This window comes from Nocardioides sp. B-3, from assembly GCF_024703895.1.
Lineage (GTDB): Bacteria > Actinomycetota > Actinomycetes > Propionibacteriales > Nocardioidaceae > Nocardioides.
Genome location: NZ_CP087968.1, coordinates 1705975 through 1926892 on the forward strand (window position 1 = coordinate 1705975; position 220918 = coordinate 1926892).

General features: G+C 70.6%; 223 protein-coding genes, 2 tRNA genes and 67 pseudogenes (1 of these 292 cut by a window edge). 164 read left to right on the forward strand and 128 right to left on the reverse strand.

Going from position 1 to position 220918, the window contains the following annotated elements:
• The first annotated feature begins 184 nt into the window (after positions 1-184).
• The 3 genes and pseudogenes from LP418_RS11265 (at position 185) to pknB (ending at position 4341) form a co-directional block, all read left to right on the forward strand.
• Positions 185-1000, forward strand: coding sequence for a penicillin-binding transpeptidase domain-containing protein (locus tag LP418_RS11265; RefSeq protein WP_257956999.1), 816 nt, complete (start codon positions 185-187; stop codon positions 998-1000).
• Between the two features lie 120 nt (positions 1001-1120).
• Positions 1121-2506, forward strand: coding sequence for a protein kinase domain-containing protein (locus LP418_RS11270; protein ID WP_257956335.1), 1386 nt, complete (start codon positions 1121-1123; stop codon positions 2504-2506).
• Between the two features lie 10 nt (positions 2507-2516).
• Positions 2517-4341 (forward strand): annotated as a pseudogene (gene pknB, locus LP418_RS33160) (Stk1 family PASTA domain-containing Ser/Thr kinase).
• Positions 4342-4375: 34 nt separating this feature from the next.
• Here the strand turns inward: pknB and LP418_RS11285 are convergent.
• Positions 4376-4717 (reverse strand): annotated as a pseudogene (locus tag LP418_RS11285) (DUF881 domain-containing protein); the annotation flags it as partial.
• Positions 4718-4791: 74 nt separating this feature from the next.
• On the opposite strand from LP418_RS11285, the gene LP418_RS11290 reads away from it, so the two are divergent.
• The 3 genes and pseudogenes from LP418_RS11290 to LP418_RS11300 form a co-directional block, all read left to right on the forward strand.
• The gene (locus LP418_RS11290; protein ID WP_257956337.1) at positions 4792-4995 is read left to right on the forward strand and encodes a hypothetical protein; all 204 of its coding nucleotides are present in this window, start codon (positions 4792-4794) and stop codon (positions 4993-4995) included.
• Between the two features lie 249 nt (positions 4996-5244).
• Positions 5245-5478, forward strand: a complete 234-nt coding sequence (locus LP418_RS11295) for a cell division protein CrgA (protein WP_257956338.1) — start codon at positions 5245-5247, stop codon at positions 5476-5478.
• A gap of 87 nt (positions 5479-5565) precedes the next feature.
• Positions 5566-5700, forward strand: a pseudogene (locus LP418_RS11300) (cell division protein CrgA); the annotation flags it as partial.
• Between the two features lie 313 nt (positions 5701-6013).
• Here the strand turns inward: LP418_RS11300 and LP418_RS11305 are convergent.
• On the reverse strand, positions 6014-6949 hold the full coding sequence (locus tag LP418_RS11305) for a rhomboid family protein (RefSeq protein ID WP_257956339.1): 936 nt from the start codon (positions 6947-6949) through the stop codon (positions 6014-6016).
• A 10-nt stretch (positions 6950-6959) separates the two neighbouring features.
• Positions 6960-7467 (reverse strand): annotated as a pseudogene (locus LP418_RS11310) (peptidylprolyl isomerase).
• 128 nt (positions 7468-7595) lie between these two features.
• Between LP418_RS11310 and LP418_RS11315 the strand changes: the two are divergent.
• Entirely contained in the window at positions 7596-8261 is a 666-nt protein-coding gene (locus tag LP418_RS11315; protein ID WP_257956340.1) for a hypothetical protein, read from the forward strand.
• A 122-nt stretch (positions 8262-8383) separates the two neighbouring features.
• Here LP418_RS11315 and LP418_RS33165 read toward each other — a convergent pair whose 3' ends face one another.
• The 7 genes and pseudogenes from LP418_RS33165 to LP418_RS11345 form a co-directional block, all read right to left on the reverse strand.
• Entirely contained in the window at positions 8384-8647 is a 264-nt protein-coding gene (locus LP418_RS33165) for a hypothetical protein (protein ID WP_442940166.1), read from the reverse strand.
• A 24-nt stretch (positions 8648-8671) separates the two neighbouring features.
• Positions 8672-8974 (reverse strand): hypothetical protein, encoded by a 303-nt coding sequence (locus LP418_RS33170; RefSeq protein ID WP_442940257.1) that lies wholly within the window; start codon positions 8972-8974, stop codon positions 8672-8674.
• Positions 8975-9394: 420 nt separating this feature from the next.
• Positions 9395-10192 (reverse strand): annotated as a pseudogene (locus tag LP418_RS11325) (patatin-like phospholipase family protein).
• A 61-nt stretch (positions 10193-10253) separates the two neighbouring features.
• Positions 10254-10511, reverse strand: a complete 258-nt coding sequence (locus LP418_RS11335) for a DUF3817 domain-containing protein (protein ID WP_257956344.1) — start codon at positions 10509-10511, stop codon at positions 10254-10256.
• Between the two features lie 79 nt (positions 10512-10590).
• Positions 10591-10920: a hypothetical protein gene (locus LP418_RS11340; protein ID WP_257956345.1), complete on the reverse strand. Its 330-nt coding sequence runs from the start codon at positions 10918-10920 to the stop codon at positions 10591-10593.
• 25 nt (positions 10921-10945) lie between these two features.
• A pseudogene (locus tag LP418_RS33175) lies at positions 10946-11254 on the reverse strand (SURF1 family cytochrome oxidase biogenesis protein); the annotation flags it as partial.
• A 116-nt stretch (positions 11255-11370) separates the two neighbouring features.
• A complete protein-coding gene (locus tag LP418_RS11345) occupies positions 11371-12324 on the reverse strand; it encodes a hypothetical protein (protein ID WP_257956346.1) in 954 nt (317 codons plus the stop codon).
• A 102-nt stretch (positions 12325-12426) separates the two neighbouring features.
• Here LP418_RS11345 and LP418_RS11350 point away from each other — a divergent pair, with 102 nt between their 5' ends.
• Positions 12427-13395, forward strand: coding sequence for an AAA family ATPase (locus LP418_RS11350; protein WP_257956347.1), 969 nt, complete (start codon positions 12427-12429; stop codon positions 13393-13395).
• Positions 13292-14764 (forward strand): DUF58 domain-containing protein, encoded by a 1473-nt coding sequence (locus tag LP418_RS11355; protein ID WP_257956348.1) that lies wholly within the window; start codon positions 13292-13294, stop codon positions 14762-14764. The genes LP418_RS11350 and LP418_RS11355 overlap by 104 nt, the downstream gene beginning before the upstream one ends.
• 508 nt (positions 14765-15272) lie before the next feature.
• Here LP418_RS11355 and LP418_RS11360 read toward each other — a convergent pair.
• On the reverse strand, positions 15273-15398 hold the full coding sequence (locus LP418_RS11360; RefSeq protein ID WP_257956349.1) for a hypothetical protein: 126 nt from the start codon (positions 15396-15398) through the stop codon (positions 15273-15275).
• 188 nt (positions 15399-15586) lie between these two features.
• Between LP418_RS11360 and LP418_RS11365 the strand changes: the two genes are divergently transcribed.
• From LP418_RS11365 to LP418_RS11380, 4 genes and pseudogenes are all read left to right on the forward strand, one after another.
• Entirely contained in the window at positions 15587-16906 is a 1320-nt protein-coding gene (locus LP418_RS11365; RefSeq protein WP_257956350.1) for a transglutaminase-like domain-containing protein, read from the forward strand.
• Positions 16907-17246: 340 nt separating this feature from the next.
• Positions 17247-17411: pseudogene (locus LP418_RS11370) on the forward strand (PfkB family carbohydrate kinase); the annotation flags it as partial.
• 121 nt (positions 17412-17532) lie between these two features.
• Positions 17533-18126, forward strand: coding sequence for a PfkB family carbohydrate kinase (locus LP418_RS11375; RefSeq protein WP_257957001.1), 594 nt, complete (start codon positions 17533-17535; stop codon positions 18124-18126).
• A pseudogene (locus LP418_RS11380) lies at positions 18123-19042 on the forward strand (pseudouridine-5'-phosphate glycosidase). Before LP418_RS11375 ends, LP418_RS11380 begins: the two are co-directional and overlap by 4 nt.
• 116 nt (positions 19043-19158) lie before the next feature.
• Here the strand turns inward: LP418_RS11380 and LP418_RS11385 are convergent.
• The 11 genes and pseudogenes from LP418_RS11385 to dnaA form a co-directional block, all read right to left on the reverse strand.
• A tRNA-Ala gene (locus LP418_RS11385) sits at positions 19159-19231 on the reverse strand.
• Positions 19232-19255: 24 nt separating this feature from the next.
• Complete coding sequence (locus LP418_RS11390; RefSeq protein WP_257956351.1) at positions 19256-19381, reverse strand: DLW-39 family protein; 126 nt, start codon at positions 19379-19381, stop codon at positions 19256-19258.
• Between the two features lie 35 nt (positions 19382-19416).
• Positions 19417-19493, reverse strand: a tRNA-Ile gene (locus LP418_RS11395).
• A gap of 79 nt (positions 19494-19572) precedes the next feature.
• Positions 19573-19899: a DUF3566 domain-containing protein gene (locus LP418_RS11400; RefSeq protein WP_257956352.1), complete on the reverse strand. Its 327-nt coding sequence runs from the start codon at positions 19897-19899 to the stop codon at positions 19573-19575.
• Positions 19900-20091: 192 nt separating this feature from the next.
• Positions 20092-22795: pseudogene (gyrA, locus tag LP418_RS33180) on the reverse strand (DNA gyrase subunit A).
• A 56-nt stretch (positions 22796-22851) separates the two neighbouring features.
• A pseudogene (gyrB, locus tag LP418_RS11410) lies at positions 22852-24965 on the reverse strand (DNA topoisomerase (ATP-hydrolyzing) subunit B).
• 206 nt (positions 24966-25171) lie between these two features.
• Positions 25172-25711, reverse strand: a complete 540-nt coding sequence (locus tag LP418_RS11415; protein WP_257956353.1) for a DUF721 domain-containing protein — start codon at positions 25709-25711, stop codon at positions 25172-25174.
• Positions 25704-26842 (reverse strand): annotated as a pseudogene (gene recF, locus LP418_RS11420) (DNA replication/repair protein RecF). The gene LP418_RS11415 and the pseudogene recF overlap by 8 nt, the downstream one beginning before the upstream one ends.
• A gap of 7 nt (positions 26843-26849) precedes the next feature.
• Positions 26850-27828: pseudogene (gnd, locus tag LP418_RS11425) on the reverse strand (phosphogluconate dehydrogenase (NAD(+)-dependent, decarboxylating)).
• A 122-nt stretch (positions 27829-27950) separates the two neighbouring features.
• A pseudogene (dnaN, locus tag LP418_RS33185) lies at positions 27951-29087 on the reverse strand (DNA polymerase III subunit beta).
• Between the two features lie 378 nt (positions 29088-29465).
• A pseudogene (dnaA, locus tag LP418_RS11445) lies at positions 29466-30988 on the reverse strand (chromosomal replication initiator protein DnaA).
• A gap of 526 nt (positions 30989-31514) precedes the next feature.
• On the opposite strand from dnaA, the gene rpmH reads away from it, so the two are divergent.
• The 13 genes and pseudogenes from rpmH to LP418_RS11495 all read left to right on the forward strand — a co-directional run bounded on the left by rpmH (position 31515) and on the right by LP418_RS11495 (position 38530).
• Entirely contained in the window at positions 31515-31652 is a 138-nt protein-coding gene (gene rpmH / locus LP418_RS11450; RefSeq protein WP_257956356.1) for a 50S ribosomal protein L34, read from the forward strand.
• Between the two features lie 26 nt (positions 31653-31678).
• A pseudogene (rnpA, locus tag LP418_RS11455) lies at positions 31679-31954 on the forward strand (ribonuclease P protein component); the annotation flags it as partial.
• Between the two features lie 130 nt (positions 31955-32084).
• Entirely contained in the window at positions 32085-32288 is a 204-nt protein-coding gene (gene yidD, locus LP418_RS11460; RefSeq protein WP_257956357.1) for a membrane protein insertion efficiency factor YidD, read from the forward strand.
• A gap of 36 nt (positions 32289-32324) precedes the next feature.
• Positions 32325-33170 (forward strand): annotated as a pseudogene (yidC, locus tag LP418_RS11465) (membrane protein insertase YidC); the annotation flags it as partial.
• Positions 33171-33416: 246 nt separating this feature from the next.
• Complete coding sequence (locus LP418_RS11470) at positions 33417-33905, forward strand: Jag family protein (protein ID WP_257957003.1); 489 nt, start codon at positions 33417-33419, stop codon at positions 33903-33905.
• A gap of 90 nt (positions 33906-33995) precedes the next feature.
• Positions 33996-34601 carry a 16S rRNA (guanine(527)-N(7))-methyltransferase RsmG gene (gene rsmG, locus LP418_RS11475; RefSeq protein WP_257956358.1) on the forward strand — a complete coding sequence of 202 codons (606 nt, stop codon included), beginning with the start codon at positions 33996-33998 and terminating at the stop codon, positions 34599-34601.
• A 303-nt stretch (positions 34602-34904) separates the two neighbouring features.
• Positions 34905-35636, forward strand: a complete 732-nt coding sequence (locus tag LP418_RS11480) for a ParA family protein (RefSeq protein WP_336275971.1) — start codon at positions 34905-34907, stop codon at positions 35634-35636.
• Positions 35575-35847, forward strand: coding sequence for a ParA family protein (locus LP418_RS30805; protein WP_336275972.1), 273 nt, complete (start codon positions 35575-35577; stop codon positions 35845-35847). Before LP418_RS11480 ends, LP418_RS30805 begins: the two co-directional genes overlap by 62 nt.
• The gene (locus LP418_RS30810; RefSeq protein ID WP_336275973.1) at positions 35844-36347 is read left to right on the forward strand and encodes a ParB N-terminal domain-containing protein; all 504 of its coding nucleotides are present in this window, start codon (positions 35844-35846) and stop codon (positions 36345-36347) included. The genes LP418_RS30805 and LP418_RS30810 overlap by 4 nt, the downstream gene beginning before the upstream one ends.
• Positions 36302-36670: a ParB/RepB/Spo0J family partition protein gene (locus tag LP418_RS30815; RefSeq protein WP_336275974.1), complete on the forward strand. Its 369-nt coding sequence runs from the start codon at positions 36302-36304 to the stop codon at positions 36668-36670. Before LP418_RS30810 ends, LP418_RS30815 begins: the two co-directional genes overlap by 46 nt.
• Positions 36609-36854: a hypothetical protein gene (locus LP418_RS33190; RefSeq protein ID WP_442940168.1), complete on the forward strand. Its 246-nt coding sequence runs from the start codon at positions 36609-36611 to the stop codon at positions 36852-36854. Before LP418_RS30815 ends, LP418_RS33190 begins: the two co-directional genes overlap by 62 nt.
• 193 nt (positions 36855-37047) lie before the next feature.
• Entirely contained in the window at positions 37048-38142 is a 1095-nt protein-coding gene (locus LP418_RS11490; RefSeq protein WP_257956359.1) for a transposase, read from the forward strand.
• Positions 38081-38530, forward strand: coding sequence for a transposase (locus tag LP418_RS11495; protein WP_336276063.1), 450 nt, complete (start codon positions 38081-38083; stop codon positions 38528-38530). The genes LP418_RS11490 and LP418_RS11495 overlap by 62 nt, the downstream gene beginning before the upstream one ends.
• Before the next feature lie 256 nt (positions 38531-38786).
• On the opposite strand, the gene LP418_RS11500 is transcribed toward LP418_RS11495, so the two are convergent.
• From LP418_RS11500 to LP418_RS30820, 3 genes and pseudogenes are all read right to left on the reverse strand, one after another.
• On the reverse strand, positions 38787-39539 hold the full coding sequence (locus LP418_RS11500) for a lysophospholipid acyltransferase family protein (protein WP_257956361.1): 753 nt from the start codon (positions 39537-39539) through the stop codon (positions 38787-38789).
• Between the two features lie 180 nt (positions 39540-39719).
• Complete coding sequence (locus LP418_RS11505; RefSeq protein WP_257956362.1) at positions 39720-40262, reverse strand: aminotransferase class I/II-fold pyridoxal phosphate-dependent enzyme; 543 nt, start codon at positions 40260-40262, stop codon at positions 39720-39722.
• 106 nt (positions 40263-40368) lie between these two features.
• Positions 40369-41043, reverse strand: a pseudogene (locus tag LP418_RS30820) (aminotransferase class I/II-fold pyridoxal phosphate-dependent enzyme); the annotation flags it as partial.
• Here LP418_RS30820 and LP418_RS11515 point away from each other — a divergent pair.
• The gene (locus LP418_RS11515; protein ID WP_257956363.1) at positions 40976-41458 is read left to right on the forward strand and encodes a GNAT family N-acetyltransferase; all 483 of its coding nucleotides are present in this window, start codon (positions 40976-40978) and stop codon (positions 41456-41458) included. The pseudogene LP418_RS30820 and the gene LP418_RS11515 overlap by 68 nt on opposite strands.
• Before the next feature lie 54 nt (positions 41459-41512).
• Here LP418_RS11515 and trxA read toward each other — a convergent pair.
• The 10 genes and pseudogenes from trxA to LP418_RS11565 all read right to left on the reverse strand — a co-directional run bounded on the left by trxA (position 41513) and on the right by LP418_RS11565 (position 50445).
• A pseudogene (trxA, locus tag LP418_RS11520) lies at positions 41513-41835 on the reverse strand (thioredoxin).
• 230 nt (positions 41836-42065) lie between these two features.
• A pseudogene (gene trxB / locus LP418_RS11525) lies at positions 42066-43079 on the reverse strand (thioredoxin-disulfide reductase).
• A 93-nt stretch (positions 43080-43172) separates the two neighbouring features.
• Positions 43173-43904: a hypothetical protein gene (locus LP418_RS11530; protein ID WP_257956364.1), complete on the reverse strand. Its 732-nt coding sequence runs from the start codon at positions 43902-43904 to the stop codon at positions 43173-43175.
• Positions 43870-44373: a sigma-70 family RNA polymerase sigma factor gene (locus LP418_RS11535; RefSeq protein ID WP_257956365.1), complete on the reverse strand. Its 504-nt coding sequence runs from the start codon at positions 44371-44373 to the stop codon at positions 43870-43872. The genes LP418_RS11530 and LP418_RS11535 overlap by 35 nt, the downstream gene beginning before the upstream one ends.
• Positions 44374-44458: 85 nt before the next feature.
• Positions 44459-44602 (reverse strand): annotated as a pseudogene (locus tag LP418_RS30825) (RNA polymerase sigma factor SigM); the annotation flags it as partial.
• Positions 44603-44715: 113 nt separating this feature from the next.
• A complete protein-coding gene (locus LP418_RS11540) occupies positions 44716-45573 on the reverse strand; it encodes a hypothetical protein (RefSeq protein WP_257956366.1) in 858 nt (285 codons plus the stop codon).
• Entirely contained in the window at positions 45509-46291 is a 783-nt protein-coding gene (locus tag LP418_RS11545; protein WP_257956367.1) for a hypothetical protein, read from the reverse strand. Before LP418_RS11545 ends, LP418_RS11540 begins: the two co-directional genes overlap by 65 nt.
• Positions 46249-46509 carry a hypothetical protein gene (locus LP418_RS11550; protein ID WP_257956368.1) on the reverse strand — a complete coding sequence of 87 codons (261 nt, stop codon included), beginning with the start codon at positions 46507-46509 and terminating at the stop codon, positions 46249-46251. Before LP418_RS11550 ends, LP418_RS11545 begins: the two co-directional genes overlap by 43 nt.
• A gap of 84 nt (positions 46510-46593) precedes the next feature.
• A pseudogene (gene murJ / locus LP418_RS33195) lies at positions 46594-49297 on the reverse strand (murein biosynthesis integral membrane protein MurJ).
• A gap of 335 nt (positions 49298-49632) precedes the next feature.
• On the reverse strand, positions 49633-50445 hold the full coding sequence (locus LP418_RS11565) for a DUF6049 family protein (protein ID WP_257956369.1): 813 nt from the start codon (positions 50443-50445) through the stop codon (positions 49633-49635).
• A 118-nt stretch (positions 50446-50563) separates the two neighbouring features.
• Here LP418_RS11565 and LP418_RS11570 point away from each other — a divergent pair, with 118 nt between their 5' ends.
• Positions 50564-51988 (forward strand): CCA tRNA nucleotidyltransferase, encoded by a 1425-nt coding sequence (locus tag LP418_RS11570; RefSeq protein ID WP_442940258.1) that lies wholly within the window; start codon positions 50564-50566, stop codon positions 51986-51988.
• Positions 51989-51994: 6 nt separating this feature from the next.
• On the opposite strand, the gene LP418_RS11575 is transcribed toward LP418_RS11570, so the two are convergent.
• The 6 genes from LP418_RS11575 to LP418_RS11600 all read right to left on the reverse strand — a co-directional run bounded on the left by LP418_RS11575 (position 51995) and on the right by LP418_RS11600 (position 56036).
• Positions 51995-52345: a hypothetical protein gene (locus LP418_RS11575; protein WP_257956371.1), complete on the reverse strand. Its 351-nt coding sequence runs from the start codon at positions 52343-52345 to the stop codon at positions 51995-51997.
• Positions 52345-53073 carry a hypothetical protein gene (locus LP418_RS11580; RefSeq protein WP_257956372.1) on the reverse strand — a complete coding sequence of 243 codons (729 nt, stop codon included), beginning with the start codon at positions 53071-53073 and terminating at the stop codon, positions 52345-52347. The genes LP418_RS11575 and LP418_RS11580 overlap by 1 nt, the downstream gene beginning before the upstream one ends.
• A gap of 10 nt (positions 53074-53083) precedes the next feature.
• Entirely contained in the window at positions 53084-53395 is a 312-nt protein-coding gene (locus LP418_RS11585; protein ID WP_257956373.1) for a hypothetical protein, read from the reverse strand.
• Positions 53396-53449: 54 nt separating this feature from the next.
• A complete protein-coding gene (locus LP418_RS11590; RefSeq protein WP_257956374.1) occupies positions 53450-54151 on the reverse strand; it encodes a hypothetical protein in 702 nt (233 codons plus the stop codon).
• A gap of 170 nt (positions 54152-54321) precedes the next feature.
• A complete protein-coding gene (locus LP418_RS11595; RefSeq protein WP_257956375.1) occupies positions 54322-55413 on the reverse strand; it encodes an inositol-3-phosphate synthase in 1092 nt (363 codons plus the stop codon).
• Between the two features lie 35 nt (positions 55414-55448).
• The gene (locus tag LP418_RS11600; RefSeq protein WP_257956376.1) at positions 55449-56036 is read right to left on the reverse strand and encodes a PadR family transcriptional regulator; all 588 of its coding nucleotides are present in this window, start codon (positions 56034-56036) and stop codon (positions 55449-55451) included.
• A 72-nt stretch (positions 56037-56108) separates the two neighbouring features.
• On the opposite strand from LP418_RS11600, the gene LP418_RS11605 reads away from it, so the two are divergent.
• The 6 genes and pseudogenes from LP418_RS11605 (at position 56109) to LP418_RS11630 (ending at position 59855) form a co-directional block, all read left to right on the forward strand.
• Complete coding sequence (locus LP418_RS11605; protein ID WP_257956377.1) at positions 56109-57455, forward strand: transglycosylase domain-containing protein; 1347 nt, start codon at positions 56109-56111, stop codon at positions 57453-57455.
• Positions 57407-57661, forward strand: coding sequence for a hypothetical protein (locus LP418_RS30830; protein ID WP_336275976.1), 255 nt, complete (start codon positions 57407-57409; stop codon positions 57659-57661). The genes LP418_RS11605 and LP418_RS30830 overlap by 49 nt, the downstream gene beginning before the upstream one ends.
• Positions 57549-58368: pseudogene (locus tag LP418_RS11615) on the forward strand (penicillin-binding transpeptidase domain-containing protein). The gene LP418_RS30830 and the pseudogene LP418_RS11615 overlap by 113 nt, the downstream one beginning before the upstream one ends.
• On the forward strand, positions 58365-58751 hold the full coding sequence (locus LP418_RS11620; RefSeq protein WP_257956378.1) for a hypothetical protein: 387 nt from the start codon (positions 58365-58367) through the stop codon (positions 58749-58751). Before LP418_RS11615 ends, LP418_RS11620 begins: the two are co-directional and overlap by 4 nt.
• The gene (locus LP418_RS11625) at positions 58706-59161 is read left to right on the forward strand and encodes a hypothetical protein (RefSeq protein ID WP_257956379.1); all 456 of its coding nucleotides are present in this window, start codon (positions 58706-58708) and stop codon (positions 59159-59161) included. Before LP418_RS11620 ends, LP418_RS11625 begins: the two co-directional genes overlap by 46 nt.
• Positions 59118-59855: a hypothetical protein gene (locus tag LP418_RS11630; protein ID WP_257956380.1), complete on the forward strand. Its 738-nt coding sequence runs from the start codon at positions 59118-59120 to the stop codon at positions 59853-59855. The genes LP418_RS11625 and LP418_RS11630 overlap by 44 nt, the downstream gene beginning before the upstream one ends.
• On the opposite strand, the gene LP418_RS11635 is transcribed toward LP418_RS11630, so the two are convergent.
• The 4 genes and pseudogenes from LP418_RS11635 to LP418_RS11650 form a co-directional block, all read right to left on the reverse strand.
• A complete protein-coding gene (locus LP418_RS11635) occupies positions 59766-60848 on the reverse strand; it encodes an alanine racemase (RefSeq protein WP_257956381.1) in 1083 nt (360 codons plus the stop codon). The two genes, LP418_RS11630 and LP418_RS11635, sit on opposite strands and share 90 nt — an antisense overlap.
• Positions 60848-61981 (reverse strand): annotated as a pseudogene (locus LP418_RS11640) (lipid II:glycine glycyltransferase FemX). The gene LP418_RS11635 and the pseudogene LP418_RS11640 overlap by 1 nt, the downstream one beginning before the upstream one ends.
• Positions 61982-62085: 104 nt before the next feature.
• On the reverse strand, positions 62086-62922 hold the full coding sequence (locus LP418_RS11645; protein ID WP_257956382.1) for a deoxyribonuclease IV: 837 nt from the start codon (positions 62920-62922) through the stop codon (positions 62086-62088).
• A gap of 221 nt (positions 62923-63143) precedes the next feature.
• Complete coding sequence (locus tag LP418_RS11650; protein ID WP_336275977.1) at positions 63144-64118, reverse strand: serine/threonine-protein kinase; 975 nt, start codon at positions 64116-64118, stop codon at positions 63144-63146.
• Between the two features lie 105 nt (positions 64119-64223).
• Here LP418_RS11650 and rpsF point away from each other — a divergent pair, with 105 nt between their 5' ends.
• The 4 genes and pseudogenes from rpsF to rplI all read left to right on the forward strand — a co-directional run bounded on the left by rpsF (position 64224) and on the right by rplI (position 66012).
• A complete protein-coding gene (gene rpsF / locus LP418_RS11655) occupies positions 64224-64517 on the forward strand; it encodes a 30S ribosomal protein S6 (protein WP_257956383.1) in 294 nt (97 codons plus the stop codon).
• A gap of 98 nt (positions 64518-64615) precedes the next feature.
• Positions 64616-65228 (forward strand): annotated as a pseudogene (locus tag LP418_RS11660) (single-stranded DNA-binding protein).
• Positions 65229-65315: 87 nt separating this feature from the next.
• Positions 65316-65551 (forward strand): annotated as a pseudogene (gene rpsR / locus LP418_RS11665) (30S ribosomal protein S18).
• A 14-nt stretch (positions 65552-65565) separates the two neighbouring features.
• Positions 65566-66012: a 50S ribosomal protein L9 gene (gene rplI, locus LP418_RS11670; RefSeq protein ID WP_257956384.1), complete on the forward strand. Its 447-nt coding sequence runs from the start codon at positions 65566-65568 to the stop codon at positions 66010-66012.
• Here the strand turns inward: rplI and LP418_RS11675 are convergent.
• The 6 genes and pseudogenes from LP418_RS11675 to LP418_RS11700 all read right to left on the reverse strand — a co-directional run.
• Positions 65993-66757: a hypothetical protein gene (locus LP418_RS11675; protein WP_257956385.1), complete on the reverse strand. Its 765-nt coding sequence runs from the start codon at positions 66755-66757 to the stop codon at positions 65993-65995. The two genes, rplI and LP418_RS11675, sit on opposite strands and share 20 nt — an antisense overlap.
• On the reverse strand, positions 66681-67322 hold the full coding sequence (locus tag LP418_RS11680; RefSeq protein ID WP_257956386.1) for a hypothetical protein: 642 nt from the start codon (positions 67320-67322) through the stop codon (positions 66681-66683). Before LP418_RS11680 ends, LP418_RS11675 begins: the two co-directional genes overlap by 77 nt.
• 53 nt (positions 67323-67375) lie before the next feature.
• Complete coding sequence (locus tag LP418_RS11685) at positions 67376-67885, reverse strand: hypothetical protein (protein WP_257956387.1); 510 nt, start codon at positions 67883-67885, stop codon at positions 67376-67378.
• 55 nt (positions 67886-67940) lie between these two features.
• Positions 67941-68126, reverse strand: a complete 186-nt coding sequence (locus tag LP418_RS11690) for a hypothetical protein (RefSeq protein ID WP_257957326.1) — start codon at positions 68124-68126, stop codon at positions 67941-67943.
• A 3-nt stretch (positions 68127-68129) separates the two neighbouring features.
• Positions 68130-68735 (reverse strand): annotated as a pseudogene (locus LP418_RS11695) (MATE family efflux transporter); the annotation flags it as partial.
• 11 nt (positions 68736-68746) lie between these two features.
• Positions 68747-69172: pseudogene (locus LP418_RS11700) on the reverse strand (MATE family efflux transporter); the annotation flags it as partial.
• A gap of 564 nt (positions 69173-69736) precedes the next feature.
• On the opposite strand from LP418_RS11700, the pseudogene LP418_RS11705 reads away from it, so the two are divergent.
• The 5 genes and pseudogenes from LP418_RS11705 to LP418_RS11720 form a co-directional block, all read left to right on the forward strand.
• Positions 69737-70478 (forward strand): annotated as a pseudogene (locus LP418_RS11705) (DnaB-like helicase N-terminal domain-containing protein); the annotation flags it as partial.
• Between the two features lie 404 nt (positions 70479-70882).
• Positions 70883-71482, forward strand: a pseudogene (locus tag LP418_RS11710) (DnaB-like helicase C-terminal domain-containing protein); the annotation flags it as partial.
• Positions 71483-71491: 9 nt separating this feature from the next.
• Positions 71492-72475: an LAGLIDADG family homing endonuclease gene (locus tag LP418_RS11715; RefSeq protein ID WP_257957007.1), complete on the forward strand. Its 984-nt coding sequence runs from the start codon at positions 71492-71494 to the stop codon at positions 72473-72475.
• A gap of 46 nt (positions 72476-72521) precedes the next feature.
• Positions 72522-72722 (forward strand): annotated as a pseudogene (locus LP418_RS30835) (hypothetical protein); the annotation flags it as partial.
• A gap of 27 nt (positions 72723-72749) precedes the next feature.
• Positions 72750-72930, forward strand: a pseudogene (locus tag LP418_RS11720) (DnaB-like helicase C-terminal domain-containing protein); the annotation flags it as partial.
• Between the two features lie 325 nt (positions 72931-73255).
• On the opposite strand, the gene LP418_RS11725 reads toward LP418_RS11720, so the two are convergent.
• The 7 genes from LP418_RS11725 to LP418_RS11750 form a co-directional block, all read right to left on the reverse strand.
• Complete coding sequence (locus LP418_RS11725; protein WP_257956388.1) at positions 73256-73663, reverse strand: peptidoglycan-binding domain-containing protein; 408 nt, start codon at positions 73661-73663, stop codon at positions 73256-73258.
• 308 nt (positions 73664-73971) lie between these two features.
• Positions 73972-74127, reverse strand: coding sequence for an aldehyde dehydrogenase family protein (locus LP418_RS33200; RefSeq protein WP_442940169.1), 156 nt, complete (start codon positions 74125-74127; stop codon positions 73972-73974).
• Positions 74084-74635, reverse strand: a complete 552-nt coding sequence (locus LP418_RS11730) for an aldehyde dehydrogenase family protein (protein WP_257956389.1) — start codon at positions 74633-74635, stop codon at positions 74084-74086. Before LP418_RS11730 ends, LP418_RS33200 begins: the two co-directional genes overlap by 44 nt.
• Entirely contained in the window at positions 74538-75197 is a 660-nt protein-coding gene (locus tag LP418_RS11735) for an aldehyde dehydrogenase family protein (RefSeq protein ID WP_442940170.1), read from the reverse strand. Before LP418_RS11735 ends, LP418_RS11730 begins: the two co-directional genes overlap by 98 nt.
• A 160-nt stretch (positions 75198-75357) precedes the next feature.
• Positions 75358-75483 (reverse strand): hypothetical protein, encoded by a 126-nt coding sequence (locus LP418_RS11740; RefSeq protein ID WP_257956391.1) that lies wholly within the window; start codon positions 75481-75483, stop codon positions 75358-75360.
• Entirely contained in the window at positions 75476-75862 is a 387-nt protein-coding gene (locus LP418_RS11745) for a GMC oxidoreductase (RefSeq protein WP_257957008.1), read from the reverse strand. The genes LP418_RS11740 and LP418_RS11745 overlap by 8 nt, the downstream gene beginning before the upstream one ends.
• Positions 75750-76973, reverse strand: a complete 1224-nt coding sequence (locus tag LP418_RS11750; protein ID WP_257956392.1) for a GMC family oxidoreductase — start codon at positions 76971-76973, stop codon at positions 75750-75752. Before LP418_RS11750 ends, LP418_RS11745 begins: the two co-directional genes overlap by 113 nt.
• 325 nt (positions 76974-77298) lie before the next feature.
• Here LP418_RS11750 and LP418_RS11755 point away from each other — a divergent pair, with 325 nt between their 5' ends.
• The 4 genes and pseudogenes from LP418_RS11755 to LP418_RS33205 all read left to right on the forward strand — a co-directional run.
• Positions 77299-78153, forward strand: a complete 855-nt coding sequence (locus tag LP418_RS11755; RefSeq protein ID WP_257956393.1) for a hypothetical protein — start codon at positions 77299-77301, stop codon at positions 78151-78153.
• Between the two features lie 281 nt (positions 78154-78434).
• A pseudogene (locus tag LP418_RS11760) lies at positions 78435-78989 on the forward strand (hypothetical protein); the annotation flags it as partial.
• 47 nt (positions 78990-79036) lie between these two features.
• A complete protein-coding gene (locus tag LP418_RS11765) occupies positions 79037-79432 on the forward strand; it encodes an alpha/beta fold hydrolase (protein ID WP_257956395.1) in 396 nt (131 codons plus the stop codon).
• Between the two features lie 107 nt (positions 79433-79539).
• Positions 79540-79761 (forward strand): annotated as a pseudogene (locus tag LP418_RS33205) (alpha/beta fold hydrolase); the annotation flags it as partial.
• Between the two features lie 68 nt (positions 79762-79829).
• On the opposite strand, the gene LP418_RS11770 reads toward LP418_RS33205, so the two are convergent.
• Genes LP418_RS11770 through LP418_RS11795 form a run of 5 tightly spaced genes read right to left on the reverse strand, consistent with a single transcriptional unit; the run spans position 79830 to position 84583 of the window.
• Positions 79830-81329 carry a CoA-transferase gene (locus tag LP418_RS11770; RefSeq protein ID WP_257956396.1) on the reverse strand — a complete coding sequence of 500 codons (1500 nt, stop codon included), beginning with the start codon at positions 81327-81329 and terminating at the stop codon, positions 79830-79832.
• Positions 81319-81831: a CoA-transferase gene (locus LP418_RS11775; RefSeq protein ID WP_257956397.1), complete on the reverse strand. Its 513-nt coding sequence runs from the start codon at positions 81829-81831 to the stop codon at positions 81319-81321. The genes LP418_RS11770 and LP418_RS11775 overlap by 11 nt, the downstream gene beginning before the upstream one ends.
• On the reverse strand, positions 81800-83347 hold the full coding sequence (locus LP418_RS33210; protein ID WP_442940171.1) for an AMP-binding protein: 1548 nt from the start codon (positions 83345-83347) through the stop codon (positions 81800-81802). The genes LP418_RS11775 and LP418_RS33210 overlap by 32 nt, the downstream gene beginning before the upstream one ends.
• A gap of 19 nt (positions 83348-83366) precedes the next feature.
• Positions 83367-83918, reverse strand: a complete 552-nt coding sequence (locus tag LP418_RS11790) for an MFS transporter (protein ID WP_257956398.1) — start codon at positions 83916-83918, stop codon at positions 83367-83369.
• On the reverse strand, positions 83885-84583 hold the full coding sequence (locus tag LP418_RS11795) for an MFS transporter (protein ID WP_257956399.1): 699 nt from the start codon (positions 84581-84583) through the stop codon (positions 83885-83887). The genes LP418_RS11790 and LP418_RS11795 overlap by 34 nt, the downstream gene beginning before the upstream one ends.
• A gap of 323 nt (positions 84584-84906) precedes the next feature.
• Here LP418_RS11795 and LP418_RS11800 point away from each other — a divergent pair, with 323 nt between their 5' ends.
• From LP418_RS11800 to LP418_RS33215, 6 genes and pseudogenes are all read left to right on the forward strand, one after another.
• Positions 84907-86211 (forward strand): PucR family transcriptional regulator, encoded by a 1305-nt coding sequence (locus LP418_RS11800; protein ID WP_257956400.1) that lies wholly within the window; start codon positions 84907-84909, stop codon positions 86209-86211.
• A gap of 98 nt (positions 86212-86309) precedes the next feature.
• Positions 86310-87005: a molybdopterin cofactor-binding domain-containing protein gene (locus LP418_RS11805; protein WP_257956401.1), complete on the forward strand. Its 696-nt coding sequence runs from the start codon at positions 86310-86312 to the stop codon at positions 87003-87005.
• A 343-nt stretch (positions 87006-87348) separates the two neighbouring features.
• Positions 87349-87570: pseudogene (locus tag LP418_RS11810) on the forward strand (molybdopterin cofactor-binding domain-containing protein); the annotation flags it as partial.
• Positions 87571-88655: 1085 nt separating this feature from the next.
• Positions 88656-89135, forward strand: a complete 480-nt coding sequence (locus LP418_RS11815) for a (2Fe-2S)-binding protein (RefSeq protein ID WP_257956402.1) — start codon at positions 88656-88658, stop codon at positions 89133-89135.
• A 167-nt stretch (positions 89136-89302) separates the two neighbouring features.
• Complete coding sequence (locus LP418_RS11820; protein ID WP_257956403.1) at positions 89303-89857, forward strand: hypothetical protein; 555 nt, start codon at positions 89303-89305, stop codon at positions 89855-89857.
• Between the two features lie 402 nt (positions 89858-90259).
• Positions 90260-90394, forward strand: coding sequence for a TraR/DksA family transcriptional regulator (locus LP418_RS33215; RefSeq protein WP_442940259.1), 135 nt, complete (start codon positions 90260-90262; stop codon positions 90392-90394).
• Here LP418_RS33215 and LP418_RS33220 read toward each other — a convergent pair.
• A complete protein-coding gene (locus LP418_RS33220) occupies positions 90352-91590 on the reverse strand; it encodes a sulfite exporter TauE/SafE family protein (RefSeq protein WP_442940172.1) in 1239 nt (412 codons plus the stop codon). The two genes, LP418_RS33215 and LP418_RS33220, sit on opposite strands and share 43 nt — an antisense overlap.
• Before the next feature lie 73 nt (positions 91591-91663).
• Here LP418_RS33220 and LP418_RS11840 point away from each other — a divergent pair, with 73 nt between their 5' ends.
• The 6 genes from LP418_RS11840 (at position 91664) to LP418_RS11865 (ending at position 94969) form a co-directional block, all read left to right on the forward strand.
• Positions 91664-92128, forward strand: a complete 465-nt coding sequence (locus LP418_RS11840; protein WP_257956404.1) for a hypothetical protein — start codon at positions 91664-91666, stop codon at positions 92126-92128.
• A gap of 115 nt (positions 92129-92243) precedes the next feature.
• On the forward strand, positions 92244-92441 hold the full coding sequence (locus LP418_RS11845; protein WP_257956405.1) for a hypothetical protein: 198 nt from the start codon (positions 92244-92246) through the stop codon (positions 92439-92441).
• Positions 92359-92811: an iron transporter gene (locus LP418_RS11850; RefSeq protein WP_257956406.1), complete on the forward strand. Its 453-nt coding sequence runs from the start codon at positions 92359-92361 to the stop codon at positions 92809-92811. The genes LP418_RS11845 and LP418_RS11850 overlap by 83 nt, the downstream gene beginning before the upstream one ends.
• A 174-nt stretch (positions 92812-92985) precedes the next feature.
• The gene (locus tag LP418_RS11855; RefSeq protein ID WP_257956407.1) at positions 92986-93360 is read left to right on the forward strand and encodes a hypothetical protein; all 375 of its coding nucleotides are present in this window, start codon (positions 92986-92988) and stop codon (positions 93358-93360) included.
• A gap of 47 nt (positions 93361-93407) precedes the next feature.
• On the forward strand, positions 93408-94580 hold the full coding sequence (locus LP418_RS11860; RefSeq protein WP_257956408.1) for a GTP-binding protein: 1173 nt from the start codon (positions 93408-93410) through the stop codon (positions 94578-94580).
• On the forward strand, positions 94550-94969 hold the full coding sequence (locus LP418_RS11865; RefSeq protein ID WP_257956409.1) for a hypothetical protein: 420 nt from the start codon (positions 94550-94552) through the stop codon (positions 94967-94969). Before LP418_RS11860 ends, LP418_RS11865 begins: the two co-directional genes overlap by 31 nt.
• A 5-nt stretch (positions 94970-94974) precedes the next feature.
• On the opposite strand, the gene LP418_RS11870 is transcribed toward LP418_RS11865, so the two are convergent.
• Positions 94975-95448 carry a GNAT family N-acetyltransferase gene (locus LP418_RS11870; protein WP_257956410.1) on the reverse strand — a complete coding sequence of 158 codons (474 nt, stop codon included), beginning with the start codon at positions 95446-95448 and terminating at the stop codon, positions 94975-94977.
• Between the two features lie 52 nt (positions 95449-95500).
• On the opposite strand from LP418_RS11870, the gene LP418_RS11875 reads away from it, so the two are divergent.
• Positions 95501-96241: a lipoate--protein ligase family protein gene (locus LP418_RS11875; protein ID WP_257956411.1), complete on the forward strand. Its 741-nt coding sequence runs from the start codon at positions 95501-95503 to the stop codon at positions 96239-96241.
• 698 nt (positions 96242-96939) lie between these two features.
• Here the strand turns inward: LP418_RS11875 and LP418_RS11880 are convergent.
• From LP418_RS11880 to LP418_RS11900, 5 genes are read right to left on the reverse strand one after another with little or no spacing between them, the layout of a single operon-like run.
• Positions 96940-97572 (reverse strand): hypothetical protein, encoded by a 633-nt coding sequence (locus tag LP418_RS11880; protein WP_257956412.1) that lies wholly within the window; start codon positions 97570-97572, stop codon positions 96940-96942.
• A gap of 25 nt (positions 97573-97597) precedes the next feature.
• Complete coding sequence (locus tag LP418_RS11885) at positions 97598-98191, reverse strand: dihydrofolate reductase family protein (RefSeq protein ID WP_257956413.1); 594 nt, start codon at positions 98189-98191, stop codon at positions 97598-97600.
• A gap of 5 nt (positions 98192-98196) precedes the next feature.
• Positions 98197-98973, reverse strand: coding sequence for a hypothetical protein (locus LP418_RS11890; RefSeq protein ID WP_257956414.1), 777 nt, complete (start codon positions 98971-98973; stop codon positions 98197-98199).
• Positions 98963-99139 (reverse strand): hypothetical protein, encoded by a 177-nt coding sequence (locus LP418_RS11895; RefSeq protein WP_257956415.1) that lies wholly within the window; start codon positions 99137-99139, stop codon positions 98963-98965. The genes LP418_RS11890 and LP418_RS11895 overlap by 11 nt, the downstream gene beginning before the upstream one ends.
• A gap of 42 nt (positions 99140-99181) precedes the next feature.
• On the reverse strand, positions 99182-99523 hold the full coding sequence (locus tag LP418_RS11900; RefSeq protein ID WP_257956416.1) for a hypothetical protein: 342 nt from the start codon (positions 99521-99523) through the stop codon (positions 99182-99184).
• Positions 99524-100016: 493 nt separating this feature from the next.
• On the opposite strand from LP418_RS11900, the gene LP418_RS11905 reads away from it, so the two are divergent.
• The 6 genes from LP418_RS11905 (at position 100017) to LP418_RS11940 (ending at position 104410) form a co-directional block, all read left to right on the forward strand.
• Positions 100017-100439, forward strand: a complete 423-nt coding sequence (locus LP418_RS11905; RefSeq protein ID WP_257956417.1) for a Fur family transcriptional regulator — start codon at positions 100017-100019, stop codon at positions 100437-100439.
• A gap of 595 nt (positions 100440-101034) precedes the next feature.
• On the forward strand, positions 101035-102027 hold the full coding sequence (locus LP418_RS30840; protein ID WP_336276066.1) for a peroxidase family protein: 993 nt from the start codon (positions 101035-101037) through the stop codon (positions 102025-102027).
• Complete coding sequence (locus tag LP418_RS11925; RefSeq protein WP_257956419.1) at positions 102024-102665, forward strand: peroxidase family protein; 642 nt, start codon at positions 102024-102026, stop codon at positions 102663-102665. The genes LP418_RS30840 and LP418_RS11925 overlap by 4 nt, the downstream gene beginning before the upstream one ends.
• A gap of 109 nt (positions 102666-102774) precedes the next feature.
• Positions 102775-103266, forward strand: coding sequence for a carboxymuconolactone decarboxylase family protein (locus LP418_RS11930; RefSeq protein ID WP_257956420.1), 492 nt, complete (start codon positions 102775-102777; stop codon positions 103264-103266).
• Positions 103212-103883, forward strand: a complete 672-nt coding sequence (locus tag LP418_RS11935; protein WP_257956421.1) for a sigma factor-like helix-turn-helix DNA-binding protein — start codon at positions 103212-103214, stop codon at positions 103881-103883. The genes LP418_RS11930 and LP418_RS11935 overlap by 55 nt, the downstream gene beginning before the upstream one ends.
• A 29-nt stretch (positions 103884-103912) precedes the next feature.
• Positions 103913-104410, forward strand: a complete 498-nt coding sequence (locus LP418_RS11940; RefSeq protein WP_257956422.1) for an FBP domain-containing protein — start codon at positions 103913-103915, stop codon at positions 104408-104410.
• 8 nt (positions 104411-104418) lie between these two features.
• On the opposite strand, the gene LP418_RS11945 is transcribed toward LP418_RS11940, so the two are convergent.
• The gene (locus LP418_RS11945) at positions 104419-104754 is read right to left on the reverse strand and encodes a hypothetical protein (protein ID WP_257956423.1); all 336 of its coding nucleotides are present in this window, start codon (positions 104752-104754) and stop codon (positions 104419-104421) included.
• A gap of 257 nt (positions 104755-105011) precedes the next feature.
• On the opposite strand from LP418_RS11945, the gene LP418_RS11950 reads away from it, so the two are divergent.
• Complete coding sequence (locus LP418_RS11950) at positions 105012-105497, forward strand: cupin domain-containing protein (RefSeq protein ID WP_257956424.1); 486 nt, start codon at positions 105012-105014, stop codon at positions 105495-105497.
• Here LP418_RS11950 and LP418_RS11955 read toward each other — a convergent pair.
• Genes LP418_RS11955 through LP418_RS11965 form a run of 3 tightly spaced genes read right to left on the reverse strand, consistent with a single transcriptional unit; the run spans position 105494 to position 106912 of the window.
• Positions 105494-105709, reverse strand: coding sequence for a hypothetical protein (locus LP418_RS11955; RefSeq protein ID WP_257956425.1), 216 nt, complete (start codon positions 105707-105709; stop codon positions 105494-105496). The genes LP418_RS11950 and LP418_RS11955 overlap by 4 nt on opposite strands.
• Entirely contained in the window at positions 105706-106188 is a 483-nt protein-coding gene (locus LP418_RS11960; RefSeq protein WP_257956426.1) for an alpha/beta fold hydrolase, read from the reverse strand. Before LP418_RS11960 ends, LP418_RS11955 begins: the two co-directional genes overlap by 4 nt.
• Position 106189: 1 nt before the next feature.
• On the reverse strand, positions 106190-106912 hold the full coding sequence (locus LP418_RS11965) for a DinB family protein (RefSeq protein ID WP_257956427.1): 723 nt from the start codon (positions 106910-106912) through the stop codon (positions 106190-106192).
• Between the two features lie 70 nt (positions 106913-106982).
• Between LP418_RS11965 and LP418_RS11970 the strand changes: the two genes are divergently transcribed.
• On the forward strand, positions 106983-108329 hold the full coding sequence (locus tag LP418_RS11970; RefSeq protein ID WP_257956428.1) for a helix-turn-helix transcriptional regulator: 1347 nt from the start codon (positions 106983-106985) through the stop codon (positions 108327-108329).
• 1 nt (position 108330) lies between these two features.
• Here the strand turns inward: LP418_RS11970 and LP418_RS11975 are convergent, their stop codons facing one another.
• From LP418_RS11975 to LP418_RS11985, 3 genes are read right to left on the reverse strand one after another with little or no spacing between them, the layout of a single operon-like run.
• Positions 108331-108468 (reverse strand): hypothetical protein, encoded by a 138-nt coding sequence (locus tag LP418_RS11975; protein ID WP_257956429.1) that lies wholly within the window; start codon positions 108466-108468, stop codon positions 108331-108333.
• Positions 108437-108892, reverse strand: a complete 456-nt coding sequence (locus tag LP418_RS11980; RefSeq protein WP_257956430.1) for an NAD(P)-binding domain-containing protein — start codon at positions 108890-108892, stop codon at positions 108437-108439. The genes LP418_RS11975 and LP418_RS11980 overlap by 32 nt, the downstream gene beginning before the upstream one ends.
• On the reverse strand, positions 108889-109059 hold the full coding sequence (locus LP418_RS11985; RefSeq protein WP_257956431.1) for a hypothetical protein: 171 nt from the start codon (positions 109057-109059) through the stop codon (positions 108889-108891). Before LP418_RS11985 ends, LP418_RS11980 begins: the two co-directional genes overlap by 4 nt.
• A 52-nt stretch (positions 109060-109111) precedes the next feature.
• Here LP418_RS11985 and LP418_RS11990 point away from each other — a divergent pair, with 52 nt between their 5' ends.
• The 4 genes from LP418_RS11990 to LP418_RS12005 all read left to right on the forward strand — a co-directional run bounded on the left by LP418_RS11990 (position 109112) and on the right by LP418_RS12005 (position 111024).
• Positions 109112-109552: a hypothetical protein gene (locus LP418_RS11990; protein ID WP_257956432.1), complete on the forward strand. Its 441-nt coding sequence runs from the start codon at positions 109112-109114 to the stop codon at positions 109550-109552.
• 39 nt (positions 109553-109591) lie between these two features.
• Positions 109592-109789 carry a hypothetical protein gene (locus LP418_RS11995; RefSeq protein WP_257956433.1) on the forward strand — a complete coding sequence of 66 codons (198 nt, stop codon included), beginning with the start codon at positions 109592-109594 and terminating at the stop codon, positions 109787-109789.
• 96 nt (positions 109790-109885) lie between these two features.
• Positions 109886-110260, forward strand: coding sequence for a hypothetical protein (locus LP418_RS12000; protein WP_257956434.1), 375 nt, complete (start codon positions 109886-109888; stop codon positions 110258-110260).
• Positions 110257-111024: a WXG100 family type VII secretion target gene (locus LP418_RS12005; protein ID WP_257956435.1), complete on the forward strand. Its 768-nt coding sequence runs from the start codon at positions 110257-110259 to the stop codon at positions 111022-111024. Before LP418_RS12000 ends, LP418_RS12005 begins: the two co-directional genes overlap by 4 nt.
• A 4-nt stretch (positions 111025-111028) precedes the next feature.
• On the opposite strand, the gene LP418_RS12010 is transcribed toward LP418_RS12005, so the two are convergent.
• The gene (locus tag LP418_RS12010) at positions 111029-111778 is read right to left on the reverse strand and encodes a succinylglutamate desuccinylase/aspartoacylase family protein (RefSeq protein WP_257956436.1); all 750 of its coding nucleotides are present in this window, start codon (positions 111776-111778) and stop codon (positions 111029-111031) included.
• Positions 111700-111984, reverse strand: coding sequence for a succinylglutamate desuccinylase/aspartoacylase family protein (locus tag LP418_RS12015; protein ID WP_257956437.1), 285 nt, complete (start codon positions 111982-111984; stop codon positions 111700-111702). Before LP418_RS12015 ends, LP418_RS12010 begins: the two co-directional genes overlap by 79 nt.
• 248 nt (positions 111985-112232) lie before the next feature.
• Here LP418_RS12015 and LP418_RS12020 point away from each other — a divergent pair, with 248 nt between their 5' ends.
• Positions 112233-112862, forward strand: a complete 630-nt coding sequence (locus LP418_RS12020; protein ID WP_257956438.1) for a helix-turn-helix domain-containing protein — start codon at positions 112233-112235, stop codon at positions 112860-112862.
• Between the two features lie 124 nt (positions 112863-112986).
• Here LP418_RS12020 and LP418_RS12025 read toward each other — a convergent pair whose 3' ends face one another.
• From LP418_RS12025 to LP418_RS33225, 3 genes and pseudogenes are all read right to left on the reverse strand, one after another.
• On the reverse strand, positions 112987-113775 hold the full coding sequence (locus LP418_RS12025; RefSeq protein ID WP_257956439.1) for an NAD(P)-dependent alcohol dehydrogenase: 789 nt from the start codon (positions 113773-113775) through the stop codon (positions 112987-112989).
• 67 nt (positions 113776-113842) lie between these two features.
• Entirely contained in the window at positions 113843-114229 is a 387-nt protein-coding gene (locus LP418_RS12030; protein ID WP_257956440.1) for a putative ATP-dependent zinc protease, read from the reverse strand.
• A gap of 35 nt (positions 114230-114264) precedes the next feature.
• Positions 114265-114399 (reverse strand): annotated as a pseudogene (locus LP418_RS33225) (hypothetical protein); the annotation flags it as partial.
• Between the two features lie 26 nt (positions 114400-114425).
• Here LP418_RS33225 and LP418_RS12035 point away from each other — a divergent pair.
• The 3 genes and pseudogenes from LP418_RS12035 to LP418_RS12045 all read left to right on the forward strand — a co-directional run.
• Positions 114426-114647: pseudogene (locus tag LP418_RS12035) on the forward strand (30S ribosomal protein S6--L-glutamate ligase); the annotation flags it as partial.
• Between the two features lie 193 nt (positions 114648-114840).
• Positions 114841-115222 (forward strand): annotated as a pseudogene (locus LP418_RS12040) (ATP-grasp domain-containing protein); the annotation flags it as partial.
• Positions 115199-115618: a cation:proton antiporter regulatory subunit gene (locus LP418_RS12045; RefSeq protein ID WP_257957012.1), complete on the forward strand. Its 420-nt coding sequence runs from the start codon at positions 115199-115201 to the stop codon at positions 115616-115618. The pseudogene LP418_RS12040 and the gene LP418_RS12045, both read left to right, overlap by 24 nt.
• On the opposite strand, the gene LP418_RS12050 is transcribed toward LP418_RS12045, so the two are convergent.
• From LP418_RS12050 to LP418_RS12065, 4 genes are all read right to left on the reverse strand, one after another.
• Positions 115615-115995 carry a YbaB/EbfC family nucleoid-associated protein gene (locus LP418_RS12050; RefSeq protein ID WP_257956441.1) on the reverse strand — a complete coding sequence of 127 codons (381 nt, stop codon included), beginning with the start codon at positions 115993-115995 and terminating at the stop codon, positions 115615-115617. The genes LP418_RS12045 and LP418_RS12050 overlap by 4 nt on opposite strands.
• On the reverse strand, positions 115992-116471 hold the full coding sequence (locus tag LP418_RS12055; RefSeq protein WP_336276067.1) for a DinB/UmuC family translesion DNA polymerase: 480 nt from the start codon (positions 116469-116471) through the stop codon (positions 115992-115994). The genes LP418_RS12050 and LP418_RS12055 overlap by 4 nt, the downstream gene beginning before the upstream one ends.
• Before the next feature lie 200 nt (positions 116472-116671).
• Positions 116672-116971, reverse strand: a complete 300-nt coding sequence (locus LP418_RS12060; RefSeq protein WP_257956442.1) for a Y-family DNA polymerase — start codon at positions 116969-116971, stop codon at positions 116672-116674.
• A gap of 10 nt (positions 116972-116981) precedes the next feature.
• Positions 116982-117104, reverse strand: coding sequence for a Y-family DNA polymerase (locus LP418_RS12065; protein ID WP_257956443.1), 123 nt, complete (start codon positions 117102-117104; stop codon positions 116982-116984).
• A 372-nt stretch (positions 117105-117476) separates the two neighbouring features.
• Here LP418_RS12065 and LP418_RS12070 point away from each other — a divergent pair, with 372 nt between their 5' ends.
• Positions 117477-117938 (forward strand): hypothetical protein, encoded by a 462-nt coding sequence (locus tag LP418_RS12070; RefSeq protein ID WP_257956444.1) that lies wholly within the window; start codon positions 117477-117479, stop codon positions 117936-117938.
• Here LP418_RS12070 and LP418_RS12075 read toward each other — a convergent pair.
• The 7 genes and pseudogenes from LP418_RS12075 to LP418_RS12110 all read right to left on the reverse strand — a co-directional run bounded on the left by LP418_RS12075 (position 117872) and on the right by LP418_RS12110 (position 122988).
• Positions 117872-118468: an EcsC family protein gene (locus tag LP418_RS12075; RefSeq protein WP_257956445.1), complete on the reverse strand. Its 597-nt coding sequence runs from the start codon at positions 118466-118468 to the stop codon at positions 117872-117874. The genes LP418_RS12070 and LP418_RS12075 overlap by 67 nt on opposite strands.
• A 182-nt stretch (positions 118469-118650) precedes the next feature.
• Positions 118651-120797: pseudogene (locus tag LP418_RS12080) on the reverse strand (heavy metal translocating P-type ATPase).
• Between the two features lie 5 nt (positions 120798-120802).
• The gene (locus tag LP418_RS12090) at positions 120803-121243 is read right to left on the reverse strand and encodes a hypothetical protein (RefSeq protein ID WP_257956447.1); all 441 of its coding nucleotides are present in this window, start codon (positions 121241-121243) and stop codon (positions 120803-120805) included.
• 406 nt (positions 121244-121649) lie between these two features.
• Positions 121650-121868, reverse strand: a complete 219-nt coding sequence (locus tag LP418_RS12095) for a heavy-metal-associated domain-containing protein (protein ID WP_336276069.1) — start codon at positions 121866-121868, stop codon at positions 121650-121652.
• 13 nt (positions 121869-121881) lie between these two features.
• Positions 121882-122160 (reverse strand): annotated as a pseudogene (locus LP418_RS12100) (metal-sensitive transcriptional regulator); the annotation flags it as partial.
• A 42-nt stretch (positions 122161-122202) separates the two neighbouring features.
• Positions 122203-122559, reverse strand: a complete 357-nt coding sequence (locus LP418_RS12105; protein ID WP_257956448.1) for a glycerophosphodiester phosphodiesterase family protein — start codon at positions 122557-122559, stop codon at positions 122203-122205.
• Between the two features lie 195 nt (positions 122560-122754).
• A complete protein-coding gene (locus LP418_RS12110; RefSeq protein ID WP_257956449.1) occupies positions 122755-122988 on the reverse strand; it encodes a glycerophosphodiester phosphodiesterase in 234 nt (77 codons plus the stop codon).
• A gap of 257 nt (positions 122989-123245) precedes the next feature.
• Here LP418_RS12110 and LP418_RS12115 point away from each other — a divergent pair, with 257 nt between their 5' ends.
• The 13 genes and pseudogenes from LP418_RS12115 to LP418_RS12180 all read left to right on the forward strand — a co-directional run bounded on the left by LP418_RS12115 (position 123246) and on the right by LP418_RS12180 (position 132172).
• On the forward strand, positions 123246-123554 hold the full coding sequence (locus LP418_RS12115) for an AMP-binding protein (RefSeq protein WP_257956450.1): 309 nt from the start codon (positions 123246-123248) through the stop codon (positions 123552-123554).
• Positions 123475-124123, forward strand: a pseudogene (locus LP418_RS12120) (AMP-binding protein); the annotation flags it as partial. The gene LP418_RS12115 and the pseudogene LP418_RS12120, both read left to right, overlap by 80 nt.
• Positions 124124-124406: 283 nt before the next feature.
• A complete protein-coding gene (locus tag LP418_RS12125; RefSeq protein ID WP_257957016.1) occupies positions 124407-125303 on the forward strand; it encodes a phosphopantetheine-binding protein in 897 nt (298 codons plus the stop codon).
• A complete protein-coding gene (locus LP418_RS12130) occupies positions 125300-126124 on the forward strand; it encodes a hypothetical protein (RefSeq protein ID WP_257956451.1) in 825 nt (274 codons plus the stop codon). Before LP418_RS12125 ends, LP418_RS12130 begins: the two co-directional genes overlap by 4 nt.
• A complete protein-coding gene (locus LP418_RS12135) occupies positions 126012-126557 on the forward strand; it encodes a hypothetical protein (protein ID WP_257956452.1) in 546 nt (181 codons plus the stop codon). Before LP418_RS12130 ends, LP418_RS12135 begins: the two co-directional genes overlap by 113 nt.
• Before the next feature lie 722 nt (positions 126558-127279).
• Positions 127280-128299 carry a M1 family metallopeptidase gene (locus LP418_RS12145; protein ID WP_257956453.1) on the forward strand — a complete coding sequence of 340 codons (1020 nt, stop codon included), beginning with the start codon at positions 127280-127282 and terminating at the stop codon, positions 128297-128299.
• Positions 128300-128527: 228 nt separating this feature from the next.
• Positions 128528-128914, forward strand: coding sequence for a hypothetical protein (locus LP418_RS12150; protein ID WP_257956454.1), 387 nt, complete (start codon positions 128528-128530; stop codon positions 128912-128914).
• A gap of 300 nt (positions 128915-129214) precedes the next feature.
• A complete protein-coding gene (locus LP418_RS12155) occupies positions 129215-129394 on the forward strand; it encodes a hypothetical protein (protein WP_257956455.1) in 180 nt (59 codons plus the stop codon).
• A 41-nt stretch (positions 129395-129435) separates the two neighbouring features.
• Positions 129436-130584, forward strand: a complete 1149-nt coding sequence (locus LP418_RS12160; RefSeq protein WP_257956456.1) for an LLM class flavin-dependent oxidoreductase — start codon at positions 129436-129438, stop codon at positions 130582-130584.
• Positions 130581-130892, forward strand: a complete 312-nt coding sequence (locus LP418_RS33230; protein ID WP_257956457.1) for an NAD(P)H-dependent oxidoreductase — start codon at positions 130581-130583, stop codon at positions 130890-130892. Before LP418_RS12160 ends, LP418_RS33230 begins: the two co-directional genes overlap by 4 nt.
• Before the next feature lie 19 nt (positions 130893-130911).
• Positions 130912-131232: an NAD(P)H-dependent oxidoreductase gene (locus LP418_RS33235; RefSeq protein WP_257956458.1), complete on the forward strand. Its 321-nt coding sequence runs from the start codon at positions 130912-130914 to the stop codon at positions 131230-131232.
• A 96-nt stretch (positions 131233-131328) separates the two neighbouring features.
• Positions 131329-131664: an antitoxin gene (locus tag LP418_RS12175; protein ID WP_257956459.1), complete on the forward strand. Its 336-nt coding sequence runs from the start codon at positions 131329-131331 to the stop codon at positions 131662-131664.
• A gap of 199 nt (positions 131665-131863) precedes the next feature.
• On the forward strand, positions 131864-132172 hold the full coding sequence (locus LP418_RS12180) for a hypothetical protein (RefSeq protein ID WP_257956460.1): 309 nt from the start codon (positions 131864-131866) through the stop codon (positions 132170-132172).
• Positions 132173-132396: 224 nt separating this feature from the next.
• On the opposite strand, the gene LP418_RS12185 is transcribed toward LP418_RS12180, so the two are convergent.
• The 5 genes from LP418_RS12185 to LP418_RS12205 all read right to left on the reverse strand — a co-directional run bounded on the left by LP418_RS12185 (position 132397) and on the right by LP418_RS12205 (position 134651).
• Entirely contained in the window at positions 132397-132666 is a 270-nt protein-coding gene (locus tag LP418_RS12185) for a hypothetical protein (protein WP_257956461.1), read from the reverse strand.
• Positions 132639-133346, reverse strand: coding sequence for a hypothetical protein (locus LP418_RS12190; protein WP_257956462.1), 708 nt, complete (start codon positions 133344-133346; stop codon positions 132639-132641). The genes LP418_RS12185 and LP418_RS12190 overlap by 28 nt, the downstream gene beginning before the upstream one ends.
• Before the next feature lie 315 nt (positions 133347-133661).
• Positions 133662-133898 (reverse strand): hypothetical protein, encoded by a 237-nt coding sequence (locus LP418_RS12195; protein WP_257956463.1) that lies wholly within the window; start codon positions 133896-133898, stop codon positions 133662-133664.
• A gap of 78 nt (positions 133899-133976) precedes the next feature.
• Positions 133977-134267, reverse strand: coding sequence for a hypothetical protein (locus LP418_RS12200; protein ID WP_257956464.1), 291 nt, complete (start codon positions 134265-134267; stop codon positions 133977-133979).
• A 9-nt stretch (positions 134268-134276) separates the two neighbouring features.
• Positions 134277-134651 (reverse strand): hypothetical protein, encoded by a 375-nt coding sequence (locus tag LP418_RS12205; RefSeq protein ID WP_257956465.1) that lies wholly within the window; start codon positions 134649-134651, stop codon positions 134277-134279.
• Positions 134652-134681: 30 nt separating this feature from the next.
• Between LP418_RS12205 and LP418_RS30855 the strand changes: the two are divergent.
• From LP418_RS30855 to LP418_RS33240, 4 genes and pseudogenes are all read left to right on the forward strand, one after another.
• Positions 134682-135104: pseudogene (locus LP418_RS30855) on the forward strand (response regulator); the annotation flags it as partial.
• Positions 135105-135327: 223 nt separating this feature from the next.
• Positions 135328-135468 carry a LuxR C-terminal-related transcriptional regulator gene (locus tag LP418_RS30860; protein ID WP_336275980.1) on the forward strand — a complete coding sequence of 47 codons (141 nt, stop codon included), beginning with the start codon at positions 135328-135330 and terminating at the stop codon, positions 135466-135468.
• A complete protein-coding gene (locus tag LP418_RS12215; protein WP_257956466.1) occupies positions 135465-135980 on the forward strand; it encodes a hypothetical protein in 516 nt (171 codons plus the stop codon). Before LP418_RS30860 ends, LP418_RS12215 begins: the two co-directional genes overlap by 4 nt.
• 604 nt (positions 135981-136584) lie before the next feature.
• Positions 136585-137253, forward strand: coding sequence for a sensor histidine kinase (locus tag LP418_RS33240; protein WP_442940260.1), 669 nt, complete (start codon positions 136585-136587; stop codon positions 137251-137253).
• A 152-nt stretch (positions 137254-137405) separates the two neighbouring features.
• Here LP418_RS33240 and LP418_RS33245 read toward each other — a convergent pair.
• The 3 pseudogenes from LP418_RS33245 to LP418_RS33250 all read right to left on the reverse strand — a co-directional run.
• A pseudogene (locus tag LP418_RS33245) lies at positions 137406-137486 on the reverse strand (hypothetical protein); the annotation flags it as partial.
• Positions 137487-137604: 118 nt separating this feature from the next.
• Positions 137605-138771: pseudogene (locus LP418_RS12225) on the reverse strand (DUF6351 family protein); the annotation flags it as partial.
• 82 nt (positions 138772-138853) lie between these two features.
• Positions 138854-139526: pseudogene (locus tag LP418_RS33250) on the reverse strand (DUF6351 family protein); the annotation flags it as partial.
• Positions 139527-139609: 83 nt separating this feature from the next.
• Between LP418_RS33250 and LP418_RS12240 the strand changes: the two are divergent.
• The 8 genes and pseudogenes from LP418_RS12240 to LP418_RS12275 all read left to right on the forward strand — a co-directional run bounded on the left by LP418_RS12240 (position 139610) and on the right by LP418_RS12275 (position 148479).
• A complete protein-coding gene (locus LP418_RS12240) occupies positions 139610-140497 on the forward strand; it encodes an ABC transporter ATP-binding protein (protein ID WP_257956467.1) in 888 nt (295 codons plus the stop codon).
• Positions 140407-141610 (forward strand): annotated as a pseudogene (locus LP418_RS12245) (ATP-binding cassette domain-containing protein). The gene LP418_RS12240 and the pseudogene LP418_RS12245 overlap by 91 nt, the downstream one beginning before the upstream one ends.
• A 58-nt stretch (positions 141611-141668) precedes the next feature.
• A complete protein-coding gene (locus LP418_RS12250; protein WP_257956469.1) occupies positions 141669-142241 on the forward strand; it encodes a hypothetical protein in 573 nt (190 codons plus the stop codon).
• A gap of 28 nt (positions 142242-142269) precedes the next feature.
• Positions 142270-143481, forward strand: a complete 1212-nt coding sequence (locus tag LP418_RS12255) for a hypothetical protein (protein WP_257956470.1) — start codon at positions 142270-142272, stop codon at positions 143479-143481.
• A 440-nt stretch (positions 143482-143921) separates the two neighbouring features.
• Complete coding sequence (locus LP418_RS12260; RefSeq protein WP_257956471.1) at positions 143922-145940, forward strand: FtsX-like permease family protein; 2019 nt, start codon at positions 143922-143924, stop codon at positions 145938-145940.
• 133 nt (positions 145941-146073) lie between these two features.
• Positions 146074-146706 (forward strand): FtsX-like permease family protein, encoded by a 633-nt coding sequence (locus LP418_RS12265; protein WP_257956472.1) that lies wholly within the window; start codon positions 146074-146076, stop codon positions 146704-146706.
• 205 nt (positions 146707-146911) lie between these two features.
• Positions 146912-147259: a YciI family protein gene (locus LP418_RS12270; RefSeq protein WP_257956473.1), complete on the forward strand. Its 348-nt coding sequence runs from the start codon at positions 146912-146914 to the stop codon at positions 147257-147259.
• On the forward strand, positions 147259-148479 hold the full coding sequence (locus tag LP418_RS12275; RefSeq protein WP_257956474.1) for an RNA polymerase sigma factor: 1221 nt from the start codon (positions 147259-147261) through the stop codon (positions 148477-148479). The genes LP418_RS12270 and LP418_RS12275 overlap by 1 nt, the downstream gene beginning before the upstream one ends.
• 64 nt (positions 148480-148543) lie before the next feature.
• Here LP418_RS12275 and LP418_RS12280 read toward each other — a convergent pair whose 3' ends face one another.
• The gene (locus LP418_RS12280; protein ID WP_257956475.1) at positions 148544-149458 is read right to left on the reverse strand and encodes a GNAT family N-acetyltransferase; all 915 of its coding nucleotides are present in this window, start codon (positions 149456-149458) and stop codon (positions 148544-148546) included.
• A gap of 265 nt (positions 149459-149723) precedes the next feature.
• Here LP418_RS12280 and LP418_RS12285 point away from each other — a divergent pair.
• From LP418_RS12285 to LP418_RS12290, 3 genes and pseudogenes are all read left to right on the forward strand, one after another.
• A pseudogene (locus LP418_RS12285) lies at positions 149724-150437 on the forward strand (DEAD/DEAH box helicase); the annotation flags it as partial.
• A 121-nt stretch (positions 150438-150558) separates the two neighbouring features.
• Positions 150559-150864: pseudogene (locus tag LP418_RS33255) on the forward strand (helicase-related protein); the annotation flags it as partial.
• A gap of 27 nt (positions 150865-150891) precedes the next feature.
• Complete coding sequence (locus LP418_RS12290; RefSeq protein ID WP_257956476.1) at positions 150892-151323, forward strand: hypothetical protein; 432 nt, start codon at positions 150892-150894, stop codon at positions 151321-151323.
• 368 nt (positions 151324-151691) lie between these two features.
• Here the strand turns inward: LP418_RS12290 and LP418_RS12295 are convergent, their stop codons facing one another.
• Positions 151692-152258, reverse strand: a complete 567-nt coding sequence (locus LP418_RS12295; RefSeq protein ID WP_257956477.1) for a YceI family protein — start codon at positions 152256-152258, stop codon at positions 151692-151694.
• Between the two features lie 694 nt (positions 152259-152952).
• On the opposite strand from LP418_RS12295, the gene LP418_RS12300 reads away from it, so the two are divergent.
• The gene (locus LP418_RS12300; protein ID WP_442940174.1) at positions 152953-154392 is read left to right on the forward strand and encodes an NAD-dependent succinate-semialdehyde dehydrogenase; all 1440 of its coding nucleotides are present in this window, start codon (positions 152953-152955) and stop codon (positions 154390-154392) included.
• Between the two features lie 10 nt (positions 154393-154402).
• On the opposite strand, the gene LP418_RS12305 is transcribed toward LP418_RS12300, so the two are convergent.
• Positions 154403-156514 carry an amino acid permease gene (locus tag LP418_RS12305; protein ID WP_257956478.1) on the reverse strand — a complete coding sequence of 704 codons (2112 nt, stop codon included), beginning with the start codon at positions 156512-156514 and terminating at the stop codon, positions 154403-154405.
• 152 nt (positions 156515-156666) lie between these two features.
• Positions 156667-158247 carry a PucR family transcriptional regulator ligand-binding domain-containing protein gene (locus tag LP418_RS29860; RefSeq protein ID WP_272496332.1) on the reverse strand — a complete coding sequence of 527 codons (1581 nt, stop codon included), beginning with the start codon at positions 158245-158247 and terminating at the stop codon, positions 156667-156669.
• A gap of 225 nt (positions 158248-158472) precedes the next feature.
• Between LP418_RS29860 and gabT the strand changes: the two are divergent.
• From gabT to LP418_RS12325, 5 genes and pseudogenes are all read left to right on the forward strand, one after another.
• Positions 158473-160068: pseudogene (gabT, locus tag LP418_RS12315) on the forward strand (4-aminobutyrate--2-oxoglutarate transaminase); the annotation flags it as partial.
• A pseudogene (locus tag LP418_RS33260) lies at positions 160067-160504 on the forward strand (Glu/Leu/Phe/Val family dehydrogenase); the annotation flags it as partial. The pseudogenes gabT and LP418_RS33260, both read left to right, overlap by 2 nt.
• Positions 160419-160973: a hypothetical protein gene (locus LP418_RS12320; RefSeq protein WP_257956480.1), complete on the forward strand. Its 555-nt coding sequence runs from the start codon at positions 160419-160421 to the stop codon at positions 160971-160973. The pseudogene LP418_RS33260 and the gene LP418_RS12320, both read left to right, overlap by 86 nt.
• A 79-nt stretch (positions 160974-161052) precedes the next feature.
• Positions 161053-161310 (forward strand): annotated as a pseudogene (locus LP418_RS30870) (aldehyde dehydrogenase family protein); the annotation flags it as partial.
• Between the two features lie 64 nt (positions 161311-161374).
• A complete protein-coding gene (locus tag LP418_RS12325) occupies positions 161375-162352 on the forward strand; it encodes an aldehyde dehydrogenase family protein (protein ID WP_336275981.1) in 978 nt (325 codons plus the stop codon).
• Positions 162353-162356: 4 nt separating this feature from the next.
• Here the strand turns inward: LP418_RS12325 and LP418_RS12330 are convergent, their stop codons facing one another.
• Complete coding sequence (locus tag LP418_RS12330) at positions 162357-162683, reverse strand: DMT family transporter (protein WP_257956481.1); 327 nt, start codon at positions 162681-162683, stop codon at positions 162357-162359.
• A gap of 71 nt (positions 162684-162754) precedes the next feature.
• Here LP418_RS12330 and LP418_RS12335 point away from each other — a divergent pair, with 71 nt between their 5' ends.
• On the forward strand, positions 162755-163318 hold the full coding sequence (locus tag LP418_RS12335; protein ID WP_257956482.1) for a TetR/AcrR family transcriptional regulator: 564 nt from the start codon (positions 162755-162757) through the stop codon (positions 163316-163318).
• Positions 163319-163325: 7 nt separating this feature from the next.
• On the opposite strand, the gene LP418_RS12340 is transcribed toward LP418_RS12335, so the two are convergent.
• Together LP418_RS12340 and LP418_RS12345 are read right to left on the reverse strand one after the other, a co-directional pair.
• Complete coding sequence (locus tag LP418_RS12340) at positions 163326-164861, reverse strand: glycerol-3-phosphate dehydrogenase/oxidase (protein WP_257956483.1); 1536 nt, start codon at positions 164859-164861, stop codon at positions 163326-163328.
• Positions 164858-165409: a TetR/AcrR family transcriptional regulator gene (locus LP418_RS12345; protein WP_257956484.1), complete on the reverse strand. Its 552-nt coding sequence runs from the start codon at positions 165407-165409 to the stop codon at positions 164858-164860. The genes LP418_RS12340 and LP418_RS12345 overlap by 4 nt, the downstream gene beginning before the upstream one ends.
• Positions 165410-165450: 41 nt before the next feature.
• On the opposite strand from LP418_RS12345, the gene LP418_RS12350 reads away from it, so the two are divergent.
• Complete coding sequence (locus tag LP418_RS12350) at positions 165451-167019, forward strand: FAD-binding oxidoreductase (RefSeq protein ID WP_257956485.1); 1569 nt, start codon at positions 165451-165453, stop codon at positions 167017-167019.
• Complete coding sequence (locus LP418_RS12355) at positions 167020-167910, forward strand: diacylglycerol/lipid kinase family protein (RefSeq protein WP_257956486.1); 891 nt, start codon at positions 167020-167022, stop codon at positions 167908-167910.
• Here the strand turns inward: LP418_RS12355 and LP418_RS12360 are convergent.
• Positions 167900-168412 (reverse strand): annotated as a pseudogene (locus LP418_RS12360) (pirin family protein); the annotation flags it as partial. The gene LP418_RS12355 and the pseudogene LP418_RS12360 sit on opposite strands and share 11 nt — an antisense overlap.
• On the opposite strand from LP418_RS12360, the pseudogene LP418_RS12365 reads away from it, so the two are divergent.
• From LP418_RS12365 to LP418_RS12400, 8 genes and pseudogenes are all read left to right on the forward strand, one after another.
• Positions 168309-169544 (forward strand): annotated as a pseudogene (locus LP418_RS12365) (glycoside hydrolase family 1 protein); the annotation flags it as partial. The pseudogenes LP418_RS12360 and LP418_RS12365 overlap by 104 nt on opposite strands.
• Before the next feature lie 47 nt (positions 169545-169591).
• The gene (locus LP418_RS12370; RefSeq protein ID WP_257956487.1) at positions 169592-169942 is read left to right on the forward strand and encodes a family 1 glycosylhydrolase; all 351 of its coding nucleotides are present in this window, start codon (positions 169592-169594) and stop codon (positions 169940-169942) included.
• A 423-nt stretch (positions 169943-170365) separates the two neighbouring features.
• The gene (locus LP418_RS12375) at positions 170366-171418 is read left to right on the forward strand and encodes a sulfotransferase family protein (RefSeq protein ID WP_257956488.1); all 1053 of its coding nucleotides are present in this window, start codon (positions 170366-170368) and stop codon (positions 171416-171418) included.
• Between the two features lie 188 nt (positions 171419-171606).
• Positions 171607-172179, forward strand: coding sequence for a hypothetical protein (locus tag LP418_RS12380; RefSeq protein WP_257956489.1), 573 nt, complete (start codon positions 171607-171609; stop codon positions 172177-172179).
• 151 nt (positions 172180-172330) lie between these two features.
• Positions 172331-172552, forward strand: coding sequence for a hypothetical protein (locus LP418_RS12385; protein ID WP_257956490.1), 222 nt, complete (start codon positions 172331-172333; stop codon positions 172550-172552).
• Positions 172553-172700: 148 nt separating this feature from the next.
• Complete coding sequence (locus LP418_RS12390; RefSeq protein ID WP_257956491.1) at positions 172701-173882, forward strand: glycosyltransferase; 1182 nt, start codon at positions 172701-172703, stop codon at positions 173880-173882.
• A gap of 117 nt (positions 173883-173999) precedes the next feature.
• Positions 174000-175187: a glycosyltransferase family 2 protein gene (locus LP418_RS12395; protein WP_257956492.1), complete on the forward strand. Its 1188-nt coding sequence runs from the start codon at positions 174000-174002 to the stop codon at positions 175185-175187.
• Complete coding sequence (locus LP418_RS12400; protein WP_257956493.1) at positions 175184-175315, forward strand: hypothetical protein; 132 nt, start codon at positions 175184-175186, stop codon at positions 175313-175315. The genes LP418_RS12395 and LP418_RS12400 overlap by 4 nt, the downstream gene beginning before the upstream one ends.
• Here LP418_RS12400 and LP418_RS12405 read toward each other — a convergent pair.
• Together LP418_RS12405 and LP418_RS12410 are read right to left on the reverse strand one after the other, a co-directional pair.
• Positions 175312-176502: a nucleotide sugar dehydrogenase gene (locus tag LP418_RS12405; RefSeq protein WP_257956494.1), complete on the reverse strand. Its 1191-nt coding sequence runs from the start codon at positions 176500-176502 to the stop codon at positions 175312-175314. The two genes, LP418_RS12400 and LP418_RS12405, sit on opposite strands and share 4 nt — an antisense overlap.
• 18 nt (positions 176503-176520) lie before the next feature.
• Positions 176521-177606 carry a MalY/PatB family protein gene (locus LP418_RS12410; protein WP_257956495.1) on the reverse strand — a complete coding sequence of 362 codons (1086 nt, stop codon included), beginning with the start codon at positions 177604-177606 and terminating at the stop codon, positions 176521-176523.
• An 83-nt stretch (positions 177607-177689) separates the two neighbouring features.
• Here LP418_RS12410 and LP418_RS12415 point away from each other — a divergent pair, with 83 nt between their 5' ends.
• Positions 177690-178682, forward strand: a complete 993-nt coding sequence (locus tag LP418_RS12415) for a beta-ketoacyl-ACP synthase III (protein ID WP_257956496.1) — start codon at positions 177690-177692, stop codon at positions 178680-178682.
• Here the strand turns inward: LP418_RS12415 and LP418_RS12420 are convergent.
• The gene (locus tag LP418_RS12420) at positions 178643-179206 is read right to left on the reverse strand and encodes a DUF998 domain-containing protein (RefSeq protein WP_336276070.1); all 564 of its coding nucleotides are present in this window, start codon (positions 179204-179206) and stop codon (positions 178643-178645) included. The genes LP418_RS12415 and LP418_RS12420 overlap by 40 nt on opposite strands.
• A 282-nt stretch (positions 179207-179488) precedes the next feature.
• Between LP418_RS12420 and LP418_RS12425 the strand changes: the two genes are divergently transcribed.
• A complete protein-coding gene (locus LP418_RS12425) occupies positions 179489-179692 on the forward strand; it encodes a cold-shock protein (RefSeq protein WP_257956497.1) in 204 nt (67 codons plus the stop codon).
• Between the two features lie 71 nt (positions 179693-179763).
• Here the strand turns inward: LP418_RS12425 and LP418_RS12430 are convergent, their stop codons facing one another.
• The 7 genes and pseudogenes from LP418_RS12430 to LP418_RS12455 all read right to left on the reverse strand — a co-directional run bounded on the left by LP418_RS12430 (position 179764) and on the right by LP418_RS12455 (position 183346).
• Positions 179764-180033 carry a Fe-S cluster assembly protein HesB gene (locus tag LP418_RS12430; RefSeq protein ID WP_257956498.1) on the reverse strand — a complete coding sequence of 90 codons (270 nt, stop codon included), beginning with the start codon at positions 180031-180033 and terminating at the stop codon, positions 179764-179766.
• Positions 180034-180305: 272 nt separating this feature from the next.
• Positions 180306-181949: an oxidoreductase gene (locus LP418_RS12435; protein WP_336276071.1), complete on the reverse strand. Its 1644-nt coding sequence runs from the start codon at positions 181947-181949 to the stop codon at positions 180306-180308.
• 76 nt (positions 181950-182025) lie between these two features.
• Positions 182026-182127: pseudogene (locus LP418_RS29865) on the reverse strand (hypothetical protein); the annotation flags it as partial.
• Positions 182128-182134: 7 nt separating this feature from the next.
• Positions 182135-182287, reverse strand: coding sequence for an oxidoreductase (locus LP418_RS29870; protein WP_272496333.1), 153 nt, complete (start codon positions 182285-182287; stop codon positions 182135-182137).
• Positions 182284-182549, reverse strand: a pseudogene (locus LP418_RS33265) (hypothetical protein). The gene LP418_RS29870 and the pseudogene LP418_RS33265 overlap by 4 nt, the downstream one beginning before the upstream one ends.
• Positions 182519-182812 carry a PadR family transcriptional regulator gene (locus tag LP418_RS12450; protein WP_257956499.1) on the reverse strand — a complete coding sequence of 98 codons (294 nt, stop codon included), beginning with the start codon at positions 182810-182812 and terminating at the stop codon, positions 182519-182521. The pseudogene LP418_RS33265 and the gene LP418_RS12450 overlap by 31 nt, the downstream one beginning before the upstream one ends.
• 48 nt (positions 182813-182860) lie before the next feature.
• Complete coding sequence (locus tag LP418_RS12455) at positions 182861-183346, reverse strand: Lrp/AsnC family transcriptional regulator (RefSeq protein ID WP_257956500.1); 486 nt, start codon at positions 183344-183346, stop codon at positions 182861-182863.
• Positions 183347-183440: 94 nt separating this feature from the next.
• On the opposite strand from LP418_RS12455, the gene LP418_RS12460 reads away from it, so the two are divergent.
• From LP418_RS12460 to LP418_RS12520, 13 genes and pseudogenes are all read left to right on the forward strand, one after another.
• On the forward strand, positions 183441-184619 hold the full coding sequence (locus LP418_RS12460; RefSeq protein ID WP_257956501.1) for a trans-sulfuration enzyme family protein: 1179 nt from the start codon (positions 183441-183443) through the stop codon (positions 184617-184619).
• Between the two features lie 208 nt (positions 184620-184827).
• Positions 184828-185232: pseudogene (locus tag LP418_RS12465) on the forward strand (CoA transferase); the annotation flags it as partial.
• Between the two features lie 82 nt (positions 185233-185314).
• The gene (locus LP418_RS12470; protein WP_257956502.1) at positions 185315-185608 is read left to right on the forward strand and encodes a CoA transferase; all 294 of its coding nucleotides are present in this window, start codon (positions 185315-185317) and stop codon (positions 185606-185608) included.
• Between the two features lie 39 nt (positions 185609-185647).
• Complete coding sequence (locus LP418_RS12475; RefSeq protein WP_257956503.1) at positions 185648-185887, forward strand: hypothetical protein; 240 nt, start codon at positions 185648-185650, stop codon at positions 185885-185887.
• Between the two features lie 241 nt (positions 185888-186128).
• Positions 186129-186272, forward strand: a pseudogene (locus LP418_RS12480) (DEAD/DEAH box helicase); the annotation flags it as partial.
• Positions 186273-186387: 115 nt separating this feature from the next.
• Positions 186388-186618 (forward strand): annotated as a pseudogene (locus LP418_RS12485) (DEAD/DEAH box helicase); the annotation flags it as partial.
• A gap of 331 nt (positions 186619-186949) precedes the next feature.
• A pseudogene (locus tag LP418_RS12490) lies at positions 186950-187048 on the forward strand (helicase-related protein); the annotation flags it as partial.
• 84 nt (positions 187049-187132) lie between these two features.
• Entirely contained in the window at positions 187133-187696 is a 564-nt protein-coding gene (locus tag LP418_RS12495; RefSeq protein ID WP_257957327.1) for a hypothetical protein, read from the forward strand.
• A 41-nt stretch (positions 187697-187737) separates the two neighbouring features.
• Positions 187738-188232, forward strand: a complete 495-nt coding sequence (locus LP418_RS12500) for a VOC family protein (protein WP_257956504.1) — start codon at positions 187738-187740, stop codon at positions 188230-188232.
• A gap of 57 nt (positions 188233-188289) precedes the next feature.
• Entirely contained in the window at positions 188290-188802 is a 513-nt protein-coding gene (locus tag LP418_RS12505) for a hypothetical protein (RefSeq protein ID WP_257956505.1), read from the forward strand.
• Positions 188803-189072: 270 nt separating this feature from the next.
• Positions 189073-189387, forward strand: coding sequence for a luciferase domain-containing protein (locus LP418_RS12510; protein WP_442940175.1), 315 nt, complete (start codon positions 189073-189075; stop codon positions 189385-189387).
• 275 nt (positions 189388-189662) lie between these two features.
• A complete protein-coding gene (locus LP418_RS12515) occupies positions 189663-190037 on the forward strand; it encodes a fumarylacetoacetate hydrolase family protein (RefSeq protein WP_257957022.1) in 375 nt (124 codons plus the stop codon).
• A 223-nt stretch (positions 190038-190260) separates the two neighbouring features.
• A complete protein-coding gene (locus LP418_RS12520; RefSeq protein WP_257956506.1) occupies positions 190261-190851 on the forward strand; it encodes a CPBP family intramembrane glutamic endopeptidase in 591 nt (196 codons plus the stop codon).
• Here LP418_RS12520 and LP418_RS12525 read toward each other — a convergent pair.
• Together LP418_RS12525 and LP418_RS12530 are read right to left on the reverse strand one after the other, a co-directional pair.
• Positions 190831-191736 (reverse strand): NAD(P)H-binding protein, encoded by a 906-nt coding sequence (locus tag LP418_RS12525; RefSeq protein ID WP_257956507.1) that lies wholly within the window; start codon positions 191734-191736, stop codon positions 190831-190833. The genes LP418_RS12520 and LP418_RS12525 overlap by 21 nt on opposite strands.
• 12 nt (positions 191737-191748) lie before the next feature.
• Complete coding sequence (locus tag LP418_RS12530; RefSeq protein WP_257956508.1) at positions 191749-192324, reverse strand: helix-turn-helix domain-containing protein; 576 nt, start codon at positions 192322-192324, stop codon at positions 191749-191751.
• Positions 192325-192397: 73 nt separating this feature from the next.
• On the opposite strand from LP418_RS12530, the pseudogene LP418_RS12535 reads away from it, so the two are divergent.
• From LP418_RS12535 to LP418_RS12540, 3 genes and pseudogenes are all read left to right on the forward strand, one after another.
• Positions 192398-193607, forward strand: a pseudogene (locus LP418_RS12535) (acetyl-CoA C-acetyltransferase).
• 170 nt (positions 193608-193777) lie between these two features.
• Complete coding sequence (locus tag LP418_RS29875) at positions 193778-194059, forward strand: hypothetical protein (RefSeq protein ID WP_272496334.1); 282 nt, start codon at positions 193778-193780, stop codon at positions 194057-194059.
• Between the two features lie 8 nt (positions 194060-194067).
• Positions 194068-195537 (forward strand): annotated as a pseudogene (locus tag LP418_RS12540) (3-hydroxyacyl-CoA dehydrogenase NAD-binding domain-containing protein); the annotation flags it as partial.
• A gap of 640 nt (positions 195538-196177) precedes the next feature.
• Here LP418_RS12540 and LP418_RS12545 read toward each other — a convergent pair.
• Both LP418_RS12545 and LP418_RS12550 read right to left on the reverse strand, forming a co-directional pair.
• A complete protein-coding gene (locus LP418_RS12545) occupies positions 196178-197038 on the reverse strand; it encodes an RNA polymerase sigma factor (RefSeq protein ID WP_257956509.1) in 861 nt (286 codons plus the stop codon).
• Entirely contained in the window at positions 196983-197384 is a 402-nt protein-coding gene (locus LP418_RS12550; protein ID WP_257956510.1) for a hypothetical protein, read from the reverse strand. The genes LP418_RS12545 and LP418_RS12550 overlap by 56 nt, the downstream gene beginning before the upstream one ends.
• Positions 197385-197519: 135 nt before the next feature.
• Here LP418_RS12550 and LP418_RS12555 point away from each other — a divergent pair, with 135 nt between their 5' ends.
• From LP418_RS12555 to LP418_RS12565, 3 genes are read left to right on the forward strand one after another with little or no spacing between them, the layout of a single operon-like run.
• On the forward strand, positions 197520-198212 hold the full coding sequence (locus LP418_RS12555) for an ABC transporter ATP-binding protein (RefSeq protein ID WP_257956511.1): 693 nt from the start codon (positions 197520-197522) through the stop codon (positions 198210-198212).
• Positions 198196-199116, forward strand: a complete 921-nt coding sequence (locus tag LP418_RS12560) for a hypothetical protein (protein ID WP_257956512.1) — start codon at positions 198196-198198, stop codon at positions 199114-199116. Before LP418_RS12555 ends, LP418_RS12560 begins: the two co-directional genes overlap by 17 nt.
• On the forward strand, positions 199101-199742 hold the full coding sequence (locus tag LP418_RS12565) for a hypothetical protein (protein ID WP_257956513.1): 642 nt from the start codon (positions 199101-199103) through the stop codon (positions 199740-199742). The genes LP418_RS12560 and LP418_RS12565 overlap by 16 nt, the downstream gene beginning before the upstream one ends.
• An 82-nt stretch (positions 199743-199824) precedes the next feature.
• On the opposite strand, the gene LP418_RS12570 is transcribed toward LP418_RS12565, so the two are convergent.
• Positions 199825-200460, reverse strand: a complete 636-nt coding sequence (locus tag LP418_RS12570; protein WP_257956514.1) for an RDD family protein — start codon at positions 200458-200460, stop codon at positions 199825-199827.
• Positions 200461-200687: 227 nt separating this feature from the next.
• On the opposite strand from LP418_RS12570, the pseudogene LP418_RS33270 reads away from it, so the two are divergent.
• The 4 genes and pseudogenes from LP418_RS33270 to LP418_RS12585 form a co-directional block, all read left to right on the forward strand.
• Positions 200688-200753 (forward strand): annotated as a pseudogene (locus LP418_RS33270) (PadR family transcriptional regulator); the annotation flags it as partial.
• 256 nt (positions 200754-201009) lie between these two features.
• Positions 201010-201132, forward strand: a pseudogene (locus tag LP418_RS33275) (hypothetical protein); the annotation flags it as partial.
• An 84-nt stretch (positions 201133-201216) separates the two neighbouring features.
• Positions 201217-201990: pseudogene (locus tag LP418_RS12580) on the forward strand (ABC transporter ATP-binding protein).
• Positions 201987-204617, forward strand: a complete 2631-nt coding sequence (locus LP418_RS12585; RefSeq protein ID WP_257956516.1) for an ABC transporter permease — start codon at positions 201987-201989, stop codon at positions 204615-204617. Before LP418_RS12580 ends, LP418_RS12585 begins: the two are co-directional and overlap by 4 nt.
• A 24-nt stretch (positions 204618-204641) precedes the next feature.
• Here the strand turns inward: LP418_RS12585 and LP418_RS12590 are convergent, their stop codons facing one another.
• The 4 genes from LP418_RS12590 to LP418_RS12605 all read right to left on the reverse strand — a co-directional run bounded on the left by LP418_RS12590 (position 204642) and on the right by LP418_RS12605 (position 208209).
• Positions 204642-205832 (reverse strand): hypothetical protein, encoded by a 1191-nt coding sequence (locus tag LP418_RS12590; protein WP_257956517.1) that lies wholly within the window; start codon positions 205830-205832, stop codon positions 204642-204644.
• On the reverse strand, positions 205766-207472 hold the full coding sequence (locus tag LP418_RS12595; RefSeq protein WP_257956518.1) for a nucleotide-binding protein: 1707 nt from the start codon (positions 207470-207472) through the stop codon (positions 205766-205768). Before LP418_RS12595 ends, LP418_RS12590 begins: the two co-directional genes overlap by 67 nt.
• 240 nt (positions 207473-207712) lie before the next feature.
• Positions 207713-207925: a hypothetical protein gene (locus tag LP418_RS12600; RefSeq protein ID WP_257956519.1), complete on the reverse strand. Its 213-nt coding sequence runs from the start codon at positions 207923-207925 to the stop codon at positions 207713-207715.
• A gap of 86 nt (positions 207926-208011) precedes the next feature.
• Positions 208012-208209: a hypothetical protein gene (locus tag LP418_RS12605; protein ID WP_257956520.1), complete on the reverse strand. Its 198-nt coding sequence runs from the start codon at positions 208207-208209 to the stop codon at positions 208012-208014.
• Between the two features lie 512 nt (positions 208210-208721).
• On the opposite strand from LP418_RS12605, the gene LP418_RS12610 reads away from it, so the two are divergent.
• The 17 genes and pseudogenes from LP418_RS12610 to LP418_RS33295 all read left to right on the forward strand — a co-directional run.
• Positions 208722-209513, forward strand: coding sequence for an AfsR/SARP family transcriptional regulator (locus tag LP418_RS12610; protein ID WP_257956521.1), 792 nt, complete (start codon positions 208722-208724; stop codon positions 209511-209513).
• A gap of 65 nt (positions 209514-209578) precedes the next feature.
• A complete protein-coding gene (locus LP418_RS12615) occupies positions 209579-209827 on the forward strand; it encodes a hypothetical protein (protein ID WP_257956522.1) in 249 nt (82 codons plus the stop codon).
• A 420-nt stretch (positions 209828-210247) separates the two neighbouring features.
• Positions 210248-211006 carry a hypothetical protein gene (locus LP418_RS12620; protein WP_257956523.1) on the forward strand — a complete coding sequence of 253 codons (759 nt, stop codon included), beginning with the start codon at positions 210248-210250 and terminating at the stop codon, positions 211004-211006.
• 634 nt (positions 211007-211640) lie between these two features.
• Complete coding sequence (locus LP418_RS12625; RefSeq protein ID WP_257956524.1) at positions 211641-212240, forward strand: TetR/AcrR family transcriptional regulator; 600 nt, start codon at positions 211641-211643, stop codon at positions 212238-212240.
• Positions 212237-212428, forward strand: a pseudogene (locus LP418_RS12630) (maleylpyruvate isomerase N-terminal domain-containing protein); the annotation flags it as partial. The gene LP418_RS12625 and the pseudogene LP418_RS12630, both read left to right, overlap by 4 nt.
• A gap of 112 nt (positions 212429-212540) precedes the next feature.
• Positions 212541-213020 (forward strand): maleylpyruvate isomerase family mycothiol-dependent enzyme, encoded by a 480-nt coding sequence (locus LP418_RS12635; protein WP_257956525.1) that lies wholly within the window; start codon positions 212541-212543, stop codon positions 213018-213020.
• Positions 213017-213979, forward strand: coding sequence for an acyclic terpene utilization AtuA family protein (locus LP418_RS12640; RefSeq protein ID WP_257956526.1), 963 nt, complete (start codon positions 213017-213019; stop codon positions 213977-213979). The genes LP418_RS12635 and LP418_RS12640 overlap by 4 nt, the downstream gene beginning before the upstream one ends.
• A 51-nt stretch (positions 213980-214030) precedes the next feature.
• Positions 214031-214774, forward strand: a complete 744-nt coding sequence (locus tag LP418_RS12645; protein WP_442940261.1) for an AtuA-related protein — start codon at positions 214031-214033, stop codon at positions 214772-214774.
• Positions 214771-215142: an acyl-CoA dehydrogenase family protein gene (locus LP418_RS12650; RefSeq protein WP_257956528.1), complete on the forward strand. Its 372-nt coding sequence runs from the start codon at positions 214771-214773 to the stop codon at positions 215140-215142. The genes LP418_RS12645 and LP418_RS12650 overlap by 4 nt, the downstream gene beginning before the upstream one ends.
• Positions 215143-215192: 50 nt before the next feature.
• Positions 215193-215926 (forward strand): annotated as a pseudogene (locus tag LP418_RS12655) (acyl-CoA dehydrogenase family protein).
• Positions 215923-216396 carry an SRPBCC family protein gene (locus tag LP418_RS12660; protein WP_257956529.1) on the forward strand — a complete coding sequence of 158 codons (474 nt, stop codon included), beginning with the start codon at positions 215923-215925 and terminating at the stop codon, positions 216394-216396. Before LP418_RS12655 ends, LP418_RS12660 begins: the two are co-directional and overlap by 4 nt.
• The gene (locus tag LP418_RS33280; RefSeq protein WP_442940176.1) at positions 216393-217010 is read left to right on the forward strand and encodes a carboxyl transferase domain-containing protein; all 618 of its coding nucleotides are present in this window, start codon (positions 216393-216395) and stop codon (positions 217008-217010) included. Before LP418_RS12660 ends, LP418_RS33280 begins: the two co-directional genes overlap by 4 nt.
• A pseudogene (locus tag LP418_RS33285) lies at positions 216997-217969 on the forward strand (carboxyl transferase domain-containing protein). Before LP418_RS33280 ends, LP418_RS33285 begins: the two are co-directional and overlap by 14 nt.
• Positions 217966-218268, forward strand: coding sequence for a biotin carboxylase N-terminal domain-containing protein (locus LP418_RS12670; RefSeq protein WP_257956530.1), 303 nt, complete (start codon positions 217966-217968; stop codon positions 218266-218268). Before LP418_RS33285 ends, LP418_RS12670 begins: the two are co-directional and overlap by 4 nt.
• Entirely contained in the window at positions 218265-219947 is a 1683-nt protein-coding gene (locus LP418_RS12675; protein WP_257956531.1) for an ATP-binding protein, read from the forward strand. Before LP418_RS12670 ends, LP418_RS12675 begins: the two co-directional genes overlap by 4 nt.
• A 5-nt stretch (positions 219948-219952) precedes the next feature.
• Positions 219953-220492, forward strand: a pseudogene (locus LP418_RS33290) (acyl-CoA dehydrogenase family protein); the annotation flags it as partial.
• Between the two features lie 190 nt (positions 220493-220682).
• Positions 220683-220918 carry the start of an acyl-CoA dehydrogenase family protein gene (locus LP418_RS33295; protein WP_257956532.1) on the forward strand. The gene runs 286 nt beyond the window's last position, so the window shows 236 of its 522 coding nt (coding positions 1-236); its start codon is at positions 220683-220685; its stop codon lies off the right edge, out of view.

Genomic DNA, 220918 nt, shown 5'->3' on the forward strand with positions numbered 1-220918 from the left:
GACGCGAAGGGCGCGGTCGTCGCGCTCGAGCCGAGCACCGGCAAGATCCCGGCGATGGTCTCCAGCCCGACCTTCGACCCCAACCTGATGGCCTCCCACAACCTCAGCGAGGTCAGGGACGAGTCCGAGCGGCTCGAGGGACGACCCGGCCACGCCGCTGATCAACCGGGCCATCGGCACCACGCTGCCGCCCGGCTCCACCTTCAAGCTGGTCACCGCGGCGGCCGCGATCGAGTCGGGCAACTACGACAAGGACTCGCTCGTCCCCGGCGTCAAGGAGTTCCAGCTGCCGCAGTCGACCGAGAAGGTCGGCAACTGGCAGGGCGGCAGCTGCGGCGGCAACAAGATCACCCTCACCCGGGCCCCGGCAGTCTCCTGCAACGTCAGCTTCCTGACGCTGGCCAACGAGCTCGGCAACGAGGCGATGGCCGAGCAGGCCGAGGCGTTCGGCTTCAACTCGACCTCGCTCGAGGACCTGCCCGGCCGGGGCACGTCGAACTACCCGCGCGACATGGACGAGCCCCAGACCGCGATGTCGGGCATCGGCCAGTCCAGCGTGACCGCCTCGCCGCTGCAGATGGCGATGGTCGCCGCCGGCATCGCCAACGGCGGCGAGGTCAAGCGCCCCTACCTCGTCGACGAGGTCCGCGCCCCCAACGCATCGTTGCTCGACAAGACCGAGGAGTCGACCTACTCCCGGGCCATCTCGAGCGCCACCGCCGACCAGCTCACCGACATGATGGTGGCCACGGTCGAGAGCGGGACCGCCGGCGTTGCCGCAATCCCGGGCGTCTCGGTCGCCGGCAAGACGGGCACGGCGCAGTCGACGGACTCGCGTCCGCCGTACGCCCGGTTCGTGTCGTTCGCCCCGGCCGACGACCCGCAGGTCGCGGTCGCGGTGATGGTCGAGGCCAGCGACACCGCGCGCGACGAGATCGCGGGCGGCACCCTCGGCGGCCCGATCGCGAAGGCGATCATGGAGGCGGTGATGGGGTCGTGAGCATTCCGGAGCACGGACGCTTCGCCGACGACGCGCACCGCTACGCCCTCGTGTCGCGGATCGCGACCGGTGGCATGGGCGAGGTCTGGCGCGGCGAGGACACCACCCCCGGGCCGGGCAGTGGCGGTCAAGCTGCTGAAGGCGGAGTACGCCGACGACGCGACCTTCCGACGACGCTTCGAGAGCGAGGCGCAGCACGCAGCCTCGCTGCACCACCCGGGCATCGCCGGCGTCTTCGACTTCGGCGAGGCCGCAGCGCTCGACGGCTCGGGCACCCCGCGGCCCTACCTCGTGATGGAGCTCGTCGAGGGCCAGCCACTCTCCGCGCTGCTGCGACCGGACGCGCCGCTGGACGCCGAGGTCACCCGCGACCTGATGGCGCAGGCGGCGTCGGCGCTGGGCGCGGCCCATGCGGCCGGGATCGTGCACCGCGACGTCAAGCCGGGCAACCTCATCGTCACGCCCGACCGCCGGATCAAGGTCACCGACTTCGGCATCGCCCGCGCCGCCGACGGCCTCGCGATCACCGAGACCGGGCAGGTGATGGGCACCCCCGCCTACCTCTCGCCCGAGCAGGCCGAGGGCGGTCGGGCCACGGCGGCCTCCGACGTCTACAGCCCGGCCTGCGTCGCCTTCGAGTGCCCGGCCGGTCGGCGCGCCTTCACCGGCGACACCGCCGTCGCGACCGCGGTCGCGCACCTGCGCCAGCCCGTGCCCACGCTTCCCTCCTCGGTGCCCGCCGACCTCGCCGCCGTCGTCACCCGGGCGCTGGCCAAGGACCCTTCGGCGCGGTACGCCGACGGGTCGGCCTTCGGCGCCGCGCTGCGTGATCCGTCGTCCGCCGCGGCGGCTGCCCCGCTGCCCGTGCCCTCCCCGGTCGCCGAGCCCGCTCCCGAGACCCGGGTGCTCCCCGCGACCACCGCGACGCCGGTGCAGCCTGCTGCGGCGCCGGCGCAACGCCGTACGAACCCGGCGATGTGGTTCGTGCTCGGCGCGGTGCTGGTGGCGGCTGCGCTGATCATCTGGCAGATCATGAGCAGCTCCGGCGAGGCCGACGACCCCACCGTGCAGCCGTCTCCCAGCCAGAACCGCAGCCAGACCGAGTCGCCGAGCCCGACGACCGAGCCGACCGAGACCGGCATCGAGGTGGACGAGGACGACTACGTCGGCCGCGAGATCGGGGAGGTCCAGTCGGCGCTGAAGGATCTCGGGCTGAAGGTCAGCCGCGAGAAGCTCGACAACCCGGGCGACGAGGTCGAGGGAACCGTGGCCGGGGTGAACCCGTCCGGCACGCTGGTCAACGGTGACCGGGTGACGGTGAGCTACTGGGGCAAGGCGCCGAAGGAGGTCCCCACGGAGACCCCGACGGAAACGCCGACCGAGACCCCGACCGAGACCCCCACCGAGACCCCCACGGAGACCGCGACGCCGACGGAGACCCCGACCGAGACCCCGACTGAAGCTCCCATCGAGACGACCTCCCCGACGGAAGTTGCAACGCAGTGAGAGGCGAACCATGAGCACTGAGCCGACCCTGATCGGCGGCCGCTACGAGCTCGGCGAGCTGCTGGGACGCGGTGGCATGGCCGAGGTGCGACAGGCCCGCGACACCCGCCTCGGCCGGACCGTGGCGGTCAAGCGCCTGCGCACCGACCTCGCCAGTGACGCGACCTTCCGGGCTCGCTTCCGACGTGAGGCGCAGTCGTCGGCCTCGCTCAACCACCCCTCGATCGTGTCGGTCTACGACACCGGCGAGGAGATGTCGACCGACGGCTCCGACGTCGCCCAGCCCTACATCGTGATGGAGCGCGTGCAGGGCCGCACCCTGCGCGACATCATCCGAGAGGGTCGCAAGATCCTGCCCGAGCGCGCCCTCGAGATCACCAGCGACGTGCTGGCCGCGCTCGACTACAGCCACCGGTCCGGGATCATCCACCGCGACATCAAGCCCGGCAACGTGATGCTCACGCCCGCCGGTGACGTGAAGGTGATGGACTTCGGCATCGCCCGGGCCGTGTCCGACGCCAGCTCGACGATGACCCAGACGGCCGCGGTGGTCGGTACGGCGCAGTACCTCTCCCCCGAGCAGGCGCGCGGCGAGACCGTCGACTCCCGGTCCGACGTCTACTCCACCGGTTGCCTGCTCTACGAGCTGCTCACCGGTCGCCCGCCGTTCGTCGGCGACAGCCCGGTCGCGGTCGCCTACCAGCACGTGCGCGAGAACCCCGCTCCGCCCTCGGACCACGACGACCAGCTCGACGCCGAGATCGACGCGATCGTGCTCAAGTCGCTGGCCAAGCGCGTGGAGGACCGCTACCAGAGCTCGGCCGCGATGCGTGCCGACATCGAGCGCTACCTCGCCGGGCACCCGATCCAGGCGGCCCCGCCGCCGATGGCGCCCACCGAGGCCGTCGCGCCCGCCGCGGCCACGCAGTTCATCCCCACCACCGCCACGGCGACAGGCATGACCGCGGTCGGCGCGGGGCAACCGCCCGAGCACGGCGGACGCAGCCGGACCGGGCTGATGTTCCTGATCGGCTTCCCCGGTGATCCCGGTGATCGCCGGTGCGGCCTACATCCTGCCCAGCCTCTTCGAGTCGCCCCCCGAGGAGAAGCAGGTGCCCGCGCTCGTGGGGATGACGCAGAACGAGGCCCGCGCGGCCATCCGCGACGCCGGCCTCTCGGTCGGCACCGTGTCGCGTGAGCCCTCGGACACCGTGCCCGTGGACGTGGTGATCGAGCAGACGCCCAACCGCGACCTCTACGTCGAACCGGGCAGCGCCGTCGACTTCATCCTGTCGCTCGGCATGCCCGAGGTCGGCGTGCCCTATGTCCCGGGGCAGCCCAAGGAGGCCGCTCGGACGGTGCTGGAGAGCAACAACCTCCGGGTGAAGTTCGAGACCGGGGAGTCCGACGAGCCCAAGGACACCGTCGTCGACTCCGACCCGGCGAGCGGCCAGCAGGTCCCCGAGGGCACCACGGTCACGCTCTTCGTCTCGGCCGGCCCGAAGTCCGTGCCCAACGTCATCGGGATGCCGAAGTTCCGGGCCGAGAAGACGCTGACGGCCGCCGGCTTCGAGGTCGAGGTGCGCGAGGACCCCAGCTCCACCGAGCCCAAGCGCACGGTCGTCGACCAGATCCCCGCCGACGGCACCGCCGACCGGGGGCGACACGATCACCATCTTCGTGTCGATCTACGAGGAGCCGGTCGAGACTCCGCTTCCCACCGAGACGCCACTGCCGACGGAGACGCCTCCGACGACGCCGCCGGCCGAGACACCGTTGCCGACGGAGACGCCGACGACGACGCCGCGTCGCCGCTGACGTCAGCCGCTGGTTGAGCAGGCGCGCCAGCGCCGTGTCGAAACCGAGGCGTCAGGCGTCGGGCATCGGCGTTGCGTAGGTGAGGTCGAGCAGCCCCTCGTAGCCGGGAGCGACCGCGTGCGGCAGCACCTCGGCGGCGTACGTCACTCCACCGCGCGGATCGGCGACGGCCTCGCGGTAGATGTCGAGATAGCTGTCGCCGTCGAGCGAGTCGAGCATCAGCGCGGGCAGGCCGATGCCGACGATCTCGTAGGGCGGGTAGTAGGGCACGCCCCGGAGGCTGACCCAGGTGCCGTCGCACTTGATCCCGGTCGTCGAGATCAGGCGCTGGCCCCGGATGGTGACCGCCTCGGCGCCCGCGCGCCACATCGCGTTGACCACGGCCCTGGATGTCCTGCTGGTGCACGACGACGTCGAGCGGGTCGCGTGTCTCGTCGGCGAGCACCTCGTCGGAGGCGTCGTCGAGGGTGACCTTCACGGCCGGCCCGGCACGCGGGGTCAGCCCGGCGGGGTCGGACAGGATCTCGACGTCCTCCCGGGCCCGGTCGACGCTGCGATCGCCGACCTTGGCACTGAGCTCCTCGATCTCGGAGTTGAGCGCCGCCACCTCGGCGGTCAGCTCGTTGGTGTCCTCGCGCTGCACCTTCACCACGGAGGCGAAGTCGGTGTAGCGGCCGCCGCGCAGGTCGGTGCCGTCGCTGTGGTCGTAGCTGATCGCGAACAGCACACCCGACAGCAGCACCACCACGGGTGTGCCGATCCGCCACGCCGACGCCGATCGCTTCCGCCCGGACGCGCCGTCGTCGCCGGTGGCGGGGCGCGAGTCGGAGTCCGAGACCATGCCGACTACGCTAACCCCCCGGTGGGTGACCCGCCGAGTCCGAATGATCACTGTGCAATTTCTGAGCAGGAGTGTTGTTGTGGCCAAGTCCAACGCGACGTACGTCCAGCCCGAGGCGAAGATCGTGTCGGTGAGGTTCGTGCTCTCACTGCTGCTGATGGCCGCCGGTATCGCGTGGATCGCGTTCTACTACCTCAGCGTGCGCCCGGACCCCGACGTGTTCCCGGTGCCCAAGGCCACCCCGAAGGCGATCGCCGACCTCGGGCTGTGGAACTACGCCATCGGCTTCGGCGCGTTCCCCGGGTCGGCCTGATGATCTCGGCCAACCCGGTGACGCCGCTCAGGCGCGGACGCGGCGTCGTGATCGGCATGCTCGGCTGCTTCCCCGGTCGGCCCGGTCTGGATCTGCACCTTCTACGTCTTCTCCGACGACCTCAGCAAGCTCCCCGTCTTCAACGACCCGGGCCAGTGGAACCTCGCGGTCGGCATCGCCTTCATGGCGGCCGGCTTCACCTTCGCCACGCGCTGGGAATAGCGCTTCGATCTCCTGACAGCCGTCGGTCCTTCGGGGACCGGCGGCTGTCTGCATTTGTCCACCGTTGTGGACGCCGCTGTGGATGAATTACAAGCCTGTAGTTATCCACAGGTGAGTCCACACCTGTGCATGACCGACGCACTCCCCAGCGGTGGGTGAACCACATTTTCCGGCGCGCGAAGGTGGCTGGCTCACCGCTGCCGAGCCTGTCGGCGAGGACATGCCGACAGGCGGTGGCACAGCCACCTTTTCGGCGTACGAAATGTGGGTCACGCACCGCTGTGTGGCGGACCGGGACAGGACGATGGAACCCTCAGGCGAGGGCGGCGGTGCGGAGCACGATCAGCACCGCGAGTACGGCGGTGAGGCCGGCCAGACCGAGGACTCGGACCTGCGTCCGGTTCGTTCGCGGGGGAGTAGGCGAGCACGGCCGCGATCGCCATCCCGCCGAGCAGGCCGCCCAGTGCGCCTGCCGGGAGATGAACGACGAGCCCACGATGGTGATCACGGCGTTGATGCCGATCCACGTCAGGATGTTGCGGATGTCGCCGCCGACCTTGAAGGCGATGACGAGCAGCGCGCCCATCAGTCCGAAGACGGCACCGGAGGCGCCGAGGGTGGCGCCGGTCTCGGAGGCCAGCCAGTAGACCATCGTCGAGCCGGCGAGCGCCGAGAGGAAGTAGAGAGCCGGGAACCGGGCCCGGCCGATGGCCAGCTCGAGCTGGGGCCCCGGGACCCACAGGGCCAGCATGTTGAAGCCGATGTGCCAGATGTCGACGTGGGTGAAGGCGCTGGTGATGAGCTGCCAGACCGCGCCGTCGGCGACGCCGGGCACCCAGTGCCCGTCGGTCTGCGCGTAGAACTGGCAGTCCGTCACGGACGTCAGGTTGGGGTAGTAGCCGCCCCGGTCCGACTCGCAGGTCCCGAGCGGAGTCAGTGCCGGGGTGCGGATCAGGTCGCTGCTGCGCCAGCCGGTCGCCGGGATCGCCAGCCAGACGGCGACGTTGCTGACGATCAGCACGATGGAGGTGAGCGCGGGATTGGCCGAGCGTTGTCCGCCGTACGGCGTGCGGCCGGTGCGCGTCTGCTTGGCACCCTCGCTCACGCAGCTCGGGCACTGGAACCCGACCGCGGCGTCGCGCATGCAGTCGGGGCAGATCGGGCGCTCACACCGCTGACAGCGGATCCACGTCTCACGGTCGGTGTGCCGATAACAGGTCGGCACACCGGCCGCGGACGTGTCACTCATGGGTGGTGGTTCAGCGCTCGATCGTCACGGACTCGATGACGACCGCATCGACCGGACGGTCGCCCGCACCGGTGCGCGTGGCACCGATCTTGTCCACGACGTCGCGCGAGGACTGGTCCGCGACCTCACCGAAGATCGTGTGCTTGCGGTTCAGCCACGAGGTGGCGCCGAGGGTGATGAAGAACTGCGAGCCGTTGGTGCCCGGGCCGGCGTTGGCCATGGCCGGGAGGTAGGGCTTGTCGAAGACGAGCTCGGGGTGGACCTCGTCCTTGAACGTGTAGCCCGGACCGCCGGTGCCGGTGCCCCGGGGGCAGCCGCCCTGGATCATGAAGCCCTCGATGACCCGGTGGAAACCGAGGCCGTCGTAGAACGGGCCGGAACGGTCGCCGGCCGAGTAGTCCTTGGTGCCCTCGGCGAGACCGACGAAGTTGTCGACCGTCTCGGGAGCGTGGTTGGGGAACAGGTTGATGACGATGTCACCCCCGGTTGGTCTTCAGGGTGGCCTTCGGGTCCGCCATGGTGATGCCTCTCGCGTGGGGTGAAGTCAACGCACCGATCCTGCCATGGCACCCCTCACCCCGGCGGGGGCTGGTCGCCCCTTGGGGTGCATGGTGAGATGGAGACACCAATCTCTAGGAGGACACGCATGCGGATCCGCAAGCAGAAGTCGCTCATCGACCGGGCTCAGGACTACGTCGAGTCGGTCGCCGAAACCGTCATCCCCCAGCTCGAGGCAGCGCTGGAGTCCGCCCGTGACAAGGCCGGACCCGCGATCTCCGACGCCCGCGAGAAGGCCGCACCGCTGCTGGCCGAGGGCCGGGCGATCGCGTCCGAGAAGGCCTCGGCCGGGGCCGCGGCCGCCGCCGAGCGGGCCGCGACGTCGCGTGAGTTCGCCGCCGCGAAGATGGCCGAGCTCCGCCACGAGCCGGAGCCCAAGGGCTCGAAGCTGAAGAAGGTGCTTCTCCTCGGCGGCCTGCTCGCCATCGGCGGCGCCGTGTTCAGCAAGCTGCGCCAGCAGTCGGCGGGCAGCAGCAACTGGCAGTCGTCCTACGTCCCGACGCCCCCGCCGGCGCCGGCCCCGCCCCCGGCAGCAGCCCCGGCCGCGCCGGCATCACCCGCAGCCCCCGCCTCCGCCGGAGCGCCCATCCAGCCGCTGCCGACGGAGACGTCTGAGGACTCGGTCGACGACCCGGCCGGCAGCGACCCCGGCGAGGCCATCAGCGACGCCGCCGAGGCCCCGCACGACGTCACCACGCCCGACGCCCCGGCAGAGATCATCGACGTCGACGACGTGCCGGAGAACAAGCACTAGGCAATCTCCAGCGATCACCTGTCAGGGAAGTCCGTCACGTGTCAGGTGTTGCAACACCTGACAGGTGAGGGAGTCCCCGGATATCCGGGGACTCCCTCACCTGTCAGGGGACTTCCCCACCGTCAGGACCTGTGCAGCTCCTTCGGCTTGTGGTGGTCGATCCACGCGTCGATGTGCTCCCACCAGCCGAAGAGCCAGTCGATCCGCTCGTCGCGATCGGCGGGGATGTCGGCGCGCGGCACCTCCCACCAGCGCATGATGAGCTCCTTGTCCATCGGCAGCTCGCGCCAGACGTCGGCGACGGTGAGCATGTGGTCGAGCCCGGTGTGCGCGACCAGCACGACGTCGGCCTCGGGCGCGGCGTCGAGGGCCGCCGAGGAAGCCACCGGGCCGGGGCGCGAGCACGTTGGTCATCCGCTCGGCCCGCTCGGCCATCTTCTCCAGCCCGAGCTTGCGCAGCCGTGCGATCGCGCGGTCACGCCGTTCGGGGGTGAAGTGCCGCCCTCCGGGAAGATCACGAACGCGTCGTTCGCGTCGAGCCCTGAGGCCAGTCGGGCGATCTTGGTCTCGAACTCCTCGCCCGGTCCGGGGTTCGGCGAGATGAAGGACGCCGGGATCCGGTTGAGCAGCACGTCGATCGCCGGGTCCCACGCCGAGGTGTCCTTGAGCACGACGCGCGGCTCGCGGTTGTACCAGTGCAGCAGCGCATACATCAGCGTGAACGAGTCGCCCGGCCCCGCGTGCCGGCAGCACACCAGGATCGGTCGAGTCGGGTGCGCCACCGGCGCCGGGCCGTCGGTGCGGATCCTCAGCGCCAGCACGCGCCGGGCCTCGCGGAAGAAGCCGACCAGCACCCACTGCACCGAGGTCGTAGTGGATGCCCGCGAAGTACGGCGAACGGATCCGCCACCCGAAGCCGGAGGCCAACCACAGGCCGAGCAGCACGAGGAGCAGCAACGACTCGGCCGTGAGGTAGAGGATCAGCACCCACAGCAGCCGCAGCGCCCGCCACCGGCCGGGCACGATCGGCGCCATGGCCGCCGCGACGATGAGCCACAGCGGCAGGCTGACCCAGAGCGCCGCGGTCAGCAGCACGACCGCAGGAGCGATCAGCAGCCGCCGCAGCGCCCGTGTCATGCGAGGTGCTCGTCCAGATACGCCGTCGAGGCGTCGTACGTCGCATCGATCCGGCGTTGCACGGAGTCGAAGTCGCGGAAGGCGAGCATGCTGTCGTCCTTGCTCGAGGTCCCGGCGGCCGGCAGCACGTGCGCGACGACCCCGTCGGGGACCTCGGCCAGCTCGCGCTGGAACCGGTGCCGGCGGGCGACCTCGAAGCTCACCCGGGCAACCTCCCACGGCCGCCGCGGCGGCGCCAGTGGCCGGTCGATGCGGCCGACCTGCAGCACGAAGATCCGGGTCGCCCCGAGCCCGACCGCACGGCCGACCGGAATGGAGTTGACGATGCCGCCGTCGAGGAAGTGCTCCTCGCCGTACTGCGTCGTGGCGACCGCCGGTGGCAGCAGTCCGGGGACGGCGGCACTGGCGAGGATGGCGGGCACCAGCGGGCCGCTCATGAACCAGTGCTCGGCGGCGCGCTCGATGCTGGCCGCGCAGACGCCGAAGGTGACCGGTAGGTCCTCGAACGTGAGGTCGCCGAACTCGTCGACCGGGCGCTCGCGCAGGGGATTCACGGAGAAGACGTGCGTGCCGCCGGTGGCCACCACGCGGCGTACGGTGCGAAGCGGCCGCTCGCGGAAGAGCTCGCTGCCGTCCGTGGCGCGTGCTCAGGCGGTCGCCGCCCACAGGTCGGTCAGCCGGTCGATCACGTCGAGCGACGGGTCGCGGGCGACCGGGGCGCCGTTGAGGGCCCCGACGCTGGTGCCGAGCACGATGTCGGGGACGATGTCGCGCTCGAAGAGGGCGCGGAGCATGCCCACCTCGACGGCGCCGAGCACGCCGCCACCGCCGAGGACGAACGCCGTGGTCAAGGCCCTACCGCAGCTCTGCGTGCTCGGCGCGCAGCCGGGACGCCACGTTGTGCTCGACCCAGAAGATCAGCACCGGGATCAGCCCGGCCAGCAGCATCAGCACGAGGTATTGCAGCGACCAGCCCGCCCGGCGCGAGAGCAGGAAGGCGACCACGACGTAGACGATGTAGACCCAGCCGTGGATCAGCGCGACGACGCCGGTGAGGCTGTCGCCGAAGGTCTGCACGTCGGTGCCCTCGGTCAGGGTGTACTTCAGGACCATCCCGACCGCGAGGGCCGGGGAGGAGGACGCCGACGACGAAGGCCAGCGCGGTAGGTGAGGAAGAGGTTGCGCACGCGCCTCAATCTACCGACGCGTCCGTGGCGGACCTGACGGCCTGCTCGTCGCGGACCCAGCGCCACCAGACGAACGCCGCGAACGCGCCGAAGAACCACCACTCGAAGGCATAGAGCAGGTTGCGCAGTGCGGTGAACGTGCCGACCTCGGGCAACGAGTCGAGGGTGGCCGGCTCGAGCCCGCCCGAACCCGAGGTGCTCACGAGGTAGGCGCTGTAGAGGTCGTTGTCGACGCGCTGGATCGCGTCGGCGGTGCGGAGCTGGGGGACGACGTCGTCGTCGGGGTCGTCGTCGACGGAGCCGTTGCCCTCCGGTGGCTGCAGCCATCCGGTCACGTCGCCCGCCCCGGTCGGCACGAGTGAGCCGTCGGGGAGCGGTCGTCCACCCGACCACGACCGGGATCGCGGAGTCCGTCGCAGAGCCCACCGCGAGCGGCACGACCAGCCAGAGCCCGTCGCGACCGGCGTGCTCGCGACCGGAGACGTAGAACGCGCCGTCGCTCAACCACGAGCCCCGGATCGTCACCGGTCGCCCGACGTCCGCGCCGGGGAACGGGTCGTCCGGCCCCATCACGTCGGTCAGCGGCTCCGGAGCCAGCTGCGTCAGGTCCCGGGCTTCCGCCTCGCGGCGGTCCTGCCGGAGCCTGCAGCTGCCACCAGCCGAGGGCACCCGCGATCGACACCGGGACGAGAGCGAGCGCGGTGGGAGCAAGCAGACGCTTCACAGGCCGGTGGGCTCTTCCATCGGCGTGACCTCGTTGCAGACCGCGAACGGCAGCAGGTCGGTCAGGGTCGCGGTCGCGGCGGCGACGGGCGCGGCCACGTCGTAGCCGATGCGCCCGGTCGACGGGTCGACCACGGGCTTCGCGAACGCGTCGGTGAAGCCGATCGAGCCCACGGTCGGAAAGGCGGCAGCCGGAGTCGGACCGGGCGAACAGGTCGGAACGACCGGGGCCGAGCCGGGCGGTGGCCACGCCGTCGGCGAAGCTCACCGAGAACACATCCAGCGGGTCGAGGGCGCTCGGGTCGTGCTTGCTCACCACGGCCTCCCCGGTCCTCGATGTCGGCGTCCGGCCCGAGCGCGGTGCCCAGCGGCACGCACCCGACGCGGTAGTACGTCGACTCGGCGGGAGTGTCACTGGCCGGGTCGGCGACGCCCTCGATCGTGCCCCACGACTCCTCATCCTTCGTCGCCATACCGACCGAGACGAGGTGCCGCTCGGGGTCGACGACCGCGCCGGAGAGCCCGGCGACACCGTCCTGCACTGCCCGCTCCACCGGCGCGAGGTCGAGGTCCGGCCGGAAGCCGAGGATCCAACCGGGACCGGACGGGGTGGTGAAGTGCGCCTCCCAGTCGACGTCGTCCCGGGTGAAGCCGTAGTCGAGCATCAGCCGCGAGTTCTCCGCGAGCAGCATCCCCTCGGTGAGCAGCACGCTCTCGCGGCGCGCGCGCTCCCAGTAGCCCGTGCGGTCGCTCATCAGGTCGTCGCTCGTCAGGTCGGGCACGCCCAGCGTCGCGCGGGACTCGTCGAAGTCGGTGATGGTCACCACGGTCGCGTCGGCGGGGACCAGCGTCAGCGCCGACTGTCCGGCGGCGACGTCGTCCCTCGGGTCGTACGGCGACAGCGTGACCGCCGGCTCGGGAGGCAGCTCCTGCGCCCGCAGCTCGGGATCGCCGCACCCCGCAAGGACCGCGAGCGCGACAGCACCCGGGACCGGCAACGAGCGCGGGAAATTCACGCGGCGAGTCTGCCACTCGGCGTACGCACGACGTGACCCCGCGTACCCTTCGACTCGATCGAGATCGCACTGGCGATCGCGCGCGAGAGGGCCAAGAGACACATGACTGCCACGACTGGCACCGCACCCGGTTCGGACACGGCAACCACCGGTTCCCTCACCGCCGAACAGGCGACCCGGTTCGCGTCCGCCTTCTCCTCCATGGCCGACAACATCGGCCTCGCCGTGCTCGGCAAGGACCACGTCGTCCGGCTCGCGCTGACCTGCCTGCTCTCCGAAGGCCACCTGCTCCTCGAGGACCTGCCCGGGACCGGCAAGACCATGCTGGCCCGCGCCCTGTCCAACACGATCGAGGGCACGCACGCGCGGATCCAGTTCACCCCCGACCTGCTGCCGACCGACGTCACCGGCGTCACGGTCTACGACCAGCACAAGGGCACCTTCGACTTCCACCGGGGCCCGATCTTCCACGACATCGTGCTCGCCGACGAGATCAACCGCGCCTCGCCCAAGACGCAGGCCGCGCTGCTCGAGGTGATGGAGGAGGGACACGTCACCGTCGACGGCATCACCCACGACGTGCCGCACCCCTTCATGGTGATCGCCACCCAGAACCCCATCGAGCAGGCCGGCACCTACCGCCTGCCCGAGGCGCAGCTCGACCGCTTCCTGATGAAGACCTCCGTCGGCTACCCCGACGCCGACGCCACGGAGGAGCTCCTCCTCGGCTCGGCCGTGCGCGACCGCGCCTCGCTGGTCACGCCCGTCGCCAGCCGGCAGGTCGTCACCGACCTCACGCGTCTTGCCGGTGAGGTGTACGTCGACCGCGCGGTCGTGCGCTACGTCCGCCAGCTCGCCGAGGCGAGCCGAGAGCTCCAGCACGTCAAGATGGGCCTGTCCGCCCGTGGCTGCCCGGCCCCCGGTCCGGGTCGCCAAGACTCGGGCGGCCGCCGACGGCCGCACCACCGTGCTGCCCTCGGACATCACGACCCCCGGCCTCCCCGGTGCTGTGCCACCGGCTGCTGCTCGACCCGCAGGCGCAGTTCAGCGGCGTCTCGGTCGACGACGTGATCGAGCGGCTCCCGGGCTCCGTCGAGCCCCCGACCGCGCGCGACTGACCGTGTTGACCCGGCTGGCGCGAGGGGTTCGCTCTCTCCTCCGTGTGCCGACCGCGACCGGTCGTGCGGTGATCGCGCTCGCCCTGACGGCGTGGTCGGTCTCGGCCTCCACCGAGATCGTCGAGCTGCGCCTCGTCGCGCTGATGTGTGCGTTGGCGGTGCTGCTGGCGATTCCGTGGCTGCTGATCCCGATGCGCGTGCGCGCCGCCGTGTCCCTGCGTCCGCCCCGCGCGATGGCCGGCGACCGGGTCGACATCACCCTGTCGGCGGTCAACGACGGACAGCTCTCGCTGTGGCAGCCGCTGGTGAACCTCCCGGTCGGTGATCGCGACTCGTGGTTGCGGATGCCCACCCTGACGCCCGGCGTGCGCGCTGGTCATGACGTGGTCGTCGACGACCTGTCGCGCGGCGTGCACGACGTCGGTCCGGCGATCGCCGTACGCACCGATCCGTTGGGGTTGCTGCGCAAGACCGTGCGCTGGTGCGAGCCCGTCGAGCTCTACGTCCGGCCACGGATGGCGTTGCTCTCGACCCTCGGCTCCGGGCAGGTGCGCGACCTCGAGGGCGTGCCGAGCGACCGCGTCTCGATGAGCGACTCGGCGTTCCACGCGTTGCGGGAGTACGTCCCCGGCGACGACCTGCGCCACGTGCACTGGCGCTCATCGGCGCGGGCGGGCGAGCTGCTGGTGCGGCAGTACCACGACACCGGGCAACCACGCGACCGTCGTCCTCGACCCGACGCCGGACGCCTATCTCACCGACGAGGAGTACGAGCTCGGCGTCTCCGTCGCCGCGTCGCTGGTCATGTGCGCCGCGCGCGAGGAGTACGACGTCAGCCTGCTCAGTGGCCGCGAGCAGGTCACCTCGCTGCCCGCCGGTGCGGTGCTCGACGCCACCTGCCGGGTGCAGCGCGAGACCGACGCCGAGCCGCTGCCCGCCGAGATCCACCGCGCGATCCTGCTCGCGCCGGAGACGAGCCTGCTGTTCGTGGTCACCGGAGCGGCCGGGGCCGAGCTCGACGACGTCGCCGCGGCGATGCTGATGGTGCCCGCCGAGACCCGGTGCGTGGTGCTGCGGGCCGCGCCCGGCGAGCCGCCGATCGTGCTGCGCCAGCACGGCCACGAGCTGATCGCGGTGGGTTCGCTGGCCGAGCTCCCCGGCGTGATGGCGGCGTCATGAACGAGCGAAGCGAGCGAGATCATCCAACACAGTGTGTCCGGTGCCTCATGCGCGCACGGAGCGAAGCGAGTACGCGCATGAGCTCCGTGCACGGCCGCTGCCGCGCTACGCGGGGATCGACCTCGTCGCGATCGTGGTGCTGACCGCGATCGCGATCAGCGGCTTCTGGCCGACGTTCGCCGGCTACCGCTGGCTGGTCGTGGCGGGCGTGGGCACGGCGATCGGGATGGGCTGGGCGCTGCTGGTCATCACCGTGCGGCTCGGGATGGACATCGTCCCGGAGTCCATGGTCGTGCCCTACCTCCTCACGGCCGGGGGCTTCGCGCTGGGGGCGGCCGGGCTGTTCCCGGGCATCCCCGACGCCGAGGTGCTCAACCGGATCCTGTCCGGCACCGCCACCTCGTGGCGCACGCTGGTGGAGACCGCGCCGCCGGTCGACAGTGCGGGTGCGGTGCTCCTGATCCCCTACGCGCTCACCTATTTCCTGTGTTGTACGGCGACCGCGCTGGCGCTGCGCAGCAGGCGCGCCGCGCTGCCCGTGCTGCCGCTGTTCGTGATGCTGGTGCTGGTGCTGTTCCTCGGCTTCGCGCAGGCCTTCTCCGTGGTCGCCCGGGGCGTGGCGTTCGGTGGCGTGGCGCTGGCCCGGATCGGTCACCGCGGCATGCGGATCGAGGCCGGGCGCAAGGCCGACCCGAGCCCGGGCGTGGTGCCCGTCGGTCGCGTGGTCTCGGCCCTGCTGGTCGTCGGCGTGGTCGCGGCGGCGACGCTCCCCTTCATCGACTCGATCGCCCCCGACCGCCGCCTCGTGCTCCGCGAGGCGGTGACGCCCTACGACTCGGCGTACGTCGAGACGCCCCTGTCGGCCTTCCGCCGCTTCCGCGACCGGGGCCCGGGCGTCTACAACAACCCGGCAGACACCAAGCTCTTCCCGCGTCCGCGGCGCCGCGGGCGGCGAGCGCGTGCGGGTGGCGGTGCTCGACCGCTACGACGGCACCCGCTGGTATGCCGCCAACGACACCAGCGCGACCGACTTCTCCGACCGCTACCTGCGGGTCTCGTCGCGCATCGACAACCCGGCGCCCGGCGAGGAGAAGCTCTTCACGTTCTTCATCCGCAACCGGTGGGACCTGCCGTGGGTGCCGACGATCGGGGCGATGCAGGCGTTCGAGTTCTACGACGACTACGCCAGCGACCGGCTGCCCGACCTGCGCTACAACCGCGCCACCGACACCGCGCTGCTGCCCGGTGGGCTCGACGTCCGCGAGGACTACGTCATCTCGGCCATCCCCGTCGCCGACCGGTTGAGCGAGAAGAACAAGCCGTGGCCCACCCCGGACACCGAGCTCCGGGACGCCGCGGCCTTCCTCGACATCCCGGCCCGGGCCCGGTCGCTGGGCGCGAAGACCGACATGCAGGCCGTCTTCAAGATCGCCGAGCGCCTGCGCCTGCGCGGGCGCTACAGCGACGGCGCCTTCGGCTGGGAGCGCGAGTTCGAGGCCGGCCGGGACTCGATCCGCCTCGACGAAGGGTTCGTCAACGCTCCGGCGATGGTCGGCAACGACGAGCAGTACGCCGCCACGATGGCGCTCCTCGCCAACCGGCTCGGCGTCCCGGCTCGCGTCGCGATCGGCACCGAGCTGGCCAAGAACGGCGTCATCAAGGGCAAGCACCTCGACGCGTGGGTCGAGATCCGGGTGGCCGACGGGTCCCGGCGGGTGCTGGAGACCTCCGAGTTCATGGGGCACCGCGCACCGAAGCGCGACGACGTGAGGCTGACGCCGGTCCGGCTGCCCCCCGAGCGGCAGGACGAGCCGCGGCCATCGGAGCAGGAACAACCCGACGAGCAGCGCGAGCTCGAGGAGCAGCCGCAGCAGGACGAGGCGGACGAGCCACTGCCGCGGTGGCCGCTCTTCCTGCTGATCCCCGCGTCGTTCGCGGCGATCCCGGTCGCCAAGGGCGTACGCCGCCGGCGCCGGCGCTCCGCCGCGCTTGCCTCGACCGCCTATCTCGGCGGCTGGGAGGAGCTTCTCGACACGGCGCGAGATCTCGGCATCGCCGTACCCCCCCCGGCGAGCACGCGGCCCGCCCGGGCGCGCGCCCCGGGCATCTCGCCGAGGCTCGCCCGCGAGGCGGACGTCGCGGTGTTCACGCCGACCGAGCCGGTCCCGGCCGGGCCCTACTGGGACCGCATCGACGAGCAGCGCCGACGCCTCGCCTCCCGGGCCCCCGGCTGGCGGATCGCGCTCGCGCCCCTGAACCCCGCGTCGCTCTTCCGCCGTCGCTGAGGGGCCGGTCCATCTCCATGTAACCGGCGTTTACCTCAACTGAACGGCCGTTGGGTGGGCCGTTCAGTACTTGTAAACGCCGGTTACATGAGCAAGGCTTGCTTATCGCACTAAGCACCCTTTACTCTCATTAGGTGCTGACCGACCGCGAACAACAGATCCTCGACCTGCTGCGCCGTGACCCCCTGATGGGTTCGGGAGGCACTCGCCTCGGCCCTCGGCACCACCCGCGCCTCGATCAACGTGCACCTGTCCAACCCTGGGCAAGAAGGGCGCGATCCTCGGTCGCGGCTACGTGCTGGCCGAGAGCCCCGGGGCAGTCGTGATCGGCGGCGCCAACATGGACCTCAAGGCGCGCAGCCACGCCCGCGCGACCAGCCGCACCAGCAACCCCGGCCACGGCTCGATGGCGCCGGGCGGGGTGGCGCGCAACATTGCGGAGAACCTCGGCCGCCTCGGCAACCGCGTGCACCTCGTCAGTGTCGTCGGCCGCGACCCGCTGGGGGAGAACCTCCTGAGCCACACCGCGGCGGCCGGGGTGCGGATCGAGCACGTCGCCCGCACGGGACCGTCCCACCGGCACCTACACCGCCGTCCTCGACGCCGACGGCGAGCTGATCGTCGCGATCGCCGACATGGAGGCCACCGCCGAGCTCGGCCCCGAGCAGCTCCAGTCCGCGCGCGACGTGATCGCGAGCGCCGGCGTCGTGGTCATCGACGGCAACCTCGGCCGCGAGGCGCTCGAGCACGCGCTCGACCTGTCCGGTGGCGTCCGCACGATCTTCGAGCCGGTGAGCGTGCCCAAGGCCGCGGGCCTCAAGGACGCTCTCGACGGCCGGGTCCACGCCGTCACGCCCAACCGCGACGAGCTCGCGGCGCTCACCGACCTGCCGACTCGCACGGACAAGCAGGTGCGTACGGCGGCGGGTGCCCTGCACCGTCGCGGCATCGAGCTCGTGTGGATCCGGCTCGGTGATCGCGGCTCGCTCCTCAGCAGTGGCGACGGAGTGGTCGAGATCCCCGCCGTACCCACCACCGTCGAGGACGTCACCGGCGCCGGCGACGCGATGCTCGCCGCCTTCTGCCACGTCCTCCTCGACGGCGGCACCCCCGAACAGGCCGCCCGCTTCGGGCACGCGGCCGCGGCACTCACGATCGCCAGCCCCCACACCGTCCGCCCCGACCTCACCCCTCAACTGATCAAGAAGGCACTCTCATGACCACCCCGCACCCCTCCCTCCAGCTCACCGACGAGGTCGCCCGGGCCCCGGCCGACGGCGCGCCCGTGGTGGCCCTCGAGAGCACGATCATCAGCCACGGCATGCCCTACCCGCAGAACGTCGAGATGGCGACCGAGGTCGAGCGCATCATCCGCGAGGGCGGCGCCGTCCCCGCGACGATCGCGGTCCTCGGCGGGGTGCCGAAGATCGGCCTCGACGCCGACGCCCTCGAGCTGCTCGCGACCAGTCCCGATGTCGCCAAGGTCAGCGTCCGCGACCTGCCCTACGTCATCTCCCGCGGCACCCACGGTGCCACCACCGTGCCGCGACCATGCGGCTGGCCGCGCTGGCGGGCATCAGCGTCTTCGTCACCGGCGGGCTCGGCGGCGTACACCGCGGTGCCCCGGAGTCCTTCGACATCTCCGCCGACCTGACCGAGCTGTCGCTGACCGACGTCGCCGTCGTCTCGGCCGGCGTGAAGTCGATCCTCGACATCGCCCTGACGCTGGAGACGCTGGAGACGCTGCACGTGCCGGTGCTGGCCTACGGCACCGACGAGTTCCCCGCGTTCTTCTCGCGGTCGAGCGGTCACCGGTCGCCGATGCGCGTGGACAGCCCGACCGAGGTGGCCGCGTTCATGCAGGCGAAGTGGGACCTCGGGATCGCCGGCGGCGTCTCCGTGGTCAACCCCATCCGCGCCGACGACGAGATCCCCGCGTCCGAGATGGACTCCGTCATCGCCCGGGCGATCAAGGACATGGACGCGGCCAGCGTGCACGGCAAGGAAGCCACCCCGTTCCTGCTCGGCCGGATCGTCGAGATCACCGGCGGCGCGAGCCTGAAGGCCAACATCGCGCTGGTGAACAACAACGCGCGCCCGGGCGCCGAGGTCGCCGTGGCCTACGCCGCCCTCTGATCCTCACAACGTCCGACGAGGCGGCTTCCCGGACGACCAGACCGTCGGACGTCCCGCTCAACGTCCGACGAAGCGGCGCCCGCCAGTCCGGTGGGCGCCGTGGGATGACGATTCGGTGGAGCCTAGGGGACTCGAACCCCTAACCCCCTCGTTGCAAACGAGGTGCGCTACCAATTGCGCCAAGGCCCCCGGGACGGTCGCCCGCCCGGTGCGTCAGGACTTGTGGACGGTGTCCGTCGCCTCGGCCCACAGCGCCTGCTCGGTCTTGCCCGCGTTGATCTTCTTCTGCGCGAAGGCGGCGCCGGCTGCGGCCAGCAGGACGAGGATGAGCTTCTTCATGGCAGACACCTTAGAAGGGGGCGGGGTGCAGGGGGTGGTGGGCCTAAGAGGACTTGAACCTCTGACCTCTTCCTTATCAGGGAAGCGCTCTAACCGTCTGAGCTATAGGCCCGGTGCCGCTTGCGCGACGTGGTCGCCCGAGGGCGACCGAGGGGGAACATTACCGCACGCCTGAGCGGGGCAACAAAACGTCAGCGCTCGTCCTCGGCCAGCGTCACTTCGATGCCACCGAGCAGGGCCGCAGCCATGTTGTAGAGGAACGCGGTGAGGGTCGCGATCGCCGTCAACAAGATCACGTCGATGATGCTGACGAGCAGCGTGAAGCCCGGGACGCGGCCCATGCCGAGGTAGTTGGTGACGTCGAAGTCGGAGCTGTTGGAGTCGCCCTCCACCACGCTGGCGACGGTGGCGTTGATGGAGTCCCACACGCCGGCCGCGCCGAGCACCGACCACACCATGAAGACCGCCACGAACGTCACGACACCGAAGGCGACCGACAGCAGGAACGACGTCTTCATGACGCTCCACGGGTCGATCCGGGTCAGCCGCAGGCGCGCGCAGCGCGGCGACTTGCCGGCAGGCTTCGCCGTACGGCGCCCCTGCTTGCTCGTCCCGGCGACGGCGTTGGCACGGTGCTCCGTCGCGGCGTTGGACAGGGTCGCTCTGGATGCGCTCGGTGAGCGGTGTGCGCGCGTCGGTGTCAGACATGATCACTCCTCAGCGTCAACGTCGGGACTCTCGATTGTTGCACCGTCGACCACATCCGGCGATTCGACAACCTCGGTGGCCGCCGGGGCCTCGGGTGCCTCGACGCCTTCGACGGCGGCCTGCTCGGCCTCCTCCTCGTCGCGAGCCTCGACCGAACGAGCGACCACAGCGACGGCGTCGCCGGACTTCGGGCTGACGAACTTCACGCCCCGGGTCGAGCGGCCGGTGGCACGGAAGTGCTCGTTGATCGGGCTGCGCACGACCCGGCCGGCCCTGGGTGATCGAGAGGATCTCGTCGCCCTCCTCGACGATGAACGCGCCGACGAGGCCACCGCGGTCCTCGTTGGTCAGGGTCATCGCCTTGATGCCGAGCCCACCGCGACCGGTGGTGCGGTATTCGGTGATCCGCGAGCGCTTGGCAAAGCCACCGTCGGTCATGGTGAAGACGTACTGCTCCTTCACCTCGTTCACCTCGTCGGCGTCCTTCGCGTCGGCGGCCGCTTCCTCGGCCGCGACTCGGGCGGCCCGGATCACTCGACATCGACAGCACCGAGTCGTCACCCTTGAACTTCATGCCGGTGACACCGGAGGTGGCGCGGCCCATCGGGCGCAGCTGACCGTCGTCGGCCTTGAAGCGGATCGCTCGGCCGCGACGCGAGACCAGCAGGATGTCGTCGTCGCCGTTGACCAGCTCGGCGCCGATCAGGGCGTCGTCGTCCTCACGGAAGTTGATCGCGATGACGCCGGCCCGGCGCGGGCTGTTGTAGTCACCGAGGCGGGTCTTCTTGACCGGGCCGTTGCGGGGTCGCGAGCACGAGGTAGGGGGCCTGCTCGTAGTCGCGGATCGCGAGCACTCGGGCGATGTCCTCGTCGGGCTGGAACGACAGCAGGCCGGCCACGTGGCCGCCCTTCGCGTCGCGCGCGGCCTCGGGCAGGTTGTAGGCCTTCGTGCGGTAGACCCGACCGGCCGTGGTGAAGAACAGCAGCCAGTGGTGGTTGGTGGTCGAGATGAAGTGCTCGACCACGTCGTCGCCGCGAGTGTCGCGCCGCGCACGCCCTTGCCGCCGCGCTTCTGGGTGCGGTACTGGCTGGCGAGGGTGCGCTTGGCGTAGCCGCCGCGCGTGATGGAGACGACGAGCTCCTCGTCGGGGATCAGGTCCTCCATCGACAGGTCGCCGTCGGCCGCGATGATCTGCGAGCGGCGGTCGGTGCCGTACTTCGCGACGATCTCGGAGAGCTCCTCGATGATGATCTGACGCTGGCGCGGCTCGTTGGCGAGGATGTCCTCGAGGTCGGCAATCTCGAGCTCGATCTTGGCGAGCTCGTCCATGATCTTCTGGCGCTCGAGGGCGGCCAGCCAGCGCAGCTGCATCTCGAGGATGGCGTTGGCCCGGATCTCGTCGATGTCGAGCAGCCCGATCAGCCCGGTGCGGGCCTCGTCGACGTCGGGGGAGCGGCGGATCAGCGCGATGACCTCGTCGAGCGCGTCGAGCGCCTTCGCGAGACCGCGGTAGATGTGCGCGCTTCTCGGCCTCGGCGAGGCGGTAGCGGGTCCGGCGCTGGATGACCTCGACTCGGTGCGCGACCCAGTTGCTGATGAACTGGTCGATCGTCAGGGTGCGCGGGACGTAGTCGACCAGCGCGAGCATGTTGGCCGAGAAGTTGGTCTGCAGCTCGGTGTGCTTGAAGAGGTTGTTGAGCACGACGCGTGCGACCGCGTCCCGCTTGAGCACGATCACGAGCCGCTGGCCGGTGCGCGAGCTGGTGTCGTCACGCACGTCGGCGATGCCCCGGATGCGACCGGAGTCGGCGAGCTCGGCGATCTTCAGCGCGAGGTTGTCCGGGTTGACCATGTAGGGCAGCTCGGAGATGACCGAGCAGGTGCGGCCCTTGGCGTCCTCGTCGATCTCGACGACCGCGCGCTGCGTGATCGAGCCGCGACCGGTGCGGTAGGCCTGCTCGATGCCCCCGGCGACCGACGATGAGCGAGCCCATCGGGAAGTCCGGCCCCTTGATCCGCTCGATCAGGGCGTCCTGCAGCTCCTCGCGAGTCGCGTCGGGGTGCTCGAGCGCCCAGATCGCTCCCTCGGAGACCTCGCGCAGGTTGTGCGGCGGGATGTTGGTCGCCATACCGACCGCGATGCCGGCCGAACCGTTGACCAGCAGGTTGGGGAACCGTGCGGGCAGGATGGTCGGCTCCCGGGAGCGGCCGTCGTAGTTGGGCTGGAAGTTGACGGTGTCTTCGTCGATCTCGCGGACCATGTCCATGGCCAGCGGCGCCATCCGGCACTCGGTGTAACGCATGGCGGCGGCGGAGTCGTTGCCCGGCGAACCGAAGTTGCCCCGGCCGTTGATCAGCGGAGCCCGCATGACCCACGGCTGCGCGAGGCGGACCATGGTGTCGTAGATGGCCGTGTCGCCGTGGGGGTGGTACTGACCCATGACGTCACCGACGACGCGCGAGCACTTGGAGAAGCCGCGGTCGGGGCGGTAGCCACCGTCGTACATCGCGTAGAGGATGCGCCGGTGCACGGGCTTGAGGCCGTCGCGCACATCGGGCAGGGCGCGACCGACGATGACCGCCATGGCGTAGTCGATGTAGCTGCGCTGCATCGAGACCTGCAGGTCGATGGGCTCGATCCGCCCGCCGGGACCGTGGTCGATCCCGTCGCCGTCACCGAGGAGGTTGCTGGTGCCTTCAGTCATGTGTCCGTGTGTCTCTCTCGTCGAATCTAGGAGAATCTAGGAAGTTGTTTAGAAACCTAGATATCGAGGAATCGAACGTCCTTGGCATTTCTCTGGATGAAGGAGCGGCGCTGCTCGACGTCCTCGCCCATCAGGATCGAGAAGATCTCGTCGGCCCGGGCGGCGTCCTCCAGCGTGACCTGCAGCAGGATCCGGTGGGCCGGGTCCATCGTGGTCTCCCAGAGCTCGTCGGCGTTCATCTCGCCCAGACCCTTGTAGCGCTGGACCGGGTTCTCCTTGGGCAGCTTCTTGCCCTGCTCGAGGCCGTCGCGCATCAACGCGTCGCGCTCGGCGTCGGAGTAGACGAACTCGTGCTCGGCCGGCTTGTTCCAGCGCAGGCGGTAGAGCGGGGGCTGGGCCATGTAGACGTAGCCGTGCTCGATCAGCGGCTTCATGAACCGGAACAGCAGCGTCAGCAGCAGCGTGTTGATGTGGTGGCCGTCGACATCGGCATCGGCCATCAGCACGATCTTGTGGTAGCGCAGCTTGTCGGAGTTGAACTCCTCGTGGATGCCGGTGCCCAGTGCGGAGATGATCGACTGGACCTCGGTGTTGGCGAGCACCTTGTCGATGCGGGCCTTCTCGACGTTGAGGATCTTGCCGCGGATCGGGAGGATCGCCTGCACGCGCGGGTCGCGGCCCTGACGGGCGGAGCCGCCGGCCGAGTCACCCTCGACGATGAAGACCTCGCACTCGGCCGGGTTGGTCGACTGGCAGTCGCTGAGCTTGCCGGGCAGGCCACCGCCGCCGAGCAGGCCCTTGCGGCCACGCGCCAGCTCGCGCGCCTTGCGGGCGGCGATGCGTGCGGTCGCCGCGGCTTCGGGACTTGCGGACGATGTCCTTGCCCTCGGCGGGGTTCTGCTCGAACCAGGGCGCCCAGCTGGTCGTTGACGATGCGCTGGGTGAAGCCCTTGGCCTCGGTGTTGCCGAGCTTGGTCTTCGTCTGGCCCTCGAACTGCGGCTCCTCCATCTTGATCGAGATGATGGCGGTGAGACCCTCGCGGATGTCGTCGCCGGAGACGCGGTCCTCCTTCTTCTTGATCTGGCCCCACTCCTCGCCCCAGTGGTTGACCGGGGAGGTGAGCGCCGAGCGGAAGCCCTCCTCGTGGGTGCCGCCCTCGTGGGTGTTGATCGCGTTGGCGAAGGTGTGGACCGACTCGGTGTAGGAGGTGTTCCACTGCATCGCGACCTCGAGGCTCATGTGCGCGCCGGTCGACTCCGGGCTCTCGGCCTCGAAGGAGATGATCGTCGGGTTGGCCTTGTCCTTGCGGCGGTTGAGGTGCTCGACGTAGTCGACGAGGCCGCGGTCGTACTTGAAGACCCGCTCGAGGCCCGCGTCGGTCTTCTTGATCGCATCCGAGGTGGCCCGGTCGACGGAGGCGTCGATCGTGCCGTCCTCCACCGCGTCGGCGATGTCGTCGGCGTGCGCGCGCTCGTCGCGTACGACGATCTCGAGGCCCTTGTTGAGGAAGGCCATCTCGCGGAAGCGGTTGGTGATGGTCTCGAGGTTGTAGGTCGTGGTCTCGAAGGTGTCCTCGGAGGCCCACCACGTCACCGTGGTGCCGGTGCGCTCACCGGGCTCCATCGGGCGGACCTGCTCCAGCTCGGCCCGGGGCACTCCGTGCACGAAGCTCTGGCGCCACAGGTGGCCACGGTTGCGCACCTCGACGATCAGCAGCCTCGACAGCGCGTTGACCACCGAGACGCCGACACCGTGCAGACCGCCGGAGACCTTGTAGCCGCCGCCACCGAACTTGCCACCCGCGTGCAGCAGCGTCAGCGCCATCGTCACGGCCGGCATGTCGGCGCCGGGGGCGGTGTCGGTGGGGATGCCGCGACCGTTGTCCTCGACTCGGACGCTGCCGTCCTCCTGCAGCGTGACCACGATCCGGTCGCAGTAGCCGGCCATCGCCTCGTCGACCGCGTTGTCCACGATCTCCCAGATGAGGTGGTGCAGACCGCGCTCGCCGGTGGAGCCGATGTACATGCCGGGCCGCTTGCGCACGGCCTCAAGACCCTCGAGGACTCGGATGGCGGAGGCGTCGTACTCGACACCATTGGGCTGCTCGGGGACTCGGGCGTCGCTCACGCAAACCTCTTCTGCTGGCTCCCCCGAGGGGGTGCGGGACATAGACGAAGGTCGTGACTGATTCAGTTCACGACCCAACGCCTGAGTCTAGCCGCCAGAGGCCCAGAATCCACGCACCACCCGTGGGAACGGGGGATCTGTGGATGAAATGGGCCCCTTTGCGTCCCGGAGAGGGCAGAACGGAGCGCCGAACAGGGGGGCGGTGGAGTCCCCATACGTCCGGGCGCCCCTCAGATCGGTAGATCGCCCTACCCGTAGGTGTCCCTCGGCCCCCGGCCGTCGCGGGTGGTGAAACGGCCCTTCTTCCAGTTCGGCAGGTGCGGTCCCCGGATGTCGATCACGGTCACGATCCCGTCGCCGAGCTCGACGTTGAGGCGCTTGACGATGGTCGGGGTGAGCAGCTTGAGCTGGGTCGCCCGGGCGGTCGAGTCGGTGCGCACGATCAGCCGCGTCTCGGCCAGCGACTCCGGCGTGCAGTGCGATGCGACCTCCTCGCCGACCAGCTCGGCCCAGCGGCCGAACACCGCCTGCACGCGCAGGTCCAGCTCCCAGCCGTGCTGGCTGATCATCCGCTTCATCGCCGAGTCCAGCAGCTGCGGGTCACGGTCGTCCGGGTGCGCGCCGGACGATTTCAGGGACCGTGCAGGCGACGGAAGTCCCCGCCCGTACGGCGTCGCGGCGCCTTGCCCGGCCCCGAGCCGGCCGCCTTTCGCGCCGAGCGGGCGTAGTCGAGGCCGTCGTCTCGGTGGCCCTCGTCGGGGGCGTCGTCCGGGGGTCTCGTCAGACATCGCGGCGTACCTCACCGTCGGCCACGATGAACCGGATCCCCTGCAGGGACTGCGGCACGTCCGCGGCCACGGCCGCCGTGACCCGGGACCTGCTCGGCGCCGGCCACGAGCTCGGCGAGCTGGGCGCGACGCTCGGAGTCGAGCTCGGCGAACACGTCGTCCAGCACCGGGATCGGGTCGTCGCCGTCGGCCCTGAGCAGGTCGTAGGACGCCAGCCGCATCGCCAGTGCGAACGACCACGACTCCCCGTGCGAGGCATAGCCCTTGACCGGCAGCCTGAGGTCGCCGTTGCCCGGGGTCAGCACCAGCTCGTCGCGGTGCGGGCCGACCGGGGAGATGCCACGGTCGAGCTCGTCCTTGCGGCGGCGCTCGAGCTCGGCGAGGAGATGAGCCTCGAGCTGCGTCTTGTCGTCGGGAAGGTCGAAGGACGCCTTGTAGTCGATCTCGGCGTCGTCGCGACTGGCGCCGCGGGCCACGGCCTCATAGGCCTTGCCGAGGTAGGGGCGCAGCTCGTCGACCGCGGCGCAACCGGGCCGCGAGCAGCTCGGCCCCGACACTGGCGAGCTGCAGGTCCCAGACCGCCAATGTCGACAGGGCGGTTTCACGTGAATCACCCCGGGCGAGCCCGGCCGTCTTGAGCAGGCTGTTGCGTTGCTTGAGCACCCGGTCGTAGTCGGAACGCACGCCGGCCGGGCGCGGGGCGCGCAGGATCAGCAGGTCGTCGAGGAACTTGCGTCGGTCCGACGGGTCGCCCTTGACCAGAGTCAGGTCGTCGGGGGCGAAGACGACGGTGCGCACGACGCCGATCAGCTCGCGCGGCCGGGGGAGCGGCGACTTGTTGATCCGGGCCCGGTTGGCGCGGCCCGGGTTGAGCTCGACCTCGAGGATCGCGGTGCGGCCGCTGCGCACGACTGCGGCGCGGATCAGCGCCCGGTCGCATCCGGCCTTGACCAGCGGAGCGTCCGACGCAACGCGGTGCGAGGACAGGCGCGAGAGGTAGTCGATCGCCTCGACGAGATTGGTCTTGCCCCGGCCGTTGCGTCCGATGAACGCCGTCGCACCCGGCTCCAGCTCGACGTCGAGGTCGGCATACGAGCGGAAGTTGTGCAGGGTCAGGTGCGCGACGTGCAAGAGAGGTCTAGCTCTCCCCGGCTTCGTGCCCGGAGCCCGCACCGGCCTGCTGGGCTGCCGCCGACTGGTCGGGGGCGCCCTGTTCGACAGCAGCATCGCCACCCGCAGGCGCGGCCGTCTTCACGGCGTGCCCGCCGAACTGGTTGCGCATCGCGGCTATCGCCTTCATCGTCGGCGAGTCGTCCCGGCGGGAGACGAAGCGGGCGTAGAGCGCCGCGGTGATGGCGGGCGTGGCGACGGCGTTCTCGATGCCGGCCTCGACCGTCCATCGACCCTCTCCCGAGTCCTCGGCGTAGCCGGCGATCTGGGACAGGCCCGGGTCCTCGTCGAGTGCGTTGACCATCAGGTCGAGCAGCCACGAGCGGATGACGGTGCCCTCGCGCCGGGAGCGGAAGACCTCGGTGACGTTGTCGGTGAGCTCGGCCTTCTCCAGCAGCTCCCAGCCCTCGGCGTAGGCCTGCATGATGGCGTACTCGATGCCGTTGTGGACCATCTTCGAGAAGTGCCCGGCCCCGACCTTTCCGGCGTGTACGGCGCCGAAGTCGCCCTCGGGCTTCAGGGTGTCGAAGGCGAACTGCACCTTCGCGATGTCGGCCGCGTCACCGCCGTACATCAGGGCATAGCCGTTCTCGAGACCCCAGACGCCGCCGGAGACTCCGCAGTCGACGTAGCCGATGCCCCGGTCCTTGAGCGACTCGGCGTTGGCCGGGTCGTCGGTCCAGCGCGAGTTGCCGCCGTCGACGATCACGTCGCCCTCGGAGAGCAGGCCGCCGAGCTCCGCGACGGTCTGCCGTGTCGGGTCACCGGCCGGGACCATCACCCACACGACCTTGGGGGAGGGCAGCTTCTCGACCATCTCGGCGAGCGAGGCGACGTCGCTGACGTCGGGGTTGCAGGTCGTAGCCGACGACCGTGTGGCCGCCGCGGCGCAACCGCTCGCGCATGTTGCCACCCATTTTGCCGAGCCCGACGAGTCCGATGTCCATGTCGTGAGCCTAGCCGCGTCCGAGGAACGAGGACACGGCGTGGCGAGGGAGGTTGAGCGAGGCCTGCGACCGAGGAACGAGGTCGCAAGGACGCGCCGAAACCCGTGACCGCGCCTGACTCATCAGCTGAGCAAGCGGCGCGGCATCAGCAGGTAGCGGAACGAGTCGGTCTCGCCGCCGTCAGTGCTCGAGATGACGACCGGCTTGCTGGCCCGGGTGAAGGCGAGGTCGATGTACTCGCCGTCGAGGGCGGTCAGGCCGTCGAGCAGGAACTGCGGGTTGAACCCGGTCGTCAGGTCGTCCCCGTTGATCTCGGCCTCGATGACCTCGGTCGCCTGCGCCTCGTCACCGGTGCCGGCATCGAGGACGAGCTGGTTGTCGGCGAACTTGAGCTGGACCGCGGTGTTGCGCTCGGCCACGAGGGCGACGCGCTTGACCGTCTCGATCAGATCGTCCTTCTTCACCTTGGCGACCGTGAGGTGCTCGCTCGGGAACAGCGATCGCACCTTGGGGAACTCGCCGTCGAGGAGTCGGGTGGTCGTACGGCGCAGGCCGCCGAGGCCACTGCCCTCGAACCCGATCAGGCCCTCGCCGCCGTCGCCGGAGCTCAACGCGATGGTGACCTCGGAGCCGGAGGTCAGTGACTTGGCCGTGTCGCCGAGCACCTTGGCGGGGACCAGGGGCGGCCACGGACGCGTCGGGGGTCTGCGGGTTCCAGGGTCAGCTCACGGTGCGAGAGACGGAAGCGGTCGGTGGCCAGCAGCGACATGGTCGAGCCGTCGATCTCGATCCGCACGCCGGTCAGGACGGGCAGCATGTCGTCGCGGCCGGCGGCGGTGACTGCCCTGGGCGACGGCGTGCGCGAAGTCGTTGCTGGACACGGTGCCGGTCGCGGCCGGCATCTGCGGGAGCTTGGGGTAGTCATCGACCGGCATCGTCTGCAGGCTGAAGCGGGCCGAGCCACAGGTCAGTGAGACGCGCGGACCGTCGAGCTGCATCTCGATCGGCTTGGCGGGCAGGCTGCGACAGATGTCGGCCAACAGGCGACCGCTGACCGGGGCACTGCCCTCGTCGCTGACCTCGGCCGTGAGGTCAGCACGGGCGGAGGTCTCGTAGTCAAAGGTGGAGAGCACCAGACCGGCATCGCTGGCCTCGATGAGCAGGCCGGCGAGGACGGGTGAACTGGGACGAACCGGAAGGCTGCGAGCAGCCCGGGCAACGGCATCGGCGAAGACGTCGCGTTCGACGCGGAACTTCACTTCGGGCTCCTCTGGGGACGTGCTGTTGGTCGGTCAGCTGGGTCGCACGGACGCGCGGATTGTGAATCCTGCCATGGCTGAGAGGCGAATCGGGTGGCTAGCCCCCGGTTGTCCCCGTGCAAGGCCTCGTTCAGTGGTTCCCGGGATTCATTCCGGTTACAGGTACATAGGAGTAATAGCGTCTGTGGAAACTGTGGACAACTTCTGTTTGTGCAGGTCAGCGCGCTCGATCGGAGTGCACAGGGGGTGTGCGCCACGCTGTTCACCAGCGGGGCGCCCTGTGCAGAGGACTCGGACCCCTGTGGTTCGGTCCCCGCAACGCACAGGGCCTGTGGATGACACGCGGGTCTGAATCACACGTCCTCCACAGATTTGGATTCAGGCTTGACGCGCCTGGACCTTCAAACGGTTGGTGAGCTCGGAGACCTGGTTGAACACCGCGCGACGCTCCGCGAGCAGTTGCCGGATCTTGCGGTCGGCGTACATCACCGTCGTGTGGTCGCGATTGCCGAACTCGGCGCCGATCTTCGGCAGCGACAGCTCGGTGAGCTCATGACACAGGTACATCCCGATCTGGCGGGCCATCACGAGGTGGCGCCCGCGGCTCGGGCCGGTGAGGTCCTCGATCGAGACCCCGAAGTAGGCGGCCGTCTGGGCGATGATCAGTCCCGGCGTGATCTCCGGCTCCGCACCCTCAGGGATCAGGTCGCGCAGCACGATCTCGGCCGGGCTCATGTCGACGTCCCGGCGATTGAGGTTGGCGAAGGCGGTGACCCGGATCAGGGCTCCCTCGAGCTCACGGATGTTGGTCTGGATCTTGGAGGCGATGAACTCGAGCACGTCCGGCGGCGCGGTGAGCCGGTCCATCGCTGCCTTCTTGCGCAGGATCGCGATCCGGGTCTCCAGCTCGGGTGGCTGGACATCGGTGATGAGGCCCCATTCAGAACCGGTTGCGCAGTCGCTCCTCGAGCGCCTCGAGCTTCTTGGGCGCCCGGGTCTGAGGTGAGCACGATCTGCTTGTTGGCGTTGTGGAGCGTGTTGAAGGTGTGGAAGAACTCCTCCTGCGTCTGGGTCTTGCCCTGCAGGAACTGGATGTCGTCGATCAGCAACACGTCGACGTCGCGGTAGCGACGCTTGAACCGGTCCTGCCGGTCGTCGCGCACCGCGTTGATGAACTCGTTGGTGAACTCTTCGCTCGAGACGTAGCGGACCTTCGCGTTGGTGTAGAGGCTGCGCACGTAGTGACCGATGGCGTGCAGCAGGTGGGTCTTGCCGAGACCGGACTCTCCGTAGACGAGCAGCGGGTTGTAGGCCTTGCCCGGTGCCTCGGACACAGCGACCGCGGCCGCGTGCGGGAACCGGTTGGACGAGCCGATGACGAAGGTCTCGAACGTGTACTTGGGATTGAGCCCGGTCTCGAGCGCCGAGTGCGCACGCCGATCCGCGGACGGCTCGGGCGCGAGCGTGTCGCTTGCGGGTGGCGCGGCGGGACTGGAGGTGGCGATCAGGCCGGGCGGCGTGCCGTCGTCCATGACTCTATTTGTCGACATGTCGCTTGATGGACTTGTCTCTTCATGGATGTGTGTCTGGGGAGACCGGTCCTCGAGCGACGGGTTCACACTCACGGCCAGCCGGATCTCGCGGCCGAAGGACTCGCTGAGCGCATCCTCGAGCTGGGCGCGCAGCCGGCCCTCGAGCTGACCACGAGTGAAGTCGTTGGGCACCGCGATGATCGCCGTGCTCTCGTGCAGCGTCACCGGCTCGCTCGCGCGCAACCACGCCCGCTGGTTGGGCTGGAGGTCATGGACGATGGCTCGCCAGACGGTTCCGAGGTCTTGCCCCCGGTCTGGGGCGTGGTCGCGTCCCCGGGTGTTGGCGTGCTCGTTGGCGTGGTCGTCCACCGGCCTACCTCTCCTGCGTCTGGTTGTTCGGCCTGCCGTTGGGTGCGTCGTCGTCCACAGAGTTGTCCACAGTCTGTGAACCACTGGCACTCGGAGGTGACACGGGGTCACACCGCGCATTGCTCGCCCTGTTGAGCACACCCTATGTGTGCAGGTCAGAGCGCAGATGGGCAGACTGGCGACCGACCCCCTGCGACCCGAGAACCACCGTCACACCAGCGGTTCCGAGAACCCCGGTGCAGCGCAACCTAACAACCAGCGAAACGCCTCGGCAAGCCGTCATCCACAGGCTGGCCCGTTGTGGCACAGTCCTGAGTTTGACCCTGATTCGCCAGCGCGTACCGTTGGCCGGTCACTCCGTGTCGACGGGTGCCGCATGTCCACGACTCCGTGCCCCAGCCGGGTGCACGCGGTGGGTGGGCGGTGCCGGCCGAAGAGCCAAGTACGGCGACCACTCTGTTCGCCGTACGCACCTTCCCGCCTGTGGAGTGGACACCCCAAGAGAAACTGCATCGGAGAGAAGCTCGTGAGCAAGCGTACGTACCAGCCGAACAACCGTCGTCGTCACAAGGTGCACGGTTTCCGCCTGCGCATGCGCACCCGCGCCGGCCGCTCGATCCTGTCGGCACGTCGCCGCAAGGGCCGCAACAGCCCGGCCGTCTGACGGCTGCGCCTGCGGCGACCACGCTCGTGCTGCCGGCGGCGCACCGACTCAGCGACAGTGACGCCTTTCGGCGGACTGTCCGCTCGGGTCGTCGCTGCGGGTCCAGCACCCTCGTGGTCCACCTCGACCTCCACGCGTCCGGCCAGCCGACGCTCGTGGGTTTCGTGGTCAGCAAGGCCGTGGGCAACGCCGTGGTCCGCAACCGCGTGAAGCGCCGACTACGACACCTGACCCGGGAGCACCTGCCTGCACTGGCGGGGCTTCCGGGTTCTGCTGTGCTCGTGGTGCGGGCGTTGCCGGCCTCCTCGATCGCGTCCTACGCGGAACTCGACGCCGACCTGCGCCGTTGTCTGACCAGGGGTGACGAAGTGAAATACCCGCTGATCTGGTTCCTGCGCGCCTACCGCGCTGATCAGCCCGCTCTACGGCCGTGTGTGTCGCTATCACCCATCATGCTCGGCCTACGCCCTCGAAGCGGTCACCGAGCACGGTGCCCTTCGCGGTGTGTGGCTTGCTGTACGCCGATTGTCCCGCTGCCACCCGTGGGCGGCCGGCGGGTATGACCCGGTTCCACCCCATCGACACAGTCCCCCTCGCACCGTGAGTGCGAGTGCGACCCCGACCCGGGGAGCTTGAGTGCTCGACTTCTTCGGTGCCATCGGCAGCTACATCATGACGCCGCTGTACTACGTGATCTCCGCTGTGCTGGTGGGGTTCCACAAACTCTTCGGTGGGCTGTTCGGCGAGGCGTCCGGCGTTGCTCGGGTGCTGTCGATCATCGGCCTGACCCCGGTGATCCGGATGGCGCTGATCCCGCTGTTCGTGAAGCAGATCAAGTCGAGTCGGAACATGCAGCTGATCCAGCCCAAGGTCAAGGAGCTGCAGAAGAAGTACGGCCATGACCGTGAGCGTCTCGCGCAGGAGACGATGAAGCTCTACAAGGACTCGGGCACCAACCCGTTCGCCTCGTGCCTGCCGATCCTGCTCCAGATGCCGATCTTCCCGGCGCTCTTCCGACTGATCGACCGGGCGGCGAAGGACCCCGGGCACGAGCGTGGCCTGATGACGGAGACGCTGAATAGGCAGTTCGGCGACGCTGTCTTCCTCGGAGCCAAGATCTCGGACACGTTCCTGCAGACGGACGACTGGGGTGTCCGGTTGCTGGCCGCGGTGCTCGTGATCGCGATGACGATCACGACCTTCCTCACGCAGCGTCAGCTGATGAGCAAGAACATGCCGGCCGATGCGCTTACCGGTCCCTACGCGCAGCAGCAGAAGATGCTGCTCTACGTGCTCCCCGTGGTGTTCGCCGTCGGTGGTATCGCCTTCCCGGTGGGTGTCCTCTTCTACTGGACGACTTCCAACCTGTGGACGATGGGCCAGCAGTTCTACGTGATCCGCAACAACCCGGCTCCCGGCACGCCGGCCGAGAAGGCCAAGGAAGAGCGTGCCGGGGGCCAAGGCCGCCCGCAAGGGCCTGACGATCGAGGCTCAGTCGAGCGCGGAGTCGTCCGCTACGGAGGCCGCCGTGGAAGAGCGGCCCGCCCCGCGTACAGCCGAAGCGCCAGACCAAGGCGCAGCGCCGGGCGAAGAAGAAGCAACAGGGCAACTAGCCCCCACGATTCCCCGCGGCTCGGCCGCGATTCCACAACGCAGACGGCAGGAGATTTGCACGTGACCGATTCACAGGCAACACAGGCGCAAGCAGCAGAGCCCCGGGCAGCAGAGCAGGACGTGACCACCGAGGCGAACATCGAGGAGCCGGTGGATTCCTCCGAGTCGAACCGCCCGTCCAAGGTCGAGCGCCCGGAGCAGGAGGGCGACATTGCGGCCGACTACCTCGAGGAGCTCCTCGACATCGCCGATCTCGACGGTGACCCGGACATGGACGTCGAGGGTGACCGGGCGGCCGTGTCCATCGTCGGCGCCGACCTGTCGCAGCTCGTGGGTGCGAAGGGCGAGGTGTTGGATGCGCTGCAGGAGCTGACTCGTCTGGCCGTCTACCGCGAGACCGGTGAGCGGTCGCGCCTCATGCTCGACGTCTCGGGCTACCGGGCCGAGCAGCGCGAACGGCTGGTGAGCCCGGCCACCGAGAAGATCGCGGAGGTCCAGAAGACCGGCGACTCGGTGTCACTGGAGCCGATGACCTCGTTCGAGCGCAAGGTCGTGCACGACGCCGTCTCGGCGGCCGGCCTGACCTCGGAGTCCGAGGGTGCCGAGCCGCGCCGGTTCGTCGTCATCCTCCCGGCCTGACGACCATGTTTCACGTGAAACAGCGCCCGTGACGTCAACGAGCGACCTGCCACCCCCCGTGCCCCCGGCGACCCCCGAGGTGGCCCGGGGGTGTTTGGTTCCGACCGACTGCCGCTGGCGGAGGCGTACGCCGCCATGTTGGCCACGGATGGCGTCGTGCGTGGACTGATCGGTCCGCGGGAGGCACCTCGCCTGTGGGACCGGCACCTGCTGAATTGCGCGGTCCTCGGGGAAGCGATCCCCCGGGACGTCTCGGTGTGCGACATCGGCTCCGGGGCGGGCCTGCCGGGCCCGGTGCTGGCGATCGCGCGACCTGATCTCCGGATCACGCTCGTGGAGCCGTTGCTGCGGCGAACGACCTTCCTCGAGGAGGTCGTCGACCGGCTGGGACTGGACCGGGTGACGGTGCTGCGTGGCCGGGCCGAGCAAGTGAGGGAGCGGCACAGCTTCGACGTCGTCACGTCGCGGGCGGTGGCACCCCTCGAACGGCTCCTCCAGTGGTCGATGCCACTCGTTGCTCCTCAGGGCGCGCTCGTGGCGATGAAGGGGTCCTCGGTTGAGGCCGAGATCGAGGTCGCGCGCCCCACCCTTCGCAAGCTCCCGCTGCGCCGAGCCAGAGATCTTGACCCCGGGCAGCGCACTTGTCCACAGCACCCACGCGCTACAGGTGGCTCCGGGCGGACCCGTCGCGGGTAGGTTTGCCCGCCAACCGCTCGCCACAGGCAGCACGTCGTCGTCGACGTTGACTTCATCGCCGACACCGTAGGCAGCATCACTCTTGCAGCACCGATTTTGAGAGGTCCCGGTTGTGACCGAGGGCTCGAACCGTCCTGAGCAGTCTTCTCCCCCGGGTGGGGGTTTTCCACCGAACCATCCACGCCCGGTGAGCGTGCCTATCCACAGGAACCCAAGGTTCATCCACAGGTCGAGGGTGCGGGTGTTTCACGTGAAACAGCCGCCTCGGGCCCGGTTTCACGTGAAACCACACCCGCTTGGCAGGTGCGTACGGCGGGCCAGCTCGCCGAGGCCGCCAGTGCGTACGACGACGAGACCACGCCCCCGGCGCGTGCCGCTGAGCAATCAGTGCTGGCGCGGAGTGGGCACCTGCACCGGGACCGCCCGGCCGTACGGCCCGATGCCACCCGCGTGTTCGTCGTAGCGAACCAGAAGGGTGGCGTCGGCAAGACGACCACCACGGTGAACGTCGCCGCGGCGCTGGCGCAGCTGGGGCAGCGGGTGCTCGTGATCGACCCGGACCCGCAGGGCAACGCGTCCACGGCCCTTGGAGTGGCGCATCATCGGGGAGTCCCCTCGACGTACGACATGCTGGTCGACGGGGAACCACTCGCCGACGTGATGACGGAGAGCGACGAGATCGCCGGACTGTGGGTCGTGCCGGCCACCATCGACCCGGCGGGCGCTGAGATCGAGCTGGTGAGCGTGGTCGCACGTGAATCCCGGCTCCAGAAGGCGCTGGCAGCAAATGCGTGGATCGGATCGCGGGCCGAAGCAGGCGAGGACCGATTCGACTACGTCCTCATCGACTGCCCGCCGTCGCTGGGGCTGCTGACACTGAACGCCCCGGTGGCCGGACGGGAGATGTTCATCCCGATCCGGGCGGAGTACTACGCGTTGGAGGGCCCGGGGGCAGCTGCTGGAGACGGTCGAGATGGTGCGCAAGCACCTGAACCAGAACCTCGTCGTCAGCACCATCCTGTTGACCATGTATGACGCTCGCACCCGCCTTGCGTCGGGTGTTGCCTCCGAGGTCCGCGAGCACTTCGGGCCCGAGGTGCTCAAGACGGCGATCCCGCGTTCGGTGCGCGTCTCCGAGGCCCCTTCCTACGGGCAGACGGTCATGACCTACGATCCTGCGTCGGCCGGTGCACTCAGCTATCTCGAGGCAGCCCGGGAGATCGCAACCATGGGAGCACCGAAATGAGGCGCCACACCCAAGCCGCCTCGCCGGGGACTCGGCCGTGGTCTCGGGTCGCTCATCCCGACCGCACCCCCGAGACCGAGGAGGGCGTCGACGGCGTCGAGGCCACCGGCTCGGCTCCGACTTGGAGCGCGTCGGCCAACGGCTCGCTCGCCGAGCCATCAGCGCCCACTGACGGTGTTCCCTACGCGGGGACCGTCGCCGGCGCCTACTTCGCCGACCTCCCGATCGCCCGGGTGCGCCCGAACCACCGCCAGCCGCGGCAGGTGTTCGACGAGGAGGCGCTCGCGGAGCTGGTGCACTCCATCACCGAGGTCGGGCTGCTCCAGCCCGTGGTCGTGCGCAAGACCGGGGTCGACGAGTACGAGCTGATCATGGGTGAGCGCCGCTGGCGCCTCCCGTGTCGCGGGCCGAGGAGACCATCCCCGCGATCGTGCGTCAGACCGACGACAACGACATGCTCCGCGATGCGCTGCTGGAGAACCTGCACCGCTCCCAGCTGAATCCGCTCGAGGAGGCCAACGCCTACGGGCAGCTGCTCGAGGACTTCGGCTGCACCCACGACGAGCTTGCCCAGCGCATCGGTCGCTCGCGTCCCCAGATCAGCAACACCCTCCGGCTGCTCAAGCTGTCGCCTGCGGTCCAGCGACGGGTCGCCGCCGGGGTGCTGTCCGCGGGTCACGCCCGGGCGTTGCTCACGATCGAGGACGCCGACCTGCAGGACCGGCTCGCCGCCCGCGTCACTGCCGAGGGCATCAGCGTGCGTGGCCTCGAGGAGATCGTCTCCCCGGGCCCGGGTCAGACCTCATCCACGCGCGCAACGTAGCAAGCCCAAGGCCCCCGGGCTCGCCGATCTCGCTGAACGACTCTCCGACCGGTTCGAGACCCGGGTCAAGGTCGACCTCGGCAAGTCCAAGGGCAAGATCACGGTCGAGTTCGCCTCGCTCGACGACCTGCGTCGGATCGTCGAGGTCATGGACCCACGCAACCGGACCGACCGCCCGATCTGAGCAACTGGTGGGGCAAGTCTTGCACTTCCGGGGTGTTGCAGAGGCTGTTGCTAAATCGCCGGTCCGGGTACGTGACCTCTGAGCGCTGTGCCGAAATACTGGGGCCATGGCTCGTTCGTATCGTCCGGTTGATCGTGATCAGCAGTTTCTGATGCCTCCCTCGTTGCGTGAGTGGTTGCCGGAGGATCACCCGGTGTGGTTCGTGTTGGGGGTCGTGGAGGAGCTCGACACAAGCGGTTTCCATGCCCGGCACCCGAAGGTCGGTCCGGGGCGCCGCGCGTTCGATCCGGACCTGCTGCTGGGAGTGCTGGTCTATGCCTACGCGGTCGGGGAACGTTCCTCGCGACGGATCGAGACGCTGTGCGGTGAGCACGTGGCGTTCCGGGTGTTGTGCGGGCGCGATGTGCCCGACCATACGGTGATCTCCCGGTTCCGCGCGACCCATGAGGACCGGTTCGCTGAGGTGTTCGCGCAGGTGCTGGTGCTGTGCGGGCAGGCCGGGATGGGCAGACTCGGCACGGTCGCGATCGATGGCACCAAGATCGCCGCGAACGCCTCGATCTTCGCCAACCGGGCCGAGGACTCACTGCGCGCTCAGGCCGACCGGATCGCCCGCCAGATCGCCGCCGAGGCTGCCGCGGCCGACGCGGCCGAGGACGAGCTGTACGGCGACAAGCACGGTGATGAGCTGGCCCCCGAGTTCGCCAACCCGGCCACCCGCGCGGCCGCGATCAAGGCCGCGCTGGCCGAGATCGAGAAGGAGAAGACCAAGCAGGCCGAGGAAGCCGCCGATGAGGCCGAGCGACGCGCACAAACCCGGCAGGTCCGGGCCGCGGCCCTGCGTGAGGAACTTGCCGCGGCCGAGCGGGAGGCCGCGGCACGGGTCGCGGCCCGGGAGGGCGTCCGGGAAGCGGCTCGCACCCACGGCACGCGCCGCCCCAGCGGGCAACGGCCACAGTTGGTGTCATGGAAGGTCCGCCGGCTGCGCGAGCGGCTGGCAGCCCTTGAGCGTCGCGCGGCCACCGCGGCTCCCCACCCCCGCAAGAGCATGGGCCGTGCGAGCACCCGGAAGGCGAACTTGACCGACCCGCAGAGCCGGGTCATGAACACGCGTACGGGCTGGGTGCAGGGCTACAACGCCCAGCTCGCGGTCACCGCCGACCACCTGATCCCCGGCGCTGATGCTGTCCCGGGCGCCCACCGACATGGACTGCCTGCAACCGATGATGAACGCAGCCCAGAGCGCCGCGAGGACCATCGCCCACACACGAGCCGACGACGGCGGTGACGATGAGATCGGGCTGGTCCCGGCCGATGCCGGCTACTGCTCGATGGACAACCTCACCGCCCCCGGACCCAACCGGCTCATCGCCACCGGCAAGGACCGACGACTCGCCGACGAGGCCGCCGACGACCCGCGGACCGGCCCACCACCGCCCGACGCGAGCCCGCTCGAACGCATGCGGCACCAGATGAAGACACCCGAAGGACTCGCCGCCTACGCCCACCGCGGCGCAACCGTGGAACCAGTCAACGCACACCTCAAAGACCAGACCGGACTACGCCGCTTCAGCCGCCGAGGACTCGCCGCGGCCACCAGCGAACTCAACCTCGCCGCCGCAGTCGTGAACCTGCTCAAGCTCCACCGCCACACCACCGCAGCACTGGCCACCTGACGAGATCGGCCGGGCGCGCGCCCGGCCGACGACCCTCAACACCGCCATCGCCGCCATCCCCACGCGCCGACGTACCGAAATCAAACAGCAACAGCCTCTGCAACGCCCCATATGTGCAGGAGTCCCCGCTTGGGCGGGGACTCCGACAGGGGCCAAACGGCTCTGACCTGCACAAACACTGATTGTCGACAAAGCGATTCAGCAATAAAGCGATCTAGCAATAGAACAACTTGACTACTTCTGGGCGGCACGCTTCTCAGCGCGCTTCCGGGCCCGCTCTCGCTTCTCCGCGACGTCCATCTCGGCGGCCTCGTCGAGCGTCGGCGCCGTACCTCCCAGACGCTGGGGCACCCACCGGGAGCCGGGCGGCTGTTCCTTGGTCGGGTAGGCCGCAATGGTCTTCTCCAGCATCTCGTTCATGCGCGCGTGCAGGACTGCAGGTCTGGGCGACGGCGTTGTCGGACGTCGTCGGGTGCATCGGCTCCCCGACGGTGATCGCGATCGTGGTGCCGCGGGAGAAGTCGCGCGGGTGGTCCTTGGTCATCATCCGCTGTGTGCCCCACAGGATCACCGGCACCAGCGGCACGCCGGCCGCGGCCGCGATCCGAACGGCACCGGACTTGAACTCCTTGAGCTCCATCGCCCGCGAGATGGTGGCCTCGGGGAAGATGCCGACCGCTTCACCGGCCTTGAGGTAGTCCAGCGCGGTCGCCGGGGACCCCTCGCCCGCACCACGGTCGACCTCGATGTGGTGCAGCGAGCGCATGAAGGGCCCGACCGCTGCGTGGTCGAAGAGCTCCTTCTTCGCCATGAAGCGCACCTTGCGCCCGGAGGGGTTGGCGGCGAGGCCGCCGTAGACGAAGTCGACGTAGCTGATGTGGTTGTAGGCCAGCAGGACGCCGCCGGTGCGGGGCACGTGCTCGGTGCCCGTCATCTGGAACCGCTGGCCGAGCAGACGGAACCCTGCCTTGGCGGTGACGATGACCGGGGGATAGGTGAGATCGCGCATGAGCGGGAGCCTACGGGCGTGCGCAACTACCGCCGTGTCGCCAAGAAGTCACCGATGCGGCCGATCGCCTCTTCCAGCACGGACGCCTCCGGCAGCGTGACGAGGCGGAAGTGGTCGGGCTCGAACCAGTTGAAGCCCGTGCCGTGCGTGACCGGGATCTTCTTCGCGCGAGCAGGTCGATCACGAACTGCTGGTCGTCATCGATCTCGTAGACCGCCGGGTCCAGGCGGGGAAGCAGTAGAGCGCGCCCTTGGGCGTCACGTTGGAGACGCCGGGGATCTCGTTGAGCAGCCGGTCGGCGAGCATCGACTGCTCGTAGAAGCGGCCGCCGGGCCCGATGAACTCCTCGACGGACTGGTAGCCGCCGAGCGCCGTCTGGATCGCGTGCTGGGCGGGCACGTTGGCGCACATGCGCATGTTGGCGATCAGGGTCAGCCCCTCGAGGAAGTCGGTGGCGATCTCCTTCGGGCCGGAGATCATCAACCAGCCGGCGCGGTAGCCGCACACGCGGTAGGCCTTGGACAGCCCGCTGAAGGTCAGGCAGAGGACGTCGTTGCCGGCGAAGGTTGCCGCGTGGTGGTGCTGGGCGTCCTCGAACAGGATCTTCTCGTAGATCTCGTCGGCGAAGACCACCAGCTGGTGGCGGCGCGCGATGTCGATCAGGCCCTTCACGATGTCTTCGCTGTAGACGGCACCGGTCGGGTTGTTCGGGTTGATGATCACCAGCCCGTGCGTGTTCTCGGTGATCTTCGACTCGATGTCGGCCGGAGTCGGGGTTCCAGCCGTTCTCCTCGTCGCAGCGGTAGTGCACCGCCGTACCGCCCGACAGGGTGATCGCGCCGGTCCACAGCGGGTAGTCGGGGGCGGGCACCGGGATCTCGTTGCCGTCGTCGAGGAAGGCCTGCAGCACCATGCCGATCAGCTCGGAGACGCCGTTGCCGATGAAGATGTCCTCGACGCTGGTCTCGCGCAGCCCGTGGGACTGGTAGTAGTGCATGACAGCCGTGCGGGCGGAGTAGATCCCCTGCGAGTCGCTGTAGCCCTGCGACTGTGGCAGGTGGTGGATCATGTCGGCCGGGATCGCCTCGGGTGCCTCGAAGCCGAAGGGTGCCGTGTTGCCGATGTTGAGCTTGAGGATCCGGTGGCCCTCTGCCTCGAGGCGCTGTGCCTCGACGAGGATCGGACCCCGCACGTCGTAGCGGACACCTTGCAGCTTCTTGCTCTGGCGGATCTGGCGCATGGAGCCATCCTCGCAGCAGGCGATCCGACCTAACATGGGCATATGGCCCGGCGGACAGCTCCGCTCACGCTCGACCACCTCGCGCGGGTGGCCGAGCCGTGTCGCTCCTGCCTGTTCTGGAGCACCGATCCGGTCAGCCGCGCACGCTTCTCCGCCGGCGAGGAGACGGAGGCCCGCGAAGCCTCGGCTCTCCCGGGTGCTGCGCGAGTGGGGCTCGGCCGGTCGCGTCGCGCTGATCGACGGTGAGGTCGTCGGGCACGCCATCTATGCGCCGGTCGCCTACTTCCCGGGCGCCGCGGGGATCCCGACGTTCCCGCCGTCGCCCGACGCCGTCCTGCTCTCGACGGTGTACGTCGATCCGTCGGCCCGCCGCGGTGGCATCGGCCGGCTCCCGGTGCAGGGGATGGCGCGCGACCCGGTCAAGCGGCAGATCAACGCGGTCGAGGCCTTCGGGGACACCCGCGGCCGCACGGTCGGCTGCGTGATGCCGGCGGAGTTCCTCGGGCGGGTCGGCTTCAAGACGCAGCGGGCGCACGTCACCACGCCCCGGATGCGGATGGACCTGCGGTCCGTCGTCACGTGGAAGTCGGAGGTGGAGCTGGCGCTGGAACGGTTGTGGGGCGCCGTACGACCAGTGCCGGCACCGGCGCCGAAGACCACGCACCGGACGGAGCCCTGAGAATGCAGAACACCTCGGGCCGCGGATGCGGACCGAGGTGTTCGTGGCTTCGACTCAGATGAAGTCTGCGAGCTCCTTGAGGAGCGCGGCCTTCGGCTTGGCGCCGACGATCGACTTCACGACCTCGCCGCCCCGGTAGACGTTGATCGTCGGGATGCCGGTGACGCGGTAGGACGAGGGCGTGACCGGGTTTTCGTCGACGTTCATCTTGAGGAACGTGATCTTCTCGCCGTGCTCGGCGTTGATCTCGTCGAGGATCGGGGCGACTGGCGGCACGGGCCGCACCATTCGGCCCAGAAGTCGACGAGGACGGGCTTGTCGGACTTGAGGACCTGCTCGTCGAACTGCGCGTCGGTGACGGCGGAGATGTTGCCCACGGGGGTGCCCTTTCGGTTGTCTGGTGACGTCTGTAGATCAGTCAACACCACGCCGCCGACATCTGTTCCCGGTCCGTCGTGGGTGGGTTCGCGCGGCGTCACAGCGGCGGGCGCCGTGCAGAGCCCAGAAAAATGTAACCGGCGTTTACATCGACTGGACGGCCGACGCAACGGCCGTTCAGTGCGAGTAAACGCCGGTTACATGGAGATGCGGCGGAAACGGGCGAAGGTCAGCCCGAGACCTGCACCGTCTCCTCGACCTCACGCGCTGTGGCGTCGGCGGGGCCGGCGGTGGACGCGACGTGGTCGAGGTGGGCGATGTAGCGCTCGGCGTCGAGGGCGGCGGCGCACCCGGTGCCGGCAGCGGTGATCGCCCGGCGGTAGTGGTGGTCGACGAGGTCGCCCGCGGCGAAGACGCCCGGCAGGTTGGTGGCGGTCGAGGGGTGCTTGACGAGGACGTAGCCGTCGTCGTCGAGGTCGACTCCGCCGGTGAGCAGCTCGGAGCGCGGGTCGTGGCCGATGGCGATGAAGAGGCCGGTCACGTCGAGCTGGCGCTCGTCGCCCGTCACCGTGTCGCGCAGGGTCAGCGACTCGAGGCGGTCGTCACCGTTGATCGAGGCGATCTCGGAGTTCCAGACCATCTCGAGCTTCGGGTCGGCGAACGCGCGCTCCTGCATGATCTTGGAGGCGCGCAGCTCGTCGCGGCGGTGGATCAGATAGACCTTCGAGCCGAAGCGGGTCAGGAAGGTCGCCTCCTCCACGGCCGAGTCGCCGCCGCCGATGACGGCGATCGCCTGCTCGCGGAAGAAGAAGCCGTCGCACGTCGCGCACCAGAGACGCCGCGGCCGGAGAGCTCCTCCTCGCGGGGCAGGCCCAGCTTGCGATAGCCCGACCCCGTCGCGAGGATCACCGAGCGGGCGCGGAACTCGCCATCCGCCGTACGCACGACCTTGATGTCGCCCGCCAGCTCCACGGACACGATGTCGTCGGAGACCAGCTCGGCGCCGAAGCGCTCGGCCCGGGCGCGCATCTCGTCCATCAGGGCCGGGCCCATGATGCCGTCGCGGAAGCCGGGGAAGTTCTCCACCTCGGTGGTGTTCATCAGCGCACCACCGGCGGTCACCGAGCCCTCGAACACCAGCGGGTTGAGCGACAGGCGCGGCGTAGACCGCGGCTGTGTAGCCCGAGGGTCCCGAACCGATGATGATGACGTTGCGAACTTCACGGTATGCATCTTGAGACATGCGGACAGGGCTCCTGAGGGATCGGGATGGGCGGTACGCCGTGTGCAACCGATCGTAGGCGGCGAATGTTCCAGCCGGCCGGCCAGTCCACGATCAGGGTGCGCGGAGCTCGAGCGTGCGGAATGCCTCACGCTCGCCGCACAGGAACACGTCGACCCGCTGGCGGCTGCCGCTCGGGGCGCGGAAGACGAGCGTGGCCGGCAGGCCGTCGAGGGTGACCGGGACCGCGGACCCCGTGCCGACGTCGGGCCCGGCGCAGACGGCGTAGCCGGTGACCAGCCGGGGCGGCGCCTCGCAGCCTGCGGACTCCGGGGCTTCAGCGCGGTGTCGCTGCTGAGGGCGCCGGCCTCGCCGAGGAGCTGGCTGGCGGTCGGAGCCGGCTGCTGGGACCGCGCGCGCTTCTCGTCCGCGAGGTCGTCGCCGGGACCGGCGCTCTCGGCGTCGTAGGCCTCGTCGGACTCTCGGGCGGACATCGGGCCCTCGGCGGCATCGCCGGAGTCCGACGTGACGGCATCGGACCCGGCTCCGGCAAGGTCGTCGGACCCCCCGGTGGGCAGCACCTGACCGATGCCGACTCCCGCCACCACGACGGCCGCGGCGGCCGGGAGGAGCGTTCCTGCGGTACGGCGACGACGCGACGCGAGGGTCACGACGGGAGCCCGGGTCTCCATGCGATCGGCGGTCAGGGACGCCGGGGCAGCGTCGAGGCGTGCGACCACCTCGGGAGGTGTGGGATCGGTGTGCCGGGCGGACGCGAGGAGCGCGCGGACGGCGTCGTCCCGGGCGGGGGTCAGGTCGGAGTCGGGATCGGACACGTGCGGGCACCTCCTTCTCGGCGTACAGGGGAAAACGGGTCAGCGCGTGGGTGGTGGGGCGCGTGGGGGCCAGTCGTTGGGACGTCCGCGGTGGGCGGCGGGTTCCCCGGCGGAGGAGTGTCACGCACCACGGGCGCGAGCACGCCGAGCAGCGGCGCCAGCTTCGCGCGGCCCCGGAAGCACCGCGACTTCACGGTGCCCTCGGCCACGCCGAGCATCTGCGAGGCCTCGGCCACGGAGTAGCCCTCCATGTCGACGAGCACCAGTGCCGCGCGCTGGTCGGGGGCGAGCGTCCTGAGGGCGTCGAGCACCATCCGTCGGCGTTCGTCGGCCACCGTCAGCTCCGCGGGGTCGAGCTCGGCGTCGGTGGAGCTCACCAGCGAACCGCGATCGGCCCGCTCCTCGAGGTCGTCGGGCAGGGGGTCGGCACGGCGGACCTTCATAGCGCGCAGCCGGTCGAGGCAGGCGTTGACGACCACCCGGTGCAACCAAGGTCGTCACGGCCGCGTCACCGCGGAAGGAACCGGCGCGGCGGAAGGCCGCGATCATCCCCTCCTGCAGCCCGTCCGCGGCGTCCTCGGGGTTGCCCATGGTTCGCAGCGCCACCGCCCAGAGCCGGTCGCGGTGCCGCGCGAAGAGCTCGCCGAACGCGTCCGCGTCGCCCTCGACGTGGAGGGCGAGGAGCTGGGCGTCCGACCGGTCACTCATCCCTTGACCACCACGTCCGCGATCGTGCCCCGGAACTCGTCCTCCACCGGCGGGATCGAGGTCAGCCACACCGTGACGAACCGGCCGGAGACGGCCTCGTCCAGGGGACACCGTCAGCGCACCGATGCCGGCCGCCGTGCCGACGGGCGTGAGGCCGGCGACGCTCGTCGGCGTCTGGCTGGTGAGGTAGACGGCCAGCTCGGTCGGCCCCGCCCGGGGGTCGCGATGTCGATCTCGCGGACCCCCATCGCCTTGCCGAGGTCGAGCACCGTGCCCACGCCGTCCTTGAGCCCGGCCGGGCCGAAGTCCTGTCGGTACGTCGACGTGTGCCACGACGTCGCCGGGTCACCGTCGAGGACGAGCGGAACCGTGTCGGGGTACTCGTCCTGCGGAGGCGAGCCCTGCGGGTCGAAGTCGACGGCGGTGATCCCGGTGAAGGGCGTGAGGCTCGCCGCCTGCGAGGGGCGGGTCGTCGCGACGTCATCCTCGGTGTCCTCCGGGTCGCCGGAGCCGAGGTGGTAGGCGGCGACGGCGGCCACGAGCACGAGCACGCCGACGCCGAGGGCCATGGCGAGCCGGATCCAGTTGCGCCCGGGCACGTCCTCGCTGCCGGTGTCGGTCAGCTCGTGCGGTGGCCGGGCGCCGCTGCCCGAGCTGCTGCTCGGGCCCGTCGACTCCCACGGCCAGTAGTCCGGGGACTGGGCCGCGGTGGTGCCGGGACGCGGTCGGCGTACGGGCTGGCCCTCGGGCGGCTCCGGCGCGAACAGCGGCTTGACGGGCTTGTCCTCGAACGGTGGCGGAGGAGCGGGTGCCTCGCGGCGCGTCGGGATCCACCCGACGCCGTCGTTCTCGTCGAAGACCGGGATCCCGGCCTCGGTCGGCAGCTCCACGGGCTCGACCGGGGCGTCAGGCTCGCTCGCGGGTTCGGGAACCGGGGCCTGCTCCACCACGGGTTCCGGGGCGGGCTCCACGGGTTCCGGGGCGGGCTCCACGGGTTCCGGGGCGGGCTCCACGGGCGCCGGGGCGGGCTCCACGGGCGCCGGGTCGGGGAGACGCGACCATCGGGGGCAACGGCTCGATGCGGCGTACGGGCTGGGTCGGTGGCGGCGGGCTCCGGGGCCCGGCCTCGGCCATCCCGGTCGGGTCCCCGACGAACTCGGCCAGCGCGGCGGCGACGCCGGTCAGCTTCGACAGGTCGTGCACGGATCGCTGGGTGTGCCCCGACGTCGCATTGATGACCCGGTCGCACAGTGCGTCGAGAGGGCGCGGGATCCCGGCTCGCACGCGCCGGGGACGCAGCACCTCGCCGTGCAGCCGCGGAGCGGGTGGCAGCAGCGACGTCGAGGCACCGGCCCACTTGCCGGTGAGAGCGGCGTAGAGGACGCCGACCGTGTCGAGGAGGTCGGTCGTGCGACGGGCGGAGGGAACGCCGTGCAGCGCCGCGTCGACCGCGAAGCCGATGATCCGCACCTGCCCCTGCCGGTCGATGAGCACGTTCTCCGGCACCATCCGGCCGTGCTCGAGCCCGGCGTCGTGCGCGCGCCGGGCTGTCGGCCACCTCGGCGACGATCCGGGCCGCACGCCGCGGGCGAGCGGGCCGCTGTTCGCGAGCATGATGTCGAGCGAGGTCCCGGCCCCCCACTCGTTCACGACGTAGCAGAGCTCGTCGGTGCGGTCGGCGTCGAGCACGCGCAGCAACCTGCAGGTCGTGGTGCGGCGCCGTACGCCGCGCGGCATCGAGCAGCTCGTCGGCTCGTGCGTCCTCGCTGCCGATGAGGTGTACGGCGACGTGCCGGTCGAGCACGAGGTCGTGCGCGCCAGAAGCGCCCGCCGCGACTCTCGGTCAGCAGCTCGTCGAGGCGGTAGCGCGTGGCGAGGAGGTCGCCGGCATGGAGTGAGTCAGGCATCCGGCACCTCACTCTCGCTGACTGGGCAGGGTCATCCCCATGCTAGGCATCAGGAACGCCGGAGTCTGGTCAACGCCACGTCGGTCAGCGAGGTGATCTCGCGGATGTGCAGCAGGCGCGCGACCAGCAGCAGCACGAGACCGCCGGCCGGGCCTGCGAGCCCGCCGCGCAGCAGCGACAGCAGGATCCCGGGACGCTCACCCGGGCCCGCCGGGGCCAGCTCCGACTCCCCGGGAGGCGAGAGCGGCGCCGGCGCAAGCGATCGCCATCCGTACGAGGAAGCGCACCGGGGCCGGGGTCCCGAGCCCCGCCGAGGGTACGGCGCAGCGCGGCGTAGCTCAGCGCGGAGCCGACGACGTAGGACACGAGCCGGGCGATCACCAGCGCCGGGGCCGTCTGCTCGTCGCTCGCACGGTCGACCAGCCAGAACGCGGCGGCGATGTTGGTGGCGGAGATGGCGCACTGGATCCAGAACACCCGGCGGGTCTGCTCGAGGGCGTAGAAGCCGCGCAGCATCAGGTAGTGGACGGTGAAGAACGCGAGCGCCGGGCCGAAGAGCGCGAGGGTGGGGGCGAAGGCTCGCGGGTCGCCGGCGCCGGCTTCGAAGAGCACACCGGCGATGTCGCGCGACAGGATGGGCACGAGCGTGGCGAAGGGCAGCACCACGACCAGCGCCGTGCGCAGGGTCGAGCCGATGGTCCGGCCCATGTCGCCCGGGCGGTCGTCGCTCGCAAAGGACGAGAGGCGCGGCAGGATGGCGGTCGTCAGGGAGACGGTCACGATGGCGTGCGGCACCATCATGATCAGGAAGCTGCTGGCGTAGACCGTGTTGCCGGTGCCCTCGTCACTGCCGCCGATGGTGCCGCCGGACGCCAGTCGCGTCACCACCGGGAACGCGATCTGGTTGACGACCACGAACAGCACCGTCCACACGCCGAGTCGCAGGGTGTGGCCGAGGCCGGTGCCGCGGAAGTCGAAGCGGGGTCGGTAGGCGAAGCCCGCCTTGCGCAGGTAGGGGATCAGGATCAGGAACTGGACGACGATGCCGAGCGTCGAGCCGAGGCCGAGCAGCAGCTCCCGGTTGTCGGTGAAGGGTCCGACGAGCTCGGCCGTCGAAGGCTTGCCCCATGCGAGGAGGTAGACGCTCAGCACCACGATCGCGATCAGGTTGTTCGCGATCGGTGCCCACATCATCGGCCCGAACTTCTGGCGCGTTGAGCACTCGGCCCAGCAGCACGAACATGCCGTAGAAGAAGACCTGCGGCAGGCAGTAGCGCGTGAAGGCGATGGCCGACTCGAGGTGGGCGGCGCGGTCGGCGTCGAAGAAGCGGTCGGCGAGGTAGACGCGCATCAGCAGGGGCGCCAGCAGCACCAGCACCACGGTCACGACCGCCGGGAAGATCGTGGACAGGGTGATGATCCGCGCGGCGTAGGCCTCACCGCCGTCCGCGTCGTTCTTCATCGCTCGCACCAGCTGCGGCACCAGCACGGCGTTGAAGACGCCGCCCGCGACGAGGATGTAGATCGCGTTGGGGATGGTGTTGGCGATCGTGAAGATGTCGGCGTGCAGGAACTGCCCGAGCGCCGCGATGATCAGCAGCGAGCGGAAGTAGCCACTGAAGCGCGACAGGATCGTCCCGCTGGCCATCACCGCACTCGAGGCCGGGATCCGCTGATCGGTCATGCGGCGGGCTCGGCGGTTTCCGGGGACCGACGTGCCGCGGCTGCGGAGGCGGCGTACCAGCCGGATCGCGATGGTGCCGAAGAGCAGCGTGGCGCCCCCGGCGAGCAGCAGCCAGATCAGGCCGCTCACCTGCGCCGCGCGGATCTGCACGTTCGTGGACGCACCGGTCGGCGTGCCCTGCGCGTCGGTGACGACCAGCCGGACTCGGTGGATGCCGGGACGGTTGGCGGTCACGTTGGGCTTGAGTCGCTTGCGACTGTCGGCGGCGACCTGCTGCGGGCCGAGGTCCTCGAGGTCGAGGCTGCCCTGCGACTGTACGGCGATGCGCACCGTCACGGGTTGGTCCGGGCCGTTGATGATGTCGACACCGGGCCTACCGCTGTCGCTCGAGAGCGTCACCGCGTCGGGCGCGTCCAGGGTCACGCTCGCCAGCTGCCCTGACACGAAGCCGGTGGCCGCGCGCACGGACGAGGCGGCCTTCGTGGCGTTGGGGCGGTGGCCGCTCGACAGGCTGGCCAGCACCTCGTCGGCGACCTGCTGCCGCACGAGGTTCTGCTGGGTGAGCAGGCCGGCGAGCTGGCCGGCGCGGGCGGTGAGGTCGTCGGCAACGGAGAAGCTGGCGACGTCGAGCTCGGCGTCCTCGTCCTCCTCGGTGTAGCTGAGGTCGCGGGCGTTCATCGAGACGGCCCGGCGCGAGGCCACGTCGGCGACGTCCACGTGGGAGAGCCACGGCGCGTCGAGCCCGTCGAAGAGGCGGGTCGGATCGGTGGGCTTCCAGTCGGCGGGCAGCATCATCACGACCGGCGAGCGCGTGCCCGACTGGAGGCGCAGGGCCGCCTCGCTGAGCAGCCGCTGCCGCAGCGCGAGCGGGTCGTCGGCGGCGGTCGGGCTCGGCCCGCCGGACGAGGCGCCGCTGGAGGTGACGACGATCTTGTGCTGGAGCAGTCGCGCCATCGACTGCGGTGCATCCGGCGGCACGACGGGGAAGGACGTGTCGGCCAGCAGGATGGTGGTGTCCGGGGTGGCGGCCGAGATCGCGGCCGGGCTCAGGATGCCGTCGCGCGGAGCCAGCGCCGGCGTGAAGGGGATCTTCATCCGAGTCATCACCCGGCTGCTGCGGGTCACCGCCTGCGCGTAGTAGGAGGGACCGTGCGCGGCCGCTGCGGACACGTCGAGGTCGCCGTACGGGAGGGCCGGGACGGTGTGGTCGGAGGTGACCAGCTCGAAGCGGTCGAGCCACGCTCGCGCCGTCTGCGCAACCTCCTCCTCCGCGGGAGTCAGGTCCCGGTCGGGGTCGACCGGCGGGATCGGGTCGGCGAGGGCGGCGAACGGGTCGAGAGCGCCGGGCGCGCCACCGGCCGCGGCGGACGGCGTCGTCTCGGCGGGCTCCTCGGTCGGCTCGACGGGCGTGGCCGCCGGGTCGGGGGCCGGGCTGCGGCTCAGGGTTGCCCACGGCCAGCCGCGCGACGGCCGCCAGCACGGCCGGGTCGACCAGCCGGGACACCGTCGTGCCGGTCGTCGCGGTGTCGCCCGCCTCGAGGATCGTGTCCAGCCGGCCGCCCTCGTCGAGCGAGCGGGCCCAGCGCTTGACCCGGTCGATCCGGCCGTCGGGGGTGAACCACACCGTCTCGCGGACCGGCAGGACGATCGCGGCGTCCACCGTCTCGAGGTCCTTCTTGCGGGTGCGTGGCACCAGCGGGATGAAGGTGCAGGGCGCGGCCGTCGGCAAACGTGTCCTTGGGCAGGGTGGCCGTGAGTCCGCTCGCCTGCACGCCCAGCCAGTAGACCCCGGACACGGAGAGGCCCAGCTCGGAGCGCGGCACGGTCAGGCTGAAGTCGGCGGTCTGCCCCGGCTCGAGCACGTCGACGGTCGCCTCGGTGCCGGGAGTGATGACGCGCTCACCGACGAACTCGCCCGCCGCCGCGGTGCCGGCCGAGGCGGCCAGCGCCGGGGTGTCCACGATCGGTGCCGCGGAACGGATGGCGTAGAGGTTGATCTCCGTCCACTGCTCGTCGCTGACGTTGGCGACGGTGCCGGTGATCGTGACCGGCTCGTCCTCGTCGCTGAGCGTCGCGGGGGAGATCGTGTCGAGGTGGACCAGCAGCGGGTCCGCCGTGGCCCGGGCCGGCCGGGCCTTGCGAGGCTCGGCGTTCGCCGTACCCATCAAGGCGCAGAGCGCGATGACCACGGCCAGCACCAGAATCCGTCCCCGGGTCCTCCGGGCGCGGAGGGAGGGGGACAGGTGCTGCACGGCACGACTCTAGCCGCGCGGACCACCCGGCCCGAGACGACGCTCTCGACCACGGCGTTCACTCTCGGATCACCTAGAGTTGACCCTCGTGTCCGACGCCGCCCTGCCTCCGTTGACCATCGTCGAGGTCCAGCGGCGCGTGGGTGAGGAGCTGACCCGGATCGGGCCGGTCATCGACGAGCTCGGGTCCCGCTTCGCCGCTGCCGGCGAGGAGCTCGCCCCGGTCGGCGGACCGGTGCGCGACGCCATGCTGGGCCGGCTCCAGAACGACCTCGACTTCACCACGTCGGCCCGCCCCGAGAAGACCGAGAAGCTGCTTGCCGGCTGGGTCGACGCGATCTGGGACATGGGCCGCGCCTTCGGCACCATCGGCGCCCGCATCGGCGAGTGGCAGGTCGAGATCACGACCTACCGCTCCGAGACCTATGACCCGCTGTCGCGCAAGCCCGACGTGTCGTACGGCGACAACCTGCCCGGCGACCTCGGCCGGCGTGACTTCACGGTCAACGCGATGGCCGTCAGCGTCCCGGGTCGCGAGTTCGAGGATCCGTACGGCGGACTCGTCGACCTCGCCAACCGGGTGCTGCGCACGCCCGGCCGGCCCGAGGACTCGTTCTCCGACGACCCGTTGCGGATGATGCGGGCGGCCCGGTTCGCGGCCCAGCTCGGCTTCGCCGTCGCACCGGAGGTCGTCGAGGCGATGACGGCCATGGCGGGTCGGATCGAGATCATCTCTGCCGAGCGCGTCCGCGACGAGCTGGTCAAGCTGGTGTGCGCGCCGTTCCCGCGGCTCGGACTGACGCTCCCGGTGGACACCGGCCCGGCGGCCCACGTGCTGCCCGAGCTGCCGGCCCTCGCCCTCGAGCGCGACGAGCACCACCGGCACAAGGACGTCTACGAGCACACGCTGACCGTGCTGGAGCAGTCGATCGACCTCGAGTCACGCCTCGGCGGTGGCCCGGACTTCGTGTCCCGCTTCGCCGCGCTGATGCACGACGTCGGCAAGCCTCGCACGCGGAAGTTCGAGACCGGCGGCATCGTGACGTTCCACCACCACGACGTGGTCGGCGCCAAGATCACGCGCAAGCGGATGCAGGCGCTGCGCTTCTCCAACGCCGAGATCGACGCCGTCTCCAAGCTGGTCGAGCTGCACCTGCGCTTCCATGGCTACGGCTCGGGCGAGTGGACCGACGCGGCCGTCCGTCGCTACGTCCGCGACGCCGGCGACCAGCTGGAGCGGCTGCACATGCTGACCCGCGCCGACTGCACCACCCGCAACCAGCGCAAGGCCGACCGGCTCCGCAAGACCTACGACTCCCTCGAGGAGCGGATCGCCCGGCTGGCCGAGCAGGAGGAGCTCGCCTCCATCCGCCCCGACCTCGACGGCGCCCAGATCATGGAGATCCCGGGGATCCCGCCGGGTCGACGCGTCGGCGCCGCCTACAAGCACCTGCTCGAGCTGCGGATGGACAACGGCCCGATGAGCCTCGACGACGCGCGCGCCGCCCTGCTCGCGTGGGCCGAGGCCAACCCGGAGGACTGAGCCCCGTCAGCGCCTGCTGATCGTCGCGACCAGCAGGATCCCCATCAGGGCAGCCGCGAGCTCGAAGATCAGCGCAGAGCCCGGCTCGGGCAGGGTCAGTGTCAGGAACGCCAGCACCGCGACCGGGACCGTCGCGGCAACCGCGACCAGCAGCGGCCGGGATCCGGACGAGTTGGCGGCGCCGATGCCCGCGGCGACGTACGACACCGCGGCCACCACGAGCACGACGACCTCGATGCTGCCGACGAACCCCGAGTGGCGCTCCCCGGTGAGCGTCAGCCCGGCCACGGCGGCCAGCAGGACGAGGGCGCCGATGCCTGCGAGGTAGAGCACGTTGAACGAGCTGCTCTGGGCCATCAGGCGGACGCCTTCGGCCACTTGCCGTGCGGGAACTTGTCGGAGCTGGCGGCCTGCTGCAGTGCCACCATCTCCTTGACCTGGTCGCCCAGCAGGGCGAGCAGGGTGGCGACGAGGGCGCCGATCGCGGCCGGGTTGACGCCGGCCTCCTCGACGATGATCGCTGCGCCGGCCCGGGAGAACACGGCCGAGCCGAAGGCGGCGACGGCCGCGATCATGGCCAGCACGAACTTGACGATGATGACGCCGAGGCCGACGTAGAACAGGCACCCGGCCACGGCGGCCCAGATCAGCGAGCTGGACATCTTGTCCGCAATCGCGCCGACCTCACCGGTTGCATCACGCTGCGCGGGGACCTCGCGCTTGTACGCCTCGGCAGCCTCGCCCTTCCAGTCACTGGCGTTGACCAGCTGGCCGTCGGCCGGGTTGGCGACGACGCCCCGGGCGGAGGTGGAGACGCCGTTGAGGTCCCGGGAGTACATGAAGAAGTAGACCGGCGCGGCGATGCCCTTGAGCACCTCGACGATCTTGTCCCAGATCTTCTGCGCGAGGGCGATCATCTTCTCGCAGAGCCAGATGATCGCGTCGGCGATGAATCCGGGGATGTACCAGTGGTCGACGGCGCTGTTGGCCGCCGCGGGCATCTCCTGCATCTTCGCGGAGATGTCGTCCATGCCCCGGTTGATCTTGTCGATGGCGGCCCGGAATTCGGCCATGCTGAAACTCATGGTGGTCTCCTTACCACTTCAGTCGTGCGACGGATTCGGCTCGTTCGGCATCGAGATCCTTGAAAGCCTTGGAGATCTCGGTGAGCGTGTCGGCCATGGTGGTGAACTCGGCGGCGCCCTCACGGGCGCAGTCCTCGACCCGGCTGCGGCAGGTCTCGTAGGCGCTGAACATGATCTGGAACAGGCCGGCCTCGGTGCGGGTCAGCTCCGGGCCGGAGATCGTGCCGGCGATGGTGGTCAGGGCGGGCGCCTCGGCGTCCCACTTCGTGGCCTCCTTCTCCAGCGCACCGCTGGCGATCCGCATCTCTGCTTCGGTGGGCATGGTCATTTCTCCATTCGGTGGTTGGTGAGGGCGCTCATGACTTCCCCGAACAGGTCATCGAGCCGGGCCGTGTGCGGGGATCCGGTGGGCTGTTCGGCCTGTCGCAGGCGGGCCGTCTGCAGGGCGCCGGCCAGCTCGCTGTTGATCGCAGCTGCCGGCTGTCCGTCGGCCCACTCGGGATCCACGTGCACCGAGGTCAGGGAGTTGTTGCTGATCGTGACGCCGACGCGACCCGTGGGCGCGGCGGCCCGGGGCGCCGGCGCGGGGGGTGCGGTGGCGAGGTCGTGCGCCCGGGTCGAGCTCGCCCGGGACGTCGTGGATGATCGACGACATCGCGCGCGGGGCAAGCGGGTTGCTCGGCGCGGGGAAGAGATCCTGCTCCGGCGTCGGAGCCTGCGCGACCGCCTCGTCGAACTCGCGGGCGTCGAACTGCCAGCCCTGTCGGCTGAGGTCGTCGCTCCACTCCTCCATGTGCTGCTGGATCGCTGTCTGGTAGGCCTCGGTCAACGCGGGCCCGAGCTCGGCGCCGCTGAGGCTGGAGGTCCAGCCCCGGCTGATCTTGAGAGTGGTGGGCATGCCGTCGCTGTCGATCTCGGCGAAGGCGGCGCCGGTGGAGTCGTATGCGCTGGCGCGGGCGGGAGCCGCCTGCTTGGCTCGATTGATCACGCTCTGGAACTGGGCTGCATAGGCCTGCAGCTCGCGCAGGTCGTTCAGGAGGGAGTCGTCTACTCCGGGAATCGGTCTGCCGTTCGTCATCGCATCTCCTTGCGGGAAGTCGTGTGCTCGCTACGTTCCCGGTGGGCGGCACGGCAAACCCGCATCGCTCGTGGAAGGTCGTACGGCGCAGCGCACGGCGTTCGCCGTACGACATGACGACGGCCCCGCCCCCACGAGGGGGACGGGGCCGAGGGTGTCAGGTCAACGCCTCACGCGTCGGCTTCACCCTTGATGAACTTCTCGAGCTCGAGGCGACCGAGGTCGTCGGGCATCTGCACCGGCGGGCTCTTCATGAGGTACGTCGAGGCGGCGATGATCGGACCGCCGATGCCGCGGTCCGGGGCGATCTTCGCGGCGCGGACGGCGTCGATGATGATGCCGGCCGAGTTGGGCGAGTCCCAGACCTCGAGCTTGTACTCGAGGTTGAGCGGGACGTCACCGAAGGCGCGACCCTCGAGGCGGACGTAGGCCCACTTGCGGTCGTCGAGCCACGCGACGTAGTCGGACGGGCCGATGTGGACGTTCTTGCTGTCCTTCAGGCCGGCCAGCGAGCCGGTCAGGTTGGAGGTCACGGCCCGGGTCTTGGACACCTTCTTGGACTCGAGACGCTCACGCTCGAGCATGTTCTTGAAGTCCATGTTGCCGCCGACGTTGAGCTGGTAGGTGCGATCCAGCGCCACACCGCGGTCCTCGAACAGCTTGGCCATCACGCGGTGCGTGATGGTGGCGCCGACCTGCGACTTGATGTCGTCGCCGACGATCGGGACGCCGGCGTCCTCGAACTTCTTGGCCCACACGGGGTCGGAGGCGATGAAGACGGGCAGCGCGTTGACGAAGCCGCAACCGGCGTCGATGGCGCACTGGGCGTAGAACTTGTCCGCCTCTTCGGAGCCGACGGGGAGGTAGGAGACGACGACGTCGACCCGGGCGTCCTTGAGGGCGGCCACGACGTCGACCGCCTCGGCGGGGGACTCGTCGATCGTCATGCGGTAGTACTTGCCGAGGCCGTCGAGCGTCGGGCCACGGAGCACGTCGACACCGAGGGTCGGGACGTCGGCGATCTTGATCGTGTTGTTCTCCGAGGCGTTGATCGCCTCGGACAGGTCCTTGCCGACCTTCTTGTCGTCGACGTCGAACGCCGCGACGAACTTCACGTCAGAGACGTGGTAGTCGCCGAACTTGACGTGCATGAGGCCCGGCACGGTGGCGGTCGGGTCGGCGTCCTTGTAGTACTCGACGCCCCGGATGAGGGAGGTGGCGCAGTTGCCGACCCCCACGATTGCTACTCGTACGGACCCCATGGGGACTCTCCTTGTCTGGCGGGAACTATTGGTTGTCAGTGCTGGGTGATCGGGTGGACGCACCGGTGCCCGGGTGCTGCGCGAGCGGTTCTCCGCGCTCGGCGGAGATGAGGTCGGAGAGCCAGCGCACTTCGCGCTCGGACCGACTCGACCCCGTGCCGCTGAAGTTCTGCGGCATACCTGTTGACCTCGGCCTGCGTGCGCTCCGGGTCGCTCTGGACCCGGGCCGGGCGTTCCCGGAGGCGGGTACGGCGCCCTTCGAGCACCCGCAGCCGGATCTCCATGTCCGTGCGACCGAAGAACGCGAACCGGATGTCGAAGTTGTCGTCCTCCCACGCGGTCGGACCCACCTCCGACATCAGGCGCTCGAACTCGGCGTGCCCGGCCTCGGTGACCTCGTAGACGATCCGGGGCCGGCGCGAGACCGGCGTGGTGGCCGTCATCTCCTCGATGAGGTTGGCCCGGAGCATCTTCTTCAGAGCGGGGTAGAGGGAGCCGTAGGACAGCACCCGACCCCAGCCGAGCATCAGGTTGAGCCGCTTGCGCAGCTCGTAGCCGTGCATGGGTCCCTCGTGCAGCAGCCCGAGGACTGCCAGCTCGATGGTCTCTGCCCGACGTGCCATGCGACCTATCGTAGCGATATATCCATGATCCGTTAATCGGGAGTTGTCCCGCTTCCCCCGTACCCTTTGGCCGTGAGCAAGCGCAGAGCCGACGGTCCACCCGTCACCCGACGACCCATCAAGTCCCAGAAGACGGCAGGCCAGCGGGCGCGCGGCCCGGCGAAGGTCTTGACGATCTTCGGCGTGGTGGGCGCACTGATCGCGGTGGGCCTGTTCTTCGTGCTCTACAAGGCGATCTCCATCCCCGAGCCCAACGAGGCCTTCAAGGCGCAGACGACGTTCGTCTACTACAGCGGCGGCAAGGACGAGCTCGGGACCTACTACGACGACCAGAACCGGCAGTCGATCCCGCTCTCGGAGATGCCCGCGACCATGCAGGACGCGGTCGTCGCCGCCGAGAACCAGTCCTTCTGGACCGACAAGGGCCTCGACCCCAAGGGCATCCTGCGCGCGGCCTTCTCCAACGCCCGGGGCAACGCGCAGCAGGGCGCGTCCACGATCACCCAGCAGTACGTCAAGATCCTCTACCTCACCAGCGAGCGCAGCTACACGCGCAAGGTGAAGGAGGCGATCGTGTCGCTCAAGATCCAGAACCAGCTGAGCAAGGCCGAGATCCTCGAGGGATACCTCAACACCATCTACTTCGGCCGCGGTGCCTACGGCATCCGGGCGGCCGCGGGTGCCTTCTTCGACAAGGAGGCCAAGGACCTGAGCCTCCGCGAGAGCGCCGTCCTCGCCACCACGCTGAACAACCCGTCGCGCTACGACCCCGCGGACGGTCGCGAGGCCAAGCAGGCGCTCAAGGAGCGCTACGGCTACGTCCTGAACGCGATGGCCGACATGGGCACGATCTCCGCGGAGCAGGCCGAGAAGGCCACCAAGCGACTGCCCAAGTTCCCCGAGATCGCCAGCCAGAGCCAGTACGGCGGACAGCGCGGCCACATGCTGACGCTGGTCAAGAAGGAGCTGCTGCGCCTCGGGTTCGACGAGTCCGAGATCGACGGCGGTGGCCTGCGCGTCACCACGACATTCACCCCCGAGGCGATGGAAGCGGTCGAGCAGGGTGTGCTCGAGCAGAAGCCCGAGGGCTTCGGCGACAAGGAGCTGCACGTCGGCGCGGCCACGGTCGAGGTCGGCACCGGCGCCCTGCGCGGCTTCTACGGCGGCCGGGACTATCTCGACTCCCAGATCAACTGGGCCTCGGCCGGTGCCCGGGGCGGGTCGACCATGAAGGTTGCCGCGCTCGTCGCCGCGATCAAGGACGGCTACGAGCTCAATGACAGCTTCGACGGCAATTCGCCGTACGAGCTGCCCGACGGCACCGAGATGGAGAACCGGGGGCGACTCCGACTACGGCTCCACGGATCTCCATGCTCACCGCGACGGAGAACTCCGTCAACACCGCCTTCATCGACATGACGCTGGGGATGGAGGACGGTCCCGAGAAGATCATCGCGGCGGCCAACGACCTCGGCATCCCGCCGGCCGGGGCCACCAGGGAAGACCATCGGCATCCCCACGTCCTCGCCCGGCCTCGAACCCGTCACCGGCGTCTCGCTCGGCAGCGCGACGGTCAGCCCGATCAACATGGCCAACGCCTACGCCACCATCGCGTCCGGCGGTGAGCGGGCCGGCGTGCACGTGATCGAGAAGGTCGTGGACGCCTCCGGCGAGGAGCGCTACTCCCCGGCAGAACGACGCCACCCGCACCATCGACGAGGACATCGCCGCCGACGTCTCCTATGCGCTCGAGGGTGTCGTGCAGTCCGGATCCGGGACCGCTGCGCTGAGCCCGGGTCGCCCGGCAGCCGGCAAGACCGGCACGGCGACCAACGGTCGCGACGAGGTGTCATCGGCGTGGTTCGCGGGCTACACCCCGCAGTACGCCACGGCCGTGATGTATGCCCGCGGCAAGGGCAACGAGCAGCTCGAGGGCTGGCTGCCGTCCTACTTCGGTGGCGCCTACCCGGCCGAGACCCGGACCGCGATCATGACCTCGATCATGGAGGGCCTCGAGGTCGTGGACTTCCCGGAGCCGGCCTACGTCGACGGTGACGCGCCCGACGAGGGCCACGAGCCCTACGTCCCGCCGCCGGCTCCCAAGCCGCAGCCGAAGCCCACGAAGAAGCCCACGAAGTCGGCGACGATCAAGCCGCAGCCGACGCAGACCCCGACGGAGACGCCGACGCCGGTGCCGACGACGCCCGTGCCGACCGAGACGGTGCCGACGGAGACCCCGACCCCGACCCCGACGCCGACGCCGACCACCCCGCCGCCATCGGAGACCGTCCCGCCGCCCACCGTGGCACCGTCACGGACCGCCGCGCGGTGAGCGGCACCTCTCGCGACCGGGTCTCGCCCAGCCGTGAGGACGCCGTCGTCCACTCCGTCAGCGAGGCGATCGGCGGGCCGTTGGGCGACCACGCGGGTCGACACCCGTGGTGGACGCCACTGCGCGTCGTGCTGCTGCTGGCCGCGGTCGCCATGTCGCTCGGCATCGTCGCGAAGGCGCCCTGCCTCGACATCGCGGGCGAGACCGGGAACACCGGCCGCTACACCAACCTGTGCTGGTCCGACGCGTCCACGGCGTACGTCGCCAACGGGCACGCCGAGGGCATCTGGCCCTTCACCGATGACCCGCAGGTGCGCGCCGCACGCCCCCCGCGTGGGTGCCGCCGCTGCCCGCCTACGTCGGCTTCGCCGCTCAACGGGTGACGTGGTTGCTCGCCGGCACCCCCGACCTCGCGGCCCGCGCGCAGCTCCCGACAGCCGACGTCGCCGCCGATCCCGACGTGCTGCGCGAGGCCCGGATCTTCACGCTGGTCAACGCGGTCCTGCTGGCGGGGGTCGGCCTGCTGGCCGCCGGGCTGCTGACGGGCGTACGGCGCCGTCGACCGTGGGACGCTGCTGCGTTCGCCGCAGCGCCCGTGCTGGTGCTGTTCTTCCCCATTGCACGGGACCTGCTCCCGGCGGCGGCCGTGGCGGCGGCCCTCTGGGCCCGGTCGCGTGCCCGGCTCGGGTGGATGGGTGTCGCGATCGGGGGTGGGCGTGGCGGCGTCCCCGTTCGTTGCGCTGCTGCTCGTGCCCGCACTCGCCCTGCTGGTCCGGGACCGGCGGTTGCCTGAGGCCGGCGTCTTCGCCTCCGGGGCGCTGGCGACCCGGATCGCCCTGATGATGCCTGCCGTGGCCAGCTCCCCCACGGCGTGGCGGACGTCGTGGCAGGCCTACCTCCATGGACCCGACATCGGCTCCGCCCGGCTGCTCGCGACGCAGGTCTCCAACCTCGACCCGTCCACGCGATCCGTGCTGATCGCCACGGCGGCCATGCTGGCGCTGATCTGTGCCGTGGTGGTGGCGGTCGCGTGGCGCGGACGCTGGTCGTTCGCCAGCCTCGGCACTCTGCTGCTGGCGGAGGCGTTGATCGTCAGCCCGGCCGCGGCCCCCTCCTTCGCGCTGGTGCTGCTGCCGCTCGCCGTGGTGGCGGTCCGCGAGTGGCGCAGCCTGCTGGTCTGGCAGGCGTGCGAGATCGGGCACTTCGCACTGCTGGGCTTCTACCTCGGCGGCGTCCTCGCGCCGTCCGGCGGCGGGGAGGCCCGCGTCTTCTGGCTGGCCGTGCTGCTGCGCATCGCTGGGCTGATGTGGCTGATCGCGATCACGGCGACGACCGCCGACGACCCCGACTCTGCCGATGTCGACCCGGTCGGCTCAGCCGATGTCGACCCGGTCGGCTCAGCCGACGTCGACGCGGTCGAACGTGGTGGCGGTGAACCGGACCCTGACGTCGATGTCCTCGCCGACGGCAGGCACGCGCGCACCTGACGGCAGGAACAGCATCGACGCCTGCATGTGCGGTGGTTCGGCGAAGAGCCGCTGCTTTCCGTCGATGGAGAACGGCGAGCGCACCGGGCCGACCACGTCCATGCCGCTGCGCGCGATGGTCGCGGCCCGGCTCCTCAGTGACTGGTCGCCGCTCGGCGCTTCGAGGCCGATCCCGTGCGCCGTACCGCCACTGACGACCGGGATGTGACCGCCCTTGGGCATCGAGCGGCCGCGGTAGCCGAACGTCTCTCCGCGTTCGATCGCGTGCACGTCGAGGACCGTGGCCCTGACCTTGAGCGCGGCGCGGTCGCCGAGCCACAGGTCGGTGCCGATCCGCGGGCGGATGGTGAAGTCGGGGTAGGAGGTGCGCAGCCCGGCCAGCTCGCCGCGGGTCAGGTGGCTGACGAAGATCGTGCGGGTGGGCAGCCCGGTGGCCACGACGTCGTTGATCAGGCGAGTGACCTCACCGAGGTGGCTGGCGGTGTTGAGCGGCAGGTGCATCGCGACGCCGGCGAGGCCGGACAGCGTCCGCTCGCCCGGGACCTTGGCCGCCTCGAGCAGCTCGCGGCGGGTCATGCCGTGGCGGCGCATGGAGGTGAGCTGTTCGAGGACGAACCGCGCGTCCGGCGCCCGCTCCAGCAGGTCTCGCACGTCGGCGATGCGGCTGACGGTGTGGACGACCCGCGGGCTCAGGGTCTCGGGCACGTCGAGGGCGGCCCCCAGCGGACGCCGGGGCGTGAGGACCAGCAGGTCGCCGGGGTATCGGTCGGCCACCTGCGGCAGCTCGAGGTAGGTGCCGACCGCCATCATCTCGATGCGGGTGCCGGTGGTCTCAGCCTGCTCGTCGAGCCCGGGCGCAGCGACGCGCGAGCCGGGCGTTGCCGAAGCCGTAGCCGTTGCCCTTCGCGACGGGCACGACCCCGGCAGGGCCGTGGTCGTCTCGATGAGGTGCTTGCGCCAGCGTTCGCCGTCGACGCTGAGGACGAGGCTCATCAGCGACGCTTCATGTAGAGGTCGAACGCCTTGTAGAGCGGCTTGTTCAGGGGCAGGTCCCACTCGCCGACATACTCCACGGCCTCGCCGCCGGTGCCGACCTTGAACTGGATCAGCCCGACGTGGGAGTCGGACGAGTCGAGGGTGTCGGTGATCCCGCGCAGGTCGTAGACCTCGGCCCCGTTGGCCAGTGCGTCGCGGATCATCTCCCACTGCACGGCGTTGGAGCCGCGGACCTCGCGCTTCTCGGTCGAGCTGGCGCCGTAGGAGTACCGGGCGTGGGTGCCGACCCGGATGGCGATCGTGCTCGCGACCGGGTCGCCGTCGTGGCGGGCCAGCCAGAGCGTGATCCGGCCGGGTGCCTCGGCCGACAGGGCGTCGAACATCGTCTCGAAGTAGGCGAGGCCGCGCGGCGTGAAGTGGTCACGCTCCGCGGTGTGGACGTAGAGGTCGTGGAAGGCCTTGAGGTCCTCGCGCGTGCCCTGCTCGACGACCACGCCCTCCTTGGCGGCCTTCTTGATGTTGCGACGCCAGAGCTGGTTCATGCCCTTGAGCACGTCGTCCTCGGACTTGCCGGCGAGGGGGATGACGAAGTTGTACTGCGGCTGCCCGGCGGCGAACCCGCCCTCGACCGCCTGCGGGCGCCAGCCGCCCTCGTGCAGCTGCGCGACCACGGCCGCGCCCTCGCGGGAGCGCTCGAGGGGGCGATGTCGGTCAGGCGGCGGACGGACTCGTCGGCGATGCCGTCCTTGATCTGCGCGGCGCTCCAGCGCCGGGTGATGACGGGCGGCCCCATGCGTACGCCGAAGGCCCCCTGCCGCTTCGCGTGCGCGGCCATCGGCTCCAGCCGGGCCGCGAGGTCGTCGTCGGTCCAGTCGATGACCGGGCCCTCGGGCAGGTAGGCCAGGGAACCGCTTCAGCTTGGGCAGCTGGCGGTAGAGGACCAGCGCGGCGCCCCGGATGTCCGAGCCACGAAACCAGCCGATGCTCTCGGCTCGCCACTCGGGCTTCACCTGCGCCCACGCCGGCGTCTGCAGGAAGCTGGCGCTCGGGCGTTCGGCGATGAAGGCTGCGTGCTCCGCCGTCGTGATCGTCCGGACGGTGAGCGGCTGCGGATTCGACGGGGGAGTCACCGGGCCACGGTATCGGCTGGGTGCCCGGGCCCAAATGAAAGACGGCCGGACACGACCCCCGTGCGTGTCCAGCCAGCTCTCTACATACCCAGACGCAGGGGACTTCAATCAGGTTGCATGTAATCCGGACAAATCTTTGCGGACCTCACAGCCGCTGCCGCAACCGAGGCCACGTCGTCGACGTGCTCGGCGGCCGCCCCCGGCGTCTCCAGCACGACCGGGGCGCCCGCGTCGCGGATGACGGAGGCGAGCAGGTCGGCGTCGATCTTGCCGGCGCCGAGGCTGGCGTGCCGGTCCGCGCCGGAATCGAACTCGTCGCGGCTGTCGTTGCAGTGCACCGGGTCGATGCGCCCGGTGATGGCGAGCACGTCGGCGACCACGGTCTCGAGCGGGTTGCCGCCGGCGTGCGCGTGACAGGTGTCGAGGCAGAAGCCCACCATGTCGGCCTGTTCGCAGCCGCTGATCGCGTCCCACACCCCCGCGATGCGCTCGAGGTAGCGCGTCATCGCGTTGTCGCCACCAGCGGTGTTCTCGATCAGGATCGGGATCTTCAGGTCGGTGGCGTCGATCGCCTTGCGCCAGTTGTCGAAACCGATCGTGGGGTCGTCGTCCTTGTTCACGTGGCCGCCGTGCACGATCAGCCCCTTCGCCCCGATCTCCGCGGCCGCGTCGACGTGCTGCTGGAGCAGCTTGCGGCTCGGGATCCGGATCCGGTTGTTCGTCGTCGCGACGTTGACGATGTAGGGCGCGTGCACGTAGAGATCGATGCCGGCCTGCTCGGCGGCGGCCTTCAACGCGGCGGCGCCATCGGCGTACTGCACCTCGGGGCCCTTGTAGCCCTGCGGGTCGCCCAGGAAGAACTGCACCAGCGGCACCTCGCGTGCCTGTGCCTGCGCGATCGGGTCGGCCCGGTCGACGTGTGCGCCAATCTTGATGCTCATGACCTCAGGCTATGCGGGCCCGCGGACAGCCCGCCCGTGTGCCGTCGTTCGCGAACCCCCGGTTCGCACAACGAAGGCAGTTCGCGCCCCGACCGGCGCCGCTGAGCGTGCGCCACCTCCGGAGATTCGCGAACTGCCTTCGTTGTGCGGGCGCGGCATTTCCGGGTCAAAGCGGCAGGAACCGACATTGGGGGTCTACGGCGCCCTCTTGTGGATGGACCTCAGAGCAGTACGCCGACAACGACCGCGACACACAGCGCGACCACACTCGCGCAGGCCGCGAGGACGGCCCGAGCAGCCCAGTCCGGCTCGGCGGACGGCTGGGCGCCGAGCCGGTCGGTGACCTGCGGGCCGTCCTCGAAGGCGATGTCGAGGCGGCGCAGCAGCCGCAGTGCCGCGTCGGCCGTGGCCAGCCGCTGCTCCGGGTCGACGACGAGCAACCGCTCCAGCAACGGTCGCAGCGGACCGGAACCGATCGCCCCCCGGCGCTCCGGCGTCAGCCCGGTGATCAGCTGGAGACCGACCCGGCCGACGGAGTAGAGGTCCCGGCTCGGGTCGGGTGGCGCGCCGCGCGCCTGCTCGGGCGCCATGTAGCCCTCGGTGCCGATCGCCCCGGGAACGGTCGTGTAGCGGGCATCGGCGATCGGGGCGGCCACCCCGAAGTCACCGAGTCGCAGGTGTGGCGGCTGGTCGACGGTCGGTTGCAGGAGCAGGTTGGCCGGCTTCACGTCGCGGTGCACCAGCCCTGCCGCGTGCACCGCGGCGAGCGCCGACAAGAGCTGCTCGAGCAACGCTGCGGCGTACCCGACCGGGAGGGGGCCGTGCTCGTCGAGGAGGTCCCGGACGGATCCGCCACCGACGAGGTCCATGGCGAGCACCACGAGGTCGTCGTCGGCTGCCCAGCTGATCGGGGGCGACGACGTGCGGGTGGCGCACGCGGACCGCCTGCTCGCGGACGAAGCGGATGAGCAGGGCGGCGTTGTGGTGACCGAGGACCTTGACCGCGACGACCTCGCCGGTGCGCTCGTCGCGGGCCCGCCAGACCGATCCCATGCCGCCCGCGCCGATCTGGTCGAGCATGAGGTAGCGGCCGGCGATGACGGTGTGGTGGAGCGGCGCCGTACGCATGGGAACGACGTTAGCCGCGCGGCGCGATCCGTGCGTCCGGTCATCCACAGGCACGGATTTCCGAGCATGTCCGTGGCCGCTGTTAACCTTGCCTGTCGCCCCCGTCCAGTGGGGGCACATCCTCCTGCCACGGAACGTCCGTGGCCGCCTGAGTCCGAAGGAGGTAGCCACGCATGTCGCGTGTCTACGAAGTGATGGTGATCCTCGACCCCAGTCTCGAGGAGCGCACCATCGAGCCGTCCCTCGACAAGTACCTCAACGTCATCCGCAAGGATGGTGGCACCGTCGACAACGTCGACGTGTGGGGTCGCCGCCGTCTGGCCTACGAGGTCAAGAAGAACGCCGAGGGCATCTACGCCGTCATCTCGCTGACCTGCGAGCCGGCCACGGTCAAGGAGTTCGACCGCCAGCTCACGCTCAACGAGTCCATCCTGCGTACGAAGGTCCTGCGTCCCGACGCGAAGTGAGGCGTGGCCTCCGGGCCGCATCTCATGACCTTTGTCGGTGGTTGCCGTCATAGTGGCCATCGACATCACTGATCAGTTGACTTCTAGGGAGACCTGACATGGCAGGCGAGACGATCATCACCGTCGTCGGCAACCTCGTTGACGACCCGGAGCTCCGCTTCACCCCCTCGGGTGCCGCGGTGGCGAACTTCCGGATCGCGTCGACGCCCCGCACGTTCGACAAGCAGAGCAACGAGTGGAAGGACGGCGATGCGCTGTTCCTCTCCTGCTCGGTGTGGCGCCGGGCGGCGGAGAACGTCGCCGAGTCGCTGCAGCGCGGCATGCGCGTCGTCGTGCAGGGCCGACTCAAGTCTCGTCAGTACGAGACCCGCGAGGGTGAGAAGCGCACCGTCTTCGAGATCGAGGTCGAAGAAGTCGGTCCCTCGCTGAAGTACGCCACGGCCAAGGTCACCCGCGCCAACCGCTCCAGCGGTGGCGGTGGCTTCGGTGGCGGTGGCCGGGGCGGCGGACAGGGCGGCAACGCCCCGGCCGACGACCCGTGGGCGACGCCCGCTCCCGCGCAGGGTGGCTACGGCGCCCCGCAGGGTGGCGCTCAGCCGGCACAGGGCGGCAACCGGGGGCGGGTCGTACGGCGGTGGCGGCAACGCTGCCCCGGCCAACGACCCGTGGGGTGCCCCCGGCGTCGGCGGCTCGCAAGAGCCTCCCTTCTGATCAGCAGCACAACCCGTCCGTAATCACCTCAACCATTCCGCCCCTGTCTCTTTGGCAGGGCCGGGCTTCTAGAAAGGAAGCACCACAATGGCCAAGGCAGTGATTCGCAAGCCCAAGAAGAAGGTTTGCCAGTTCTGCAAGGAGAAGGCGACCGGTGTCGACTACAAGGACGCCACGCTCCTCCGCAAGTTCATCTCCGACCGAGGCAAGATCCGCGCGTCGCGTGACCGGCAACTGCGTCCAGCACCAGCGGGACGTCGCGATTGCGGGTCAAGAACGCTCGCGAGGTTGCGCTTCTGCCCTACACGTCCACCGGTCGCTGAGAGGAGCACGAGACATGAAGCTCATCCTGACGCAGGAAGTTGACGGCCTCGGCGCCCCCGGCGACGTGGTCGAGGTCAAGGACGGCTACGGCCGTAACTACCTCATCCCGCGGGGCCTCGGCCTCCGCTGGACCCGTGGTGGCGAGAAGACCATCGAGTCGATCAAGGCTGCCCGCGCAACGCGTGCCGCCCGCGACTCGGACCACGCGGTCGAGATCAAGAACAAGCTCGAGCAGGCTTCGGTCAACGTCAAGGTCCGTTCCGGTGAGGCCGGTCGCCTGTTCGGCGCCGTCACCACCGCCGAGATCGCCGACGCGATCACCGAGACCTCCGGTGAGAAGGTCGATCGCCGTACCATCGTGATCGCCCAGCCCATCAAGTCGCTCGGTGCCCACGAGGTGTCGGTCAAGCTGCACGACGGAGTTGCCGCCAAGGTTTCTCTCAACGTCGTTCCGGCCTGACGCTCGTTTCACACGTACGGCCCGTCTGCTCCTCGGAGCGGGCGGGCCGTTCTGTCGTTTCTGGGTGTTGCTCCGCCACCGCCCCCAACATGTAACCGGCGTTTATCTGCACTGAACGGCCCATGCAACGGCCGGTCAGTCTCGGTAAACGCCGGTTACATCGGGTTGGGCGGAGCTCAGCCCCCGGAAGACGTTGGTCCGGGCCACGATCGCGTCGAGGAACACCGGCTTGTTGCGGCTGAGCACCTCGATGATGATCCGCCCGGTGCGCGAGCCCCCGGTAGCGGTTGAGCACCGGGAACTCCTTCTGCGCGGAGCGCGGCCCGGCGAGGTTGACCACGCGCCAGTTGGTCGCTCCCACCTTGACTCGCACCTTTCCGTACGACGGTGCGGTGGGTGCATACAGGCGCAGCTCGCCGACCCGCTGCTTGGGCAGGACGAGGCGGGCGCCCTTCTTCTTCGACTTGACCAGCGTCTCGTCGAAGGCGCCGGCCTTCGTGACCCGGGAGAACCCGCGCCGGCGACGCAGGTCGGTCGGGACGTAGAACTCGGTCACCTGCGACCACGCGCTCGGGGTGCCGGCCTTGTCGACGCTGCGGGCGCGGAAGAAGTGCCGTCCCGAGGAAGCGTCGGTGTAGCGCCGGGCCCCGGGCGTGCAGGGCGTGCCCTCACCGTCGACCTCGCACTCGAAGACGACGTCGGGCTCGTTGCTGTTCAGGCGGATCCCGACGCTGCGACCGATCACGACCGGCTGCTGCGGTGTCTGTTCGTCGTACAGGTCGGGGTTGACGAACGACACCGGCGCGACGGTGTCCCGGCCCCACGTGAGCACCGCGGGCGAGGCGTCGAAGTCGTCGCCCGGCTCCTCGTCGGCCCCGAAGACACGGTAGGTGAACGCCCGGTCGGCGGTGTCGACCGCGCGGACCCGGGAACGCATAGGCCGCCTCGGAGTCGACGAGGCCCTCGTAGGTGCGCGGCGAGGTGCACGCAGTCCAGTCGTGGGCCCGGGTCGGCCCGTCGAGCTTGCACTCGAAGCCGAGTGCGCCGGTGTCGGCGTCCGTGTGCGCGCCGGTGAAGGCGAAGCCCATCGTGCTGGTCGCGACCCAGCCGCCCGCGTTGGGTGGGGTCGACACCGCGGTCAGTGAGGTCTCAGGCGGCACGGTGTCGTCGCAGCCGGGTTGGAGGAGCCCGGCGGGCGGCTCGGACAGGCAGTCGGCCGCGGCGGAGGCCGGCCCTGCCCGGGGCACCACGACCAGCACGCTCGCGGTGAGGGCGAGCGTGGTGATGACGCCCAGACGGCGCGTACGCATGCAGACTCCTGAGGACTCGGCGGCCTCCCGTGACGACCGCGCGTGGCCCTAGGTTACGAGCCGGGTGCCCACGGGCGGTTGGCATAGGTGAAGAGCAAGACGATCTGGAGGAGTACGACGACTCCCGCCGCGGCATAGACCGACGCCATCAGGTCGTCGGCGTCCGCGGCGAAGACGAGCACCGGCGCGATCGCCAGCACCCCGTTCAGGACCATGGCCGTCCGCAGCCGGGCCCGGGCCCGCTGGTCGCCCGCGGCCCCGGCCAGCTCGGACAGCTGGTGGCACAGCAGCACGCAGAACAGCACCTGCGGCAGGTTGACCGCCCAGCGCAGTGACGGGTCGCTGTCCTCGAGCAGGTCCTGCGTCGCCGGGAACCAGACGACGCAGGCGACGAGCAGGGCACCGACTGCCGGGGCCCGGAGCGTTGAGTGGTCAGCGATGCGGCGTACGCCCCAGATGACAAGCAGCCAGCCGACCGGATCGGCGAGCGCGTCGTAGCCCGCGAACTTCGCCACCAGCACCACGATCACCAGCCCCATCGCGACGGACTGCAGTGGCTTCACGGTCGAGAGATTAGCGACCCCGTCACCAGCCACGCGTCGCTGCGTGCGCGTCGGGTCAGCAGGACGAAGCGCGCGCCCATGAACACGACGACCATCGCGACCCAGACGGGGACGAGGCCGCCGGGGCCGCGCGGCCGGGGAGGGCGGCGGGGGCGTAGAGGGCGAGGACGCCGAGGCCGGCCCATGCGAGGTAGCGGCCGTCGCCCGCGCCGATCAGCACGCCGTCCAGCACGAAGACCACGCCGGCGATCGGCTGCCCCAGAGCGGCGACGAGCAGGATCGGCACGAGCAGTCGGTGCACGTCGGAGTCGGGCGTGAAGAGCGGGCCGAGAACGGGGGAGGCTGCGGCAAGGAGGAGTCCGCTGGCGATGCCCGCCCCCCAGCCCCACTGGACCATGCGTCGAGTGAGCCGACGGGTGCCGTCGATGTCGCCGGCACCGAGGGCGCGTCCGGTGATGGCCTGCGCGGCGATCGCGAGCGCATCCGGGGCGAAGGCGAGGAAGGTCCACAGCGTGATGGCGATCTGGTGCGTGGCGAGGTCGACCTCGGTGTCCCGCCCGCGCGATGGTGACGGCGTAGGTGCCGACGAGCAGGCAGGCGCGCAGGGTGAGGGTGCGCAGCACGAGCGGAACGCCGGTCCGGGCGGCGACCGGGATGCCGCCCTTGTCGGGGGTGAGGGGCGCACCGTCGTGGCGGGCGGCGCGGACCACGACGGTGACGAGCACGGCGGCGCTGGCGACCTGCGCCAGCACCGAGCCGAGCGCGGGAGCCCGCGATGCCGAGGTCCGGGCCGTAGACGAAGACGACGTTGAGGATGATGTTCGCGATGTTGCCGCCGATGGCGACCCACAGTGGAGTGCGAGTGTCCCGGAGTCCGCGCAGCACTCCCGTGGTGGCGAGCATGAGCAGCAGCGGCGTCGTCCCGAAGATCGCGATCTCGAGGTACGCCGTCGCCCGGTCGCTCACCGCGTCGCCGGCGCCGAAGAGACCGACGAGAGGCCGGGCGAAGACCGCCCCGGCGACGGTGACGACCGTGCCGATCAGGACGGCGAGCCAGCAGCCGTCGATGCCCCGGGTGAGTGCGCCCCGAAGGTCACCGGCGCCGAGGTGGCGAGCGACGCTGGCGGTGGTGCCGTAGGCGAGGAAGACGCAGAGTCCGACCAGCGTCTGCAGCACGGCACCCGCGATACCGAGACCGGCGAGCTCGGTGGTGCCGAGGTGTCCGACGATCGCCGCGTCCGAGAGCAGGAAGAGCGGCTCGGCCACGAGCGCGAGGAACGCCGGCACCGCCGGGCAGGATCTCGCGGTCCGTTGACGTCACCGGGTAAATGTAACAGCCAATTGCGCCCCAAGCCCATGACACATCCGATGGTCGGGTGATTCGGGTAGTCCGTTCGGACTACCTGTGCATGACCGGTGCACAACGTGGTCCAGACAGGGCGATCCGGCGCCATGTCGACAAACCGACCGGCCACTTCCACATGCCGAGAAGGTGAACGAACTCTTTGCCGACTGATTTTTCTCCACAGGTGAATCTGGGTGTTTGTGCAGGTCAGCCAGCTGTGCGGAGCGAAGATCGCAAGGTTGTCCACAGCGGCGTCCCCAGTCGATGCACCGGGGCAGGCGTGTCGTCCACTCCTCTCGGGCAGTTATGCACATGGCCTGTGGATAACTGGTAGGAGGACGCACCGTGGAGAGCGTACAGGTCGCGCAGTTCCGCGCGATGTGGATCGCGGGGCTGATCATTGTCGGGGCGGCGTGGTATGCGCCCCATCTCCATCGATGTCGGTGCCGTGCCATACGTTTCGACCAAGGTCGAGGCGTCCAGTTTTCTAGCAGTGAGGATCTCGGGTGAGCATCGCCGAGCAGGGTCGCACCGAGAACGACTTCGAGTGGGGCGACGGGCCGCGCGGCCTACGAACCGGGTCAATCACCCGGGCGTCCCGGCGACCGCACACCACCCCAGGACAACGCGGCCGAGCAGAGCGTGCTCGGCGCGATGCTGATCTCCAAGGACGAGATCGCCAACGTCACCGAGACGCTGCGCGGACCCGACTTCTACCGCCCCGCGCACGAGGTCATCCACGACGCGATCATCGATCTCTACAGCCGGGGCGAGCCCGCTGACCCGGTCACCGTGGCGGCCGAGCTGAGTCGCAAGGGCGAGCTGGAGCGGGTCGGCGGTGCGCCATACCTCCACACGCTGTCGGCCAACGTGCCGATCGCCGCCAACGCCGGCTACTACGCCGAGATCGTCCGGGAGAAGGCGATCCTGCGCCGCCTCGTCGACGCCGGCACCAAGATCGTGCAGATCGGCTACGCCGGCGAGGGCCGGGTCGACGACGTCGTCGACCGGGCGCAGGCCGAGGTCTACAAGATCACCGACCGCAGGGCCACCGAGGACTACGCCCCGCTCAGCGACATCATGAACCCGACGCTCGACGAGATCGAGGCGATCGGCAACCGGGAGGCCGGGCTCTACGGCGTGCCCACCGGCTTCGCCGACCTCGACGAGCTCACCAACGGTCTGCACTCGGGTCAGATGATCATCGTGGCGGCTCGTCCCGCCATGGGGAAGGCCCTTGCGCTCGACACTCCGCTTCCGACGCCGACCGGCTGGACGACGATGGGCGAGGTCGCCGTGGGCGATCTGCTGTATGACGCCTCTGGGAATCCGACCCGGGTCGTCGCTGCGACGGACGTGATGATCGATCGCCCTTGCTACGAAGTCACCTTCTCCGACGGATCGGTGATCGTGGCCGACGCCGAGCACCAGTGGTTGACGTCTCCGCTTGCAGGGCCTGAGTCCGTTCCGGGGCCGAATCATCCCACTGGACGATTCTGGTATGACGGCTCCCGCCCGCGTCGGCGGTGAGCACAATCGTCCACACGGCCAGATCTGCACGACGCGCGAGTTGGCTCGCACAGCCGACTGGCTGCACACCATCACGATGCCCGACGGAACCTCCGTCAAGGTCAGAAACCGTCATCTCGACGGCCTCGGTCCCGGTGAGGTGCGTTCAGGTCGACAACGAAGACCACCTGTACCTCGCCGGTCCTTCCACGATCCCGACCCACAACTCCACGCTGGCGCTCGACTTCTGCCGGGCAGCGTCGATTGCCAACAACTTGACCAGCGTCTTCTTCAGCCTCGAAATGACGCGCACCGAGATCATGATGCGACTGCTGTCGGCCGAGGCGAAGGTGCCGCTCAACCACATCCGCAACGGGCAGATGACCGAGCAGGACTGGGACCTCTCGGCCAAGAAGATGGGCCAGGTCTCCGGGGCGCCGATGTTCATCGACGACTCGCCCAACATGACGATGATGGAGATCCGGGCCAAGGCGCGGCGGCTCAAGCAGCGCCACGACCTCAAGCTGATCGTCATCGACTACATGCAGCTGATGAGCTCGGGCAAGAAGGTCGAGTCCCGCCAGCTCGAGGTCTCGGAGTTCTCGCGGCAGATCAAGCTGCTCGCCAAGGAGCTCGAGCTCCCGATCATCGCGCTCTCGCAGCTCAACCGTGGTCCCGAGCAGCGTGCGGACAAGAAGCCGATGATGAGTGACCTTCGCGAGTCCGGCTGCCTCACGGCGGACACCCGCCTCATGCGGGCGGACACCAATGCAGAGATCACGCTCGGCCAGCTGATGGAGTCGGGTGCCAAGGACATCCCCGTGTGGTCGTTGGATGACCGACTCAAGCTGGTGCCGCGCACCCTGACCCACGCCTTCCCCTCCGGCACGAAGCCGGTGTTCGAGCTGACGCTCACATCCGGGCGACGGATCACGGCGACCGGCAACCACAAGTTCCTCACCTACGACGGCTGGATGCCGCTCTCGGAACTGACGCCCGGCTCCCGTCTGGGTGCTGTCCGGCACGTTCCGCCGCCGCTCGAGGTCGCGCCTCGCGACGAGGATGAAATCGTCCTGCTCGCCCACATGCTCGGCGACGGGTCATTCGTGAAGCGCCAGCCGATCCGCTACGTCTCGATCGACGAGGCCAACTTGGCGTCGGTCGGCAACGCCGCGGCCGGGCGCTTCGGGATCACTCCGAAGCGCGACGAGTACGCCGCAGCCCGGGTCACGACACTGAGGTTGCCTGCGCCGTACCACCTGACCCACGGCAAGCGGAACCCGATCGCCGCGTGGCTCGACGAGGACGGTCTCTTCGGTCTGCGCAGCCATGAGAAGTTCGTGCCCGACTGGGTGTTCGGCCTGCCCAAGGCGCAGGTCGGCCTGTTCATCAAGCACATCTGGGCGACCGACGGCTCGATCGGCTACGACGAGAAGAACAACCTCGGCCGCGTCTACTACGCCTCGACGAGCCGGCGCCTCGTGGACGACCTCGCGCGCCTGCTGCTGCGCTACAACGTCTTCACCAGGGATCAAGCGAGTCCGCAAGGCCGGCTACCGCGACGGCTATCACCTCTACGTGTACGGCGCCGAGAACCAGCTCCGCTTCTGCGACGAGATCGGCGTCCACGGGGAGCGCGGTGTGAAGGCGGCCAACCTTGCCGACAAGTTGCGCGACGTCCGCGCCAACACCAACCTCGACACCGTGCCCAAGGAGGTCTGGGGGCACGTCCGTGAGGTCTTGTCCGAGCAGGGCATGACCCACCGCGAGTTCGCGGCTGCCATGGGCACCCAGTTCTGTGGTTCTACGCTGTGGAAGCACGCGCCGAGCCGTGAGCGCATGGCGCGCGTGGCCGAAGTTCTCGGTGATGCGGACCTCGATGTCCTCGCTACGAACGACGTCTATTGGGACGCCATCGCATCGATCGAGCTCATCGGTGAGCAGCCGGTCTACGACGCCACCGTCATGGGCACCCACAACTTCGTCGTCGAGGGCATCGCGGCTCACAACTCGCTCGAGCAGGACGCGGACATGGTGATCCTGCTGCACCGCGAGGACGTCTACGAGAAGGAGTCGACCCGCCCCGGCGAGGCCGACCTGATCGTGGCCAAGCACCGCAACGGCCCGACGCGCGACCTGACGGTTGCCTTCCGTGGGTCACTACTCGCGGTTCGTGGACATGGCGCACTGACCCCGGTCCGTTGTTGTCGAGATTCAATGAACATTAACGAGACGGGTAATCGGTTAATCTTGCCGCTTCGCTCGGCCTCCGCGGCTGGAGGCTGACGTGACGATCAGGGCGGCGGACTTCTTCGTCGCGCCCACTACGAGCGAAGGACTCCGACCCCTCGACCTCCAGATCATCCGCGAGGAGATCCATGGCCATGGCGGGTGATCGCACATGTGCTGGCTCGCCACGGGGTTCAGGAATCGCCCTGCATCTCGACACCACCTTCACAACCACCGCCCAGCTGCTGCCGACGATTTTTCGAGGACCCAGTTGAACGCCCTCCTGCTCAGCAGCCGCCTGCCCGGCCGCTGGGGATCGTGTAGAACAAAATCAGATTGGCCCGCGTCAAGGGTCCGTATTCGCCGTCAGGCACCAACCCATGTCGTGCCTGCGCGTTCTTGAGCGCCTGCTCGGTCGCGGGGCCGAAGGAACCGTCGGTGGCGATGCTCTGGCCGTAGCAGTACTTGAGATTCCTCTGCAGGGCCCAGACCCCCGCCCCTTGTGAACCGCGATTGAGCCAACACGTGGTCGAACCCTGATGCGCTGGCTTGTAGGCGTAGAAGGTGCTGTTGGGCTGAGTGATCTTCACGTAGGAGGTGCATTCTGGAACGGTCGCCGCGTGTGCTGGGGCCGCAGCCACAAGCGATCCGCATGCGAGGGTGGCGGTTGCCACCGCGATCTTGAGACTGGTCAACACGGCTCTCCTCTGAAATGAGACCGCTCTCCGCGGTCGTCAGCGACGCTACCCACGCCGCCCGCCGTGAAACCCACAAACCACCTCTGGCTGCATTGACCGGTCGCACTTTGACGAGGGACCACTGATCGGGCCCCTGTCGTCAAAGTTCCCCGCGGGGCGACTCGTCAGTCTTCCCTGCGTCTCTACATCCGCCGATCCTGACCGGTGCGTCTATTGCTGTTTGCGGTCCGAGGTCCACCCGCAGGAGCCGCCGATCGCCGTGCGACTCCTGCAGGTCAGCCCCCAGTGCTGAAGGCGGAGGGGGTTCAGGCTGGCGGTGGCAGCACAAGCGCGTAACCCCGCTTGGACCAGTCCGAGTCCTTGCTCTGCCTGATCGTCTTGACTCGGGTGTACTCCGCGAGTGCGTCGGGTCCCAGCTCACGACCGATGCCGCTCTGCTTGAAGCCACCGAAGGGGTTCATCGGGGAAACCGGCGTGCCAGTCGTTGACCCAGACGGTGCCGGCCTCGATCTCCTCGGCGACCGCGAGGGCTCGCTCAGGGGAACCCCATACCCCTGCCGAAAGGCCGTAGTCGGTGTCGTTGGCGATCCTGATGGCCTCGGCGTCGTCGTCGTACCCGATCACCACGAGGACGGGGCCGAAGACTTCCTCACGGGCGATTCGCATGTCGTTGGTGACGTCGGTGTAGACGATCGGCGCCACCCACGCACCCTTGGCGAACATCGGCTCGTCGGGCAGCGTGCCGCGGTATGCGATGGTTGCGCCCTCCTCGGCGGCGATGCCTACATACCTCTCGACACGCTTCTTCTGGTCGTGCGACGCGACCGGGCCCATGTCGGTGGCCATGTCGTTGGGGTCACCGATCCGCACATCAGCGAGCCGGGTGATCAGGCGCTCGACTATCTCGTCCTTGCGGCTGTTGGGCACCAGAAGGCGGGTGCCGGACTCGCACACTCGGCCGGAGTACATCAAGAAGGCGAAGATCGATCCGTCGATGGCCAGATCCAGTGTCGGCGTCATCGAGGATGATGTTGGGGCCCTTGCCACCCAGTTCGAGTGTGATCTTCTTGAGGTTGTCCGCGGCGTTGCGTTGGACGAGCTTGCCGACCTCGGTCGAGCCCGTGAAGCCGATCTTGCGTACGTCGGGGTGCGAGGCGAGACGGTCGCCGACTGTCTCGCCGGGGCCGGTGATGACGTTGAGGACACCCTTGGGCAGACCTGCCTCCTCGGCTGACTTCGCCAGTTCCAGAAGCGTGAGTGGGGTGTTCTCGTCGCACTTGAGCACGAAGGTGTTGCCGGCCGCGAGCGCCGGGCCCAGCTTCCAGCCGGCCAGCACCAACGGGAAGTTGAACGGCACGATCCCGGCGCACACACCGATCGGCTCCCGACGAATCACCGACCGGGAATCCTCGGTCTCGGGCGCCAGCGGGTTCTCGATCTCGGTCTCGAACCCCCGAGCCATGGCAGCGAAGACCCGCAGGTTCGCGATGCCCAGTCCGATGTGGAAGGCGCCCGCAGTCCGCACGGTCACCCCGTTCTCGGCGGTTGCCAACCCTGGCAAGCAGGTCGGCCTTGGCCTCCATGCTGTCGGCCATCCGGTCGAGCACGTCGGCGCGCTCCTTCGGCGTCATCCGACGCCGGTGCCCTCCTCGTGGGCGGCCTGTGCGGCCGCGACCGCGGCGTCGGCGTGCTCAACACCTCCGAAGGCGACTCCGCGCAGCCACCTCGTCGGTGGCCGGGGCCTTGATCTCGTAGATCTCCGGGGAGGCGACCCACTCTCCGTCGATGAACATCTGGTAGGTGAGGACGTCATTCATTGGCTTCTCCTGTGGCGTGGGCCTGCTTGATGAGGTCGGCGGCCTTCTCGCCGATCATGATCGTGGGCGCGTTGGTGTTGCCGCGGATCACCGTCGGCATGACGGAGGCATCGGCGACGCGCAGGGCTTCGACGCCCGGGACGGTCAGGTCCGGGGCGACCACGTGGCCGATGGAACAGCTCGAGGTCGGGTGGTAGAGCGTCTGGCCGACCCGGCGGGCAAAGGCGAGCAACTCCTCGTCCGTTGCGCCGGCGGGAACGACATGGTCACCGGTGATGACCTGCTTCATCGCTGGCTGGTCGGCGATCTGTAGAGCGATGCGGAGGCCGGCCACGATGCTGGTCCGGTCTGCCTCGGAGCCGAGGTAGTTGTGCTGGATCCGGGGTGCGACCAGCGGGTTTGGCGAGCGAAGCGTGAGCGTGCCCGTGCTGGTGGGCTTGAGCACGCACGGTCCGGCGGCGAATCCCCTGGGCGTCCTGAGCGCCGAGCCCCTCCTCCTTGAAGAAGCAGGGCGTGGAGTGGAACTGGACGTCGGGGCCGGCCAGCCCCTCTCGCGTCTCGAAGAAACCTCCGGCCTCACCGATGTTGGACGTGAGCGGGCCGCGGCCTTCGGACTGCAGCAGCTCGACGTTCTCCACGCTGGCAGCCGTCATCAGGGTCTCGTGGTCGGTGAGGTAGTTGAGCATCACCATGAAGTGGTCCTGCAGGCGCTCACCGACGGGCAGATCAGCCACCAGCGGAATGCCGAACGCCGCCAGCTGCGCGGCCGGTCCGACGCCCGAGAGCAGCAGCAGATGGGCCGAGCCGTAGGCACCGGCCGAGAGAACCACCTCGCGTTCGGCGCGGACCTCCTCGATCTTCCCGCCACGCCTGACCTCGACGCCGACGGCGCGGGTGCCGTCGAAGAGCACCTTGGTGGCGTGGGCATCGGTGATCACAGTGAGGTTGGGCCGTTCCATGGCCGGGTGCAAGTAGGCCACCGCCGTACTGCAGCGCATGCCTTCCCGCTGAGTGAGCTGGAAACGGCCGACGCCGAGCTGGTCGGCGCCGTTGAAGTCCGGATTGCGGGCGAAGCCCGCCTCGACCGCGGCGTCGACCCGGGCGTCACAGAGCGGGTTCATCGACCGGCTCTCGGACACCGTCAGCAGCCCCCCGATTCCGTGGAAGTCGTCGCCCCCGCGAGCGTTGTCCTCTGCCTTCCTGAAGTAGGGCAGGACGTCCTCGTAGGCCCAACCGGTGGCTCCGTCGGCCGCCCACTGGTCGTAATCGGCCTTGTTGCCACGGATGTAGATCATCGCGTTCATCGAGCTGGATCCACCGAGCATCTTGCCGCGCGGCAGATAGGCACGGCGGCCAGCGAGCTCCGGTTCCGGCTCACTGTCGAGGTCCCAGTCCCACTCGCTCTTGAACAGGCTGCCGAAGGCCGCGGGGATGTGGATCTCGTCCGCGGTGTCCGCCCCACCTGCCTCCACCGGGGGCGACCCGGACATCCGGGTCTTCGCTCAGCCGGGCTGCGATGGCGGCGCCGGCAGATCCGGCTCCGACGATGACGTAGTCGTACATGGCATCCTCACTTCGTGGTGTGATCGACTTGCTGCTGAAGTGTGATCGGGGCCACAGTGCTGGACTTTGGGAGCCACTCCAGAGTTCGACGAATCTCGATGTGGTCAGGCCACAGTGGGCGACATACCGGCGACAGTTGGTCGCGTTTCGTCACACTTGAGCGCCGGTGTTGTGGACCGGCTACTACTGCGACAGCCGGGTTTGTCGGCCGTCCATGAAGCCATCGGCGCGGTCCGATGCAAGCCTTGATGCATGGCGACGACGATGCACGAGGCGGACGACGAGTTGGCGGTCCCGCTCGACAGCCTGCTGTCCAGTGCCGGGAGGGTTGCGGGCAGTCAGTTCCTCCCGGGCCGCGAGGCCCTGTCCTTCTCGGGCGCCTTGGCCCGGCGGCCCCGGACGGTGACGGAGCGCCTCTCGAGGCTGGCCGTTGACTACGCCGGCATCGTGGCGGGCACCTCGCAGGCAGCGCCCAGCAGCCGGGACCGACGGTTCACCGACTCGTCGTGGAGCCAGAACCCGATGCTGCGCAGACTGCTCCAGACCTACCCGGTCACGTCCGAGACCGCATTGCAACTGGTCGACGACGCGGAGCTGGGAGATCGCGCTGACAAGCGGATCCGTCTCGTGGCGGAGAACCTGATCGACGCGCTCGCGCCTTCCAACAATGTGTTGATCAACCCCGAGGCCGCAAAGGCAGTGATCGAGACGGGCGGTGGCAACCTCGTGCGTGGGCTGAAGGCCCTGCTGTCCGACGTGTCCTCGGCGCCGAGGATCCCGAGCATGGTCGACAAGTCTGGGTTCACGGTCGGAGGCAACCTCGCCGCGACTCCGGGTGCCGTGGTCTTCCGCACCCCGGTCCCGGAACTCATCCAGTACGGCGCGCAGACCGACGAGGTACGCGAGGTGCCGCTGCTCATGGTGCCGCCCACCATCAACAAGTTCTACGTGCTCGACCTCGCGCCCGGACGAAGCGTCGTCGAGCACTGTCCAGCAGGGCCACCGGGTCTTCATGGTGTCCCGGCGCAATCCAACGGCTCGGCACGCGAGCTGGGACATCGACACCTACGTGCACGGCGTCCCGGAGGCCTTCGACGTCGTGCGTGACATCTCCCAGTCGCCACGGGCCGCGGTGGCGGGCACCTGCTCCGGCGGGATCATCGCGTCGATGGCGGCCGCGCACCTCACTGCCGTGGGTCGTGCGGAGGAGCTGGCCGCACTCACCCTGCTCGTGACGGTGCTGGATCAGGCGAGGGCCGGCACCACGAGTGCCCTGCTGGACCGGGCTCGGGCTGAGGCGGCGATGAAGCGGTCCGCACGGGTGGGCTACCTCGACGGCAGCGTCCCGGCCGAGGTGTTCGCGTGGCTGCGGCCCAACGACCCGGGTCTGGAACTACTGGGTCAACAACTACCTCCTCGGCAAGCCGCCGCCCGCGTTCGACGTCCTCTACTGGAACGCGGACACGACACGGATGCCCGCGGGGCTGCACCGCGACTTCCTCGAACTGTCGCTCGCCAACAAGCTCGTCACCCCCGGCGCGGCGACCGCCCGCGGAGTGCCTGTCGAGCTCGACAAGATCTCGGCGGACGCGTATGTCGTTGCCGGCATCGCCGACCACATCACGCCCCGGCAGAGCTGCTACCGGACGACCGGTCTGCTGGGTGGCAAGACTCAGTTCGTGCTGTCGACCAGTGGCCACATCGCAGCCCCGGTGAATCCACCGACCAACGCCAAGGCCAGCTTCCAGACCGGCACGGACACGCCGGCCGACCCACGCGAGTTCCGGGCGGGCGCCGAGCAGGTCCAAGGCAGCTGGTGGACCCACTACAGCGACTGGCTCTCCACCCGGGCTGGCGAACTCGTGCCGGCACCGGCCGGCGTCGGTCGTGGGATGCACAAGCCGCTCGCCGAGGCGCCCGGCACCTACGTCTTCGACGCGTGAAAGCCCCGGTGCGACGGCTGCCGGACCTGCCACCGAACCGCATCCGTGTGCTGGACGTGAACGGTGCGCGGGTCCGGGTCTCCGAGCGTGGCGAGGGTCGTCCGCTGCTGCTGGTCATGGGCATCGGCGGATCGCTCGACATGTGGCGTGGGCTGGAGGCCGAGCTCGTGCCACGCGGTTACCGGACGATCTCGTTCGATCTGCCCGGGGCCGGCGGCTCGCCGCCGGTTCTGCCGCCGCTGCGGATGCCCGGCCCGGCCCGCATCGCGGTCGCCGTGCTCGACGCGCTCGGACTCTCCGAGGTCGACGTCCCGGGTGTCTCGTTCGGCGGCGGCGCCGTCGCCCAGAGGTCGCCCGCCCGGCGCCGGAGCGCGTACGGCGGATCGTTCTCGCCGCAACTACGCCGGGGCTCGGAGGGGTGCCGGGCAGTCCGCGCGTGCTGATGCACATGAGCACACCGCTGCGGTACTGGGCGCCTCGTTACGCGCAACGGATCAGCCCCGTCATCTACGGCGGAGCGGCCCGCTCGGACGCGCGGATCCACGGGCGGATGGCGGCACGGTTCGAGCGCCCGCCCTCGCTGGTCGGGTATCTCGGTCAGTTGTACGCCGTGGCCCGGTGGACCTCCGTCCCATTCCTGCACCGGATCCGGTCGCGGGTCCTCGTCCTCCATGGCGACGACGACCCGATCCTGCCGCTCGCGAACGGTCGAATCCTCTCGTGGCTGATCCCCGACGCGCGGCTCCACGTCGTAGCTGGTGGCGGCCACCTGTTTCTGCTCGACCCGGGCGCCCGAGGCGGCCCGGCTCATCGACGACTTCCTGTCGGTCTGACCCGCGCTCATGCAGGGTTCGGCGGTGCGATCGGACGGCGGTCGTCGACCCGGGCCAGCGCCTCCGCGCGACTTTCGTACACGTGTGGCGCCAGTCCGCGTCCGCCGAGCTGGTCGGTCAGCTTGAGCCGCATGAAGGCGCTGGTGCTGTAGCGCCGAACGCTCTCGTAGTACTTCTCGGTCAGCCCGCGCACGGTCGCGGCGTACTGGTCGCCGAGGTCCCGTGCCAGCACGAAGTTGTCATAGTTCACGACCATGTTGACGCGGTGGCCGATGGCAGCGAGCCGGGCATCGACGAGCGCGCCGATCTCTTCGACCTGTGCCGGCGCCGAGAGGACCATCCCTTCCATGTTCAGGAAGAAGGTGTTCCGCTCTGGGTCGTAGGCAAAGCGGGCCTCGACGGGGATGCTCAACAGGTCCTGTCGGAGCCCCATGGGCTCGTCGACGAAGATCCGCGGATCCATCGTCACGGGGTCTCGCCGGATCACGGGGGTGAAGCCGAGATGAGCGAGGACGTCGCGCTCGAGATCGACTCCCGGTGCAACCTCGACCAACGCCATACCCTCCCGTGTCAGCTGGAACACGCAACGCTCGGTGATGTACATGACCGGTTGTCCCGTGATGAGCGCGTTGCTTGCCGCGAAGGTGCACTGCTCGACGTCGGCGATGAACTTCGCGGCCGCCATGCCGTCCGTGTGGACGATCCTCCCGTCGCGGACCTCTGCCCGCGCGGGGGCAAGGAACGTGCCGAGGAAGAACACCGACTTGGAGTTCTGGCTGATGTTGACGAATCCGCCGGCTCCAGCGAGCCGGGGACCGAACCTGCTGACGTTGACGTTCCCGTGCCGGTCGGCCTGAGCCATCCCGAGGAAGGCGGCGTCGAGACCGCCACCGTCGTAGAAGTCGAACTGTGAGGGTTGGGCAAGGATTGCCTCGGCGTTGAGCGCACTGCCGAAGTCGAGGCCTCCGAGGGGCAGGCCACCGATGACGCCCGGTTCGGTGGTGAGGGTCACGTACTTCAGGACGCCTTCCTCGGCGGCCACGGCCGCGATGCCCTCAGGAACACCGATGCCGAGGTTGACGACCGAGTTTGGCCTCAGCTCCATCGCAGCGCGCCGGGCGATGACCTTCCTGACGTCCAGTGGCATCGGCGCGAGGGCTCCTGTCGGAACGCGCAGCTCACCGCTCATGCCCGGGTCGTACGTCGTCGCCCGTGTCTGGGTGTGGTGCTCCGGGCGGGCGGCAACGACGACGCAGTCGACGAGGATGCCCGGGATCTTGACGTCCTTCGGCGACAGGGCACCCGACTCGGCAAGTCGCTCCACCCGGACGATCACGAGGCCACCCCGGTTGTGTACGGCGATCGCGATCTCCAGCGACTCCAGAGTGAGTGCTTCTCTCTCCGGGGTGACATTGCCCTGCGGGTCGGCCGTGGTGCCGCGCAGCAGCGCAACGTCGAGGGACTCGAACGAGCGGTAGAAGAGGAACTCCTCGCCGTCAATCTCCATGACGCGGACGCGATCCTCGGTGGTCCTCTCGTTGACCTTCCCTCCGCCGTTGCGCGGGGTCGGCGAAAGTGCCGAGGCCGACCTTGGTCAGCACGCCGGGCTTGTTCGCCCCGGTGTCGCGCAGCAGGTGGGCGACAACACCCTGCGGGAAGTTGTAGGCCTCGATCCGTCCCTCGACCGCCAGCCGCTGGAGCTCGGGAGCGAGCCCATAGTGGCCACCGAGCGACCGGCGCAGCATGCCGTCGTGGCACAGGTGGCTGACTCCCCGGCCCGCCCGGTCGCCCCGGGCAACGGCGAACACCAACGACAGCTCCCCTGGATGACCAGTCTGGAGGAAACGATCCTCGAGTGCGAGCACAAGCTCCTCGGCGTAGCACTGGCCCGCGAACCCCTCGATGACGACCACGTCGCCGTCGCGGACGAGTTGAACGGCATCTGCCGCCGTGACGACCTTGTCGCGGATCGGCGCGTCACTCGTGAGGTTGTCGTCCGGCAGCAGCATTTGATTTCCGTTCTCTCGACTCGAGTGCTCCCATGCAAGGACCTATGCGGGCGGCCTGACCTCGCGGCGAAGGATCTTGCCCGTCGGCCCCTTGGGCAGGCTCGAAAGGATCCAGACCTCGCGCGGATACTTGTAGGCGGCCACCCGCGACTTCACGAACTCGCGGATCTCCTCGGGCGTCGCGGTGGCGCCGGGCTTCAGTGCGACCGCGGCGGCAACCTCCTCGCCGAGGTCCGGGTGGGGGATACCGACCACAGCGGCCTCTGCCACGTCCGGGTGCTCGTAGACGACCTCTTCGATCTCCCGCGGGTAGACGTTGTAGCCCCCGCGGATGATCAGGCTCTTCTTGCGGTCCACGATGGTGTAATAGCCGTCGTCGTCGCGGGTGGCGAGGTCGCCGGTTCTGGAGCCAACCGTCCACGACGGTTTCGGCCGTGGCGTCGGGCAAGCCCCAGTAGCCCTTCATCACATTGGGTCCCTTGATCAGGATCTCGCCGACCTCGCCGTCGCCGACGTCCAACAGGTCGTCATCGACGAGGCGGAGCGAGACGTCCTCCACGGGTACGCCGATGGTGCCGGCCCGGCGCTCGCGGTGCGGATGGTTGAAGCACGCGACCGGCGAGCTCTCGGAGAGGCCGTAGCCCTCGAGGATGGCACAGCCCAAGGTCTCCTCGAACGCCCGGAGCACCTCGACGGGCAGGGGCGCGCCGCCGGAGATGCAGGTCCGGAGGCTCTCGACGGACTGGGTGCCGTCGGACGAGGCGAGCATCGCCGAGTACATGGTGGGCACGCCTTCGAAGACAGTGACCTGGTCGCGTTCGATGACCTGCAGCGCCTTCGCGCCGTCAAACCGGGGGACCGGGGTCAGACATGCGCCCGCGGCGACGGCGGCGTTGAGCCCGCAGGTCAGGCCGAACACATGGAAGAGCGGCAGGCAGCCCATCACCACGTCCTCCGGGCCGACCTCGATGAGGGTCCTCGCGGTGACCGACGCGTTGCGCGCGATGTTGTCGTGCGTGAGCTCGGCGCCCTTCGGCTTCCCCGTGGTGCCGGAGGTGTAGAGGATCACGGCCGTGTCCTCGAGGTCGCGCGGCACCATGTCGTACGAGGCGGGCGCCAAATCAGTGCCTCCGACCGGCACCACGACACAGGTCGCGCCCACGGTGTCGCAGGCCGCCTTGGCCTCGGCACCCATCTCCTCGAAGGTGAACAGGAACCTCGCCCCCGAGTCGGTGAGGTAGTACTCGATCTCGCGAGCCTTGAGCAGCGGGTTCATCGGCACGATCACTCCGCCGGCGAGCTGGACACCGAAGAAGTGCACGGGGAAAGCCGTGACGTTGGGGAGGACCAGCGCGACCCGATCGCCGGGCTCGAGGCCATGGTCGGTGAGCCAGCGGGCGACTGCCGAGGCCCGGGCGAGCAGATCGGCATAGGTCAGGACCAACTCGTCGAGGCGTACGGCGGGCCGGTCGGCGTGTTCGGCAGCGGTGCGTACAAGTTGGGTGGCGAGGTTCATGATGATCCCCTTCGTTCAGTCAGTGGATGTGGTGTGCGCCGCTGTGATGCCAGCGCCAGCGGGCCGCCCCGATGAGGCGGCCCCGCTGGGCGGCATTCAGATCGCCGCGGCGGCCAGCCGGTCCCGGGTCGGCGTCGAGGACGTCGCCGCGCGTCTCGCGCAGGGCGAGCAGGCAGGACGTGCTCACCACGGCGAGCCCGGTGACGAAGTACGCCAACCCATCAGTGCCCCACCGCTCGAGCAGGGGGTCGGCGATCGCCAGCGGCAATGCGCCGCCCACGATGCCGGCGAGGTTGTAGGCCATGCCGGCGCCGGTGTAGCGGTACTTCGCGCGGAACAGCTCCGGGAGGTAGGCCGCTGCCGGGCCGTAGGGGATGCCGATCGCCAGCATCAGGACGATCATCGCGACGACGAAGGACCCCGGGTCGCCGGGTTCGAGGATCGCGAAGGCCACCGGACCTGCCACCGGGCCGACGATGGTGCCGGCCATCAGCACGACTCGGCGACCGATGCGGTCGGAGAGGATCGCGGATCCGATCACGGCGACGCACAGGGCGACGCCGGCGACCATGTTGCCCGTGAGCAGCTGGTCCGGGGTGAGGCCCGGGCCACCGGCCTCGGTGGGCTTCGCGGCGATGCCGCCGAGGAAAACGATCGCGAGGTAGAACGCCCCCGAAGCTCATCGACAGCATGCCGCCGCCGAGGAGGACCTGCTTCCACTGCTCGCGCAGGGCCTCGGCGAAGGGAAAGCCGGTCGCTTTGTCGGCCGCGGTCACCTTCGTGAAAGACGGGGTCTCGGCGATGTTCAGCCGAACCCACAGGCCGAGCCCGATCAGCACGATGCTGACGAGGAACGGGGCGCGCCGGGCCCATTCCCCGGAAGGCGGCGAGCCCGAACATCTTGATCGTGAGCAGGAATGTGCCACTGGCGATGATGACGCCCAGCCCGGGGCCGAGCTGCGGGAAGAGGCTGTACTTGCCTCGCTTCTTCGCGTCGGCGTACTCCGACGTCAGGAGGGCAGCGCCCGCCCACTCACCGCCGAGGGCGGTGCCCCGGATCGCCCGCAGCAACACCAGAATCAGGGGCGCGCCGGCGCCGATGACCGCGGCCGTCGGGACCAGTCCGATCGCGAAGGTGCCGCCGCCCATCATCAGCAGCGTCGTCACCAGTGTCTTCTTGCGGCCGAGTCGATCGCCGAAGTGGCCGAAGACGACCGCTCCGAGCGGACGGAACACGAAGGCCACACCGAAGGTGGCGACCGAGGGCCCATGTGCCGGCTGACGAGCCCAGCGACGGGAAGAACAGCGGCCCGAACACCGGGGCGGCTGCGTAGCCGTAGATGAGGAAATCGTAGAACTCGATGGTGGTGCCGACGAGCGCCGCAGTTGCGATCTTCTTCATCGGTCGGGGTTGGGTCACCATGTGCTGCCTCCGGTGGGTCGTTGTGTCGACCATCACTGTGACGCTGTGGCCCGCCGCCGATCACGATGAGCCGATCACGAACTCTCCGGTGCTTCTCTGTGGTCCGGCCACAAGGCGCCGGGATTAGGGTGTGGCAATGGATGACACACTGGCGGCCGGGGTTCTGGCTCGCGTGGAGCAGTCGATGGATGAGATCGTCGTGAAGTCGGTCGATCAGTTCTTCGCCCGGGTTCCGGCGTACGCCGAGAGCCCGGACCCCGATCTGCGCGACGACGTCCTGATCCACACGCGCGCGGTGTACGCCGTCGTCCTCGCTGCCTTCCGTGACCAGCGAGCGGCCCGGCGGGAGGATTTTGCGATCACCCAGCAGCAGGCGACCCGGCGCGTTCGCCAAGGCATCGGCCTGCCCGACTTCTTGCGGGCATTCCGTATCGGCCGAGTCACGCTCTGGGAAGGCATCGTCACGGCCGCGGCCGAGCCGGAAAGCTGGCAGGTTGCCGTGGAGGCGGCCACCTACCTGATGAACGTCATCGAGGTCGGCAGCTCGATCGCCGCGGCGGCCTACCTCAAGGCGCAGCAGCTCGAGCTCGCCGAGGGCGACCGGATCCGCCGAGACTTCGTCGAGGACCTCATCGCCGGGCGTGAAATGAGGGACGACGCCAAGCGCCGGCTGGCGACCGACAGCGGACTGGACCGAGTCGGCTCCTTCGTGGTCGTGATCGCCGAGCCGGTCCAGCCACTGTTGGGGGACCCGGACCTGCGCACCGCTCTGTCGAGCTTGACGTCGGCGGTCGACGCGGACCAGCTCGGCGTCGTCAGCATCCGCCAGAACCAGATCGTCGGAATCCTGCCGGTGTCCGGGGACGGCAACAACCTGCTGGCCGGCCTCGAGCGTGGGCGTCGAAGCGCCCATCGGTTGGGCATCGAACTCGTGGTCGGGGCCAGCACTGTGCACCAAGGCCCGGCCAGCGTCCCCGAGGCCTACCGGGAGGCGAGCATTGCCCACGTGGCGCTCGCGGGGAACCCCGGCCTCAAGGCGCTGTCCACGCTCACGCTCGTGGACTACATGGTGTTGAGGGAGGACACGACCGCGCACCGACTGATCCATCCGGAGCTGCGCCAGTTCATCGAAGACGACCTCGCGCGCGACGGCGCCCCTCGTTCAGACCCTGTTGGCGTACGTCGACAGCGACCTCAATGCGAAGGAGGCCGCCGACCGACTCCACGTGCACGTGAACACCGCCTATTACCGGCTGGAGAGGATCGCCGAGCGGACCGGATTCAACCTGCGCCGTTTCGCCGACCTCGAAGAGCTGCTCGCCGCCGTACGCCTGCTCGGCGGCGGTGCACGGAGCACCTGATGATCCGGCGCCGTTTCGGCGCGGCGATTCGATGCGGGACTGGACGATCGTCCAAGCGGATTTGTAGCCGATGCACATAGTGCTCGAGCAGTGACTGGCGTCACCATGACTTGGAGCCGTGCGAGAGCCGGTGGCGCATCGGGGCGTCACGCCGCGGTCGATCTGAGGAGTGCCCGTCATGAGCACCGACGACACGAGTCCTGACCCGAAGGCCACCGCAAGGCTCAGCCGCCGCTCGTTCGTCGGATATGTCGTCGGGGGCGCCTGTCTCGTGGTGGCGGCCGACCTCGCGCTGGGTGCGAGCCCGGCGGCTGCGGTGCCGGTACCGTCGACGCCTCAGATCCCAGAGATCTACGACCTCAACGACTTCCTCGTGCACTGCGCGACGCCGACGTCGAACCTGATCGCGATCCACGTCGACGAGGCGGGTGACGCCCACTTTGCGCTGCCTCGGATGGAAGTTGGACAGGGCATCACCACCTCGATCGCGATGCTGATCGCCGACGAGCTTGACCTGCCACTCGAGCGGGTCCACGTGACCCTCGCACCGGCGCGCCCCGAGTTGATGTTCAACCAGCTGACCGGCGGCTCCAACACGATCGTCTCGATGTACACCCCCGTCAGGGTCGCTGCCGCTGTCGCGAGGCAGGCGTTGCTCGAGGCTGCAGCGATCCAGCTCGGCGCACTGGTCACCACCCTCACGGTCAAGGGCGGGGTGATCTTCGACCTGCTGGGCAACTCCGTGACGTACGGCGAGGTCGCCGTCAAGGCCGCTGTGCCCGGAACGATTCAGGTGCGAGTCAAACTGAAGTCCGCGGAGGAGCGCACCGTCGTCGGCACCCCCGCCGGCGGATCGACGCCGTCGACGCGGTGACCGGCCGCAAGAAGTTCGCGATGGACCTCGCGGTCCCCGACGCGTTGCCGACGATGGTGTGCCGCGCTCCAGACCTGAACGGCACCGCTCATGCGGTCCGCAACCGAGGGCGAGGTCGAGCAAATGCTCGGGGGTCACCCACGTCGCGATCATCCCGACCGGCGTGGCGGTGCGGGCGAAGACCTTCGGCCAGTGCATCGACGCCGTCCGAGCGCTTGACGTGGAGTGGAACACCGGCACCGTGAACGGACAGTCGTCGGCGGACATTCTCCGGGAGCTGCGCGCGGCACAGCTGCCCTTGGCGGTGCCGGCGCTTGGTGCGCAGTCGGTCGAGGGCGACTTCGTGTTCCACTTCCGCAGCGGCTCGGCGCTCGAGCCCAACTGCGCCGTTGCCGACGTACGTCAGGACTCCGCCACGATCTGGGGTGGGCTCAAGTCGCCGATCGATGCCCAGTCGAAGGTCGCGAAGGCGCTGGGCCTGCCCCGGGGCAACGTGACCGTCAACGTGGTCCAAGGTGGTGGCTCGTTCGGCCGAAAGCTGTTCAGCGACGCGGCCATCGAGGCCGCACACGCGTCGAAGGCATTCGGTGCGCCGGTCAAGCTGATGTGGCATCGGGCCGACGAGCCGCGGCAGGGCCGCGTCCACCCGATGGCGACCTCCCGTATCCGGGCGACTGTGCTGGCGGGGAGCGTGATCAGCTTCGAGCAGCGCCACACGAGCGTCCCCACCGACTTCACCCACGGCCTCGGGGAGCGACTCACGGCGGAGGGCGCGGCGCTGCCGACCGGGCTGTCGAACCTGTCGTTCTCTGAGTCGATCTTCATGCTGACACAGGAGCTCCCCTACAACTTCGGTGCAATCACGCAGCTGCTCAACGAGCCCAAGCCGGCGCCGGATCGGTTCAACACCAGCTCGGTGCGCAACATCTATTCACCCGACGTCGCCTGCGCCAACGAGCTGATCGTCGACCAGCTCGCGGCGAGCCTGCGGCAGGACGCGGTCGCGTTCCGCCTCGCCCACGCCAAGAGCGGGGTGGTGAAGCGGGTGCTCAACCGCGCGGCGGAGCTGGGGAGCTGGGGCAAGGCGATGCCGGCCGGTATGGCGCAAGGCATCGCGATCCACAAGGAGTACAAGGGGGCATCGGCCGTGCTGGTCGAGATCGACTGCCGCCCTGAAACCGTCAACCGTAGGGTCCACGATGCCGTCACCGGCCCCCGGGTGACGAAGGCGACGGTGGTGGTGGACGCCGGTCTGGTGGTCAACCCGCTCGGGGTCCGGAGCCCAGATGATGGGTGGCTTCATCGATGGCATGGGTCAGGCCTTGACGTACAGCAACCACCGGCCGAGGGGCACTTCCCGGAGGCCAGCTGGGACAACTCGGCCTACCCACGGCAGTGGAACACGCCGTTCGAGTTCCGGTGCGAGGTGATGGAGTCTGAGAGCCCCGAGCCGGGTGGTGTCGGTGAGGCCGGCGTCGCGGCGTCGATGGCCGCGGTCGCCTGTGCCTATGCCCGGGCGGTGGGCAAGATGCCAACAGAGTTCCCGATCAACTTCGCCGATCCGCTGCACTTCGAGCCGAAATCGTTCATCCCATCCGTTCCCCGAGTCGCCGTCCGACGGCCTCGACCACACGTTCTGAGGGCAGCGAGATGCCGAAGCACACCTTCCAGCTCAATGGCGAGACGGTCACCGTCGATGTCGAGGACGATGTCCGCATCCTCTGGGTCCTGCGCGACGTCCTCGGCGTCACCGGCCCCAAGTACGGCTGTGGGATCAATGTCTGCAAGGCCTGTACGTCGCACATCAACGGCAAGGCATTCAACCCGTGCTCGGTGCCGGTCAGCGCGATCGGCGAGGACGACGAGATCACCACCATCGAGGGTCTCGCCGACACGGTCGATGGCGACGGCCTGCACCCGATGCAGGAGGCCTGGCTCGAGCATGACGTCGCGCAGTGCGGCTATTGCCAACCCGGCCAGATCATGGCCGCCGTCGCGCTGGTCAACAAGGTCCGTGAGGAGGGCCGCGCGATCACGGAGGGGGATCTCGACGCCATTCGCAACGTGTGCCGATGCGGCACCTACACCCACATCCGCGAGGCTATCCGGACCGGCGCCGTTCAGATGTGAGCTCGACACTGCGGACCTGTCACGAACCTGCCGGGACGCTCCTCAGCGTCGCGGCGAACTCGACGGGCTTGCCGGGCGGCTGGCCGTACTCGCCACCCATGAACCCGTTGTGGCCGCCCGGGAACACAGTTGCCTCCTCGGGCTACCGCACCTATGCCGCGCCGGACGTGGTCAGGCTGATCCGGATCCGGACGCTGGCCGAGGCGGGGGTGCCGCTGGCTCGGGTGCAGGAGCACCGACGACGGATCGCCCGACTGGCCGCCGGGGACAGCCTTGCGCTGCCGCTCGAGGTCACGGCCTATCTCGACCGGATGCGTGAGCTCGGCGCGCCCGAGGTGATGGTCGAGCTGGAGCGCGACTCGTGGATCCTGATCGCCGCTCGGTGGCCGGAGAAGATCGCGGACTACATGGTGATGAAGCAGGCGCACCTCGACGACCCGCTGATGCGCAAGATGCTGCAGACCCTCGGCAATGCCCTCATCGACGAGGATCCCGACGCGGCGCTGGCCGAGACGGCGGACCTCCTCGTCGAGATGATCGAGCAGGCCGACGCGAGGGGCGAGCTGGACGACGACGACCTCGAGCTCGACAGCTCCTTCGCCGACCTGCTCGACACCGTCGTCCTCGGGGCCGGTGCGGACATGGTCCGCCTGCGTGACCGGCTCGAGGAGCTGCTCGCCGAGCGCGGCTGGCGCGGGCTGGTCAAGACCGAGCGGGTGTAGCGGTCGAGCGGGTGCGGACGTCGCCGTACGCCCCGTTCGCTTCGTGGCCCCGGAGACAGTGCTGGATCGTCCCCCTGCTGGTGCCGGCGATCCAGCACCGTCGGAGTCGGTGTCACAGCCGGCAGCTCGGCCGACGCCGGTGCACCGGGATGAGAAGGTCGAGAGCATGGACGAGCCCGGGACCTCCAACCTGCGCCGCCTGCTCGAGGCCGAGCGGGACTCGGTCCGCGTCCGGCTGGCCCGGCTCTACGACGACTTCGACGGGGTGGTGGCCGCCTCCCGCGACACCAACGCCGACGACGAGCACGACCCCCGAGGGGGCGACGATCGCCTTCGAGCGGTCCCAGCTCACCGCGCTCGTTCGCCAGACCCGGGACCCACCTCGTCGAGGTCGAGGCCGCGCTGCATCGCCCGGACACCGGTGCGTACGGCGCGTGCGAGACCTGCGAACGGCCGATCGGCGCGGCCGGGCTCGAGGCCAGACCCACGGCCCGTCAGTGCATCGACTGCGCGCGCAGCTCGGACGACCGGTCCTGACGTCGAGCTGCCGTCGCACTGAGCTCGCCGGACGAGGTCAGCGCCAGAGCAGGAAGGCACCCACGAGTCCGGCGATGACGATCCCGGTGCGCAGCAGTCCGGGCGGCATCCGGCGCCCGAGGTGGGACCCGACGTAGCCGCCCACGACCGAGCCCGATGCCAGCAGCACCACCGCGCGCCAGTCGACGTCGGCGGCGAACACGAAGATCACGCTCGCGATCAGGTTCGCGGCCGGGATGGCCGGGGTCTTGAGGGCGTTGGCGACCCGGAAGGGCAGGTCCGTGCCCAGCCCGAGCACGGCCAGCATCATCACGCCGGAGCCGGCGCCGAAGTAGCCGCCGTACACCCCCGTGACCGTTGCGAAGACCCCCCGTCACGGGCGACACGTGCAGGCGATCGGCGGCATCGCTGCCGCGGCGGGCACGCAGCCGGGCCGAGAGCCGAGGCTGGATGCCGACGAGCAGGCACGTGCCGAGGATCAGCCACGGCACGACACCCTCGAAGACGGCCGGTGGCAGCGCCGGGAGGAGGAGTACGGCGCCGGCAACCGACCCGACGCCGCAGGTGCCCGGGACGATCGCCGCGACGCGCGGGTGCTCACGCAGCTCGCTGCGGTAGCCCCACGATCCGCTCAACGCCCCGGGTGTCATGCCGATCGTGTTGGAGGCGTTGGCGACGACTGGGGGCAGGCCGACAGCGACGAGCACCGGAAAGCTCAGGAGTGACGCGACGCCGACCGTCGACGTCAGGATCCCGGCAGCTAGGCCGGTCACGAGCACGACCACCTGATCGAGCGGACTCACGTGCTGCGCAGGCCGGACCAGGGGGTCCTCGCGCCGCCACAGTGTCGGCAGGTGCAGGGCAATCCCCTGCTCCGCCGCCAGCGAGCCGAAGATCCGCATCGTCACGTCGAGGTCGTCGCCGGCGTAGGGCAGCGCCCGCAGCGGCTGGTCGAGGCCGCGGAAGAAGTCGTCCCAGTGGGTCAGCACGACCCGCTTCGCGCCGACGGCGGTGACGGTCTGCGCCCAGTAGGCCCGGATGTAGTCCTCGTCCATCACCCCGAGCTGGCCGACTCCGAGGTAGGCCACGTCGGCCTGTCGACCGGCGAGCGCACCCTCGACGAAGCCGGCGCTGCCCCCGGAGCAGCGCGCTCCGACCGCTCGTGTGCGACACCGGGATCGACCGGGCCTCTCCACACTTGTACGCCGCAGCCTTGACCGGCGGCACGACCGGCTCGTCGATCGTGCCGGGGAAACGGTCGGGCGGGCAGTGCTCCGACTCGAGGTGCGTGATCGTGAAGGCGCCGAAGGTCAGCGGGGTCCCGGGCGTCACCACCGAGATCTGCTCAGGACCGAGACCGCCACCTCGTCCCACGTTGGCGCTCGACTCACCGCCGACCAGCACCGCGCCGGTGCGGCCAGCCACGACGGCCGAGTCCATGACGTGGTCGAAGTGCGTGTGCACCGGCATGACGGCTGCCAGCCCCCGACCGGACGGACCGAAACCCAACCGGCCGAGCGCGCTGTCGATGCGACCGAGGTCCGGCGCGATCGGACGCAGCAGCAGCCCGGGCAGGGACGGCCGGGAGAAGAAGCCGTCCGTCATGACCGCCGTCTCGCCGTCATCGAGCAGGAGGGAGGCGACGCCGAGGAAGGTCACCCCGAAGTCGGCCTCGGCCTCGGGGGTGTCGGAACCGATCGGCGTACGACGTCAACGAGGGCCGACCGGGCTTGAGGCGCATGGCGGTGATCGTACGCAGCCCCGACCGCGCTGTGGTCGGGGTCACGATGCGGGCGAACCCAGCATCTGCTTAGGTATGCCTTACCTAATTCTCAGGAGGTTCCATCCCATGTTCCGTCCCCGGATCGCCATTGCCGCCCTGCTGCCCGCGCTCGCCCTGTCCGCCTGCTCGTCCTCCAGTGCCGAGGAGGCCGAGAGCGCCGTCCCCCGCCGGGGTCAGCACGATGTACGAGACGGTCGAGGCCGAGATCGCCGAGCGCGGTGGCGAGCAGACCAGCGGCGAGTGGCGCGTGGGCTACATCGTTGAGGCGGCCGAGCCGTGGTTCGAGGAGCACGGCGGCCACAGCAGCTTCCGTGAGCCCCGGGCCGGCGAGACCCACCACATCGAGATCATCCCGTTCGAGGAGTCGACCGGCCGGATCGTCCCCGACGTGCCCGTGACCGTCGAGGTCGTCGCCGCCGACGGCACCGTCGTCGCCGAGGAGGAGCTGAACTTCTACTACGCGACGTTCTTCCACTACGCGACCAACTTCTCCATCCCCGAGGACGGCACCTACACGCTGCGCGCCACGCTCGGGTCGCCGTCGTTCCTGCGCCACGGCGACGAGGCCGACGGCCCGGCGCTCGCCGAGGAGACCACGGTCGAGTTCGCCGACGTCGAGCTGAGCGCGAGCTGAACGTGTCCGACGCCGTCCTCCCCCGACCGCAGGTCGCGACGCTGCCGTGGACAGTGCTCCTCGTCGGCTCCGTGGTCTCGGTCGGGGGCGCCGGCGCCCTGCTCGTCTCCGAGCGCATCCACCTCGGGCACACGATGCACGAGGTCGCCCTCTTCGGCCACCTCGCCTGCACCGGTGCTCGGATTCGGGGCGGTGCTGTCGGTCGACTGGGTCGGCCTGTTGTGGGTCGTACGGCGCCGTACGCTCTCCGACGTCCTCGACACCGCCGGACACCTCACTGCCCCGATCTGGCTCGGCCTCGCCGGGCTGGTCCTGACCGGCATCCTGCTCGAGCCGGCCCTCGACAACCCGCTCACGCAGGTCAAGCTCGGCCCGGTGCTGCTGATCGTCTGGAACGGCCTGTTCGCGGGGCTGCTGCACCATCGGCTCTGCGTCGGGGCCAGCTTCGACACGGCACCGCGCCGGGTGCTGCTGGCGGCCGCGGCCGCCACGACCGTGTCCCGGGTCGGCTGGTGGGGCTCGATGGTGATCGGTTTCATCAACCACTGACGGCTCCGAAATTCCGCGCGTCGTGGACGGCGGGGTAACTTCCGGACGTGTCCGACAAGCGCCCCCGCCGTACCTTCGCCGTCATCAGCCACCCTGACGCCGGAAAGTCCACGCTCACCGAAGCGTTGGCGCTGCACGCGCGGGTGATCACCGAGGCCGGCGCCGTGCACGGCAAGGGCGGACGCCGCGCGACCGTCTCCGACTGGATGGACATGGAGAAGGCGCGCGGGATCTCGATCACGTCGGCCGCGCTGCAGTTCGTCTATCGCGACCACGTCATCAACCTCGTCGACACCCCCGGCCACTCCGACTTCTCCGAGGACACCTACCGCGTGCTCTCGGCCGTCGACTCCGCGGTGATGCTGGTCGACGCGGGCAAGGGGCTTGAGCCGCAGACCCTCAAGCTGTTCAAGGTGTGCGCCCTGCGCGGCATCCCGGTCATCACCGTCATCAACAAGTGGGACCGCCCGGGCCTCGCGGCGCTGGAGCTGATGGACCTGATCGAGCAGCAGATCAAGCTGCGACCCACCCCGCTCACTCGGCCCGTCGGCGAGGCCGGTGACTTCCGTGGGGTGCTCGATCGCCGTACCGGCGAGTTCGTGAAGTACACCCGCACGGCCGGTGGCGCGACTCGCGCGCCCGAGCTGCGGATGTCGGCCGACGACGTCGAGGCCGCGGACGCCGACGTGTGGGCCGCCGCAGTGGAGGAGCACGAGCTGCTCACGCTGGACGACGCCGACCACGACCGGGAGCGGTTCCTCGCGGGCGTCACGACGCCGGTCATGTTCGCCAGCGCGTTGCAGAACTTCGGGGTCGCGCAGCTGCTCGACCTGCTGCTCGACCTCGCCCCGGCGCCCGGCACCATCGCCGGTGTCGACGGCACCCAGCGGCGCCCGGGCGACGACTTCAGCGCCTTCGTCTTCAAGGTGCAGTCCGGCATGAACGCCGCCCACCGCGACCGGCTGGCCTATGCGCGCATCGTGTCCGGCGACTTCGAGCGCGGCATGATCGTGACGCACGCCGCGAGCGGTCGGCCGTTCTGCGACGAAGTACGCCCGAGGCCGTCTTCGGTCGCGAGGTCACCTCGATCGAGCACGCCTACCCCGGTGACATCGTCGGCTTCGTCAACGCCCGGGCGCTCCGCGTCGGCGACACGGTCTACACCGGCGAGCCGATCGAGTTCCCGCCCGTGCCGACCTTCGCGCCCGAGCACTTCATGACCGCGACCGCGAAGGACATCGGCCGCTACAAGCAGTTCCGTCGTGGCATCGAGCAGCTCGACCGGGAAGGCGTGGTCCAGGTGCTGCGCTCCGACCTGCGTGGCGACCAGAGCCCGGTGCTCGCGGCCGTCGGACCAATGCAGTTCGAGGTCGTCCAGAGAACGGATGTCCAACGAGTTCAACTCGCCGATCCGGCTGTCCGCACTGGACTACAAGGTCGCGCGGCGCACCGATGCCGAGGGTGCGCTCGCGTGCGCGGCGGTCGCGGCGTCGAGGTGCTGCAGCGCTCCGACGGCACCTACCCGGCGATCTTCACCGACCAGTGGCGCGCGGGCGCGACGGCTCGCGACAACCCGGACGTGATGCTGGAGCCGCTGGCCGCCGGCTGACCGGGTCAGCCCTCGGTCTGCCCGATGTAGCAGAGCATGCGGTAGTCGACGCCCTCCTCGATGTTCACGAACCCGTGCCGCTCGTAGAACCGCCGGGTGTCCTCGTCGACCTCGTCGACGTTGATGTGCAGCTCGGGAGACCCGAGCTCGGCGAGGATCCGTCGCGCCTCGGCGATCAGCTGCGTGCCGATGCCCCAGTTGCGCAGCGACGGCACGACGTAGAGCTCCTCGAGCTGGGCGACCGGCCCGTCGAACCAGATCGCCGGACGCAGCGTGATCAGCGCAAAGCCCTTGGCGTCCCCGACGACCAGCGCGATCACGTTGTCGTACTCCAGGATCCGGGCGAACCGCGCGGCCAGCACGTCCGCCGGGTCGGTCGGCGAGTCGAACTCGGTGTTGAAGTCCCACAGCAGCCTTCCGAGCACCGCGGCGTCGGCCGGCGTTGCGCGGCGTACGGCGAAGGCGTCTGTGTCAGTCACGAGATCTCCCGAGGTGCGGGTGCGAGGCGAAGCACTGCAAGGATGCTCGATCATGCAGGTCTACGTCGATCCGGCACCCGGTGGCGAGGCGACCAATCTCGCGCTCGGCCACCTGCTGGCGCGCCGGGCCGAGCGCGAGGACTCGTTCGAGGCCCTGCACGTCTATCGACCTTCGGGTCGCTCCGTCGTCTTCGGTCGACGCGAGACCCGGTCGCCGGGCTTTGCTGCCGCGGTCCGGGCCGCCACGGACGCGGGCTTCGAGCCGCTGATCCGGGCCACCGGCGGCCGGGCCGTGGCCTACACCGAGCAGACCGTCGTCGTGCACCACGTGCGGCACGAGAAGGAGCCGATCGGCGGGCACGATGCCCGCTTCGTCGAGATCGGGCATCGACTGGTGGACGTGATGCGCACCCTCGGCGTGGAGGCCCGGCTCGGGGCGGTGCCGGGGGAGTACTGCCCCGGAGCCCACAGCGTCAACGCCCGCGGAGAAGCCAAGCTCGTCGGCACCGCGCAGCGCGTCCTCCGCCGGGCGTGGCTGTTCGCGTCACTGGTCGTGGTGGGCGACGAAGCGGAGCTCCGACCGGTGCTGACCGAGGTCTACGGCCATCTCGGTCAGCCGCTCGACCCGGCGTCGGTCGGGTCGCTGTCGGCGGAGAACCCCGCGCTCGAACCGGGAGTGGTCGCACGGGCACTGCTCGCGGCCTTCGCGGGAACGTCGCCGACCCTGCCGGTCAGCGCGCTCGGCGACCTGCTCGCGGAAGCCGACCGGCTCGCCGTCGACCACCGGGTGTGACGCTCAGGTCCGACCCGGGACCTGCACCAGCGGGCGGGGCATCCGCTCGAGGCGATCGCGTCGACGAGCAGCCGCGCGTAGCGCGACTTGCGTCGGGCACCGGCACCGAGGAAGCGGCGCATCTGGGCCTCGAAGCTGCCGTCGCGCCACGCCGGCTGCTTCTGCAACGTCTCGAAGGACCCGAGGTCGCCCCGGCTGTCGAGGAGCGCCTCGATCGGCGCGCGACCGGCGGCCCGGATCAGCTCGTCCTCCGGGTCCTCGACGCAGACGAAGAAGCCGAGTCGCTCCATGTCGCGGCGCGTCCTCGGCGTACCGACGCCGGCGGCCGCGAGGCCGCGTCGGAAGAACTCCTCCTCGGCCTCGTCGCACACCCCGCGCAGGACGAGGTCCGCACCCTGCGGGCCGAAGAGCAGGAGGTGACTGGTCACGGCGTGGGCACCGCCGATCGGCACCACGGTCACTCGCTCCGCGGCCGGGTCCCGGCCCCGGCGGCGGGCGAGGGTCTCGATCGCGATCAGGTCGCTGATGCCCTCGACCGGGACGAGCGACCCGGCCGACGCCGCGTTGGTCAGGGCGGCGGCCCGGGCCTCGATCGGAGCGTTCGGCCCATGTGCGTAGCCCGCCAGTGCCTCGCGAGCGAGGCGTGCGCGATCCGTTCCGTGCTCCATCCCGGCCATCGTGCCACCGCCATGGCTCGGTCAGCCCGAGCTGGCAACCCGCTCGGCCAGCCGGACCGCGGCCGTCGCCGTCAGGTCGGCGGTCTCAGGGTCCGCTGCGGCCTGCTCCGGCACCAGCCCACCGAGCAGCGCGGCCGGCTGGGTCAGCCAGATCCACGCCTTCCACGGGTCCATGCCCGCGGCCAGCAGCGGCTGGAGGACGGGCGCGAGGTCCTCGCGCGGCTCGCCCGCGCTGGTGAGCTGGAAGGCGGGCACCATGACGTCGCGATGGTCGCCGATCACCAGCAGGCGGTGCAGCGACCCGGTCTTGTGGATCATGAACCGGGCGGCATCGACGGAGGTGCCCCGCACCTCGGCGAGAGCCGCGTAGTCGAACCACGCAGTGTCGAGGAGCTCCTCGCGCAGCCGCGCGTGCCGGGCCACGGTGAGCAGCGAGATCGGTACGGCGTGGGCCGGGTCCTCGCCGGTGGAGTGGAGCATCGCGTCGAGCGCCTCGAGCTGCTCGGTCGTCATCGGCTCGCCGGTCGCCGGGTCGGTCCACACGGCCGAGCCCTGCGCGTCGCGGGTGAAGGTCGGCAGGCCGGCGGTGCCCGGGTGCGCCGCGAGGTCGAGCCCCTCGAGCCAGTCGGCGATGCGATCGCCCGTCGAAGTCATGGGACAAGCGTGCCGTACGTCGGAGTCACGCCCGCCGGTAGGTGAGGTGGGTGACGTGCGGCGTGGTCCGGCTGGAGGCCGGCACCATCGCCAGACCGGTCACGTCGTCGAAGACCCGCAGTCCGTCCCCCAGCGTGAAGGGGGCGACGTGGAGTCGGAGCTCGTCGACGAGGCCGGCCGCGAGGTAGGCGTTGAGGGTGGTGACCCCGCCGGCGATCGAGACGTTGCGCTCGCCCGCCGCCGCGCGGGCCAGCTCGAGCGCCGTACCGGGACCGTCCGTCACGAAGTGGAAGGTCGTCCCGCCCTCCATCTCCACCGACTCGCGCGGCCGGCTGCAGAGCACGAAGACGGGTCCGCGGTACGGCGGTTCCGGCCCCCACCAGCCCTGCCAGTCGAGGTCCCACTCGCCGCGGTCGGGCCCGAACATGTGCCGGCCCATGATGAAGGCGCCCGCGTCGACGATGCGGGCGATCTCGTCGGGGCTGTCCTCGCCGTGCTCGAACATCCGGGCGTGGAAGCGCTCGCCCACGTCCGGCCCGAAGGGGTGCTCCAGCGACTGGTCGCGCCCGGCCCCCACGAGGTCGAGCGAGACGGACATGTCGGCGGTGACGAGGCCCATGGGTTTCAGACTAGGTACGCCGTGGGGCCGGCCGCCACCACTGGCCGCCAGATCATCTGAGGAAGTTCGACGGCAACCGTCGCCATTCCACGCTCGACAGGGTGCCTCAGTCGCCGAACTGCCTCACATGTGCGGTCACTGAAGATCCACTCGAGCGAGTGGAAGTTCAGGAACCGGGGCAGCAAGCGCTGACGATCACTCCGTCGGCGGGGCTGACGGGTCCTCCATGGCCGGGGCGTCGAAGCCGCACTGCTTGCGCTCCTGCTCGACCCGGAGCGTGAGCCGCTCCTTGCCGGCGGCGTGCGCCTCGGCGACGGTGCCGGAGTAGATGGTGTTGTCCTTCGACTCCGGGTTGACCGCGGAGACCGACTCGCACAGGTGGAAGACCTCGCCGGACTTGGTCCAGTAGACGAGGTCGGCGCCCGTGATGTCGGTGACTGGTTGGACTCCTCGGTGTACTGCTCCACCGAGGGCGCGTCGAGGTCGACGCCGACGGCGGTCGCCGCGATCATCACGAGCACGCCGATGCCGCCGGCGAGTGCCTTCTCCTTGCCGCTCATGTCCTTGTTCGTCAGGATCAGCACGATCAGCGGCAGGAACGCGATCACGGTGATGATCGCGCCCAGCTGGTTCTGCACGAAGAAGCGGACCGTGTCGCGGCGCGAGGCCGGGTCGAGGCGGTTGGCCTGCTTCCACAGCAGCGAGCCGCCGGCGGCGAGCAGACCGATGACGACGAGCAGGCCGATCAGCAGCACCATGTTGACGGGGGTGTCACGCAGCACCCCGAAGATCGCGTAGACCTCGCCGGCGATGGCGAGCGCCCACAGCAGTGCGGCGATCAGGCGCAGCCGGGTGGCCTTGCTGTTCGCCTCCGGCGTGGGCTTCCGTGTGTTCGGTGTCTGCGGCGTCGGCGCCGGTGTCGACCCGGACGACCTTCTTCTTGGCCATGGTGATCTCTTCCCGAGAGGCGGTTGTCGGGAACGAGCCTAGTCATGGCGTCGGGCCCACGCTCGTCTCGCGACCAACGTGGGCCCGGAATCCCCCAGCTCGGTTCAGGCGCTCTCGAACCACGGCCTGTGCAGGTCGTAGAACGTCGCGTCCTGCATGGCGTAGGCGAGCTCGCTGCGGACCTCGGCCGGCGGCTCCGATCTGCTCGCCCTGACGCGCCGCCTCCTCGGACGTGAAGCAGACCGTCTCGGTGAACGTGCCGTCCGGCTCGATCGCGAGCGTGCCGCCGAGGATCTCCGGTCGCATCTCGTGCAGGCTCGTGGTGTCCGCCAGCATTGCCTTGAGCCGGCTCGGGTCGTCGACCCGACCGCGGATGATCTGCACGAACCCCGCCTCGGTCCGAGCCTCCGTCCATGAGCAGGGTGACGTCGTCGCAGTCGTGGAACTCCATCGGACCGTCCATCACGGCGGTCAGGCGCTCGGCCCACTCGCCCTGCTCGGCGCGCTCGGAGTTGGCCATCGCCGACTCCCGTGAGTCGAAGCGGACGACGCCGATCATCAGGTCGTCGTCGGTGAAGCCATAGGTCCCGCCGAGCCAGCCGGGGGCCCCCGGCGAGAGGTCACGACGCCACTCGTCGAGCAGCTCGTGGGCCTCGTCCTGCCGCGTGCACTTGCCTTGAATGATCTGGATGAACACCTCTGCCTCCTCGGTCGATTGATCGGTCGAGTCAGGTCGAGGCCGTGCGGGCGCTGGGGCCCCGGCCGGGCCCAGCTCGCAACGTACGCCGACAACTCGGTCGGCACCATGACGAGAAAAGAGGAGGGCATTGACCAGCCTTACTTGACTCATTCCAGAAAAGGGAGCAGGGTGTGTGACGTGTCCACGCCCACCGCCGAGAGCCTCCTGCGAGGTGCCGGGCTGCGGGTCACGCAGCCGCGCCCGGCGGTGCTCCGCGCGGTCGAGGCCAGCCCGCACGCGGACACTGCGACGGTGCTCGGCGCCGTACGCACCGAGCTCGAGACGGTGTCGCACCGGGCTGTCTACGACGTCCTCGACGCGCTGACGCGCACCGGTCTCGTACGCCGGATCCAGCCGGCCGGCTCCGCGGCGCGCTACGAGCTGCGCGTCGGCGACAACCACCACCACGTGGTGTGCCGCTCGTGCGGCGCGGTCGCCGACGTCGACTGCGTCGTCGGCAGTGCGCCCTGCCTGACCGCGGCCTCGGACGCGGGCTTCGTGGTCGACGAGGCCGAAGTCGTCTTCTGGGGCACCTGCCCCCAGTGCTCACCCCAGATGTGATCCACCCAGACCACCCGTCCACGAGAGAAGGAAGTCATGACCAACGACGCCGGCACCGAACTGAGCGAGATGAACGAGTCGGGCGGAGGCTGTCCCGTCCTGCACGGTGCGCACCCGACCCGGGGCAGCGCCAACCGTGGGGATGGTGGCCCGAGCGGCTCAACCTCAAGATCCCGGCCAAGAACCCGGCCACCGCCAACCCGCTGGGCGCGGACTTCGACTATGCCGCGGCCTTCGCCGCGCTCGACCTCGCCGCGGTCAAGAGCGACATCGAGCAGGTGCTCACCACGTCGCAGGACTGGTGGCCCGCCGACTTCGGGCACTACGGCCCGTTGATGATCCGGATGGCGTGGCACAGCGCCGGCACCTATCGCGTGCAGGACGGTCGCGGTGGCGCCGGCACCGGCCAGCAGCGGTTCGCGCCCCTCAACTCCCCGGCCCGACAACGGCAACCTCGACAAGGCCCGCCGCCTGCTGTGGCCGGTCAAGCAGAAGTACGGCAAGTCCCTCTCGTGGGCCGACCTGATGGTCCTCACCGGCAACGTCGCGCTGGAGTCGATGGGCTTCGAGACGTTCGGGCTTCGCCGGCGGTCGCATCGACGCGTGGGAGCCCGACGACGACGTCTACTGGGGTCCCGAGACCACGTGGCTCGGCGACGAGCGCTACACCGGTGAGCGCGACCTCGAGAAGCCCCTCGCGGCGGTCCAGATGGGCCTGATCTACGTCAACCCGGAGGGCCCCAACGGCCACCCCGACCCGGTCGCCGCGGCCGTCGACATCCGCGAGACGTTCGCCCGGATGGCGATGAACGACGAGGAGACCGTCGCGCTGATCGTCGGTGGTCACACGTTCTGGCAAGACGCACGGCGCAGCCGACCCCGAGGCCAACGTGGGCCCGGAGCCCGAGGCCGCGCCGTTCGAGGCCAACGGCCTCGGCTGGCTGAACAAGTACGGCACCGGCAAGGGTGGCGACACCATCACCTCCGGCATCGAGGTGACCGGACCGACACCCCGACCCAGTGGGACAACCGGTTCCTCGAGATCCTCTTCGAGCACGAGTGGGAGCTCGTCGCGAGCCCCGCGGGTGCCAACCAGTGGGCGCCGAAGAACGGCGGCGGCGCGGGCACCGTGCCCGACGCGCACGACCCGTCGAAGTCGCACCAGCCGATGATGTGCACCACCGACCTGTCGCTGCGGATGGACCCGGCCTACGAGCAGATCTCGCGTCGCTTCCCCGGAGAACCCCGACCAGCTGGCCGACGCCTTCGCCCGCGCGTGGTTCAAGCTGACCCACCGCGACATGGGCCCGATCGAGCGCTACGTCGGCCCCGAGGTCCCGACCGAGGAGCTGCTCTGGCAGGACCCGGTCCCGTCTGTCCAGGTCCCGCTCGACGAGGCGGTCGCGGCCGCGAAGCAGGCGATCGCCGGCTCCGGGCTCTCGGTCTCGCAGCTGGTCCGGGCCGCGTGGGCCTCCGCCGGTTCGTTCCGCGGCTCCGACAAGCGGGGTGGCGCCAACGGTGGCCGCATCCGCCCGGAGCCGCAGCGCAGCTGGACGGTCAACGACCCGGGCCGAGCTCGCCCCGGTGATCGAGAAGATCGAGGCGATCGCGACCGACTTCGGCCTCACCTTCGCCGACACGGTCGTGCTCGCGGGCAACGTCGGTGTCGAGCAGGCCGCGGCCGCGGCCGGGGTCACCGTCGAGGTGCCCTTCCACGGTGGGCGCGGCGACGCGACCCGGGAGCAGACGGACGTCGAGTCCTTCGGCTACCTCGAGCCCAACGCCGACGGCTTCCGCAACTACGCGGTGGCCGACAGCAAGCTGCCGGCGGAATACCTCCTCGTCGACAAGGCCAACCTGCTCAACCTCAGCGCCCCCGAGATGACCGTCCCGGTCGGCGGGCTGCGCGTCCCGGGTGCCAACTCCGGCGGTTCGCAGGCCGGCGTGCTCACCGACAAGCCGGGCACGTTGACCAACGACTTCTTCGTCAACCTGCTCGACCTCGGCACGACGTGGCGTCCGGGCGAGGCCCAGGACACCTATGTCGGCAGCGGCGCGGCCGGCCAGTCGTGGACCGGCACCCGGGCCGACCTCGTCTTCAGCTCCAACTCCGAGCTGCGCGCGGTCGCCGAGGTCTATGCCAGCGACGACGAGCAGTTCGTGCGTGACTTCGTCGCCGCCCGGGTCAAGGTCATGGAGCTCGACAGGTACGACCTGCACAGCTGATCTCGACCGTCTCCGAGCGCCGATCGGGCAGCGGGTGTCACAACCCGCGCCCGGTCGGCGTCTTCATGTCCAGCACGCGACACACCGCGTCCACGACAAGGAGACAGTCATGACCAGCACCACCCGTGTCCCGCCGGCCGAGATCACCGGTCTGTACGGCGGCCTGCTCAAGATCGCCATGAAGAAGCTCCTCGGCGGCGTGCCCGCAGGTGCTGGCGTGATGTGGCACCACCGCGCCGTCTTCAACGACTCGATGAAGCTCGGCCGCAAGTCGGAGAAGTGGCACGAGCTCGATCCCAACCTCACGTCCTTCGCCACGATGGCCGCGGCCGCCGAGATCGGCTGCAGCTTCTGCCTCGACCTCGGCTACTTCCAGTCCCACAACAAGGGCCCGGACGAGGCCAAGGCCCGCGAGGTGCCGCGCTGGCGCGAGTCCGACGTCTTCACCCCGCTCGCGACCGCGAGCCAGCCCGAGCGTGAGCGCCATGAGCGCGCGCCTTCCCGGTCCGCGTCGTCACCCGCAAGGCCCTCGACCAGCTGCGCACGGTGGCACGACGTCGTGAGGAGTACGTCGGACCGTGGCTGCCCGAGCCGCTGCTGACCAGCCCCGACGTGGCCGAGGACGCCGAGCTCGCCGACAGCCTGTCGACCGCGATGCTGCTCGTCCTCGAGACGCTGACGCCGACGCAGCGGGCGGTGTTCCTGCTGCACGACGTGTTCGACGTCGGCTACGAGGAGCTGGCCGAGGCGGTCGGCAAGACGGAGGCCGCGGTGCGCCAGATCGCGCACCGGGCTCGGGCCCACGTCGCCGAGCGCCGCCCGCGCGGCGCGACCTCGCGGGCCGACACCCGGGTCGCGCTCGAGGCGTTCCAGACCGCGCTCGAGACCGGCGACCTGCAACGCCTCGTCGACGTCCCGGCCCCGGATGTGGTGATGCTCGGTGACGGCGGCGGGATCAAGCAGGCGCTGCCGCGCCCGATCCCGGGTGCCGACAAGGTGGGCCGACTGCTCAGCGCCGGACTCCCGACCGTGGTCGGGGTGATGACGGGCGAGCTGGTCCGGGTCAACGGCTGGCCGGCACTGCTCGTGCGTCTCGACGGCAAGGTCGACTCGGTGATGACCATGCTGGTCGAGGAGGGGCTGGTCAGCGGGATCTACACCGTCCGCAACCCGGAGAAGCTGTCGTGGATACTCGAGGTGGCGGAAGTCAGTCGCTGACCTTCCCGGCCGCACGCGATCATGGGGCCATGACCCCGCTGACCGAGGCCGAGATCCGCACGTCCTTCGTGAACTGCTCGCAGGGTGAGGCCAAGCGCCTCCGCGTCCCGCTCGGGCTCGCCGACACCGCGTGGGACACCCTCGACTTCCTCGGCTGGCGGGACCCGGGTGCCCCCGCTGCGGCGTACATCGTCAGCGAGTGGCGCGGGAAGGTCACCGGCCCGGTCATGCGGCTGAGCACCGACCGGCGCTCGACCGGACGCCAGAACATGTGCGCGCTCTGCAGCACGGTGCACTCCACGACCGACGTCGCCCTGATGGTCGCGCCGCGTCCCGGCGCCTCGGGCCGCAACGGCAACACCGTCGGCACCTACCTGTGCACCGACCTCGCCTGCTCGCTCTACGCCCGCAGCCTCAAGCAGCCCGACCGCGTACAACCGGTGGAGACCCTGAGCACCGAGGCACGCATCGAGCGTGTCCAGGCCAACCTCGACACGTTCGTACGGCGCGTGGTCGACGTCGCCTGATCAGCGCCTCACACGTGGCCGCTGAGCTGGGCGAGCCGGGTCGCGAGGGCGTCGACCATGGCGCTCGCCTGCTTGGCGGACAGCGCCGACTTCCGGTCGCCGCCCCGGCTGCTGACGGGCAGCACGTCGACCGACAGCTTGGCGCCGCCAGCGAGTGCCCGCAGCTCGTCGATCTTGTCGCCGAACGGCGAGCCGCTCCCCGGCGAGTAGTAGTCGACGACGGCGAGCAGCTCCTCGCGGGTGGCGCTGGCTCGACCGGTGGTGCCGGCCGTCCGCCGAGGGGTGGCGTGCCCGTTGGCGACCACGTGGATCACCCCGTCGACCGGCTCGTCGTGGAAGACCACGGCGCGCGAGCCGGTCGGCCAGTTGCGACTTCCCGACTCCGGTCATCCCGGTGACATGCGCCGAGCCTACGGTCCGCCGGTTCACGGATCCGGTTGCTAGGTGGTTACCAAAAGCCGCGGATTCGGGCCTTGGTCGGCGGAGGTTGGTAACGCGTTACCTACCTCGCCCGACGGAGTGCGAAATTCAGGCAATTCGGTAACCACTCGGATACCGAGTGGCGCTGGCGGGTGCCGGTCGGCTCTGGCACCGTGGGCGCATGTCATTTCCCGGCAGCTATCCACCCGACGTCTACACCGGCGACAGCGGGGAGGCGAGCGCCCGGATCCGGCGCAACGACATCCCGCCTGACATCACCTACGCCAACGGCGGCACGTGCGAATACCTCGTCCGCGGCGACCAGTCACGCGGCAACATCGGCGTCTACCGCTGGACCTTCGGCGAGGGTGAGAGCGGCCCGGGGCCGCACTTCCACCGCAGCATCTCGGAGCACTTCTACATCCTCAGCGGGACAGTTCAGCTCTTCGACGGCAACGAGTGGGTCGAGGGCGGCGCCGGCGACTACCTCTACGTCCCCGAGGGCGGCATCCACGGCTTCAAGGGCGGTGGCCACGCGCAGATGCTGCTGAGCTTCGCCCCCGGCGGCCCGCGAGAGGACTACTTCGAGACGCTCGCGAGCGGCCGGGAGATGAGCGACGAGGAGCGGGCGGAGTTCATGTTCCGCCACGACAACCACTGGCTCTAGGACCTCAGGCCCGAGCGCAGTCGGCCGGGATCCGGGCCAGCTCGACGGGCTTGGTGAACATCGGCCAGTGGCCGGAGTCGATGTCGACGTAGTCGAGCCGCGTCGCCTTCGCCAGCTCGGGGATCTCGCCGGCCTCGAGCCACTCCTTCGCGTCCGCGGGCGTGAACTCCGGGCAGACCCGGGGGTGACCGGCACGTCGAAGCGGCGATCATCCGTCAGGCTGACGACTCCCTGCGTGACGGCGGCGGGTACGGCGATCGCGCCAGCCGCCACCGTCGCCTTCAGCTCGGCCGACATGTCGTCGGGAGCCGGGGCCCTCGAAGGGCTCCCAACCGGGGAAGGGCACGACCCCGTCGACCGGCTCGAAGAAGCCGAAGTACTTGTCGCCGTCCCGGTTGGGCATGCCGCCGATCAGCGCGACGTGGGCGACCTTCTCGGGTCGCGCGTCCGCCGCGACCCACGCGAGCGTGCAGGCCGCCGAGTGCCCGACCACCACGACGGGTCCGTCAGCTGCGTCGACCGCGGCCACGACGGCGGCGACTCGGTCGCCGCACGACGCACCGGCCTTGCCGTCGCCCTGCCCGGGCAGGGTCAAGGGGATCGGTCGGTGGCCGAGGTCCCGTAGCTCGGGGACCACGTCGTCCCAAGCGGAGCCGTCGAGCCACATGCCGGCGATGAGCACGATTTCCATGTCAGTTCTCCTCCAGTGCGGTCAGGTCGCGTTCTGCGTAGAGCCGGTGGTGCCATTCCTCGTTGACGACGATGAAGAGGCACTGCTTCAGCTCGAAGTCCTCGATCTGCGGCCAGCCCGGCTCGGTCATCGTGACCGTCTCCTCGAGCCGCTCGGGGGTGAGGCCGCCGATGATGTCGCGCACCATCGCCTGCCTCGTGCGGCGTACGGCGATGACCTCGTCCAGCGAGGGACGCGCCTCGCGGTCCCACGGGATCCCGTCCCAGCCGGGCGCCTCGTCCCGGGGCAGGTCGAGCGGGTGCCACGGGTCGGGGTTGCCGAGCACCATCCGGCCGCACCGGGCGGCGCTCGCGAAGCTGAGGTGGCGCAGCGTCTCGATGAAGGACCACTCGTCGCGCACGCGCTCGTGCAGCCGCTCGGGCGGCAGCGCGCGGGCGCGTTCCTCGGTCCCGGACCAGAGCCGCTCGAGGATGGCCCAGGTCTCCCGGAACTCCTCGACGGTCTGCGGGTTCATCTTCGCCCGCTCGGGCATCCGGCAGTTGAGCTCGGCGTCGATCAGGGGCCCGATGTCGACGCCGTTGATGGTGACGTCCTCGATGTTGCCGGTGATCTCGACGTCGACCAGCTCGAGGCCGGGGAAGCGCACGTGGTGGAAGGAGATGGCGCGCAGGTCGGCGTGCTCGATGTGCGCTCCGTTGTCCGGGGATGCGGTTGATCGATTCATGTGGCCAACCTAGGAGGAGTTCCGGACGTTCCGCTTCCGGTTTCCGATCCGCGATGTGAGGGTGTTCGACATGAGCGAGACCAGCCCCACCGCGCGGGCACTGCGAACCCCGGAGATCCTCCAGAACCGCCCGGGCTGCACCGCCGACGACCTCGCCGAACGGCTCGGGGTCACCGACCGGGCCGCCCGTCGCTACGTCGCGATCCTGCGCGAGGCCGGCATCCCGGTCGAGTCCGTGCGCGGTCCGTACGGCGGCTACCGACTCGGCAGAGGGGTGCGGCTGGCGCCCCCGGTGTTCAGCGCGGCGGAGGCGTTGGGCCCGGTGATGGCCGTGCTGGACGGGCGCCATGCGGCGGCCGACAACGAGGACCCCGTCGGCTCCGGCCTCGGCAAGATCATCCGCGCCCTCCCGGTCAACGTGGGCCGACAGGCCGCCACCATGCGCGAGCACGCACTCGCCGTACCGGACAAGTGGGCGAAGCCCGACCCCGCCATCACGAGCGCGCTGGTCGAGGCGGTCGGTGAGCAGCGGCAGGTGCGGATCGGCTATCGCAGCGCGTCGGGCAACACCCACTCGTTCGAGGTGGATCCGTGGTCGGTGGTGGTGCGCTACGGCCGGTGGTACCTGCTGTGCCTCGCCCATCATGCGGACGCCGTGCGCACCTACCGGATCGACCGCGTGACCAGCGTCGGCGAGGGCACGCGGCGGTTTGCGACCCCCGACGGGCTCGACCCGGTGGCGGTGCTGGAGGAGAACCTCGCCTCCGGCTGGGACCACGAGACCCGAGTGGTCTTCCACGCGCCGGCGAGCGACGTCGCACCGTGGCTGCGACCCACGATGGGGCGGCTCGAGCCGCTGGGTGCGGACCGTTGCGTCGTGGTCGGCAGCACCAGCAACCCGGCGATGTTCGCCGGCGAGTGGCTGGCCGGGATGCCCTTCGAGTTCACCGTCGAGGGCGGCCCGGAGCTGCGCGCGGCGGTGACCGACGTGGCGGCCAGGGGCTGGCCCGCGCCGTGGCCGACTGACCTTGTCCGGACGTGCGTCACCGGACATGGTGGAGGCATGACCAAGCGAAGCGAAGGTGACTGGGGCGAGACCGAGCTCGACGACGTGGAGCAGGCCGACGCGGAGATCAACCCGGGCGACCCGAGTGCGGGCGACGACGAGCCGTGGAGCCCGCCGGACCGGCAGCCTCGCGGCGCCGAGATGGCGGACGTGGAGGACGAGACCCTGAGCATGCGGGTGATGCAGGAGGAGTCCGAGGACGACGCCGACGACGAGGCGATGCTCGGTGGCGACGACCCCGACGCGATCCGGGCGGCCCGGGACGTGCTCGGTTCCGACGCCGACGAGGACGAGTCGTTCGACCTCGACGGCGACCCGGGCCCGGAGTCCCGGGCCATGCACCTCGAGTGAGCTAGCGGGCGACCTTCCGGGTGAAGTAGGGCGCCCCGAGCGAGCCGAGCAGCGACATCACCTGTGCCTTGGCGGCGTCGTCGTTGCCGGACACGAAGGTCGTGAAGTCACCGTCGGCGATCAGGTGCGGTTCGACCATGGCCGGCGCCGTCATCGTGTTCAGCGACTTCACGACCCGCAACCCCGGGAACGCGCTGCAGCTGTTCGCCGAGCGAGTCGTCGTTGCCGACGAACAGCGCCGGAGCGTCACCGGAGAGGTCGAGCGGGTTGGCGATGTCGAGCAGCACCGTGCCGTCGGCGATCTCCGCGGCCCGGACCCCGGCCACCGAGACGGCGCCGTTGAGCGCGTTGACGACGAGCACTGCGTCGCGTGACGCCCGGGCATAGGTCCCGACACCGATCTGGCTGTTCATCGCCGCCCACGTCCCGAAGTCCTCGGCGCCCGTGCGCGCCGGGCTCGCCGCGGGTTCGCGGGTGCCGATGACGACGTCGAGGCCGAGGTTGGCCAGGCCGACTGCGACGGCGCGCCCGACCATGCCGGTGCCGAGGACTGCGATCTTCACGGGTGAACCTCGATCTCAGAGTGACGACGATGGAGCCGCTCGCGGATCTCGTCGGCCGAGTAGGCCCGCCGCTCCCGCTCTCGGCGGGTGATCGCGGCACCGGTTGCGACGCCGCCGAGCACGCCGGCCAGTCCGAGCAACTTCCACCACGCGAACTTCTTGGCCATGGCCGGAGCATAGGCGCCAGCACCCGGTTTGCGGCAGGGCAGACTGGCCGCCATGAACGACGCCCTGACGCTCGACGGAGCGGTCGATCTCACGCGCACCGGCGACCTGTGGCTCTTCCGGGGTCGTACGGCGGCAGACCGCGCGATCCGGACGCTGACCAACTCCCCGGTGAACCATGTCGGGATGGCCGTCGTGATCGATGACCTGCCGCCGCTGATGTGGCACGCCGAGCTGTCCAAGGTGCTGACCGACGTCTGGACCGGCGGCAACCATCGCGGCGTACAGCTGCACGACCTGCGTCAGGCGGTCGACCGGGTGGTCGGGCACCTACGGCCAGCAGGCGTGGCTGCGCCAGCTCACCCCCGAGGTCGGGCGACCCCGGGGAGGACGCGCTGCTCACGGCGATCGCGCGCCCGGACGGGGTGTCGTTCCCCAGTGCGGCGAAGTTGTTCGCCCGATGGGTCCGAGCCCGGGACGCCTACGTCGCGGTGAAGAAGCGGGGCGTCAAGGTCCGCCCCGAGCAGGCCTTCTGTGCGGAGGTGGTGGCCACGACGCTCCGGGACATGGGCATCATCGCCCCGGGACCGACGGGCGACGTGGTTCGACCCCGGCAGCTTCTGGAGCGGGGACTACCTGCCCCTGCGCGACGGCTGGACCTACGGCCGCGAGGTCAAGGTCGGCCAGCCCGGCGCCGGCCGCGTGCCGAGCGCCCGCGACCGCTGGCGCTGAGTCGTCCGACCACGTTTTCCACAGGCGCGAAGTCATCCGTGTCGGGCCCGCGGCCGCGGGAAGTCTCACCTCACCAACTCGAGTGAGGAGCACGACATGTGGCCAACCAGCGAAGTCGGCGCCGGGGGAGTCTTCCGGGTCGACTACGACGCCGTCACCCACACGGCAGCCGAGCAGCGCAGCCTGCGCAACGAGCTGATCCGGTGCCGGGACGAGCGCCGGGACGCACAGCTCCCGGCCGGTGCCTTGGGCAGGATCCTGCCCAGCGAAGACCTGCTCCGCGCCGTGGGGCTGGCCGACGAGGCGACCCGTCGGCGGATGTGGATCGAGGCGCACCGCTGCCGGGACCTGCACGAGACCCTGCGGGAGTTCCGCAACGACGTGCAGGCAGTGGACGCGGACGTGGCCGACCTGTTCAGGTCGCTGCTCGGCGAGCTCGGTGCTGTTGGTGCTCCCGGGGGGATCGCGTGAGCAGCGGCGTGGCGCTCACCGGCACCCGGATGGAGTCACTGGCGCTGCTGGGCAGCCTGCCGGGGCCGGTGCAGGAGATCATCCGGCCCCTCGTCGAGCCGCTGCTGGCCCGGTGGGACGCCCTCGTCGGCGACGACGACGCGGTGCACGAATCGGCCGCGCGATGGCGGGGTCTGGCCGACCACCTCCACGAGCTCGGCCGCCAACAGGTGCGCACCGTCGAGGACAGTGACGCCGCATGGCTCGGCCTTGCCCAGCGCAGCTTCGCCGACGCCGCCGCCGACGTCGCGGTGGAGCTCGAGGAGCTGGCCCGGCGCGCCACGGACGTGGGGGCCTGCCTCGACGAGGCGGCCGTCGCCGTACGCACCACCGAACAGCTGGTCCGCGACCCGGTCCGCGAGCTGCTCGAGTGGGCCGCACTCAGCCTGACCGTCTCGGCGGCGACTGCATTGGTCACGCTCGGGGCGTCCGCGATCGCGGGAGCCTCCCGCGGCGGCTGCGAAGGCAGCCGTGACTGCGTCCCGGATCACGGCGCTCGTGCGCCAGCTGGCCGCTGTGCTGCGCGGGCTCATCGCGCGTCCGAGCGCTACCGCGACTGGGTCAAGGATCAGTCGCGGGCGAAGCAATGGGTGCTGGACAGGCTGGAGAAGAAGGCGAAGTCCAAGGCCGCGCAGCAGGGCACGGGCCCGGACGGTGACTACAAGACACCGGCGCGGGGCCTCCTCGGCTCCGCCACGGGCGACCTGCGCACACCCGTGCCCTGAGGGCTCAGGCGTGCACCTCGGCGATGTGCACGAGCGCGTCGCCGGAGTTGACCAGCGGCTGCTCGGTCCGCCCGATCACGATGCCGGTCCGGTTCGCGTGCACGAGGCGCAGCGTCTTGCCGAAGGAGTCGTGCAGCGCACCGAGCCGGTCGCCCTCGGTGACGGTCTGACCCAGCGTGACGTCGAGGTGCAGGATTCCGGTACGTCGTGCGCGGACCCACCCGCTCGCCCGGGACTCGACCGCAGGGGCGGGCGGGGGCTCGTTGACGGGTTCGGTCATCTGCAGGGCGGCCAGCACTCGGCGTACACCGATGACACCCGCGTCGATGGCGTAGGCGTCGAAGCGCAGGGACTCGCCCGCCTCGAAGAGCAGCACCTTGGCGCCCTGCTCGCGCGCGGCCTCGCGCAGCGACCCGTCGCGGATGCCGGCGTGCAGCATCACCGGAGCCGCGAACGCCTCGGCCAGCTCGCGGGTCAGGGTGTCGTCGAGGTCGGCGCGGACGTGCGGCAGGTTCGAGCGCCGGTCGGCGCCCGTGTGCAGGTCGAGACCGACGTCGCACTTCGCCACCACCTCGGTCATGAAGAGGTGCGCGATCCGACCGGCGAGAGAGCCGCGGGCGGAGCCGGGGAAGGAGCGGTTGAGGTCGCGGCGGTCGGGCAGGTAGCGATCGCCCGTCATGAAGCCCGGGACATTGACCACGGGTACGGCGACGAGCGTGCCCCGGAAGGTCTTGGGGTCCAGCCCCGCGAGCACTGGCGGATCACCTCGACGCCCACGACCTCGTCGCCGTGGATCGCGGCACTCAGCCAGACGGTAGGGCCGTCCTCGCGCCCGTGGACCACGCGCACCGGCAGGCTGACGTCGGACCCCGTGACCGGGCGCGTGATCGGGAGCTCGAGGTTGCGGCTCGTGCCGGGCCGGATCCGGACCGTGCCGATGCCGAAGGAATCGCGCGCCATCAGTTCGTCTCGTGGGGGCAGGCATGGGGCCAAGGATCGCACCTGTCCGCTGGGCCATGGCTCGCACCGTGGACCTGACACCCCGGACGCTTTGACCTGAGTCCGCAGAAGACTCAGGTCAAAGGAGGCTCCGCCCGGGAGCCGCACCCCTCCTTTGACCTGAGTCTCGAGACGACTCAGGTCAAAGCGTTGTCGGTGGTCCCTGCTGTCATGAATCCCCGGAGAATATCGACGAACGGGGAGACGAGATGGAGACGGCACAACCACACGAGGGAGAGCAGGGGCAGCAGGGGCCGCGGGGGCCGCGGCCGTTGCACGGCCGGATCAACGTCTCGGGGATTGTCCGCCGCGTGCGCCGCCGGGCGAACTGGTCGCAGCGGCAGCTCGCCCGGGAGCTGGGCGTGTCGCAGTCAGCCGTGGCGAAATGGGAGACGCAGCGCACCACCCCGTCGCCGCTGATGCTGGCCGGGGTGATGGCGCTCGCGGAGCTGCGGCTGGAGCCGGTTGACGAGACCGGCGAGCGGGTGGCGCCGATGAGGCACTTCGCCGCCAGAGACGCGGCTCGCCGCAGATATCCGGCGCATGCCACGGTGTGGGCAGAGGGATGGTGGACGCCGGCCGACGCGGGCATGACGCCGTGGTCGAGCGCGATCATTGCTCGCTCCGCGGAGCTGGGGCTGCCGCAGGTGCGCCACAGCAGTTCAAGGCTGGTGCGCTCGAAGACCCCGGGCGGGCTGGATGACCACCCGACGTGGGATGAGCTGGTGGCCGACGCGAGCAATGCCCGGCGTCCACCACCGCGGCCTCGGGTGTCGATCCCCGAATGGGCGCTGAAGGACAGCCGCAAGTCACGCAACCGCAGGCCGCAGGACTTCTGAGCGACGGGTCTTCCGCGACGTCACCTCGTCTTGATGATGATGTTGCCGACCTTGCGGCCGGAGTCGACGAGCTGGTGGGCGCTGGCGATGTCGTCGAGGTCGAGGACGTCCCGGTTGACGACCGTCAGCGACCCGTCGGCGACCGGTCGAGCAGCGTGGTGAACGACGCGGCCCGCTCGGGGGAGGGGCCGGCCTTCACGTTGCCGCGCGCTCGCAGCGTCTCGCTGAGGTCCCCGACGACCAGCAGCATCACGCCGTCCGGACTGAGCATGCGGCGTCCCGCGGGGATCCCGATGTTGCCGACGTTGTCGATGACGACGTCGAACTTCTCGGTCAGCGTGGCGACCGGCGTCAGGGCGTAGTCGACGACGTGGTCGGCCCCCAGCTCCTTGAGCAGCGTGGCGTTGGCCGCGCTCGCGACGGCGGTGACCTCTGCCCCGAGGTGCTTGGCGAGCTGCAGGGCGTTGGTGCCGACTGCGCCGGACGCGCCGTTGACGAGCACGGTCTGGCCCGGCCGCACGTCGGCGACGTCGCGCAGGTAGTGCAGGGCCGTCGAGCCGCCGAACAGCACCCCGGCGGCCTGCTCGTGCGAGACGGCGGCGGGCTTGTGGACCAGCTTCTTGGCCGGGAGCACCGCGAGCTCGGCGTGGCACCCGAGCGCCATCCCGGAGCTGCCGCTGACCTCGTCGCCGACCGCGAAGCCCTCGACCCGCGAGCCCACGGCCTCGACGACGCCGCTGGCGACCCCGCCGAGGATTGGCTGGCGCGGACGGCGCAGGCCGAACAGCATGCGCGCGATCAGGGCGTAGCCACGCGGGAAGTTCGCACCACGGATCCGGGCGTCGGCCGCCGTCACCGCCGTCGCGTGGACCCGCACGAGCACCTGCTTCGCGCCCGGCGTGGGGGCGGGCACCTCTTCGATGCGAACGACCGACGGTTCGCCGCACGTCCTGCGGACTGCAGCTCTCATGACACTCCCCTTACAGCGTAAGTCTTACAACGTAAGGCGGAGGGTAGGTGCACGAAGCCGACTCCGCAAGAGGGGGACGTCTCAGACGCCGCGGTTGCGGCGCCGCACGGACTTCTTCGGCCGACCGCCGAGGTAGGGACCGACGCGAGTCGACGAGGTAGCCCTGCCGCAGCGCCTCGCGCCCGATCAGCATCCGGAAGCCCATCTGGTCGCGGCTGGTCAGCGTCACCTCCGCGGTGACGGTGCGATCGACGAGGGCGACGTCGAGCAGCACGACGTAGCGCTCCTGCACGTGGCCCGTCGACGAGCGCACATGCCGCCGGTCGTGGATGGGGAGCTCGACCTCGACGGAGTCCTCGCGCGAGCGCTGCCGGGGTGGACCGAGAACCGCACCCATGCCTCGCCGTCACGGTCGAGCTCATGGATGTCGAAGGCGTGGATGGCGCTCGAGCGAGCACCCGTGTCGAGCTTGGCCTTGATCCACTCGACGTCGATGCCCGGAAGGCCGACCCACTCGCGCCAGCCCGCAGCCACGGAGGCGGGGCTGGTTGGATGGGTTGCTGCCACCCCCCTATCCAATCAGGTGTGATCTCGTGAAGCTGGCCATCTTGTCCCGCGCCCCGCGCTCCTACAGCACCCAGCGGCTCCGCACCGCGGCCCGGGATCGTGGGCACGAGGTGAAGGTGCTGAACACGCTGCGGTTCGGCATCGACCTCTCCGGCGACCAGCCCGATCTGCAGTTCCGCGGCAAACAGCTCTCCGACTACGACGCGATCCTGCCGCGCATCGGCAACTCCATCACCTACTTCGGCACCGCCGTCGTGCGGCAGTTCGAGCAGATGGACGTCTACACGCCCAACACGGCCTACGGGATCTCCAACTCCCGCGACAAGCTGCGCGCCTCGCAGATCCTGTCCAAGCACGAGATCGCCATGCCGGCCACGACCTTCGTCCGCGACCGGGCCGACGTGATCCCCAGCGATCGAGCGCGTCGGCGGCGCGCCGGTGGTGATCAAGCTGCTCGAGGGCACCCGGGGCATCGGAGTCATCCCGGCGCCGGACATCAAGGTCGCCGAGGCGATCATCGAGACCCTGCAGAGCACTCGCCAGAACGTACTCATCCAGCGCTTCGTCAAGGAGTCCAAGGGCCGCGACATCCGCGCTGGTCGTCGGCGACCGGGTGGTCGCGGCGATGCGACGGGTCGCGAAGGGCGACGAGTTCCGCTCCAACGTGCACCGCGGCGGCACCGTCGAGGCGGTCGAGCTCGACCCCGCCTTCGAGGAGGCCGCCGTGCGCTCCGCGCAGATCATGGGCCTGCGGGTCGCCGGCGTCGACATGCTCGAGGGCAACGACGGCCCGCTCGTGATGGAGGTCAACTCCTCGCCCGGCCTCGAGGGCATCGAGGCGGCCACCAAGCTCGACGTGGCCGGCGCGATCATCGACCACATCGACAACCGTGTCGCCTTCCCGCAGATCGACGTGCGGCAGCGGCTGAGCGTCTCGACGGGGTATGGCGTCGCCGAGCTGCTCGTCCACGGTGACGCCGACATCGTCGGGCTGACGCTGGGCGACTCCGGGCTGCGCGAGCGCGACATCTCGGTGCTCACGCTGCACCGCGGGACCTCGGTCATCCCCAACCCGCGTGCCGGTGTGGTGCTCGAGTCCGACGACCGGCTGCTGTGCTTCGGCAAGCTCGAGGAGATGCGGTCGATGATCCCGGCCCGCCGCAAGCGGATCCGCAAGGTCAAGAAGCTGCCGAAGATCCCGATCCACGAGCAGGACTAGCGGTCCAGCTCGTCTCGTACGGCGATCCGGTCGGCCTCCGTCGGACGCCCGGTCAGCATCGCGTCCAGCTGGTCGGGCGGCACCAGCCCGTCGAGCAGCGAGGTCAGTCGCGAGCCCGCCCGCGCGGCCGCGTCGTCGACCGCGCGCAGGATCGCGGTCGCGAGGTGGGGCGCCGGCAAGGACATCACGGTCGGCTCCAGCGTGAGTGCGGTCAGCCTGCCGGCGGCGTTGACGCGCACGTGCACGCGGCCCTCGGCGGTGTGGGCTTCGCCGTACAACGTGGCGAGGTCGTCCTGCATCTCGGCGATCGCGGTGAGGCGCGCGGCGGCCTCGTCGCGGACGTCGTCGAGCCGGGGGTCGGAAGAGGTGTCGGTCATGGGTGAGGTGTTCCCGGTGGCGAGGTGCCCGAACCGGGGCGCCGAGAGCCTGTGGACAACCTCAGTAGCCACCCTCGGGTGGCTCCATCTCGGCCCGCACCCCCGAGCAGCCGCACCGGGCGATCGTCATCGAGCGCGTCGAAGAGCGCGAGCGCGGTGTCCGCGACGACCGCCGGATCCATGGTCGCCCCGGCCAGCTTGCGGACCTTGGTGTGGGTGAAGAACGGCGCGAAGCGGACCTTGAGGTGCACGCGGGTGGCCGCCCGGCCCTCCTTGGTGAGGTCCTCGATGACTCGGTCCGCGAGCTCGCGCAGGGCTGCGGCGACCTCGGCACGACCGGCGAGGTCGACCCGGAAGGTCGTCTCGCGACCGTGCGCCCGCGCGACCCGGGGCGTGTCGTCGGGCCACGCGCGCCCGCCACCGCGACCGAGGCGCCCGATGTGCGGCCCGGTGTTGGGCCCGAACGCCTCGACCAGCGGCTCCTCGGGGGCTGGCCGCCAGCTGCGCGACGGTGTCGAGCCCGATCGCCGCGAGACGCTGGCCGATCTTCGGCCCGACGCCCCACAGCGCGGTCGTGGGTCGGTGCCCCATCACGTCGAGCCAGTTGTCGCGGTGCAGGAAGAAGGTGCCCTGCGGCTTGCCGAAGTCGGTGGCGATCTTGGCCCGCACGAGGGTGTCACCGATGCCGATCGAGCAGTGCAGCCGCGTCCCGGCGAACACCGCCTCCCCGGATCTCGAGCGCCACCCGGTGCGGGTCGTCGGTCTCGACGCCGACGAAGGCCTCGTCCCACCCGAGCACCTCGACGACCGCGCCCGGGTGCGCCCGCAGAGTCGCCATCACGTCCGCGGACGCCGCCTCGTAGACCGGGAAGTCGACCGGCAGCAGGACCGCTTCGGGGCATCGCCGTGCACGGCGAGCTTGAGCGCCAGCCCCGAGTGGACGCCGCGCGCGTGCCTCGTAGGACGCCGTCGACACGACGGCCCGTTCAGGTCGGATCGCCGCGACCGCCCACGATGACGGGCACCCCGATCAGCTCGGGGTGGCGCAGCAGCTCGACGGCGACGAGGAACTGGTCCATGTCGACGTGCAGCACCCAGCGCTGGACCATTCGGAGATCCTGTCAGAATCTCCGGGTGATCGAGCCCCTCCAGACGGTCCTCATCGTCGCCTCCCTGCTGCTCGCGGTGGTTGGGGGCGTGTACGTCGCCCTCGACCGCAGCCCCGACAACGCCCTCGTCGGGCTGGCCGGCCTGCTCGAGCTGGGGTTCGTCGTGCAGGCGGTCATCGGCATCGCGCAGGTGGTCGGCGACGACGACGTGGCCAGCCCGGTGACGTTCATCGGCTATCTGCTGGCCGCGCTGGTCGTGCTGCCCGTCGGCGTGCTGTGGTCCCCTGGCCGAGCGCAGTCGCGGCGCGACCGCGGTGCTGATCGTGGCCGCCCTGACGACGGCCTTCCTCGTCGTCCGCGTGGTGCAGCTCCATGGTTGAGGCGGGCTCCACCAAGTCCGCCTCCACCAAATCAGGGAGTGGTCGGGCGCTGGTCGCGATCTATGCCGTCTTCGCGCTCTCGGCGACCGCCCGCTCACTGGTGCAGCTCGCCACCAAGGCCTCCGAGGCACCGGTCGCCTATGTCTTGTCCGCGGTGGCCGGGCTGGTCTACATCGCGGCGACCCTCGGGCTGGCCGAGGTCGGACCCGCCCCGCGGCGGCTGGCCCGGGCGGCCGTCGGCTTCGAGCTCGTCGGCGTGCTCACCGTCGGGACCCTGACCGTGCTGGATCCGGAGCTCTTCCCCGGACGCGACCGTCTGGTCGGCGTACGGACAGGGCTATGGCTACCTGCCGCTGGTGCTGCCGTTCCTCGGGCTGGCGTGGTTGATCAGGACACGTCCGTGAGGGCGGGGAACTCCTTCATCGCGTGGTCGGCGATCTTCTTCATCATGTAGCCGTCGACGCCCGCGCCGAAGAACCCACCGGCGACCGGGACGCCGCGACCGAAGCGGCCCAGCACCTTGGTGCCGACGCCGCGCATCAGGTTGAAGCCGACCGCCTTGTTGACCACCATCAACGCCGCGGGCGGCAGGTTGCGCAGGGCGAGCGACGTGACGCGACCGCCGCCGGTCGCCATCCCGGCCTTCTTCAGCACGTCGTCGGACTTCGAGCCGACGAGGGTCAGCAGGACCGCCGTGCGGATCCGCGGGTCCCGGATGTCGTAGCCGCGCAGGGAGGCGATGGCGCCGACCATGCGGGTCGCCCGGACATAGAACTCGAGCACGTTGGCGGGCAGCGCGATCGGCATCGTGACGAAGCCGCCGAGCCCGGTGACGAAGCCGCCGAGGGCGCCGCGGTACATCGTGCCGCGGGCGACCGCGTTGATCGCCTCCTCGCGCGAGCCCTTGTCCTTCTTCGCCGCGCTGGCGACCCGGGCCGCCGACTTGATCGGACCGCGGCCGTCGAGGCCGATGTCGAGCAGCATGTCCATGACCTTGTTGATCGCTCGGCTCGCGGCGCCGGCATCGGCCTCGGGGTCGTTGGCGGCGTCCAGCGCGGACCGTGCCGCCTTGACCTCGGTCGCGCTTCGGCTTGAAGAGATCGATCAGTCTCATGCGGCAGAGTTTGACACCGGTAGCCACCTGGACACCAAAGCGGTGCGCGCGCTCACTGGCCAACCGCCGTACGGAAACCGCGCAGGCGCAGGCTGTTGGTCACCACGAAGACGCTGGAGAAGGCCATCGCGGCACCGGCCAGCATCGGGTTGAGCAGGCCGGCGGCGGCGAGCGGGATGGCGGCGACGTTGTAGGCGAACGCCCAAAAGAGGTTGCCCTTGATCGTCGCCAGCGTGCGCCGCGACAGCCGGATCGCATCGCCCGCGACGCGCAGGTCGCCGCGCATCAGGGTCAGGTCGCTGGCCTCGATCGCGACGTCGGTGCCGGTGCCCATGGCCGGGCCGAGATCGGCTCGGGCCAGCGCGGCGGCGTCGTTGACACCGTCGCCGACCATCGCCACCACCTTGCCCTCGGCCTGCAGGCGCTTGATCACCGCGACCTTGTCCGCGGGCAGCACCTCGGCGATCACGGTCTCGATCCCGACCTCGGCCGCCACCTTCTCGGCGGTCGTCCGGTTGTCACCCGTGAGCAGCAGGGGAGTCAGGCCCGGGGCCTTCAGCGACCTGACCGCCCGGGCGGAGGTGGGCTTGACCGCGTCCGCCACGTGCAGGGTGCCGACCAGCGCGCCGTCGATCGTGACCGCGACCCCTCCGGCCGCCCGCCCGACCTCGACCACGCGTCCCTCGACGGTCCCGCGGACGCCGTGCCCGGGAGTGCTCATGAAGTCGCTGACCGCAGGCAGGGAGCCGAACCGTGCGTGGGCCGCCGCCGCGATGGCCCGGCCGATCGGGTGCTCGGACCCGTCCTCGACCGCGCCCGCCGGGCGCAGGACGTCGTCGTCGCCGTCGACTGCCACGAGCGACATCTGGCCGGTGGTGACGGTGCCGGTCTTGTCGAGCACGATCGTGTCGACCGCGCGAGTGGACTCGAGCACCTCGGGGCCGCGGATCACGATGCCGAGCTGCGCGCCGCGACCGGTGCCGACGAGCAGCGCCGTCGGGGTCGCGAGGCCGAGGGCACAGGGGCAGGCGACGATGAGTACGGCGACGGCCGCCGTGAAAGCGGCCGGCGCCCCGGCTCCGTTGCCGAGCCAGAAGCCGAGCGTCGCGATGGCGAGCACCAGCACGATCGGCACGAAGATCCCGGAGACCCGGTCGGCCAGTCGCTGCACGGGCGCCTTGCCGGTCTGGGCGTCCTCGACCAGCCCGGCGAGCCGCGCGAGCTGGGTGTCCGAGCCGACGCTGGTGGCGCGGACGACGAGCCGGCCGCCGGCGTTCACGCTGGCACCGATGACGGCGTCGCCGACGCCGACCTCGACCGGGACGGGTTCACCCGTGAGCAGGCTGAGGTCGACGGCGCTGGTGCCGGACTCGACCACGCCGTCGGTCGCGATGCGTTCGCCGGGACGGACCACGAAGGCGTCACCCACGACCAACGAGTCGATCGGCACGCGCGTCTCACTGTGTCCACCGTCCGGGGCGTCGCGCACGACGGCGACGTCCTTGGCGCCGAGGTTCAGCAGGCCGGTCAGGGCTGCGCCCGCGGTCCGCTTGGCGCGGTGCTCAGAACCAACGGCCGGCGAGCAGGAACGTGGTGACGCCGGCGGCGGCCTCGAGGTAGATGTTGCCGGCCCCGTCGCCGCGTTCGATGGTCAGCTCGAAGGGGTGCGTCATGCCCGGCCTCGCCGGCGGTGCCGAGGAAGAGTGCGTAGACGGACCAGCCGAAGGCGGCCAGTGTGCCGAGACTGATCAGGGTGTCCATGGTCGCGGCACCGTGGCGCAGGTTGGCCCAGGCGGCGCGGTGGAACGGCCAGCCGCCCCAGACGACGACCGGTGCGGCCAGCGTCAGCGACAGCCACTGCCAGAACTCGAACTGGAGCGCCGGCACCATGGCCATCGCGACGACGGGCACGGTCAGGACTGCCGAGACGACGAGCCGGACCGGGGGCCTCGTCCCGCTCGGGGGGCGACCTCGACCTTTTCCGTGGTGGGCAGCGTTGCGGCGTACCCCGCCGACTCGACCGTGGCGAGCAGGTCGTCCGTGGAGACGGTTTCGGTGTAGGTGACCCCTGGCCTTCTCGGTCGCGTAGTTGACCGAAGCGGTGACGCCCTCGAGCTTGTTCAGCTTGCGCTCGATCCGGTTTGCGCAGGATGCGCACGTCATGCCGGAGATGGCGAGCTCGACGTCAGTGGTCGTCATCGGTCTCACCCGCCTGCACGTAGAACTCCGCAGGTCCGCACGACCCCGTCGTGCTGGAAGTCGAAGTAGAGGTGGAAGTCGCCGGCGCTGGGCACCTCCGCGACGAACGGGACCTCCGGGCCGGCGTCGCTCTCCTCCGGGTGCACGTGGAGGTAGGCGAGGTCGCCCGCCCGCAGTGCCACGAGGTGACCGAAGGCACCGAGGTAGGGCTCGAGGTCGGTGACGGGTTCGCCGTCGCGCTCGACCGAGACCGTGACGTCGCTGGAGGAGCCGGCCGCCGGGTCGCCGGTGAGGGTGACGGTGTAGCCGCCCTCGACCTGAGCCGTGGTGGTGTGCTCCTTCTCGGTGACGGACACCCGTCCCGGGACGGTGACGTCCGCACCGAGCGTCAGGCCCTCGCCACCGGCGGGGGCGAAGTCCGCGAAGATCCGCCACGCTCCGGGCACGAGGTCGAGGTCGATGCGCCGGGTCCCGTCCGCGCCGAGGACGGGGTGGACGTGCTGGTAGCCGGAACCATCTCGGCGTACGGCGATGAGGTGCAGCCGCTTCTCGTGCTCGACGTCGTAGTCCGTGACCGGACGGCCGTCGGGACCGGTGATCGTGAACGCGAGCGGCCGGCGGCCGGGGCGGAAGGTCGTCCGATCGAGGGCGAGCGTGTAGCCGTCCCGCTGACCATGAGTCCGCCGGGGAGATGGGCTGCCTCCTCGTGGGGGGCGTCTGCCATCTCCATGTCGTGGGAGGCGACGGGCGCGTCCTCGTCGAGGACCGGGCTCATCGCCGTACCGACTCCCCGGGCTGCCGCGAAGGCAGCGAGGAGACCGGCGGCGAAGATCGCCAGTCTGGTGGGCGTGTTCATGCCACGCCGTAGCCGGCTTCCTCGACGGCTGCGCGGACTGCGGCAGGATCGAGGGGCTGGCTGCTGGTGACGGTGACGGTGCCGGTCGCGAGGTCGACGTCGACGGACTCGACGGACGCGAGCTCGCTGATCTCCTCGGTGACGCTGGCGACGCAGTGGCCGCAGGTCATGCCGGTGACGGTGAGGGTCTGGGTGTCCATGTTCTTCTCCTTCATGACTTGACCAGGGCGCGATCGCGTCGCTGGCTTCCTTGAGCTTGCGGGCCTGCTCGTCGCCGCCCTCGCGGACGGCCTCGACGACGCAGTGCTCCGTGTGCTCGTCGAGCAGGCCGAGCGAGAGCGCCTGCAGGGCGCGGGTGACGGCGGAGACCCGGGTGAGGATGTCGATGCAGTACTGCTCCTCGTCGACCATCCGCGAGATCCCGCGGACCTGCCCCTCGATGCGCTTCAGGCGCTTGAGGTGGGCGTCCTTGGTGCCGTGCGCGACATAGCTGTGTTCGTGGGCCATGCCACGACCATACCCCTAGGGGGTACCCGTATCAAGTCCTGCTCAGGCCTTGGCCGTACGGCGACCCCGGAGCGGGGCCCACTGGCCCCGCGCGATGAGGACCTCACGGAGGAGATCGGGATGGTCGGTGATGATCGCGTCGACCCCGGCGTCGAGCAGGGTGTGCATCGTCGGCTGGTCGTTCACCGTCCAGACGGCGACGCGGATGTCGAGGGCGTGGGCGCGGCGCACGACCCGCTCCGCGTAGATGGGGACGCGGCCGAGCCGGAGCGGCACGTGCGCGAACGTCCCCGAGGCGACGCGCGCTGGCGGGCGGGCGTAGGAGCGCGAGGCGGCGATCAGGGTGGTCAGCGCCCGCCAGCCCGGGGCAGTCGTCACGTCGGGCACGGCGTGCTGCACTCGCTGCAGCCGGTTGGACCAGGCGCCGGCGATGCAGATGCGCTTGGCCCACGACGGGTTGGCCCGGAGCAGGGCGACGAGCGCCGGGCCGGCCGGCTCGTCCTTGAGGTCGATCGCGAAGCGGGGTGTCGGGGAAGGCGGCCGGGGCCGACGCCAGCGTCGGGACCTGTTCGCGGCCCTCGACGCGCAGCCGGCTCAACGACCGCAACGTGTGGTCGGCGACGGAGCCGGCTTCGCCGGTGACCCGTTCCGGGTCGCGTCGTGGAAGCAGACCGGGTGGCCGTCGCTCGTGGTGTGGACGTCCGTCTCCGGGTAGCGCACCCCCAGCGCGGTCGCCCGCGCGAAGGTCGCCAGCGTGTTCTCCGGGCCGAGCGCCGGGCCGCCACGGTGGGCGATCGCCAGCGGGCCGTGCTCCTCGCCATACCTCATGACCCCAAGCATGGAAGCCCGGCAACGACATCGGACAGCCCAACCGGCGGGTATGGCGAGAAGTTCACGCAGCCTTTGTCCGCCGGACCGACCCGACACCTCCCGGACACCCGGATGCCTCACAATGCGCCGGTGCCGACCCCCTGCCCGAGCTGCTCGCGAGCCATCGCGCCCCCGCATCCCGCACCCCGGTCGACATCTTCCGCGAGGTCGTCGACGTCTTCCCGCAGAGCCCGGCGGTCGACAGCGGTGTCGCGGTGCTCACCTACGCCGAGCTCGCGGAGGCGGCCGACCACGTCGCGGCCGAGCTGCACGAGGCGGGTGTCGTGGTCGGGGACAAGGTCGGCGTACGCATCAAGTCCGGCACCACTGACCTCTATGTCGCCATCCTCGGCATCCTCTGCGCGGGAGCGGCCTACGTCCCCGTCGATGCCGACGACCCAGACGAACGCGCGCGTGGTCTTCGAGGAGTCCGGCGCGGTCGCGGTGATCGGCAACGACCTGCGGATCGAGAGTCGCCTTGGTTTCGACACGGCTCGTTCCTCGCCTGCTCAACCAGCGGCTGAGAACCCGTCGATCAACCACGACGCGTGGGTCATCTTCACCAGCGGCTCGACCGGCAAGCCCAAGGGCGTGGCGGTCACCCACCGCAACGCCGCGGCCTTCGTCGACGCCGAGTCGCGGATGTTCCCGGTCGAGGAACCCATCGGCCCCGGTGACCGGGTGATGGCCGGTCTGTCCGTCGCCTTCGACGCGAGCTGCGAGGAGATGTGGCTCGCCCGGGCGTACGGCGCCTGCCCGGTCCCCGCGCCGCGGAGCCTCGTGCGCAGCGGTGTGGACGTCGGGCCGTGGCTGGTCGCCAACGCGATCACCGTGGTGTCGACCGTCCCGACGCTGGTGGCCCTGTGGCCGGCGGCCAGCCCTGGACAAGGTGCGGCTGCTGATCATGGGCGGCGAGGCGTGCCCGCCCGAGCTCGCTCAGCGGCTCCAGCGCGACGGCCGCGAGGTGTGGAACACCTACGGTCCGACCGAGGCGACCGTCGTGGCCTGCGGTGCGCTGCTCGACGGCACCGACCCGGTCCGGATCGGGTTGCCGCTCGACGGCTGGGACCTCGCCGTCGTCGACGCCGAGGGACACCCGGTCGCCGAGGGCGAGAGCGGCGAGCTGATCATCGGCGGCGTAGGGCTGGCGAGATATCTCGATCCCGAGAAGGACGCCGAGAAGTACGCCCCGATGCCGACCCTCGGTTGGGACCGCGCCTACCGCTCCGGCGACGTGGTCCGCAACGACCCGCTGGGCTCCGGTCTTCGCCGGTCGCGCCGACGACCGGGTCAAGCTCGGCGGGCGCCGGATCGAGCTGGGCGAGATCGACGAGCAGCTGCTCCGGCTGCCCGGCGTCCAGCAGGCCGCGGCCGCGGTGCGGTCGACCAAGAGCGGCAACAAGCTGCTCGTCGGCTACCTCACCGTCGACGAGACCTACGACGCGACCACCGCACAGGAGCTCCTGAGGACGCGGCTGCCCGCGGCCCTCGTGCCGCGGCTGGCCGTCGTCGAGGAGCTGCCGACGCGTACCAGCGGGAAGGTCGACCGCGACGCGCTGCCGTGGCCGCTGCCCAAGATCGCCGCGGCCGCGGTCGGGCTCGACGAGCTCCAGCAGTGGCTCGCCGACATCTGGGCCGACGTCCTCGGCGCCGACGTCACCAGCCCGAAGGACGACTTCTTCGCCTTCGGCGGCGGTTCGCTGACGGCTGCCCGGGTGGTCAGCCGCATCCGCGAACGGTTCCCCGAGATCGTGGTCGGCGACGTCTACGCCCACCCCAGCATCGCCGCGCTCGCCGACGCGCTGCCCGCGTTCGTCAGCAGCCGGGCCGTGAGCAACCGCGACGTCCGGCCGCTGCCGCTCAAGAGCCGGGCCGGCCAGCTCCTCGCCCCGGTCCCGCTCCGTTCACTCGCCGGCCTCCGCTGGCTCAGCTGGCTGCTGCTCGGCTCCGCGATCGCCGGCCCGCTCCTCGACCTCGACTGGCTGCCGACCACCCCGATCTGGGTGCTCGTCCTGACCACGTGGTTCTTCCCCGGTCCCGCCGGGACGGATGATGCTGGCCGCCGTGCTCGCGCGCCCGGTGCTCCGTCCCGTCACTGCCGGGGCGCACCCCCGCGGCGGCAAGGTCCACCTGCGGATCTGGCTGGCCGAGCGCATCCAGGGACGAGCTCAACGCGACGTCGCTGGCCGGCGCCCCGTGGTTTCCCCTCTACGCCCGCCTGCTCGGCAACAACATCGGTCAGGGCTCCGACCTGCACACGCTGCCGCCCGTGACCGGTCTCCTCACGGTCGGCCGGGGCGCGGCGATCGAGCCCGAGGTCGACCTCGCCGGTCACTGGATCGACGGCGACGTCATCCACGTCGGACCGATCACCGTCGGCGCGCGTGCCCGCGTGGGCGCCCGCTGCACGCTCAACCCGGGCGCGGTCGTCGGCAAGGACGCGGAGGTCGCGCCCGGTTCATCGGTCGAGGGCGAGGTGCCGGCCGGCGAGTTCTGGGCCGGCTCGCCCGCCGAGCGCCGACGCGCCGAGGCCCGCGGTCCCGGGCAGGACGCGCCCACCGGTCGCGTCGCCAGCACCGAGAGGGCCCGGCTCGGCCTGTACGGCGCCATGGCGGCCTTCATCGCCGGGCTGCCCGCGCTCGCCGTGCTGATCGGTGCGCTCGTGCTGCTGCCGATCGTGCGCGACGCGGACAGCCCGGCCGACGCGGTGCGCAGCGCCCTGCCGTGGGTGCCGCTCGCGGCGCTCGTCGGCTACCGCCGCGCTGATCGTGATGATCTGGGCGCTGGTCCGGGCGCTCGCCGTCGGCATGCACGCCGGCTTCCACCGCGTCCGGTCCGGCACCGGCGTGCGGATCTGGAGCACCCTGCGCGTCCTCGACGAGGCGCGCACTCGGCTCTTCCCGCTCTACGCCAGCGCGTTGACGCCGGTCTGGTTGCGGATGCTCGGCGCCCGCGTCGGCCCCGGCGTCGAGGCCTCCACGGTGCTGCTGATCCCGAAGTTCACCACCGTCGGCGAGCACGCCTTCCCCGGCCGACGACACCCTCGTCGGCTGCTACGAGCTCGGCGGCGGCTGGATCCGCGTCGACCCGGTGAAGATCGGCAAGCGTGCCTTCGTCGGCAACTCCGGCATGGCCGCGCCCGGGCGCAAGGTGCCCAAGGAGTCGCTGGTCGCGGTCCTGTCTGCGGCACCGGCTCGCGACGTGGCCAAGGCCGGATCGAGCTGGGTCGGCAGTCCGCCGACCCGCCTTCGCCGTACGGCCGGAAAGACCGACGACACCCGCACCTACGACCCGCCGACGCGGCGAAAGGTCGCGCGCGGCCTCGTCGAGTCCGTCCGCGTGGTCCCGCTGCTGCTCTTGGTCGTCCTCAACCTCTCGGTCGGCGCGACACTGATCGCGCTCTGGGTCGAGCGGCCGCTGCTCGCCGTACTCCTCGCCGGACCGGTGCTGATCGCGGCCGGACTGGTCGCGGCGCTCGTCACCGTGCTCGCCAAGCTGCTGCTCGTCGGCCGGCACAAGGTCGGTGACCACCCGCTGTGGTCGTCGTTCGTGTGGCGCAACGAGCTCGCCGACACGTTCACCGAGGTGCTGGCCGCGCCGTGGTTCGCGGCGCCGGCCCAGGGGACCCTCGCGCTGAACATCTGGCTGCGGCTGCTCGGCGCGAAGATCGGCCGCGGCGTCTGGTGCGACTCCTACTGGCTGCCCGAGACCGACCTCGGTCACGCTCGACGACGGCGCGACCGTCAACCGCGGCTGCGTCGTGCAGACGCACCTGTTCCACGACCGCGTGCTGAGCATGGACACGGTGACGCTCAAGGCCGGTGCGACTCTGGGGCCCAACAGCGTTATCCTTCCGGCCGCGACGATTGGTCGGCACGCAACCGTGGGCCCGGTTTCTCTCGTGATGCGCGGGGAGGGCGTCCCTTCTCGCACCTGCTGGATCGGGAACCCGATCGGCCCTTGGGAGGCACCGTGAGCGTCGACTACATCCCCGACCACGGGGACGACTCGTTCGACGTCACGCACTATGCGCTGGGTCTCGGCTACAAGCTGATCGGCAACCGGCTCGACGGCGACGCCCTGCTGTCGTGTGTTGCGCGTACGGCCACCACGGCGGTCACCCTCGACCTCGCTGGGCTGCGGGTCGCGAAGGTGTTCCTCGACGGGAAGCCGACGCGCTTCACGCACCGCGGCTCGCGACTGCGGATCCCCGCCTCGCTGGGCGCGGGCCAGGGAGTTCGAGCTGCGGGTGAAGTACGCCGGATCGCCGGGTGTCCTCAAGGTCCGCGACCTCGACGACGCCGGCTGGGAGGAGCTGACCGACGGGGTCATCGTCGCCGCCCAGCCGCACGGTGCGCCGACCCGGTTCCCGTGCAACGACCGCCCCAGCAACAAGGCCACCTACGCGATCACGATGGCCGCACCGAGCGACTACTACGTCGCGATGTCCGGGCGCTCGGTCGAGACCCGCCGCCGCGGGTCCGTCACGGAGTGGACTCGGGAGATGCCGCAGCCGATGGCGCCGTACCTCGCGACCGTGCAGATCGGTCGCTACGAGGCGCGCGACCCGGCGAACGACGTCGTGGTGATCGCGCCGCCGGACCTCTCCGGGGACGGGTACGACGCCTCGTTCGGCCGGCAGCCGGCGATGATGGAGTTCTTCGAGTCGAAGTTCGGCCCCTACCCGTTCGACGACTACACCGTCGTCGTCACGGACGACCCGCTCGAGATCCCGCTGGAGTCACAGTCGCTGTCGACCTTCGGGCGCAACTTCGCCTCGGGCGAGTGGTCCGCCGTGCGGCTGGTCGCGCACGAGCTTTCGCACCAGTGGTTCGGCAACGCGGTGACGTTGTCGGACTGGCGGGACATCTGGCTGCACGAGGGCTTCGCGTGCTACGCCGAGTGGCTGTGGTCCGAGGAGTCGGGGCTCGACTCCGCGGCGACCCGCGCGGCCCACTTCCACGACAAGCTCTCCGGCCTCGACCGGGACCTGCTGCTCGCCGACCCCGGTCCCGCGCTGATGTTCGACGACCGCGTCTACAAGCGCGGTGCCCTCACGCTGCACGCCCTGCGGCTCACCGTCGGCGACCACGACTTCTTCGACATCCTGCGCGAGTGGGTCGAGCGGTTCGGTGGCGGCAACGCGACGACGGCCGACTTCGAGGCGCTGGCCGCCGAGATCAGCGGGGAGCCGCTGGGCACGCTCTTCGACTCGTGGCTGCGTGGCCTGTCGCTGCCCGCACTGCCTCCGTCCTCTTCGCAGCGGTGAGTGACCCACATTTTCAGGCCACAGAATGTGGCTGTGCCACCTCCGGCTGAGCGCGACACGTGTCTTGCTCCCACGGCGGTGGTCGACCCACCTTTTCTCGGCTCAGAATGTGGCTGTGCCACCGCTGTTCGGGGGGTACGGCGACGCGCCCGCGCCCCGGGCGAGCGGGAATCGGACACTGCCCACGCGTGTTGTGACGGCGACCGACCACCCGAGAGGAGCCTGACCATGACCGACTTCACCCCCTTCGAGGCCCTGTTGGCAGGCCACGCCGGACTCCTCTCGGACTCGACGCACGACCGGTGGGTGCGCGCGCAGGCGCTCTTCGAGGAGCGCGCCTACCGCGAGGCGATCGTGCTGCTCAAGGAGCTGCTCGACGACACCGCCGAGATCGAGCACGGCCTGACCGAGGCCCGGCTGCTGCTGGCGCGGTCCTACTACCACTCCGCGCTGCTCGGCCCCGCGATCGACGCCGCGCGCGATGTGCTGGCCATCGACCCGCACGAGCCCTACGCCCACCTGCTCCTCGGCCGCTCGCTGCAGCGGCAGAGCAAGCCCGACGAGGCGGCTCCACACCTGAAGCTGGCCGAGCTCCCGGGTGGCTATGCGACCTGACGTCGCTTGGCACTCTTCTGAGACGGCCGCGGGCGACGCACTTGCGAACCACGCCCGGTCCCTGCTGGGGCCGGGCGAGGTCACGTCCGGGCGCCTCTGCCCGTCGTGCGGGAGCGATGCGCACGGTCGGCCCCGGCTCCGGCACCTCGACCTCCCACTGCACGTCTCGCTCTCCCGCTCCGGCCCGCACCTTGTCACCGCCATCGCGCCTCTCGAAGGCGCCGTGCCCGTCGGCGTCGACGTGGAGGTCGGGCGCATCGACGTACACCCGTCCCCAGGTGTTCGCGCGGTCCGAGACCGGTGACCTCGCGCGGACCTCGGGCGCGCAAGGAGGCGATCCTCAAGGCGCGCGGCACTGGGCTGATGACGCCGATGTCGGACGTCGTGCTCGCCGAGGAGAACTGGTCCGACCTGCCCGCTCCGGCGGGGTACGTCGCCGCGTTGGCCGTCGTGGAATACACCGGACCACGGTCCGGTTAGACGTAGTACAATCTTCAACTAGTCCACCTACGGAGGGCATCATGCAGTTCGGCATCTTCAGCGTCGGCGACATCACTCCCGACCCCACCACCGGCGTCGCGCCCTCCGAGGGCGAGCGCATCGAGTCGATGACCCGCATCGCGCTCAAGGCCGAAGAGGTCGGTCTGGACGTCTTCGCGACCGGCGAGCACCACAACCCGCCGTTCACCGTCTCCTCGCCCACCACGCATCTCGCGTGGATCGCGGCGAAGACCGAGAAGCTGCAGCTGAGCACGTCGACCACGCTGATCACCACCAACGACCCGGTGAAGATCGCCGAGGACTACGCCTTCCTGCAGCACCTCTCCGGCGGCCGCATCGACCTGATGATGGGTCGCGGCAACACCGGCCCGGTCTACCCGTGGTTCGGCAAGGACATCAAGGACGGCATCAAGCTCGCGATCGAGAACTACCACCTGCTGCGCAAGCTGTGGCGCGAGCCGGTCGTCAACTGGCAGGGCCAGTTCCGCACACCGCTGCAGGGCTACACGAGCACGCCCGCGCCGCTCGACGGCACGCCGCCGTTCGTGTGGCACGGCTCGATCCGCAGCCCCGAGATCGCCGAGCAGGCGGCCTACTACGGTGACGGGTTCTTCCACAACCACATCTTCTGGGGCCCCGACCACGCGGCCAAGATGGTCCGGCTCTACCGCCAGCGCTTCGAGCACTACGGCCACGGCGCCGCCGACCAGGCGATCGTCGGGCTCGGCGGACAGGTGTTCCCGGGCTCGACCGAGGCAGAGGCCAAGAAGCAGTTCCGGCCCTACTTCGACAACGCCCCGGTCTACGGCCACGGCCCCTCGCTGGAGGACTTCAGCGCCGCCACACCGCTGACCGTCGGGACGCCCGAGCAGGTCATCGAGCGGACGCTCGGCTTCGCGGACTACGCCGGTGACTACCAGCGCCAGCTGTTCCTCATCGACCACGCCGGCCTGCCGACCGAGATCGTGCTGGAGCAGCTCGAGATCCCGGGTCGCGAGGTCGTCCCCGTGCTCCGCAAGGAGTTCGAGCTCCGCCGCCCGGCCCACGTGCCGAGCGACCCGCCCACCCACACGTCCCTCGTGGCCGCCGGCCCCGAGGCACCGCACCACCTCGTCGAGCCGGCCCGCCCGGCCGTCGAGGAGCTCGTCGAAGAAGGAGCCCGGTCATGACCCGCAAGATCGTTGTCCTCACCGCCGGCCTGACGGTGCCCTCGTCCACCCGGTTGCTCGGCGACCAGCTCGCCGACGCCACCGCGGCGGCCGTGGGCGCCCGCGGCGAGGCCGTGTCCTTCGAGTACGTCGAGGTGCGCGAGCTCGCCCGGGACCTCGCCGGCTACATGACCAGCGGAGGCGTGGCCACCCCGCGCCTCACCGCGGTTCGCGAGCAGATCTCCGCCGCCGACGGACTGATCGCGGTGACCCCCGTGTTCAGCGCCAGCTTCAGCGGGCTGTTCAAGATGCTGATCGACGCGCTCTGACACCGACGCCCTCAATGGCATGCCGGTGCTGATCGCCGCGACCGCCGGCTCCGCGCGCCACTCGCTGGTCCTCGACCACGCGATGCGGCCGCTGTTCAGCTACCTGCGAGCCGTCGTGCTCCCGACCGGCGTCTTCGCCGCGACGGAGGACTTCGGCAGCACGGGCCTGTCCGAGCGGATCGTCCGGGCCGCGGCCGAGCTGGCCAACGCCGTGGTGGTCTCGGGCAGCGACCACGTCGCCGGGTTCGCCCCGGACCCGACCGCACGTCGCCGTACGTCCGGGAACGACCCGGCTCCCGTGGGCGACTTCGCGGACCTGTTGCGAGGCCACGCGGGGTGATGGTGGTGCGGGTCACGGAATGGCGTGATTGAGTGGGTCGTTGAGACAGGTGCAGCCAACCGGCGGCACCCGCACGACCCGCACAAGGGGGACGCCATGTCCAACACCAACATCGCCGACAAGCTGAAGCAGACGATCGACGACCTCGATCTCGACAAGCACGTCAACGAGCTCGTCATCCAGGTCGAGACCGCCTTCACGGCGGCTCGCGAGAAGGTCGGCACGCTGGCCGCCGAGCACGGCGGGGACGTCGAAGCGTTCCTCGACAAGGCCAGCGCCACCATCGGCGAACGAACCGAGGGCCGCTACGCCTCGCATGTCGACAAGGTCCGTGAGACGGTGTCAACGGCGGTCACGCGACTCGCGGAGTACCGTCCCAGCACCACCCCGGTCACGCCGGTCGAGGAGATCGAGCCTCCCACCGCCGAGTGATCGACCCAGAACCGAAGGCCCGCTCCCACCCCCGTGGGGAGCGGGTCTTCTTCTATTTCTGCCGAGTCGGCGCATGTTGCACGCCGAGTCGGCGCAAGTTGCACGCCGAGTCGGCGCATGTTGCAGGGCTGGCCCTCGACGCGGGCGGTGGCGGGCTCCTACGTTGGTGGAAACGACTTCCTCGACCAAGGAGCACCCGATGGCCAGCAGGCTCAACCCCTACGTCAACGTCCTCGGCGGCCGGGCCCGCGAGGCGCTGGACTTCTACCAGTCCGTCCTCGGCGGCGACCTCAACGTGATGACCTTCGGCGACATGGGCACCGAGGGCGAGCTCGCCACCCGTGTGATGCACGGCCAGCTCGAGACGCCCGACGGCTTCACGCTGATGGTCTCCGACGCACCGCCGGAGATGGTGCAGGTGACCGTGGGCAACAACGTCTCCATCAGCCTCTCCGGGGGTGAGCTCGGACGGAGAGTCACTGCGTGGCTACTTCGCCGGCCTCAGTGACGGCGGGCAGGTCGTCCGGGCCCTCGAGCCCGCGCCCCGGGGCGACGAGTTCAGTGCCCTCGTCGACAAGTTCGGGATCAATTGGCTGGTGAACATCTCGGCCCGGGGCTGAGCCCCGCCCCGCCCGCCTTCATGTAAACCGGCCGTTGGCCCTACTGCCCGGCCGACGCATCGGCCGTTCAGATCAGGTAAACGCCGGTTACATGAACTTGGGATGCCCCGACTCACCGGGGGGACGGCTTGAAGTCCTTCACGAAGCAGCCGTAGAGATCCTCGCCGGCCTCACCGAGGACCACTGGGTCATAGACGCGAGCAGCACCGTCCACCGAGTCCAGCGGCGCGTGCCAGCCCTCGGCGGCGATGCGGAGCTTGTCGGCGTGCGGGCGCTCGTCGGTGATCCAGCCGGTGTCGACGGCGGTCATCAGGATCTTGTCGGTCTCGAACAGCTCGCCGGCCGAGGTGCGCGTCAGCATGTTGAGCGCGGCCTTGGCCATGTTGGTGTGCAGGGTGCCCCGCGCCCTTGTAGCGGCGGCCACCGAACTGTCCCTCCATCGCCGACACGTTCACGACGTACGCGCGTCCGGACGACGCATCGCGAGCAGCCGCGGCCGGGGCCGGTCGCAGTCGCGACACCAGCAGGAAGGGCGCGATCGAGTTGCACAGCTGCACCTCGAGCAGCTCGAGCGGGTTCACCTCGCCGACCGTCTGCGTCCGGGGAGTTGTTGAGCTGTACGTCGGGGAGCAGGCCGCCAGCGTCGACGGCGGTGCCCGCAATGTGCGCGTCGAGGGACGCGTGGCCGGCGGTCAGCGCGAGCGCGGTCAGTGACGCCGCGTTGTGGGCGGCCAACGCGGCCTCCGGGCTCTCGCCCGGGTGGTGCGCGACGGCCGTGTCCGAGAGGGCGCCGGCGATGGCCGCTGGGTGCGCCGAGGAGATCTCGTCGAAGGTGACCATCTCCGGGAGCTCACGGTCGGTCGGGAGCGGAGCCAGCTCGGCGTCGACCAGCGGGGCGTAGGCGCCCGGCGTGCGGCGTACGGTCTGGCAGGCGTTGTTGATCAGGATGTCGAGCGTGCCCGCGGCTGCGACGTCGTCCGCCAGCGAGATCACCCGGGTGGGGTCGCGCAGGTCGATGCCGACGACCTTGAGTCGGTGCAGCCAGTCGTCCGAATCGGGCAATGACGAGAACCGACGGACCGCATCGCGCGGGGAAGCGGGTCGTGATCGTCGTGTGCGCGCCGTCGCGGAGCAGCCGCAGCGCGATGTACATGCCGATCTTCGCGCGGCCCCCGGTGAGCAGCGCGCTTGCCCGTCAGGTCCGTCCGCTGGTCGCGCTTGGTGTGGCTGAAGGCCGCGCACGACGGGCAGAGCCAGTGGTAGAACGCATCGACGAGCGTGTAGTCGGCCTTGCAGATGTAGCAGCCGCGCGGCTGGAGCAGCTCGCCGGCGAAGGCGCCGGGCGCGTTCGAGACGAGCGGGATGCCGGACGTCTCGTCATCGATCCGGACCGGCGAGACCGGTCGCGGTCAGCTCGGTGATCGCCCGGTCGTGGGCGAGCTCCTCGGCCCGCTTGGCGAGCTTCCGCTCGGCCTTGATCGCCTTGTACATGTGCGACGCCGCCCGCTTGACCGTGACGTGGTCGGGGTGGTCGTCCGGCACCTTGTGCAGCTGCCCGAGCACACGAAGGGTCGCCGCCGGGTCGGACGGGTCGATGCCGGGCTGCTCAGTCACCGGCAAAGGGTACGGCGCTGGGCAGCCCCCTCAGAAATGGTCGCCGGCCCCCGTGGGCCAGCGACCATTCCGTGCCCCCTAGGAGGTGACCGGGACCGGCCGGCGCGATCGCGCCCACTGCCCGGCCGCGACCAGTCCGAACCCGACTCCGAGGACGGCCAGCGTGGCCGGGCCGTAGGAGAGCGGGAACTCATCCGTGGCGAAGGCCGGGTCCTTGGAGGTGACACTCAGCGCGTCCAGCAGCAGGTAGAGCGTCTGGAAGACAAACGCCCACAGGTAGGCGACGGCGTAGGTCGTGTTCGCAGCGAGTCGCGAGGCGAGGAAGTAGCCGGCCGGAAACGCGACGAGGAGCGTGACGATGGCGATCACGGCGCCCCCTCAGTCGAGTACGGCGACGGGCCGGCGCGCGGACGAGAACATCAGCACGATGCCGAGCACGGTGATGACGACGGAGATCGCCACCGCCAGCTTGATCCCCGCGGGCACGTCGACGAAGAACGCCGGCAGGGCCGCGATCGCGTTGATGACCGGGGCACCCGCCGTGACGCGGAAGGCCGCCCGGCTGCCGGTGCGCCGGGCGATGACCACGCCGACCAACCCGACCACGCCGAGAATCGTGCCGAGGACGAGGACCGCGAAGGGCGGACCTTCCTCGCCGTCCGGAGTGGGGAAGAAGGCGCTGGCCACGTTGACCGGGCTCAACAGGGCGGCGATGACGAGGCCTGCCTTCTGACGGCCGGAGATGACGTCCATGGAGTGCTCCTTGAAGTGGGTGATTCGGACATGACCACAGTCAGGCCGAGGCACTTCCCCACCACAGGGCCGGGCTTCCCGCCATCCTTCCCCGAAAGTTCCGTCGAGGGGGAACAACTTCCCGGGTCGCCGCGCGCCCCCGGCGGCCATGATGGGCGGGTGAGCATCCTGCGGGTCGTCCTCGCGGACGACCACCCCGTCGTCCGCGGCGGACTGCGCGCCCTGCTCCAGACGATCGAGGGGGTCGAGGTCGTCGGCGAGGCGGTCGACGGTGACGCCGCCGTGCGCGAGGTCCAGCTCACGCGGCCCGACGTGGTCCTGATGGACGTGCGGATGCCCGGTGTCGACGGGGTCGAGGCGACCCGCCGGATCCGGGAGGGGACGCCGCAGACCGCGGTGCTGATGCTGACGATGTACGACGACGACGCCACCGTCTTCACCGCGATGCAGGCCGGCGCCCGGGGCTACCTGCTCAAGGGCGCCGAGCAGGAGGAGATCGTGGCCGCGATCCGGGCGGTCGCGGCCGGGCAGGCGATCTTCGGCCCGGGCGTCGCGGCGAGAGTGCTCGGCTACTTCGCCACGCCGCCCACCGGCCCGGCCACGACCGAGGTCGTGCCGTTCCCCGAGCTGACCGACCGGGAGCGCGACATCCTCGACCTGCTCGCCGCCGGTCGCCGTGCAGGCCGCGATCGCCGACGACCTGCACCTGTCACCCAAGACGGTCAGCAACCACCTCACCAGCGTCTTCGCCAAGCTCGAGGTCGCCGACCGGGCCGCGGCGATCATCCGGGCCCGTGAGCAGGGGCTGGGACGGTGATCCCCTACCCGATCCCGGTCGCGCTGGCCGCGGTCGGGCTGAGCTGTGCGGTCAACGGCGGCGCCCTGCTGCTCGCCGGGCGGGCCCGGCTCAGCGCTGCCCTGCTCGTGCTGGGCGGCACGGCCCTCGTCGTGGCCACGGTCGTGTCCCGCAACGATCACCCGGACCTCGCGGCCACCCTGTTCGCGGTGGCGGCGGGGCTGGCCTGTCCGCTTGCCGTGGCGGCGTACCCCGCCCTGAACCTGCGGCGCCTCGTCGACTTCCCGGCCCCGGTGGCGCTGCTCGGTGCGGGGGTCTTCCTCGTGGCCGCGCCGCGCGACCCGGTCATCGTCAGCGCGATGGCCATGGCCATCGGCAGGGGTCGTCCTCGCGCACACCCGGTGGCGCATCGAGCGGGCCGACGACGGCACGCGGGGACCGCTGCTCTGGATGGCGCTCGCGATGGTGGCGGCGGCGCTCGCGTGCGGGGTCGTGGTGTTCTCCGCGGAGGGTGGGACCGGCGCGGCGAGTGACATCGTCGTCGGGTTCGGGGTCGGCCTGCTGGCCGTCGTGCCGGTCGCGATGTATGTCGGCGCCACCCGGCCCGAGGTGGTCGACGTGCGCGGCCTGATCGTGAGCGCGGTCGTCTTCGCCGTTGCCATGACCTGCTACGTCTCGATCTTCGTGGGGGCCGTCTCGTTCCCGGAGATCCTCGGTGGCCGGCGCCCGATCCTCGGCCTGCTCGGTGTGGTCGGCGCGCTCGCGGCCACCACGCTGCACCCGCTGCAGGTGGTGCTGCGCGGAGTGGTCGACGCACTGCTCTTCGGGGAGCGGCCCGACCCGCTCGGCGCCGCCTCGCACGTCATCGACCACATCGGGGACGACCCGGTGCTCGCACTGCGCGCGATCCGCGAGGCCCCCGGTCCTGCCGTACGCCGCGCTGCGGGGTCGACGGGACAGAGCTGGCCGCCTCCGGTGTGCCCGTGACCCACACCCACACCCTGCCGCTGGCCCTCGGGGAACGACGCGGTCGGCGAGCTCGAGGTCGGCCTGCGTGCCGGCGACCTCGGGATGTCCCGGGGCGACGAGCACGTGCTCAGGCTGGTGGCGCCGCTCCTCGCCCAGACCCTGCGCGCGATGGCGCTGACCGCCGACGTCCAGACGTCGCGCGAGCGGACGGTCACGGCGCTCGAGGAGGAGCGGCGACGCCTCCGCCGCGACCTGCACGACGGCCTCGGACCACGCCTGTCCGGCATCGCGTTCACGTCCGATGCCGTGCGCAACACCCTGCGCGACGACCCCGATCAGGCCGAGGCGCTGCTCCGCACCCTGCGCGCGGAGACCTCCTCTGCGATCGGGGAGATCCGCCAGCTCGTCTACGGCATGCGACCGCCGGCGCTCGACGAGATCGGGCTGGTGCCGGCACTTCGGCAGCAGGCCGACCAGCTGCGTACGCCGGACGGCCGACCACTCCGGGTCACGCTGGACGTCGACGGCCTGCCCGCCCCGGCTGCGGCGGTCGAGGTCGCGGCCTACCGCATCACCGTCGAGGCCCTCACCAACAGCGCGCGACACAGCGGGTCGGAGGAAGCGACGGCGTCGCTGCTGGTTCGCGACGGCACCCTCGTGATCGAGGTCAGGGACGCGGGAGAGCCGGGCGCCCCGTGGCAGGCCGGGGTCGGCCTCGCGTCCATGCGCGAGCGCGCCGCGGAGCTGGGTGGGACGCTGTCGATCGGTGAGGGAGGAGTCCGTGCGGTGCTCCCGCTGGCTACTGCCGCAGCAGCTCCCGGAACGACCGCGACATGAGCCCGGCACCGGAACGCGCCGGCGCAGCCGGGAGCGCGACCGCCGTGCACGACGCTGGTGGCGGTGCCGTAGCCCAGCCACGTCTCTGCTGGTCCCTGCCCGGAGCCGGGCTTCGTCCAGTCGCACACCCCGGTCGGGAAGACGGCACGGAGCCGAGCCCACTGGGCGTCGGTGAAGGGCACCGGGTTCGTGTACGCCGAACGGTCCAACGGCTTCAGCTGGCAGGCGACCACGTCGTTGGCGATGTCCCCGCCCGCCTCCCCGGCGCGGGGTGGACAGGCGGGTCTGCGTCAGGTCCGTGGCGCACACGCCGACGCACCGGTCGGTCACCGAAGCGGGCCGGTCGGCGGCGATCTTCTGGGACAGGGGGAGCTTGCGCTTGTCCTTCTCGACCGCCGCGAGCCAGCCGTCCATGGCGAGGAACGCCTCGTTGGACCGGGTGACGTCGCCGATCAGCGGCGTCGGGCCGAACCACATCACGCGGTTGTCGGTGTGCCCCCGGTCGCGCTCGAGGCGCGTCTCGGTCCACCACGCGTGGGCGTAGTCGTGCGCGGCGCCGGGGTCGGGGCCGCCGTGGTTGATGATCGCGACCTCGTCGAGGTGGTTCATCTCGTTGATCAGGCCGGTGCGGTAGGCGTTGCTGATCGCGCCCGGGTCGCCAGCGATGCGACCGGGGATCGGGTCGGCGTTGACGTCGAGACCGCCCACCTTCTCGTTCAGGTCGACGAACTGCTCGGGCGTGATGGTGCCGCGGTGGAGCGCGTTGAGGCCGTACTGCACGCCGGAGTTGGTGAACGGCAGTCCCGCGAAGCCGCGACCGGCCGCCTTCTCCTGCGCCGACCGGGCGGACTCCGGACGCGGGCCGAGGAGCTGGATGGCGATGTCGAGGATCGAGCACCGCACTCCGGCCGGGTTGGTCTCGGAGTCGAAGCGCGTCGACGGGTCACCCGCGACCGGCGCCTTCGTCCCCGGGCACGCCGACTCCGGGTTGATCGCCTCCTTGAAGAGCGCCTCGTCGGCCACGACCGCGTTGACGTGGCTGAGGTGCCCCTCGACGTCGGCCATCTGCGTCGGCAGCCACACGGTGCCCGGCGACCAGCGCGACGGGTCCTCGAAGTACTTGCGCATCAGGTGGTAGTCCGCGAACTGCGCCCCGGCCGTGTAGACGTCGGGGTAGGAGCAGGTCGTGACGAGGCCCCGGTAGATCCCCGGGTAGGCGTTGGCGATGGTGTGCTGCGCGATCGACCCACCGCTGCAGCCGCTGCCGATGAGGTAGCGCACCTCGCCGTACCGCTCGACGAGGCGCTCGCGCACCATCATCATCGACTCGGCCTCGACCGCGAGGTTGCAGTTGTGGCCGGTGTTGTTGAGCGCAGTCGACACGACGGCGAAGCCCTTGGCGAGCGCCGTGATGTAGCTGTCCTCGACGCCGGACGCCGGCAGCGTGCCGGAGAGGTCGTGGAGGTTGGGCTCGCCGGGCGCGTAGGACGCGCCGCAGCCACCGCCGTGCGTGGCCATCACCTTGTGGTTCCACTGCGCCTGCAGGCTGCCGGGCCTTCCACGGCTCGCCGGGCGTGAAGAGCGTCAGGATCGAGTAGCGGTCGCGGTCCCGGAACCCGTCCTCACGGCGCACGATGAACGGCACCTTCACGCCCCGGTCGGTGGTCGTGGTCGCGACGTCGGCCGGCGGGTTCTGCCGGTCGTGCGGCGCCGAGCCGGTCTTCAGCGGGTTCGTGGACTTGTAGAGGAAGGAGTAGGTCGCGGGCTGGTTGCACTGGGCGTCGCGCGCGGTCTCCCCGGCAGTGGTAGGGCGTGGGCTGCGGGCCGGCGAAGACCGGGCCGCCGTTGGGGAAGTTGGTGATCACCAGCCTGCCGGTGCGGGCCCTCGGGGCCTTCGCCTTCACGACGTTGCGCCCGAGCTCGAGCCGCTTGAGGAGACCCATGTAGCGGCCGTCCGCGCGCACCTTGAAGGAGCGGGTGACGTGTCGCTTGCCGACCTTGACGACGACCTTCTTCGCGTTGACCTTGCGCGGAATCTTCACGACCACCAGCGCGTCGCCGGCCGAGATCAGGTCGGCGCGGTTGGAGAGGACCCGGATCCGGAGGCGAGGCAGACCCCTCCCGGATGTGCGCAGTGCCGTACGACCCCGGTCGGCGGCCGCAGGGGACGGCGACGGCGACGCCGACACCGGAGGCGCGGCGCTGAGCAGCGCGACTCCGAGCACGAGTGCGGTGATGACGGCGGCTGCGCGACGGGGGACGTCGATCTTCACTGGACCTCCAAGGTGTCGGCAGGACAACGACTGTCGGATCGCGTGGTTAGGGTGGCGACAGTTTCATTGCGAGGGGGAGTGCAGTGCTGGAGCAGGCTGAGGTGCGATCGCCGGTCGACGTCGGCGGACTGGGCGTCCGTTGCGAAGGAGTCGTCCACCTCTACAAGACGTTCGGCGGGCACGATGTCGTCGCGCTGCGTGGTGTCGACACGGTGATCGCGCCGGGCGAGCGCGTCGCCTTCCTCGGCCCGTCGGGGTCGGGCAAGTCGACGCTGCTGACGCTGCTCGGCGGCATCCAGAAGCCGAGCGCCGGGCGGATCTTCCTCGGCGACGAGGAGATCTCCGGGATGGGTGAGCGCTACCTCTCCCGCATCCGTTCGCGCTCCGTCTCCACCATGCTCCGGGGCGCGACCCGCAACCTGCTGCCCTATGCCACCGGCCGGCAGAACATCGCCTTCGCACGGCTCGCGCTCAGCTCCTCCGAACGCCGCGACGCCATGCTCGACACCGAGCTGCTCAGTCGCGTCGGTCTCGAGGAACAGGCCGACCAGGTCGTCTCCACGATGTCCGGCGGCCAGCGCCAGCGGCTCGCGCTCGCCTGCTCGGTGGCCACCGCGCCGCGCCTGCTGCTCGCCGACGAGCCGACCAGCCAGCTCAGTCACGAGGACCGCGACCACGTCCTGCACCTGATCCACTCGCTCGGCGACGACTTCGGCACCACGATCGTGGTCGTCACCCACCAGCCCGAGGTGGCCGCGACGTTCCCGCGCTCGATCACCATGAAGGGTGGTCGCGTCGGTGCGGAAGGTCGTGACGGCTCCGAATACGCCGTCGTCGGCGAGGACGGCGTCCTGCACCTGCCGGGCCACGTCGCCGCGGAATGGCCGCCCGGCACGCTCGTGAAGTTCGAGGACGACGACCGGGGCCGGTTGATCATCACGCGCTCGAGCTCCGAGGGGTCTGGCCAGTGAGCGACCTCGTCCTCTCCAACATCACCTTCGTCGCGGGCCGCCCGCTGCTCGACGACGTCTCCCTCACGTTCGCCGCGGGCAAGGTGACCGCGGTCTCCGGTCCCAGCGGTTCGGGCAAGACCACCCTCCTCTCGATCGCGGGCGGGCTCCTCGAGCCGACGACCGGCACGACGGCGTACGCCGATGCGCCGATGTGGCAGGGCACCGGCGACCCGCGCCCGGACATCGCGTTCGTGCTGCAGGTCTACGGCCCGGTGCCGATCCTCAGTGCCCGGGAAAACGTCTCCATCGCCCTGCGGGCCCGCGGGGGTCGACCCGCGCGAGGCCGACGAGGAGGCCGAGGCGGCACTGGGCCGGTTCGGCATCGCCGACCTCGGCGACCGGCAGGTCGAGGAGCTCTCCGGCGGCCAGATGCAGCGCGTGGCCTGCGCCCGCGGCTTCGTCGTCGGCGCCGGCATCCTGCTCGCCGACGAACCCACCTCCGAGCTCGACGAGGGCAACCGCGGTGTCGTGCTGGCCGAGCTCCGCGAGGAGGCGGCCCGCGGTGCGGTGGTCGTCGTCGGCCACCCACGACCCGGCGGTCGTGGACGCCTGCGACGTGCACTTCGCGCTCGACGAAGGTCGGCTGGTCTCTGCTGGATCGGTTGGGGGATGACCCGCGCCCTCCGCGGCGCGTGGAGTCGTCGCGGTGCCCTGCTGACCCTGCTCGCCATGACCGCGGTCGTGGTGAGTGGCGCGGTCGCGGTGCTGAGCTTCGCCCGGGCGGCCGGCACGTCGGCCCGGCTGATGTCGCCGTTGCTGCTGCTCGGTGCCGTTGCGATCCCGAGCATCGGCCGCGAGCTCGCGAGCGCACGCCGCGAGGAGATCGGGCTGGCGCGGCTGCGCGGGATCCGCGGGATCCGCCTCGGCAGCGTGCTGCTCGCCGAGCCGCTCGTCACGATCGTGCTCGGCACCGTGCTGGGCTTCTTCGTGGGCCGACTGGTCGCGCGCGTCGCGGGCGGGGCGTGGCTGGACGCCGATGTGCCGGCGCTGGGGTCGACGGCGGCCTACGTCGGGCTCGGCACCGCCGCGGCCAGCCTGTTGATCGTGCTCGTCGGCACTGGGCGACGGTGACCGAGCCCTTGTCGGTCCAGTCGCGTCCCGGGTCCGGCCGCGGCGGGCGACGACGTTGGTGCTCTTCGGCAGCGTGTTCGTCCCGGTCGGGGCTGCGGTGGCGGCCTACCGCGCTCGCGAGGTCGTCGACGGCGACCCCGACGCCCCGGTGCTGCTCGGTCCGGCCCTCGTCGGGCTCGCCCCGGGGCAGGTCGCGATCTGGGTGCTGCGGCTGCTCGCGCGGGGAGCCACAGGAGCGACCGCGACGTCCGGGTTGGCCCGGTTCCCGGCCACGCGCAGGCTGTCGCGGGCAGACGACCTGGTGACGCCGATGCGACTCCTCGTGGCGGCCGCCGTCGTCGGCGTGCTCGCGCTGACCGGCGCCTCCTCGGTCACCGAGTGGGTGGACGGCGAGGCGCGGATCGCCGCTGGTGGGCCGCGGAGCGTGCCGGTCGAGGGCGGCGCCGTACAGGCAATGACGCTGACGCGCGACCTCGACCCCGAGGGCGAGCACCTGATGGCGGTCGCGGTCGTGCCCAACGAGGGCCGGCTGGGCGAGCGCCGGGCCTATGTCGACGCGGCCCGCTTCGAGGCCGTGGCCGGCGACTTCTACGACGACACCCCGGCCGCCGAGGCGGCCGCGCGTCGATGAGCTCACCACCGACTCCGCCGACTCGGCCGTGCGCGGCAACAGGCTCGACGTCGCGGCCGAGCGGATCGAGCCCGGACCGGCCGCCACGACCCGGCTGATCCCGGAGCTGGACTACGTCACGGCCGATGGCAAGGGGGCGTCGATCGAGGTCCTGCTGAACCCGCGCCCGGGACAGTCGGATCGTCGCTCCGTCCGCCTGCTCGGCTGTGCCGCGGGTTGCCGGGTGGCCGGCCCGGCGATCGCCCGGACGCTCGCGGGCGGTGGCGGCAACGTCTTCGAGATTGATGTCACCTCCTACCGCGTGCTCCTGACCCAGCTGTCCGTGGGTGACCGCTCGCTGCTCGACGTCGCGTGGCAACCGGATCGGTCCGCGATCGACGGCCCGGGCAACATCAGGTTCTATCCGGGTCTCGACCTCTACTACCGGTCCGTCGCTAACCGGCTCGACGGCCTCGAGGTCAATCCGTTGCCCGACGGCCTGCTCGACCTGCAGGTGGCGGCGATCTCCGACCCGATCCCGGAGTTCGCGGCCGGTGCGGAGCCCGGCGTCCCGCTCGACATCGCCGGCAACGACCGCGTGCTCGGCGAGGGCACCCGCTTCGAGGCGCTGCCCCTGCTCGGTGGCATCGGGCAGCTGACGGACCTGCCGACGAGCATGGTCGGATCCCGGCCGACCGTGCCCGACGCCGAGACCTCGATCGTGGTTGCCGAGGACACGCCCGCCTCGATGCTGACCGCGCTCACCGACGCGACCGGCACGAAGGCCCGCTCCCTCGAGGACGTACGGCGAACGCTCGCCGCCGCAGCGGGCGCGGACCAGTCCCGGGCCTACGCGCTGATGGCGGCCTTCTGCGCGCTCGTCGCCCTGCTCGCGCTGGCCGCCGGCGTGGCCCGGCACCTGCGCTCCTATCGCCACGACGTCGCGTCGCTGCGCGTGCTCGGTGTCGGTCTGGGCGAGGCCCGCCGCGCCGGCCGGCTCGAGCTCGGCTCCCCGGCCGTGGTGGTCGTGCTGGCCGTGGCCGTCGGCGGCTACCTCGCCGCGCGGCTGCTCCTCGACGGGTTGCCGTTGGTCAACGAGTCGCCGGCCGCGGTGCCGCTCGACGCCGCCCCCGACCTGCTGACACTGGCCGTGCCTGCGGTGCTGGCGTCGCTCGCGATGCTCCTCGTCGGCGGCCGGGCTCGCGCCGTACGACCGTCGGCGACGCGTCCTTCGACGTTGCGTGAGGAGGAGGGACGATGATCTCACCCCACGACCTTCTTCTCCTCCGCAACGCTTCACCCCACGAGACTTCCCGCCTCCCCCGCTCCGCTCCTCCGGTCGCGAACTCCCGCGGGGGCCCCAGAAGCCGCTCCCCGAACAACGTCGAGGGGACCCCGAGATGATCCAGCTCCTCGGCACCATCATTCGCGGACTCAGGTCGCGTGCCCTGCTCACCGTCGGCTCGATCCTGCTCGCGGCCCTCGCCATCGGGTCGGCCGCCCTCGGGCCGATCTTCTCCGAGGCCGTGACCAACTCCTATGTCGTGACCCGGCTGCAGGAGGCGTCGGCGGCGTCGACCGACCTGTCCCGGATCTACACACCCGACGGCGCCCTCGAACCGGAGGTCGCCATCCAGCGTGCGATCGCCGCCTCCGACTCGCTCAACGTCGGGCCCCGGGGGTGCGTCGCAGGCGACCCCGGTGTCGGACGAGTACAGCGCGCTGACCGGCGTCGCCACCTTCTGGTCGCGCGACGACGTGTGTGCCGGTCTGGAGATCGACGGACGCTGCCCCTCGGCCCCGGGCGAGGTGCTGATGCTGGCCTCGGACGCCGAGCGGGCGGGTGCGAAGCTCGGCCGGCCGCTGGAGATGAACGTCTTCGAGCCGGCGCAGCTCAGGGGCACCCTGCCGCGGTCCCCGCTGCCGACGGTGGCAGTCGTCGGCACCTACGCCACGCCCGTGGCCGACGACCGGTGGACCTACCCGCAACGTCTCCGCTCGACCAGCGAGCGGACGCAGCCCAACGGGGACTTCAACCCCTACCAACCGGCACCGCTGCTGACCACGCACGAGACGGTGGACTCGCTCGGTGCGCAGGCCCGGCGCGTGCAGGTCGACACCCCGCTCGACGTGCCCGCCGACGTGACGCCCGCCGACCTCGCCGACGCGGTCAGCACGGCGACCAACCTCGAGGGCACCGACGAGGTCGACGGCGGCACGCTAGAAGGGGTTCCCGCCTCCAACAGCCTCGAACGGTTCGAGCGCGACGTCCGCGCCCAGCAGGCCACCGCGCAGAAGTCGATCGCGCCGGCCGTCCTCTCCCTCGTGCTGGTGGCCCTCGCGCTGCTGATGCGGCTGCTGATGGCGGCCAGCGAGATCCGGGTCCCCGAGCTCGCGCTCGCCTCCCTGCGCGGCGTCTCGTCCCGGCGCCTGTGGATGCTGGGGCTGGCCGAGCCGCTGGTCGTGCTGGCGACCGCCGTCCCGCTCGGAGTCGGTTTCGGCGTCGGGCTGTCGGCGGTCCTGACGCGCCAGTGGCTGGTCCCGGGGCTGCCGCTGCCGCTGCCGTGGATCAGCTGGGCCGCGGCCGCGCTGGTGCTCGTCGCCGCGATCGCAGTCGCCTGTGTGGCCGTCGGGATGGTCGTGCGCGACACCCCGGCCTCCCAGCTCTCCGGGGTACGCCGCCCGCAGGCCTCGCGCCGCTGGTCGGTGGTCGCCCAGCTGACCACGGTGGCGCTGGCGCTCGCCGTACTCATCTCGAAGCTGTCGGCCTCCGGCCAGAAGGCGCCCGACCTCACCGACATGCTGCTGCCGGTGCTGCTCGCCGTGGTTGCCGGCCCGGCCGCGACCCGGCTGATCGCATCGGCGGCGACGTGGTGGACGAAGCGGCGGGCGCTGACGAAGTCGCTGGGCGGCTTCGTGTCGGCGCGCGATCTCGCGGCGACAGGAGGGCACGCTGGTGATCCTGCCGGTGACCGCAGCCATCGCGGTCGCGGTGTTCGGTGCCGGTGTCTACGACTCGGCGGCGACGTGGCGCGGCAGCGTGGCCGCCACCGCCTCGCCGGCCGGCACCACCCGGTCGTCGTCGCTGTCGCTGCGCGAGACGCGAGACCTCACGCACGTGATCGACCCCGAGGGCGAGTGGCTGATGGCGGCCGCGTCCGTGCTCAACCCCGGCGCGAGCTTCGCCGTCGTCGACGCGTCGCGCCCGGCGGCCGTGACCACCCGGCCGGAGACGTGGAGTCCCGGCCGCACGGTCGAGCAGGTCGCCGCCGACATCACGCTGCCCGGCGCCATACCCGAGCTCGTCGGCAGACGACTGTCCATCACCGTCGACAACCGGGGCGCAGACGTCGCGCCCCCTCAGCATCGAGGCGCGGTTCGGCAGCGTCGGGGGCGTGCCCGAGCGCGGCTACCTCGGGCCGTTCCCCGCCGGCGAGAGCACGCAGAGCGTCCCTCTCCCGAAGACCTGCCGCGTCGGCTGCCCGCTGGAGGGCCTCACGCTGGGTGGCGGCGCCGGTACGACGATGGAGATGGCCGGCTCCGCGCGGGTGCTGTCCATCGCGGTGGACGGAGTGGTCGTGGACGACGCGATCGCCGGTGCCGCGTGGGCGCCCACCGCCGGCAGCAAGGCACCGTCGTCGATCTCCGACATCGACAGCTCCGGCGACACCATCGACCTCACCTTCGACTCGGCCGCGGGCTCCTCGATGGCACGACTGACCGCCGGCGGCATCTCGTTGGAGCGACCCGCCCTGCGCGGTGTCGACGTCCGCGACGCGGCGTTCGTCGACCTCGTCACCCGCGAGCCGGCGGGCATGATCCAGTCGACCCGATCGGGGAGGAGCTGCTCGGCATGCCCTTCGTCGGCCCCGCCGGCCTGCTCGTCGACTACTCCTCCTTCATCGCCGACCGCTCCGTCTACGACAACCTCTTCACCACCCGGGTGCTGATGCGGTCTGGGGCGCCCGCCGCCATGTCGACGGCGCTGGCGGAGGCCGGGCTCGCGGTGGAGACGACCTACGCCGGGCAGAAACGGGTGCTCGACCAGAGTGCCTACGCGCTGGCCCTTCGTCTCTACGCCGTGGTCGCCGCGCTGGTGCTGCTGATGGCGCTGGCCGGCCTGTTCGTCTCCACCGCCGTCCAGCTCCCGGCCCGGCGCCGCGACGCTGCGGCGCTGCGCGTCGTCGGCGTACGCCGATCGTCGGTGATGTCCGCCGTCGCGCGCGAGTTCCTCGTGGTGCTCGGCGGGGCGGCCGTGGCCGGCATCCCGGCCGGCTCGCTCGCGCAGTACGTCGTGCTGCGCACGATTACCCTCGGGGTGGTCGACGCGATCTCCACACCACACCTCGTGGCCGCGATCTCGCCCCTGCGCCTCGCCGCGCTCGCCGCCATCGCGATCGTGGTCCTCGGCATCGCGGCGTTCTTCTCCGCGTCGTTGACCGTCCGGGGTGCTCGTGGGTCGACCCTGCGGGAGTCGGCCCGCTAGGGGTGTTGTTGAAGTTCCCTGACATGTGTCGAAGTCCCCGGATATCCGGGGACTCCCTCACGTGTCAGGCGTTGCAACACCCCACACGTGACGGACTTCCCTGACCAGTCCGAAAGAATCTTCAGCCGACCTGTCGTATCCATCCGGACCCGTTCGTAGACATGATGAAGGCCCGCCAAGAGGGCCACCTACCAGAGGAAATCTCATGCCGCAGTACCTGCTCTCCGTCGCCATCGACCCCACCGACGCGGCCCCGTCGCCCGAGGACATCCAGCCGATCTACGAGGCCGTCGACGCGTTCAACGACAAGGTCCGCGAGTCCGGCAAGTGGGTGTTCGCCGGCGGCCTCGAAGGCATCGAGGCGGCGACCATCGTCGACGCGACGGGCTCCGAGCCGATCGTGACGGACGGTCCGTTCGCCGAGGCGAAGGAGTACCTCGGCGGTTTCTGGATCATCGAGGCGGCCGACCTCGACGAGGCCCTCGTCTGGGCCAAGGAGGGTTCGGCCGCGTGCCGGGGCAGGGTCGAGGTCCGGCCCTTCCAGTCCGCGTAATGCCTGAAGACTTCGAGGCTGCGCTCTCTCGCATCCATCGCGAGGAGTACGCCGCCGTGGTGGCCTCGCTGGTACGGCGTTTCGGCAGTATCGACATTGCCGAGGACGCCGCCAGCGAGGCCCTCGTGGCCGCTCTCGAGCACTGGCCGACCGCCGGGATCCCCCCGAACCCCGGTGGTTGGCTGACCACCACAGCGACCCGCAAGGCGATCGACAAGATCCGCCGCGAGTCCAACCGTGACACCAAGCACCAGCAGGCAGCGATGATCATCGACCCCACCCCACCCGAGGACTCCGGCGTGGTGGACGACGACCGGCTGCGGCTGCTCTTCACCTGCTGCCACCCGGCGCTCGCGCCGGAGGCCCGGGTCGCCCTGACGCTCAAGCTGATCGGCGGCCTGACGGTGGAGGAGATCGCCGCCGCCTTCCTCGTCCCCGACACGACGATGGCCCAGCGCATCACCCGCGCGAAGCGCAAGATCTCCGACGCGCACATCCCCTACCGCGTGCCGCAGGCGGCCGACCTGCCCGCGCGACTCGGCGGCGTCCTCGCCGTCGTCTACCTCATCTTCAACGAGGGCTACCTCTCCTCATCGAGCGCCGACTCGATCCGCGACGACCTGTGCCCGGAGGCGATCCGGCTCGCCCGGCTCCTGCGCGCGCTGATCCCGACCGAGCCGGAGGTCACCGGCCTGCTCGCGCTGATGCTGCTGACCGTGGCCCGGCGTCCGGCCCGCGTCGCCGGCGGCGAGCTGATCACCCTCGGCGAGCAGGACCGCGGCCGTTGGGACCGCTCACTCATCGAGGAGGGGCATGCGCTCGTCCACGAGTGCCTCGCGATCAACCGCCCCGGGCACTACCAGCTGCTCGCCGCCATCAACGCCGTCCACACCGACGCCCCCGCGGCCAGCGACACCGACTGGAGCCAGATCGCTGCGCTCTACGACCAGCTGTACGCCGTTTCGCCCACGCCCGTCGTCGCGCTCAACCGCGCCGTGGCGATCGCCGAGCTGGACGGTCCAGTGGTCGCGCTCGCGGCGGTCGACCGGCTCGAGCTCACGACCTACCACGCCCGGCACGCGACCCGGGCGGACCTGCTGCGCCGACTCGGCCGGAGCAGCGAGGCGGCTGCGGCGTACGACTCGGCGATCGCGGCCACCGACAACCCGGCCGAGCGGGCCTACCTCACGCGGCGTCGCGGCCAGCTGACCGCTGATTGAGCAGGCGCGCCAGCGCCGTGTCGAAATCAAGGGCGCTTGGTTTCGACACGCTCGTTCCTCCTGCTCAACCGGCGGGGGTCAGGTCGATGCAGCGGTTGACCCAGACGCTGGTCGTCACCATCCCGACCTTCTCGTAGAGCCCGAGCGCACCGGTGCGCGAGTCGGTGCTGAGCTCTGACACCGTCGCGCCGTGCTCGCGGCCGGCGGCGAACGAGTCGACGAGCAGCGCTTGCGCGAGGCCCCGGTTGCGCTGGTCCTTGCGGGTCCCGAGCCCGGAGATGTACGCCGTCCCGTTCTCGGACAGGAACACGATCGCGGCAGCGGCGACCGCCCCCGACGAGTCGGTCACGACCCGCGAGCTCCACGACTCGTAGCCCGGTCGCTGCAGCACCTGCGCGGTGAACGCCTCGAACGTCTCGCGGTCGCGCTCCGACCACTCGAGGAAAGCGTCCTCGAGCACGTCGTGCATCGCGACGAGCTGGTCGGGCCGGGCCTCGCCGACGGCGTAGCCGTCGGGCAGGTCGCGGTGCTCGATCTCCGCGCCCTCGGGCAACGCCGGGACCCAGCTGGTCCACCGGATGCGGTAGCCGAGCGTCGCCAGCAGGCGATCGCCTGCCGAGCCCTCGGGCACGGGCATCCCGATCAGGGTGGCGCCGCGAGACTTCGCGTGCTGCCGCAGCCGGGCCGCCAGCCAGGTGCCGATGCCGCGACCGCGGTGGTCCGGGTGGACGGCCGCATCGACGCGGTCACCACGCATGTGCTCGGCGTAGGCGACGAGCTGCTCGTCGGCGTACACACCGATCGAGGACGCCTCGAGGTCATAGCCCGGCAGCGCCCAGTCGCTGATGAGGTCGGCCTCCTCGATGTCGACGGACCCGATGTCGTGCTGCTCCCGGGCGGCGATGAGGTCGAAGAGCGCACGCGACTCACTGCGCTCGAGCGGACGCGTGGTGAGGCCGTCGGGCAGGGCGTCGATCATGTCGCGAATTGTGCGCCGTACCGCGCTCGGTGTCGCGTGCTTTTCGACCGTGACGGGAATCGCCCCGCCGTCGAAGAAGCCGCCGAGCGTGATAACCACTACCGTGGCAGCGTGAGTGACCTTCCCCAGACCGCCAGTTCCGACGCCGCCGACGCCCCCCGGGTGATGTTCGCCGACCTTGGCCTGTCCCCGCAGGTGATGAAGGCGCTCGCCGACGTGGGCTACGAGTCCCCCTCGGCGATCCAGGGCCCAGACCATCCCGCCGCTGCTCGAGGGACGCCACGTCGTCGGCCTCGCGCAGACCGGCACCGGCAAGACGGCCGCCTTCGCGCTGCCGATCCTGTCGCAGCTCGACCTCTCCCAGAAGACGCCGCAGGCGCTCGTGCTCGCGCCCACGCGCGAGCTCGCGCTGCAGGTCTCCGAGGCCTTCGAGAAGTACGCCGCCCACATGAAGGGCGTGCACGTCCTGCCGATCTACGGCGGCCGGGGGTACGGCGTCCAGCTGTCCGCGCTCCGTCGTGGCGTCCACATCGTCGTCGGCACCCCCGGTCGGATCATGGACCACCTCGAGAAGGGCACGCTCGACCTGTCGCAGCTGCGCTTCCCGGTGCTCGACGAGGCCGACGAGATGCTGAAGATGGGCTTCGCCGAGGACGTCGAGACGATCCTGTCCGACACCCCTGACGACAAGCACGTCGCGCTGTTCTCGGCGACGATGCCCAGCCAGATCCGCCGGATCTCCAAGAAGTACCTCCACGACCCGGTCGAGATCACCGTCAAGAACAAGACGACGACGTCGTCCACGATCACCCAGCGCTACCTCATCTGCTCCTACCCGCAGAAGGTCGACGCCCTGACGCGCATCCTCGAGGTCGAGGCCTTCGAGGGCATGATCGTCTTCGTCCGCACCAAGAACGAGACCGAGCTGCTCGCGGAGAAGCTGCGGGCTCGGGGCTTCTCGGCCATGGCCATCAACGGTGACGTGCCGCAGGTCCAGCGCGAGCGCACCGTCAACCAGCTGAAGTCGGGCAAGCTCGACATCCCGGGTCGCCACCGACGTCGCCGCCCGCGGTCTCGACGTCGAGCGCATCAGCCACGTCATCAACTACGACATCCCCACGGACACCGAGTCCTACGTCCACCGCATCGGTCGCACCGGTCGCGCGGGCCGCTCGGGCGACTCGATCGCGTTCGTCACGCCGCGCGAGAAGCACCTGCTGCGGGCCATCGAGAAGGCCACGCGCCAGCCGCTGACCCAGATGCAGATCCCGACGATCGAGGACATCAACTCGACGCGCCTCAACCGCTTCGACGACGCCATCACCCGGGCGCTGTCCGGCGACAAGCTCGACTTCTTCCGCGACATCGTCGCTCACTACATGAAGGAGAACGACGTCCCGGAGGTCGACGTGGCGGCTGCCCTCGCGGCGGTCATGCACGGCGACCACCCGCTCTTCATGGAGGCCGCGCCGGAGCCGGCGCGTCGTGACTTCGACACCCGCGAGCAGCGCCCGGAGCGCGGCGGCGGCAAGAAGCCCGAGCGCCGCCCCCGCGGTCGCACCGACGTCGACATGGCGTCCTACCGCCTCGCGGTCGGCAAGCGCCACAAGGTCGAGCCGCGCCGGTCGTCGGCGCGCTCGCCAACGAGGGCGGCCTGTCCCGTGGCGACTTCGGGCACATCGACATCCGCCCCGACTTCACCCCCGGTCGAGCTGCCGCGAGACCTGCCTGCCGGCACCCTGGATCGCCTCTCCGGCACCCGCATCTCCGGGAAGCTGATCGAGATCCAGCTCGACAACGGAGCACCGGCCGGCCGTCCGGCCCGCACGTCGACGTACGACAAGAAGCCGCGCCACAAGTCCTGACGAGTCGGCGCATGTTGCATGCCGAGTCGGCGCAAGTCACCCACCGAGTCGGCGCAACCTCGGCGCCATCGCGGCGGTGAGTGAGCCACATTCCAGACCGCAGGAATGTGGCTGCGCCACCTCAGGTGAGCGCGTCCCGTCCGACCCGCCGAAGTGGCGGTGGCCCACCCACAAGATCCCTGCCGGAAATGTGGCTCACACACCGCCGGGCGGTGCGCTTCGCCGTACGGCGTTCGCAGCCCGCACGCACAGAAGCCCCGCCACCAAAGTGGCGGGGCTTCCGCAACTCACGCCGACTCGGCGTGCAACTCACGCCGTCTCGGCCGGCAAGTTGCGCCGACTCGGCGCGCAACTTGCGCCGACTCGGCTCAGGCGGACTTGATCGCCGAGATGTCGAACTCGAGCTTGACCTTCTCGGAGACGAGCACGCCACCGGTCTCGAGGGCGGCGTTCCGTGTGAGGCCGAAGTCCTTGCGGTTGACGGTGGTCTCGCCCTCGAAGCCGACGCGGGTGTTGCCGAAGGGGTCGACTGCCGAGCCGGTCTGCTCGAAGTCGATCGTGACGGACTTGGTCACGTCCTTGATGGTCAGGTCGCCGGTGATGGCCCAGTCGTCGCCGTTGCGCTTGACGTCGGTGGAGACGAAGGTGATCGCCGGGTAGGTCTCGGTGTCGAAGAAGTCGCCGGACTTGAGGTGGCCGTCGCGGTCGCCGTTGCCGGTGTCGACCGAGGTGACGTCGATCGAGAGATCGACCTTGGAGTTGGCGGGCGTCTCGGTGTCGATCGTCGCGGTGCCGGTGAAGGCGCCGAACTGGCCACGCACCTTGGTCACCATCGCGTGCCGGGCCACGAAGCCGAGGCGCGAGTGGGCGGTGTCCGGGGTGTAGTCGCCGGTGATGTTGTCGATGGCGATGGTGGGGGCGTCGAACTGCGACATGGGGGGATCTCCTTGAAGGTTGATGAGCAGTAGTACAACTTTCAACAACCATGGTGCCAGAATATTCCCGCCAGGTCGAGATCAGCAGAAAAATGACTGCGAGCCGCGACCCCGAAGGGGGCGCGGCTCTGCAAAGCGGGGGGCGGTGCTCAGGCAGCGTGGGCTGCGGCAGCCCCGGGCTGACTCCAGCGTGCCTCCATGTGGGTGCGGCCGGCCTCGTCGGCCACCACCACCCGTGCAGACAAGCCCGTTGGTCGTCTTGTTGTCCCTCATGTGACATCTCCTGTTCACTTTCTGTTCACCAAAGGTACCTCATCCCCACCTGAACGCCAAGAGAACGCCGATATCCGTGTCGAACCTCCACCTGATGGGGCGAATCGCGGAACTCAAGGCAACGTCCGCTCCACCTTGGCGGCAGGACGCGCAGGAAGGACGCAGTCAGGAGTCGGCTCGCGGGGCGGGTGGGGCGAAAGTCCACCCTCCGGGGCAAATGCGAGCGGCCCCTTGCTGCATGGGGTCAGCAAGGGGCGCGCGAAGGGAACCTTCTCACCTCCGCACAGATGTGTCTTGAGATCGAGGGAAACCCCTTCAGTGGTGAGGACCACCCGGGCGAGACTCGACCATTCGGCTGACAGTCGAGGGTTCATCCAGCAGCACCTGTGACAGGTGGGTCACCGGTGCCATGATGGCGGCCATGGGACAACTGCCTGAGCTGCTGTTCATTGCCGGTGAGTGGCGAGAGGCCAACGACGGTGCTCGCTTCGCCGTGGAGGATCCCGCCGACGGCAGCACCCTCGCCAAGGTCGCGGACGCGGGCGAGGTCGACGCCGCCGACGCTCTCGACGCGGCCGTCGCCGCGCAGGCGGGCTGGGCGCGCACGGCGCCGCGCGATCGTGGTGAGCTGCTGCGTGCGGCGTACGAGCTGCTCATCGAGCGCAAGGACGAGTTCGCGCGGGTCATCAGCCTCGAGATGGGCAAGCCGCTGGCCGAGGCGGCCGGCGAGGTCGCCTACGGTGCGGAGTTCTTCCGCTGGTTCTCCGAGGAGGCGGTGCGCATCCACGGTCGCTGGATGTCGGCGCCCGACGGCAGGAGCCGCCTGCTCACCACGAAGCGTCCGGTCGGCCCGTGCCTGTTCGTGACGCCGTGGAACTTCCCGATCGCGATGGGCACCCGCAAGATCGGCCCGGCGATCGCGGCCGGGTGCACGATGGTCGTCAAGCCGGCCGCGCAGACGCCGTTGACCATGCTCAAGCTCGCCGAGCTGCTGCACGAGGTCAGCCTGCCCGGCGGCGTCCTCAACGTCATCCCGACCACCACCCCCGGTCCGATCGTGAGCGGACTGATGGCCGACGACCGGCTGCGCAAGGTGAGCTTCACCGGTTCCACCGCCGTCGGCAGGCAGCTGGTCAAGCAGTCGGCCGACAACCTCCAGCGGGTCAGCATGGAGCTCGGCGGCAACGCGCCCTTCCTCGTCTTCGCCGACGCCGACCCGGACGCCGCGGTCGACGGCGCGATGCTGGCCAAGATGCGCAACATGGGGGAGGCCTGCACGGCCGCCAACCGGTTCCTCGTGCACGCCGACGTGGCCGTGGAGTTCGCCGCCGGGCTCGGAGAGCGCATGGGCGCCCTGACCGTCGGTCGCGGCCGGGACGACGGTGTCCGTGTCGGGCCGCTCATCGACGCGGACGCCGTCGACTCGGTCAGCCAGCTCGTGACCGACGCGATCCACGACGGCGCGAAGGTGGTCGTCGGCGCCGAGCGCCCGGCCGGTGCCGGGCACTTCTATCCTCCGACGGTGCTCATCGACGTACCGCCCGAAGCGCAGATCAACGCCGTCGAGGTCTTCGGGCCGGTCGCTCCGATCACCACCTTCACCGAGGAGGACGAGGCGATCGCAGCCGCCAACGCCACGGAATACGGCCTCGCGTCCTACGCCTACACCCGCGACCTCGACCGCACGCTGCGGCTGGCCGAGCGGCTGGAGTTCGGCATGCTCGGCATCAACACCGGGCTGGTCTCCAACCCCGCGGCACCCTTCGGCGGCGTGAAGGCGAGCGGGTTCGGTCGCGAGGGCGGCTTCGAGGGCATCGAGGAATACCTCGACACGACGTACGTCGCACTGCCGGTCACCTGAGCAGAGCCGGTCAGACCGGGTCGCGGCTGCGCGGGGTCGTCGGTGCGCTCGGCTGCGGTCTCGTCCGGGGCGAGCGCGGGCGGCGGGGTGCGGAACCCGCGGGTGAGGTAGGCCAGCCAGCCGAGGCCGAGCAGCAGCCAGACCGCACCGAGGGTGAGCGCTCGCGAGTCCAGGGTTGGTCAGCAGCCAGAGCACGAACGAGAGCCCGATGAGCGGCGCCACCACCCACCCCAGCGGGTTGCGCCGGTGGGTGTGCCGATCCTTGAGGTACTGCGCGATCACCGCGATGTTCACGAACGCGAACGCCGTGAAGGCGCCGAAGTTGATGAACGAGGTCGACGTGGTGACGCTCAGGACCCGGGGCCAGCAGACCCACGGCGCCGGTGAGCAGGAGGTTGACGACAGGCGTGTGGAACCTCGGGTGCACCCCGGCGAAGATGCTCCGCGGCAGGACGCCGTCGCGGCCCATGGCATACATCAGCCCGGCTCCCGCTGCCCGGATCGGGATGCCGGCGGTGAACTGCGCGACGATCACGGTGGCGAGGAAGACCGCTCCGAAGAGGTTGCCGCCCACCTGCTTGGCGATGTCGAGGGGAGCGCTGCCCGCGTCGTCGAAGACCCCGCCCGGGTGGACGAGCTGGAGAACGTAGGCAACCACCACGAAGATCAGGCCCGCGATGGCGGCGGTCAGGACGATGGCACGAGGGACGGTACGGCGCGCGTCCACCGTCTCCTCGGCGAAGGTGCTCAGTGCGTCGAAGCCGATGAAGCTGTAGCCGGTGAGGGCGGCGCCCGCGGAGACGGCCGCGATGGTCGAGGTGCTGTTCCAGAACGGCTCGGCGCTGATCAGGGCGCCGGCGCCCGAGTCGCCGGCCACGGAGGTCAGCGAGAGCACCACGAAGAGGACGAGCACCAGCACTCGGAACGCGACCGGGGCGAGGTTGACCCGCGTCGCGACGCTGATGCCGATGACGTTGACGGCCGTGGTCAACACGATGAACCCCAGCAGGAACGCCCAACCGGGAACCCGGGGGAACTGGTCCGTCAGGTAGACGGTGCCGAAGAGCCACACGACCATCGGCAGGAAGAAGTAGTCGAGGAGGACGGTCCACCCGACCATGAACCCGACGCGCGAGTCGATGGCCTTGCGGGTGTACGTGTAGGCGGAGCCGGCGGCGGGATAGAGACCGGCCAGCTTTGCGTAGCTCAGGGCGGTGAACACCATGGCGACGCTGGCCACGGCGTAGGCCGTCGGCAGTGTCCCGCTGCTGGCCTCGGAGAACACCCCGAACGTGGTGAGGACGATGAAGGGCGTGATGTAGGCGATCCCGAACAGGATCAGTGGCCAGAGGGTGATGGTGCGCTCGAGGCGTGGGTTGTCGGTGGTCATGTCGGTGCTCCTGACGAGTCGCGCCGGGCGGGGGCCCAACTGCTGGGATCGAGGTGGCCGCTGTAGAGCGGCAGGGGGACGTCGGGGTCGCCGGGGGCGCGCCTGCGCCCACATCCGGTTGAGGCCGCAGGTGCCGGTCGTGCGCGTCTTGGTGACGGTGTCGAGGTCGATGACGTCCGTGAGTCGCTCCTCGGCGACCCCGGAGGCCCGGGCCCGGACGAGACCCTCGGGGTCGACGATGATGCTGCGGCCCATCCCGATGGGGCCGGCGCTGTTGACGCTGAGGACGAAGACTCGGTTCTGGATCGCGGCGGCCCGGGCGAGGACCAGCTCCTGCTCCCGATCGGCGGTCGTGGTCTGGGTCGGGATGATCACCAGCTCCGCGCCCATCCGGGCGAGGTGGCGCACCACCTCGGGAAACCACAGGTCGAAGCAGACGGCCAGTCCCACCCGCCCGACGTCGGGGATGTCGAAGGTGACGAACTCGGTGCCCGGGTCGAAGGGTTCGCTGGGTCGCCGGGGGAAGATCTTGCGATAGCTCGCCACCACCTCGCCTGCCGGTGAGATGGCGATCGCGGTGTTGAACACCTCGCCCCGGGGGCCGCGCTCGACGACGGTCCCGGGCACGAGCCAGACGCCGGCCTCCCGGGCGATCTCGCACAACGCCGCGACGCGTGGCCCGTCGAGCCCCCTCGGCGACGTCGGCGAAACCCGCGCCCTGACCTGCCCCACCCGCGGCGGGCGTACAGGTGAAGAGCTCCGGGTAGACGAGAAGGCGCGTCTGGGGGAAGGCCGTCATCAGGTCGGTGACGTCGGCGCGCAGCACGTCGAGCGCGCGGTCGACGGGCGGGGGTTTCGCTGTGCCACGAGCAAGGGGACGAGTCTCATGTGAACCTCCGTTGTGTCACCTCAAGGTAGGTGTCAGAGATCACGTCGGGAAGATCCGTGCTGCACAATCGGTCGCTGCGCGACTGTGCACTTCGGGCCTTGCCGATCAGGCCTCGCGGTCCGCCAGCTGGAGCGCGATCCAGGCCCCGACGCGCACGCGCGGGTCGTCGAGGGGACTGCCCGGGGCCGCCTCGATCTGCGCGATCCGGTTGGCGACGGTGTTGCGGTGGATCCCCAGCTCCCCGGGACACCTTCAGCCGTGAACCGTGGTGCCGCAGGAACGATCGCAGCGTCGTCACGAGCGCCTCGTCGTCGATGCGCGCGAGGAACGAGGCGGCGAAGGCGTCGCTGCGCTCCCGGTCGAGGATGGTGAGCGGGCCTTCGCGGACCAGCTGCTCCCACCGCACCACGGGCACCGCCGTCGTGGCCGAGGCCAGTGAGTGCGCCGCGTTGGTCCAGCTGACCACGGCGTCCTCGACGCCCTCGGGGTCGCCGACTCCCACCAGCAGGCCCCGGCCGGACATGGTCGTGAGGTGCCGCCCGATGCCGCGGGGGCCGTCCACGACCCAGAGCTCGCCGGGCGCGCGGCCGGCCAGCAGGGCGTCGTCCTCCACCGGGCCGAGGGCCTCGTCCAGCAGGGCATCGGGCCCGGACGCGCGCGCCACGACGACCCGACCCTCGAGCACGGGTGCCCCCGCCGCGGTCGCCTCCAGCACCATGGCGGCAGTCCGGACGTCACCCTCGAGCAGCAGCTCCAGCGCCCGCATCCGCAGGCCGCGGTCGGTGTCACGGCGTACGGCGCGCGACTGGGCCACCGGGCCCAGCAGTGCGACCGCCGTGGTGATCGCTGCGCGGTCGGCGTCACCGGCCCGACCGGGGACGTAGACCGCGAGGTGGGCGACCGGCCGCCGTGCCACCCCCACCGGCTGCACGACGAGAGTCCCTGACCCCGTCTGCACACTGGCAGCGGCCCTGAGCCCCTGCGGTCGGATGCGCTCGACCTCGATGGCCACCGCGTCGAGGTCCGGGGCGTCGCGAGCCACCCCCGTCGGTGCGACGGCGTCGCGCCCGACCGGGGCCGCCGCCCCGCGCACGATGCTCGCGAGCCGCGCGACCACGGCCGCCGACTCGTCGGCGCTCAAGGCCGCCCGGGTGAGCTCCTGCTGTGCCTTCAGGGAGCTGCGAGCAGCTCCCTCCGCGTCGCTCTCGAGCATCGAGGCCACCGCACGACTGATCGCGACGAACGTGGTGTCGCGCGGCACCTCGAAGAGGTTGAGCCCCCGGGTGCGGCACGCCGCGACCAGCCCGGCCGGGATCGTGCGGTGCGTCAGCCCGGTCGCGAATCCCGGGCCCACGACGGCGCGTGCTCGCAGCCGCTCGACGTACACCGTCCACTGGGACCGCCAGCCGCGCATCTCCGGGCCGGTGGTCAGCAGCACCTCGCCGCCCTCGAGGAAGGGGGCCGGGTCGGCGAGCTCGCTCGTCGCCACCCACCTGATGTCCGCCCCGGGCTCCGGCAGGTGCACACCCTGCAGGGACAACGGCGCTGTTCCCACGAGCTCGGCCATCGTCACCATGGGTGACATGTTTGCACAACTGACGTGCCAATGAGGTGCGGAACTGCCCTGTCGCCGCAGCACCTCCCTGTCTAGCGTCAGGACAACGGCCAGAGCCGGTCCGCCGCCACCTTCGATCCGCCGGGAGAAACCCATGACCGAGATCCACGTTCCCGCCCGGGGCGGGCCCAGCATCCCCGGGAACGGCGGCTGGTCAGCAGCATCCCGGGGCCCGCGTCGCTCGCGTTGCACGAGCGCAAGGCCGCGGCCGTCGCGGCCGGGGTCGGCACGACTCTCCCCGTCTACACCGTCGCGGCCGGCGGCGGTGTCATCGTGGACGTCGACGGCAACTCCCTGATCGACTTCGGCTCCGGCATCGCCGTCACCACCGTGGGCAACAGCGCCCCCCGCGTCGCGGCGGCGGTGGCCGAGCAGGTGCAGTCGTTCACGCACACCTGCTTCATGGTCACGCCCTACGACGCCTACGTCCGGGTGGCCGAGGCGCTCAACCGGCTCACCCCCGGCACCCACGACAAGCGCACCGTGCTGTTCAACTCCGGCGCCGAGGCCGTCGAGAACGCGGTCAAGATCGCCCGGGCCCACACCAAGCGGCAGGCCGTCGTGGTGTTCGACCACGCCTACCACGGGCGCACCAACCTGACGATGGCGATGACGGCCAAGAACATGCCCTACAAGAGCGGCTTCGGACCGTTCGCGTCCGAGGTCTACCGCGCGCCGGTCTCCTATCCCTTCCGCGACAGCGGGATCGACGGACCGGCCGCCGCCCGCCGGGCGATCGACACGATCGACAAGCAGGTCGGCGCCCAGAACCTCGCCGCGCTCGTCATCGAGCCGATCCGGGGCGAGGGCGGGTTCATCGTCCCCGCCGAGGGCTTCCTGCGCACGCTCGTCGAGTGGTGCAGCGCCAACGGGGTCGTCTTCGTCGCGGACGAGGTGCAGACGGGCTTCGCCCGCACGGGCGAGATGTTCGCGTGCGACCACGAGGGCGTCGTGCCCGACCTGATCGTGACCGCGAAGGGCATCGCCGGCGGCCTGCCGCTGTCCGCGGTGACCGGTCGCACGGAGATCATGGACGCCCCACACGTGGGTGGCCCGGGGGGCACGTGCGGCGGTAACCCGATCGCCTGCGCCGCCGCGCTGGCCGTCTTCGAGACCATCGAGGAGGACGGTCTCGTCGACCGGGCCCGCGCGATGGGCAAGACCATGATGGAGCGCCCGGAGTCCTTCGCCGACCCGCGCATCGGGGACGTCCGGGGACGCGGCGCCATGGTGGCCGTCGAGCTGGTGAGGGCCGGCACCACGGACCCCGACGCCGATCTGACGAAGGCCGTCGCGACCGCCGCGCACCAGCAGGGCCTCGGTGGTGCTGACGTGTGGCACCCACGGCAACGTGCTGCGCTTCCTGCCCCCGCTCTCCATGCCCGACCACCTGCTGGCCGAGGGACTCGACGTCCTCGAGCAGATCTTCAAGGACGCTCGATGACGAACACGATCGAGACGACCACGGACCACGGTCCCCTCGACGACGCCCGCACGCAGCTGCGCGAGGCTACGACGATGCTGGGCTACGACGCCGGCCTCTACGAGATGCTCGCGACCCCGCGTCGCGAGGTGACGGTGAGCATCCCGTTGCGCCGCGACAACGGCGACACCGAGCTGCTGGTCGGCCACCGGGTCCAGCACAACTTCTCCCGCGGCCCGGCCAAGGGCGGCCTGCGCTACTCCCCGGACGTCAACCTCGACGAGGTGCGGGCGCTGGCCATGTGGATGACCCGGAAGTGCGCGCTCCTCGACGTGCCCTACGGCGGAGCCAAGGGCGGTGTGCGCATCGATCCCCGCCACTACTCCCGAGGCCGAGCTCGAGCGCGTCACCCGCCGCTACACCAGCGAGATCAGTCCGCTGATCGGTCCCGACCGGGACATCCCGGCCCCCGACATCGGCACCGACGAGCAGACCATGGCGTGGCTGATGGACACCTACTCCGTGCAGCAGGGCCACACGGTCCTCGGGGTGACGACCGGCAAGCCGGTCAGCCTCGGCGGCTCGCTCGGGCGGGCCACCGCCACCTCGCGCGGTGTCGTGCACGTGGCGCTCGCCGCGCTGCGCTCGCGCGGCATCGACCCGGTCGGCGCGACCGCCGCGGTGCAGGGATTCGGCAAGGTCGGCCGCTATGCCGCACGGTTCCTCGCCGAGGCGGGCGTTCGCGTGGTCGCCGTCTCTGACCAGTACGGCGCCATCGGCTCGCACACGGGCCTGCACATCCCCTCCGTGGAGAAGCACGTCGACGTACACGGCTCGGTCGTGGGCTTCCCGGCCGGCGAGGAGGTGGACGACGTGCTCACCCCCGGACGTCGACCTGCTCGTCCCCGCCGCCGTGGAGGGAGTCGTGCACGCGGGCAACGCCGACCGGATCCGCGCGAAGGTCATCGTCGAGGGGGCCAACGGCCCGACCACCCCGGAGGCGGACGCGATCCTGCAAAGCCGGGGGAGCCTCGTCGTCCCGGACATCCTCGCCAACGCCGGTGGGGTCGTCGTGTCCTACTTCGAGTGGGTGCAGGCCAACCGGGCGTTCTGGTGGTCCGCCGACGAGGTCGAGGCCAAGCTCGCCGACCGGATGACCACCGCGTGGGACCGCGTCACCGAACACGCGGCCCGCCACGACCTCCCCTGCGCACAGCGGCGACCTGCCTCGCCGTCGAGCGCGTCGCCCAAGCCCACCTCCTGAGAGGCCTCTACCCGTGACCGCCACCGCCACCGCGACCTTCGTGGTCCGCAACCCCGCCACCACCCGGGTCATCGCCGAGGTGCCCGACGGCTCCGCCGCCGAGGCCACCGCGGCGGTCGACGCGGCCGCCGCCGCCTTCCCGGCCCGGGCGTCCACCGCGCCCCGGGCGCGCGCCGAGGTGCTGCGCCGCGCCTTCGAGCTGGTCGTCGCCGACACCGAGCGCCTCGCGGGCGTCATCCACGAGGAGAACGGGAAGTCGCTGGACGACGCGCGCGCCGAGGTGGCCTATGCCGCCGAGTTCTTCCGCTGGTTCTCCGAGGAGGCCGTGCGGACCGAGGGCGAGTACGGCGTCTCGCCGGCCGGCGGCACGCGCACGATCGTGACGCACCGCCCGGTCGGGGGTGGCGGCCCTCGTCACGCCGTGGAACTTCCCTGCCGCGATGGCGACCCGCAAGATCGCCCCGGCCCCGGCCGCCGGCTGCACGGTGGTGCTGAAGCCGGCGGCCGAGACGCCCCTCACGGCCCCGGCGATCGCCGAGCTCCTCGCCCGGGCCGGCGTGCCCGAGGGGGCCGTCAGCGTCGTGACCACGACCGCGCCGGCCGAGGTGGTCAGCACCTGGCTCACCGACGACCGCGTGCGCAAGGTGTCCTTCACCGGCTCGACCGGCGTGGGCAAGGTGCTGCTGCAGCAGGCCGCCGACCGCGTGCTCAACTCGAGCATGGAGCTGGGCGGCAACGCGCCGTTCGTCGTGACCGCCGACGCCGATCTCGACGCGGCCGTTGCCGGCGCCATGGTCGCCAAGTTCCGCAACGCGGGTCAGGCGTGCACGGCGGCCAACCGGTTCTTCGTCCACGAGGACGTCGCGACCGAGTTCGTCGAGCGCTTCGGCGCCGCCGTCGAGAACCTGCAGGTGGCGCCGCTGATCAGCGCCCGGGCGGTCGACGGCGTCACTGCCCCGGTCGACGAGGCGGTCGATGCGGGCGCGCGGGTGACCCACCTCGGCAGCACCGGTGCGGAGGGCTGGTTCTACCCTGCGACGCTGCTCGTAGACGTACGACCCGACATGCGGATCGCGCGCGAGGAGATCTTCGGCCCCGTCGTCTCCGTGCTCACCTGGCGCGACGAGCAGGCGATGCTCGCCCGGGCCAACGACAGCGAGTTCGGACTCGCGGCGTACGTCTACGCCGGAAAGCTCCGGGTCGCACTCCGGATCGCGGAGGCGCTCGACGCCGGGATGGTCGGCGTCAACCGAGGTGTCGTGTCCGACCCGTCCACGCCGTTCGGCGGGGTCAAGCAGAGCGGGATCGGACGCGAGGGTGCGCGCGAGGGCATCCGGGAATACCGGGAGACGCAGTACTTCTCCGTCGACTGGAGCTGACCGGTCAGTGGGCGCCCTGCAGGTTGAGCACGACCACGCCCGTGATGATCATCCCCAGCGCGGCGACCTTCATCGGGTTGAGGGACTCGCCCAGCCACAGCACGCCGATGACGGCCACGGCGGCGGTGCCGAGGCCGGCCCAGATGGCGTAGGCCGTGGACACCGGCATGTGTCGCACGACGAGCGCGAGCAGCCAGATCGAGACCGAGTAGCCGGCGATGACGAACACCGTCCACTGCGGATCCCTGAAGCCCCGGGTGCGCGGAAGCGCCGCGGTGGAGGCGACCTCGGTGGCGATCGCTGCCAGCAGCAGTCCGATTGCGGCGTACATCTCGCACATCCTTGTCGACGTGTGTAGCAGGTGCTACAGATCCAACTGTAGCACCTGCTACAGTCGCCGCCGTGGCCAAGGATCCTGAACGCCGAGAGGCGTGGACGCGCGAGGCGACCGACTACGCGCTGGAGCAGGGCCTGATCGGCCTGAGCCTGCGACCGCTCGCCGCCGCGATCGGCACCAGCGACCGGATGCTGCTCTACCACTTCGGCACCAAGGACGACCTCGTCGCCGCCGTGCTCCACGACTCCAACGACCGCGCCGTGGCGGCCGTCTCCGCGCTCGATCCGTCGACCGACCTGCGCGCCGCGGTGCACGACCTGTGGTCGGTGGTGCGGTCGGCGGAGTTCGAGCCGTGCACCCGGTTGTACGTCGAAGCGGCGGCGCTCGGACTCCTCGGCCGCGAGCCCTACGCCGGCGTCGTCCGCGAGGCCAACGAGCGCTGGCTGCGGTCGTTCGTCACGCACCTGACGAGGTCGGGCGTCGCCCGACCGCTGGCCGGGCGGGCCGCCACGATCATCGACGCGGCCTTCATGGGCTTCCAGCTCGACGCGCCCCCGGACGTCGGGACCACCGCCCGCAAGCGCGCCGTGGCCGACCTCTCCGACGCCGTGGCGGCGCTGGGTCGCTGACGGCGGGCTATCCCGCGGCGGTCCGGGCCGAGTCGAGGGCGCGGGTCGCGAGCGGCACGAGCAGCTCGCGGTCGACGGGGACCAGTCCGACGCGCGCACGGCGATCGAGCAGGTCGTCCACGTCGACGGCACCCTCGTGGGTGACGGCGAAGATGAGCTCGGCCGGGGTCACCGGGACTCGGGCGGAGAACGGCGCGATCAGCTCCTCGTCGGAGAGTCCGCTGACGGTCCTCGCGTTGTCGACCACGAGCGCTGCGTCGGTGCCGAAGCGGCGTACGAGCCGGGCGGGCTGCTCGAGGCGGGCGAGCTCGGCGCGTGACGCGGCACCCAGCAGGGGAGTCGTGGCCGTGACGCAGGGACCGGCCTCGAGACCCGCGGCGGAGACCGCGGCGTCGACCGCGTCCCGGGCCATCCGTCGGTAGGTCGTCAGCTTGCCGCCGACGATCGTGATGACACCGGTCTTGCTGGTCAGCACGGCGTGCCGCCGCGAGATGTCGGCGGTCGAGCCGTCGCCGGCGTCGATCAGCGGTCGGAGTCCGGCGAAGGCGCCGATCACGTCGCCGCGTCGCAGCGGCCGGTCGAAGGCCGCCGAGACGACGTCGAGCAGGAAGCCGATCTCGGACTCCGACGGGGTGGGCACGTCGGGGATGTCGCCCTCGACGGGCTCGTCGGTGAGGCCGACGTAGATCGTGCCGTCGGGCTGTGGGATCACCGGGACGAAGCGGCTGGTCGAGCCGGGGATCGGCGCCGTGACCGTGGCCCGCAGGTGCGGGACCGTGTCGGCGCGCAGCACGAGGTGGGTGCCGCGGCTCGGGCGCAGCGTGATCTCGTCGACGAGCTCGCCGGCCCACACGCCGGTGGCGTTGATGACGGTCTTCGCGGTGACGGTGCGGGTCTCGCTCGTCAGCTCGTCGCGCAGCTCGACGCTGGTGCCGGTCGCGCTGAGGACGCGGGCCCGGGTGCGGATGTGCGCCCCCTTCGCCGCGGCGGTGCGGGCGATCGTGGTGACGAGCCGGGCATCGTCCTCGAGCTGGCCGTCCCACGACAGCAGCCCGCCGCGCAGGCCGTCGCGGCGCAGGCTGGGGGCGAGGTTGATGGTCTCGGTGGCCGACAGCTTGCGCGGCTTGGGCAGCGTGGTCGCCGACGTGTGCGCCGTACGGCGAAGCATGTCCCCGGCCCAGAAGCCGCCGCGCGTCAGGAGTGCCGCAAAGGTGGAGACGCTCGACATCAACGGCGCCAGCATGGGCATCGCGTGCGTCAGGTGGGGTGCGGTGACCTCCATCAGGATGCCGCGCTCGATGGCGCTCTCATGGGCAACGCCGACCCGGCCCGAGGCGAGGTAGCGCAGGCCGCCGTGGACGAGCTTGGAGGACCAGCGCGAGGTGCCGAAGGCCGGGTCGTGGGCGTCGACGGCGAGCGTGGACAGGCCACGCGTCACGGCGTCGAGCGCGACGCCGGTGCCGGTCACGCCGAGGCCGATGACGAGCACGTCGACGTGGTCGGGAAGGTCGGCGATGCCGTGCCCGATGAGAAGTTCGGTCATGGTGCGAGCACTTTCGTGATGAGGAGGCGGGCCTCGTCGGCGAGGTCCTCTTCGCTGACGTCGTCGTCGACCATGGTGTGGCCGCTGAGGACGAACCCGTGGGCGGCGAGCACCAGCGACCGGGCCATCACGACGGGGTTGCCGGCCCGGATGGTGCCGACGGACTGTCCCTCGCGGATCGCGCCCTCGATCAGCTCGAGGATCAGGTCCCGGGAGCGGCCGCGGCGGTTGAGGAGATAGGGCAGGAGGAGCTCGGGGTCGAGCTCGACGATGCGCTGGAACAGCTCGTTGCCGCGCAGCGAGCGGACCGAGTCGACGATCTGGTCGGTGATCGAGGACTCCGGGTCGATCGCGGTGACGACGCCGGCCCACTCGCGCGTCATCAGGTCGCCCAGCAGCGTGGACATGTCGGACCACGAGCGGTAGATGGTCATCCGCGAGACGCCGGCCCGGCGGGCCACCTCGGTGAGGGTGGTGCGTCGCCAGCCGAGGTCGAGGATGCAGTCGCGGGCCGCGTCGAGGTAGCCGTCGGTCGCGGTGGTCTTCACGGGGTTGTGACGAAGTGACGTCATATGTCACACTGTAACACATGACCGAACAGATCGAGATGCACCCGCAGCGTTGGGGCAACCCGGCCAACGCCTCCTCCCTGCCCGAATCCGCCCTCGGCCTGATCGAGCTGGCCTTCGGCGTCAACGAGCAGCCCGCCGTCGACGGCGCGACCCCGCCGGCGCCCGTCATCGGAGCCGACGCCTTCGCCGCGCTGGCCGACGTCGTCGGGGCCGAGCAGGTGATCGTGGACGACGCGATCCGCGCGCTGCGCACCCGCGGCAAGTCCACTCCCGACCTGCTCAAGGCCCGCGCCGGCGACCTGAGCGACGCGCCCGACGTGGTCGTCCGCCCCGCCGACCGGGCCGAGATCGAGCGCCTGCTCGCGGTCGCCGTCGAGCACAACTTGGCGGTCGTGCCCTTCGGTGGCGGGACGTCGGTCACCGGTGGCCTCGTCGCCGCGCGGGCGCCGTACGCCGGAGTCGTGAGCCCGGACTCGGTGCGCATGAAGAAGCTCGTCGCCGTCGACAAGGAGTCGATGACCGCCACGCTCGAGCCCGGCCTGCGCGGCCCCGAGGCCGAGGCGCTGCTCGCCGAGCAGGGCCTGACGCTGGGTCACTACCCACAGTCCTTCGAGTTCGCCACGATCGGCGGCTTCGCGGCCACCCGCTCGAGCGGCCAGTCCAGCGCCGGCTACGGCCGCTTCGACGCGCTCGTCGTCGCGCTGACCGTGGTCACGCCCTCGGGCACCATCACCGTCGGCTCGGCCCCGGCCAACGCCGCCGGCCCCGACCTGCGCCAGGTCTTCCTCGGCTCCGAGGGTGCGCTCGGCGTCATCACCGAAGTCACGGTGCGGGTGCGCGAGCTGCCCGCCGTCAAGGTCTACGTCGGCTGGCGCTGGCCCTCCTTCGACGCCGGCGCTGCCGCGATGCGCACCCCGGCGCAGGCGGGCATGCTGCCGACCGTGATCCGGCTCTCCGACGAGGCCGAGACCGCGATCAACCCGGCCGACCCGTCCGCCATCGGCGCCGAGAACCCCGGCTGCCTGATGATCACCGGCTACGAGGGCACCCAGTCCGCGGTCGACGCCAAGCGCGCCGCCGTGACCGCACTGCTCACCGAGCTCGGCGGCACCGACCTCGGCGAGGAACCGGGCGAGAAGTGGGCGCACGGCCGGTTCAACGCGCCGTACCTCCGCGACTCCATGCTCGACGTCGGGGTGCTCGTCGAGACCCTCGAGACCGCCACCTTCTGGTCCAACCGCACCCGGTTGTACGGCGACGTGAAGGCCGCCCTCGAGACCACGCTCGGCGAGGGCACGATCGTGCTCTGCCACATCTCGCACGTCTACGAGACGGGCTGCTCGCTCTACTTCACCGTCGCGGCCAAGGAGTCGGGCGACCCGCTCACCCAGTGGGCCGCGGCCAAGGCGGCCGCCTCCGACGCGATGATCGCCGCCGGCGCGACGATCACGCACCACCACGCGGTCGGGACCGACCACAAGCCGTGGTTCCACCGGGAGGTCGGACCGGTGGGCGTGCAGACCCTGCGTGCGATCAAGGCCTCGCTCGACCCGGCCGGCATCCTCAACCCGGGAGTGTTGATCTAAGTGGACTCCTTCGTCTTCCTCGTGAACCCCGCCTCCGGTGGCGGCGCCGCGCCCGAGGCCGTCGTGCCGGTCGCGCGCCGACTGCGTGACCACGGTGCCTCGGTGGAGGTGACCTACTCGCCCGGCCCCGAGGCCTGCCGGGCGCTCGTGGCCGAGGCTGTCGGCCGCGGCGACGTCGTCGTGTCCGTCGGTGGTGACGGGATGCTCTCGTCCATCGCCGGCGCCGTCTCGCGGGCCGGTGGCACGCTCGGCATCGTGCCGGCCGGTCGCGGCAACGACTTCGCGCGGATGCTCGGCATCCCGAAGGACCCGCTGGCGCAGGCCGACGTGCTGCTCGCGGGCAACCGCCGCACGGTCGACATGATCAGCTACGGTGACCGGCTCGTGGCGGGCTCGGTCTATGCCGGCGTCGACGCGCGCGCCGCCGAGATCGTGGACAGCGCACGCTGGGTCCCCAAGATCGCGCAGTACCCGCTCGCCGCGCTGCGGGCGCTGGCGACCTACACGCCCGCCAGCTACCGGGTGACGATCGACGGCGTCGCCCACGAGTTCAACGGCGCCACGGTCGTGGTCGCCAACTCCGGCTACTACGGCAAGGGCATGAAGATCGCTCCCGCCGCCGTCCTCGACGACGGGTTGCTCGACGTCATCGTGATCGAGGCCGCGTCCAGGGCGCGCGCTGATGCGCTCACTGCCGAAGGTCTACGACGGCGCGCACGTGGTTCTCGACCAGTGCACGTCTTCACCGGCGGCTCGGTCACGATCGCGGCCACCTCGCGACGTCCCGTTCCGGTCGGTGGCGACGGCGAGGCACTCGGCGTGCTGCCCACGGACGCGTCCGCGCCCGCGACGGTCTCCGTGCTCCCCGGGGCGCTCACCGTCATCGCCTGAAGCTCCACACGATCAGCTCGGTGTCGGCCGTCGCCTCGAAGGCCGCACCGGGCTGATCCGTCAGTCGTACGGCGTCGCCCGCACCGAGCACCCGGCCCTCGAGCCTTCCTCCGCCGACCGCGACGAACGCGTGCGCCACGGCCGCGTCCGGGAGCTGGGCGCGTGCTCCTTCCCGAAGGCGCGCGATGCCCATGGACGCGCCGGCCGTGCCGATGTGCAGGCCTTGCTCGCCGACGACGGTCGTCAGCCCCTCCTGCGGGTCGACGCTCTCCGAGCGCCAGTGCGGCGCCGTACCCACCTCGTCGGGCTTGATCCAGGTCTGCAGGAAGCGGGTCGGGCCGCTGTGCCGGTCGGCGACCTCCGCGTGCCTGATCCCCGAGCCAGCACTCATCACCTGTATGTCGCCGGGTCGCAGCTCCTCTGTGTTGCCTGCGTCGTCCGTGTGCAGCAGCACCCCGTCGAGCACCCACGTGACGATCTCCGGGTCGGCGTGCGGGTGGTCGGGGGTAGCCGCCGCCGGGCGTGAGCAGGTCGTCGTTGTGGCAGATCATCGGACCGAAGCCGAGATTGGCCGGGTCGTAGTGCTCGCCGAACGAGAACGAGTGGCGGGTGACGCGGTCGGCCCTCGTTGTGGTGAACCTGTTCCATCCGGCGTACACGGCAGTGCTCATGGCGATATCTTCGCGGTCGTGAGTGTCTTCCCCCAGCTTCCCCCCGGCTTCCGGTTCGGGACCAGCACCGCGGCCTACCAGATCGAGGGTGCCGTGGACGAGGACGGCCGGGGCCCGAGCATCTGGGACACCTTCAGTGCTCAGGAAGGGCGGATCATCGACGGCAGCAGTGGCGCGGTCGCGTGCGACCACTACCACCGCTTCGAGGAGGACGTCGCGCTGCTGAAGCGGCTGGGCACCACCAGCTACCGGATGTCGATGAGCTGGTCGCGGATCCAGCCGACTGGCCGCGGTCCCGCGAACGAGGCGGGGTTGGCGTTCTACGACCGGCTGATCGACACCCTGCTCGCCCACGGCATCGAGCCGATGGTGACGCTCTACCACTGGGACCTGCCGCAGGCCCTCGAGGACGACGGTGGCTGGCTGAACCGCGACACGGTCGAGTGCTTCGCCGCCTACGCCGCCATCGTGGCCGAGCGCTTCGCCGACCGCGTGACCCACTGGATCCCGGTCAACGAACCCAACGTCGTCTCGTTCCTCGGCTATGCCGTGGGCCAGCACGCGCCGGGTCGCAACCTGATGTTCGATGCCCTCTGGGTCTCGCACCACCTGCTGCTCGCGCACGGCCGGGCCGCCATCGAGCTGCGTCGTTTCGGGGCCCAGAGCGTGGGGTGCGCCAACAACCACGCCCCCGTCTGGCCCGCCACGGACTCCGACGCCGACGTGGGCGCGAGCAAGCTCTTCGATGCGCTGTGGAACGGGATGTTCCTCGAGCCGATGCTGCTCGGCCGCTACCCCGCGGACCTGATGCCGCTGCTCGAAGGACTCCCCGAGCCCGGCGACATGGCGACCATCCGCCAGCCGCTCGACTTCTACGGCGTCAACTACTACAACCCGATGCGCGTCGCCGCTGCCCCCGAGGACGCGGAGATGCCCTTCGAGTTCGTCGACGTGCTCGGCTACCCGATCACCGACCGCGGCTGGCCCGTCGTGCCCGACGCCTTGCGCGAGTGGCTGATCATGTTCCGCGCGCTACCGCGGGCGCGCTGCCGCCGATCGTCATCACCGAGTCGGGTGCCGCCTACTCCGACGAGCCGGACGCCGAGGGTGTCGTCGACGACCAGCAGCGCATTGACTACCTCGCAGTCCACCTGCGCGCGGTGCAGCAGGCGATCGAGCGGGGTGTCGACGTACGCGGCTACTACTGCTGGTCGCTGCTCGACAACTTCGAGTGGGCCGAGGGCCTGACCCAGCGCTACGGGCTCGTCCACGTCGACTTCGAGACGCTCGTGCGGACGCCGAAGAAGTCCTTCGACTGGTACGCCGCCGGGATCGCCGCCCGTGCGCCCGTCATGCCCTGACGAGTCGGCGCAAGTTGCACACCGAGTCGGCGCAAGTTGCACGCCGAGTCGGCGTAAGTGGCACGCCGAGTCGGCGTCTCTGGGTAGTCAAGGCCGAGTTTGTCGTCAATCGGGCCATCCACCACCAACTCGCACTTAACTACGCCGCCACAGGGGATGTGCCGCCACTCGGCGTACGCGCCACGTCCGCACCGGGGCGCGCCGATAGGCTGCGGAGCATGTCGAATCGCCGGGTCGTGTTCGTGGTCGGATCTGGCCGCAGCGGCACGAGCACGATGAGCGGCACCCTCCAGACGCTGGGCCTGCACGTGCCGCAGCCGGAGGTCGTGGCCGACTCGACCAACCCCAAGGGCTTCGGCGAACCGCAGTGGGTCGTCGACCTGCACCAGGAGCTCCTCGCCCGCAGCGGCGTGCAAGTCTCCGATGCCCGGCCGCGCGCCCGGGCTGGACGCCGGCAAGCTCAGCGCCGACCACGCCGTCCGCGAGCGGGTGAGCGAGTGGCTGGAGTCGCAGTTCGCCGAGGGTGGCGACGAGCTCGTGATCAAGGATCCCCGTGCCGCGTGGTTCATGGGCCTGTGGCGCGCATCGGCCGACCGCTGCGACGCCACCTCGTCCTACGTCACCATGCTGCGCCCGGTCACCGAGGTGATCGGCTCCAAGAAGAAGTACTACGAGCAGCGCACCGGCGACGTCACTCGCACCGCCGCCCGGATCAACATGATGCTGCACACCGAGCGCGCGACGCGCGGAGAGGCCCGCCGGTTCGTGCGGTACGGCGACCTGCTGGCCGACTGGACGCAGCCGGTCTTCGCGCTGGGCGAGGCCTTCGACCTGACCTCGGTCAAGACCGCGATGGCCAACGACATCGCCCAGGTCCACAAGTTCATCGACCCCTCACTGCGCCGGGTGACGCTGACCCGGGACGACGTCGAGGTGCCGGCATCGCTCCGCGACCTCGCCGAGGAGACGTGGCAGACGCTCAACGGCCCGGCCGACGAGGGCGGCGACACGGCCGCGACGCACGAGCGCTGCGATCAGCTCCGCATCGCCTACGACCAGATGTACGCCGACGCCGAGGCGTTCGCCCACTCGACCGCGCTCGCCGCGCGACGAGAGGGTGCCGCCGCGACCCGGCGCGAGCTCGAGTCGACGCCCTCGAAGGGCGCACCGAACCGTGGCGCCGACCGCGTCCCGCACTCCGTGCGCGCTGGTGCCGGAGGGAGCCCGTCGCGGGCTCCGCAAGGCGCTCAACAGGCAACGCGGCCGGGAGGCCTGATGTCCCTCCCGGACATCCCCTCGCTCGAGGGCCTGCCCGACTACGACGTCACCCGGCCCCCGGAGCAACGGCGAACGCCTCACCCCCGGACTGACCTGCGTCTTCCGGGTGAAGAACGAGGCACGCAACCTGCCCCGGGTGCTGCCGCCGATCTTCGCCGCCGTCCAGCACGTGCTGCTGGTCGACAACGGGTCCGATGACGGGACCCTCGACGTGGCACGCCGGATCGTGGAGGAGTGCGGTGCGGCTGACCGGTTCACCGGGATCAGCTATCCGCACCGGGTGGCCCGGGCCGGGGGCGAGCACCTCGCGACCCCGGCCACCAGCGTCCACTCGCTGACGCACTTCTACAACTGGTGCTTCAGCCCGGGTCCGCACGTCCTACTCGATGAAGTGGGACGGCGACATGGTGCTCACTCCCGAGGGCGCGGGCATCCTGCGCGACCTGTCGTGGCAGCTCGAGTCGACGCAGACGATCGTGGCGATGCCGCGGCATCCCCTGACCGTCGTCGACGAGTCGACCGGTTGGCTCGACCTCTCGCTGCGCTTCCCGGAGCCGTGGGTCTATCCGATGGGACCGGACTTCACCTTCGTGAAGGCCTTCGACTGGGAGCTGCGTGAGTTCCCGGCCGCCACCGAACGCCCGGTCCTCCAGCAGGGCCTCTGCGTCGAGGTCAAGTGGCTCGACGCCGATGAATACGCCCATTGGCGCAAGGAGGGCGTGGACTTCACCAACACCCGCCTCTACCGCAAGCTGCGCGAGTTCGAGGTCGACGAGGCCATCCGCTCGGGTCGCCCCGAAGAGCTCGGCGGCTCGGTCCGCGTGGACGCCCCGCCCGGCATCCACATCATCGACTTCGTCACCCAGACCCGGCTGCGTCAGCAGCCGCGACCCCCGGTCAAGCACTCGCTGCCCGCGTCGCTGCGGGAACGGGCCCCCCGGACGGGAGCTCCTTCGTGACTCATCCCCTCGATGGCTTCACCTCCCCGGAACCCTTGCTCGTGGTCGGCGACGACGAGTCCGCCGCCGCCCCCGGCCCCCGACCGGGGCCACGTTCACGACCATCGCAGGCGCCACCGACATCGGCCGCGGCTGGAAGTCGGTCCTGTGGATGACCACCGATCGGGCGTCCCTCCGGCAACGGGCGTCGGCGCTGCCGCGGCTCGGCCGGGTCCGCGTCGTCGCCGTCTGGCTGACCGACGCGGCGGTGCCCCTCGTCGTACACCCCCGGCCCGAGTGGCCGGCGATCACCAGCCTGATGGCGCGTGAGGCAGGTCAAGGTGTGCTGACAGTGCTGCGGTTCGCGGCCCCGGTCCCCGCGCACCGGTGCTGATCGAGTGCGCCCGCCGGGCCGCCGACGGCGACCGCGGGCACGGTGGGCTGGTTGTCGGATATGCAGGACGCGACGCGGCGGCAGGCCTCCGACCCACGCGCCCCGTTCTTCGATCGACCCGAGGACGCGGGCGATCCGGGAGCGCGACGTGCCACCGGACGTGGTGGTGGGACGCGGCCGACACCCCGAGGTCCACGCCGTCATCGACCGCGCGCCCCTCGTCGTCACCGACCCCGGCCTCGAGCCCATCGACGAGCAGGTCGTCAATCCGCGCGGCTGGCGCAAGGACTGGGACGAGCCGGTGCGTGACTTCGTGCCCGGTCGGCTGACCGAGCGGGCGATCCGGGAGCTCCGCGGCGTCCGGGGCCTGCGTGTCGACCTCACGACCGCGGACCCCCGGACCGTGGCCGGCCTCGCGATGGCCGGCATCCCGCTCCTCGCGACCGGCACCAACGCCGCGCTCAGCGAAGAGCTGACCACTGCGCTGGCGACGAAGAACGACCTCGACGACCCCCTCGCCCGTGAGCAGCACAGCGTCACGACCCGACGCGCCGCGCTCGACACCCACTCCACCCTCGCGTGGCGGCGCGACCTCGCGGACCGTGCAGGCGTCCGGTTCGTCGCGCAGCCCGGGGTCAGCGTCCTGCTCGCCACGATGCGCCCGCACCAGCTCGACTTCGCGATGCGCCAGCTCGCGCGCCAGCAGGGCGTCGAGCTGCAGGTCGTCCTCGGCACCCACGCCCGGACGGTCGACGAGGACGAGGTCAGGGCCCGCCTCAACGGTCACGAGGTGATCGTGAGACCCCACGACAAGGACGCCTTCTTCGGCGACGTCCTCAACGACGCGGCGACCGTGGCCGACGGCGACGTGCTGCTCAAGGTCGACGACGACGACTGGTACTCCCCGCACGCCATCCACGACCTCCTCCTCGCCCGCCGCTACACCGGCGCCGAGGTGGTCGGCATGCCGAGCGAGTTCGTCTACCTCGAGGAGCTCGGCGTGACGGCCCGCCGCAACCACCCGACCGAGATCCACAACCGGTTCGTCGCGGGCGGCACGATCATGATCGACCGCCGGGTGCTGCGCAGCGTGGGCGGTTTCCGGCGCGCACGGCGATTCGTCGACGCTCAGCTGTTGAACGCGGTCGAGGCAAGCGGCGGCCGGATCTACCGCACCCACGGCCTCGGCTACGTCCTTCGCCGTACGGCGAGTGGACACACCCGGCAGTCGGACCCCGAGTCCTTCCGGAAGCCCGAGATCCTCGAGCGCGAGTGGCCCGGGTTCCACGCGCCGCCGGAGCTCGTCCTCGAGGAGGGAGACCTGCCGTGACGCAACCACTGGTCCGCCGCAACGAGTGGCGTGCGCTCCCCACCGTGGAGCTCGGCGCCCGGACCCCCACCAAGAGCGTCAGCGTCGTCGTCCCGACCTGGGAGCGCGGACGCAACCTTGCCGTTCGTCCTCGCCGGGCTCGCCGCCCAGACCTACCCGGCACACCTGCTCGAGGTCGTGGTCGTGGACGACGGCAATCCGGAGCCGGTCCGCCTGCCTGACGTCAGGCAGGCAAACACCAAGCTGGTTCGCGTCACCGACGGCTGGGGTCGCGCCAACGCCTGCCACACGGGCGCGCGCGCCAGCGAGGGCGACGTCATCATGTGGCTCGACGCCGACATGCTCGCCTTCCGCGAGCACGTCGAGGCACAGCTGCAGTGGCACCACGAGATCGACTATGCCGTTGTCCTCGGCACCAAGCGCTTCGTCGACCCGCTCGCGCTGGCCGACAAGACTCCCGCGCAGGTCAGGGACGACGTCGCCAGCGGCGCGATCGACCGCACCCGGGACTGGGACGCCGAGGAGACCCACAAGTGGGTCGAGGGGATGTGGCGGCGTACCGACGACCTGACGCTCGCCGGACCGCGCGCCTTCCGCGCCCACGTCGGCGCGACCGGCTCGCTGACGCGCGCCCTCTATGACTCTTCCGGCGGTATGGCGACGGGCCTGCGCCTCGGAGAGGACATGGAGCTCAGGGCACCGGCTGGCCGAGGCCGGCGGCGTGCTGATCCCCGAGCACGCATCGAAGGCCCGGCACCCGGGCCAGACACACGTGATGCAGCACCGCGACCAGATCAACCGCTACAACGACGCGTTCTCGGCCAACCTCGTGCCGACGATGCGGCCCAAGCGCAACCGGCGCGGTCGGCGCTACGACGTGCCCTTCCTCGAGATCGTCCTCGACAGCCGGGGACACAGCGCGGTCGAGGTGATCGGCGTCGTCGACGCAGTCCTCGACTCGTCGCTCGACGACCTGCGGATCCTCGTGATCGGCGACTTCGCGGACCTCACCGACCAGCGCCAGTCACCCCCGGGCGACCCGCAGCTCGAGCGGCGGATCGTTCATCGGACCTACTCCGGCGACCAGCGCGTCGAGCTGGTCGACGCGCTCCCCGGCGGACGATGCCGCTCGCCGTGGCGACTCACCCTCGACGGCGTCTCCAGAGCGCCGAAGGGGGACGCGATCGAAGACCTCCTCGACGACTCCGGAGGCCCACCACGACGGTGCCGCGGTCATCGACGGCGTCGGTCGGCTGGAGCGAACGGCCGCGGTCGAGCGGGTGCGCCGGACGGGCGCGGAGGTGAGCGACGAGCGGTTGCAGGCGGCGTACGGACTGATCCGCGTCAGCACGAGTGACGCCGGCTGGGTCCCGACGGCCGAGCGCGAGGTCGTCCGCTACGAGGGCAAGATGAAACGACCGCTGGACCGTTAGTCCGAGCCGAAGAGGTCGCGCGTGTAGACCTTCTCGCGGACGTCGTCGAGCTCGGGCGCCATCCGGTTGGCCACGATCACGTCTGCCTTCGCCTTGAACTTGCCGAGGTCGGTGTAGACCTTCGACCCGAAGAACTTGCCATTGGCGTCGAGGTGCTCGTCGGCCAGCTCCGGTTCGTAGACGACGACCTTGACGCCCTTGCCCTTGATCCGCTTCATGATCCCCTGCACCGAGGACTCGCGGAAGTTGTCCGAGCCGGCCTTCATCAGCAGCCGGTGGATGCCGACGACCTTCGGCTGGCGGTCGAGGATGTCGAAGGCGACGAAGTCCTTGCGGGTGGTGTTGGCGTCGACGATCGCGGTGATGAGCGTCTGCGGGACCTCGGAGTAGTTCGCGAGCAGCTGGCGCGTGTCCTTCGGGAGGCAGTAGCCGCCGTAGCCGAACGACGGGTTGTTGTAGTGCGTGCCGATGCGCGGGTCGAGGCCGACGCCGTCGATGATCTGCCGCGTCGAGAGGCCGTGCGAGAGGGCGAAGGAGTCGAGCTCGTTGAAGAAGGCCACCCGCATCGCGAGGTAGGTGTTGGCGAAGAGCTTGATGGACTCGGCCTCGGTGGGCTCGGTGAAGAGGACGGGTACGTCGTCGATGTCGGCGCCCTTCACCAGCAGCTCGGCGAAGCGGTGGGCCCGCGAGCTGTCCTCGCCGACCACGATCCGCGACGGGTGCAGGTTGTCGTGCAGAGCCTTGCCCTCGCGCAGGAACTCCGGGCTGAAGATCACGTTGTCGGTGCCGAGCCGCGCCCGGACGTCGGTGACGTAGCCGACCGGGATCGTCGACTTGATCACCATCGTGGCCTCCGGCGCCGGGCGCATGACGTCGGCGATCACGGACTCGACCGAGCCGGTGTTGAAGTAGTTGGTGACCTCGTCATAGTTCGTCGGCGTCGCGATGATGACGAACTCGGCGTCGGCGTAGGCCTGCGCCGCATCCGTCGTGAACGTCAGCGCCGTGTCCTCTGACGCGAGGAACCGGGAGATGTCCTCGTCGTGGATCGGGCTCTCGCCGGCTCGCAGCCGCTCGATGCGCGCCTCGTCGAGGTCGAGGCCGACGACCTCGTTGTCGCGGGCGAGCAGGCAGGCCATGGAGAGTCCGACATAACCGAGGCCGACGACAGCAATCTTGGTGGTCACCGAGCCATCATCCCCGACTCAGGTTGCCAGCGCCCTCGCCATCCGGTGAACAATCTCCGTCAGCCGCTCCGCCGACGTCGCGATGTTGAGCCGCACGTGCCCGGTCGACCCCGGGTGGTAGTCGTGCCCGGGGGCCAGTCGCACCCTGCCACGCTCGAGGCAGACCTGCGCCGGATCGCGGAACCCGTAGGCCCGCAGGTCCAGCCACGCGAGGTAGGTCGCCTCCAGCGGCCGCATCCGCGCGAGCGGGAGGTGCTCGGCGAGGAGCGCCTCGAGCAGCGTCCGCTGACGGTCGAGGCGTTCGACCGGGGCTGCCAGCCACGGATCCCCTTCGTCGTACGCCGCTAGGGCGGCCACGACACCGAGCGTCGACCACGAGTCGTTGCGAGCCATCGGTGCGCCGAAGAGGCGGTCGCGGGTCGCGACGTCGCCGGCCACGACCCGGGCGCACTTGAGGCCGGCGATGTTGAAGGCCTTGGACGCCGCCACCAGCGCAACCGCGTGGTCGGCCGTCCCGTCGACCGCGAGGTAGGAGACGTGGTCGGCTCCGGGCAGCACGAGGGGCGCATGGATCTCGTCGCTGATCACGCGGGCGCCGTGGCGCACCACGACGTCGCGGATGCCTTCGAGCTCTGCGTGCGTGAAGACCCGACCCCACGGGTTGTGCGGCTGCGTCAGGATCAGCGTCCGCGCGCCGTCGGCGAAGGCGGCGTCCGGGGCCTCGAGATCGATCACGGCCCGCTCGTCGTCGGGGTCCACGACGAGGTCCACCCGCTTGCGGCCGGTGATCTCGGCGATCTCGAGCTGCGGCGAGTAGGCCGGGACGGGCATCACGACGGGCGCGTCCTCGCTGAGCACGTCGAGCGCGAGCCGCATGCCGGCCGTGACGTCGACGGTCGGGATCACCAGCTCCGGATCGACGGTCTGGTCGAAGTGTCGCTCCGCCCAGTCGGCGTACGCACGACCGAGCTCGCCGCCGAAGGCGTACGGCGGATAGCCGGTCCGGCCCCGGATCACGGCCTCGAGCAGGGCGTCGGTGATGACGTCGGCGACGGCGTAGTCCATCTCCGCGACCCACGCCGGGATCACGCCCGGCTCGGTCATGCCCCACTTGAGGACCCGGGGGCTCGGCGGGCTTCGTCGTCGGTCAGGTCGCGAATCATGCGATCGAGCCTATTCTCGGGGACATGACGATCATGCAGGCGACCGAGCTGACGCACGCCGCGATGTTGGGACTGGGGGTCTATCGCCCCGAGCGGGTGGTGACCAACGAGGAGATCTGCGAGACGCTCGACTCCACGGACGAGTGGATCCAGAGCCGGTCGGGGATCCGGACCCGCCGGTTCGCCGGGGCGGAGGAGAGCCTGATCGGGATGGCGACGGCCGCCGCCGAGCGCGCGCTGGCGGTCTCCGGCGTGAGCGCCGACCAGCTCGGGTGCGTCATCGTCGCCACCTCCACGCACCCCGAGCACACGCCGGCATCGGCGCCGCAGGTCGCGACCGCGCTCGGCTCGACCGCCGCCGCCTTCGACGTGTCCGCCGGGTGCGCGGGCTTCTGCCACGCGCTCAACCCGGCGTCCGCGATGGTCCGCTCGGGGGCGGAGTCACACGTCCCGGTCATCGGCGTCGAGCAGCTCAGCCGCTTCATGGATCCCACCGACCGCGGCACCGCGTTCATCTTCGCGGACGGCGCCGGTGCCGTCGTGGTGGGACCTTCGGGTGCCACGGGCATCGGCCCGACGGCGTGGGGATCCGACGGCTCGCAGTCAGGCGTCATCACCCAGACCCCGAGCTGCCTCGGCGCGCACACCGAGACCCCCGTCGTGCAGATGGAGGGTACGGCGGTCTTCCGCTGGGCTCCGTTCGCGATGGCCGAGGTGGCGCACTCGGCGCTGCGCGCGGCAGGGGTCGCGGTGGACGACCTCGACGCCTTCATCCCGCACCAGGCCAACCTGCGGATCACCCAGACGCTGTCGCGCAACATCAAGCTGCCCGAGTCGGTCGCGGTCGCCACCGACATCGTGGACTCCGGCAACACCTCCGCCGCGTCCGTGCCGCTGGCCATGGAGGCCATGCTGCGCAAGGGCGAAGCCCGGGTCGGCGACGTCGCCCTGCTGATCGCGTTCGGCGCCGGGCTCAGCTATGCGGGCCGGGTCGTCGCCCTCCCGCCGATCGAGTAGATCGCTGCCCCCACGCCCACCCGGCCAGCCCGAAGAGCACCGGCCACAACGCGAGCCGTTCCATCGCACCGGCGGCAGCGGCGTCCTCGCCGCCGACCACGAACACCGCCGCCGCGCCGGCGGTGACGACGCCGGTCGCCAACAACGCCTTGGCCAGTCCGGGCTGCGTGTGCCGGATCCGGTGACCGAGGAGTGCCAGCGCAAAGGGCTGCGCCACGAAGAGCGGCGTCGCCGCGATGGCGTGCAAGGTCGCGTCCCCGGTCGAGCGGTGCCAGACCTGTCGCGACCGAGCTCGCGCCGGAGACGATCAGCAGCCCGGTCACCCACGGGCCCAGCTCCTTGTTGGACAGCAGCGCGCCGCCGGCCAGCAGTGCGCCGTACGCCATGAAGGAGCCGTTCATCACCTCGTGACGCGGGGAGCAGTAGGCCTCCGAGCAGCCGATCTCGCCGAGCTTGCTCACCGTGTCGGTGACGAAGTCGTAGCCTCCGGTCGTCGCCGCCGCGGTGATGATCTCCGTGGCGATGTAGGTCGGGCGGGCGAGGAGAGCCGGGGGCTCCGAGGCGGCCCGGGGGTGGTCGGCATTCGGTCACCGTAGACGGGTTTTCGTCCCCGAAGCGACGAAGTTGGGGTCCGTGCCGTATCGTTGCTCATGTTGAAGGGATGACTCCCGAGTCGTCCCGGCCGCACACGATGTCGCGGCCCTCATCTCGCACTCCCGGTTTTCGGTTCGCTGGACAGCAGCACGGGTGGATGTCTTCAGCGGCCGGGGGCACAGTGTCCCGGCACGAAAACAAAGGAAATGATCATGGCTACTGGAACTGTCAAGTGGTTCAACGCCGAAAAGGGCTTCGGCTTCATCGCTCAGGATGGTGGCGGCGAGGACGTCTTCGTCCACTACTCCACGATCCAGAGCAACGGCTACAAGTCGCTCGATGAGAACCAGAAGGTCGAGTTCGACCTCGCCGCCGGCCCCAAGGGTCCGCAGGCCGAGAACGTTCGCGTCTCCTGATTTGAAACGAGGGGCCCCGACCGCACTGCGGTCGGGGCCCCTCGTGCATTTCGGCTGGGGCGTCCTGTCCGTCAGGCCTGTTGGCCGAGCGCGAACTGGATGTTGCCCTGCTCATCCACGCCGCCGTCCAGCACCTTGTCGGCCAGCATCTCCGATGCAGGCCCATCGACGTAGACGGTGGCGCCGTTCTGCTCCACCACTTGGTCGTCCTGCTCGGCATGATCGGCGGGACTGACCGACAGGGACTGCCCGTCGGCAGTGATCCGGAGGCCCGAGACCTCCGGCACCTCCTCGACGAGCTGCTTGACGATCTCGGTCACGTTCTCGGTGAGAGCAAGCATGGCTCTCCTTCCGACTGGCGAATGTGTCCCCTTCACCATGTCTCGGATCAGCCGCGCGGGCAAACGCCTGTCGAGGATGCGGGACGCCCGACCTCCGCAGCGCGACCACCACAGCGCGGGCCATCGGGGAGATGGTCCAGTGGCAAACGGTCGTGCACGACCCGTTTCGACAGCCGTCTGACACTGGCCTATCGAGGTGCTCGAGCAGCTACTCCGCTCCCGGCCGAGGGTGAGGCGACGACGGCGTTGCCGAGGCCGACGCCCTGCGAGACCTACAGCGCGGCGACCAGCTCGGTCGCCTGCTTGATCGCCCGCTTCGCGTCGAGCTCCGCCGCGACGTCCGCGCCGCCGATCAGGTGCCCGCCGACCTCGTCGTAGAGGTCGCGCACTGACTCCCGGCCCGCGCAGATCACCACGTCGTCGCACTCGATCAGTCGCGACTCACCGTCCACGGTGATGTGCAGTCCCTCGGCAGTGATCCGGTCGTACGTCGCACCGCGGACCTGCACGACACCCGACTGCTTCAGCACCGCACGGTGCGCCCAGCCCGACGTCTTGCCGAGCCCGATGCCGATCGGCGTCTCCTTGCGCTGGACCAGCGTCACCTCGCGCGCAGCCTCGCGCGGCTTCGCCTCGGTGAGCCCGCCCGGGTGCAACGTCGGGTCGCCGACGCCCCAGTGCGCCATCCACTCGTCGAGGTCCTCCTCCCGGTGGGTGAGGAAGACGCTCATGTCGACACCGATGCCGCCGGCACCGATGACCGCGACGCGGCGACCGACCTCGACCCTGCCGGAGAGCACGTCGGCGTACGACACGGCGAGGTCGATGCCGTCGATGGCCGGCATCCGCGGGACGACGCCGGTGGCGATGATGGTGTGGTCGAAGCCCGCGAGGTCCGCTGAGGTCGCGGCGGTGGAGAGCCGTACGTCGACGTCGAGCGCCTCGAGGCGCGCGGTGAAGTAGCGGAGGGTCTCGGCGAAGTCCTCCTTGCCGGGGATCTGCATCGCGAGCCGGAACTGGCCGCCGATGACGGTCGACTTCTCGAAGAGCGTCACCGCGAAGCCGCGCTCGGCGGCGTTGACCGCCGCGGCCAGACCGGCCGGCCCGGCGCCGACGACGGCGACGGACTGACGGGTGCGCGTCGGCAGCAGGATCAGCTCGGTCTCGCGCGCGGCGCGGGGGTTGACCGGGCAGGACGCGAGCTTGTTGGCGAAGACGTGGTCGAGGCAGGCCCGGTTGCAGGCAATGCAGGTGTTGATCTCGTCGGCCCGGTCGGCCCGGGCCTTGGCGACGAACTCCGGGTCGGCGAGCAGCGGGCGCGCCATCGACACGAGGTCGGCCCGGCCGGACGCCGGGATGTCCTCGGCCATCTCGGGACTGTTGATCCGGTTGGACGCGCAGACCGGGACGTTCGCGATCTCCTTGAGGCGGGCCGTCGCGGACCGCCGTGCACCGCGCGGGACCCGGGTGATGATCGTGGGGACGCGCGCCTCGTGCCAGCCGATGCCGGTGTTGAAGACGGAGACGCCGGCCTCCTCCAGCTCGCCCGCGAGCTCGACGACCTCGTCCCACGTCTGGCCGCCCTCGACGAGGTCGAGGAGCGAGATGCGGTAGATGATCGGGAAGCCGTCGCCGACCAGCTCGCGCGAGCGGCGCACGATCTCGATCGGGAACCGCATGCGGGCCGACGCGCTGCCACCCCACTTGTCCGTGCGGTCGTTGGTGCGGGCGGCGAGGAACTGGTTGATGAGGTAGCCCTCGGAGCCCATGATCTCGACGCCGTCGTAGCCCGCCTTCTTCGCGAGCGCGACGGACTTCGCGAAGTCGGTGGCGGTCCGGTCGACGGCCCTCGTCGAAAGCGCGGACGGCTTGAAGGGCGTGATCGGCGACTTCTTCGCCGACGCGCTGACGCTCAGCGGGTGGTAGCCATGGCGGCCCCGCGTGCAGGATCTGCATCGCGATCGCGCCGCCCTCGGCGTGCACGGCGTCCGTCACGGTGCGGTGCCGCGCGGCCTGCAGGCGGTTGGTCATCTCGGAGGCGAACGGCTTCAACCAGCCGCGCTTGTTGGGGGCGTAGCCGCCGGTGATGATCAGCCCGACCTCACCCCGCGCGCTCGGCGAAGTAGGCCGCCAGCTTGTCGATGTCCCGGGGCTTGTCCTCGAGCCCGGTGTGCATCGAGCCCATGACGACGCGGTTGCGCAGCGTCAGGTCGCCGATGGTCATCGGGGCGAGGAGGTGCGGGTAGGGCGTCATTCGTGTGCCTCCGGGTATTCGTTGAGCCAGCCGATCCAGAACTCCTCCGGGCGGATGCCACCGCGCAGGACGAGATATTGATCGAGCTCCGGTCCGGCCAGTCGGCCGGCACGGGATAGTCGCGCTTCTCCAGCTCGCGGTAGTGCGCGAGCCTCGTCTCGTGGTCCGCGAGGGTCTCGCGGACCCTGCGGAGCAAGGCCGCGCGATCGCCGTACGACGCGGCGCGGAGCTTCACGGCGAGGTCGCTGCGGAAGGTCTCCATCGCGAGCGGTTCGGCGAGCCAGTCCGCGAGCACTCGGCGCCGGCGGGCGAGACGGCGTAGACCTTGCGATCGGGGCGGCCGGCCTGCGGGACCGTCTCGACGCTGAGCCAGCCGTCGGTCTCCATGCGGCCGAGCACGCGGTAGATCTGCTGGTGCGTGGCGTGCCAGAAGAAGCCGATGGACTTCTCGAAGCGGCCCGCGAGCTCGAGCCCGGATCCCGGGCGCTCGCTCAGCGCGACGAGGAGCGCGTGTTCGAGGGCCATGTCGGGGATCGTGCCAGACCTATGCAACTAGTTGCAAGGTGCCCGTCGTCACAGCACTCCCGCGCCCACCATCTCCTCGAAGACCAGCTGGGTCTCGGTGTGCCGCACGATCGGGTGCACGTTGATGTGCTCGAGCACCGGGTCAGCGCAGCTGCTGGGTCGACGCGACGGCGACTCGGGAGGAGATAGTCGTCCTCGCCGCCGACGTGCAGGATCCGAACGACGCCCGGGATCGCGGGGAGCGCCCGGTGGAACCGCGCCACGTGGTCGCGGTTGTGGCTGCCGAGCCGCACCTTGATCACGGCCTCGGATGGGAAAGCCGAGGGCGGCCGGGTCGACGTCCGCGTGGACGCCACGCACGATCGCACGCTCCCGCAAGGACCGCACGCGGGCCGGGCAGGTCGACTCGGCGATGCCCACCCTCGCCGCCAGTGCCGAGTTGGTGATCCGGCCGTCCTCGGTCAGCTCGGACAGGATGCGCAGGTCGACGGCGTCGAGCGCCGCATGATCTGTCGGTGAACCGGGACGCGGCATCTGATTTCCTCGGATTCTGCGGGGTGCCCGGGGATCAGGATGTTCTTCTTCGAAGGTCATTCCCAAGTGCCGAGGATTATTCCACGATGGCCGCATGACCAGCCTTGACACCCTCGCTGTCCACGCCGGCCGCGGCGACCTCTCGGCGCTGGGCGTGCACGCCCTTCCGCTCGACTTCTCCACCACCAACCCGCTCCCGTCGATCGGGCTGGGTGGGGATTCCTACGAGTCCATGGCGACCGGCGGACGTCCCACAGAAGGCGGGCTGGTCTACCAGCGCCTCTGGAACCCCACGGTGGCCCGCTTCGAGGAGGGCCTCGCCACCCTCGAGCGCACCGAGGCGGCCGTCGCCTTCTCGACCGGCATGGCTTCCGTGACCGCGGCAGTCCTCGCCGCCGTCGCCGAGCACGGCTCCGGCGGCCGCCACGTCGTCGCGGTCCGCCCGTTGTACGGCGGAACCGACCATCTCCCGGCGTCGGGCACGCTCGGCGTCGAGACGACCTTCTGCACGGCCGACGAGGTCGCGTCGGTGGTGCGGGCCGACACCTGTCTCGTCGTGCTCGAGACGCCGGCCAACCCCACGCTCGAGCTCGTCGACATCGCGGCCGTGGTCGGTGCAGCAGGCGCCGTACCCGTGCTGGTGGACAACACCTTTGCGACGCCGGTCCTGCAGAACCCCGCGGCGCTCGGCGCCGCGCTCGTGCTGCACAGCGCCACGAAGTACATCGGTGGCCACGGTGACGCGATGGGCGGCGTCATCGCCTGCGACGAGCGGTGGGCCGGGGCGCTGCGTCGGGTGCGTGCGGTCACGGGGGCGCTGCTGCACCCGATGGGCGCCTACCTGCTGCACCGCGGGCTGGCCACCCTGCCGCTGCGCATGCGCGCCCAGCAGGAGGGCGCGAGCAAGCTCGCGACGTGGCTCGTGGAGCAACCCGGCGTCGGCGATGTCTTCTTCCCCGGCCTGCCCGAGTGCGACCCGCTGCACCCGGTCGGTCGTCAGATGCGCGGCCCCGGAGCCGTGCTCGCGTTCCGGGTCGAGGGTGGGTATGCCGCAGCCGCCCGCGTCACCGAGGCGGTGGCGCTCTTCACCCACGCGGTCTCCCCGGGCGGCGTCGACTCGCTGGTCCAGCACCCCGCCGCGCTCACCCACCGGCCGGTGGCCAGCGAGGCCAAGCCCCACGACGACCTGCTGCGGCTCTCGATCGGCCCGGAGGACGCCGACGATCTCTGCGCCGATCTCGCGCAGGCGCTCGCGGCCTCCCAACTCATGTAACCGGCGTTTACACCAACTGACCGGCCGATGCAGCGGCCGGTCAGTTCATGTAGACGCCGGTTACATGGAGTGAGACGCACCCTCGCGACCGTGACAGCGTTGCTGTCATGATCGGTCCATGACGTATGAACTCGGTCAGGGCACCGGCCCCCTCAAGGGCATCAAGGTCGTCGAGATCGCCGGCATCGGCCCGGGCCCGCACGCCTGCATGATCCCGGCCGACCTCGGCGCCGACGTGGTCCGCATCGATCGTCCGGGCGGTGGGATGTTCGGCAGCGGTGAGCACGACGTGCTGACGCGCAGCCGTCCGAGCGTCGCGCTCGACCTGAAGAAGCCGGAGGCGGTGGCCACCGTCCTCGACCTCGTCGAGAGCGCCGACGTCCTCATCGAGGGGATGCGCCCCGGCGTCACCGAGCGCCTCGGCCTCGGCCCCGAAGACTGCTGGACCCGCAACCCGCGCTCGGTCTACGGCCGGATGACCGGCTGGGGCCGGGACGGCCCGTGGAGCCGGGCCGCCGGCCACGACATGAACTACATCGCCATCACCGGCGCCCTGCACGGCCTCGGCCGGGACCGCTCGCGCCCGCACTTCCCCGGCAACCTCGTCGGCGACTTCGGCGGCGGCTCGACCTACCTCGTCATCGGCGTCCTCGCCGCGCTGCTCGAGGCGAAGGTCAGCGGCCGGGGCCGAGGTCGTGGACGCCGCCATCGTCGACGGCACCGCGCACCTCAACGCCATGGCCTCCACGCTGACCGCGCTCGGCGTCGCCAGCGACCGTCGCGTGAGTGGCCTCCTCGACGGCGGCACGCCCTACTACGACATCTACGAGACCGCCGACGGCCAGCACATGAGCGTGGGGGCGCTCGAGCCCCAGTTCTACGACGAGCTCGTACGCCGCCTCGAGCTCGACCTCCCGGACCGCAACGACCTCACGAACCTCCCCGCGATCCGCGAGGCGCTCACGGCGCGATTCAAGGAGAAGACGTAGGCCGAGTGGTCGGCCATCTTCGACGGCACCGACGCGTGCGTGGCCGCGATCATCCCGCTCAGCGCGGCGCCGGCCCACCCGCACCCGGCCGCGCGCGGCACCTTCGTCGAGAGCGGTGGCATGACCCAGCCGGCCCCTGCGCCAAGGTTCAGCAGGACGGCCGCCACGATCGCCATGCCTCCCGGCGGAGCGGGGGCGCACACCCGCGAGGCCTTGAACGCGTGGGGCGTGCAGGGTGTCGAGGACCTGATCGAGAGCGGCGCCGCCGTACAGGCATAGCGCAGGTCACACTCCCAACGATTCGCAGGAACACGCAGGCGACCACTACCGTTGTGGACGAAGTCGCCTCGGCCAGTCTTGCCCCGAGTCGCAGCAGGCCCAGAAACACCCACGGGTCCGCTTACCTCGAAATCCTTTCGAGGCCATGCCGCGCTGGTTTGAAAAAACTCAGGCGCGATGTGTTGGCGAGACGCCAACGAAAAGGTTCCACATGTCTTTCGCCGACTTCGGCGTGCCCTCCATGCTCATCGACATCCTCGAGAAGCAGGGCATCACCACCCCCACTCCCATCCGGGCCGCGACGCTTCCTGACTCCCTCGCGGGTCGCGACGTCCTCGGCCGCGGCCGCACCGGCTCCGGCAAGACGTACGCGTTCCTGCTGCCGCTGGTCGCCCGCCTCGACGCCGCCAAGATGCCGGCCATGCCGCGCAAGCCGCGCGCGCTGATCCCGGGCCCCGACGCGCGAGCTCGTGGGCCAGATCCACGCCGCGCTCAAGCCGATGGCCGACGCCGCCGGCCTGTCCACGATCGTCGTCTACGGCGGCGTGAGCCGGGGCCCCCAGACCACCGGCCTCAAGAAGGGCGTCGACATCGTCGTCGCCTGCCCGGGTCGTCTCGAAGACCTCATGCAGCAGAAGTACGCCGACCTGTCGGCCGTCGAGGTCACGATCCTCGACGAGGCCGACCACATGGCCGACCTCGGCTTCCTGCCCGGCGTGCGCCGGATCATGGACAAGACCCCGCAGGACGGCCAGCGGCTGCTCTTCTCCGCAACGCTCGACAAGGCGATCGACGTCCCGGTCAAGCGCTTCCTGACCAACCCGGTCACGCACGAGGCCGACTCGGCGCAGTCGCCGGTCTCCACGATGTCGCACCACGTGCTGCACGTGAACCGCGAGCAGCGCGTCCCGATCCCGGTCGACCTGACCAGCGCCCCGGGTCGCACGGTCGTCTTCACCCGCACCAAGCACGGCGCCAAGGCGCTGACCCGCCAGCTCAACAAGTCCGGTGTCCCCACCGTCGAGCTGCACGGCAACCTGTCGCAGAACGCGCACCCGCAACATGGAGGCCTTCCACTCCGGCAAGGCCGCGACCCTCGTCGCGACCGACATCGCCGCCCGCGGCATCCACGTCGACGACGTCGCGCTCGTCATCCACGCCGACCCGCCGGTCGAGCACAAGGCCTACCTGCACCGCTCCGGTCGTACGGCGCGAGCCGGCGCCCCGGGCACGGTCATCACGCTCATGACGGACGACCAGGTGCGCGACGTGCGCGACCTGACCCGTCTCGCGGGCATCAAGGCCACCACCACCAAGGTGCACGGCCCCGGTCACCCGATGCTCGTCGAGCTCGCCCCCGGTGTGCGCAGCACGCCCGGCGGACTCGTCCCCGAAGTCGCCCCCTCCGGTGGCGGCTCGTCGACGGGCGCCAACGCCGCGCGCAAGCGCGCTCGCAGCACCGGCCAGACCAACGGCCAGTCGCGTCGAGGCAACCCGACCGGCGGCGCGTCGTCCAGCTCGACCGGTGGTTCCACCGGTGGCGGCAACGGGGGCGGCCAGCGTCGTCGCTCCGGCGGCGGCGGCCGTGGTGCCCCGGCGGGCGGCTCGACCGGTGGCGGTCGCGGTCGTCGCAGCGGCGGCGGCAACAGGAGCCGGGGGTGGCTCGACCGGTGGCGGTCGCGCACACTCGGCCGCCGGCTTCTCCGGTCGCTGACCTCCAGTCACACGCGCGGGACGCGGACACAACGTCGGATCTCGACGTGTGTCCGCGCGTCTTTCATTTCGGGAATGGACGCTCGAACCATTTAGTTGTACCTTCAACTAACTAGTTCGAAGGAAGTGAGCACGCCATGTCCATCCCCGCGGTCCGGCTCAACCACGCCGTCCTCTTCGTCGCCGACCTGCAGCGGTCGATCGACTTCTACACCTCCGTCTTCGCCATGGAGGTCGCCGCCGTGGAGCCCCGCGCCAACGCGGCGTTCCTGCGACTGACCCACGGCGACAACCACCACGACCTCGGCCTCTTCGGCATCGGCGCCGACCGTGTCAAGCGCCCGGGCATCGGGCTCTACCACCTCGCCCGGCAGGTCGACACGATCGAGCAGCTCGAGGAGGCGCGGCTCGGCCTCGCCAACGCGGACGCCTACACCGGCGAGTCCAGCCACGGCGCGACCAAGAGCGTCTACGGCAAGGACCCGGACGGCAACGAGTTCGAGGTGATGTGGATGCTGCCGCGCGCGGACTGGGGCCGCTTCGAGCACGAGGCCTCCGTCGAGCGACTCGACCCGGCCGCCGAGGTCCGTGAATGGGCAGGCGTCCGTACCGCTGTCGAGGCCGGACGATGAGCGCTCCCGTCGTCGCCCGGGGCCGCCGGACAGGACGACCCGAGCCGGCCTCTGGTCGTGCTGCTGCACGGCCGCGGCTCGAGCGAGACCGACATCATCGGCCTCGCCGGACACCTGCCGCCCGGTCCGTCGTACGCCGCCGTGCGCGCGCCCATCGGTGAGGGCGGTGGCTATGCGTGGTTCGCCAACCGCGGCATCGGCCGGCCCGTCGCCGAGAGCCTCGCCGAGACCATGGCGTGGTTCCGCACCCGGGCTCGACGAGGTCGCTCCGGAGGGTCGACCCGTCGTCCTCGCCGGGTTCAGCGGTGGCGCCGCCTTTGCCGGCGGACTCGTCCTCACCGATCCTTCGCGGTACGCCGCTGCCGCGATCCTCTACGGCACACTGCCCTTCGAGGATGCCGGCGTGCCCGTCGAGGCGGGCCGCCTCACGGGCCTGCCGGTGTTCGTGGCCCGGGGCGACCGGGACCACGTCATCCCGGCCGAGCTGCTGGCCCGCACTCGGGTCCTACCTGCTCGGCGCCTCGGGTGCCGCCGCATCGGCGCGCCGCGACCCGGGCGGTCACGGCCTGACGCAGGCCACTGCCGCCGAGCTCTCGGAGTGGCTCACGCACCGCCTCGCTCGGCTGGCTCGCCGCGGGGCAGGCCCCGTCGGCCCGGCCGAGCAGCCCGTCGAGTGGCCGACCCCCGGCCGGCGGCACGCTCCCGGTCCGCGTCGGCGAACGGCCTCAGGTCCACTTCCGGATCCCGCAGAGCCAGCTCACCGACAACGCTCCCGCGCACCTGCAAGAAGCCCTGTTCGAGCGGATCGCCCGGCTCGACGGGATCAGCAGCGGACCCTCGATGATCTCCGTCCCCGGTGCCCGCGGCTTCGTCGCACCGGCCGCCGACGGACCGGACGACGCGTTCCTCGTCACGGAGGTGAAGGAGTTCGCCCATCTGCACCCCGAGCAGGACGGCTCGCTGCACCTCGCGCTGCCGCTCGACCTCGCGGGCGACGCGATCGCCCGGGGCTGGGCCCAGTCCCACATGTGGGCGGGCGTGCGCCTCTCGCCCGGCTTCCTGATGGTCTACGGCCCGCGCGACGAGGCCGAGCTCGAGGTCGTCGCGGGGATCGTCGAGGCGTCCTACCGCTACGCGCTCGGTCAGCTCCGATGACTCTCGACCCGACGGAAGCCGCGGCGCTGCTCGCTGAGGCGCGCCGTGGTCGCCGTGCCGCTCGACCGCGTCAGCGACGCCCACGCCGGGCTCGACGAGGCGTGGGGCTACGCCGCCCAGAACGTCGACCGGGCGCAGCGCCTCGCGGCCGGGGGAGCGCGTGGTCGGAGCCAAGCTCGGCCTGACCAGTCTCGCCAAGCAGCAGACCATGGGCGTGCACCAGCCGATCGTCGGCTTCCTGACGGACGCGATGAGCGACGTCGCGCCGGCCGGCCCTGGCGCAGCCGCGCGTGGAGCCCGAGATCGCCTTCCGGCTGGGCGCCGACCTCGATCGCGCGATCACCCGCGAGGAGGTGCCGGACGTCGTGGACGGTGTCGCCGCTGCGCTCGAGGTCCTCGACTCCCGGTGGACCGGCTATCGGTTCCGCCCGGCCGACGTGCTGGCCGACAACACGTCGGCCGCCGGCTTCGTGATCGGGGCGTGGCAACCCGCGGACGCCTCCTCCCTCGACGCCCTCGGCGCCCGTGTCGCGACGTTCTCGGTCGACGACACGGTGGTCGCCACCACCTCGGCGTCAGCGATCCTCGGCGATCCCGTCCCGGCCGTCGTGCACTGGCCCAGCACCTCGCGAACCGTGGCGAGACGCTGAGAGCCGGGTCGATCGTCCTAGCCGGGGCCATGTCCGACGCCGTGCCGGTCGCGTCGGGCGCCGCCTTCCGTGTCGTCGTCGACGGGCTGGGACGGGCTTCCCTGATCGTGCCCACCTAGGGTGATCGGCATGCTCGACTGGTTGCGCCGCTCGCTGTGGACGGTGGTGCCGCGCGACCAGCGCGACAGCACCGAGGCGCTGCGGCGACGCCGTCGTGACCGTCGTGGTCGTCCTTGTCGGCGGCGCAGTGCTCGGCTGGTCGCTGCGGCTCGAGCCCGGCAGCGACACGTTCTACGTCGCGACCGCCACGCTGGCCGTGGTGTGGACGCTCGGGGCCGTCGCGAGCGGCCCGCTCCACCCGGGCCGGATCCCGCGCGACTCCACGCATGCGCGACCCGTCGTGGCGCCGATCCTGCTCGCCCTGCTGCTGGCCGCCGTCTTCGTCGTCGGTGGGCTGGTCGTGCGCGAGATCGAGGTCCCGGACCGGCAGGTGCGCTCGGTGCTCGACTTCGCCGACCGGGGCTCGATCCCGCTGCTGCTGGTGATCACGATCGTCAACGGCATCGCCGAGGAGCTGTTCTTCCGGGGCGCCGCCTTTGCCGCGATCCCGCGGCACCCGGTCGCGTGGACGACGTTGGCTTACTTCGTCGCGACCCCGGCGACGGGCAACGTGATGCTCGCCTTCGCCGCGATCCTGCTCGGCCTGCTGTGCGGCCTGCAGCGGCGCGCGAGCGGCGGCGTGCTCGCGCCCATCCTCACGCACGTCACCCGGTCGGTGACGATGCTCTTCGCGCTACCCGCGATCTTCGGCTGACTTCTTCCGATCGGCCAGCGCTCGCCGTACGCACTCGGCATAGGTCATCGGCTCGCCCGGCACCGGGTCGTGGATCGAGGTGTCGGTCACGACGACCTCGGTGGACATGGAGTCGATCAGGTTGCGCCCGGTGGTCGCGTCGACGTCGGTGACGAGCGCCAGCCAGTACGACGACAGCCGAGGCGTCAGGACCGGGACCGTGACGATGGGCAGCCGCCGCCCGCCCGAGACCTCGGAGGCGACCTGCATCATCTCGAGGTAGGTCAGCTGCTCGGGGCCGCCGATCTCGAAGACCCGGCCGAGCGCCTCTTCGTGCTCGACGACGCCGGCGAGGTAGCGCACCACGTCGTCGATGCCGATCGGCTGGCTGCGCGTGTGCACCCACTTGGGCACCACCATGGCGGGCAGGTTCTTGACGAGCTGGCGGGTGATCTCCCGGGAGATGCCGCCGTGGCCGACGACGATCGCGGCGCGCAGGACGGTGACCGGGACGCCGTCGGTGCCGAGCAGTCCTTCGACCTCGCGGCGCGATCGCAGGTGTGGCGAGAGGTCGTCGCCGTCGACCCCCAGCCCGCCGAGGTAGACGATCTGGCGCACCCCGGCATCGGCGGCGGCCCGGCTGAAGTTGCGCGCCGCCCGGGCGTCCTTGCGCTCGAAGTCCGGGTCGTCGAGCGAGTGCACGAGGTAGACCGCGACGTCGACGTCAGTCAGCGCGACGGCCGGGGAGCCGGGGTCGTCGACGTCGGCACCGACCGGGTCGCCGACCCCCTCGTAGTCCTCGGGGCTGCGCGTCATCGCGCGCACCTCGTGGCCGGCGTCGGTCAGGGCGGGGACGAGTCGACGGCCCACGAATCCGGTGGCGCCGGTGACGAGAACGGTGGACATGGGTCCACTGTGTCAGGCCCGCGAACCCTTGCGCTCGTAGGAGTCGGCGCTCGCATCCATCGCCTGCTCGTAGGCCGTGACCGGGCCGGCGATCGTCAGCGGCTTGAGCCGGTGGACCAGTGCCCGGAGGTCCTCGACGCTGCCGCCGGCGTCGCGCACGGCCGGCCAGACGTGGGTGCGGACGATCTCGGAGAGCTCGTCGGCGACCTGCTGGCCGTGCCTCGCATAGACCTCGGCACAGGCCTGCGCTGCCGAGGTGGGTACGCCGATGCCGACGAGTCCGTCGTGCACGTCGACGTCGTTCTCGCCGGTCACGGGGGCGAGCAGAGAGAGGTGCAGGGCGATGTCGGAGGGCGTCGCATCGGCGGGGATGCGGTCGATGTAGCCCTTGATCGCGGACAGTGTGAAGCCATGCTCCCGGAGCTCGCGGACGAGCTGGAGCCGGGCGACGTGGTCGGCGGAGTAGTAGCCCGACCGGCCGCGCCGCACGGGCGGCGGCACCAACCCCTTGCTCGTGTAGAACCGGACGTTGCGCACGCTCATGGAGACGCGCTCGGTGAGCTCGTCCAGCGTGAGCAGATCAGCCATGCGGGTTACCCCCTTTTGCGTGATGGACACCACACCTTGACCATTGTGACAGTAATGGTGTCACAATCACTGCATGGCAGAAGCATTCATCTATGACCACATTCGCACCCCGCGTGGCAGGGGCAAGGCCGGCGGCTCCCTCAATGAGGTGAAGCCGATCGACCCGGTGGTGACCCTTCTCGACGAGGTCAAGAGCCGCAACCCCGGCCTCGACCCCGCCCGCGTCGACGACCTCGTCCTCGGCGTCGTCAGCCCCGTGGGCGACCAAGGTGCCGACATCGCCAAGACCGCGGTCATCGCCGCGGGCTACCCCTGACACCACCGCCGGCGTGCAGCTCAACCGCTTCTGCGCGTCCGGCCTCGAGGCCGTCAACCGGGCAGCGCAGCGCGTCCGCTCCGGCTGGGAGGACCTGATCCTCGCCGGCGGTGTCGAGTCGATGAGCCGCGTGGCCATGGGCAGCGACGGCGGCCCGTGGGCGATGGACCCACGCACCGCGCTGGACACCCATTTCGTGCCGCAGGGCATCGGCGCCGACCTGATCGCCACCATCGAGGGCTGGAGTCGCGAGGACGTCGACACCTACGCCGCCGAGTCGCAGGCTCGTGCCGCCAAGGCGCAGGCCAACGGCTACTTCGACGGGTCAGTGGTCGCCGTACGCGACGTCAACGGGCTTGCCGTGCTGGAGCGCGACGAGTTCATCCGCCCCGGCACGACCGTCGAGTCGCTGTCGGCCCTGAAGCCGTCCTTCGCCTTCCACGGCGACCTCGGCTTCGACGACGTGGCCCTGCAGAAGTACCACTGGATCGAGAAGATCAACCACGTCCACCACGCCGGCAACTCCTCGGGCATCGTCGACGGCGCCTCGCTGATCGCCATCGGCTCCGAGCAGGTCGGCACCGACCTCGGCCTCACCCCGCGGGCCCGCGTCATCGCCACCGCGGTCAGCGGTGCCGACCCGACGATCATGCTCACCGGGCCCGCCCCGGCGGCCCGCAAGGCGCTGGCCAAGGCCGGCCTGACGGTCGACGACATCGACCTCTTCGAGATCAACGAGGCCTTCGCCGCCGTCGCCATGCGCTTCATGCGCGACATGGGCATCAGCCACGAGATCACCAACGTCAACGGCGGCGCCATCGCGATGGGCCACCCGCTCGGCGCCACGGGCGCGATGATCCTCGGCACCCCGGTCGACGAGCTCGAGCGACGCGACCTGCGCCGCGGCCTCGCCACGCTCTGCGTCGGCGGCGGCATGGGCATCGCCACCATCGTCGAGCGCGTCTGACACCTGCTCCGGAGGTGGCGGCAGATTGCAAGTGACCGGCCTCGCCGGGCGCAAGGTGCCGCCACCCTCGTGTCCGCCCCGGCCAAGGTGGCGGCACATGACCGACAACCGACTTCCAGAACTGCGATCTGCCGCCACCCTGCGCGGCTCACGTAAGGACTTCACTGAACATGACTGAGAACCAGAGCGCGATCCGGTACGAGGCGGGACGGCGACGGCATCGTCGTCCTCACCCTCGACGACCCGACCGCCAGCGCCAACACGATGAACGAGCTCTACGGCCGCAGCATGGAAGAGGTCGTGGCCCGGCTCGAGAAGGAGAAGGACGAGATCACCGGTGTGGTGATCACGTCCGCGAAGAAGACCTTCTTCGCCGGCGGCAACCTCAAGGACCTGCTGTCCGTCGGGGCCGACCCGGGCCCGGGAGATCTTCGACAAGAGCCGGGCCCTGAAGGCCCAGCTGCGTCGCCTCGAGAAGCTCGGCGTGCCGACCGTGGCGGCCATCAACGGTGCCGCCCTCGGTGGCGGGCTCGAGATCTGCCTCGCCTTCAACCACCGCATCGCGGTCGACGGCCGTTACGAGATCGGCCTGCCCGAGGTCACCCTCGGCCTGCTGCCCGGTGGCGGCGGCGTCGCGCGGGTCACCCGCCTCCTCGGCGTCTCGTCCGCCCTGATGGACGTCCTGCTCCGGGGCCAGCGCTACAAGCCCGCGGTCGCCCAGTCCAAGGGCCCGGTCCACGAGCTGGTCGCGACGCAGGACGAGCTGCTCCCCGCCGCCAAGGCGTGGGTGCTGGACAACAAGGACGACGAGAACGCCGCGATCCAGCCGTGGGACCGCAAGGGCTACAAGATGCCCGGCGGAACGCCGTCGCACCCGTCGCTCGCGCAGATGCTGCCCGCCTTCCCGGCCGGCCTGAAGAAGCAGCTCAAGGGCGCACAGTTCCCCGCCCCGGAGGCCATCATGGCCGCGTCGGTCGAGGGAGCCCGGGTCGACTTCGACACCGCGTGCCGCATCGAATCGCGCTACTTCGCCAAGCTGGTCACCGGTCAGAACGCGAAGAACATGATCCGGGCGTTCTTCTTCGACCTGCAGCAGATCAACTCGGGCGCGCTGCGTCCCGAGGGCGTGCCTGCCTTCAAGCCCACCAAGGTCGCCGTGCTCGGTGCCGGGATGATGGGCGCGGGCATCGCCTACGTCTGTGCCCGCGCGGGCATGGAGGTCGTCCTCAAGGACGTGGCGCTGGAGTCCGCCGAGCGCGGCAAGGCCTACTCCGCGAAGATCAACGAGAAGGCCGTCTCCCGCGGCAAGCTGACGCAGGAGAAGTCCGACGAGCTGCTGGCCCGCATCACCGCGACCGACAACGCCGCGGACACCAAGGGCTGCGACACCGGTCATCGAGGCCGTCTTCGAGGACCCGTCGCTGAAGGCCCGGTGTTCGCCGAGATCGCGCCGTACGTCAATGCCGATGCTCTGCTCTGCTCCAACACCAGCACCCTGCCGATCACCGAGCTCGCCGAGGGTGTCGACCGTCCGGCCGACTTCATCGGCCTGCACTTCTTCTCGCCCGTCGACAAGATGCCGCTGGTCGAGATCATCGCCGGCAAGCAGACCAGTGACACCGCGATCGCCCAGGCGATCGACATCGTGCAGCTGATCAAGAAGACCCCGATCGTCGTCAACGACAGCCGTGGCTTCTACACCTCGCGCGTCATCGGCACCCAGATCAACGAGGGCATCGCGATGCTCGGCGAGGGCGTCAACCCGGTCAGCATCGACCGCGCCACCCAGATGGCCGGCTACCCCGTCGGGCCGCTGCAGATCACCGACGAGCTCAACATGGAGCTGATGGCCAAGATCCGCAAGGCCTCGCGCGACGCCGTCGAGCGTGACGGTGGCACTCGGGTCGTCAACGGTGCGGAGAAGGTCATCGACACGATGATCGAGCTCGGTCGCTCCAGCAAGCTCAAGGGCGCCGGCTTCTACGACTACGACGAGTCCGGCAAGCGCCCGGGCATCTGGGCCGGCCCTGGCCGAGCAGTTCCCGGTCGCCGAGGAGCAGATCCCGCTCCGGGACATCCAGGACCGCCAGCTCGTGGTCGAGGCCATCGAGACGATCAAGTGCTTCGACGAGGGCGTCCTGCGCTCCGCCGCCGAGGCCAACATCGGCTCGATCTTCGGCATCGGCTTCCCGCCGGCGACCGGTGGTGCGATCCAGTACGTCAACGGCTTCGAGGGTGCGGCCGGTCGTGGCCCGGCCGGCTTCGTCGCACGGGCCCGCGAGCTCGCCGCGAAGTACGGCGAGCGCTTCGAGCCGCCGGCCTCCGTGGTCGCCGTGGCCGAGGCCGGGGGCACCTACCCCGCCTGATCGAGCACTTCGCGTTGACCCGGCAGGGCACCTGCCGGGTCAACGCACATTTCGGGTCAGGGCCCTTCGACGATCTCGATCGAGTCGACGATTCCGAGCAGGGCGTCCACATCGGCGCGCGGGGCGAGTTGCGACCAACCGGCCCACAGCAGGAGCGCTCGACCGTCCACGTCAACGACCCGGGCGTCGAATTTGCTGCCGAAGTCATCGTCGCCGCCGCCGGTGTAGCCCCCCGGGGGTGCGGAAGGTCCAGCCGCAGGGCGGCTCGGCGCGGTTGGCCCGTAGGCGCAGGTGCACGGTGTGGTGGCCGAAGCGGATGGTGTTCTCGGGGCCGGAGGTCACCTCGAGGTCTGGGTTGCGGGCGAGTGCCCGGGCGAGCTGAGCAGGGGTGTGGCCGGACACGTCGACGGACGTGCAGTTCCGCTGCGTGATCCGGTCGACCTCGAACACGAGGACCGAGGCGTACCAGTCGATGCCTCGTGACAGCACCTCCTCATTGTCCGTGGTGTGCGGGCCCATGCCCTCGAAGCGGTTGGGGCCCTCCCACGCGTTCCAGCCGGGCGGCACGGTGAACCGTACGATCGTCGGGGACTGGCCGAATCCCGGCGCGAGCTCGTAGGTGCCCTGCGCCAGCGTCCTCATGGTGGGGCCGGGGTAGGGCGTCACGGAAGGCACGACGGGTCCGGACGGCCCCTCGCTCCGGGGCTCGCCCGCCGACGTCGCCACGATCCCGGTGACGGCGAGCACGCAGGCAGCGGCCATGCCGAGCACGGCTTGTCGCCGGCGGCGGCGGCGAGCGCGACCCCGCTGCTCGATCAGCTCGAAGGAGGGTGCGGCGGTGAGCCACTCCGCCTCCTCGCGGAAGGCCTCCAGCAGTCGCTCAGACATGGTCGACGCCCCCTCGACGTAGGCGAGCCGGAGCGCGAGGGCCTCGCGCCCCCTGCTCAGTCGCGACTTCACGGTGCCGCTGGGAACGCCCAGCTCGTCGGCGATCTGATCGACCGGCAGGTCAGCCGGGTAGTGCAGCGCGATCACGTGCCGTTGCGCCTCCGGCAGGGCCCGCAACGCGTCGATGACATCGAGGTGCTGCTCCCGGGCCGGCCGGGTCGCGCGGCGGCAGCATGCGCGCCCGGGCGGCCCGGCCGTTGCGCAGCTTGCGCCACCGACTGCGGTGGGCGTTGATCGAAGTGGTGCGCAGCCGGGCCTCGTGGTTGTCCACCGCGAGGAAGCGTCGCCCCGATGCCGCGGCTCGCACGAAGGCCTCCCCGGACCGGTCCTCGGCCTCGTCGAGGCTGCCGGTCACGCCGTACAGCTGGACCACGAGCTTCTTGTAGCTCGCGTCGAACACGTCGCGAAGTGTGGTGCCGTCCCGAGGTTCCGGCCGCCCGAAGGCGAGGGACTCCTGATCCATCGAACCTCCTCAGTCGGTGATGACCACAACGACTCCTCACGGCACCACGAGGTTCCACCCGGCGCCATCGTCGGGACGGGTCACTTTCGGCCCGATTCGCCAGTCACCGGCTCGGGGCTCGGGGAGGATGGGCCCGTGACCCCCGTGATCGACATCCGCGACCTGCACGTGCGCTTCGGCGAGGTGGAGGCCGTGGCCGGCATCAACCTCGCGGCCGGGTCGGGTCGCGCGACCGCACTGCTCGGTCGCAACGGCGCGGGCAAGTCGACGACGATGAAGGTGCTGGCCGGCGTCGTACCCCCCACGTCCGGAACGGTGCTCGTCGCCGGGCACGACGTCGCGAAGGACCCGCTCGCGGTCAAGCGCGCCGTGGGCTACTGCCCCGACGTCGGCGGCCTCGTGCCGCGGGCGACGCCGTGGGAGCACCTGCAGCTCACCGCGCGGCTGCGCCGGATGACCGAGTGGGAGGAGCGCGGGCGCGACCTGCTGGAGCGCTTCGAGCTGGGCGACGTCGCGCACCGGGTCGTCGGCGGCTTCAGCCACGGCATGAGCCGCCGCCTCAGCGTGGTGCTCGCCGCGCTGCACGAACCGGGCGTCCTCTTGCTCGACGAGCCCTTCGACGGCGTCGACCCGATCGGCGTCGAGGCCACCCTCGACATCGTCGCCGACGCCCGCGCCCGCGGCGCCTGCATCCTGCTCTCCACGCACCTGCGCGACCTCGCGCTCGAGGCCTGCGGCTCCGCGATCGTGCTGCGCGGCGGCTCCAGCGTCGCCGAGCTGCCCGCGGCCGAGCTCACCAGCGAGGCCTACCGTGCCCTCCTCGACTGAGACCCGCACGGAGACCCGGGCCGGCGCCGCCACCGACCTGCGCCACCTCCTGCGCTTCCGCGCCCGGGGCGTACGGCGACCGCGGGTCGCGGCAGTGGCCACGACCGTGCTCGTCGCGGTGACGATCCTGATGGCCGTGGCACCGGCGTGGATGACACCGGCGTCCACCGGCCTCCCCGCCGATCGCGTGAAGCTGCTCGACGACCTGCTGCCCGCCGCCCTCGCCGGCTTCCTGCTCCTCGGCATCGGCGCGTCGATGGGCGGCGGTGGCGGGCGCGAGCTGCTGCCCCCGCGACCGGGCCGCCATCCACCCGATCGGCCCGGTCACCGAGCACCCGGGCGCGCTCGTGCTGGCCCCGCTCAACCTCGCTCGGCTGCTCCAGTCGTGGGCCCTGTTCGCGGTTTCCGCGCTCGTCGTCGGCCCGGACGGGCTCCTCGGCGCGCAGGTCGTCGTGCTGCTCTGGCTGCTCGTCGCCACCGCGCTCGCGCAGATCGTCGGCTGGACCGTCGAGGGCGTCCGGCGCACGCGCCACGGCGTCGTCATCGTCCGTGGTGCGACCGGCGCGCTGGCCCTCGCGTTGCTCGCCGGGCAGGTCGCCGGCCAGCTCGACGACCTCGCCCACTGGCTGCCCACCGCGGCGCTCGCCGACTCGCTCGGGGAGCCCCGGTGGCCGCTCGTCGCGGCGCTCCCCGGTCGGCCTGCTGGTCGTCGCGGTCGCGCTCGGCGCCGTACCCGCTCGATGGGCGTTGCGGCTCCCTCCCCGCGAGGAGCTCCGGGTCGAGTCCGGCGTGCACGAGGCCCGGCCGGCGCCGGTCGTGCGCCTCCTCGGCGAGGATCTCGCGCTGCTGCGACGGCTCGATCGAGGGTCTGTATGGCGATCGGTCGGCATGCGTCGCGGCCTGATCGTGCTCGGTGCCGGCCCAGCGCTCGTCGCGCTCGGCACCGGCCTCGCGTGGAACACCGTGCTGATCCTGCCCGGGCTCGGCGCGAGCGGCGCGGCGCTGCTCTTCGGCGTCAACGCCCGGTGCCTCGACGGCCGCGGCATGCTGTGGCGCGAGAGCCTGCCCGTCGCGGCGGGCCGCAGCTTCGACGCGCGGGCCCTCGTCGTCGCCGAGTGCCCGGTCGTGGTCTCGGGGGTGCCCGTCGTGGTGAGCTCGATCCGCAACGGGCTGCCCACCCAGCAGGTCGCGATCTCGCTGGTGGCCTGCTGGCTCGTCGTCGTCCTGCAGGTGCTCGCGATCGCGATGTCCCGGTCCGTACGCCGCCCCTATGCCGTCGACCTGCGCTCACCGCGCGCCACTCCCGCCCCGCACGCCGCGATGTTCGGCTATGCGCTGAAGCTCTCGCTGGTCACGACCCTGACCGGGATGCTCTTCGTCGGCTCCTCCGGCGTCTCCGTCTGGTGGCTGCCGCTGGCCATGGCGCCGCCGTTCGTCCTGTGGTCGAGCGTGCGGCTGTTCCGCGCTCGTCGGCGCTGGCTCTCCGCGCCCGCGCGGGCGGAGATCGCGCTCACCGTCGCGGCCGGCTGATCGCCGTGCGGCGACAGCGACCGCGGCACCCGAACGACACCGACCCGCCCGGAGGACCGGGCGGGTCGGTGGATCGAGCGGATCAGGCCTTGGGCTGATCGATCACGTAGGTGCCGATGATCTTGTCGGCGAAGGTCTGGCGCTTCGCGTCCCACAGCGGCCACAGGTAGCCGATCAGGCAGGGGATGGTGTCGAGGATGTGCGCGAGATAGCGCACGAAGGACATGCCGGCGCCGATCGGCTGACCGCTCTCGGCCTTGACGAGCTTGATGCCCATCACGCCCTTGCCGATGGAGTAGCCGGTGCGGCCCTGCTTGAAGCAGGTGTTCCAGACGAAGAACGCCGGGCCCATCACGATGCCGAGCGCCATCAACAACATCGCGAAGCCGCTGACGCCGCCGCCGGTGCTGGTGATCTCGCCGGTGACCGGGTCGGTGGTGATGGTGGCGCTGCCGGCTGCCATCGCCGAACCGATGAAGTAGGGGAACTGCGCAACGGTGCCGAGGAGGCCGTCGATCAGCGATGCGCCCACGCGCTTGCCCCAGTGGGCGAAGGTCACGCCCTGCGGAACGCCGCCGTGGGCCGGGGCGCCGTAGGGGTTGGCCTGCGCATAGGGGTCCCGGCCGTAGGAGCCCTGCGGAGCCCGGCCGTAGGGGTCCCGGCCGGACTGGCCGCCCCGGCCGTAGGGATCGGAAGGCGGGTTGCCGTAGTTGGACATGAGATTTCCCCTCGTGGAGTGCGATGAATGGCGCTCAGCGTAGTGAGCGCGTCCGGGTGTCCTGCCCCGCGTGAGGTGAGCGAAACCAGCGTGAACGGGGCAATCTGGCTTGCATACCCGGTATGCATACGTGGTATACATCTCCCAGCGTCGGTCACGGGGGCCGACGACGAGGGGGCGCGATGTCGGTACGACAAGCGATGCTGGCGCTGCTGGAGCCGGGGCCGATGTATGGCTACCAGCTCCGGGCGGAGTTCGAGCAGCGCACGGGAGCCACCCGGCCGCTCAACGTCGGGCAGGTCTATTCGACCCTGTCCCGGCTCGAGCGCGACGGTCTGGTCGAGCACGTCGACGGTCGGGGGACCGACGACGATGCCGACCCGACGGGCCGGGGGCGCAGCGCAGGTGATGTACCGCATCACCACCCTCGGCCGGGGCGAGGTGTCGACGTGGTTCTCCACGCCGGTGCCTCGCACCCAGCCGCCCCACGACGAGCTGGCGATCAAGCTCGCCATCGCGGTGACCCTGCCGGGCATCGACGTCGCCTCGATGATCCAGCAGCAGCGTACGGCGACGATGACCGCGCTCCGGGACTACACGCGCCTCAAGCGCAGTGGCCGGGCATCGCGCCCGGACCAGCCAGAGGACCTCGCCCGGTCGCTGGTCCTCGACTCGCTCGTCTTCGACGCCGAGGCCGAGATCCGCTGGCTCGACCACTGCGAGGCCCGGCTCCGGCGCGCCGCCGCCGAGGGCCACCTGCATGTCCCTGCCCGCCCGACCGGGGCGGCCGACCAAGAGGAAGTTCGCCCATGAGCTCCGTCGTGCTCCACCTCGACAACGTCACCCGCGTGCACGGCGAAGGCGCCACCGAGGTGCACGCCCTGCGCGGCGTCAGCTTCAAGGCGCGAGCCGGTGAGCTGGTCGCCGTGATGGGACCCTCCGGTTCCGGCAAGTCGACCCTGCTGACGATCGCGGGCGGTCTCGACGAGCCGACCAGTGGCACGGTCAGCGTCGAGGGCAACGTCCCGGGAACCCTCGGCAATGCAGGACGAGCCCGCATGCGGCGTACGTCGATCGGCTATGTCTTCCAGGGACTTCAACCTGATTCCCGCGCTGACCGCGGCGGAGAACGTCTCCCTCCCGCGCGAGCTCGACGGCGAGCGCACCAAGACTGCGCGCCTGCTCGCGCTGGCCGCGCTCGAGGAAGTCGGCATCATCGACCTCGCGGACCGGTTCCCCGACGAGATGTCGGGCGGCCAGCAGCAGCGGGTCGCGATCGCGCGCGCCATCGTGGGGGAGCGGCGGCTGATCCCGGCCGACGAGCCGACGGGCGCGCTCGACACCGACACCGGTGAGGAGATCCTGCGGCTGCTGCGCAACCGATGTGACGCGGGCGCGGCCGGGGTGCTCGTGACCCACGAGGCCCGGCACGCCGCGTGGGCCGACCGGGTCGTCTTCATCCGCGACAGCGTGATCGTCGACGAGTCGGGTGCCGACACCGTCGAAGAGCTGCTCGAGGCCACGCCGTGACGTCGTGGCGCGCCGCACTGCGCATCGCCTTCCGAGACACGCTCAGAGCGCGGGGGCGAAGCCTGCTCGTGCTCTTCATGATCGCCCTGCCGGTGCTTGCAGTGACTGCCGCGGCGGTCATCCGGGCGACCCAGGACGTCAGCGGGAGCGAGGGTGCCCAGCGCACGATGGGGGCTGCCGACGCCCGCATCAAACCTGTTGGCGGCAACCTCTTCCAGTCGCCGGACCCGAAAGAGTGGGGCTGGGGCTCGATGGGCGACATCGGCAAGTCCGAGATGCCGACGTTTGAGTCGGTGACGGAGGTGCTCGGCGACGTCCACGCCATCACCATCCGCGACGGCTATACCGAGATCCCGCTGGGTGAGCGCCGGATCGCCGTGAACGCCACCGAGGTCGATCTCAAAGATCCACTGGCCAAGGGTCTCTTCGACGTGACGAGTGGCCGCTATCCGGAGAAGGCCGGCGAGGCCGTCATCAACGACACCCTGCGCCTACGCGGCATCGATCTCGGCGACACCGTGACTGTGGGGGAGTCCTCACTGGTCGTTGTCGGCACCGGCCGCGACGCCTCCGTGCGGGACATGGGCACCATTGCGACCCTGCCCGACGGCTTCGGCGAGGCCTTCGCCGAGATGTATCCAGACGGTCTCGACTGGCTCGTCGGCGGTGGGCCGATCTCGTGGTCGACCGTGCGTGAGATGAACAAGGACGGCCTCGTCGTCACCTCCCGCGCCGTGCTGGCCGACCCGCCGCCGGTCGAGGAAATGGCCGAAGCGATGGACGTCGACACCGGATATCAGGACTACCCGGCCGTCGTTGCCCTGATCGTCACGATGGCTCTCCTCGAGGTCGTCCTGCTCGCCGGCCCGGCCTTCGCGGTGAGTGCCCGACGGCAGGCGCGGACCCTCGCACTGATGGCCGCCAGTGGCGCGACGCCTCGGCAGGCCCGCCGCGTCGTACTCGCCTCGGGCGTCGTGCTCGGGGCCCTCGCGGCCGCGGTCGGCGCCGTCCCGGGCGTCATTGTCGGGGTCGCGCTGCTGCCCCTTGCGCAGCGCTTCAACGGCCAATGGTTCGGGCCGCTCGACGTCGACTGGCGCATCGTCGCAGTCGTGGCAGCCTTCGGCCTCTTGTCCGCTCTCCCGGCCGCCGTCGTGCCCGCGTTCATCGCTTCGCGTCAGGACGTCGTCGCCGTTCTCGCGGGTCGTCGCGGCGACCGCCCGCCGTCCACGCGCACGCCGGTCCCGGGGTTGGTGCTGCTCGGCCTCGGAGTCGCGCTGTCGGTGTTCGGGTCCGGGACCGGCAACACCGGTGCCTACCTGATCGCCATCGGCGCGATCGTGTCGGTCTTCGGGATGATCTTCGTCGTGGGTCTGGTGGTTGCGCTCGTGTCGAGGCTCTCGCGCCGCTTCCCGCTGGTCCTTCGGTATGCCGCCCGCGATGCCGCCCGGCATCGCACCCGGACAGTCCCGGCGGTGGCCGCCGTGGCAGCGACCGTGGCCGGTGTGGTCGCCCTCGGGATCGCGACGACGAGCGACGAGAAGCAGAACCGGGAGAACTACACCGCCTCGATGCCGATGGGCACCGGGACGGTGAACCTCTACTCCACCTCGGAGTTCGACGGCACCGTGACACCGCCTTCCGCAGAGGACTGGGCTGAGATAGAGGGCCCGGTCCACGCGCGCATAGACGACATCGAGGTCATCGAAGGCATCTCCCGGGAGACGGACGACGGCTACTACAACGTGGAGTTCAGGGTGCCGGGCGATCGCTATCTGCTCGACGGCTGGGGTGGACGGATCAGTTCGGCCATGATCGTCGCCGACACCTTGCCGGGCTTCGTAGACGTCTCCGAAGACCAGCGCTCCATCGCCGTACGTGCGTTGGCCGACGGCGAGGCGGTGGTCTTCACGAGTCATCTCGTCGAGGCCGACGAGGTCGTCGTGCGCACCGACATCTGGAACCCCGGCACGGAGAAGAGCACGAAGGGCCGATTCACCCTCCCGGCCGTCTTCGTCCGGGCGAGCAAGGGCTACCCGGTGGCGCAGGCGATCATCCCCAATTCACTCGTGGAGCAGGTGGGTCAACCGGTTCGGACGGCCGGCTTCTACCTACCCTCCGATTCGTTGACTGTGGCGGAGGAAACGGACTTCCTCGAAGCCCTGCACGGCATCTCCGAGAACGCGTCGGTCTACGTCGAGCGCGGCTACGAGGCGCCCGACGAGGCGGTCATCATCCAGCTGATCCTCGCCGCCCCGGGTGGCGTGCTGATGCTCGGTGGCACGTTGACGGCGACCTTCCTCGCCCTCTCGGACGCCCGTCCGGACCTCGCCACCCTGTCCGCCGTGGGGGCCGCTCCGCGATCGAGGCGCGGGGTGGCTGCGTCGTACGCACTGGTCGTCGGCTTCGTCGGCGCCGTCCTCGGCGCCCCGGTCGGGTTCATCCCCGGCATCGCGATCACGCGGCCGCTGACCTACCAACCCGCGAACTACTACGGCGCCGACGGAGTGGCCTCGGGGCCGTACCTCGACGTCCCGTGGCTGCTCATCCTCGGGCTCGTCGTCGCGCTGCCGCTGCTGACCGCTGCGATCGTCGGGCTCACCGCGCGCTCACGACTGCTCCGCTGGTGACGCGACTGACCTGAGCCGGCGGCCTCACCGGCTCACGTCGACCCGCGCCGACCACACGCGGGACCCGGGTCCCACGGTGGCCAGCCGCCGCAGCTCGGTGACGGCAATCGTCGCGGCCCCGGCCGCGCCTCGAGCCGCCCGGGGGTGCGGCGGCGCGGTCACCGCGGCACGGAGTGCCGTCTCCTGTTCTGCGAACCGGGCCCGGAGCTCGGCCAGCGTCTGCTCCGGGAACCGCGTCACCGGGTCGAGGGTCACCACGACTCGGAACGCGGCGGCGGCGGTGCGGCACGTGGCGCACGCGTCCGTCACGGAGAACGACCGGTTGGCCGGTTGCAGGCCAGGCCGTCCCGGCACCACCACCACCTGCACCGCCAAGGCAGTGGCGGAGCAGTCCCAGCAGTCCCGGGTCCACGCGGTCGCGACGTTGTCGAGCTGCGCCTGCTCGACCCCGGTGAGGTAGAGCACCCGGAGGCCGGCGCTCTCCCCGGCACACCCGTGACACGTCGTCGACGTGGTCGCCACGAGGTCGGCGCGCACCGTCGCGCGGCCAGTGACCGTCTCCGTGAAGACGGCGTCGCGTTGCTCCGGCTGAAGGTCGGTGGGCTGCGCGCTCGCGACCACGTCGAGGTCGCGCTGCTGGTCCGCGCCGGGCTTCCCGGAACCCACGGCGCCGGTGAGGAGCACCGCACCGAGCAGCAGTCGTGCGGCGATCGCCGCGCCGGTCACGACGGTGTCTCCTGCTTCACGAAGTTGTCGGCGACGGCTGCCGCGATGTCGATGAGGCTCTCCCGGGTCCGACGGTGCAACGACGACATGTCGGTCAGGGCGCCCTGCTCGAGGGAGCCGTCCCACGGGACGGTCACGACCGCCGCGCACCGCTTCTCGAAGTGCCGGCGCATCAGGTCCGGCGGTGTCGCGCCACGTCGCTGGGCGTTGACGACGACCACGGTCCGGGCGACCGGGTCGTCGAAGCCGTGCTGATCCATCCAGTCCGGGGTCAGCGCCCCCGCGCGGCCGCCGTCGAGCCCCCGCCCGGACGACCAGCACGACTCGGTCCGCCTCGGTCAGCAGTCCCCGGTTGGCGCTGTCGAGGATCCCGGTCCCGGTGTCGAGGACGATCAGGTTGTAGAACTGGTCCAGCAGCCCGATCAGCCGGTGGTAGTCGTCGCGGGCCGGGGCCATCCCGATCCGCGGGTCGTCGTCGGAGGCGAGCACCTCCGGGCAGGCGACTCCTCCGCCTGCGCGGTGTAGCGGCGCAGCGTCGCATAGGACGTGATCGTGTCGAGGTCGCGGAGCACGTCGGTGATCGTCCGCCCGTGCGGTGGGGCCACCCGATGCGCGAGGTTTCCGGCGTCGGGGTTGGCATCGACAGCCGCCACCCGGTCTCCGCGCAGCAGCGCGAACGTGCTGCCCGGGGCCGGGGCGATGGTCGTCTTGCCGACACCGCCCTTGCGACTCATCACGACCACCCTGCGCGAGCCCTCGATCGGCGTACGCAATCGCTCCTCGAGCTCGCGCCGCCGCCGCTCGGGCGCGCTCGGTCCGGGATTGAGGAGGTGTCCGCTGCCCCGGTAGACCGCGCGCCGCCATCCGCGACGGGGGGCGGGGACGCGCGGGCGGTACATCACGGCGTCGGTGAAGTCTGCCGCCGAGAGGATCGACGGAGGATCGGGTTCTGGTGCCATCTGCCTCTCCCCGGTGTGGGCGCGGACGGCGTGGGCGCGGGCCGGGGTGTGCGCCGCTGTCGCCAACCGCCACAGGACCACGGCGACCCCGACCAGCGGGATCAGGATCAGCGCGATCGACATCACCGCCAACGTCATGGCCGGCCAGTCCCTGCGATCCCATGCCACGTCGAAGACCAGCTGCTGGAGCCGGATGCCCTCGCGCCCGTGCTCGACGAAGGTCGGCAGGTTCCACATCGCCCAGCCGAACGCTGCGATGAGCAGCGGCACCACGACCACCACCCACGTCGTGACCATGCGCCGGGCACGAGGGCGCAGCTCGGTGACCCGGGGGTCCACCGGGTGGCCGGGGCGAAGGCTCCGCAGCACCGGTCCCACGCGAGCGAAGAGGTCAGGCACACCGGCCGGGTCGGAGAGCACGAAGTAGCCGTCGAAGCGCACGACCGGGATGAGCTGCTGGAGCATCTGGACCTGCAGGGCCAGCGCCGCGAGCAGCAGCAGCCCGCTTCCCGCTGGCTCCGGTAGCCGACCGCGAGGGCGAGCACCGTCCGGAGCGTTGAAGTAGAGACCGCCGAGGTCGGTCCGCACGCGGCCGGTCCGCCCCGGGCGGTAGGAGTCGGTGACATCGGTGTAGAAGGCGGGGAAGACGATGTAGATGCCGAACCCGATCTCGCCCGGCTCCGCTCCGCCGTACCGACAGGCCGCGGCGTGCCCGAGCTCGTGCACCGGGGCGGCGAGGGTGAGCAGGGCGTAGATCACCAGCGCGGTGGACGGGGTCGCGAGCAGCGTCGACACGGCGGCCCAGAAGTCGCCACCGACGACGAGTGCGACGTCCGCGGCGACCGGGGCTCCCACGACCGCGAGCACCACGGGCGGCCAGAAGGCCGGAGTGAGCACGGCCGCGACGCGACGCACCCACCGCTCCGGGAGCAGGGTGCCCTTCGCCGTGAGAGCGAGCAGGGGGCGGGCCCGCTGGGGCCGGACCGGTTCGTGCGACTCCTCGGGCAGGACCAGCCCCAACGGCTGCAACCGGTTGGTGACCGGGTGCTCGAGCCCCGCGACGCTCAGCGTCCGGCCGTAGACCGCGCTGACGTCGGCGGCCACGTCGGCGGGTGCTCGTGGCGGCTCGACCGCGCGGACCACGAGGTGCAGCAGCTCGGACAGCTGCACGACACCGGTCGTCCGGGCGGCGCACGAGGAACGCCGGGTCCTTCAGGCCCGACCCCTGCACCGGCCCCGGGAACTCCGGGCCGCGCGCCTGCCGCCATCGCGGCTCGGCGCTGGGGCCGGCGGGCGACGGTGCGGCGGGTGGTTCGAGTGTCTTGAGGGTCATGGCTCTGGTGTGCTCCGGAGTGGTGTGGTTCGAGGGCGACGGATGCGCCAGAGCAACGCACCTGCCACCCGGTCTCGTCACGGCAAGAACTGCACCGAGCTGAGGTACTGCATCGCGAGCGCGTTGGCCTCCGAGTTGATGGTGGCCGCGTTGACGGCGATCGCGAGGTTGACGCCCACGACGTTGGTGACGTTGACGCAGGCGAACTGACAGCTGAGCGTCTCCCGGCGAGGGAGTGGCGTGGCTGTCTCGGCGTCGAGGTCTGCGAAGTTGATCTGAGGTCGGACCATGCCGGTTCATCTCCTCTCTTTCGTGGTCGGGGTGTGTGTGGCCCCCTCGTTCGGGTCGGGGGCCACACGTGGTCACTCGGGCCTGCTCAGCCCCGGGAGACCGTGATGGTCTGTACGGCGGCGCTGTTCGCGACGGAGTACAGGGACGCTGCGTTGAAGGCCATCGACGAGTTGCTCGCCACGATCGAGGCCCAGTTGGTGTTGCCGAAGGTCAGCGTCTCCCGGGTCGGGAGCAGCTCGGTGCGCTCTGTCTCGAGCTCGGCAAAGGTCATTTCCTTGCGCATGTGATTCACCTCCCCTGATGCGATGTGTGGGGCACATCGGACCCGACCCCGCGTGACCCCAGCGTGACCGCCGTGCGCGTGCGGCACGGCCCTACCCAAAGGTGGTGAGATCGCGCCGCGGTCCGGTCGTCGGGCTCGCTTCCGAGTGACGGTGGCGTGTCCAGACCGCTGCTCGGACCTCCGGGAAAGGCCGTTCGGCGGATGGGCTCGGGGGCTCGGGGAGGCACCATGGACTGTCACGCGGTGATCGCGGAACGACGGTTGAGCCTGCTCGGAACCCGGCGGCTCGAGGTCGACGGGCTCGAGGTCCGGCTCGGCGGACGCGAGCAGCGACTGGCCGCTGTCCCGGCGCTGGCCGGGCGCCGGGCCCGCCTCCGGTCGCCGGTACCCTGTGGCCGGACAGCACCGACGAGCGCGCGCTCGCCAGTCTGCGCCGGGCCGTCCTGCTGATCCAGCAGCGCAGTCCCGGCCTGCTGCTCGCCGACCGGTCCAGCGTCGGCCCGGACCCCTCCGTGCACGTCGACGTCGACGATCTCCGTGCGGCCATCGACGCGACGGGCAAGGACCCGGAGCCCGGCGAGGCGCGCACACTGCTCGCTGCCCCGGCCGGCGAGGAGCTCTTGCCCGGTTGGTACGCCGAATGGCTGATCTCCGAGCGCGAGGATCTCGCACAGTCGCGGGTCCGAGCCCTGATGCGGATCGCTCGCTTCGCCATGGAGGAGCGCGACCCGGCGCTCGCCGTCGACGCCGCCCGGGTCGCCAGCGCGGCGGAGCCACTCCCGGAACAGGCGCGGGAGGTGGCGATCAGTGCCCACCTCCAGTGCGGGGACCGCGCCAGCGCCCTGCGCGAGTTCGCCACCTACCGCGACGTCCTGCGAGACGAGCTGGGGGTGGCGCCGTCCGGCGCTGTCGTCGGGCTCGTCAGAACACCTGACGCACCGGGAAGTCCCAACGCCGCAGACCGCCAAACCCGCTCCGGCCCCTGCCCCCGTCGTGCCGCGCCCGCGCCGGCCCGCCGCCGGACCGGTCACGATGCCCCGGGCCCCGGGACCGGTCGGGGTGCCGGAGACGATCGGACCGGTCACGGTGCCGGAGACCCCCGGCACCCGGGCCGCGCTCGCCCGCCTGCTGGGCTTGGCGGCGGTCGTGCTCCTCGTGGCGGCGGTGCTGGCGGGGTCGGGTCTCGGGCGAGGGTCGGGTGTCGTGGACGGAGGCGACTCCCCGCCGGCGCAGGCAGGCGGGCCTGTCGACAACCTGCCCGCCAAGGGCGCCCGGGAACGCCGGGTCGTGGTCCGGTCGAGTGACACGGCCGCGGGTGCTGTTCGGTTCCTCGTGCGGGCGACGCTGCGCCCGGCCCGAGGTCCGGCTCGTGATGCGGGGCCCGAGCGGCACCAGCCTCGTGCGCAGCGTGGTCGTCCGCCGGGCGGCGGGGGAGCGACTCGTGCTGGGTGGGCTCAACCCGGGCACCTACCAGTGGGCGGCGACGGCGGCGAGCGCACGTGAGGTGAGCGGCCGGGTCACGATCGTCCCCGAGGACGTGGTCGTGGCCACGGGCCCAGCGCCGACCGAGGCGCCCACCCCCGCGACGGTGGCCGCGGCGTCCGCGCCCCCTCCGTGACGCCCTCCGTGACCCCAACCGTGACCCCTTCCGTGACCGCGACTGTCGCGCCGTCAGCGACCCCGTCTGCGCCGCCGCCGGCGCCCACGGCCACGCAGACCCACCCATCCAGCCCGTCCCATACGTCCAGCCCGACAGGTCGACCCACCGACCCCGGCACCCACGCGCCGACCCCGGTCGGTTGAGGAGGTAGCGCCATGTCCGAGTCACCCGCTCTCGCCCGCCGAGTGGTCACTCAGTTCGCCGTGCTCCTCGCATTCCTGCTCGTCGCCCTCACCCCGGTGCCGCCCGCACCGGGAGTCGCCGGCGACGCGCGCGGACGACCGCGCCGACCGCTGGGCAGGGTTCCGCATCCCGGGCACCGGTCACGCGGACGGTGGGTGGATCGGTGGCTACCGGATCGGCACCACGCCCGCCTTCGTGACCACGCCGCGCAAGCGCCCGAACCGGTCCGGCTTCGGGCCGGCCAGAGCGACCGGGGACTCGGCCGGCCCCGGGGCAACCGCGAAGGAGACCGCTCGCGCGGCCCGGATCCTGTCCAAGTACGGCGGCTACCGCGACGACGTCCGGGCGGCCGCGGTGGACGCCGCCGTGCTGCACCTGCTGGCCGGCAAGCAGTGGCGGGTCACCGCCCGCGGCCGCGGGGCTCAACGGATCCGGCAGGCGCGGGACTCAGCCACGGTGATGCGCTTCGCCCGGCTGATGCTCCGGTCGTCCCGGGTGAGTGCCGGGGTCTACGGTGCCACGGTCGCGGCGACGTCGGCGGACGTTGGCGGGATCACGTCGGTGACGGTCTCCGTGACCGACGGTCGCGGCCGGCCGGCGGCGGGCCTCCCGGTGACGGTGACCTCGCCCGAGGGCGGGCCGGCCGTGGCGTCGGGTGGTCCGGTGGAGGCTGTCACGGGAGACGACGGCCGGGCGCTCGTGCGGCTGGCCGCCCCGCTCCCCGGGCTGGCGGACCGTGACCGCACAGATCGGGCAGGTCCCCGAGCACCGGCTCGTCGTGCGTGCGCCAGATCGGAAGGCTCAGGCGGCCGTCGCGGAGGGTGGCGTGAAGCGCACGCTCGAGGTCAGCACGTCCTCACCTGTCCGGGGAACGCAAGGTCTGGCGCTGAAGGCCTCGCCCGACTCGCTCGTCGCGGGCGCGGCGGCGCGGGTGGTTGCCAGCGTCACGGGTGATGGGACAACGCGGGCGCTCGGCGCGACGCTGCACGGCCCGGTGTCGTCGGCGGCAGCCGCGGGCTGCTCGGCACCGATCGTCGGGACAGTGAGCAGCACGGTGTCTACGGATGGTGACTACACCCTGCCGCCGGTCTCGCCGACGGTCAGTGGCTACTACGCGTGGCGGGTCGCCGTCGAGGGGACGGCCACGAGCCACCCCGCGTCTGCCTGTGGGGCTACGACGAAGGTGAAGGCGGTGGCCTCGATCGTGGTAGCGGCGGTGCCGGCTCAGACTCCGGCCGGCGAGGTGGTCAGAGCTCGGGTGGGCCTCACAGGCCTCCCAGTCACTCCTGCCGTCACCGTGACCGCGACTCTCTGGGGGCCCTACGAGACTGAGCAGGCGCTCCGCGCAGCAGGTTGCTCGGGCTCGAACTTTGACGAGATGCAGTTGACCATGAAGGGGAACGACACCCGGGACATGCCCGGCGTCTTCGTCACGGCGCCCGGCCTGTATGCGTGGCAGGCGACAGTTCCGCCGTCCGAGCTACGAGAGGGTTCGCGCTCCCAGTGTGCGGCACCGGGAACACTCTTGTGGGTGAGCCAATAAACAGACAGTCTTGACTGTTTGTTGATTTGCGGCCACGATGGGCGCGTGACGACGACCGCCCGCGTGCCGCAGGAGGAACGCACCCGCGCCATGCGGCTGCGCCTGCTCGAGGCGACGGTCGAGTGCCCGGTCGAGCGCGGCTACTCCGGTACGTCGACGACGCTGGTCAGCACGCGCGCCGGCGTCTCCCGCGGTGCCCAGCTGCACCACTTCCCGACCAAGAACGACCCGGTCGTGGCGGCGGTCGAGCACCTCACCGAGCTCCGGGGCGCCGAGCTCGCCGACGCCGTCGCCAAGCTGCCGACCGGCCGGCGGCGCACCCGCGCGGTGCTGACCATGCTCGGCGACCACTTCTCCTCGCCGGTCTTCACGGCCGCACTGGAGCTGTGGGTCGCCGCGTGCAGGGATGAAGCACTCCTCGCCGCCGTCGGCCCGCTCGAGCAGCGCGTCGGCCGCGAGGCGCACCGGATGACGGTCGAGGCGCTGGGCGCCGACGAGTCGCAGCCCGGGGTGCGCGAGCTGGTCCAGGCGACCCTCGACCTCGTGCGCGGGCTCGGTCTCGCCAACACCATCTCCGACGACGCCGCCCGGCGCCGCCGCATCCTCAACCGCTGGGCCGACGTGCTCGACCGGGAGCTTGCATGACTGACGTCCTCACCTCCGTCCTCAAGGACCTGACTGCCGAGGGCGATGCCCTCGACGCCCTTGTCGCCGACCTCGACGAGGCGGGCTGGCGCACAGCCACGCCGGCCGCCGGGTGGGATGTCGCCACCCGGGTCTCGCACCTCGCGTGGACCGACGAGGTGGCGGTGAAGGCCGCGACCGACAAGCAGGCCCGGGACGAGGTCGTGCTGCTCGCCATCGCCGACCCCACCGGCTTCGTCGACACCGAGGCATTGGCGGGCGCACAGGCGGACTCCGCTGACCTGCTCGCCCCGCTGGCGCGTGGGTCGCCGGGCCATGAGCGAGACGCTGGCGGCCTTCGAGGGCGGCAAGATGCCGTGGTTCGGGCCGCCGATGTCGCCGACCTCGATGGCGACCGCGCGGCTGATGGAGACCCGGGCGCACAGCCTCGACGTGCATGCCGCGCTCGGCGTCACGCCGGAGCCGACCGACCGGATCCGGCACATCGCGCACCTCGCCGTACGCACCCGCAACTTCTCCTTCGTCACGCGCGACCTCACTCCGCCGGGCGCTGAGTTCCGCATCGACCTCGTCAGCCCGGGAGGCGACGTGTGGGCCTTCGGTCCCGAGGACGCCGAGCAGACGGTGACCGGCTCGGCGCTCGACCTGTGCCTCCTCGCGACCCAGCGGATCAACCGCGCCGACACGGACCTCGTGGCAACGGGCGCCGACGCGGACACGTGGCTCGACATCGCGCAGTGCTTCGCGGGTCCGCCCGGAGAGGGAAGGAGCAAAGCATGAGCCTTGGTTTCGACACGGGCGCTGGGCGCCCTGCTCAACCGGCGGTCCGCGTGGGCAACTGCTCCGGCTTCTACGGCGACCGGCTGAGCGCGATGCGCGAGATGCTCGAGGACGGCCAGCTCGACGTCCCGGCCGGTGACTACCTCGCCGAGCTGACGATGCTGATCCTCGGCAAGGACGCGATGAGGGACCCGTCGCTGGGCTATGCGAAGACGTTCGTCCGGCAGGTCGAGGACTGCCTCGGGCTCGCCCCGGAGAAGGACGTCAAGATCGTCGCCAACGCGGGCGGTCTGAACCCGGCCGGCCCGGCCGACAAGCTGCGCGAGGTTGCCAGCGGCCTTGGTCTCGAGCCGAGGATCGCCTACGTCCACGGCGACGACCTGCGCCCGCTCGGGCTCTGGGAGGGCGCGCTGACGGCGAATGCCTACCTCGGCGGGTTCGGCATCGCGTCGGCCCTGACCAAGGGCGCCGACATCGTCGTCACCGGGCGCGTCACCGACGCCTCGGTCGTGGTCGGAGCCGCAGCCGCCCACCACGGCTGGCAGACGGACGACCACGACGCCCTCGCCGGCGCGGTCATCGCCGGGCACGTGCTCGAGTGCGGGACGCAGGCGACCGGGGGCAACTTCTCCGGCTTCCGCACGCTGCCGCACACGGGGCAGCCCCTCGGCTTCCCGCTCGCCGAGATCGCCGCCGACGGCTCGTGCGTGATCACCAAGCACGACGGCACCGGTGGCGCGGTCACGGTCGACACGGTCACCGCGCAGCTGGTCTACGAGATCCAGTCGACGCGCTACCTCGGGCCGGATGTGACGACCCACCTCGACTCGCTGCGCCTCGAGCAGGTGGGCCCCGACCGGGTCGCCATCACCGGCGTCCGCGGCGAGGCGCCGCCGGAGCAGCTCAAGGTCTGCGTCAACGAGCTGGGGGTTGGCGCAACAGCGTCGAGCTCGTGCTGACCGGTCTCGACATCGAGGCCAAGGGCGACTGGGTCCGCACCCAGCTCGACGCTGCCCTCGCCGCCAGCCCGCCGGCCGAGGTCGTCTGGTCGCGGCTGGCCGTGCCCCGGTCCGGACGCCGACTCCGAGGAGGGCGCGTCCGCGATCCTGCGCTGCACGGTCAAGGACTCCTCGCCCGACCCGGTCGGCCGGGCCTTCACGTCCGCCGCCGTCGAGCTCGCGCTCGCCTCCTACCCCGGCTTCACCATGACCGCCCCGCCCGGGAAGCCGACGCCCTTCGGGATCTATCGCCCGGAGTACGTCGACCGGTCGGTCGTCGAGCACACCGTCGTGCACGCAGACGGATCGGTGGAGGTGGTGGGGAACCCCCCGGTTTCCACCCTGCCAGTCGCCACCGACAGCGGGGCGCGCCCGTCGCCGTACCCCGCCAAGCAGGACGTCCTCACGCGGCGGCTGCCGCTGGGGACGTTCGTGCACGCGCGGTCCGGGGACAAGGGCGGCGACGCGAACATCGGGCTGTGGGTCGCGCACGACGGACGTGCGGACCTGTACGCCGCCCGCGTCGAGTGGCTCAGCAAGCTGATCACTCCCCGGCGGGTTCGCGAGCTGATCCCCGAAGCGGCCGACCTCGAGGTCGAGGTCTTCCTGCTGCCCAACTCGGGCGCGGTCAACGTGCTCATCCACGGACTCCCGGGCGACGGCGTGGCCGCGTCGACCCGGTTCGACCCACAGGCCAAGGGGCTCGGCGAATGGCTGCGCTCACGACACGTATCGATCGAGGACGGACTCCTGTGACGACCTTCAACCACGGCTGGACCGACGAGCGGCTCGCGCTGAAGAAGACGGCGATCGACTTCACCCAGCGTGAGGTCGTCCCGCACCCGGACACGTGGGAACGTGACGGCGAGATCCCGCGCGACTTCCAGAAGAAGCTGGCGCACGCCGGTCTGCTCGGCGTCGGCGTCGCCGAGGAGGTGGGCGGCGACGGCGGCGACCTGCTCGACGTGTGCGCGATGCAGGAGGGCTTCATGGAGGCCGGCTGGTCCGGAGGCCTGATGGCCGGCGCCTACACCCACGGCATCGCGATCCCGCACATCATCGCGGCGGGCTCGCCGGAGCTGGTCGACACCTACGCCCGCCCCGTCCCGGGGCGGGCGACCTGATCGGCTCGCTCGGCATCACCGAGCCCGGCACGGGCTCCGACGTCGCGGGCATCACCACCCGCGCCGTCCGCGACGGCGACCACTGGGTGATCAACGGCGCCAAGACCTTCATCACCTCGTCGGTGCGCGGCGACTTCGTGACCACCGCCGTCCGCACCGGTGACGCGGGTGCCCACGGCATCTCGTTGATCGTGGTGCCGAAGGGCACGCCCGGCTTCACCGTGTCGCGCAAGCTGGAGAAGATGGGCTGGCTCTGCTCAGACACGGGTGAGCTGTCGTACGCCGACGTGCGGGTGCCCGCCGCCAACCCGGTCGGCGAGGAGAACCACGGCTTCTACTACATCGCACAGCAGTTCGTGACCGAGAGGATCTGGCTCGCACTGATGGGCTACGGCCACGCGCAGCGCTGCCCGGCCCTGACCGCGCAGTACTGCCGCGACCGCGAGACCTTCGGCAAGCCGCTGCTGGCCAACCGGGTCGTTCGCGCGAAGCTCGTCGAGATGCACCGCCGGTGGCCATCGCGCGCAGCTACACCCTCGAGGTCGCCGAGCGCTACGTCGCCGGCGAGGACGTCATCGCCGAGGCCTGCCCGGCCAAGCAGACCGCCGTCGACACCGCCGTCTGGGTCGCCGACCGTGCCGTCCAGCTGCACGGCGGCATGGGCTACATGCGCGAGTCGGAGGTCGAGCGCCACTACCGCGACGTCCGGCTGCTGCCGATCGGCGGCGGTGCCACCGAGGTCCTCACCGACCCGGCCGCCAAGCTGCTGGGATACGCCTCATGAGGCCCCTCACCGGCGAGGTCTCGGTCTGGATGGACGCCTCGCCCGCCCACGTGTGGGACCTCGTCAGCGACGTGACCCGGATCGGCGAGTTCTCGCCGGAGACCTTCGAGGCGAAGTGGACCCGCGGCTCGACCCGGCCGGAGGTGGGCGCCTACTTCGCCGGCCATGTGAAGCGCAACGGCGTCGGACCGATCTACTGGTCGCCCTGCCGGGTCACCGTCTGCGAGCCGGAGCGCGTCTTCGAGTTCGCGGTCGGCACCGACTCGATCACGGCGAACAACTGGGGCTACCGGCTGACGCCGCGCGACGGTGGGACCGAGGTCACGGAGTACTTCCGCCTCGCGTCCAGCCTCCCGCTGCGCGCCTACTGGGCGCTGCTGGGCCGGTTCCGCGGCCGGACCAACGTCAACGGCATGCGTACGACCCTCGAGCGGATGAAGGCAGTGCTGGAGAGCGGGGTGGAGTCATGAGCGGGAATCGCGAGGCGATGCTCGACAAGATCGAGGCGCTGCACGCCGAGCAGGCCAAGGCCGTCGCCGGCGGTGGCGAGAAGTACGTCGCGCGGCACAAGGACCGCGGCAAGCTGACCGCCCGCGAGCGGATCGAGCTGCTCGTCGACGAGGGCTCCGCGTTCCTCGAGCTGATGCCGCTGGCAGGTTGGGGCAGTGACTTCATGGTCGGGGCCAGCATGGTGACCGGCATCGGCGTCGTCGAGGGCGTCGAGTGCATGATCGTGGCCAACGACCCGACGGTGAAGGGCGGCGCCCTCAACCCGTGGTCGCTGAAGAAGTCCTTCCGGGCGGGCGAGATCGCCGAGCAGAACAACCTGCCGACGATCAACCTCACCGAGTCCGGCGGCGCCGACCTGCCGACCCAGAAGGACATCTTCATCCCCGGCGGTCGCGGCTTCCGCAACCTCACCCGCGCCTCGGCGCGCAAGCAGCCGAGCATCTCGGTGGTCTTCGGCAACTCCACTGCGGGCGGCGCCTACGTCCCCGGCATGAGTGACTACGTGATCATGGTCAAGGAGCAGGCCAAGGTCTTCTCGGGCCGGTCCGCCGCTGGTCAAGATGGCCACCGGTGAGGAGACCGACGACGAGTCGCTCGGTGGCGCCGAGATGCACTCGCGGACCTCCGGGTCCTCCGACTTCCCGGCCCTCGACGAGCATGACGCCCTGCGGCTCGCGCGCCGCGTGGTCGCGCGGCTGAACTGGCACAAGCGGGGCGCGGCCCCCGACCGCGCCGTACGCAGAACCCGACCTCGACCCCGACGACCTCCTCGACCTCATCCCCACGGACCTCAAGGAGCCCTTCGACCCGCGCGACGCGATCCTGCGGATCGTCGACGGGGTTGGTCCGGGCAACGAGGTCGCCTTCGACGAGTTCAAGCCGCTCTACGGCTCAGCGCTGTGCGTGGGCTGGGCGCGGCTGCACGGGCACGAGATCGGCATCCCGGCCAACGCCCGCGGCGTGCTGATGTCGCAGGAGGCGCAGAAGGCGGCGCAGTTCATCCAGCTGGCCAACCAGAAGGACACGCCGCTGCTCTTCCTGCACAACACCACCGGCTACATGGTCGGCGCGGAGTACGAGCAGGGCGGGATCATCAAGCACGGCGCGCAGATGATCAACGCGGTCAGCAACTCCACCGTCCCGCACCTCACGGTGATCATGGGAGCGTCGTACGGCGCCGGCAACTACGGCATGAACGGCCGCGCCTACGACCCGCGCTTCCTCTTCACCCGGCCCAGCGAGAAGTCGGCCGTGATGGGGCCGGCCCAGCTCGCCGGCGTCATGGAGATCGTGGCGCGCGAGTCGGCCGAGAAGAAGGGCCAGGTCTTCGACGCCGAGGCCTTCCGGGGCATCAAGGACATGGTGGAGGGGATGGTCGAGGAGCAGTCGATGCCCTACTTCCTCTCCGGCATGGTCTACGACGACGGGGTCATCGACCCGCGCGACACCCGCAACGTCCCGGGCATCTGCCTGTCCGTGATCGACAACCAGCCCATCGAGGGCGCCATGAACTTCGGGGTGTTCCGACTGTGACGATCAAGAAGCTGCTTGTCGCCAACCGGGGCGAGATCGCCCGGCGGGTGTTCCGCACCTGCCGCGAGCTCGGCATCGAGACGGTCGCCGTCCACTCCGACGCGGACGCAGCGATGCCGTTCGTGCTCGACGCGGACGTCGCCGTACGCCTGCCGGGCAACACGCCTGCCGAGACCTACCTGCGCGGAGACCTCGTCATCGAGGCCGCCCGCAAGGCCGGGGCAGACGCGATCCACCCGGGCTACGGCTTCCTCTCCGAGAACGCCGCCTTCGCCCGCCAGTCGTCGAGGCCGGGTTGACGTGGGTCGGTCCCGATCCCTCGTCCATCGAGCAGATGGGCTCGAAGATCGAGTCCAAGAAGCTGATGGAGGCAGCCGGGGTGCCGGTCCCGGGCAACCTCACCCCCGAGACCGCGACCGCCGCGGACCTGCCGCTGCTGGTGAAGGCCAGCGCCGGCGGAGGCGGTCGCGGCATGCGGATCGTCCGGTCGCTCGACGCACTGGCCGGCGAGATCGAGAAGGCCTCGTCCGAGGCGGAGTCCGCGTTCGGCGACGGCACGGTGTTCGTCGAGCCGTACGTCGAGAGCGGCCGTCACATCGAGGTGCAGGTGCTCGGCACTGTCGGCGGGACCTTCGTCCTCGGCGAGCGCGACTGCTCGGTGCAGCGTCGCCACCAGAAGGTGATCGAGGAGGCGCCGGCCCCCGCGCTGCCCGCCGCCACCCGCACGGCGCTGCACGACGCGGCCCGGGCGGCCGCCGAGGCGATCGACTATCGCGGCGCCGGCACCGTCGAGTTCCTCTACGACACCGCCAAGGACCGCTTCTTCTTCCCGGAGATGAACACCCGCCTCCGTGTCGAGCACCCCGTCACCGAGGCGGTGCACGGCGTCGACCCGGTCGCCCTGCAGCTCGCCGTCGCCGAAGGCCGGTCGCTGGCCGACCTCGAGGTGGGCGCACCTCACGGCCACGCGATCGAGGTGCGGCTCTATGCCGAGGATCCCGCCCACGACTACCAGCCGCAGAGCGGCCGGATCACACGGTTCTCCGTGCCCGGGGTGGTCTCGGAGTTCGAGGGGCCGTCGGCGTACGGCATCCGGCTCGACTCCGGCGTCGGTGCCGGCGACGAGATCGGCACGTTCTACGACGCGATGATCGCCAAGGTGGTCGTGCACGCCCCGACGCGCGAGCAGGCCCTGCGCCAGCTGGCCGGGGCACTGGCGAAGGCGCAGCTGCACGGCCCGGTCACCAACCGCGACCTGTTGGTCAACCTGCTGCGCGACCCGGTCCTCATCGACGCGCAGATGCACACGACGTGGCTCGACGGCGCCGACTCGGCCACCCTCGCCGCTCCGCCGGGCGGTTCGGGGACGGTCGCGTTGAGTGGTTTCGCCGCGGCCATCGCGCTTGCCGAGCGAGCACGTGCGGCCCGCCCGGTCCAGCAGCGGATCCCGGCCGGCTTCCGCAACGTCGTCGCGCAACCGCAGCTCACCCGTTTCCAGCACGGCGACGAGGAGCTCGACGTCCGGTGGTTCGGCGGCCGGTCCTTCACCTCCGCCGAGCTCGAAGGTGTCACGGTCCTCGAGGCCGGACCCGAGGTCGTGCGCCTCGACGCCGACGGGGTCCAGCGCACGTTCACGGTCCACACCGACGCTGACCGCGTGGACGTCGAGTCCTCGCTCGGCCACGTCGCGCTCCGCCGTACCCCCAGATTCGTGGACCCGGCGGACCGGGTCGTCGCGGGCTCGCTGCTCGCGCCGATGCCCGGCAGCGTGATCGCTGTCCGGGCCGCGCTCGGCGACGTGGTCGCCGAGGGCCAGCCGATCCTCGTGATGGAGGCCATGAAGATGCAGCACACCATCGCCGCGCCCTATGCCGGCACGCTCACCGAGCTCCCGGCGGCCGCCGGGCAGCAGGTCGAGGCGGGCGCCGTGCTCGCGGTGGTCACCCCGCACGAAACCGACGAAGGAGCAACCCCATGACCACCATGTTCACCGAGCCCGACGAACGCGTCGCGCTGCGCGAGGCCGTGAAGAAGCTGGCCGGCAAGTACGGTCACGAGTTCGTCGCCAAGCAGGCCCGCGAGGGCGGCAAGATGACCGAGATGTGGCTCGAGATGGGTCGCAACGGCTTCCTCGGCGTGAACATCCCCGAGGCGTACGGCGGGGGCGGCGGCGGCATGTCCGACCCGGCCGCGGTCCTCGAGGAGGCCGCGGCGGCGGGTGCGCCGCTCCTGCTGATGGTCGTCTCGCCGGCGATCTGCGGCTCGATCATCACCCGCTGCGGCACCGAGGAGCAGAAACAGCGCTGGCTGCCCGACATCGCCGACGGCAGCCTGCTGATGGCCTTCGGCATCACCGAGGCCGACGCCGGCTCCAACTCCCACAAGATCACCACCACGGCCACGCGTGACGGCGACGGCTGGGTGATCACCGGCCAGAAGACCTTCATCTCCGGTGTCGACGAGGCCGGCGCGGTGCTGATCGTGGCGCGCACCGAGGACGCCAAGACCGGCAAGCTCAAGCCGGCGCTGTTCGTGGTGCCCACCGACGCGGAGGGCTTCACCCGCCAGCCGATCCCGATGGGCTGGTCGGCGCCCGAGAAGCAGTTCACGCTGTTCCTCGACTCGGTGCGGGTGCCCGCCGAGGCCCTCGTCGGCGACGAGGACGGCGGCATCTGGCAGTTGTTCGCCGGGCTCAACCCCGAGCGGATCATGGGTGCCGCGATGTCCAACGGGATGGCGCGCTACGCCCCCGGACAAGGCGGTCGCCTACGCCAAGGACCGCTCGGTCTGGAAGGACCAGCCGATCGGCTCGCACCGGGGCATCGCGCACCCGCTGGCCAGGATCAAGATCGAGCTGGAGCAGTCACGGCTGCTGCAGCAGAAGGCGGCCGCGCTCTACGACGCCGGGGACGACTTCGGCGCCGGTGAATACGCCAACATGGCGAAGTA

Coding starts and splice junctions, on each gene's coding strand:
- LP418_RS11350 (WP_257956347.1), top strand. CDS start 12,427: ATGACTGCCACGACTGGCACCGCACCCGGTTCGGACACGGCAACCACC.
- LP418_RS11360 (WP_257956349.1), bottom strand. CDS start 15,398: ATGAAGGGGAGCGTCGCCGCCGCGACCACGCCGACGACCAGCAGGGCC.
- LP418_RS12570 (WP_257956514.1), bottom strand. CDS start 200,460: ATGTCCAACTACGGCAACCCGCCTTCCGATCCCTACGGCCGGGGCGGC.
- LP418_RS12430 (WP_257956498.1), bottom strand. CDS start 180,033: ATGCTTGCTCTCACCGAGAACGTGACCGAGATCGTCAAGCAGCTCGTC.
- LP418_RS12550 (WP_257956510.1), bottom strand. CDS start 197,384: ATGGATCAGGAGTCCCTCGCCTTCGGGCGGCCGGAACCTCGGGACGGC.
- LP418_RS29860 (WP_272496332.1), bottom strand. CDS start 158,247: ATGGTGACGATGGCCGAGCTCGTGGGAACAGCGCCGTTGTCCCTGCAG.
- LP418_RS12415 (WP_257956496.1), top strand. CDS start 177,690: ATGACGATCATGCAGGCGACCGAGCTGACGCACGCCGCGATGTTGGGA.
- LP418_RS11750 (WP_257956392.1), bottom strand. CDS start 76,973: ATGTCCGGGTCGCCCCCGGTGGAGGCAGGTGGGGCGGACACCGCGGAC.
- LP418_RS12015 (WP_257956437.1), bottom strand. CDS start 111,984: ATGGCGCGCGATTCCTTCGGCATCGGCACGGTCCGGATCCGGCCCGGC.
- LP418_RS11975 (WP_257956429.1), bottom strand. CDS start 108,468: ATGGTCGAACCGCACCTGATCGCCGACGGTGACTTCACGACCTTCGTG.
- LP418_RS11950 (WP_257956424.1), top strand. CDS start 105,012: ATGTCATTTCCCGGCAGCTATCCACCCGACGTCTACACCGGCGACAGC.
- LP418_RS11590 (WP_257956374.1), bottom strand. CDS start 54,151: ATGACGAACGGCAGACCGATTCCCGGAGTAGACGACTCCCTCCTGAAC.
- LP418_RS33240 (WP_442940260.1), top strand. CDS start 136,585: ATGGCGCTGACCGCCGACGTCCAGACGTCGCGCGAGCGGACGGTCACG.
- LP418_RS11970 (WP_257956428.1), top strand. CDS start 106,983: ATGAGCGAGACCAGCCCCACCGCGCGGGCACTGCGAACCCCGGAGATC.
- LP418_RS11650 (WP_336275977.1), bottom strand. CDS start 64,118: ATGCTCGGAAATCCGTGCCTGTGGATGACCGGACGCACGGATCGCGCC.
- LP418_RS12500 (WP_257956504.1), top strand. CDS start 187,738: ATGTCCATCCCCGCGGTCCGGCTCAACCACGCCGTCCTCTTCGTCGCC.
- LP418_RS11335 (WP_257956344.1), bottom strand. CDS start 10,511: ATGGTCCTGAAGTACACCCTGACCGAGGGCACCGACGTGCAGACCTTC.
- LP418_RS11960 (WP_257956426.1), bottom strand. CDS start 106,188: ATGGAAATCGTGCTCATCGCCGGCATGTGGCTCGACGGCTCCGCTTGG.
- LP418_RS11600 (WP_257956376.1), bottom strand. CDS start 56,036: ATGGCACGTCGGGCAGAGACCATCGAGCTGGCAGTCCTCGGGCTGCTG.
- LP418_RS12660 (WP_257956529.1), top strand. CDS start 215,923: ATGAGGCCCCTCACCGGCGAGGTCTCGGTCTGGATGGACGCCTCGCCC.
- LP418_RS12330 (WP_257956481.1), bottom strand. CDS start 162,683: ATGTACGCCGCAATCGGACTGCTGCTGGCAGCGATCGCCACCGAGGTC.
- LP418_RS12320 (WP_257956480.1), top strand. CDS start 160,419: ATGCCGCACGGTTCCTCGCCGAGGCGGGCGTTCGCGTGGTCGCCGTCT.
- LP418_RS12270 (WP_257956473.1), top strand. CDS start 146,912: ATGCCGCAGTACCTGCTCTCCGTCGCCATCGACCCCACCGACGCGGCC.
- LP418_RS33210 (WP_442940171.1), bottom strand. CDS start 83,347: ATGAACCTCGCCACCCAACTTGTACGCACCGCTGCCGAACACGCCGAC.
- LP418_RS12565 (WP_257956513.1), top strand. CDS start 199,101: ATGCGTCGCGGCCTGATCGTGCTCGGTGCCGGCCCAGCGCTCGTCGCG.
- LP418_RS11895 (WP_257956415.1), bottom strand. CDS start 99,139: ATGGCCAAGAAGAAGGTCGTCCGGGTCGACACCGGCGCCGACGCCGCA.
- LP418_RS12340 (WP_257956483.1), bottom strand. CDS start 164,861: ATGACCGAACTTCTCATCGGGCACGGCATCGCCGACCTTCCCGACCAC.
- LP418_RS12045 (WP_257957012.1), top strand. CDS start 115,199: ATGGAGGTCAACTCCTCGCCCGGCCTCGAGGGCATCGAGGCGGCCACC.
- LP418_RS12295 (WP_257956477.1), bottom strand. CDS start 152,258: ATGTCGCAGTTCGACGCCCCCACCATCGCCATCGACAACATCACCGGC.
- LP418_RS12110 (WP_257956449.1), bottom strand. CDS start 122,988: ATGAGGTATGGCGAGGAGCACGGCCCGCTGGCGATCGCCCACCGTGGC.
- LP418_RS12050 (WP_257956441.1), bottom strand. CDS start 115,995: ATGACCGACACCTCTTCCGACCCCCGGCTCGACGACGTCCGCGACGAG.
- LP418_RS30830 (WP_336275976.1), top strand. CDS start 57,407: ATGCTCACCGCGACGGAGAACTCCGTCAACACCGCCTTCATCGACATG.
- LP418_RS11635 (WP_257956381.1), bottom strand. CDS start 60,848: ATGAGCCTCGTCCTCAGCGTCGACGGCGAACGCTGGCGCAAGCACCTC.
- LP418_RS11595 (WP_257956375.1), bottom strand. CDS start 55,413: ATGGGGTCCGTACGAGTAGCAATCGTGGGGGTCGGCAACTGCGCCACC.
- rplI (WP_257956384.1), top strand. CDS start 65,566: ATGAAGCTCATCCTGACGCAGGAAGTTGACGGCCTCGGCGCCCCCGGC.
- LP418_RS12455 (WP_257956500.1), bottom strand. CDS start 183,346: ATGCCGCGTCCCGGTTCACCGACAGATCATGCGGCGCTCGACGCCGTC.
- LP418_RS12150 (WP_257956454.1), top strand. CDS start 128,528: ATGACCGACTTCACCCCCTTCGAGGCCCTGTTGGCAGGCCACGCCGGA.
- LP418_RS12450 (WP_257956499.1), bottom strand. CDS start 182,812: ATGGCCCTCGAACACGCGCTCCTCGTCGCGCTGAGCGAGCGCCCGGGA.
- LP418_RS12185 (WP_257956461.1), bottom strand. CDS start 132,666: ATGGCCAAGGCCGCGCTCAACATGCTGACGCGCACCTCGGCCGGCGAG.
- LP418_RS12180 (WP_257956460.1), top strand. CDS start 131,864: ATGGCCAGCAGGCTCAACCCCTACGTCAACGTCCTCGGCGGCCGGGCC.
- LP418_RS11805 (WP_257956401.1), top strand. CDS start 86,310: ATGAGCACCGACGACACGAGTCCTGACCCGAAGGCCACCGCAAGGCTC.
- LP418_RS12385 (WP_257956490.1), top strand. CDS start 172,331: ATGACCACCGATCGGGCGTCCCTCCGGCAACGGGCGTCGGCGCTGCCG.
- LP418_RS11930 (WP_257956420.1), top strand. CDS start 102,775: ATGACCAGCACCACCCGTGTCCCGCCGGCCGAGATCACCGGTCTGTAC.
- LP418_RS12065 (WP_257956443.1), bottom strand. CDS start 117,104: ATGGTCCAGCGCTGGGTGCTGCACGTCGACATGGACCAGTTCCTCGTC.
- LP418_RS11550 (WP_257956368.1), bottom strand. CDS start 46,509: ATGCCTGACTCACTCCATGCCGGCGACCTCCTCGCCACGCGCTACCGC.
- LP418_RS30815 (WP_336275974.1), top strand. CDS start 36,302: ATGCTCCGCGATGCGCTGCTGGAGAACCTGCACCGCTCCCAGCTGAAT.
- LP418_RS11580 (WP_257956372.1), bottom strand. CDS start 53,073: ATGAGTTTCAGCATGGCCGAATTCCGGGCCGCCATCGACAAGATCAAC.
- LP418_RS11680 (WP_257956386.1), bottom strand. CDS start 67,322: ATGCGTACGCGCCGTCTGGGCGTCATCACCACGCTCGCCCTCACCGCG.
- LP418_RS12300 (WP_442940174.1), top strand. CDS start 152,953: ATGGGACAACTGCCTGAGCTGCTGTTCATTGCCGGTGAGTGGCGAGAG.
- LP418_RS11850 (WP_257956406.1), top strand. CDS start 92,359: ATGTACGAGACGGTCGAGGCCGAGATCGCCGAGCGCGGTGGCGAGCAG.
- LP418_RS11990 (WP_257956432.1), top strand. CDS start 109,112: ATGAACGACGCCCTGACGCTCGACGGAGCGGTCGATCTCACGCGCACC.
- LP418_RS12375 (WP_257956488.1), top strand. CDS start 170,366: ATGCCCGGCCGCGCGCCCGGGCTGGACGCCGGCAAGCTCAGCGCCGAC.
- LP418_RS12525 (WP_257956507.1), bottom strand. CDS start 191,736: ATGTCCACCGTTCTCGTCACCGGCGCCACCGGATTCGTGGGCCGTCGA.
- LP418_RS11815 (WP_257956402.1), top strand. CDS start 88,656: ATGCCGAAGCACACCTTCCAGCTCAATGGCGAGACGGTCACCGTCGAT.
- LP418_RS11775 (WP_257956397.1), bottom strand. CDS start 81,831: ATGCTGCTGCCGGACGACAACCTCACGAGTGACGCGCCGATCCGCGAC.
- LP418_RS11500 (WP_257956361.1), bottom strand. CDS start 39,539: ATGCGCGATCTCACCTATCCCCCGGTCATCGTCACCGCCAAGGCAGGG.
- LP418_RS12425 (WP_257956497.1), top strand. CDS start 179,489: ATGGCTACTGGAACTGTCAAGTGGTTCAACGCCGAAAAGGGCTTCGGC.
- LP418_RS11400 (WP_257956352.1), bottom strand. CDS start 19,899: ATGAAGACGTCGTTCCTGCTGTCGGTCGCCTTCGGTGTCGTGACGTTC.
- LP418_RS12640 (WP_257956526.1), top strand. CDS start 213,017: ATGAGCCTTGGTTTCGACACGGGCGCTGGGCGCCCTGCTCAACCGGCG.
- LP418_RS12000 (WP_257956434.1), top strand. CDS start 109,886: ATGTGGCCAACCAGCGAAGTCGGCGCCGGGGGAGTCTTCCGGGTCGAC.
- LP418_RS12280 (WP_257956475.1), bottom strand. CDS start 149,458: ATGATCGACGCCCTGCCCGACGGCCTCACCACGCGTCCGCTCGAGCGC.
- LP418_RS33230 (WP_257956457.1), top strand. CDS start 130,581: ATGACCCGCAAGATCGTTGTCCTCACCGCCGGCCTGACGGTGCCCTCG.
- LP418_RS29870 (WP_272496333.1), bottom strand. CDS start 182,287: ATGACGCCCTACCCGCACCTCCTCGCCCCGATGACCATCGGCGACCTG.
- LP418_RS12095 (WP_336276069.1), bottom strand. CDS start 121,868: ATGAAGGAGAAGAACATGGACACCCAGACCCTCACCGTCACCGGCATG.
- LP418_RS33280 (WP_442940176.1), top strand. CDS start 216,393: ATGAGCGGGAATCGCGAGGCGATGCTCGACAAGATCGAGGCGCTGCAC.
- LP418_RS11770 (WP_257956396.1), bottom strand. CDS start 81,329: ATGGAGATTGACGGCGAGGAGTTCCTCTTCTACCGCTCGTTCGAGTCC.
- LP418_RS11390 (WP_257956351.1), bottom strand. CDS start 19,381: ATGAAGAAGCTCATCCTCGTCCTGCTGGCCGCAGCCGGCGCCGCCTTC.
- LP418_RS12600 (WP_257956519.1), bottom strand. CDS start 207,925: ATGGTCCGACCTCAGATCAACTTCGCAGACCTCGACGCCGAGACAGCC.
- LP418_RS11940 (WP_257956422.1), top strand. CDS start 103,913: ATGACCCCGCTGACCGAGGCCGAGATCCGCACGTCCTTCGTGAACTGC.
- LP418_RS11315 (WP_257956340.1), top strand. CDS start 7,596: ATGCGGATCCGCAAGCAGAAGTCGCTCATCGACCGGGCTCAGGACTAC.
- LP418_RS12070 (WP_257956444.1), top strand. CDS start 117,477: ATGGTTGAGGCGGGCTCCACCAAGTCCGCCTCCACCAAATCAGGGAGT.
- LP418_RS11985 (WP_257956431.1), bottom strand. CDS start 109,059: ATGGCCAAGAAGTTCGCGTGGTGGAAGTTGCTCGGACTGGCCGGCGTG.
- LP418_RS11740 (WP_257956391.1), bottom strand. CDS start 75,483: ATGAATGACGTCCTCACCTACCAGATGTTCATCGACGGAGAGTGGGTC.
- LP418_RS11885 (WP_257956413.1), bottom strand. CDS start 98,191: ATGGGCCTCGTCACCGCCGACATGTCCGTCTCGCTCGACCTCGTGGGG.
- LP418_RS12530 (WP_257956508.1), bottom strand. CDS start 192,324: ATGGCTGATCTGCTCACGCTGGACGAGCTCACCGAGCGCGTCTCCATG.
- LP418_RS11715 (WP_257957007.1), top strand. CDS start 71,492: ATGCGGGCGGACACCAATGCAGAGATCACGCTCGGCCAGCTGATGGAG.
- LP418_RS11730 (WP_257956389.1), bottom strand. CDS start 74,635: ATGTACTCCGGCCGAGTGTGCGAGTCCGGCACCCGCCTTCTGGTGCCC.
- LP418_RS11790 (WP_257956398.1), bottom strand. CDS start 83,918: ATGGTCGCCGGCGTCGCCCTGTGCGTCGCCGTGATCGGATCCGCGATC.
- LP418_RS11755 (WP_257956393.1), top strand. CDS start 77,299: ATGGCGACGACGATGCACGAGGCGGACGACGAGTTGGCGGTCCCGCTC.
- LP418_RS11845 (WP_257956405.1), top strand. CDS start 92,244: ATGTTCCGTCCCCGGATCGCCATTGCCGCCCTGCTGCCCGCGCTCGCC.
- LP418_RS33200 (WP_442940169.1), bottom strand. CDS start 74,127: ATGAACCCCTTCGGTGGCTTCAAGCAGAGCGGCATCGGTCGTGAGCTG.
- LP418_RS11880 (WP_257956412.1), bottom strand. CDS start 97,572: ATGACTTCGACGGGCGATCGCATCGCCGACTGGCTCGAGGGGCTCGAC.
- LP418_RS12020 (WP_257956438.1), top strand. CDS start 112,233: ATGGAGACGGCACAACCACACGAGGGAGAGCAGGGGCAGCAGGGGCCG.
- LP418_RS12075 (WP_257956445.1), bottom strand. CDS start 118,468: ATGCTGCTCGACATCGGCCTCGACGGCCGCGGTCCGATCAAGTCGGCG.
- LP418_RS11800 (WP_257956400.1), top strand. CDS start 84,907: ATGGATGACACACTGGCGGCCGGGGTTCTGGCTCGCGTGGAGCAGTCG.
- rpsF (WP_257956383.1), top strand. CDS start 64,224: ATGTCGCGTGTCTACGAAGTGATGGTGATCCTCGACCCCAGTCTCGAG.
- LP418_RS11585 (WP_257956373.1), bottom strand. CDS start 53,395: ATGCCCACCGAAGCAGAGATGCGGATCGCCAGCGGTGCGCTGGAGAAG.
- LP418_RS11875 (WP_257956411.1), top strand. CDS start 95,501: ATGCAGGTCTACGTCGATCCGGCACCCGGTGGCGAGGCGACCAATCTC.
- LP418_RS33170 (WP_442940257.1), bottom strand. CDS start 8,974: ATGTATGCGCTGCTGCACTGGTACAACCGCGAGCCGCGCGTCGTGCTC.
- LP418_RS12380 (WP_257956489.1), top strand. CDS start 171,607: ATGAAGTGGGACGGCGACATGGTGCTCACTCCCGAGGGCGCGGGCATC.
- LP418_RS11415 (WP_257956353.1), bottom strand. CDS start 25,711: ATGTCTGACGAGACCCCCGGACGACGCCCCCGACGAGGGCCACCGAGA.
- LP418_RS12175 (WP_257956459.1), top strand. CDS start 131,329: ATGTCCAACACCAACATCGCCGACAAGCTGAAGCAGACGATCGACGAC.
- LP418_RS33235 (WP_257956458.1), top strand. CDS start 130,912: ATGCCGGTGCTGATCGCCGCGACCGCCGGCTCCGCGCGCCACTCGCTG.
- LP418_RS12030 (WP_257956440.1), bottom strand. CDS start 114,229: ATGGGTGCGGTTCTCGGTCCACCCCGGCAGCGCTCGCGCGAGGACTCC.
- LP418_RS12410 (WP_257956495.1), bottom strand. CDS start 177,606: ATGACCGAGCCGGGCGTGATCCCGGCGTGGGTCGCGGAGATGGACTAC.
- LP418_RS12205 (WP_257956465.1), bottom strand. CDS start 134,651: ATGGACGTCATCTCCGGCCGTCAGAAGGCAGGCCTCGTCATCGCCGCC.
- LP418_RS11575 (WP_257956371.1), bottom strand. CDS start 52,345: ATGGCCCAGAGCAGCTCGTTCAACGTGCTCTACCTCGCAGGCATCGGC.
- LP418_RS12350 (WP_257956485.1), top strand. CDS start 165,451: ATGACCGAACAGATCGAGATGCACCCGCAGCGTTGGGGCAACCCGGCC.
- LP418_RS30805 (WP_336275972.1), top strand. CDS start 35,575: ATGGTGCGCAAGCACCTGAACCAGAACCTCGTCGTCAGCACCATCCTG.
- LP418_RS11495 (WP_336276063.1), top strand. CDS start 38,081: ATGAACGCAGCCCAGAGCGCCGCGAGGACCATCGCCCACACACGAGCC.
- LP418_RS12275 (WP_257956474.1), top strand. CDS start 147,259: ATGCCTGAAGACTTCGAGGCTGCGCTCTCTCGCATCCATCGCGAGGAG.
- LP418_RS12460 (WP_257956501.1), top strand. CDS start 183,441: ATGACCAGCCTTGACACCCTCGCTGTCCACGCCGGCCGCGGCGACCTC.
- LP418_RS11305 (WP_257956339.1), bottom strand. CDS start 6,949: ATGAGTGACACGTCCGCGGCCGGTGTGCCGACCTGTTATCGGCACACC.
- LP418_RS11645 (WP_257956382.1), bottom strand. CDS start 62,922: ATGAGCATCAAGATTGGCGCACACGTCGACCGGGCCGACCCGATCGCG.
- LP418_RS30810 (WP_336275973.1), top strand. CDS start 35,844: ATGAGGCGCCACACCCAAGCCGCCTCGCCGGGGACTCGGCCGTGGTCT.
- LP418_RS11955 (WP_257956425.1), bottom strand. CDS start 105,709: ATGATCGCCGCTTCGACGTGCCGGTCACCCCCGGGTCTGCCCGGAGTT.
- LP418_RS12160 (WP_257956456.1), top strand. CDS start 129,436: ATGCAGTTCGGCATCTTCAGCGTCGGCGACATCACTCCCGACCCCACC.
- LP418_RS11965 (WP_257956427.1), bottom strand. CDS start 106,912: ATGAATCGATCAACCGCATCCCCGGACAACGGAGCGCACATCGAGCAC.
- LP418_RS12510 (WP_442940175.1), top strand. CDS start 189,073: ATGATCTCCGTCCCCGGTGCCCGCGGCTTCGTCGCACCGGCCGCCGAC.
- LP418_RS12290 (WP_257956476.1), top strand. CDS start 150,892: ATGCACGGCGACCACCCGCTCTTCATGGAGGCCGCGCCGGAGCCGGCG.
- LP418_RS29875 (WP_272496334.1), top strand. CDS start 193,778: ATGACTGAGAACCAGAGCGCGATCCGGTACGAGGCGGGACGGCGACGG.
- LP418_RS12495 (WP_257957327.1), top strand. CDS start 187,133: ATGACGGACGACCAGGTGCGCGACGTGCGCGACCTGACCCGTCTCGCG.
- LP418_RS12605 (WP_257956520.1), bottom strand. CDS start 208,209: ATGCGCAAGGAAATGACCTTTGCCGAGCTCGAGACAGAGCGCACCGAG.
- LP418_RS12265 (WP_257956472.1), top strand. CDS start 146,074: ATGCCCTTCGTCGGCCCCGCCGGCCTGCTCGTCGACTACTCCTCCTTC.